The organism is Streptosporangium sp. 'caverna' (assembly GCF_003203775.1).
Classification (GTDB): domain Bacteria; phylum Actinomycetota; class Actinomycetes; order Streptosporangiales; family Streptosporangiaceae; genus Streptosporangium; species Streptosporangium subroseum.
Genome location: NZ_CP029711.1, coordinates 511,615 through 741,480 on the forward strand (window position 1 = coordinate 511,615; position 229,866 = coordinate 741,480).

At 68.8% G+C, this 229,866-nt stretch carries 209 protein-coding genes and 1 tRNA gene (1 of these 210 only partly in view); 103 read left to right on the top strand and 107 right to left on the bottom strand.

Annotated elements, in window-relative coordinates:
• Positions 1-161, bottom strand: the 5' portion of a protein-coding gene (gene mshD, locus DKM19_RS02455) for a mycothiol synthase (protein ID WP_110694301.1). It extends 847 nt beyond the left edge of the window; the window shows 161 of its 1,008 coding nt (coding positions 1-161); it begins with the start codon at positions 159-161; its stop codon lies beyond the left edge, outside the window.
• A 161-nt stretch (positions 162-322) separates the two neighbouring features.
• Between mshD and DKM19_RS02460 the strand changes: the two genes are divergently transcribed.
• Entirely contained in the window at positions 323-2,107 is a 1,785-nt protein-coding gene (locus DKM19_RS02460) for a bifunctional UDP-sugar hydrolase/5'-nucleotidase (protein ID WP_239514049.1), read from the top strand.
• A gap of 154 nt (positions 2,108-2,261) precedes the next feature.
• On the opposite strand, the gene DKM19_RS02465 is transcribed toward DKM19_RS02460, so the two are convergent.
• Positions 2,262-2,975, bottom strand: a complete 714-nt coding sequence (locus tag DKM19_RS02465) for a response regulator transcription factor (RefSeq protein ID WP_110694302.1) — start codon at positions 2,973-2,975, stop codon at positions 2,262-2,264.
• A gap of 204 nt (positions 2,976-3,179) precedes the next feature.
• On the opposite strand from DKM19_RS02465, the gene DKM19_RS02470 reads away from it, so the two are divergent.
• From DKM19_RS02470 to DKM19_RS02505, 9 genes are all read left to right on the top strand, one after another.
• On the top strand, positions 3,180-3,431 hold the full coding sequence (locus DKM19_RS02470; protein ID WP_110694303.1) for a MoaD/ThiS family protein: 252 nt from the start codon (positions 3,180-3,182) through the stop codon (positions 3,429-3,431).
• Between the two features lie 199 nt (positions 3,432-3,630).
• Entirely contained in the window at positions 3,631-4,311 is a 681-nt protein-coding gene (locus DKM19_RS02475) for a DUF2993 domain-containing protein (protein ID WP_162641233.1), read from the top strand.
• Between the two features lie 48 nt (positions 4,312-4,359).
• Positions 4,360-4,872 carry a sigma-70 family RNA polymerase sigma factor gene (locus DKM19_RS02480; RefSeq protein WP_179282498.1) on the top strand — a complete coding sequence of 171 codons (513 nt, stop codon included), beginning with the start codon at positions 4,360-4,362 and terminating at the stop codon, positions 4,870-4,872.
• Between the two features lie 2 nt (positions 4,873-4,874).
• Positions 4,875-5,705, top strand: coding sequence for an anti-sigma factor (locus tag DKM19_RS02485; protein WP_369990864.1), 831 nt, complete (start codon positions 4,875-4,877; stop codon positions 5,703-5,705).
• A gap of 277 nt (positions 5,706-5,982) precedes the next feature.
• Positions 5,983-6,399, top strand: a complete 417-nt coding sequence (locus DKM19_RS02490) for a thioredoxin family protein (RefSeq protein WP_110694306.1) — start codon at positions 5,983-5,985, stop codon at positions 6,397-6,399.
• Positions 6,400-6,523: 124 nt separating this feature from the next.
• Positions 6,524-6,607: a putative leader peptide gene (locus DKM19_RS52890; protein ID WP_369990866.1), complete on the top strand. Its 84-nt coding sequence runs from the start codon at positions 6,524-6,526 to the stop codon at positions 6,605-6,607.
• A 63-nt stretch (positions 6,608-6,670) separates the two neighbouring features.
• A complete protein-coding gene (locus DKM19_RS02495; protein ID WP_089212658.1) occupies positions 6,671-7,069 on the top strand; it encodes a DUF4395 domain-containing protein in 399 nt (132 codons plus the stop codon).
• 15 nt (positions 7,070-7,084) lie between these two features.
• Positions 7,085-7,924, top strand: a complete 840-nt coding sequence (locus DKM19_RS02500) for a sulfurtransferase (protein ID WP_110694307.1) — start codon at positions 7,085-7,087, stop codon at positions 7,922-7,924.
• Positions 7,924-8,220: a DUF1416 domain-containing protein gene (locus DKM19_RS02505; RefSeq protein ID WP_089212660.1), complete on the top strand. Its 297-nt coding sequence runs from the start codon at positions 7,924-7,926 to the stop codon at positions 8,218-8,220. The genes DKM19_RS02500 and DKM19_RS02505 overlap by 1 nt, the downstream gene beginning before the upstream one ends.
• 180 nt (positions 8,221-8,400) lie before the next feature.
• Here the strand turns inward: DKM19_RS02505 and DKM19_RS02510 are convergent, their stop codons facing one another.
• On the bottom strand, positions 8,401-9,252 hold the full coding sequence (locus tag DKM19_RS02510) for a DsbA family protein (RefSeq protein ID WP_110694308.1): 852 nt from the start codon (positions 9,250-9,252) through the stop codon (positions 8,401-8,403).
• A 223-nt stretch (positions 9,253-9,475) separates the two neighbouring features.
• Here DKM19_RS02510 and DKM19_RS02515 point away from each other — a divergent pair, with 223 nt between their 5' ends.
• Positions 9,476-10,738 carry a hypothetical protein gene (locus DKM19_RS02515; protein WP_162641235.1) on the top strand — a complete coding sequence of 421 codons (1,263 nt, stop codon included), beginning with the start codon at positions 9,476-9,478 and terminating at the stop codon, positions 10,736-10,738.
• Positions 10,739-10,900: 162 nt separating this feature from the next.
• On the opposite strand, the gene DKM19_RS02520 is transcribed toward DKM19_RS02515, so the two are convergent.
• From DKM19_RS02520 to DKM19_RS02530, 3 genes are read right to left on the bottom strand one after another with little or no spacing between them, the layout of a single operon-like run.
• Positions 10,901-12,097: a hypothetical protein gene (locus tag DKM19_RS02520; RefSeq protein WP_162641237.1), complete on the bottom strand. Its 1,197-nt coding sequence runs from the start codon at positions 12,095-12,097 to the stop codon at positions 10,901-10,903.
• Positions 12,097-12,753, bottom strand: a complete 657-nt coding sequence (locus DKM19_RS02525) for a hypothetical protein (protein WP_110694311.1) — start codon at positions 12,751-12,753, stop codon at positions 12,097-12,099. The genes DKM19_RS02520 and DKM19_RS02525 overlap by 1 nt, the downstream gene beginning before the upstream one ends.
• On the bottom strand, positions 12,750-13,361 hold the full coding sequence (locus tag DKM19_RS02530) for a hypothetical protein (protein WP_110694312.1): 612 nt from the start codon (positions 13,359-13,361) through the stop codon (positions 12,750-12,752). The genes DKM19_RS02525 and DKM19_RS02530 overlap by 4 nt, the downstream gene beginning before the upstream one ends.
• Positions 13,362-13,586: 225 nt before the next feature.
• Here DKM19_RS02530 and DKM19_RS02535 point away from each other — a divergent pair, with 225 nt between their 5' ends.
• The 4 genes from DKM19_RS02535 to DKM19_RS02550 all read left to right on the top strand — a co-directional run bounded on the left by DKM19_RS02535 (position 13,587) and on the right by DKM19_RS02550 (position 20,898).
• Entirely contained in the window at positions 13,587-15,539 is a 1,953-nt protein-coding gene (locus tag DKM19_RS02535) for a hypothetical protein (protein WP_110694313.1), read from the top strand.
• A 184-nt stretch (positions 15,540-15,723) separates the two neighbouring features.
• On the top strand, positions 15,724-18,684 hold the full coding sequence (locus tag DKM19_RS02540; RefSeq protein ID WP_239514050.1) for an ATP-binding protein: 2,961 nt from the start codon (positions 15,724-15,726) through the stop codon (positions 18,682-18,684).
• Positions 18,685-18,905: 221 nt separating this feature from the next.
• Positions 18,906-20,192, top strand: a complete 1,287-nt coding sequence (locus DKM19_RS02545; protein ID WP_110694315.1) for a MurT ligase domain-containing protein — start codon at positions 18,906-18,908, stop codon at positions 20,190-20,192.
• Positions 20,182-20,898: a type 1 glutamine amidotransferase gene (locus DKM19_RS02550; protein WP_110694316.1), complete on the top strand. Its 717-nt coding sequence runs from the start codon at positions 20,182-20,184 to the stop codon at positions 20,896-20,898. The genes DKM19_RS02545 and DKM19_RS02550 overlap by 11 nt, the downstream gene beginning before the upstream one ends.
• Positions 20,899-21,097: 199 nt before the next feature.
• Here the strand turns inward: DKM19_RS02550 and DKM19_RS02555 are convergent, their stop codons facing one another.
• Positions 21,098-21,460, bottom strand: coding sequence for a DsrE family protein (locus tag DKM19_RS02555; RefSeq protein ID WP_110694317.1), 363 nt, complete (start codon positions 21,458-21,460; stop codon positions 21,098-21,100).
• A gap of 68 nt (positions 21,461-21,528) precedes the next feature.
• Here DKM19_RS02555 and DKM19_RS02560 point away from each other — a divergent pair, with 68 nt between their 5' ends.
• Positions 21,529-22,038, top strand: coding sequence for an FABP family protein (locus tag DKM19_RS02560; protein ID WP_110694318.1), 510 nt, complete (start codon positions 21,529-21,531; stop codon positions 22,036-22,038).
• A gap of 129 nt (positions 22,039-22,167) precedes the next feature.
• Positions 22,168-22,473, top strand: a complete 306-nt coding sequence (locus DKM19_RS02565; protein WP_110705438.1) for a DUF2470 domain-containing protein — start codon at positions 22,168-22,170, stop codon at positions 22,471-22,473.
• A 599-nt stretch (positions 22,474-23,072) separates the two neighbouring features.
• Here DKM19_RS02565 and DKM19_RS02570 read toward each other — a convergent pair.
• A complete protein-coding gene (locus DKM19_RS02570; protein WP_110694319.1) occupies positions 23,073-23,486 on the bottom strand; it encodes an SRPBCC family protein in 414 nt (137 codons plus the stop codon).
• 302 nt (positions 23,487-23,788) lie between these two features.
• The gene (locus DKM19_RS02575; protein ID WP_110694320.1) at positions 23,789-24,370 is read right to left on the bottom strand and encodes a MarR family winged helix-turn-helix transcriptional regulator; all 582 of its coding nucleotides are present in this window, start codon (positions 24,368-24,370) and stop codon (positions 23,789-23,791) included.
• Positions 24,371-24,482: 112 nt separating this feature from the next.
• On the opposite strand from DKM19_RS02575, the gene DKM19_RS02580 reads away from it, so the two are divergent.
• Both DKM19_RS02580 and DKM19_RS02585 read left to right on the top strand, forming a co-directional pair.
• Positions 24,483-24,896, top strand: coding sequence for a Fur family transcriptional regulator (locus tag DKM19_RS02580; RefSeq protein ID WP_110694321.1), 414 nt, complete (start codon positions 24,483-24,485; stop codon positions 24,894-24,896).
• 19 nt (positions 24,897-24,915) lie between these two features.
• Positions 24,916-25,899, top strand: a complete 984-nt coding sequence (locus tag DKM19_RS02585) for a folate-binding protein YgfZ (protein ID WP_110694322.1) — start codon at positions 24,916-24,918, stop codon at positions 25,897-25,899.
• 394 nt (positions 25,900-26,293) lie between these two features.
• Here the strand turns inward: DKM19_RS02585 and DKM19_RS49240 are convergent, their stop codons facing one another.
• Together DKM19_RS49240 and dtd are read right to left on the bottom strand one after the other, a co-directional pair.
• Positions 26,294-27,208: a hypothetical protein gene (locus DKM19_RS49240; RefSeq protein ID WP_162641238.1), complete on the bottom strand. Its 915-nt coding sequence runs from the start codon at positions 27,206-27,208 to the stop codon at positions 26,294-26,296.
• Between the two features lie 93 nt (positions 27,209-27,301).
• Complete coding sequence (dtd, locus tag DKM19_RS02600; RefSeq protein ID WP_110694325.1) at positions 27,302-27,727, bottom strand: D-aminoacyl-tRNA deacylase; 426 nt, start codon at positions 27,725-27,727, stop codon at positions 27,302-27,304.
• 56 nt (positions 27,728-27,783) lie between these two features.
• Between dtd and DKM19_RS02605 the strand changes: the two genes are divergently transcribed.
• Positions 27,784-28,725: an asparaginase gene (locus tag DKM19_RS02605; RefSeq protein WP_110694326.1), complete on the top strand. Its 942-nt coding sequence runs from the start codon at positions 27,784-27,786 to the stop codon at positions 28,723-28,725.
• Positions 28,726-29,087: 362 nt separating this feature from the next.
• Here the strand turns inward: DKM19_RS02605 and DKM19_RS02610 are convergent, their stop codons facing one another.
• The gene (locus tag DKM19_RS02610; RefSeq protein ID WP_239514570.1) at positions 29,088-30,845 is read right to left on the bottom strand and encodes a DUF2207 domain-containing protein; all 1,758 of its coding nucleotides are present in this window, start codon (positions 30,843-30,845) and stop codon (positions 29,088-29,090) included.
• A 178-nt stretch (positions 30,846-31,023) separates the two neighbouring features.
• Here DKM19_RS02610 and DKM19_RS02615 point away from each other — a divergent pair, with 178 nt between their 5' ends.
• Complete coding sequence (locus tag DKM19_RS02615) at positions 31,024-32,049, top strand: neutral zinc metallopeptidase (protein WP_110694327.1); 1,026 nt, start codon at positions 31,024-31,026, stop codon at positions 32,047-32,049.
• Between the two features lie 779 nt (positions 32,050-32,828).
• Here the strand turns inward: DKM19_RS02615 and DKM19_RS02620 are convergent.
• Both DKM19_RS02620 and DKM19_RS02625 read right to left on the bottom strand, forming a co-directional pair.
• On the bottom strand, positions 32,829-33,104 hold the full coding sequence (locus tag DKM19_RS02620; protein ID WP_239514571.1) for a putative quinol monooxygenase: 276 nt from the start codon (positions 33,102-33,104) through the stop codon (positions 32,829-32,831).
• A gap of 70 nt (positions 33,105-33,174) precedes the next feature.
• Positions 33,175-33,849 (bottom strand): TetR/AcrR family transcriptional regulator, encoded by a 675-nt coding sequence (locus tag DKM19_RS02625; RefSeq protein WP_204358627.1) that lies wholly within the window; start codon positions 33,847-33,849, stop codon positions 33,175-33,177.
• A gap of 163 nt (positions 33,850-34,012) precedes the next feature.
• Here DKM19_RS02625 and DKM19_RS02630 point away from each other — a divergent pair, with 163 nt between their 5' ends.
• The 3 genes from DKM19_RS02630 (at position 34,013) to DKM19_RS02640 (ending at position 38,373) form a co-directional block, all read left to right on the top strand.
• The gene (locus tag DKM19_RS02630) at positions 34,013-35,482 is read left to right on the top strand and encodes an MDR family MFS transporter (RefSeq protein WP_162641239.1); all 1,470 of its coding nucleotides are present in this window, start codon (positions 34,013-34,015) and stop codon (positions 35,480-35,482) included.
• Between the two features lie 61 nt (positions 35,483-35,543).
• Positions 35,544-36,371 (top strand): helix-turn-helix transcriptional regulator, encoded by an 828-nt coding sequence (locus DKM19_RS02635; protein WP_110694329.1) that lies wholly within the window; start codon positions 35,544-35,546, stop codon positions 36,369-36,371.
• A 187-nt stretch (positions 36,372-36,558) separates the two neighbouring features.
• Positions 36,559-38,373 (top strand): ATP-binding protein, encoded by a 1,815-nt coding sequence (locus DKM19_RS02640; RefSeq protein ID WP_110694330.1) that lies wholly within the window; start codon positions 36,559-36,561, stop codon positions 38,371-38,373.
• On the opposite strand, the gene DKM19_RS02645 is transcribed toward DKM19_RS02640, so the two are convergent.
• Positions 38,374-39,108: an alanyl-tRNA editing protein gene (locus tag DKM19_RS02645; RefSeq protein WP_110694331.1), complete on the bottom strand. Its 735-nt coding sequence runs from the start codon at positions 39,106-39,108 to the stop codon at positions 38,374-38,376.
• Positions 39,109-39,236: 128 nt separating this feature from the next.
• Here DKM19_RS02645 and DKM19_RS02650 point away from each other — a divergent pair, with 128 nt between their 5' ends.
• Positions 39,237-39,875, top strand: a complete 639-nt coding sequence (locus DKM19_RS02650; RefSeq protein WP_162641241.1) for an SGNH/GDSL hydrolase family protein — start codon at positions 39,237-39,239, stop codon at positions 39,873-39,875.
• A 331-nt stretch (positions 39,876-40,206) separates the two neighbouring features.
• Here DKM19_RS02650 and DKM19_RS02655 read toward each other — a convergent pair whose 3' ends face one another.
• The 17 genes from DKM19_RS02655 to DKM19_RS02735 all read right to left on the bottom strand — a co-directional run bounded on the left by DKM19_RS02655 (position 40,207) and on the right by DKM19_RS02735 (position 61,570).
• Positions 40,207-41,784 (bottom strand): cellulase family glycosylhydrolase, encoded by a 1,578-nt coding sequence (locus tag DKM19_RS02655; RefSeq protein WP_110694333.1) that lies wholly within the window; start codon positions 41,782-41,784, stop codon positions 40,207-40,209.
• An 85-nt stretch (positions 41,785-41,869) separates the two neighbouring features.
• Positions 41,870-44,398 (bottom strand): glycoside hydrolase family 9 protein, encoded by a 2,529-nt coding sequence (locus tag DKM19_RS02660; RefSeq protein WP_110694334.1) that lies wholly within the window; start codon positions 44,396-44,398, stop codon positions 41,870-41,872.
• 424 nt (positions 44,399-44,822) lie between these two features.
• Positions 44,823-47,768, bottom strand: a complete 2,946-nt coding sequence (locus tag DKM19_RS02665) for a glycoside hydrolase family 48 protein (RefSeq protein ID WP_110694335.1) — start codon at positions 47,766-47,768, stop codon at positions 44,823-44,825.
• Between the two features lie 592 nt (positions 47,769-48,360).
• Positions 48,361-49,947, bottom strand: a complete 1,587-nt coding sequence (locus DKM19_RS02670; protein ID WP_110694336.1) for a cellulase family glycosylhydrolase — start codon at positions 49,945-49,947, stop codon at positions 48,361-48,363.
• Positions 49,948-50,190: 243 nt separating this feature from the next.
• Positions 50,191-51,564: a GntP family permease gene (locus DKM19_RS02675; RefSeq protein WP_110694337.1), complete on the bottom strand. Its 1,374-nt coding sequence runs from the start codon at positions 51,562-51,564 to the stop codon at positions 50,191-50,193.
• A 1-nt stretch (position 51,565) separates the two neighbouring features.
• Positions 51,566-52,252, bottom strand: coding sequence for a gluconokinase (locus tag DKM19_RS02680; RefSeq protein WP_204358628.1), 687 nt, complete (start codon positions 52,250-52,252; stop codon positions 51,566-51,568).
• Positions 52,253-52,732: 480 nt separating this feature from the next.
• Positions 52,733-54,139, bottom strand: a complete 1,407-nt coding sequence (locus DKM19_RS02685) for a serine/threonine-protein kinase (RefSeq protein WP_162641242.1) — start codon at positions 54,137-54,139, stop codon at positions 52,733-52,735.
• Entirely contained in the window at positions 54,126-55,187 is a 1,062-nt protein-coding gene (locus DKM19_RS02690) for a LacI family DNA-binding transcriptional regulator (RefSeq protein WP_369987866.1), read from the bottom strand. The genes DKM19_RS02685 and DKM19_RS02690 overlap by 14 nt, the downstream gene beginning before the upstream one ends.
• Positions 55,188-55,235: 48 nt before the next feature.
• Positions 55,236-55,751 carry a GNAT family N-acetyltransferase gene (locus DKM19_RS02695; protein WP_239514052.1) on the bottom strand — a complete coding sequence of 172 codons (516 nt, stop codon included), beginning with the start codon at positions 55,749-55,751 and terminating at the stop codon, positions 55,236-55,238.
• A 228-nt stretch (positions 55,752-55,979) separates the two neighbouring features.
• Positions 55,980-56,306, bottom strand: a complete 327-nt coding sequence (locus DKM19_RS02700) for a DUF2516 family protein (RefSeq protein WP_089211722.1) — start codon at positions 56,304-56,306, stop codon at positions 55,980-55,982.
• A 497-nt stretch (positions 56,307-56,803) separates the two neighbouring features.
• Positions 56,804-57,244, bottom strand: coding sequence for a hypothetical protein (locus tag DKM19_RS02705; protein ID WP_110694340.1), 441 nt, complete (start codon positions 57,242-57,244; stop codon positions 56,804-56,806).
• Positions 57,245-57,247: 3 nt separating this feature from the next.
• The gene (locus DKM19_RS02710; RefSeq protein WP_089211720.1) at positions 57,248-57,775 is read right to left on the bottom strand and encodes a helix-turn-helix domain-containing protein; all 528 of its coding nucleotides are present in this window, start codon (positions 57,773-57,775) and stop codon (positions 57,248-57,250) included.
• Positions 57,776-57,987: 212 nt separating this feature from the next.
• Positions 57,988-58,908 carry a M56 family metallopeptidase gene (locus DKM19_RS02715; protein ID WP_110694341.1) on the bottom strand — a complete coding sequence of 307 codons (921 nt, stop codon included), beginning with the start codon at positions 58,906-58,908 and terminating at the stop codon, positions 57,988-57,990.
• Positions 58,905-59,273: a BlaI/MecI/CopY family transcriptional regulator gene (locus DKM19_RS02720; RefSeq protein ID WP_089211718.1), complete on the bottom strand. Its 369-nt coding sequence runs from the start codon at positions 59,271-59,273 to the stop codon at positions 58,905-58,907. Before DKM19_RS02720 ends, DKM19_RS02715 begins: the two co-directional genes overlap by 4 nt.
• Positions 59,274-59,334: 61 nt before the next feature.
• Positions 59,335-59,853 (bottom strand): GNAT family N-acetyltransferase, encoded by a 519-nt coding sequence (locus DKM19_RS02725; protein WP_110694342.1) that lies wholly within the window; start codon positions 59,851-59,853, stop codon positions 59,335-59,337.
• Between the two features lie 185 nt (positions 59,854-60,038).
• On the bottom strand, positions 60,039-60,830 hold the full coding sequence (locus tag DKM19_RS02730) for a class I SAM-dependent methyltransferase (protein ID WP_204358629.1): 792 nt from the start codon (positions 60,828-60,830) through the stop codon (positions 60,039-60,041).
• 2 nt (positions 60,831-60,832) lie between these two features.
• A complete protein-coding gene (locus tag DKM19_RS02735; protein WP_110694343.1) occupies positions 60,833-61,570 on the bottom strand; it encodes an SDR family NAD(P)-dependent oxidoreductase in 738 nt (245 codons plus the stop codon).
• 74 nt (positions 61,571-61,644) lie between these two features.
• Here DKM19_RS02735 and mshA point away from each other — a divergent pair, with 74 nt between their 5' ends.
• The 3 genes from mshA to DKM19_RS02750 all read left to right on the top strand — a co-directional run bounded on the left by mshA (position 61,645) and on the right by DKM19_RS02750 (position 64,735).
• Positions 61,645-62,952, top strand: a complete 1,308-nt coding sequence (gene mshA / locus DKM19_RS02740) for a D-inositol-3-phosphate glycosyltransferase (protein WP_110694344.1) — start codon at positions 61,645-61,647, stop codon at positions 62,950-62,952.
• 371 nt (positions 62,953-63,323) lie between these two features.
• Complete coding sequence (locus DKM19_RS02745) at positions 63,324-63,803, top strand: YbjN domain-containing protein (protein WP_110705445.1); 480 nt, start codon at positions 63,324-63,326, stop codon at positions 63,801-63,803.
• A 188-nt stretch (positions 63,804-63,991) separates the two neighbouring features.
• Positions 63,992-64,735, top strand: a complete 744-nt coding sequence (locus DKM19_RS02750) for a phosphoglyceromutase (RefSeq protein ID WP_110694345.1) — start codon at positions 63,992-63,994, stop codon at positions 64,733-64,735.
• A 145-nt stretch (positions 64,736-64,880) separates the two neighbouring features.
• Here DKM19_RS02750 and phoU read toward each other — a convergent pair whose 3' ends face one another.
• Positions 64,881-65,540 (bottom strand): phosphate signaling complex protein PhoU, encoded by a 660-nt coding sequence (phoU, locus tag DKM19_RS02755; protein ID WP_110694346.1) that lies wholly within the window; start codon positions 65,538-65,540, stop codon positions 64,881-64,883.
• Between the two features lie 158 nt (positions 65,541-65,698).
• On the opposite strand from phoU, the gene DKM19_RS02760 reads away from it, so the two are divergent.
• Together DKM19_RS02760 and DKM19_RS02765 are read left to right on the top strand one after the other, a co-directional pair.
• On the top strand, positions 65,699-66,880 hold the full coding sequence (locus DKM19_RS02760) for a cell wall metabolism sensor histidine kinase WalK (protein WP_089211735.1): 1,182 nt from the start codon (positions 65,699-65,701) through the stop codon (positions 66,878-66,880).
• Positions 66,877-67,566: a response regulator transcription factor gene (locus DKM19_RS02765; RefSeq protein ID WP_089211711.1), complete on the top strand. Its 690-nt coding sequence runs from the start codon at positions 66,877-66,879 to the stop codon at positions 67,564-67,566. The genes DKM19_RS02760 and DKM19_RS02765 overlap by 4 nt, the downstream gene beginning before the upstream one ends.
• A gap of 303 nt (positions 67,567-67,869) precedes the next feature.
• Here DKM19_RS02765 and DKM19_RS02770 read toward each other — a convergent pair whose 3' ends face one another.
• The gene (locus DKM19_RS02770; protein ID WP_110694347.1) at positions 67,870-68,481 is read right to left on the bottom strand and encodes a copper chaperone PCu(A)C; all 612 of its coding nucleotides are present in this window, start codon (positions 68,479-68,481) and stop codon (positions 67,870-67,872) included.
• A 261-nt stretch (positions 68,482-68,742) separates the two neighbouring features.
• On the opposite strand from DKM19_RS02770, the gene DKM19_RS02775 reads away from it, so the two are divergent.
• The 4 genes from DKM19_RS02775 (at position 68,743) to DKM19_RS02790 (ending at position 70,515) form a co-directional block, all read left to right on the top strand.
• Positions 68,743-69,225 carry a CarD family transcriptional regulator gene (locus DKM19_RS02775; protein ID WP_030924410.1) on the top strand — a complete coding sequence of 161 codons (483 nt, stop codon included), beginning with the start codon at positions 68,743-68,745 and terminating at the stop codon, positions 69,223-69,225.
• Positions 69,226-69,227: 2 nt separating this feature from the next.
• Entirely contained in the window at positions 69,228-69,722 is a 495-nt protein-coding gene (gene ispF, locus DKM19_RS02780) for a 2-C-methyl-D-erythritol 2,4-cyclodiphosphate synthase (protein ID WP_110694348.1), read from the top strand.
• A 166-nt stretch (positions 69,723-69,888) separates the two neighbouring features.
• Entirely contained in the window at positions 69,889-70,155 is a 267-nt protein-coding gene (locus DKM19_RS02785; protein ID WP_110694349.1) for a GlsB/YeaQ/YmgE family stress response membrane protein, read from the top strand.
• A 93-nt stretch (positions 70,156-70,248) separates the two neighbouring features.
• A complete protein-coding gene (locus DKM19_RS02790; RefSeq protein WP_110694350.1) occupies positions 70,249-70,515 on the top strand; it encodes a GlsB/YeaQ/YmgE family stress response membrane protein in 267 nt (88 codons plus the stop codon).
• A gap of 556 nt (positions 70,516-71,071) precedes the next feature.
• Here DKM19_RS02790 and DKM19_RS02800 read toward each other — a convergent pair.
• Positions 71,072-72,589: a DUF2637 domain-containing protein gene (locus DKM19_RS02800; RefSeq protein WP_162641243.1), complete on the bottom strand. Its 1,518-nt coding sequence runs from the start codon at positions 72,587-72,589 to the stop codon at positions 71,072-71,074.
• Between the two features lie 472 nt (positions 72,590-73,061).
• Between DKM19_RS02800 and cysS the strand changes: the two genes are divergently transcribed.
• The 3 genes from cysS (at position 73,062) to DKM19_RS02815 (ending at position 75,613) form a co-directional block, all read left to right on the top strand.
• The gene (gene cysS / locus DKM19_RS02805; protein ID WP_110694353.1) at positions 73,062-74,456 is read left to right on the top strand and encodes a cysteine--tRNA ligase; all 1,395 of its coding nucleotides are present in this window, start codon (positions 73,062-73,064) and stop codon (positions 74,454-74,456) included.
• A gap of 23 nt (positions 74,457-74,479) precedes the next feature.
• A complete protein-coding gene (gene rlmB, locus DKM19_RS02810) occupies positions 74,480-75,469 on the top strand; it encodes a 23S rRNA (guanosine(2251)-2'-O)-methyltransferase RlmB (protein WP_110694354.1) in 990 nt (329 codons plus the stop codon).
• A 71-nt stretch (positions 75,470-75,540) separates the two neighbouring features.
• Positions 75,541-75,613, top strand: a tRNA-Thr gene (locus DKM19_RS02815).
• A gap of 388 nt (positions 75,614-76,001) precedes the next feature.
• Here DKM19_RS02815 and DKM19_RS02820 read toward each other — a convergent pair.
• A complete protein-coding gene (locus DKM19_RS02820) occupies positions 76,002-76,217 on the bottom strand; it encodes a hypothetical protein (RefSeq protein ID WP_110694355.1) in 216 nt (71 codons plus the stop codon).
• A 281-nt stretch (positions 76,218-76,498) separates the two neighbouring features.
• Entirely contained in the window at positions 76,499-77,062 is a 564-nt protein-coding gene (locus tag DKM19_RS02825) for a GNAT family N-acetyltransferase (RefSeq protein ID WP_110694356.1), read from the bottom strand.
• Positions 77,063-77,212: 150 nt separating this feature from the next.
• On the opposite strand from DKM19_RS02825, the gene DKM19_RS02830 reads away from it, so the two are divergent.
• Positions 77,213-77,908 carry a methylenetetrahydrofolate reductase gene (locus tag DKM19_RS02830; protein WP_239514055.1) on the top strand — a complete coding sequence of 232 codons (696 nt, stop codon included), beginning with the start codon at positions 77,213-77,215 and terminating at the stop codon, positions 77,906-77,908.
• A 283-nt stretch (positions 77,909-78,191) separates the two neighbouring features.
• Here DKM19_RS02830 and DKM19_RS52460 read toward each other — a convergent pair whose 3' ends face one another.
• A complete protein-coding gene (locus DKM19_RS52460; protein WP_255415495.1) occupies positions 78,192-78,314 on the bottom strand; it encodes a hypothetical protein in 123 nt (40 codons plus the stop codon).
• A gap of 251 nt (positions 78,315-78,565) precedes the next feature.
• On the opposite strand from DKM19_RS52460, the gene DKM19_RS52465 reads away from it, so the two are divergent.
• Positions 78,566-78,694, top strand: coding sequence for a hypothetical protein (locus DKM19_RS52465; protein ID WP_255415496.1), 129 nt, complete (start codon positions 78,566-78,568; stop codon positions 78,692-78,694).
• A gap of 118 nt (positions 78,695-78,812) precedes the next feature.
• Positions 78,813-79,187 (top strand): hypothetical protein, encoded by a 375-nt coding sequence (locus DKM19_RS02845; protein WP_162641244.1) that lies wholly within the window; start codon positions 78,813-78,815, stop codon positions 79,185-79,187.
• Positions 79,188-79,238: 51 nt separating this feature from the next.
• On the opposite strand, the gene DKM19_RS02850 is transcribed toward DKM19_RS02845, so the two are convergent.
• Positions 79,239-79,697 carry a GNAT family N-acetyltransferase gene (locus DKM19_RS02850; RefSeq protein WP_204358630.1) on the bottom strand — a complete coding sequence of 153 codons (459 nt, stop codon included), beginning with the start codon at positions 79,695-79,697 and terminating at the stop codon, positions 79,239-79,241.
• Positions 79,698-79,881: 184 nt separating this feature from the next.
• Here DKM19_RS02850 and DKM19_RS02855 point away from each other — a divergent pair, with 184 nt between their 5' ends.
• The 3 genes from DKM19_RS02855 (at position 79,882) to DKM19_RS02865 (ending at position 83,108) form a co-directional block, all read left to right on the top strand.
• On the top strand, positions 79,882-80,820 hold the full coding sequence (locus tag DKM19_RS02855; protein ID WP_110694360.1) for an aldo/keto reductase: 939 nt from the start codon (positions 79,882-79,884) through the stop codon (positions 80,818-80,820).
• 344 nt (positions 80,821-81,164) lie between these two features.
• Positions 81,165-82,004, top strand: a complete 840-nt coding sequence (locus tag DKM19_RS02860; protein ID WP_110694361.1) for a helix-turn-helix transcriptional regulator — start codon at positions 81,165-81,167, stop codon at positions 82,002-82,004.
• A 276-nt stretch (positions 82,005-82,280) separates the two neighbouring features.
• Positions 82,281-83,108 (top strand): helix-turn-helix transcriptional regulator, encoded by an 828-nt coding sequence (locus DKM19_RS02865; protein ID WP_110694362.1) that lies wholly within the window; start codon positions 82,281-82,283, stop codon positions 83,106-83,108.
• A gap of 3 nt (positions 83,109-83,111) precedes the next feature.
• Here the strand turns inward: DKM19_RS02865 and DKM19_RS02870 are convergent, their stop codons facing one another.
• Positions 83,112-84,020 carry a helix-turn-helix transcriptional regulator gene (locus tag DKM19_RS02870; protein WP_110694363.1) on the bottom strand — a complete coding sequence of 303 codons (909 nt, stop codon included), beginning with the start codon at positions 84,018-84,020 and terminating at the stop codon, positions 83,112-83,114.
• A 176-nt stretch (positions 84,021-84,196) separates the two neighbouring features.
• On the opposite strand from DKM19_RS02870, the gene DKM19_RS02875 reads away from it, so the two are divergent.
• The 12 genes from DKM19_RS02875 (at position 84,197) to DKM19_RS02930 (ending at position 95,737) form a co-directional block, all read left to right on the top strand.
• A complete protein-coding gene (locus DKM19_RS02875; RefSeq protein WP_110694364.1) occupies positions 84,197-85,033 on the top strand; it encodes a helix-turn-helix transcriptional regulator in 837 nt (278 codons plus the stop codon).
• Positions 85,034-85,467: 434 nt separating this feature from the next.
• Positions 85,468-85,956, top strand: coding sequence for a hypothetical protein (locus tag DKM19_RS02880; RefSeq protein ID WP_204358631.1), 489 nt, complete (start codon positions 85,468-85,470; stop codon positions 85,954-85,956).
• A 56-nt stretch (positions 85,957-86,012) separates the two neighbouring features.
• Complete coding sequence (locus DKM19_RS02885) at positions 86,013-86,954, top strand: hypothetical protein (RefSeq protein WP_162641246.1); 942 nt, start codon at positions 86,013-86,015, stop codon at positions 86,952-86,954.
• Between the two features lie 209 nt (positions 86,955-87,163).
• A complete protein-coding gene (locus DKM19_RS02890; RefSeq protein ID WP_110694366.1) occupies positions 87,164-89,092 on the top strand; it encodes a glycosyltransferase family 2 protein in 1,929 nt (642 codons plus the stop codon).
• 92 nt (positions 89,093-89,184) lie between these two features.
• Positions 89,185-90,201: an energy-coupling factor ABC transporter permease gene (locus DKM19_RS02895; RefSeq protein WP_110694367.1), complete on the top strand. Its 1,017-nt coding sequence runs from the start codon at positions 89,185-89,187 to the stop codon at positions 90,199-90,201.
• A complete protein-coding gene (gene cbiQ, locus DKM19_RS02900; RefSeq protein ID WP_110694368.1) occupies positions 90,201-90,968 on the top strand; it encodes a cobalt ECF transporter T component CbiQ in 768 nt (255 codons plus the stop codon). Before DKM19_RS02895 ends, cbiQ begins: the two co-directional genes overlap by 1 nt.
• Entirely contained in the window at positions 90,965-91,720 is a 756-nt protein-coding gene (locus DKM19_RS02905) for an energy-coupling factor ABC transporter ATP-binding protein (RefSeq protein ID WP_110694369.1), read from the top strand. Before cbiQ ends, DKM19_RS02905 begins: the two co-directional genes overlap by 4 nt.
• 79 nt (positions 91,721-91,799) lie before the next feature.
• Positions 91,800-92,153: an STAS domain-containing protein gene (locus tag DKM19_RS02910; protein ID WP_089211686.1), complete on the top strand. Its 354-nt coding sequence runs from the start codon at positions 91,800-91,802 to the stop codon at positions 92,151-92,153.
• Between the two features lie 33 nt (positions 92,154-92,186).
• Positions 92,187-92,960, top strand: coding sequence for an SDR family NAD(P)-dependent oxidoreductase (locus DKM19_RS02915; protein ID WP_110694370.1), 774 nt, complete (start codon positions 92,187-92,189; stop codon positions 92,958-92,960).
• 133 nt (positions 92,961-93,093) lie between these two features.
• Positions 93,094-93,843, top strand: coding sequence for a crotonase/enoyl-CoA hydratase family protein (locus DKM19_RS02920; RefSeq protein ID WP_110705448.1), 750 nt, complete (start codon positions 93,094-93,096; stop codon positions 93,841-93,843).
• 352 nt (positions 93,844-94,195) lie between these two features.
• On the top strand, positions 94,196-94,843 hold the full coding sequence (locus DKM19_RS02925; RefSeq protein WP_110694371.1) for a rhomboid family intramembrane serine protease: 648 nt from the start codon (positions 94,196-94,198) through the stop codon (positions 94,841-94,843).
• A gap of 354 nt (positions 94,844-95,197) precedes the next feature.
• Complete coding sequence (locus tag DKM19_RS02930; protein ID WP_239514056.1) at positions 95,198-95,737, top strand: GntR family transcriptional regulator; 540 nt, start codon at positions 95,198-95,200, stop codon at positions 95,735-95,737.
• A 509-nt stretch (positions 95,738-96,246) separates the two neighbouring features.
• On the opposite strand, the gene DKM19_RS49245 is transcribed toward DKM19_RS02930, so the two are convergent.
• Positions 96,247-96,477 carry a hypothetical protein gene (locus DKM19_RS49245; protein WP_162641247.1) on the bottom strand — a complete coding sequence of 77 codons (231 nt, stop codon included), beginning with the start codon at positions 96,475-96,477 and terminating at the stop codon, positions 96,247-96,249.
• Between the two features lie 559 nt (positions 96,478-97,036).
• On the opposite strand from DKM19_RS49245, the gene DKM19_RS02935 reads away from it, so the two are divergent.
• Both DKM19_RS02935 and glyA read left to right on the top strand, forming a co-directional pair.
• Positions 97,037-97,459, top strand: a complete 423-nt coding sequence (locus tag DKM19_RS02935) for a BlaI/MecI/CopY family transcriptional regulator (RefSeq protein WP_110694372.1) — start codon at positions 97,037-97,039, stop codon at positions 97,457-97,459.
• Positions 97,460-97,617: 158 nt separating this feature from the next.
• Positions 97,618-98,955, top strand: coding sequence for a serine hydroxymethyltransferase (gene glyA, locus DKM19_RS02940; RefSeq protein ID WP_110694373.1), 1,338 nt, complete (start codon positions 97,618-97,620; stop codon positions 98,953-98,955).
• A 356-nt stretch (positions 98,956-99,311) separates the two neighbouring features.
• Here the strand turns inward: glyA and serC are convergent, their stop codons facing one another.
• Both serC and DKM19_RS02950 read right to left on the bottom strand, forming a co-directional pair.
• On the bottom strand, positions 99,312-100,421 hold the full coding sequence (gene serC / locus DKM19_RS02945; protein ID WP_110694374.1) for a phosphoserine transaminase: 1,110 nt from the start codon (positions 100,419-100,421) through the stop codon (positions 99,312-99,314).
• A gap of 277 nt (positions 100,422-100,698) precedes the next feature.
• Entirely contained in the window at positions 100,699-101,805 is a 1,107-nt protein-coding gene (locus DKM19_RS02950) for a citrate synthase 2 (RefSeq protein WP_110694375.1), read from the bottom strand.
• Between the two features lie 169 nt (positions 101,806-101,974).
• On the opposite strand from DKM19_RS02950, the gene pdxH reads away from it, so the two are divergent.
• The 5 genes from pdxH to DKM19_RS02975 all read left to right on the top strand — a co-directional run bounded on the left by pdxH (position 101,975) and on the right by DKM19_RS02975 (position 108,264).
• The gene (gene pdxH / locus DKM19_RS02955) at positions 101,975-102,628 is read left to right on the top strand and encodes a pyridoxamine 5'-phosphate oxidase (RefSeq protein WP_089211678.1); all 654 of its coding nucleotides are present in this window, start codon (positions 101,975-101,977) and stop codon (positions 102,626-102,628) included.
• Positions 102,629-102,724: 96 nt separating this feature from the next.
• Positions 102,725-103,939, top strand: coding sequence for an MFS transporter (locus DKM19_RS02960; RefSeq protein WP_239514057.1), 1,215 nt, complete (start codon positions 102,725-102,727; stop codon positions 103,937-103,939).
• Between the two features lie 159 nt (positions 103,940-104,098).
• Positions 104,099-104,803 carry a metal-dependent transcriptional regulator gene (locus tag DKM19_RS02965; protein ID WP_089211676.1) on the top strand — a complete coding sequence of 235 codons (705 nt, stop codon included), beginning with the start codon at positions 104,099-104,101 and terminating at the stop codon, positions 104,801-104,803.
• Positions 104,804-104,923: 120 nt separating this feature from the next.
• Positions 104,924-107,164 (top strand): SpoIIE family protein phosphatase, encoded by a 2,241-nt coding sequence (locus DKM19_RS02970; RefSeq protein WP_110694377.1) that lies wholly within the window; start codon positions 104,924-104,926, stop codon positions 107,162-107,164.
• 326 nt (positions 107,165-107,490) lie between these two features.
• Entirely contained in the window at positions 107,491-108,264 is a 774-nt protein-coding gene (locus DKM19_RS02975; RefSeq protein ID WP_110694378.1) for an alpha/beta fold hydrolase, read from the top strand.
• 30 nt (positions 108,265-108,294) lie between these two features.
• Here DKM19_RS02975 and DKM19_RS02980 read toward each other — a convergent pair whose 3' ends face one another.
• The 7 genes from DKM19_RS02980 to DKM19_RS03005 form a co-directional block, all read right to left on the bottom strand.
• Positions 108,295-109,854, bottom strand: coding sequence for a serine/threonine-protein kinase (locus DKM19_RS02980; protein WP_162641248.1), 1,560 nt, complete (start codon positions 109,852-109,854; stop codon positions 108,295-108,297).
• Positions 109,855-110,070: 216 nt separating this feature from the next.
• Positions 110,071-110,229: a hypothetical protein gene (locus DKM19_RS50475; RefSeq protein ID WP_179282652.1), complete on the bottom strand. Its 159-nt coding sequence runs from the start codon at positions 110,227-110,229 to the stop codon at positions 110,071-110,073.
• A gap of 201 nt (positions 110,230-110,430) precedes the next feature.
• The gene (locus DKM19_RS02985) at positions 110,431-110,814 is read right to left on the bottom strand and encodes a MerR family transcriptional regulator (protein ID WP_110694380.1); all 384 of its coding nucleotides are present in this window, start codon (positions 110,812-110,814) and stop codon (positions 110,431-110,433) included.
• 18 nt (positions 110,815-110,832) lie between these two features.
• The gene (locus tag DKM19_RS02990) at positions 110,833-111,852 is read right to left on the bottom strand and encodes an NADP-dependent oxidoreductase (protein ID WP_110694381.1); all 1,020 of its coding nucleotides are present in this window, start codon (positions 111,850-111,852) and stop codon (positions 110,833-110,835) included.
• A gap of 148 nt (positions 111,853-112,000) precedes the next feature.
• Entirely contained in the window at positions 112,001-113,032 is a 1,032-nt protein-coding gene (locus tag DKM19_RS02995) for an ABC transporter ATP-binding protein (protein ID WP_110694382.1), read from the bottom strand.
• Positions 113,029-113,889: an ABC transporter permease gene (locus DKM19_RS03000; RefSeq protein WP_110694383.1), complete on the bottom strand. Its 861-nt coding sequence runs from the start codon at positions 113,887-113,889 to the stop codon at positions 113,029-113,031. Before DKM19_RS03000 ends, DKM19_RS02995 begins: the two co-directional genes overlap by 4 nt.
• A gap of 22 nt (positions 113,890-113,911) precedes the next feature.
• Positions 113,912-114,319, bottom strand: a complete 408-nt coding sequence (locus DKM19_RS03005; RefSeq protein ID WP_110694384.1) for a molybdopterin-binding protein — start codon at positions 114,317-114,319, stop codon at positions 113,912-113,914.
• Between the two features lie 356 nt (positions 114,320-114,675).
• Between DKM19_RS03005 and DKM19_RS03010 the strand changes: the two genes are divergently transcribed.
• From DKM19_RS03010 to DKM19_RS03040, 7 genes are all read left to right on the top strand, one after another.
• Complete coding sequence (locus DKM19_RS03010; protein ID WP_162641249.1) at positions 114,676-115,209, top strand: hypothetical protein; 534 nt, start codon at positions 114,676-114,678, stop codon at positions 115,207-115,209.
• A gap of 57 nt (positions 115,210-115,266) precedes the next feature.
• On the top strand, positions 115,267-116,295 hold the full coding sequence (locus tag DKM19_RS03015; RefSeq protein WP_110694386.1) for a sigma-70 family RNA polymerase sigma factor: 1,029 nt from the start codon (positions 115,267-115,269) through the stop codon (positions 116,293-116,295).
• A gap of 159 nt (positions 116,296-116,454) precedes the next feature.
• Positions 116,455-116,868 (top strand): SgcJ/EcaC family oxidoreductase, encoded by a 414-nt coding sequence (locus DKM19_RS03020; protein WP_110694387.1) that lies wholly within the window; start codon positions 116,455-116,457, stop codon positions 116,866-116,868.
• 208 nt (positions 116,869-117,076) lie between these two features.
• Complete coding sequence (locus DKM19_RS49250; protein WP_162641250.1) at positions 117,077-117,619, top strand: hypothetical protein; 543 nt, start codon at positions 117,077-117,079, stop codon at positions 117,617-117,619.
• Positions 117,620-117,872: 253 nt separating this feature from the next.
• On the top strand, positions 117,873-118,145 hold the full coding sequence (locus DKM19_RS03030; RefSeq protein ID WP_089209963.1) for a GlsB/YeaQ/YmgE family stress response membrane protein: 273 nt from the start codon (positions 117,873-117,875) through the stop codon (positions 118,143-118,145).
• 396 nt (positions 118,146-118,541) lie between these two features.
• A complete protein-coding gene (locus DKM19_RS03035; protein ID WP_110694389.1) occupies positions 118,542-118,898 on the top strand; it encodes a PRC-barrel domain-containing protein in 357 nt (118 codons plus the stop codon).
• Between the two features lie 61 nt (positions 118,899-118,959).
• On the top strand, positions 118,960-119,403 hold the full coding sequence (locus tag DKM19_RS03040) for a hypothetical protein (RefSeq protein WP_162641252.1): 444 nt from the start codon (positions 118,960-118,962) through the stop codon (positions 119,401-119,403).
• A 150-nt stretch (positions 119,404-119,553) separates the two neighbouring features.
• On the opposite strand, the gene gntD is transcribed toward DKM19_RS03040, so the two are convergent.
• The 11 genes from gntD to DKM19_RS03095 form a co-directional block, all read right to left on the bottom strand.
• On the bottom strand, positions 119,554-120,627 hold the full coding sequence (gene gntD, locus DKM19_RS03045) for a guanitoxin biosynthesis L-enduracididine beta-hydroxylase GntD (RefSeq protein WP_204358632.1): 1,074 nt from the start codon (positions 120,625-120,627) through the stop codon (positions 119,554-119,556).
• 73 nt (positions 120,628-120,700) lie between these two features.
• The gene (locus DKM19_RS03050) at positions 120,701-121,351 is read right to left on the bottom strand and encodes a hypothetical protein (RefSeq protein WP_110694391.1); all 651 of its coding nucleotides are present in this window, start codon (positions 121,349-121,351) and stop codon (positions 120,701-120,703) included.
• On the bottom strand, positions 121,348-122,601 hold the full coding sequence (locus tag DKM19_RS03055) for an MFS transporter (protein ID WP_110694392.1): 1,254 nt from the start codon (positions 122,599-122,601) through the stop codon (positions 121,348-121,350). The genes DKM19_RS03050 and DKM19_RS03055 overlap by 4 nt, the downstream gene beginning before the upstream one ends.
• Positions 122,598-130,904 (bottom strand): non-ribosomal peptide synthetase, encoded by an 8,307-nt coding sequence (locus DKM19_RS03060; RefSeq protein WP_110694393.1) that lies wholly within the window; start codon positions 130,902-130,904, stop codon positions 122,598-122,600. Before DKM19_RS03060 ends, DKM19_RS03055 begins: the two co-directional genes overlap by 4 nt.
• On the bottom strand, positions 130,901-131,131 hold the full coding sequence (locus DKM19_RS03065; RefSeq protein WP_110705450.1) for an MbtH family protein: 231 nt from the start codon (positions 131,129-131,131) through the stop codon (positions 130,901-130,903). The genes DKM19_RS03060 and DKM19_RS03065 overlap by 4 nt, the downstream gene beginning before the upstream one ends.
• A gap of 5 nt (positions 131,132-131,136) precedes the next feature.
• Positions 131,137-132,213 (bottom strand): phosphopantetheine-binding protein, encoded by a 1,077-nt coding sequence (locus tag DKM19_RS03070; protein WP_110694394.1) that lies wholly within the window; start codon positions 132,211-132,213, stop codon positions 131,137-131,139.
• Positions 132,214-132,252: 39 nt separating this feature from the next.
• Positions 132,253-132,468: a hypothetical protein gene (locus DKM19_RS03075; protein ID WP_162641253.1), complete on the bottom strand. Its 216-nt coding sequence runs from the start codon at positions 132,466-132,468 to the stop codon at positions 132,253-132,255.
• Positions 132,469-132,484: 16 nt separating this feature from the next.
• Positions 132,485-133,213: a thioesterase II family protein gene (locus DKM19_RS03080; RefSeq protein WP_204358633.1), complete on the bottom strand. Its 729-nt coding sequence runs from the start codon at positions 133,211-133,213 to the stop codon at positions 132,485-132,487.
• Positions 133,210-134,457, bottom strand: coding sequence for a cytochrome P450 (locus DKM19_RS03085; RefSeq protein WP_110694396.1), 1,248 nt, complete (start codon positions 134,455-134,457; stop codon positions 133,210-133,212). Before DKM19_RS03085 ends, DKM19_RS03080 begins: the two co-directional genes overlap by 4 nt.
• Positions 134,454-136,232, bottom strand: a complete 1,779-nt coding sequence (locus DKM19_RS03090; RefSeq protein WP_162641254.1) for a non-ribosomal peptide synthetase — start codon at positions 136,230-136,232, stop codon at positions 134,454-134,456. The genes DKM19_RS03085 and DKM19_RS03090 overlap by 4 nt, the downstream gene beginning before the upstream one ends.
• Before the next feature lie 19 nt (positions 136,233-136,251).
• Positions 136,252-136,428, bottom strand: a complete 177-nt coding sequence (locus tag DKM19_RS03095) for an MbtH family NRPS accessory protein (RefSeq protein WP_239514059.1) — start codon at positions 136,426-136,428, stop codon at positions 136,252-136,254.
• 1,171 nt (positions 136,429-137,599) lie between these two features.
• Here DKM19_RS03095 and DKM19_RS03100 point away from each other — a divergent pair.
• Positions 137,600-138,208 carry a DUF4386 domain-containing protein gene (locus tag DKM19_RS03100; protein WP_162641256.1) on the top strand — a complete coding sequence of 203 codons (609 nt, stop codon included), beginning with the start codon at positions 137,600-137,602 and terminating at the stop codon, positions 138,206-138,208.
• A 168-nt stretch (positions 138,209-138,376) separates the two neighbouring features.
• On the opposite strand, the gene DKM19_RS03105 is transcribed toward DKM19_RS03100, so the two are convergent.
• Entirely contained in the window at positions 138,377-139,258 is an 882-nt protein-coding gene (locus DKM19_RS03105) for a LysR family transcriptional regulator (protein WP_110694400.1), read from the bottom strand.
• Between the two features lie 89 nt (positions 139,259-139,347).
• Between DKM19_RS03105 and DKM19_RS03110 the strand changes: the two genes are divergently transcribed.
• The 5 genes from DKM19_RS03110 (at position 139,348) to DKM19_RS03130 (ending at position 143,416) form a co-directional block, all read left to right on the top strand.
• The gene (locus tag DKM19_RS03110; protein WP_110694401.1) at positions 139,348-139,782 is read left to right on the top strand and encodes a VOC family protein; all 435 of its coding nucleotides are present in this window, start codon (positions 139,348-139,350) and stop codon (positions 139,780-139,782) included.
• A 32-nt stretch (positions 139,783-139,814) separates the two neighbouring features.
• Positions 139,815-140,834 (top strand): aldo/keto reductase, encoded by a 1,020-nt coding sequence (locus tag DKM19_RS03115; protein WP_110694402.1) that lies wholly within the window; start codon positions 139,815-139,817, stop codon positions 140,832-140,834.
• A 33-nt stretch (positions 140,835-140,867) separates the two neighbouring features.
• Positions 140,868-141,566: an SDR family oxidoreductase gene (locus DKM19_RS03120; RefSeq protein WP_110694403.1), complete on the top strand. Its 699-nt coding sequence runs from the start codon at positions 140,868-140,870 to the stop codon at positions 141,564-141,566.
• A gap of 108 nt (positions 141,567-141,674) precedes the next feature.
• Positions 141,675-142,556 (top strand): NAD(P)-dependent oxidoreductase, encoded by an 882-nt coding sequence (locus tag DKM19_RS03125; RefSeq protein ID WP_110694404.1) that lies wholly within the window; start codon positions 141,675-141,677, stop codon positions 142,554-142,556.
• 8 nt (positions 142,557-142,564) lie between these two features.
• Positions 142,565-143,416 (top strand): RNA polymerase sigma-70 factor, encoded by an 852-nt coding sequence (locus DKM19_RS03130; protein ID WP_110705452.1) that lies wholly within the window; start codon positions 142,565-142,567, stop codon positions 143,414-143,416.
• A 196-nt stretch (positions 143,417-143,612) separates the two neighbouring features.
• Here DKM19_RS03130 and DKM19_RS03135 read toward each other — a convergent pair whose 3' ends face one another.
• Positions 143,613-144,758 (bottom strand): acyl-CoA dehydrogenase family protein, encoded by a 1,146-nt coding sequence (locus DKM19_RS03135; RefSeq protein ID WP_110694405.1) that lies wholly within the window; start codon positions 144,756-144,758, stop codon positions 143,613-143,615.
• Positions 144,759-145,101: 343 nt separating this feature from the next.
• Between DKM19_RS03135 and DKM19_RS49255 the strand changes: the two genes are divergently transcribed.
• The gene (locus tag DKM19_RS49255; protein ID WP_162641257.1) at positions 145,102-146,436 is read left to right on the top strand and encodes a hypothetical protein; all 1,335 of its coding nucleotides are present in this window, start codon (positions 145,102-145,104) and stop codon (positions 146,434-146,436) included.
• A 29-nt stretch (positions 146,437-146,465) separates the two neighbouring features.
• Here DKM19_RS49255 and DKM19_RS49260 read toward each other — a convergent pair whose 3' ends face one another.
• On the bottom strand, positions 146,466-146,666 hold the full coding sequence (locus tag DKM19_RS49260) for a hypothetical protein (RefSeq protein ID WP_162641259.1): 201 nt from the start codon (positions 146,664-146,666) through the stop codon (positions 146,466-146,468).
• Positions 146,667-146,735: 69 nt separating this feature from the next.
• Between DKM19_RS49260 and DKM19_RS03145 the strand changes: the two genes are divergently transcribed.
• Complete coding sequence (locus tag DKM19_RS03145) at positions 146,736-147,518, top strand: class F sortase (protein ID WP_162641260.1); 783 nt, start codon at positions 146,736-146,738, stop codon at positions 147,516-147,518.
• 170 nt (positions 147,519-147,688) lie between these two features.
• Here DKM19_RS03145 and DKM19_RS03150 read toward each other — a convergent pair whose 3' ends face one another.
• Entirely contained in the window at positions 147,689-148,825 is a 1,137-nt protein-coding gene (locus DKM19_RS03150) for an FAD-dependent monooxygenase (RefSeq protein ID WP_162641261.1), read from the bottom strand.
• A 304-nt stretch (positions 148,826-149,129) separates the two neighbouring features.
• On the opposite strand from DKM19_RS03150, the gene DKM19_RS50480 reads away from it, so the two are divergent.
• A complete protein-coding gene (locus DKM19_RS50480; protein WP_204358634.1) occupies positions 149,130-150,266 on the top strand; it encodes a TetR/AcrR family transcriptional regulator C-terminal domain-containing protein in 1,137 nt (378 codons plus the stop codon).
• A 341-nt stretch (positions 150,267-150,607) separates the two neighbouring features.
• Here the strand turns inward: DKM19_RS50480 and DKM19_RS03170 are convergent, their stop codons facing one another.
• Positions 150,608-151,186, bottom strand: a complete 579-nt coding sequence (locus DKM19_RS03170) for a TetR/AcrR family transcriptional regulator (RefSeq protein WP_110694409.1) — start codon at positions 151,184-151,186, stop codon at positions 150,608-150,610.
• An 89-nt stretch (positions 151,187-151,275) separates the two neighbouring features.
• On the opposite strand from DKM19_RS03170, the gene DKM19_RS03175 reads away from it, so the two are divergent.
• From DKM19_RS03175 to DKM19_RS03190, 4 genes are all read left to right on the top strand, one after another.
• Positions 151,276-151,722, top strand: coding sequence for a DUF1772 domain-containing protein (locus DKM19_RS03175; RefSeq protein ID WP_110694410.1), 447 nt, complete (start codon positions 151,276-151,278; stop codon positions 151,720-151,722).
• Positions 151,723-152,010: 288 nt separating this feature from the next.
• Entirely contained in the window at positions 152,011-152,397 is a 387-nt protein-coding gene (locus DKM19_RS03180; RefSeq protein WP_110694411.1) for a VOC family protein, read from the top strand.
• Positions 152,398-152,573: 176 nt separating this feature from the next.
• Positions 152,574-152,999 (top strand): DUF4267 domain-containing protein, encoded by a 426-nt coding sequence (locus DKM19_RS03185; protein WP_110694412.1) that lies wholly within the window; start codon positions 152,574-152,576, stop codon positions 152,997-152,999.
• Between the two features lie 233 nt (positions 153,000-153,232).
• Positions 153,233-154,459 carry a hypothetical protein gene (locus DKM19_RS03190; protein WP_162641263.1) on the top strand — a complete coding sequence of 409 codons (1,227 nt, stop codon included), beginning with the start codon at positions 153,233-153,235 and terminating at the stop codon, positions 154,457-154,459.
• A gap of 152 nt (positions 154,460-154,611) precedes the next feature.
• On the opposite strand, the gene dnaE is transcribed toward DKM19_RS03190, so the two are convergent.
• The 3 genes from dnaE to DKM19_RS03205 form a co-directional block, all read right to left on the bottom strand.
• Positions 154,612-158,160 carry a DNA polymerase III subunit alpha gene (dnaE, locus tag DKM19_RS03195; protein ID WP_110694414.1) on the bottom strand — a complete coding sequence of 1,183 codons (3,549 nt, stop codon included), beginning with the start codon at positions 158,158-158,160 and terminating at the stop codon, positions 154,612-154,614.
• Positions 158,161-158,660: 500 nt separating this feature from the next.
• Complete coding sequence (locus DKM19_RS03200; RefSeq protein WP_162641266.1) at positions 158,661-160,919, bottom strand: hypothetical protein; 2,259 nt, start codon at positions 160,917-160,919, stop codon at positions 158,661-158,663.
• Positions 160,920-161,346: 427 nt separating this feature from the next.
• Entirely contained in the window at positions 161,347-161,607 is a 261-nt protein-coding gene (locus DKM19_RS03205) for a hypothetical protein (RefSeq protein ID WP_162641267.1), read from the bottom strand.
• 828 nt (positions 161,608-162,435) lie between these two features.
• On the opposite strand from DKM19_RS03205, the gene DKM19_RS03215 reads away from it, so the two are divergent.
• Positions 162,436-163,338 (top strand): LysR family transcriptional regulator, encoded by a 903-nt coding sequence (locus tag DKM19_RS03215; protein WP_162641268.1) that lies wholly within the window; start codon positions 162,436-162,438, stop codon positions 163,336-163,338.
• Positions 163,339-163,623: 285 nt separating this feature from the next.
• The gene (locus DKM19_RS03220; protein WP_110694419.1) at positions 163,624-164,463 is read left to right on the top strand and encodes an alpha/beta fold hydrolase; all 840 of its coding nucleotides are present in this window, start codon (positions 163,624-163,626) and stop codon (positions 164,461-164,463) included.
• A 134-nt stretch (positions 164,464-164,597) separates the two neighbouring features.
• Here the strand turns inward: DKM19_RS03220 and DKM19_RS03225 are convergent, their stop codons facing one another.
• The 4 genes from DKM19_RS03225 to DKM19_RS51490 all read right to left on the bottom strand — a co-directional run bounded on the left by DKM19_RS03225 (position 164,598) and on the right by DKM19_RS51490 (position 167,619).
• Positions 164,598-165,272, bottom strand: a complete 675-nt coding sequence (locus DKM19_RS03225; protein ID WP_110694420.1) for an alpha/beta hydrolase — start codon at positions 165,270-165,272, stop codon at positions 164,598-164,600.
• 52 nt (positions 165,273-165,324) lie between these two features.
• Positions 165,325-165,846, bottom strand: coding sequence for a pyridoxamine 5'-phosphate oxidase family protein (locus tag DKM19_RS03230; RefSeq protein WP_204358635.1), 522 nt, complete (start codon positions 165,844-165,846; stop codon positions 165,325-165,327).
• Positions 165,847-165,929: 83 nt separating this feature from the next.
• On the bottom strand, positions 165,930-167,009 hold the full coding sequence (locus DKM19_RS03235) for a sigma-70 family RNA polymerase sigma factor (protein ID WP_239514060.1): 1,080 nt from the start codon (positions 167,007-167,009) through the stop codon (positions 165,930-165,932).
• A gap of 97 nt (positions 167,010-167,106) precedes the next feature.
• On the bottom strand, positions 167,107-167,619 hold the full coding sequence (locus tag DKM19_RS51490; RefSeq protein ID WP_239514061.1) for a calmodulin-binding protein: 513 nt from the start codon (positions 167,617-167,619) through the stop codon (positions 167,107-167,109).
• A gap of 1,077 nt (positions 167,620-168,696) precedes the next feature.
• Between DKM19_RS51490 and DKM19_RS03245 the strand changes: the two genes are divergently transcribed.
• Positions 168,697-169,020, top strand: coding sequence for a hypothetical protein (locus DKM19_RS03245; RefSeq protein WP_162641269.1), 324 nt, complete (start codon positions 168,697-168,699; stop codon positions 169,018-169,020).
• Positions 169,021-169,116: 96 nt separating this feature from the next.
• Here DKM19_RS03245 and DKM19_RS03250 read toward each other — a convergent pair whose 3' ends face one another.
• Positions 169,117-169,590 carry an STAS domain-containing protein gene (locus DKM19_RS03250; RefSeq protein ID WP_110694423.1) on the bottom strand — a complete coding sequence of 158 codons (474 nt, stop codon included), beginning with the start codon at positions 169,588-169,590 and terminating at the stop codon, positions 169,117-169,119.
• A gap of 275 nt (positions 169,591-169,865) precedes the next feature.
• On the opposite strand from DKM19_RS03250, the gene DKM19_RS03255 reads away from it, so the two are divergent.
• A complete protein-coding gene (locus tag DKM19_RS03255; protein ID WP_110694424.1) occupies positions 169,866-170,609 on the top strand; it encodes a GAF and ANTAR domain-containing protein in 744 nt (247 codons plus the stop codon).
• 244 nt (positions 170,610-170,853) lie between these two features.
• On the opposite strand, the gene DKM19_RS03260 is transcribed toward DKM19_RS03255, so the two are convergent.
• From DKM19_RS03260 to DKM19_RS03270, 3 genes are all read right to left on the bottom strand, one after another.
• Positions 170,854-171,156, bottom strand: coding sequence for a hypothetical protein (locus tag DKM19_RS03260; RefSeq protein WP_110694425.1), 303 nt, complete (start codon positions 171,154-171,156; stop codon positions 170,854-170,856).
• 232 nt (positions 171,157-171,388) lie between these two features.
• Positions 171,389-171,592, bottom strand: coding sequence for a hypothetical protein (locus tag DKM19_RS03265; RefSeq protein ID WP_110694426.1), 204 nt, complete (start codon positions 171,590-171,592; stop codon positions 171,389-171,391).
• Positions 171,589-172,743 (bottom strand): inorganic phosphate transporter, encoded by a 1,155-nt coding sequence (locus DKM19_RS03270; protein ID WP_110694427.1) that lies wholly within the window; start codon positions 172,741-172,743, stop codon positions 171,589-171,591. The genes DKM19_RS03265 and DKM19_RS03270 overlap by 4 nt, the downstream gene beginning before the upstream one ends.
• Positions 172,744-173,053: 310 nt before the next feature.
• Between DKM19_RS03270 and DKM19_RS03275 the strand changes: the two genes are divergently transcribed.
• Positions 173,054-173,890 (top strand): hypothetical protein, encoded by an 837-nt coding sequence (locus tag DKM19_RS03275; protein ID WP_110694428.1) that lies wholly within the window; start codon positions 173,054-173,056, stop codon positions 173,888-173,890.
• A 119-nt stretch (positions 173,891-174,009) separates the two neighbouring features.
• On the opposite strand, the gene DKM19_RS03280 is transcribed toward DKM19_RS03275, so the two are convergent.
• Positions 174,010-174,927: a TIGR03619 family F420-dependent LLM class oxidoreductase gene (locus DKM19_RS03280; RefSeq protein WP_110694429.1), complete on the bottom strand. Its 918-nt coding sequence runs from the start codon at positions 174,925-174,927 to the stop codon at positions 174,010-174,012.
• 502 nt (positions 174,928-175,429) lie between these two features.
• Here DKM19_RS03280 and DKM19_RS03285 point away from each other — a divergent pair.
• Positions 175,430-176,542: a glycerophosphodiester phosphodiesterase family protein gene (locus DKM19_RS03285; protein WP_110694430.1), complete on the top strand. Its 1,113-nt coding sequence runs from the start codon at positions 175,430-175,432 to the stop codon at positions 176,540-176,542.
• Between the two features lie 103 nt (positions 176,543-176,645).
• Positions 176,646-177,380 carry a class I SAM-dependent methyltransferase gene (locus DKM19_RS03290; RefSeq protein WP_239514062.1) on the top strand — a complete coding sequence of 245 codons (735 nt, stop codon included), beginning with the start codon at positions 176,646-176,648 and terminating at the stop codon, positions 177,378-177,380.
• On the opposite strand, the gene DKM19_RS03295 is transcribed toward DKM19_RS03290, so the two are convergent.
• The 10 genes from DKM19_RS03295 to DKM19_RS03340 all read right to left on the bottom strand — a co-directional run bounded on the left by DKM19_RS03295 (position 177,349) and on the right by DKM19_RS03340 (position 187,770).
• Positions 177,349-177,510 (bottom strand): hypothetical protein, encoded by a 162-nt coding sequence (locus DKM19_RS03295; RefSeq protein WP_204358637.1) that lies wholly within the window; start codon positions 177,508-177,510, stop codon positions 177,349-177,351. The two genes, DKM19_RS03290 and DKM19_RS03295, sit on opposite strands and share 32 nt — an antisense overlap.
• Before the next feature lie 63 nt (positions 177,511-177,573).
• Entirely contained in the window at positions 177,574-178,572 is a 999-nt protein-coding gene (locus DKM19_RS03300) for a sugar-binding transcriptional regulator (RefSeq protein ID WP_239514063.1), read from the bottom strand.
• A 233-nt stretch (positions 178,573-178,805) separates the two neighbouring features.
• A complete protein-coding gene (locus tag DKM19_RS03305; protein WP_110694432.1) occupies positions 178,806-179,828 on the bottom strand; it encodes a D-ribose ABC transporter substrate-binding protein in 1,023 nt (340 codons plus the stop codon).
• A gap of 70 nt (positions 179,829-179,898) precedes the next feature.
• A complete protein-coding gene (locus DKM19_RS03310) occupies positions 179,899-181,008 on the bottom strand; it encodes an ABC transporter permease (RefSeq protein WP_110694433.1) in 1,110 nt (369 codons plus the stop codon).
• Positions 181,005-182,549, bottom strand: coding sequence for a sugar ABC transporter ATP-binding protein (locus tag DKM19_RS03315; protein WP_110694434.1), 1,545 nt, complete (start codon positions 182,547-182,549; stop codon positions 181,005-181,007). The genes DKM19_RS03310 and DKM19_RS03315 overlap by 4 nt, the downstream gene beginning before the upstream one ends.
• Complete coding sequence (locus DKM19_RS03320; protein WP_110694435.1) at positions 182,546-183,220, bottom strand: DUF2291 family protein; 675 nt, start codon at positions 183,218-183,220, stop codon at positions 182,546-182,548. Before DKM19_RS03320 ends, DKM19_RS03315 begins: the two co-directional genes overlap by 4 nt.
• On the bottom strand, positions 183,217-184,764 hold the full coding sequence (locus DKM19_RS03325) for an FGGY family carbohydrate kinase (RefSeq protein ID WP_110694436.1): 1,548 nt from the start codon (positions 184,762-184,764) through the stop codon (positions 183,217-183,219). The genes DKM19_RS03320 and DKM19_RS03325 overlap by 4 nt, the downstream gene beginning before the upstream one ends.
• Positions 184,757-185,710 (bottom strand): transketolase family protein, encoded by a 954-nt coding sequence (locus tag DKM19_RS03330; protein WP_110694437.1) that lies wholly within the window; start codon positions 185,708-185,710, stop codon positions 184,757-184,759. Before DKM19_RS03330 ends, DKM19_RS03325 begins: the two co-directional genes overlap by 8 nt.
• Positions 185,707-186,588, bottom strand: a complete 882-nt coding sequence (locus DKM19_RS03335) for a transketolase (RefSeq protein WP_110705457.1) — start codon at positions 186,586-186,588, stop codon at positions 185,707-185,709. The genes DKM19_RS03330 and DKM19_RS03335 overlap by 4 nt, the downstream gene beginning before the upstream one ends.
• A gap of 168 nt (positions 186,589-186,756) precedes the next feature.
• The gene (locus DKM19_RS03340) at positions 186,757-187,770 is read right to left on the bottom strand and encodes a sugar phosphate isomerase/epimerase family protein (RefSeq protein WP_110694438.1); all 1,014 of its coding nucleotides are present in this window, start codon (positions 187,768-187,770) and stop codon (positions 186,757-186,759) included.
• 1,089 nt (positions 187,771-188,859) lie between these two features.
• On the opposite strand from DKM19_RS03340, the gene DKM19_RS03345 reads away from it, so the two are divergent.
• The 4 genes from DKM19_RS03345 (at position 188,860) to DKM19_RS03360 (ending at position 192,169) form a co-directional block, all read left to right on the top strand.
• Entirely contained in the window at positions 188,860-189,654 is a 795-nt protein-coding gene (locus DKM19_RS03345; protein ID WP_162641271.1) for a hypothetical protein, read from the top strand.
• Between the two features lie 13 nt (positions 189,655-189,667).
• Positions 189,668-190,552 (top strand): class F sortase, encoded by an 885-nt coding sequence (locus DKM19_RS03350; RefSeq protein ID WP_110694440.1) that lies wholly within the window; start codon positions 189,668-189,670, stop codon positions 190,550-190,552.
• A gap of 304 nt (positions 190,553-190,856) precedes the next feature.
• Complete coding sequence (locus DKM19_RS03355) at positions 190,857-191,516, top strand: response regulator transcription factor (protein ID WP_204359022.1); 660 nt, start codon at positions 190,857-190,859, stop codon at positions 191,514-191,516.
• Positions 191,517-191,794: 278 nt separating this feature from the next.
• Positions 191,795-192,169, top strand: a complete 375-nt coding sequence (locus DKM19_RS03360; RefSeq protein WP_110694442.1) for a response regulator transcription factor — start codon at positions 191,795-191,797, stop codon at positions 192,167-192,169.
• Between the two features lie 238 nt (positions 192,170-192,407).
• Here DKM19_RS03360 and DKM19_RS03365 read toward each other — a convergent pair whose 3' ends face one another.
• Positions 192,408-193,295 (bottom strand): NAD(P)-dependent oxidoreductase, encoded by an 888-nt coding sequence (locus DKM19_RS03365; RefSeq protein WP_110694443.1) that lies wholly within the window; start codon positions 193,293-193,295, stop codon positions 192,408-192,410.
• A 49-nt stretch (positions 193,296-193,344) separates the two neighbouring features.
• Here DKM19_RS03365 and DKM19_RS03370 point away from each other — a divergent pair, with 49 nt between their 5' ends.
• On the top strand, positions 193,345-193,695 hold the full coding sequence (locus DKM19_RS03370; RefSeq protein WP_110694444.1) for a helix-turn-helix domain-containing protein: 351 nt from the start codon (positions 193,345-193,347) through the stop codon (positions 193,693-193,695).
• 210 nt (positions 193,696-193,905) lie between these two features.
• On the opposite strand, the gene DKM19_RS03375 is transcribed toward DKM19_RS03370, so the two are convergent.
• From DKM19_RS03375 to DKM19_RS03400, 7 genes are all read right to left on the bottom strand, one after another.
• Positions 193,906-195,345 (bottom strand): NAD(P)/FAD-dependent oxidoreductase, encoded by a 1,440-nt coding sequence (locus tag DKM19_RS03375; protein WP_110694445.1) that lies wholly within the window; start codon positions 195,343-195,345, stop codon positions 193,906-193,908.
• Positions 195,342-195,491, bottom strand: a complete 150-nt coding sequence (locus tag DKM19_RS49265) for a hypothetical protein (protein ID WP_162641272.1) — start codon at positions 195,489-195,491, stop codon at positions 195,342-195,344. The genes DKM19_RS03375 and DKM19_RS49265 overlap by 4 nt, the downstream gene beginning before the upstream one ends.
• Positions 195,488-197,410 carry a histidine kinase gene (locus DKM19_RS03380; RefSeq protein ID WP_110694446.1) on the bottom strand — a complete coding sequence of 641 codons (1,923 nt, stop codon included), beginning with the start codon at positions 197,408-197,410 and terminating at the stop codon, positions 195,488-195,490. The genes DKM19_RS49265 and DKM19_RS03380 overlap by 4 nt, the downstream gene beginning before the upstream one ends.
• Before the next feature lie 3 nt (positions 197,411-197,413).
• Positions 197,414-199,882 carry an ABC transporter permease gene (locus DKM19_RS03385; RefSeq protein ID WP_110694447.1) on the bottom strand — a complete coding sequence of 823 codons (2,469 nt, stop codon included), beginning with the start codon at positions 199,880-199,882 and terminating at the stop codon, positions 197,414-197,416.
• A 6-nt stretch (positions 199,883-199,888) separates the two neighbouring features.
• Positions 199,889-202,477 carry an ABC transporter permease gene (locus DKM19_RS03390; protein WP_110694448.1) on the bottom strand — a complete coding sequence of 863 codons (2,589 nt, stop codon included), beginning with the start codon at positions 202,475-202,477 and terminating at the stop codon, positions 199,889-199,891.
• A gap of 267 nt (positions 202,478-202,744) precedes the next feature.
• Complete coding sequence (locus tag DKM19_RS03395) at positions 202,745-203,461, bottom strand: ABC transporter ATP-binding protein (protein ID WP_110694449.1); 717 nt, start codon at positions 203,459-203,461, stop codon at positions 202,745-202,747.
• The gene (locus DKM19_RS03400; RefSeq protein ID WP_204358638.1) at positions 203,461-204,765 is read right to left on the bottom strand and encodes an adenylate/guanylate cyclase domain-containing protein; all 1,305 of its coding nucleotides are present in this window, start codon (positions 204,763-204,765) and stop codon (positions 203,461-203,463) included. The genes DKM19_RS03395 and DKM19_RS03400 overlap by 1 nt, the downstream gene beginning before the upstream one ends.
• A gap of 176 nt (positions 204,766-204,941) precedes the next feature.
• Here DKM19_RS03400 and DKM19_RS03405 point away from each other — a divergent pair, with 176 nt between their 5' ends.
• Together DKM19_RS03405 and DKM19_RS03410 are read left to right on the top strand one after the other, a co-directional pair.
• Positions 204,942-205,940 carry a cyclic nucleotide-binding domain-containing protein gene (locus DKM19_RS03405; protein ID WP_162641273.1) on the top strand — a complete coding sequence of 333 codons (999 nt, stop codon included), beginning with the start codon at positions 204,942-204,944 and terminating at the stop codon, positions 205,938-205,940.
• Positions 205,937-206,833, top strand: coding sequence for an MBL fold metallo-hydrolase (locus DKM19_RS03410; RefSeq protein WP_162641275.1), 897 nt, complete (start codon positions 205,937-205,939; stop codon positions 206,831-206,833). The genes DKM19_RS03405 and DKM19_RS03410 overlap by 4 nt, the downstream gene beginning before the upstream one ends.
• Before the next feature lie 296 nt (positions 206,834-207,129).
• On the opposite strand, the gene DKM19_RS03415 is transcribed toward DKM19_RS03410, so the two are convergent.
• The 4 genes from DKM19_RS03415 to DKM19_RS03430 all read right to left on the bottom strand — a co-directional run bounded on the left by DKM19_RS03415 (position 207,130) and on the right by DKM19_RS03430 (position 210,593).
• On the bottom strand, positions 207,130-207,822 hold the full coding sequence (locus DKM19_RS03415; protein WP_110694452.1) for a formylglycine-generating enzyme family protein: 693 nt from the start codon (positions 207,820-207,822) through the stop codon (positions 207,130-207,132).
• A 154-nt stretch (positions 207,823-207,976) separates the two neighbouring features.
• Positions 207,977-208,414 carry a helix-turn-helix domain-containing protein gene (locus tag DKM19_RS03420; protein ID WP_110694453.1) on the bottom strand — a complete coding sequence of 146 codons (438 nt, stop codon included), beginning with the start codon at positions 208,412-208,414 and terminating at the stop codon, positions 207,977-207,979.
• Positions 208,415-208,553: 139 nt separating this feature from the next.
• A complete protein-coding gene (locus tag DKM19_RS03425) occupies positions 208,554-209,828 on the bottom strand; it encodes an MFS transporter (RefSeq protein ID WP_204358639.1) in 1,275 nt (424 codons plus the stop codon).
• 267 nt (positions 209,829-210,095) lie between these two features.
• On the bottom strand, positions 210,096-210,593 hold the full coding sequence (locus DKM19_RS03430) for a helix-turn-helix domain-containing protein (RefSeq protein WP_110694454.1): 498 nt from the start codon (positions 210,591-210,593) through the stop codon (positions 210,096-210,098).
• A 225-nt stretch (positions 210,594-210,818) separates the two neighbouring features.
• On the opposite strand from DKM19_RS03430, the gene DKM19_RS03435 reads away from it, so the two are divergent.
• Positions 210,819-211,658, top strand: coding sequence for a phosphotransferase enzyme family protein (locus DKM19_RS03435; protein ID WP_110694455.1), 840 nt, complete (start codon positions 210,819-210,821; stop codon positions 211,656-211,658).
• 187 nt (positions 211,659-211,845) lie between these two features.
• Complete coding sequence (locus DKM19_RS03440; RefSeq protein ID WP_110694456.1) at positions 211,846-212,991, top strand: acetyl-CoA C-acetyltransferase; 1,146 nt, start codon at positions 211,846-211,848, stop codon at positions 212,989-212,991.
• A gap of 108 nt (positions 212,992-213,099) precedes the next feature.
• On the opposite strand, the gene DKM19_RS49270 is transcribed toward DKM19_RS03440, so the two are convergent.
• From DKM19_RS49270 to DKM19_RS03465, 6 genes are all read right to left on the bottom strand, one after another.
• Entirely contained in the window at positions 213,100-213,273 is a 174-nt protein-coding gene (locus tag DKM19_RS49270; protein ID WP_162641276.1) for a hypothetical protein, read from the bottom strand.
• Positions 213,274-214,100: 827 nt separating this feature from the next.
• A complete protein-coding gene (locus tag DKM19_RS03445) occupies positions 214,101-215,975 on the bottom strand; it encodes an acyl-CoA dehydrogenase family protein (RefSeq protein WP_110694457.1) in 1,875 nt (624 codons plus the stop codon).
• A 30-nt stretch (positions 215,976-216,005) separates the two neighbouring features.
• Positions 216,006-217,412, bottom strand: a complete 1,407-nt coding sequence (locus tag DKM19_RS03450) for a cell wall metabolism sensor histidine kinase WalK (RefSeq protein WP_110694458.1) — start codon at positions 217,410-217,412, stop codon at positions 216,006-216,008.
• On the bottom strand, positions 217,412-218,101 hold the full coding sequence (locus tag DKM19_RS03455) for a response regulator transcription factor (RefSeq protein WP_305000293.1): 690 nt from the start codon (positions 218,099-218,101) through the stop codon (positions 217,412-217,414). The genes DKM19_RS03450 and DKM19_RS03455 overlap by 1 nt, the downstream gene beginning before the upstream one ends.
• A gap of 165 nt (positions 218,102-218,266) precedes the next feature.
• Positions 218,267-218,782, bottom strand: a complete 516-nt coding sequence (locus DKM19_RS03460; protein ID WP_110694459.1) for a hypothetical protein — start codon at positions 218,780-218,782, stop codon at positions 218,267-218,269.
• Between the two features lie 524 nt (positions 218,783-219,306).
• Positions 219,307-220,038: a methyltransferase gene (locus DKM19_RS03465; RefSeq protein WP_110694460.1), complete on the bottom strand. Its 732-nt coding sequence runs from the start codon at positions 220,036-220,038 to the stop codon at positions 219,307-219,309.
• Positions 220,039-220,166: 128 nt separating this feature from the next.
• Here DKM19_RS03465 and DKM19_RS03470 point away from each other — a divergent pair, with 128 nt between their 5' ends.
• The 5 genes from DKM19_RS03470 (at position 220,167) to DKM19_RS03495 (ending at position 228,578) form a co-directional block, all read left to right on the top strand.
• On the top strand, positions 220,167-222,233 hold the full coding sequence (locus DKM19_RS03470) for an NB-ARC domain-containing protein (protein ID WP_110694461.1): 2,067 nt from the start codon (positions 220,167-220,169) through the stop codon (positions 222,231-222,233).
• A gap of 79 nt (positions 222,234-222,312) precedes the next feature.
• On the top strand, positions 222,313-224,391 hold the full coding sequence (locus tag DKM19_RS03475) for an AAA family ATPase (protein ID WP_162641277.1): 2,079 nt from the start codon (positions 222,313-222,315) through the stop codon (positions 224,389-224,391).
• Positions 224,392-224,848: 457 nt separating this feature from the next.
• Positions 224,849-226,894, top strand: coding sequence for an NB-ARC domain-containing protein (locus DKM19_RS03480; protein ID WP_110694463.1), 2,046 nt, complete (start codon positions 224,849-224,851; stop codon positions 226,892-226,894).
• A gap of 291 nt (positions 226,895-227,185) precedes the next feature.
• Positions 227,186-227,770, top strand: coding sequence for an RNA polymerase sigma factor (locus DKM19_RS03490; RefSeq protein ID WP_204358641.1), 585 nt, complete (start codon positions 227,186-227,188; stop codon positions 227,768-227,770).
• A complete protein-coding gene (locus DKM19_RS03495) occupies positions 227,757-228,578 on the top strand; it encodes a hypothetical protein (RefSeq protein WP_110694465.1) in 822 nt (273 codons plus the stop codon). The genes DKM19_RS03490 and DKM19_RS03495 overlap by 14 nt, the downstream gene beginning before the upstream one ends.
• On the opposite strand, the gene DKM19_RS03500 is transcribed toward DKM19_RS03495, so the two are convergent.
• The gene (locus DKM19_RS03500) at positions 228,567-229,586 is read right to left on the bottom strand and encodes an adenosine deaminase (RefSeq protein WP_110694466.1); all 1,020 of its coding nucleotides are present in this window, start codon (positions 229,584-229,586) and stop codon (positions 228,567-228,569) included. The two genes, DKM19_RS03495 and DKM19_RS03500, sit on opposite strands and share 12 nt — an antisense overlap.
• Positions 229,587-229,866: the final 280 nt, after the last annotated feature.

The window sequence follows — 229,866 nt, forward strand, 5'->3', positions numbered from 1 at the left end:
ACGGCCCCGGCCCGGTCGTCGCCGCCGTAGCGCAGATGGAGCATCACGTGCTCGTTGAGCGGCCGGACTCCGTCGGCTTCCGTGGCCGCCTCTACTATCGTGAGGACGGCGGCCACTTCGTGTTCGCCCAGTCGTCCTCTGTGTTCCACACGCGCGTTCATGTCCTGGACTCTAAGCGGACCACAGATTCAGCGAATCACCCGGGACTGGCAAAAGACGCCAGCTTTGGGGCCTATGAATCGTTATCTCTCGGACATTCCCTGCACAGATAGTCACCCTAGTGTCGTGGTCCATGATGTCTCGTTCCTTCCAGCGTTTGGCCATGGCCGGCGTTCTTGCCGGGGCCGGTTTGGTGCTCCTCGTAGGACCGGCCGAGGCCGGCAACAAGCCCCCCAAGCCCCCCAAGCACACCAAGACGGTGCCGGTCCGCCTGCTCTCCCTCAACGACTTCCACGGCAACCTGGAGCCTCCGACCGGCTCGTCCGGCCGTATGGTCGACGAGACCGGCGCCACCGTGGACGCGGGTGGCGCGGCCTACGCGGCCACGTACCTCAAGCAGATGTCAGACAAGAACACGCTGAAGGTCGCCCAGGGCGACCTGATCGGCGCTTCCCCCCTGATCTCCGCGGCCTTCCACGACGAGCCGTCGGTGGAGTTCCTCGGCAAGGTCGGCGTCACCGCCTCGGCCGTGGGCAACCACGAGTTCGACGAGGGCTACACCGAGCTCATGCGCATCATGAACGGTGGCTGCCACCCGGTGGACGGCTGCTCGCCCGCCGGTAAGTGGAAGGGCGCGAAGTACAGCTACCTCGGCGCGAACGTGCTCCTGAAGCGGCCGAACAAGGCCGCCGAGAAGGCGGCGCTCGACGCGCTCGGCGGCGGCAGCAGCAGCGCGCTGCGCTCGCTGCTGAAGAGCTACGGCATTCCGGCCCTGCCCCCGGTCGCCATCCGCTGGATGAACGGCGTGCCGATCGGCTTCATCGGTGTGGTCACCAAGACCACCCCGACCATCGTCACCTCCGAGGGCATCAAGGACCTGGAGTTCGTCGACGAGGTCAAGGCCGCGAACGTCGCCTCCAAGCTCCTCAAGGTCGTCGGGGTCAAGGCCCAGGTCGTGCTGGTGCACGAAGGCGACCAGGTCACCGCGGGCCAGTCGCCCGACGCCTGCGCCGCCCAGCCGGGTGCGGGCAACCGGATCGCCACGCAGGTCGACGCCGAGGTCGACATGGTCCTCAGCGGTCACTCCCACCAGGCCTACCTGTGCAAGGTGTCCGACCCCAAGGGCGGCACGCGCCTGTACAGCCAGGGCGGCTCGTTCGGCCGTGTGATCACCAAGGTCGACTTCCAGGTGGACGTCAAGACCCGTGACGTCGTGCGCTCCTCGGTCGTGGCCGACAACCAGATCGTGACCCGGACCGTCACCCCGGACCCGGAGATCTCCGCGTTCGTCCAGACGTGGAAGGACCGCGTCGCGTCGGTGGCCAACAAGCCGCTCGGCAAGATCACCGCTGACATCACCAACAGCGGGGCCGCGTCCGGCGAGTCCTCCCTGGGCAACCTCATCGCCGACGGCCAGCTCGCGGCCACCAAGACCGGCGGCAACGCCCAGATCGCCCTGATGAACCCGGGCGGCGTGCGTGCCAACCTCACCTACGCCGGCTCGGCCGTGGGCGAGGGCGACGGCGTGGTGACCTACGGCGAGGCCTTCACCGTGCAGCCGTTCAACAACCTCATGCAGGCCGTCACGCTCACCGGTGCGCAGCTCAAGACGGTTCTTGAGCAGCAGTTCACCGGCGGGCCCAACAACCAGGCCTTCACCAAGATCCTGCAGCCCTCGTCGAACTTCACCTACACCTACAGCACGAGTGCGCCGTGGGGTTCGAAGATCTCCAACATGAAGATCGACGGTGTCGCCGTGACGGACACCCAGAGCATCAGGGTCGCCGCCAACAACTTCCTCGTCGGCGGCGGTGACGCGTTCCTGGCCTTCCAGGGCGGCACCGACCTGTGGAGCGGCCCGCTCGACATCGACGCCTTCGCCGCCTACTTCGCGGCGAACCCGTCGATCACGCCCCCGGTCCCCAACCACATCACGGTCGTCCCGTAACCATCACGGGCACCACGGATAACACGTAGCCGAACGCGGAAGGCTCACCGGATTCCCCCGGTGAGCCTTCCGTACGTTCTTTGCGCGAACTGTCTCCTGCGCGAATTTTCTGCACATAATTTTGCGCAAATTTGCACGACTTTTTGGGGCCCTGCTAGCGCCGAGCGGTCTCGCGCTCCTCGGCGGCCTCGTTGCCGCGCTCGGGGACGAACCGGTAGCCGACGTTGCGGACGGTGCCGATCAGAGCTTCGTACTCGGCGCCGAGCTTGGCGCGGAGCCGCCGGACGTGGACGTCCACGGTCCGGGTGCCGCCGAAGTAGTCGTAGCCCCAGACCTCCTGGAGAAGCTGGGCCCGGGTGAAGACCCGGCCGGGGTGCTGCGCGAGATACTTCAGGAGTTCGAACTCCTTGAAGGTCAGGTCCAGCGCGCGGCCGCGGAGCCGGGCGGTGTAGGTGGCCTCGTCGATCGACAGGTCACCGTTGCGGATCTCGTCGGGAACCTCTTCCGCGGCGGACAGGCTGAGCCGGCCCACGGCCATCCGGAGCCGCGCCTCGACCTCCGCGGGCCCGGCGCTGTCGAGGATGACGTCGTCGGCACCCCACTCGGCGGTCAACCCGGCCAGGCCGCCCTCGGTGACGATCACCACCAGGGGACAGGCGACGCCCGTGGTACGGAGCAGCCGGCAGAGGCTCTTCGCCTGAGCGAGCTCGCGCCGCGCGTCCACCAGAATGGCGTCGGCGGGCGGGACGTCGATCAGCGCGGATGCCTCTGCGGGCGCGACCCGTACCGAGTGCAGTAGCAGCCCCAACGCCGGGAGCACCTCAGTCGAGGGCTCCAGGGCGTTGGTGAGCAGCAGGAGATTGCTCACGATGCCTCCTTCCCGCGTTATGTCGGCGGTAGCCGTACAAACACGTAAGGACCCGGGGGCTACGTCGCCCAGGTCCCGTAGTAGGTGAGGATAGCCCACGAGGATGAAGCATCCACGAAGCGTCCACCTGGTGAACATGTTTCCCCGGTGGATTCCCCGTAATGATGTGGTAACCGTAAGTGTCTGGGAGAGGTTGAGGTGCAGATGACGACGGGCGTGATTCGTTACTGGGCGGCGGCGAAGGACGCGGCGGGCGTCGCGGAGGAGCCCTTCGAGGCGGCGACACTGGCCGAACTGATGGCCAAGGTCACACTGGACCGCGATGAGCTCGCCCGGGTGGTGCGGCGGTCGTCGTTCCTGGTGAACGGTGATCCGGTGGGCACCCGGGCCCACGACACGATCGTCTTCGCGGAGGGTGCGACGGTCGAGGTGCTTCCCCCCTTCGCGGGGGGCTGATCGCCGGAACGCCCCCGGCGGTGCGGGAGACCGCGAGGGCCGAGCGGGAGACCGTTGGGAAAAATCCGGAGAAGGTCGATAGACAAACCCCCATATATATGGGGGAGCGCTACCGGTGGTGCGGCGTTTCAGACAAGATTGCTAGGGGATGTGCTGCGGTGGCATCCAGGCTGAATCCGCAGAACGAACAGGGAGTCAGATGCGCAAGCTGGTCGGTTTCCTGATCGTGCTGCTCGTTCTCGGAGTGATCCTGGACCGGGTGGCGGTCGTCGGAGTGCAGCGGGAGATCGCCACGCGGGCGATGGCCAAATACGACCTCGACACCCCGCCCGAGGTGACCATCTCCGGCATTCCCTTCCTGACCCAGGCGATCGCCGGACGATATGACGAGGTCAAGGTCGCCGCGGGCAAGCTGACCCTCGCCGGTGTCACCCTCTCCAGGGTGGACTTCACGCTGTACGGGGTCACCGCGCCGCTGGAGGACCTGGTGCTCCGCGCCGACCAGGTGGACATGCGCGCCGAACGCGTGGCGGGTGTCGTGGTGGTTCCGGTGACGACGCTGAACCAGAAGGCGCCGCAGGGGATCAAGGTCGCGGTCGACGGCGACGGGCTCAACGTCAGCGGAGAGATCACCTTCCTGAACCAGAAGGTGCCGGCGAAGGCCACCATGAAGATCGAGCTGGTCGAGGGCGGGGTGCAGTTCGTCGCCCAGAAGGTGACGCTGGGCGAGGGCATCTCCGTGCCGCAGCCCGAGCGGTTCATCACCTACAAGATCCCGATCAAGGACCTGCCCTTCGACCTCAAGGTCACCGGGGTGAAGGTCGTTCCCGAAGGTCTCCAGATCGCGGGCGAGGCCGCCGACGTCCCTCTTCATGACTAGAACCGGCCCGTGACTGAACCGAGGCGCTTCTCCGTACGTCGTGAGGGTGTGAGCCAGGCCGGAACCGCCGACGAGCAGCTCGTCAGAGCGCTCTTCGACGAACACGGCGGGCCACTCTACGGCTACGTCCTGCGGCTGACGGGGGACTCGGGGAGAGCGGAGGATGTCGTGCAGGAGACGCTGCTGCGGGCCTGGCGGCATCCGGACGCGATCGGCGGGGGCTCCATCCGCGCGTGGCTGTTCACAGTGGCCCGCAATCTTGTCGTCGACCAGCATCGGGCGCGCAGGTCGCGTCCTCCCGAGACGGGGGACGAGGCACTCGCCGTGGTGCCCGCGGACGACGAGCTGGACCGTGCCGTCGAGTCATGGGCGGTCGCCGAGGCGCTGGCCGCTCTGCGGCCCGAGCACCGCGAGGTGCTCGCCGAGGTCTACTACCAGGGGAAGTCGGTCAAGGAGGCCGCCGAGGCACTCGGCATCCCCGCCGGAACGGTGAAATCGCGCACGTATTACGCGCTTCGGGCGCTCAAGCTGGCGCTGGAGGAGCGGGGGCTCGCGCCATGATGATGACCTGTGACGAAGTACGGATGTCGCTCGGGGCCTACGTGCTCGGCGCGCTGGAGCCGGACGAGTGCGTGCTGGTCGAGGCGCATCTCGCCGAGTGCGCGGACTGCCAGGCGGAGTTCGACGAGCTGACCGGGGTGTCCGCGTTCCTCGGCAAGGTGTCCGAGAGCGACGTGGCGCAGGTGGGCAGGCCACCCCAGGTGGTGCTCGACCGGCTGCTCAGCGCCAAGGTCAAGCGGCACCGGATGACCCGGCTGATGCTCTCGCTGGCGGCCTCGGTCCTGGTGGTCGGGCTCGGCGGTGGCATATGGGCCGCGAACCGGCCCGCTGACGAGGCGGCGACGACGGCGGCCGCGCCCCAGCCGGCCGCGGGGAGCGCCGACTCCTCGACGGTGCATGGCAAGTCCGTTCCCGCCGAGTCGCCCCCTGCTTCCAAGGCGCCCACTTCCAGCCCGCAGATCATGCTGGACGCCCCCGGCGAGCCCGGTGAACAGTCCAGCCGACAGGGTTTCGGCGAGCTTAGGCCCGGAGATCTGAGGGTCGAGGGCGCGAGTGCGGACGGAACCGTCCGCGCCACGGTGACCGCCCTGGCGGGAACGGGGGGGACCACGGTCAAGGTCGTGCTCTCCGGGGTGGCCAAGGGCACTCGCTGCCGGCTGGACGTGATCGGATCCGGCGGCAACAGGGAGAGGGCCGGAAACTGGATCGTCGACAGGGTCGCCTACGACGAGTCGGACGGCTTCGCCACCACCACGATGCGGCCGCAGGACATCTCGAGGTTCGAGATCGCCACCACCGCGGGCCGGGTGCTGCTCTCGGTTCCCGCCCCCTAGGGACGCCGAGCCCGAAGCCGCCTCTGGCCGGAGCCGGTTCCGACGGTTGAGCTCGGGTCGCCTCTGGCCGGAGCCGGTCCCGGTGGCTGAGTCCTGGTCGACTCTGACGGAGACCGTTCCGGCCGTCGAGTCCGTGCTGGTCTCTGGCCGAAGCGCGTTCCGGTCGTTGAGTCCCGTCGCCTCTGGCCGGAGCCCGCTCCGGTCGTCGGGCCCGGATTCGCCTCCGGCCGGACCCGTGCGGGGAATGGCCGGCGGCGGCCGCGTGTTGTCGTGCTCTGTGACCGGATTGATCGTGGTGGTCGTCACGCTCGCGGTGGCCACGCTCGTGGGCGTGGTGATGCGGCGACGGAGCGGCGTGCCACGCGAGGTGAGGGGCGACGTGGAGCGGTTGACGTCCGGCGACATCCACGCCGAGCTCGGCGAGCGGGCCACGCTCGTGCAGTTCTCCAGCGCCTTCTGCCAGCCGTGCCGGGCGACCCGGCGGGTCCTCGACGAGGTGACGGAGCTGGTGCCCGGGGTGGCGCACGTGGAGATCGACGCGGAGTCCCGCCTGGACCTGGTCCGATCGCTGAACATCCTGCGAACCCCGACGGTCCTCATCCTCAACGCGTCGGGACACGTGGTGAAACGTGCCTCCGGCCAGCCGCGGAAGGCCGACGTGATCGGCGCCCTGGGCCTGGCGATCGGCGAATGAGCCGGGAGGCGAATCAGGGGATGAGCGGGCGGAGTGGGGCACCCTACCTTTGTGTGAACAATTCTGTCTCAGAAATTGGACAGAGATGTGACAGGCGGCGGAGCGCCGGGGTAGTGTCATGCGTATGAACTCCGGGACAGAGCTGCTGACGAAGCGGCGCGCGGTTGATTTCTGCCGCGTGACCACCGCGCTCTGTCGCGCTTCCTAAAGGGCGATCTCAAGCGGCCGTCGAGCCGCACCGATCTGCACAACCCTGCAGGAGCATCAAGCGATGCAAGCTGATCCCCGAGCACTCCGCTTCGCCGCGGTAGTCACGACGGTCGTTCTCGCACTCGTCCTGGTAACAGGCAGTGCGTGGCTGCTCGCCGTACAGGCCGTGGTGTTCGCACTGGGTCTCATGGGTGCCTCGCCGTACGGGATGATCTTCAAAAGGGTAGTGAAAAGCCCGCCCAAGGAGTTGGAGGACGCCGCCCCGCCGCGCTTCGCGCAGGGGGTCGGCCTCATCTTCGCCCTGGTGGGCTTGGTCGGATACGTCGCACAGATCGCGCCGCTGGCCTATGTGGCCACCGCCGCGGCCCTCTTCGCCGCCTTTCTCAACGCCGCTTTCGGTTTCTGCCTCGGCTGCGAGATGTACTTGATCATTCGCCGCCTACTGCCCGCCGCACGATAATTCCGGAGGATCTACATGAGCCGCTCTGCCGTCCTGGTCGACGCTGACTGGGTTGAGGCCAACCTCGACACCCCTGGTGTCGTTCTCGTCGAAGTGGACGAGGACGCCAGTGCTTACGACAAGGGCCACATCCGTGGCGCCGTGAAGATCGACTGGAAGCAGGACCTCCAGGACCCGGTCCGCCGTGACTTCGTGGACCGCGAGGGTTTCCAGGCGCTGCTGTCCGCCCGGGGCATCGGCAACGACGACACCGTGGTTCTCTACGGTGGCAACAACAACTGGTTCGCCGCCTACGCGTACTGGTACTTCAAGCTCTACGGCCACGACAACGTCAAGCTCCTCGACGGTGGCCGCAAGAAGTGGGAGCTCGAGTCCCGCGAGCTGGTCAAGGAGATCGCCGACCGTCCCACGACGAGCTACCAGGCCAAGGACCAGGACCTGTCCATCCGCGCCTTCCGTGACGACGTCGTCGCCGCGATCGGCAAGCTCAACCTGGTCGACGTGCGCTCGCCCGACGAGTTCACCGGCAAGCTGCTGGCTCCCGCCCACCTTCCGCAGGAGGCGGCACAGCGTGGCGGTCACGTGCCCACGGCCCGCAACATTCCGTGGTCCAAGACCGCCAACGACGACGGCACCTTCAAGTCCGACGAGGACCTGAAGGCCCTGTACGAGTCCGAGGGCATCGACTTCGCCAAGGACACCATCGCCTACTGCCGCATCGGCGAGCGCTCGGCGCACTCATGGTTCGTGCTGCACGAGATTCTCGACCAGGCAAGCGTCAAGAACTACGACGGTTCGTGGACCGAATACGGCTCGCTCGTCGGCGTGCCGATCGAATTGGGAGAGGCACGATAATGACTGACGGATGCGCTGCTCCGGAACAGACGGTTGCCATTCCGGCCGGGATCGATCTTTCGACCCAGGCCGTCATCCAGGGTGTGGTCTCGGGCACGGGTACGGCCTACGCCCGCCTGCTGGACCACGCCGGCGAGTTCACCGGTGAGGTCGTGGTGTCCGACGAGGGCATCTTCCGCTTCTTCGCCGCTCCCGGTGACTGGACCGTCCGCATCATCGCGGGCGGCGGCTTCACCAGGGACATCCCCGCCCAGGCCCGCCTGGGCGAGGTCACCCAGCTCGCCGTGGCTGTCTGACCCGAATTCAACCGGAAGGACCGGCATCCCGTCCGCGGGGTGCCGGTCCTTCCGCGTGTGCGGCTCACGCGCGGACCGGTTCGTACGGTCCGCGGGCCGGGTCGTACGTGTCGTACGCTCCGCGAGCCGGTCATACGGGTCGTACGGTCCGCGAGCCGGCGGGCAGGGGGATGGTCCCGATCAGGAGACCCTGCTCTCGACGCGCCGGAGCGCGTCGGTGTAGTCGGCCTCGGAGGACATGGCCGCCGCCATCCGCAGGTGAGGCAGGGCCTCGACGGGGCGGTTGGCCCGCTCCAGGGTCCTGCCGAGCAGGAACCTGGCGTAGTGGTCGCCGGGGGTGCGCTCCAGCAACGACTCCAGCGTCTCCCTCGCCCGGCCGAGCTGGGCAGAGCCGAAGTAGGCGCGGGCTGCCAGCAGGCGGACGGACGGGTCGTCGCCGTGCTCCGCCAGCAGCGGCTCCATGATCCGCAGGGCGCCGAGGGGGTCTCGGAGGTCCAGCAGGGATTCGGCGTGCCGCAGGCGCGTGACCTCGTCGGGGAGCTCGCGCGCCGGGACGGCGTGCCGTACCAGGTCGGCCAGGACCTCGGGCGACTGCGCACCGGCGATCGCCGACTCACCCACCACGAAGGTGGGAGAGGTGGTCACGCCGATGGCCTTGCCGCGCAGGAGCTGGTCGCGGACCTCGTCCGTCCCCTCTCCGGCGTCGAGCGCCTCGGCCATGCCGTCCAGGCCCGCCTCGGCGGCGAGCGCCGCCAGGGTGGCCCGATCGCCGATGTCGGAGCCGTCGACGAAGTAGGCGTGCATGATCCGCTCGACGAGCGCGTCCTGCAGCGCGGGACCGCCCCGGTCGAGGGCGATGGCGACCACCCGGTGGGCGTCGAACGTGCCGGCGGTGGCCGGGGCCATCGGGTCGATGAGGTAGGGGCGCCAGACGATCTCCACGTCCTCGTCGAACTCGGCCTTCTCCAGGCGCCGCTTGCCGATGTGGGCCCACGAGCAGACCAGGTCGGCCCAGACTTCGATGCGCTTCATGGCCCGTGTAACACCGGACACCCGTCGTTTATTTACCTGTCCTGCGATGGCCGATATGTCCGTCTATTTGCCCGTCCTGCGGCGACCGATGTGCCCGCCTCCAACGGCGAAACGATCAATATCGCCTTCCCGCGATGAAACGGTCCATATCGTCACCGTGTTCCGGGTAATCGGGCGAGTGTTTGGCCGTGATCGGGCATGGTGGGGCGCTAGCATGCCTCGGGTGTCCGGAACGACTGTTATGCCCCCGCCGTCGCCACCCGCCACTGTCCGGACGCTCTCCGCGTACGGACTTCCGGCGCACGCGCTCAGGATCCTCGGCTCCTGCGGCCTGTCACTGGTGCTCTGGTTCTCGGCGGGCAGGGTGGTCCGCGGAGCCCTGATGCTGGCGGGCAGCGAGGTCTCCCACGGTGACTATCGCCAGGTGCGGTTCGTCATCACGATGTTCGTCTTCACACTGATCGTGTTGAACGAGCTCATCGTCATGGTCGGCATGCTCCACTCGGTGCGCGGCGCGCTCAGGGAGATCCGGGCGCGGCGGGAGGGCGGCGAGGCCGACGAGAGCATGTTCGGCGCGCTCAACCGCGCCACGCTCGCCTTCGCCGCCATCTACCTCGCCTGGGGCTTCCAGAACCAGGACGCCAGGGACTTCATCGGGCTGGACTTCAACAGGTGGGTCGGCGAGGACGAGACGGCCGGAGACGGGCTCGTCGGGCTGGACCCGCGGGTCTCCCTCGCGGTCGCCGCGGTGGCCTATCTGCTCAAGGCGCTGTTCGGCTGGTTGCACGCGGGCGGCAAGCTCAAGGGCAGCGGCGTGCTCACCACCTTCTTCGAGCTGGCCTTCGCCTTCTACAGCCTCAACGCGCTGTTCGTCTTCACCAGCGCGCGGTCGGACTGGCTGGGGCACCGGGCCGCCGTGATGACGTTCACCGACTGGACCGAGCAGGCACGCGAGGCCATCCCGTGGTGGAAGGACTTCTGGGAGGCGGTCGGGGGGGTCTGGCCGTACTTCGTGGACAGCATGGTCGTCCCGCTCACCTGGCTCACGGTCGCCTCGCTCGTCTACGGCGCGTTCGCCGAGGACACCCGCGCGATCGTCCGGGGCACCCGGCTGGACACCGTCGCCGATCAGCTGGGACGGACGCATTCCCTCACCCGGAACACCATGACCCGGGCGACGGCCGGATTCCAGGAGCGCTGGGTCCCCCCGGCGAACGCCTTCCGGCTCGCCACCCGCGGCGGCGCTCCCCTGTTCGGCCTGTTCTGTCTCTGCTACGTCGGGATTCGCGTGGTGACCGACTACGCCGACCGGGGCGTGCGAATGCTGATCGGCAACGAGCACCCGTTCAGCTGGGTGGTGATCAGCGGTCCGGTGGAGTTCGTCGGAGACCTGCTGGTCATGGTGCTGACGGTCTGCCTGCTGGCGGCCACCTTCGACATCGCGGCCACCCGTAGCCGTGCGGCGGGGGAGACGCTCACCGCCTGAGGCGCGGCTCCCGGTCGTCGGAGGAGAGCCGCTCACCGCTTGCAACACGGCTCCCGGTCGAGCGGCGGGGAGACGCTCACCGACGGCGCGGCACCTGGTTACGCGGCGGAGGGCCGCTCACCGCTTTGAAGCGCGGCACCCGGTCGCGTGGTGGGGAGACGCTCACCGCTTGAAGCGCAGCACCTGGTCGGTGGGGACCGGCTCCCCCTCCGAGGGCTTGAAGATGTCCTCGACGGGCTGGTCCGGGATCACGTCGACCAGGTTGGGACGGACGTAGACCTCGACCTTCGAGGCCAGTGCCTTGGGCACCACGCCGATCAGTTCGTAGTGGTAGCCGGTGCCGATCCTCTGCTCCGCGGGCTCCTCCGGAAGGTCGTCCCGAGTGATGGCGGTCTGCCAGCTGCGGCCTTCGGCATCCCTGAAGTCGACCTCGGGGGTGCCGCGTTTGACCGCGCCCGCGGCGTCCAGGTAGGTCCGGGTCAGCTTGATCTTCAGCCACTGGCGGTCGGCCGGAAGGGGGCGCAGGCCGGGAGTGCCGTCCGCCGACTCGATCGCGGCCTTCCAGGACACCTGCATCAGCGTCGCGCTGCCGCCGGCGGCCACCGTGTAGATCCTGTCGTCGGGGTCTCTCACCTTGTAGGCGTCGTAGTTGTTCCAGGCGGGGAACGCCCCCGCCAGCACCACGGTCACGGCCGCGACGCCGACCCGGAGCACCGTACGGCCCCGCCGGCGCGGGACCGCCTCCTCCGCGACCGGGGCGGGCTCCTCCACGGGAGCGGCGAGAGGGGGCGCGGGGACGGCGACGCGCGGGGGTGGGAGGACGACGCGAGGGGGCTCGGGGACGGTGAAAACCGGTGGGGGAACGGCGGGGGCCGGTGCGGCGGGGGCCGCCGGCGGGACGGCGGGAGGGACCTCGGAGTCGGCGCTCCTGGGCAGCGGGGCCCCCGTGACGGCGGGGAACGGCTGGGTCGAGATCCCCGCCTCCTCCTCCGGACGCGAACGTGGCGGCCAGACCTGCTCGTCGCCGAACACCCGCTGGGAACGGGGTTCCCAGCGCCTGTCGGGCGGAGTCAGGCCGGGAGGGCCCAACGGGCCGGCGGCCGCTCCCGGGCGGGCCGGAGCACCGGGGGGCGCGCCGGGAACGGCCCTGCGGGGTGCGGGCGGCGGCGGGGGGAACATGGTCGGGGGCAGGCCGTCCGGAGACGGGGGAAACATGGAGGAGGGCCCGTCGGGCTCCTGGGGAGAGGTCCGGGTGAACCTCCGCGGACGACGCAGGGGCGCGGGGGGCCGCTTCTCCTGCGGGGTGAACCAGTCGCGCTGCTGCTCGTCCTCCGGCGTTCCGGGAAGTGGAGTGTCCATCAGAGCTTGACCGCCATCGTGTAGACGTCCTTGGCGGTGGAGACGAGGCGTTTCGCGGCCGCCTCGTCCAGGCCCAGGTCGATCTCGATCTCGGGCCCGTTGGGCTCGACGAGGAACGAGGCCGAGGGAGCGAGCACGATCCGGGAGCCCGGCAGCTCGTCGGGCGGGAGATCGAAGACGGTCACGCCCTCACCCCACCAGCCGGGCTGGATGTAGAGCTCGGTGATGGTCAGCGAGGAGTCCACCTTGTCCGTCGCCTCGTAACGGTGCCCGCTCTCCGTCAGAAGCACGGGGGTGCCCAGCTGCAGAGGCTTGCGGGCCGACGTGGCGCCCATCTCCACGATGATGAAGATCCCTTTTGTGGTCGCCCTTGTCTTCTCATCCGAGAAGCTCTTGGATTCGAGGGCCTTGGCGGCGCGCACCGTCTTGACCCGCGCGGAGAACCGGGAGGCGACGACCTCGTCGCCGACGCCTCCGGTCCAGGTGAGGGGGGTGTCGTGATCCGCTGCGGCGGATCCGAACGCCTGCAGGCTCACGGCCGCCGCGGCCAGGGCGACTCCGGCGAGGACGGTGCCCGCCCTGCGCCACCGGCCGGGCGGCGCGGGAGCGCGCTGAGGGGTGGCCGACTCGGACCGGGATCGAGTGACCGTGCTCATCCGGACGTTCCTTTCGGCTGGACGGGAAGGGTCACCTGGGCTGCGACGGTGAGCGGCGGCTTGGCGGAGCCGTCCTCGTCCTCGGTCACCAGATGCCAGCCCGGAACCAGGATGATCCCCTCCGCCGAGAACTCGAACGTGCCGATGTCCATTCTCACCCGTTCGGGCGCCCGTTGCCCGTCCGGTAGCTCGTATTTGATCACGACTCTGGTCGCCATGCCGGGCTGTAGCTGATTACTCTCGACACCCTCGGCCGAAGCGGACGCCGTCGGACCGTACTCGCTCTTGATCTCGGGGGTCATCTTGAGCAGGGATCCGGCGAAGAACGGGCTGTCTCCGCCCTTGTCGTTGGGCAGCCCCACCCGGGTGGTCGCGTCACCCTTGTTGGTGACCTCCATCTCGATCTCCACGAACCGCTTGCCCGGAGCGCCGAAAGAGCCGGGCTCGACGGTGGAGCGGGATTCGACGAACTTGGTGAGGAACTGCTCCTGATCCAGGCTCGCGCCCGGACCGAGTTGTTTGGGAGGCTTGTCCGGAGCGTCGCCGAATCCGCCGAAGGCCGCGACGATGCCCAGACCGGTGGCCACGACCAGAGCACCGAGTGGCACTGCGACCGCGCGCCGTCGTCGAGTACCTCTGGGACCGTCACCGGGGGCAGACGTCATGACAAAGGATGGTAATAGCTGACGTCCGCCTCATCTGCCTCAGTTGTCCCTTAAATGACAGCAAACGCGGGGAAATATGGAGCGGATTGGCGGGAACGCTGCCCGAATAGGAGGTCCAACTCTTACGCTGTCATCGAGGCTTCCGATGAGCCCGATGGCGGAGGTTCCGTGGCGGACGTGCATCCCGAGCATGCGCAGCTCCAGGCGGACCGGATCTACCTGGGCTGGCAGTATGCCTTGTTGCACCCTGATCCGGGTCCGGCTCCGAAGCGACCCTCCCCGATCGAGAACGTCGCCGAGCCCCTCGACACCGAGTGGGTGCGCAGGGAGCGGCTCAACGAGGACCTGCTGAACCGGCCGGTGAAGATCGTCCGCGTGTTCATGACCGCCCTCGCCGCACTGATCCTCGGCCTCGGACTCACCCAGATGCTGAGCTGGTCGTTCGCCGCCGCCGGGCTGATCGCCACCGGTGGGATAGCGCTGTTCTGCAGCTACGCGGTCCACCAGGGCGACAGGGCGGTCCGCCACCGGATCCGGCAGCACGAGGCGATCGGCGACCGGCAGCGGGAGGAGCGCGACAGGGAGCTCTTCCGTGCCCAGGAGGAGCACGCCGCCAGATACCGGGAGTGGGCCGAGAAGAAGGAGCGCCACGATCGCCAGCTGACCTGGTACGCCGTGGCCGTACCCGATGAGATCGACCGGATCGACGTGGCCGGGGGCACCCTGCCCGGCTGGTCGGCGCTGATCACCCTGCTCGGCGCGACCCGCCTCTACAGCGGCGGCCACCTGACCGTGCTCGACCTGTCCGAGGGCGCGATCGCCAAGGACCTGATCGAGCTGGCGCGCAGGGGCGGCGACGAGCCGCTGGTCTGGGTGCTGCCGGTGGACCTTCCCCGGCTCGACCTGGGCGCGACGCTGGCCCCCGAGGCGTTCGCCGACGTCCTCGCCCACGTCGTGAGCGTCAGCGAGGAGCACCGCACGACCAGGGACCTGTCGTTCGACAACGCGATCCTGGAGCGGGTCCTGGAGGTCCTCGGCGAGAACGCCACGATCAACCAGGTCACCGCCGCCCTGCGAGCCCTGGCCCAGGTCGGGGACCCGCGCGACGACCTCAAGTTCGGCCTGATCACCGCCACCCAGCTGGAGCGGATCGGCACGCTCTTCGGCCGCGGGGTCAGCGACCGCGTGGTGATCGAGCGGGCGTGGGCGCTGGAGTCGCAGCTGCGCAAGCTGGAGACCCTCGGCTCCGAGGCGGTACGGCTGCCGCCCGCGCGCCTGCGGGTCGTGTCGATGGACCGGCAGGCCGGGGTGTTCGGCAACCGCGTCCTCGGCACCTACGTGACCACCGCGCTCACCCACATCCTGCGCCAGTCGCCCGCCTCCGAGCGGCCCTGGTATCACACGATCATCGTCGCGGGCGCTGACAAGCTCAGGGGCGACGTGCTCGACCGGCTGATGGACGCTTGCGAGACCTCCAGGACCGGGCTGGTGCTGACCTACAGGTCGCTCACCCCGACCGTGCGGGAGCGGCTCGGCCGCGGGCACGCGGCGGTGACGTTCATGAGGCTGGGAAACGCCGAGGACGCCCGGGTGGCGAGCGAGCACGTCGGCACCGAACACCGGCTGGAGCTCGCCCAGCTCACCGAGACGATCAGCGCCGCCGGGGCCGGGCTGGACGGCGGTTACGTCTCCACCGTCGGCCAGACCGAGGAGGGCGAGGACGAGCGCGACCTGAGCCGTAAGGACCTGAAGGAGGACATCACCGAGTCCACCGAGTGGGGCCGGCGCGCGACCAAGGCGATGGGAGGGGAGACCGAGCGGGTCCTGCACCGCTCCAGGGAGTTTCTCGTCGAGCCGCACCAGCTGCAGCAGCTCCCCACCACCTCGGTGATCGTCACCGACGCCACCGCGCAGGGCCGCCGGGTTCGCCTCGCCGACGCCAACCCGGCGATACTGACCTTCCCCAAGACGACGCTGGGCGAGTTCGACGAGATCAAGGAAGCAGCGCTGGAACGGGTGGAGGAGGAAGAGCCGGAGACCCGCGAGCCGAACCCCTTTGAGGACGCCCCGCCCAACCTCGGACCGCCTCCGGCACGCCTGGACTGGCGTAAGCGTCAATGAAGCGTTCGTTTGCGGTAATGGCATGGTCAATGCGGAGGTGCGATCCCCGAGTGAGGTTCGACCTTGGGTGTGGGGGTGACCCGCCCCCGGTTCCCCGTCGGCCGGTACGGCGGAGCGATCCGTGAAGCGTCAACCCCCCGGCCTGGAGCCGGGTCCCCCGGGTGGAGACCAAATGCAGCCAAGCGTGTCCCGTCCGCCCCACACCTTGACCGGTCCCTGGTACAGAATCCAGGCGATCACGGCTCCCTCGCGCAGTTCCTCCGCCGAGTGGGACTTCGTCACGGTCCTGCCCGCGGTGCTCTCCGCGGCACAGCGCAACCGGCCCTTCGTGGTCGGCTGGCTCTCCCGGGGCTCCGGCGCGCCGCTGGAGCTCATCACCAACGCCGGGCCGCTGACCCCGCCGCGCCCGCCCCGCCGGGCCGCCACCGAGGCCGAGCCGGGCCCCAGCGGGCCCGAGCCGCTGCTCTTCCCCAGCGGCGCCCGGGGCGTGCGGATCGGCGAGGAGTGGCTCCGCGACCTGTCGGACCTGGCCTGGACCATCTGCCCGGGACGTCAGGCCCCGCCGCTCGGCGGCCGCCGCGAGCCGGACGCCGACGAGACCAAGCGGCCCACGCTTTTCGAGTCCACGCTGGTCACGCTGATGTCCCGGCCGTTCGCCTGGCTGGTGGTGGCCGAGCAGACCGACCTGCTGGACGCCGAGGTCTCGCACCTGCGGACCCAGCTCAACGTGCTGCGGCAGTACGGCGACGCCTCCGAGCGCTCGCGCTACGACGCCGAGCGGGCCGAGCGGCGCATGCAGGAGCTGGACGCCTTCCGCGAGGCCGGGCTCTGGAGCGTCCGGGTGATGGCCGGGGCCGCGAGCCCCGAGGAGCTCCGCCAGATCGCCCCCGTGCTGGTCGGCTCGGCCGAGATGAGCCACCACCCCTACCGCCTGCGCAGCGCGCTGTCAGGGCCGGTGTACGGCTTCGCCGAGGCCTTATCCACGACGCTCCAGGATCCGGCGGACGGCACCGCCGCCCCGTTCGCGGCCACCGCCGGGGCGCTCGCCGCGCTCGCCGGGCTGCCCCGCAGGGAGGTGCCCGGGGTCCGGGTGCTGGACGCGGGCTTCTTCGACGTGACCAGCGAGGCCGATGCCGTCCCCGGCGCGCCGGCTGTCGATCTCGGGTCGATCCTGGACGGACAGGACAGGGCGGTCGGCTCGTTCAAGATTCCCCTCGCCACCCTGAACCGGCACGCGTTCATCACCGGCGCCACCGGCTCGGGAAAGTCCCAGACCGTCAGGCACCTGCTGGAGCAGCTCACCGGGGCGGGCATCCCGTGGCTGGCCATCGAACCGGCCAAGTCCGAGTACGCCGCGATGGGCGGCCGGATCGAGCACCTCGCCCCGGTGACCGTGATCAACCCTTCGGCCCCCGACAGCGTGCCGTTCAGCGTCAACCCACTGGCTCCCGAGCCCGGCTATCCGGTCCAGGCCCACATCGACATGGTCCGGGCGCTGTTCATGGCGGCCTTCGACGCCGAGGAGCCGTTCCCGCAGATCATGTCGCTCGCCCTGCAACGGGTGTACGAGGCCAACGGCTGGGACGTGGTCACCGGCTGGGCCGCCCCCGGGGCGGCCGTGCGGCCCGCCGTACCGACGCTTGAGCAATTGCAGCAGCACGCGATGGACGTGATCAAGGAGATCGGCTACGGCAGGGAGGTCCAGGCCGACGTCGAGGGCTTCATCTCGCTGCGGCTGCGATCGCTGCGGGTCGGCTCCGCGGGCCGGTTCTTCGAGGGCGGCCATCCCGCCGACATCGGCGACCTGCTCCAGCGCAACGTGGTGTTCGCGATCGAGGACGTGGCCAACGACGAGGACAAGGCGTTCCTGATGGGCACGCTGATCATCCGGATCGTGGAGCACCTGCGGATGCGGGCCAGGAAGGAGCGGAGCACCGGGCTCCGGCACGTCATCGTGATCGAGGAGGCGCACCGGCTGCTCCGCGACCGCGGCGCCGGACGGGCCAGCACCCACGCCGTCGAGCTTCTCGCGGGCATGCTGGCGGAGATCCGCGCGTACGGCGAGGGCATCGTGGTGGCCGAGCAGATTCCCACCAAGCTGGTCTCCGACGTCGTGAAGAACACCGCGCTGAAGATCGTGCACCGGCTCCCGGCCGAGGACGACCGCCAGCTGGTCGGGGCCGCCATGAACCTGAGCGAGGAGCAGTCCCGGCAGGTCGTCTCGCTGCCGCCGGGCGTCGCGGCGGTCTTTGCCGACGGGATGGACCGGCCGCTGCGCATCCAGGTGCCGCTGGGTGAGGACCGCGAGCGACTGGTCCCCGGCCACATGCCGCCGATCTGCGGACGCCGTTCGGCGGCGTGCGGGCAGGAGTGCAGGACCGGCCGGGCGTGCACGCTGGTCGAGCTCCGCGAGGCCGACCTGCTCGCCGTCTCGCCCGAGTGGGCCTGGCTGCGGATCTGGACCGACACCCTGGTGCTGGCGTACTGCACCAACCGGCCGGTGCCGGGGGTGCCGAGGGCGCTGGCCGATCTGTGGGCCGAGCTCCCGCTGCGCAGGCGCGAATGCCTGCTGGCCACGGCGGCCGAACGGAGCGTGGGCCGCCGGGCGTGGTCGCTGCGGACCGTCAGCGACCCGGCGAAACTGACCGAGCAGGTCGCCAAGGTCGCGACCCGGCTGCTGGGTCCCGACAGGGACGCCGGCGAGCGGCCCGGCCCCACCTGGGTCATCCCGCAGATCCGCTGGCTGCACGAGGTGGACCGGCTCTTCCCCTACGGGCAGCCCGCGCCCAACCCGCGCAGTCCCGCGCCGGTCATGGAGTACGCGCTGTTCAACCGCCCGGCGGGCGGTTCCGAGCTGCTCGGACACCGGGCCAAGGCGCTCCGCCACCATCCGCTGTCCATGGAGGTGGACCGCAACCGGGCGCTGGCCTGGCGGGTGATCCTCGGCGACGACGAGCACGAGGGCGTGCAGCGCGACATCCTCACGGTGACGATCGGCATCGACCCGGACGAACGGCTCCGGCACGTGGCCCAGACGATGGGGGCGGGGTGGATGGAGAGCGTGCTGTCCTGGCCGCACCGGTTCGTGCTGCCGTTCGACGCCGGGACCGCGGAGCCCGCGGAGCTCGCCTTCGCCGAGCAGTGATCCCACGGAGACCACGGCGGGCCGCCGCGGGTCCGCGGGTTCGTACCGCTGCCGGCGGGCCGCCGTCCGATCGCCCATGCGTGCCGTTGCCCCGTGGCGGATCACCGTCCCGCCACACGCTCGTGCCGCCGCTCCACGGTGGATCGCCGTCCGTCCGCACATTCGTGCCGTGGCCCCGCGGTGGTCGGTAACCATGCCCATCCGCGGCTAGGATCCCTGACATGACCCAGCTTCCGCTGCGGGCGCAGCTCGCAAGTGCTCTCGGCCGGACGGCCGCGACCCTGTCCCGAGCGACCGGGCGCGGCGACGGATCAGTGATCGGTGGCCGGGTCAGCCTGGTCCTGGAGCCCGATCTGCTGCGCCAGCTCGCGCATGACCGCAAACTGGCGCTGGTGAGCGCCACCAACGGCAAGACCACCACGACCCGCCTGATCACCTCCGCGCTGCAGGAGCTCGGCGAGGTCGCCACCAACGCCTTCGGCGCCAACATGCCCGCCGGGCACGTCTCGGCGCTGTCGTCGGCCAAGGACGCCCCCTACGGCGTCCTGGAGGTCGACGAGAAATACCTGCCCGAGGTGATCGACGCCACGGGCGCGGGAGTCATCTGCCTGATGAACCTCAGCCGCGACCAGATGGACCGGGCCGGTGAGATCTGGCTGCTGGCCCAGAAGTGGCGGCGGGCGCTGGCGGGCAAGAACACCCACGTGATCGCCAACGCCGACGACCCGCTGGTGACCTGGGGCGCCTCCACGGCCGCCTCGGTGACCTGGGTGTCGGCCGGGCAGCCGTGGAAGGAAGACTCCTGGTGCTGCCCCCAGTGCGGCGGCCCGCTGGACCGCAAGGGGATGGAATACGTCCCGCCCGGCAGCGCCGGGACGGGAGCGAGCCCCGGCACGACGGAGAACGACTGGGCCTGCCGGGAGTGCACCTTCCGCCGGCCCAGGCCGTCCTGGGTCCTCGACGACGACGCGGTGATCGACCCGCGCGGCCGGCGCTGGGTGCTGGACCTCAAGCTCCCCGGCCGGGCCAACCGGGCCAACGCCGCGATCGCGCTGGCCACGGCCGAGGTGTTCGGCCTCCCGGTCGATCGGGCACTGCCCCGGCTGCGCGAGGTGACCTCCGTCGCCGGTCGCTACACGACGGTGGAGCGTGACGGCCGGCATGCCCGCCTGCTGCTGGCCAAGAACCCGGCCGGCTGGCTGGAGGCCTTCGACGTGCTCGACTCCTCGCTTCCGGTGATCCTCTCGGTGAACGCCCAGGGTCCCGACGGTCGCGACACCTCCTGGCTGTGGGACGTCGACTACCGCGTGCTGCGCGGCAGGCCGGTCTTCGTGGCCGGGGAACGGCGGCTGGACCTCGCGCTCCGGCTCGACGTCGCGGGCGTGCCGTTCCAGCTGGCGGGCTCCTTCGGACAGGCGCTCGCCGCACAGCCGCCGGGCAAGGTCGACGTGATCGCCAACTACACCGCCTTCCAGAACATTCGATCGGAGTTCGGTCGTGCAGTCTGACAGCGCCCTACGCATTGTCTGGATTTATCCGGATTTGCTGAGCACCTATGGAGACCAGGGCAACGTCCTGATCCTGGAACAACGGGCCCAGCGTCGTGGCATCCCGGTCGAGACCGTCCATGTGCGTTCGGCCGACCCGGTGCCCGAGGGCGGTGACATCTACCTGATCGGCGGCGGGGAGGACCGGCCGCAGATCCTTGCCGCCGAGCGCCTCCGCCGGGACGGCGGCCTGCACCGTGCCATCGCCCGAGGCGCGTCCCTGCTGGCCGTCTGCGCGGGTTACCAGATCATGGGCTCGACGTTCGGCGGCGAGGAAGGCCAGCCGGTGGACGGCATCGGACTGATCGACATCGCCAGTGGCCGCGGCGAGGGCCGCGCCGTCGGCGAGCTGGCCGGTGAGACGGACTCCGCGCTCGGCCTCCCGACGCTGACCGGCTTCGAGAACCACATGGGCGTCACCCGGCTCGGACCGGGTGTCCGGCCGCTGGCCCGTACGACGATCGGCATCGGTAACGGCGACGGCACCGAGGGCTGCTACACGGGCAGGATCGTCGGCACCTATCTGCACGGTCCCGCGCTCGCCCGCAACCCCGGCCTGGCGGACCTGCTGCTGACCTGGGCGGTGGGCGCCCAGCTCCCGCCGATCGACGACTCCTGGTTCGAGCGGCTCCGCGAGGAGCGGCTGGCCGCGGTGCTGCCCCGCTGACGGACTCTCGCCGGGCGGCCCGACGAACCCGCGCCGGGCGGCGGTGAGGCCGTCGTCCCGAGGGCGTGCCTGTGGTTCGGCTCAGGACCGGGCCGTGGCCGGCTCGGGTCTGGCCGGTCGGGACCGGGCCGATGCCGATCGGGGAAGGCCGGATCCTCCGTCTGGAGGCGTGGTCTTCCCGGTCGGCGGGTCTTTCCGGTCAGTAGACGAGTGCCTGAACGTCCTCGCCGAGGATCTCCTCGACGAAGGTGGGGGCGCCCGCGATGCGCACGCCCTCGATCACATCGTCCACCGTGATGTCCCGCCGGGCCGCGCACTGCGTGCACAGCGTCACCTTGCCGGTCGCCAGCACCGCGTCGAGCAGGTCGTCGAGCTGGGCCGCGTGCGGCAGCGTGAACTCCTTGGCCCGCCCGGGCAGGGCGAACCACGCGGACTCGCCTGTCAGCCAGAGCGAGACGGGAATCCCGCTTACCAACGCCGCCGCGGCCACCGTGAACGCCTGGTTGCAGCGTTCGGGTGACTCCATGCCGGCGGTCACTTTGATCACCAGTGATCGTGCCATGTCCTGAAGCCTATGCGTGTCCGTGTCACCGGCGCGAACCGCATCAGGACACCTTTAGGCTCGTTTTCATGGACGTTCCCGAGCTGCATCCTGACCTTGAGCCGATCGCCTTCCTCGTGGGCAGATGGGAGGGGGCCGGAGTCGGGGGATATCCGACCATCGAGAGCTTCAACTTCGGCCAGGAGATTGTCTTCGGCCACAACGGCAAGCCGTTCCTGAGCTACACCAGCCGCACCTGGCTGCTCGACGAGGCGGGTGCCAAGGTGCGCCCGCTGGGCACCGAGACCGGCTTCTGGCGTCAGCTGCCCAATCGCCAGCTGGAGGTGTGCCTGTCGCATCCGACGGGCATCGTGGAGATCTACGTCGGCGAGGTGGTCTTCAACAAGGTCGAGCTTCACACCGACGTGGTGGCCCGCACGGCCACCGCCAAGGAGTACACCGCGGGTCACCGCCTCTACGGCCTGGTCAACGGCAACCTGATGTGGGCCTATGACATGGCGGCCATGGGCCGGCCGATCCAGTCGCACATCTCGGCCGAGCTCAAGAAGGTGGGCGACTTCGTGCCGGACGAGGTCTGACGGATGTTCGGGAGTGTTCGCCGGGCCGACGGGAGCATCCTGCCCGGAAGCCCGGCTGTGACCGGGTGAAGGCAGGTGGACGCCCCGCCGGTGAGCCGTTCGGTGGTCCGGCTGGATACGCTCTGCGGGATGAGCACTCCTTTCACCCCTGACGTGGTCGAGGCCATCAAGCGCCACATGAACGACGACCACGGTGACGACGCGCTGCTGATCTGCAAGAGCCTCGGTGGGCAGCCCGAGGCCACCGGCGCGAAGACGACGGGAGTGGACACCGAGGCGATCGAGTTCGTGGCCGTGGTCGGCGGCGAGGACGTCACGGTCCGGGTCCCGTGGAGCACCACGCTGACCGAGCGCGCCCAGGTCCGCGGGGAGGTCGTCCGCCTCTACCGGGAGGCTTGCGCCGCTCTCGGCCTTCCGGCCCGCGGCGAGCACTGAACGATCCTGGAAAGGGAAGAACCCCGGGCCTGTTCCTCCTGCTTGGCAGAAGGGCCGGATGGACCAAAGGCGGGATGGCCCGCCCTCCGGCAGCCCGGGGTTCCGGTGTTGTCCTGGATTCGCCGAACGTCGCCAGACGTCCGGACAGAAGTCCGGAGCTGGGGCGCCCTAGCGGACAGCCACCTCGCTAGCCCAACTATGATTAACCATTGTTCGGACCACCTCCTTTCGGCGTGTCTGTACCGTATGAAATTCATCGGGCCAGGGCAAATGAATATTCGCGGCCCGGCTTCCATCTCCGTTCCGCCCCAGCTCAGGCCGGTGAAAAAGCTTGCGGGGAGCGGTGCGGGAGCGGCGTGGGAGCGCCCCGCGGACGGTCGCCGGTCTCCCTGCCGCCGACGCGGACTGCCGAGCCGGAGACGGTGCTCGCTCCGCCTCCGCGGCATCATCGGGGAGCCCTGCGCAGTGCCGGGGAAGCCTCGCTCTGGGAGCTCTGCCGCAGCACCGGGGCCCCGCTCTGGGAGCTCTGCCGCAGCGGCGGAGAGCCCGCTCTGGGAGCTCTGCCGCAGTGGCGGGGAGCCCGCTCCAGGAGCCCCGCCCTAAAGGACCGCGGCTTCCTCCAGCGTCCGTTTCATGTCCTGCGCACCCCGCTCGATGCGCGCGCGGGTCTCCGTCGCGAGCGCGTCCGGCAGCAGGTCGGTTATCCAGACGAGCCGGCTGCGATCCGAGCCTTCGGGGAAGACCTGGAACGAGGCGTGGTGATACGTGATGGGCTGCCGCGCGCCTTCGATCACCGCGTAGGCGAGCCGGCGTTTCGTGTCGTCGACATCGACGATCCGCTCGCGGATGACCTGGCCGTCGGGATAGATCAGAATCCTGATGTCGCCCTCGATGCGGGTGTCGGCGACGCGGTTCGGCAGAAGGCGCCGGTGCACCGCGCCCACATCGCGTATCGCCTCCCACACCTGCTCCGGGGACGAATTGATCACGACTTCTGCATGGATGGAAGCCATTTCCTGATCTCCTGGCTACGTGGTTCTCGATCATGTCTTCGTCATGTGCTGATGCCTTGAACGCGTCCTGCCGGCCTGCTCGCCGGGGCCGGGTCCAGGGCTGTGTGCCGTCGGGCCGGCTCGGGAACATGCGCTGGTGTCCTGACCATGTCCCGCCGGTCTGCCCACCGGGCTCAGGATCGTGTGTCGCCTTTGCCGTCGGGCCGGCTCGGGAACGCGCGTCGATGCCTTGAGGGCGTCCTACGGCCTGCTCGCCGGGCCGGGCTCAGGGCTTCTGCGTCGCCCGTGCCGCCGGGCCGGGCTCAGGGCTCTGCGTCGCCCGTGCCTTCGGGCCGGGTCAGGTGCTGGAAGGCTCGGTGCTGGTTTTCGGCGAGGCGTAGGCACAGGTGCCGCAGCTGGGTCAGCTCGGCGGGTGTGAAGTCCCGGAAGATGGCCGCCATGGCGGCCTGGGTCGGCCGGCGGAAGGATTCGATCCACGCCTGCCCGTCGGGGGTGATCTGGGCCAGGACGGAGCGCCGGTCGTGGCGATCGGGAACCCGCCGCACCAGCCCGTCGCGTTCGAGTGTGTCGACCAGCCCGGTGACGTTGCGGGAGCTCACTCCGGCCGACTGGGCCAGCTCGCCGATGCTGATCCCGTCGTCGGTCGAGGCGCTCAGGCGCATCAGGAGGTCAAGCGCCCCCGTACTCAGCCCGCGGCCCTGAGCTCCATGGGCACGCATGCGTTCGACGGCGTTGAAGGCGGTGCGGACGGCGGTCGCGGCTTCGAGGGCGAGAGTGTCGTCTCCGGCGGTGAACCGGGTCATGGCGGCCCTCGCCCCGGGGTCGAAGAGGGAGCCGCCGGGGTCGCTGTCGAAGTCGGTCGATGATTTATGTACGTCCTTCATAATGAAGGATAACTTTAATACGTGCTTCGCTAATTGTCGATCTCGAAGAACCTCCACCGGACTGCGTAAAGATGCGGGCCCCATCGCGCCCAGGTGCTCTTAGACTCTGGGCATGACCGAGACGTCGTGGCATGAGAAACTCCGGTCGCGCGGTTACCGGGTCACTCCGCAACGCCAGCTGGTGCTTGAGGCGATCAAGGCCGTGGACCACGCCACTCCCGAGGAGATCTGTGCCCGGGTGCGGGAGACCGCCCGTGGAGTGAACATCTCGACCGTCTACCGGACCCTCGAACTGCTCGAGGAGCTCGGCATGGTCACCCACACCCATCTCGGGCACGGCGCGCCCACCTATCACCTGGCCGCCGAGGCCAATCACGTGCATCTGGTCTGCGGCAACTGCGGGGAGATCAGCGAGGCCCGTCCGGAGCTGGTGCGGGCCTTCGTCGACAGCCTCGACCGGGAGCTCGGGTTCGCCACCGACGTGCACCACCTGACGGTCTTCGGCCGCTGCCAAAAGTGCCGCTGAGGCCTCGTAGTCTGGAGCCATGCGAAGCCCTCTGCTGGACACTCCCGGCGCGGTCGCGGCCGAGACCCCTGACGCCGACGTCGCCGGACACTACGGCGATCCGTTCGCCGAGCAGCGTGCGCTGCTCGCCGGTGAGGCGATGGTCGACCGGAGCAATCGTGAGGTCGTCCGGATCTCCGGACCCGACCGGTTGAGCTGGCTCAACAACCTGAGCTCGCAGAAACTCGACAACCTGAAACCCGGGCAGGCCACCCAGACGCTGCTTCTGGACGCCCAGGGCCGGGTGGAGCACCACCTCACGCTCGTCGACGACGGCGAGGCGGTGTGGGCGCACGTCGAGCCGGGCACGGCGGCCGAGCTCACCGCGTTCCTCAACAAGATGCGGTTCATGCTCAGGGTCGAGGTCGCCGAGGTGACGGACGACTATGCCGTGGTCTCCGTGGTCGAGGCCGAGCGGCTCACCCTGCCGGAGGGGGCCATCCTCGTCGGTGACGACGTGCTCCTCCCTCGCGACCTGCTGGCCGGGCGGCTCGGGCTGAAGCCTGCCGGGCTCTGGGCCTACGAGGCGCTGCGGATCGAGGACCACCGTCCCCGCCTGGGCTTCGAGACCGACCACAAGACGATTCCGCATGAGGTGGGCTGGATCGGCTCGGCCCTTCACCTGAGCAAGGGCTGCTACAAGGGCCAGGAGACCGTGGCCCGCGTGCACAACCTCGGCCACCCGCCGCGCCGCCTGGTCTTCCTCCATCTGGACGGCAGCGTGGACACGCTTCCGAAGCACGGCACCCCCGTGGTCCTCGACGACGGGGAAGTCGGCTTTGTCGGCAGCGCCGCCCGGCACTACGAGCTCGGCCCCATCGCGCTGGCCGTGGTCAAGCGGACCGTGCCGGTGGACGCCACGCTGACGGCCGGTGAGGTGGCGGCGACCCAGGAGGTCATCGTGCCGCCGGACGCCGGCCGCAACGTCCAGATCGACCCCGCACTGCGTCGCCGCATCCGCTGACGATCCCCGGGCCGCCGGGATCGTGTGCGAAACGCGAGCCCTCGGACTGTGGGACTGCGTGCGGAACGCGAGACCCAGGGTCGCCGGGATCGTGTGCGGAACACGAGCTCTCGGGCTGTGGGACTGCGTGCGGAACGCGAGACCTCGGACTATGGGATCGCGTGCGGAACGCGAGACCTTGGGCTGTGGGACTGCGTGCGGGACGCGAGACCCCGGATCGCGGGACTGCGTGCGGGACGCGAGACCGGCGGGCGTGATTCCGACCACGGGAAGGGCGTCTGCCGCCCTCATCCTCCGCCTCCGGCGGAACGGATCCGCTCGGGGCGTGGGGACGGCCGCGCCGCCGTACCGGATGACGGTACGGCGGCGCAGCCAGGGTCGATTCCCGAAAGAATCAGCTGCGGGCCCAGATGGCCCCGTAGCGGCCCTCCTCGACGTCCAGCTTGACGGGGAGGAAACCCCTGTCCTTCAAGGTGTTGAACCGGTTCTGGTAGCCGGCCGAGCTCATGTCCGTGAACTCGCGCCACATCGACCCGTCGTCCTTGACCCACACGGCCGTGTAGGTGTTGCCCGGGCCGACGGTGATCAGCGAGGGCTTCTCACCGTTGCTGGTGCGGGTGAGGAACTCCTGGTGGTGCTCCTGCGGGCTGAGGGCCGTGGTGACGGTCCAGGTGCCCGGAGCCTGCGTCCAGACCGCGATGTAGCGCGGGTCGTTGACGGTGCCGTAGGCGTTCAGCGCCGTGAGCATGTATCCACGCCTGGCGTTGGCCGCGTTGGCGGCGGCGAACTGGTCGGCGTTGAGGTTGTGCCTGGCGGTGAACTTCCCAGGAACCTTCTCGAAGATCGCGGCGAAGACCGCGGCGTTCCCGGATCCGCTGGCGCTCACCGAGGTCGGACGGTAGCCGTCGGCGACGCGAGCGTTGAAGCGATTCTGGTAACCGTTCGACCTCATGCCCTGGTCCATCACCCAAGTGGGCCCTGTGGTGGGGCTCTTCACCCACACCGCGCCGTAACGCGGTGCGGCCGCGTTGTCCACGGTGAGCGTGATCGGCCGGTAGCCCTGGTTGCGCAGAGTGGTGAGGTGCTCGGTCTGCTTCTTGGCCGTGACGTCGTGGTAGGCGGAGAAAACCGGTGCCTGCCTCGGCGCGGTGGCGGCGACCGGAGCAACCGGAGCAACCGGAGCGACCGGCGCGACCTGCACGCTTGGTGCGCTCGGTGCGTTGGTGGTGTTCGTCTGTGCGTGTGCGATGGGCGCTAGTGCGGTGACCAGCGCGGCGGCGGCGACGCAGGACTTGACGAAGATGCGCATGGACCCTCCCCGTGGGTGATGGCGGACTTGTTTCGAACAAGTCGCGACCCTACGAGTTAGATCTTGGATGCACCCTGCTTCTTTGTAGCCCTTTTAGATCTCCAGGACCAAAGTGATGGGTCCGTCATTGGTCAGCGTGACCTGCATATCTGCGCCGAACACCCCGGTTTCCACCCGGGCGCCCAGCTTGCGTAGCCCGGTGCAGACGGCCTCCACGAGCGGCTCGGCCACCGGTCCCGGCGCCGCGGCCTGCCAGGTGGGACGGCGGCCCTTGCGTGCGTCGCCGTACAGGGTGAACTGGCTGACCACGAGCAGTGGCGCGCCGATGTCGGAGCAGGACTTCTCGCCTGACAGGATTCGCAGGCCCCAGAGCTTGGCGGCGAGCCTGGCCGCCTCCGCCGGGGTGTCGGTGTGGGTCACGCCGACCAGGACCAGCAGCCCGGGCTCGTCGATCGCCCCGACCGTCACGCCGTCCACCACCACAGAAGCGGAACTCACCCGCTGTACGACCGCACGCATGGCCCCATCATCTCGCGCTCGTCGATATCCCTAGACTTGGGACGAAAGGGGATAAAATGTCTTTTGAGTCATTGGTTGTTGAGGTTGTCCGTTCGGGGTTCGTGGAATCGACCCATCGGGCGCGGATGCTGGCCGTCGCCTCCGACGGTTCGATTGTGCGGGCACACGGGGCGGTGGACGCTCTGGTCTCGCCCCGTTCGGCGATGAAGCCCCTGCAGGCGCTCGCCATGGTGCGCGCGGGACTCGCTCTGGAGGGGGAACTGCTCGCGCTGGCGTGCGGGAGTCACGATGGAGAGCCGTTCCACGTGGAGGGAGCCCGGAGGATTCTCTCCGGGGCCGGGTTGGACGAGGGCGCGCTGCGCTGTCCCGAGGACCTGCCCGGGGACGTCGCCTCCCGCGACGAGGTGCTGAGGTCGGGCGGAGACCGGGCCAGAATCTACATGAACTGCTCGGGAAAGCACTCGGCGATGCTCGCCACCTGCGTGGTCAACGACTGGCCGCTGGAGACCTACCTCGACCCGGCCCATCCGCTGCAGAAGGCCATCCGGGCCACGGTCGAGGAGCTGACCTGCGAGCGCGTCGCCGCCACGGGAGTGGACGGGTGCGGCGCCCCGCTGTTCTTCGTGTCGATGCCGGGCGTGACGCGGGCGTTCCGCGCCCTTGTCCAGGCCGAGCCCGGCACCCCCGAGCGCCGCGTCGCCGACGCCTTCCGCGCTCACCCCGAGTGGACGTCCGGCACGACCCGTCCCGAGGCCCGGCTGATGCGCGCGGTCCCGGGCCTGATGGTCAAGGCCGGTGCCGAGGCCTTCGACGCCTTCGCCTTCGAGGACGGCCGCGCGGGCACGGTCAAGATCGAGGACGGTGGCCAGCGGGCTCGGGGCCCGGTCACCGTCGCTGCGCTGGTCGCCCTCGGCTTCGAGGGAGCCGAGCTCGACGAGCTCGCGACCGGCGTACTGCTCGGTGGCGGCCATCCGGTCGGCGAGGTCCGCGTGCGCTGACGGTGGACTCGCGGCCTTGGCCCAGGGGATCCCGTTTCCGGCCGGTCCCGTTTCCGGCCGGTCCTGATCCGGAGCGGCTCTGTTCCCGACCCGACCCGACCTGACCCGGTTCGGTCCGGGCCGATCCTGTTTCCGGCCGGTCCTGATCCGGAGCGATTCTGTTCCCGCCCCGCCCCGACCCGATCCGACCCGACCTGACCCGGTTCGGTCCGGGCCGGTCCCGTTTCCGGAGCGATTCTGTTCCCGACCCGACCCGGTTCGACCTGACCCGATCCGGTTCGGTCCGGGCCGATCCCGTTCTCGGCCGATACCGGTTCGGGGCGGTCCCGTTCGGGAGCGCCCCGAACCGGAACGGTTCCCGCTCAGAGAGAGCGGAACTGGCGGGTGGAGGAGATGGCGCCCGAGGTCGTCATGGTGAACGTCCGCATCGAGTCGGCGAACTTGGACAGGTCCCATTCGGCCGGGCCGTGGTACCAGTACAGGTGGTCGGCCTGCCGGCCGTTGCCGTTCACCGAGGAGACCACCCGGGCCCAGCGGTCCACGCTGTCGAAGATCACGGCGTAGGGCAGGTAGCGGGAGAACAGCTCCACCCGCTGGGCCACGGGAACGTCGTCGCCGAGATGGCCGCCGGCCAGATACTCCCGGAAGCCCAGGGTGTGGGCGAGGGCTCCCGCGCCCTTGGAGGTCTTGGCCGGCATGTACTGGCCGCCGACGGCCAGGGCGGCGCCCGCGATGATCAGGGCCAGGCCGAGCAGTCCGTACGAGGTGAACCAGGCCAGCGCGACGGTGGCGAGTACTCCGGCCACGGTGAGCACCACGCCGAGGGTCGTCCAGCGGGTGCGGACACTGTCGGGACGGCGGGCGAACCAGCCCTGCGTGACCACGTCGCGGTAGAGCGCGTCGCGGACCTTGCCGAGCTTGTGACCGAACGAGCCCTGGAGGTGTGACAGCAGCACCGAGTCGCGGTCGTCGAAGATGGCGTCGTAGAGCGCCCGCTCGTAGGACAGCAGGGAGTCGACCGGGGCACTGGGCATCTGCACGAGCATCCAGTCGGGTGCGTCGTAGGTCTGCCGGGGCTGCTCGTCGATCCGGAGGTAACCCCGGACGGCCAGGTCCACGATCGTGGCGGTCACATCGATCACGTCGGCCTGCTCGTCCATGAGCGTGCCGATCTGGCCGGGGCGCACGCCGTCCGGCGGGGCGAAGTGGCCGTTCTCGACGCCGCTCTGCGCACCGGATTCGTGGCCGACCACGCGGTCGTCGCGGCCTCGTGTCCAGTAGAGGATGCCGATGCCGCCGAGCATCAGGATCACCAGACCGGCCAGCGCACCGCCGGTGACGGCATTCAGCGTGAAGGCGTTGGACAGCTCGAAGCGGCGCTCCAGGATCGGTGTGCCCTCCGTGGCACCCGTCGGATAGCCGACGACCACCGTGAGCACCTCACCGGCGCCGAGGCCCTGCTGGCCGAACTCGGCGGTGACGCCCGTGTGGTCCATCGAGGCCTCGGTGCAGGCGATCGCCGAGCTCAGCGGGCCCGCGAAGCAGGAGAGGCTCTGGAGCTGCGCCGGGCCGCTCAGCGTGACCTTGGCCTGCTCGACGGGGACGGACCAGCCTCCCACGGCGTACCACCGCAGTTCTTGGGCGGCGGCCAGCGGAGTCACCGCGCCCTTGACGTCGTATTCGAGATTGGCGGTGCCCGAGCCCTTCAGAACGATCGAGGCGCCGGCCATCGTGGCGTCGCCCTTGAGGTTGACGACCTGGTAGAGCCGGTCGTCACCGTCGTCGTAACGCGTCCGGTCGACCAGGCTCCGCGTCGGAGGGCCGCCTTCGAAGGTGACGGTCTCCTTGACGTGCAGCACGCCGTCCTGCCGCAGTTCGAGTTCGACCGTGTCGTTCGCCACCTTGCCGGCCTGGGCGGTCGTCGCGTTCGCGGCGCCGTTCGCGGTCGAGGTGTCCGCCGCGTTCGCGATACCGGCCAGGTTCGGGCCGTCCGCCGTGTTCGCGATACCGGCCGCGTTCGGCCTGTTCGCCGTGTTCGTTGCGTTCGCGATATCGGCCGCATTCGCGGTACCGGCTGCCAGGGCCGAGAAAGCGCTCATCGTCACCGCGAGAGCGACCATCGCGGTCACGCTCCCGGCTGCTCGGTACAAGGAAGATCCCGCCATGGCTGGGGAGCTTAGCGAGAACAGGGGACAGGCGAAGAGCGCTTTCTTCCATATTTTTCAGTCCATAAACACTTATAGATAGATATCCGCTAGATTGCCGCCCGAAGATCCATCCTTCTGGAGAGGCGGTCGTATGCGCCCCCGCGGATCGAACTCCCTGGCTCTTGGTGTCCTGGGTGTTCTCGCCATGACGTTCGCCGTGGTCGTGGTGGTCGCCGGGCTGGTCGGCGGCGAGGAGACGCAGGCTCCGGCCGGCCCCGAGACCGGTCCGGTGGCGACCGGAAGCGCCGAGCCCGCGCCGGACGGCAAGACCGAGATCACGCCGCCGACCTTCGAGCCCCCGCAGAAGCTGAACCTCGGCTGGCTGGGTGATTCCAAGGTCGCGCTGGCCGCGCAGGGGAGCACGGCCGTCGACCTCCGCTACATGCAGCGCACCGACACCGCCGCCCGTCTCAAGCGCAACCCGTTGTACGGCACCGGCCAGATGGGCTCCACGGCCTGCCGCGCACCCCGGCCCTCGGTTCAGCCTCGCGACATGCTCGGCTATCTCAATGCCGTCACCGGCTGCCTGGACCGGGCATGGGCGGGAAAGTTCTCCCAGGCGGGAGCGGTCTTCCTGCCGCCGCGCCGGGTCTACTGGTCCCGTCCCGGCCGTGGCCCCTGCGGCACCTACCCGGCCTCCGGCGCCGCCGCCTACTACTGCCCGTCCAACCGGGGCATGTACATCGGCCTGACCCATCTCATCCAGCAGACCGACCGGGTCGATCCCGCGGAGAATCACGTTCCCTACCTGTCGGTGCTCGCCCATGAGTACGGTCATCACGTGCAGTCCATGGCGGGCATCGGCGGGGCGTGGTGGTGGGAGGTCTCCAACAAGTCCAAAGCCGCCCAGGACGCCCATTCCCGCAGGTCCGAGCTCCAGGCCCAGTGTCTCGCCGGCATCTTCGCCCGCGCCGTCAGGGCTCCGCTCGGCGTCACCGCCGCCCGCTGGCAGGCTGTGCTGCGGATGGAGTACGGCCGCGGCGACGACCAGAACGGCCTGGGTCTGCGCGACCACGGCAACGGCGACCACTACGCGGGCTGGCTCCAGCAGGGCTGGAAGTATGCCCGGATCGGTTACTGCAACACCTGGGCCGTCGCCGCCTCACAGGTCAGCTGAGGCGCGGCTCTCGTCCGTGAACGGTCGTGGCGGTCGGGATGCGGCTCTTGCCGGTGAACGGGGCCGGGGGCTGTCGCGGTCGAGACCTGGCTCTCGTCCGTGAACGGTCGTGGGGTCGTGGCGGTCGGGATGCGGCCTTTGCCGGTGAACGGGGCCGGGGGCTGTCGCGGTCGGGATACGGTCCTCGCCCGCGACGAGCCCGGGGGTTGGCGCGGCTCGTAGTCCGATTTTTCCGCCGGCGCCCGATGCCGGCCCAGGGGTATGGCCCCCGCCTGGTTCCCGGGATGTAGGGACGGGGGCCGTCCGGCAGGACATCTGCCAGAGATGCGTGGGGCCCTCGTCCTGATGGGCGGTGCGAGTGCCCGGTTCGGCTTCGGGCGCGCTCGCAGAGGAACGGCCCGCCGGATTGCGGCTTGTGGTGGCACCGCATCATCGGATGATCAGGCGATGGCGCGGATCTGAAGTGGACGGGCCGTCCTACCCGGAGGTTTTGAGGGAGCGGCTGCGCAAGGCTGAGATAGGACGACCCGTAATGCCAGATAATGCCCATCCCATGTGCCGTTGGCAAGGGTTTTACCTGCACAAACTTGGATCTGTCCTCACTGTGGGGTGGGTGGGGCAGGTGTCAACCTATGAGACCTGAGGGTCTCCCGCATGGATGGGGCGCGATCCGGAAGCGCGGGTGAGGCTCCGGTCTCCATCCGGAGGCCGTCGGCGAATCGATCACCGTCCTGCCGCCGGATGAAGTGCCGGGGGTGCGGCGTCTCGAAGGAGAGTGGTTACGGGGCCTCGGAGGAGGAGATGCGGTATTTCGCGACCTGTGCGTCGCGGATCGCGGCCGTCTGCTCGGGCTCCGGACCCGCGTCGCGGAACCGATGGAGGTGCGCGTCCGACTCCCATCGTTCGTACACGTTGATCCGATCCGGCTCGATCGGGTCGGCTGCCAGCACAAAATCGAGACAGCCGGGGGTGGCACGCGCCTGTTCCATGGCGTCGAGACATCCGGCGAGATACTTGTCACGGACGTCTGGATCCACGTACAGCTTCCCGGACACGATGATCAAGAGGGTCTCCATGGCATCGGGTGGACGACACCGAACACGTTAGAGCCCCGCACCGACAGATTCAGGGGAGGTCGCGGGAGATGCCGTCGAGCAGCCACGCGAGGCCCTGCTCGAAGTTGTCGTCCATGCTGGGCAGGCCGTTCTTCATCAGCGGGGCGAGATTCGGGAAGTCCCCGCTCTCGATGAGGGTGCTGAGGTAGGGCTGGAGGACGGCGTCCCGTTCGGCCCGGGTGGACCCCTCGCGCCGGAGGGACTCCCGCTCCAGGCCCTCGCGCATCACGTGGCCGAAGGTGTAGTCGTCGACGGCTGTCAGGATGCGCCATTTCTGCTCGGCGTCGAGGTCCAGCTCGGCGAAGGCCGAGAGGGACTGTTCGGCGTGGCGCAGCCCGTTGGGCCCCACCCTGGAGCGCTGCGCGGCGAGGTCGACCATCCAGGGATGGCGTTGCATCACCTCGCGCGTGTTGCGGGCGATCGCGATGACCGCGTCGCGCCAGCCGACCGGCAACCCGCCCGCCACGGACATCTCGCCGGCGACCTCGTCGAACATCAGGTCGAGGAGATCTTCCTTGCGCTCGATACGGGTGTAGAGGCTCATCGTGCGCGCGCCGAGCTCGGCCGCCACCCGGCGGATCGAGACCGCGGCGAGCCCTTCGGCGTCCGCGATGGTGACGGCGGAGGCGACGATCGCCTCGCGCGTCAGTGCCGACCGGCGCTTGTTCGTCTCACGCGCCCACACCGGACCGCGCGCCTTCTCCGAAGCCTCTTCCACCCGGCCAAGTGTACGGCGTAGCGGTAAGCCGCTACACCGTACGAAAATCATGGCGCGAGGCGATACGCCGTACGAAAAATGCGCTACGGTGTACGAAATAGCGATACGGCGTACGGAAAGAGGTCATTCCATGGAGACGACGGTCGAAGCCCCCATGGGCTTCGATTCCGCCCTGCGGCGGACGGCCGTAGTGGTAGCACTCGGCGCGATCATGACGATTCTGGACACCACGATCGTCAACGTCGCGATCAACACCCTGGGCAGGGACTTTCACACCTCGCTGTCCACGATCCAGTGGGTGATCGCCGGGTACACGCTCGCGCTGTCCATGACGATCCCGATCACCGGCTGGGTGATCGAGCGCTTCGGGCCCAAGACGATGTGGATCACCGCGCTGGCACTTTTCATCGGCGGCTCGCTGCTGTGCGGGCTCGCCTGGTCGGCGCCCGCCCTCATCGCGTTCCGCGTGGTGCAGGGCATCGGCGGCGGCCTGCTCATGCCGGTGGGACAGACCATGCTCGCCCGCGAGGCCGGGCCGGGACGCATGGGGCGGGCGATGGCCGTGATCTCGATCCCCGGCATGCTCGCCCCGGTCCTCGGGCCGGTGCTGGGCGGCGTGGTCGTGGACCACTTCTCCTGGCGGTGGCTCTTCTTCGTGAACGTGCCGTTCTGCGCGCTGGCGCTGCTGCTCGCCGTACGGATGCTGCCGCGCGATGAGGAGAGGCGAGCCGGAGCGCCTCTCGACTGGGTGGGCCTCGCCCTGCTCTCTCCCGGCCTCGCCGCGCTGGTCTACGGCTGCTCCCAGGCCGGCGGCGGATCGGGCCTGACCAGCCCGAGTGCACTGGCGGGGCTGGCGGCCGGGGTGCTGCTGCTCGGGGCGTTCGTGCTCTGGTCGCTGCGCCGGGGCGAGCGGGCGCTGCTCGATCTGCGCCTGTTCCGGCGCCGGGCATTCACCACGGGTGTGGGGGCGCTGTTCCTCTATTCGGCGTCGATCTTCGGCCTGCTGATCCTGGCACCGCTGTACTACCAGACCGCCGGGGGCCACAGCGCGCTGGACGCAGGTCTGCTGATCGCGCCCCTGGGTGTCGGCGCGATCATCACGATGCCCGTGGCCGGGCGGCTCACCGACCGTTTCGGCTCGCGCGGGCTCGGGATCGCGGGCATCCTGCTCGCCATGGCCGGCACGCTGGTCTTCACCACGATCGGGGCCGCCACCCCGCCGGCGCTGCTCGCCGCCGCCCTGTTCACCGTGGGTCTCGGGCACGGCCTTGTCATCCCGTCGCTGGCGGCCGCTCCCTACCAGGGGCTGCCCAAGCAGCTGATTCCCGCCGCGACGACGATGAGCAACATCGCGATCCGGGTGGCAACCTCGTTCGGCGTCGCCGTCCTCGCCCTGGTGCTGCAGCTCCGCCTGCAGGCCGGGGTTCCGGGTGGCGATGGGACACTCGCCGGGGTGGCCGTGCACGGCTCCGAGGTCGCCGGCGCCGTGGCGCACGCCTTCGGGGGAAGCTTCTGGTGGGCTCTCGCCATCGGAGCGACGGCTCTCGTCCCGGCCGCCCTGTTGCCCCGGCGCGCAATCGAGGGTGTTCGCCGACGGTGAGAACCGCTCCTGGGTGTAATGCGTCCTCCCTGTCAACGAACTTCCGACATACGGTGATGAAATGGACAGCGAGAATCTCCTTGGAGAGTTCCTTCGCGCTCGGCGCGAGGTCACCACTCCCAGACAGGTAGGACTGCTGCACGTCGGTTCCCGCCGGACGCCGGGACTTCGCCGGGAGGAGGTGGCGATGCTGGCGGACGTCAGCACCGACTACTACATCCGCCTGGAACAGGGGCGCGAGCGCCATCCGTCCGAGCGGGTGCTCGGTGCCCTGGTACGGGTGCTGGATCTCGGTCCCGACGCCGCGACGCACCTGTACGAGCTCGCCCACCCGAGGTCGCGGCCGCGCGAAACGACCGCTCAGGTGGAGCAGGTGAGCCCGGACCTGCTACGGCTGATGCGGGGCTGGGCCTCCACCCCGGCGTTCGTGTGCAACCGCTGGATGGACGTGCTGGCAGCGAACACGCTGGCCACCGCACTCTTCAGAGAACTGGAGCAGGGGGACAACCTGATCCGGGCGGTCTTCCTGGATCCCGCCGCACGCACGTTCTACCGCGACTGGGAGAAGGTCGCCCGCGCCAAGGTGGCTCACCTCCGCTCCGCCGCGGGAGCGGACCTCGACGATCCCTATCTGGTCGAGCTGGTCGATGAGCTCTCCCTCGAAAGCGAGGAGTTCCGCCGGCTGTGGGCGCGCCATGACGTCGTCGGCAAGACCCACGAGGCCAAGCGTATTCACCACCGCGAGGTCGGCGATCTGACCCTTACCTGTGAGCTGTTCAACATCAGCAGCGCTCCCGGCCAGCAGCTGACCATCTTCCAGGCCGAACCGGCCAGCCCTTCCGAACATGCCCTGGCCCTGCTGGGCAGCCTCGCCGTCATGACGGCGTAGAACGGCATGCTCCATCCCCACGCGCCACGTCTGCCGTCCCCGCCATGCCGCTGGGCAGGCATTACCAATTTCGGCGATTCATGAGCTTTTGCCCTTCATCGGCTTGCGAGGACAGAGCTATGGCCCCTGTCGGGCTTCTGCGGCGTGACGGCCTGGTCGTCAGCGGATATCCATCCTGGAAGGAGACATGGTGAGGTTGAAATCGCGTGTGCGTGCGATCCTGCGCCTGCGTTCGATCCAGGGGCGGTACACCACGGCGGCGATGGCGTTGTTGCTGGTGGTGCTGGTCGTGGTGGGGGTGAGCTGCGATCTGGTGATCCGCTATCGCATCGAAGACGATGTGTTCAAAAACGCCGAGCGGGTGGCCAGCCAGTGGAGTGCGACGGCTCGGACCGGGGGGCTGCCGGAGATGATTCCGGCTTCGGGCGGGGTGGATCTGGTGCAGCTGGTCAATGCCCGCGGGACGGTGGTACGGGCGAGCCGGCGCGCGCGGGGGCGCGCGCCGTTGAGTGCCATCCGGCCGCCGTCCAACGACCGCTTCGAGCGGTTGCACGATAACGGGTTGTTGTTGATGGCGATTCGGGTCTCGCCGGCTCCGGATGCGCCGGTGATTTATGCGGGTAGTGCGGAGCCGCGGTTGTTGGGTGGGCATTATCTGGAGTTGTTCTTGGCGGTGGCGGCGTTGGTGTTGCTGGGTTTGGCGGGGTGGTTGACGTGGTGGGTGGTGGGTCGGACGTTGCGGCCGGTGGCGGCGATTCGGGCGCGGATGGCGGAGATCACCGGCAGTGATGTGAGTCTGCGGGTGCCGGTGCCGGCGGGTGAGGATGAGTTCGCGTTGCTGGCGCGCACGGCGAATCAGAGTTTGGAGCGGTTGCAGGAGGCGGTGGAGCAGCAGCGGCAGTTCGCCTCGACGACCTCGCATGAGTTGCGGACTCCGATCGCGGGGTTGCGGATGCAGTTGGAGGAGGCGTTGCTGTATCCCGATGAGGTGGATGCGGCCGACAGTTTGCGGGGGGCGTTGTCGGCGACGGGCCGACTGGAGGCGATTGTCAATGATCTGTTGTTGCTGGCGCGGTTGCGGGTGGCGGAGCCGGCGGCGCGGGAGTTGATTGATCTGGGCAAGTTGGTGACCGAGGAGGCGATGCAGGTTTCGCAGAGTGCGGGGGTGGCGGTGTATGTGCATGCGGCGTCGGGGGTGTGGGTGTCGGGTTCGCAGATCCGGTTGATTCGGGTGGTGGGTAATTTGCTGAGTAATGCTCGCCGGCATGCGGCTGCCAGTGTGGAGGTGTCGGTGGAGGCGGTGGATGGCCGGGCGGTGTTGGCGGTGGTCGATGACGGGGCGGGGGTGGCGCCGGCTGATCGTGAGCGGGTGTTCGAGCGGTTTACCCGCCTGGCCGATGGGCGGCGTCGGGATGCGGGGGGCAGTGGTCTGGGGTTGGCGATTTCCCGGGATATCGCTGAGGCGCATCGGGGGAGTTTGCGGATCGAGGACTCACCGCGGGGGGCTCGTTTTGTGTTGCGTCTGCCGTTGTTGCATGCTCAGAGCGGGATCGAGGGTCCGGCATCGATCGATGGCTACGGATCCACACCCACCGACCACACTTACCCCGCGTTGACCGGTCACGCCGAACCGGTCGGAGCAATGGACTCCGAGCTCTCGGGAACAGACCATCCCAGGCCGATGAAAACAAGCCACCCTGAGCCGGTGGCGACAGACCGCTCCGAGCCGACCGGAACGAACCGTCCCAGGCCGACGAGAACAAGCCGCTCCGAGCCGGGGGGAACGAGCTGTCCCGAACCGGCAAAAGCGAGCTATCCCCAGCCGTGGGGGACGAGCCGTTTCGAGCCGATGGGAACGGGCTGCCTCGTGCCGGGAAACCGCCGTCTGGCAGGGCTTGGTTCGCCGTACGTATCCAACCCCTGCACCGAGGCGGGAGCGGCCAGAGCGCAGTGGCGCCCAACGTCGCACCGGGGAACGGCACCCGACGGCGCGGAGGACTGACTAGTCCGCCACCTCGATACGGAGGCGGCGGAAACCCTTGCCCTTGCTCTCGATCTTGGCGACCCGGATGCGGCCGATCTGCTTGGTGGAGGCGACGTGGGTGCCGCCGTCGGCCTGGCAGTCGAGGCCGACGATGTCGATGATCCGGACCTCCTCGACCGTCTCGGGCACCAGGTTCGTGGCCGTCCTGATGATGTCGGGGATCGCGAAGGCCTCCGCGCGGGGGAGGACGCGGACGTCGATCCGGCGGTCGGCGGTGACCTCGGCGTTGCAGGCCTCCTCCACGGTCTCCTTGAAGCCGGGCGGCACCTCGGGCAGGTTGAAGTCCATCCGGGCGGTCAGTTCCTCCATGTTTCCGCCCGTGACGAGGGCGCCGAAGTCACGGAAGACCACCCCGCACAGCACGTGCAGGGCCGAGTGGGTCCGCATCAGGGCGGAGCGTCTCTCGTCTGCGACCGCCGCCCGCACGGTCGTCCCCGGCGGGGGGATCGGGTCGTCCTCGACCGGGATCAGATAGAGGTCGTCACCCTTGCGCACACCGCCGATGCGGGTCTCCACTCCCTGCCAGAGGAGAACTCCCCGATCCGCGGGCTGGCCTCCTCCACCTGGGTAGAATGCCGACGTGCTCAGAACGATCCCGTCGGGCGACGACGCCAGGACCACCGCTTCGAAGGAGCGCAGGTTCTGGTCGGCGAGTTCGAGTCGCCGCGTGCGCCCGTAGAGGTCACTACTCATGTCGGCAGCTTAAAGCTCTCCGAGGTGGCATGTACGGGCAGGTGCGCAGGCGACCACTCGTGCTCACCGTTGCTACGTTTGCGGCGATTTTCTATCTTATTTCGGGATGTGGGCTGAATGGCAAGCCCGTGTCGCCGACGCGCGATGCCGGGGCCCGGGTGCCCCTGGCCTCCACCCCGTCGCCCGTGCTGCGAGGGTCGACGGCCCCGATGGTCATGATCATCGGTGACAGCTTCACGGTCGGGTCGGGTCCGGTCCCGGGATGGGACAGCTACGCCGCGCAGACCGCGCGGGCGCTGGGCTGGCAGCTGGTCGTCGCGGGAGCGTCCGGAACGGGCTTCGTCAACCCCGGCCCGGTGGGCCGGACCTTCGAGATGTCCTTCGACAAGGAGCTTTCCTGGCGTCCGCCCCCCGACCTGCTGATCATCTCCGGCGGGCACAACGACCGCCAGGTCAGTCCGGGGACGGTTCATCAGGCGGTCGAGCGCCTGCTGGAGCTGGCCCGGCGTCGATGGCCGGAGACCAGGATCGTGGTGATCGGTCCCCTCTGGATGGCGAAGGCTCCCGACTGGAGCTACCAGGTGAGAGACGCCGTCGCGGTCGCGGCCGAGGAGGCGAAGACGCCCTTCCTGGATCCGCTCGGCCGGAGCTGGGGGAGCGGGACGATCCTGCCCGACGGTGTCCACCCCACCTACGAGGGGCACGAGAAGATCGCACACTGGCTGGTCGACGCGCTGCACAAATATGGGCTTGGGCCCAGCACCTGAGCGGAGGACGGACGGCTTCCCGGGATGCGCGGCGCGTCGTATACGCCTGCCGGAGCCGGGGTGAACCCGTGCGGGCTCGGCCGCCGTCTCGGTGAAGCCTTCCCGGCGGTTCTCGCCGTACGCGACGGCCGGGGCCGGGCGGACCCGGGGGCGGTCGAACGCCGCGTTCGACCGCCCCCGGGAAGCGGGCGGTGCGATCGTGCCACCGCCCGCTGTTCGCCGCTGACGCGCCGGCATCCGCTGTTCGCCGATGGCGGACCGCCGGCAGGGAGTACGGTCGCGGACCGCATCCCCCGCAGAGGCGTCAGGGCTGTTCGAGATGCTCGGGGAGCTAGGAGATGGTGGGGGTGGGCGGGGCGCCGGTGCCGTTCCAGGAGCCGATGAAGCCGAAGGTGGTCGAGCCGCCGGCGGGGACGGCGCCGTTCCAGGCGGCGTTGGCGAAGGTGAAGGCGGTTCCGGAGGCGGTGAGGGTGGCGCTCCAGGTCTGGGTGACGTTGACACCGGCGGGGTAGGTCAGGACGGTTCGCCAGCTGGTGACGGCGCCGGCGCACTTGACGGTGACCTCGCCCTGGAAGCCGCCCTGCCAGGCGTTGGTGGTCCGGTAGGTGGAGGTGCAGCCGGTGCCGGGGTTGGTGGGTCCGGAGGTGGTGGTGAAGGTGGTGCCGGCCGAGGCGGCGGAGGCGTTTCCGGCGGCGTCGCGGGCGACGACGTTGACGGTGTAGGCCGTGCCGGGGGTGAGTCCGGTCAGGGTGACGGAGTTGGTGGCCGAGGTGGCGAGCTGGGTGGTGCCCCGGTAGACGGTGTAGCCGGTGACGGCGCGGTTGTCGGTGGAGGCGGTCCAGGTCAGCGTGGCGCCGGTGCCGGTTATGGCCGAGGCGGCGGGGGTGCCGGGCCTGCTCGGAGCCGTGGTGTCACTCGGGTCCGGAGGAGTCGTCCCACCGTAGATCTTGGCCTGTACGGAGGTCTGCGCGATGCCGTTCGCACCGTTGAAGAGCCGCTGTCCCCAGCTGGTGAGGCTGGCGGCGTTGAAGTTGGTCACCTGGTCGAGATATTCGACGCCGCCGCCGTTGCCGCTCCAGGACCAGCCGAGGTAACCGATGCCCCTGGCCTGAGCCTGGGCCATGATCGTGTCTTCGTCGGGGTCGCCGTCGGAGTGGTTGAACCCGAACTCGCCGACCACCAGCGGCAGCCCGGCTGTCTGGAAGCGCTGCATGTAGTCGGTGACCTCGGCCGCCGTGTCGTACACGCCGTACATGTGGACGGAGAAGACCGTGTTGCGCTGCGGGTCGGCGGCGAAGACCGTGGCCGCGTTGTCGCGCATGGTGAAGCCCCAGTCCTGGCCCCAGTTGGGCGCGTCCGCCATGATCAGGTGCTGGAATCCGTTGCTGCGCAGCCTGGTGATGGCGGCGGAGGTGGCCTGGGTCCAGCCGGGGGTGGTCGCGTTGTTGCCGAAGGGCTCGTTGCCGACGTTGAGGACGACGTAGTCCTCCTGCCCGACGAGCGCGCTCTTCACACCGATCCAGTAGTCGACGGCCTGGTCCAGGGTGTAGGCGCCGCTCTGCTCGCCGTACCCGGTGGTGTCGTGGTTCTCCAGCACGCAGATGAGCTTGTTCTGCTTGCACAGAGACACAACGTTGGTCACGTCGGCGACGCCGTTGGCGGCCCAGCGACCGCCGCTGAGCACCACGCGCACCGTGTTCGCGCCGAGGGCCTTGATGGCGGCGAAGGAGCCGGTCTGGGTCGGGAACCAGGTGTGCGCGTGGCTGGTGCCGCGCATGACGAACGCGCTGCCGCTCGACTCGAGGATCTTCGTGCCGCTGACGTGGAGGCCGACGGCGGCGTGGGCGGGTGACATCGGGATGAGGAACGACAGAAAGAGCGCGAAGAGCATCGCGATTCGGATTCGCATGGCCTGCCTCTGTGGGTCGGACTCTGGAAGGAGGTGGCCGGCCGGGCGGAGGGGTCATCGCACCCGGCCGGGGCAGCGGGGGGCGTCAGCTCGCGGTGCAGCTCACCGGGACCGGGACGCCGTTGGTGCCGTTCAGGCTCGCGGTGAACCCGAAGGTCGTCGAGCCGTTCGGAGCGAGGTTGCCGTTCCAGGCCACGTTCTTGACCGACACGTCCGCCCCTGTCTGGGTGTGCGTGCCGCTCCACAGCTGGGTGATGGTCTGGCCGCCGGTGAACTTCCAGGTCACCGTCCAGCCGCCGATGGCCGAGGTGCCCTGGTTCTTGACGGTCACCTCGCCCTGGAAGGCGCCCTGCCAGGCGTTGCCGATCGTGTAGGTGGCGGTGCACCCACCGGTCGGAGTCGAATCCTGGGTGGTGGTGAAGGCGGTGCTCTCGGAAGCCTGCGAGGAGTTGCCCGCCGCGTCCCTGGCCACCACGCTGACGCTGTAGGCCGTCGCGGGGGCGAGGCCGACGAGGTCGAAGGTGACGCCCGGGGCCGTTCCGACCTTGGTCGTGCCCCGGTAGACGTCGTAGCCGCTCACGCCGACGTTGTCGGTGGAGGCCGTCCAGGCCAGTCTGGCGGTGCTCCCGGTGATGGCGGAGACGGTGGGTTTGCCCGGCCTCGCCGGAGCCGTCGTGTCCTCCACCGGGGGCGGCTCGTCACCCGGGGGGTTGCCCCAGATCTTCGTGGTGCCCGCGTAGAGCGTCATGTTCTGCACCATCACGGGAGTCGCGCCGGGAGTGGTGGCGACACCCGCATACGACCAGTCGTTGGACGGATCCCAGGTGCCGGAGCTGGCGAGACGGAACTGGACCTCGCGCCGGTGCTGTGACTGTCCGGCGGGGGAGATCGAGGTGCCGGAGCAGTCGATGGTGACGTAGTAGGTCTTACCGGACAGCAGGGTCGGCCCGGTCGGCGCCTTGCACTGGTTGTACGCGGAGGAGACCGTGACCTGGCTCGCGGTGGTGGTGCCGTCGAGGGTGAAGTAGTAGCGGAACGAGCCGTTGGTCAGCGGGCGCGCGGGCCAGCCGGACTGGTTCCTGACGATCGCCTTGATCTCGGTGAACGTCGAGCCCGAGGCGTTCACCCCGGCCTCCAGGAAGATCTCCGGGCCATCGGGGGTCTCCGCGACGGGGAAGTTCGCCGCCGGGGCTCCGCCGTACTCCCGGTAGAGCCGGGCGAGCGCGCTGGTGAAGCCCGCGTTGTAGTCGGTGGCGACCTCGTTCATCACGTAGTCGTCGCGCTTGTCGGTGTAGGCGTCGTTCGGGTCGGGCGGGCCGCCGACGAGCGCGCCGTACAGGGTGTGGCGGCTGGCGACCGGCGTGGTGAGCTGGTCGGTCCACGAGCCGTGCGCGGTGCGGTGATGGGGGCTCTTGGGAGGGTTGGCGCCGAACCCGATCATGTAGGAGGAACTGCGCGGGTTGTCGCCGAGGGCGTAGTTGATCTGCCTGAGCGCGAAGTCGTGGTATCTCGTCTTGCGCGCGGCCTCGGTGATGGTGTCGCTGTGGACCAGGGCCACGAACGCGGTGTTGGCCGCGTAGCGCAGCGATCCCCAGCGGTCGAGTACGGCCTGGCCGCCCGGGGAGTAGGTCACCCGTTGCCCGTTGACCCCGACCGTCCAGAAGTCGAGCCAGCGGTTGGCGTCGTCGAGGTATTTCTGCTTGCCGGTCAGCTTGTTCAGCAGCACGTAGGCGCCGTAGGACTTGTCGTCCCAGGCAATCGTCCACTTGTAGGACTTGGTCGTGGACTGCGGCTCGGTGCCGAGGTTGTCGTAGTAGGCCTCGGCCTTGGCCAGGTAGGAGGCGTCCTGGGTGGCCCGGTGCAGCCAGATGGCGCCCCAGACCAGCTCGTCGTTGAAGCCGCTCCACGACTGGTAGTACCCGGACGCGTCGGTGATGCAGTCGCTGTACTTCCTCCGCACGGTGTCGGCGAAGGTGTAGAGCTGCTTCGCGTGCGTCACTAGCGTGTCGGCATAAGACGGATTTGTCGGGCGGAAGACGATCGACGAGGCGGCCATCGCCGCCGCCGTCTCCCCGGCCAGGTCCGAGCCGCCGCAGGAGGCGTCGATCTTGTAGGCGGGCCGTTGCATCTGCATCGCCTCGGCGGGACCCCACCAGGCGTGGTCCGTGCCGCCGTTGCCGACCTGCCCGTAGAGCACGTTCGGCGACGGATGGGCCTTGATGAAGTAGTCGTTGACGAACTTGAGGTTGTTCAGCAGGTGGGTGAGCTGCCCCGAGGAGGCGTAGGCGTCCCGATACTCCACCGCGCCCCAGGCCAGCATCGTCGCGGAGGCCGCCATCGGCAGCCCGAACTTGACGTGGTCGCCCGCGTCGTACCAGCCGCCGGTGAGGTCGAGCCCGACGTCCTTGCCGTCGTCGAGCGCGGAGTCGCCGCGCCAGCCGACGCGGTTCCAGCTCGGAAGGTCCCCCGACTGCTGGGCCTCGTAGAACCAGATGGACTTCTGGAGCGCCTCGCCGTAGCTGAACGCGGGCGCGGCGGCCTGGGCGGCGGGCGCGTGCACGACCGTCAGAGCCAGCGGGGCGAGAACGGCCAGCACGGCCAAGGACCTCTTCACGACCCCTCCGAGTCCCGAGGGGTTCCCGGCCCGGGTGGGCGACGGACCGGCCCTGCCCGTTTCACAAAGGCCGGCGGGGACGCGATTCCCCCGCCGGATGAATCCGGCGGTCCCTTCGCTGGATCTCATGGGTGCCTCTCGGGGAAGTCTCGGGGAGAAGGTGGTGTTCGGGACGCGGCCGGTACGTCGGAGGTACCGGCCGCGTCCCGAGGTCTTCGGTCGTCAGAGGTGGTACTCGGGGCGCGGTGACAGGTCAGGGGTGCCGCCGCGCCCCGAGGTCTTCGGGGCCGGACCTCGCCTCAGGAGCGAGCGGGCCCGGTCGTACCCGGCTCCTCGGGAGGGAGCAGGCGGTGCGGTCGCACTCGGCTCCCTCCCGAGGAGGGGCCGCCCGGCTTCTCAAGAGAGAGCCGGGCGTGTCCGGCTTTTAGGGGAAGAGCCGGCCGTACTCGGCCAGGGCGACGGCCACGTCGACCTGGGCCCAGAAACGGTGGTAGTTGAAGGTCGGCGCGGGGCCGGTGCCCTTCAGGTACGAGTCGACCTTCGGCCAGTCCGGGTCGTTCTTGTAGAAGGACCGGATGGACATGAAGGTCGAGCTGGAGTTGATGACGTCGCCGTTGGGCATCTTGCCGGTCCAGCCCGCGGGGACGTAGACCGGGTCGTTGAGGCGGCTGTAGTCGGCCTTGGTCTCGGCGACCGAGACGCCCTTGGCGTCCTGGTTGTTCTGCCAGATGCCGTCGAGCAGGCCCTTGGCGACGGCCTTGGCCGTGGCGTTACCGGACTTGGCCGCGTAGTACGTCAGCACCTTCGCGTAGGAACCCGCCACGCCCACGTCGGTCGTGTAGTCCCTGATGCTCACGTGCAGTCCGGTGTTGGCGCCCGGGCTGCTCGCGTTCCAGGTGTCGGGCTGGCCGGTCCACACCAGCGTCGAGGGGATCTGGTAGGTCCCGTTGGCGTTGATCGTGGTGTTGTCTGTGGCCCACTTGACCCACTTGTCCAGCACGACCTTGGCGTCTGCGTTGCCGGTCGCGTAGTAGAGCTCCGCGACCCGCTCCATCGACCAGGCCTGGAAGCCGAACCACTGGTTGGACGGCGGGTCGTGGTAGACCGGCTGCCAGTCGTAGGCCATGCCGTAGAAGGTGGGCAGCGTGGACGGCGGGGCCGCGTAGTGGCCCTGCCAGCTGTTGGTGGCGCCACCGGCGATCGCGCCCTCGGTCGACTGCAGCCAGCGGTAGAACTCCAGCTGCCGCTTCGTGCTGGTGGTCCAGTCCTGTACGGCCGTCGCACCCTTGGGCTTGAGCGCGGTCACGTTGGACAGCGCCCAGGCGGCCATCGGGTTCTGGTAGCCGGAGTGGTTGTGGCTGGAGCCGATCCGCCAGGCCCAGCCGGCGGAGGTGTCGTTGGCGCCGCCCCAGGCGTAGTACCAGCTCATCAGGTAGGCGGAGCTGTCCTTGCCGGTGCCCGCCGCGCACGAGGTGCTGGTGCAGCCCTGCTTCTTGAAGTACTTGTCGTACATCGAGTAGCGCAGGTAGTCGCCCATCTTCGCGGCCTTGCCGACCGTGGTCGCGACATCGGCCGCCTTGCCCTGCTCGGTGGCCCAGGTGTGCGCCCAGTAGGCCACCTGGACGGCGCGGGCGTCGGCGTCGGGGGCGTTGGTGTACTTCCACTGCTTGGCGTAGCTGCTGTCCTTGGTGAACAGGTCCAGGTAGCCGTTCGTGCCGCCGTGCTTGAAGGTGTCACAGGACGGCTGGGGGATGGTCTCGAAGACCGACTCCTCCGGGCCGCGCTGGTAGGTGTTGATGTAGGCGGGCTTGGTGGTGCCGTCGCCGCAGCGGCCGAAGCCGTAGGTGTTGTCCACGTCGATCAGCCAGTGCATGCCGTACACGTCGCTGGTGCCGTAGGCGGTCTTCAACTCGTTCGCGATCGGGTCGACGCCGACGCTCACGCCGCCGTCCAGCGTGGACGGGTACTGCTTGACGTCGTCCCACTCACCGGCGTAGGTGGCGGGCTTGGCCGGGTTGTAGAAGGAGTTGGTCGGCTGGTCCGCGGTGGCCGGGATGATGTACTTCTCCATCGAGGCCCAGGCGGCGTTGAACTTGCTCCAGTCGCCGGTCACCTTGCCGTAGGCGGCCTCCAGCCAGAGGTAGTAGCTGTAGGCCTCGGAGGTGGTCTCGTGCCCGTGGTCCGGCGCCTCGACCATGAAGGTCTCGACGGAGTGGTACGGCACGCCCTGCGGCGAGAAGTAGCCGTTGGCCGGGTCCTTGAGCTTGTTGTACAGCGTGGTGAACCGCTGGATGTACTCGTTGTCGCCGCCCGTGCTGTCGTTGTCCACCTCGGTCGCGGTCGCCGTGGCCGAGGTGTGGCCGGTGGCGGTCGAGGTGAACACGGCGCTGCCGGAGGTCTGGTCGGCGTCCTCGGCGGCGGAGATCCTCACCGTCTGGGCGGTGTTCCAGTTCGACGAGGTGAAGGTCAGCGACGCGCCGGCGGAGGCGGTCAGGTCGGTGTCGCCGCTCGTCCTGGCGGTCGCCACGGTGACGTTCGCGGTCGGAGCCCGCGAGAGCCTGACCGACAGGTTCGCGTTCGAGCCCTCGGCGACGGCGAGCGTGGCCGGGGTGACGACCACCGCGGGAGTGGTGGAGGTGCCCGTGACGGTGATCCCGACGGGGGCGGAGGTCGTGACCGCGCCCTTGTCGTCGGTCGCCCTCGCGGTGATCGAGTAGCTGCCGGCCGCCACGTTCGCCCAGCTGTAGGCATAGGGCGAGGTGGTGTCGCTGCCCAGCAGGGTGGTGCCGTTGAAGAAGTCGACCTTGGCGACGGTGCCGTCGCTGTCGGCCGCGCCGGCGGCGATCGCCACGGTGGCGGGGGCGGTGAAGGTCGCGCCCGCCGACGGGCTGGTGATCGTCGCCGTGGGCGGCTGGTTGACGGGGGGAGTGGTCCCGCCGCAGGTGGTGCCGTTGACCGTGAAGGCGGTCGGCTTGGGGTTGGTCCCGGACCAGGTGCCGTTGAAGCCGATGCTGGTCGAGGCGCCGGTGGCGAGGGCGCCGTTCCAGTCCAGGTTCCTGGCGGTGACCGCCTGGCCGCTCTGCGCCCAGGTGGCGCTCCAGCCCTGCACGAGCTTCTGGGTGGTCGTCGGGAAGTTGAACCCGAGCGTCCAGGAGGTCAGCGGGTCACCCAGGTTCTTGACCGACACGCTGGCGGTGAACCCGCCCTGCCAGTCGTTGCTCGTATAGGTCACGTCGCAGGCGACGGCTGCCATCGCGGGCGAGGCTGCCAGCGCGGTGACCGTCCCGGCCGCCATGCTGAACAGCGCCAGCACGGCGACTCGTCTCCGGAAGCGTGGGAGCGCTCCCGCTTTGATGGGGAATCGATGCATTGAAAAGGGCCTCCATGGGTGGGCCCGGCGCGAAACCGCTGGTAGCGGCCTCACGCCGGATCGAGCAAGGGAGAGAGGGGGTGGGAGCGCTCCCATAAGGGATTCTGGGGACAGCAGACGGGATGTCAATGGCATGTGTCCCGGGTTACGCCGATGTTTCATGTGCCACACCCCCAGGCTGCTGTGATCCGAACGGATGATTTTGCCGATTTTGAAACTTTCAGGCCGAGCGCTTGCTTTGTTTCGGAAGCGGATGATCTCCGCCCACCGGATCGGGCGGCCTTCAACGGCCGGGACGATCCCCGGGCCGCCGGACGGGCGGCCCGTTCCCGTGAGCGGGAACCGTCAGGGGGCCACCTTCGGGCGGCCCGCCCGGTGCGAGCGGGCACCATTCGGCCACCGAAAAGGTGACTTTCGGGCGGCCCACCCGGTGTGAGCGGGCGCCGTCCGGCCATCGAAGAGGGTGAATTTCGGGCGGCCCGTCCGGTGCGGGCGGGAACCGTCCGGTCGGGACCTCCGGGCGGCCCCTCCGATCGCCGGAGGAGACCCGTCCTCAGCCGCCGGAGCGGGTGACGCTGGAGGAGATCCGTCCTCAGCCGCCGGAGCAGGTGACGCCGGAGGGTTGTCCCTGGGGGCCGTTGGCGGTGAAACCGATGACGACCGACTGACCGGCGGGAAGGTTTCTGGCCCAGTCGGGCCCCTTCGCCGTCCAGTTCGTCCCGCTGACCGTGACGACGGCGTTCCAGGCGCTGCCGAGCGTCACGCCGGACGGCATGGTCCAGGTGGACGTCCAGTTGTTCAGCGCCGAGCCTCCGGTGTTCTTGACCGTCAGTTCGCCCTGGAAGCCGCCCTGCCAGGAGTTGGTGAGCTTGAACGCGGAGGTGCACGAGGTCGGGGCGGGCGTGGGAGTGGGAGTGGGAGTGGAGCCGCCCCCGCCTCCGCCGCCGCCGCCGACCGGCGGGATCAGGTAGGGCTGGAGGATGTCCTGCTTGTCCTGGTTGATCGAGGTCCAGTCGTCCTTGGCGATGCCACCGGTGTCACCGGAGTTGGGATTCCACGACCAGTAGGTGAACGACATGCCGTTCACCCCGGTGCCCGTGTACTTCATCAGTTCCTGGAGCCAGACCTTGTCCACGGGTGCCTGGAGCGTGGTGCCGAACTCGCCCATCATGATCGGGGCGATGTTCTGCTTGTAGAGGTAGCCCCAGTACTTGTCCCAGATCGCCGGCATGTTCGCCGGATAGTTGGGCGCGTCGAACCACGTCTGGTGAAAGACCGAGGTGGCGTACTCGTGGGGAGAGTAGACCAGCCGGTTCGCCACGTTGAGCCGTACGGGGAACTGACCCGCCTTGGACAGGTTGCCGCCCCACCAGCCGCAGTCCTCGTCGTTGCTGGGATCGTTGTCCCAGACGTTGGACAGGCCGCCGCTCGGGCAGCTCACGCCCTCGACGAAGATCAGCCAGTTGGGGTTGACCGACAGCACCGCGTTGCCCGCCCGCTCGGCGGCCAGCCGCCAGTCGCGCGTGGTGTCACCGCAGCCCCAGCAGGCCCCGGTGGCGGCCGGGTTCGTGCCCTCGGCGTGCGGTTCGTTGTGCAGGTCGGCGCCGATGACGGTGGTGTTGCCCGCATACCGCTGGGCGAGCATCTTCCAGTCGTCGATCCACTTGCTCTCCGGCGTCGCGGCGACGTACCAGAGGGCCGACTGCCCGGCGGCGGTCGGGCGGTGCCGGTCGAGGATGATCCGCATGCCCTTGCTGCCCGCGTAGTCGATGACCTTGTCGAGGATCTGCAGCGGGGTGTTGCCGACCAGGTCGGGGTTGACGAAGTCGTTGATGCCGGTGGCCACCGCTCCGGGCTTGAGGGCGTCGTTGGAGAACGGCACGCGGAGGGTGTTGTAGCCGAGCGAGGCCATCTTGTCGAGCTGGCCCCTCCACGGGTTGCTCGCCCACAGGCCGTGGAACGTCTTGTTGTCGGTCTCCATGCCGAACCAGTTGATACCGGTCAGCCGTACGGTCGCCCCCGTGCTGTCAATGATCTTGTTTCCGGAAGTGCTCAGGTAGCCGGTACCGGTTCCGCCCGCGGCAGCCGCGGGGGAGGAACCGAGCGCGACCGCCAGCGCCGAGGTGGTCACGAGCGCCGCGAGCGCCGCCGACCACCTGCGAACACGCAGGACTTTCATAAAAGATGCCCTTCGGGGACGGGATCTGTTCACGGGACGGGGTCCCGCGATCGAAAGTGCGGCCGGTCGCGTTCGTCATGCTTCGGCGCTCACCCGGTGCGCGTCAACCGTCCGACGGGCCCCTCCCCGCCTCCGGAAGCACGCGCGACCCCCTCTAGCTCGCCCTGTACGGTTCCCGCCCCGGCGTCCGGGTCATGAAAGTTTCATGGAACCTGAGTGATCGTTCGTGGCCCGGACGGAGCCCTAGAAGAACACGTCCAGCACCAGGACCAGCACCAGCCCGGTCACCGAGATGATGGTCTCCATCACCGACCAGGTTTTGATGTTCTGGCCCACGGTGAGCCCGAAATACTCCTTGACCAGCCAGAAACCCGCGTCGTTGACGTGGGAGAAGAACAGCGAGCCCGCACCGATGGCCAGGACGAGCAGCGAGGTCTCCCCGGTGCTGAGATTGGCGACCAGCGGGGCCAGGATCCCGGAGGCCGTGACGGTCGCGACGGTCGCCGATCCCGTGGCGAGCCGGATGAGCACGGCGACCAGCCAGGCCAGCAGCAGCACCGAGAGCCCGCTGTTCTCCACCCAGCCGGCGATGAGGCCGCCGATTCCGGTGTCGATCAGGGTCTGCTTGAAACCGCCTCCGGCGGCCACGATCAGCAGGATGCCCGCGATCGGCGGCAGCGCCTGCTCCAGGGACTTCGCGATCGCCTTCCTGTCCATGGCGGCACCGCGACCGAGGGTGAACATCGCGACGATGACGGCGATCAGCAGGGCCACCAGCGGGGTGCCGAGGAAGTCGAGCACGGTGCGGGCGGCGTTCCCCTCGGGGGCGAGGATGTCGGCGAGGGCCTTGCCCATCATCAGGACGACCGGCAGCAGCACGGTGGCCAGGGTGACGCCGAACGACGGTCGCCGGGCGTCCTGCGCGGCGGGCGGAGCGTCGTAGAGCTCCGGCGCCGGGACGTCCACCCACCGGGCGGCGTACTTGGCGAACAGCGGCCCGGCGATGGCCACCGTGGGAAGGGCGACGAGCACGCCGAGGGCCAGAGTGAGACCCAGGTCGGCCTTCAGCGCGTCGATGGCGACCAGCGGTCCCGGGTGGGGAGGCACGAGTCCGTGCATCACCGACAGGCCCGCCAGCGCGGGGATTCCCACGCGGATCAGGGACAGTCCCGAACGCCGTGCGACCAGGAAGATGACCGGCATGAGCAGGACGAGGCCGATCTCGAAGAACATCGGCAGGCCGATCAGCGCACCCACCGCGGCCATCGCCCAGGGCAGGGAGCGAGGGCTCGACCGTCCGACGATCGTGTCGACGATCTCGTCGGCCCCGCCGGAGTCGGCGAGCAGCTTGCCGAACATCGCTCCGAGCGCGATGAGCGTGCCGACGCCGGCCGCCGTACTGCCGAACCCGCTGGTGAAGGCGTCGATGGTGTCGGTCAGCGACAGACCCGCGATGATCCCGACGACCAGCGAACCGAGGGTCAGGCTCAGGAAGGGGTGCAGCTTGTAGTACGTGATCAGCAGGACGATCAGCGCGATGCCGATGAGCGCCGCGGGGATCAGCCGGCCGGGGGAGACCGAGTCGGGTGCGGCGAGTGCGATCAGGACGGTGCGCATGTCACGCTCCTGGGTTGGCTGGGCTCTCGGGGCCCGATTCCGGATCGGCGGGGGGTGCCGAGTGCGACGGCGTTCCGGGAGGTGACGCCGGGTGTGGTTCCGTTCGCGAGAGCGGCTGCCGGGGTGATCCGGCCTGGAGGGGCGGTGACGGCGTCCGGAGGGACGGCGCCGCGGCGAGATAGGCCTCCACGAGCTCGTCGACGGGCCTGCCGAAGTCGAGGATGATCCCACCCTCGTCCGGTTCGAGGGGCTCCAGGGTGTCCAGCTGCGAGTTGACCAGCGAAACCGGCATGAAGTGCCCCGGCCGGTTGGCCACCCGCCGGCGTATGACCTCGGCATCGCCGTCGAGATGCACAAAAATCACCGCAGGCGCCGGAGCTCGCAGGATGTCGCGGTAACTCCGCTTGAGCGCGGAGCAGCTCATCACCCCGCCGGTGGCGGCGTGTTCGGCGAGCCAGGAGCCGACCGACCGCAGCCACGGCAGCCGGTCGGCGTCGTCGAGCGGGATGCCGGCCGACATCTTGGCGACGTTGGCCTCGCCGTGGAAGTCGTCGGCGTCCGCGAACGGCACCCGCAACCGCTGGGCGAGAGCGGCGCCCACGGTGCTCTTGCCCGAACCGGTCACGCCCATGACAACAAGCAGCGGCGCGGCGGAGACCGGATCGGCGGAGTTCGGGGCGGAGTCCATCGAAAATGCCTCTCGTGTCGAGCTTCGCGACGGCGTCACGTGCTGCATCTCATGTAACCAGCTGATGATCAGCCATCGCGGCGTCGGCGTCATCGCCCTGCCCATGGCTTCTGTCTCGTCACATATTTCGCGAAAGTTTCATCACTCCCACATCCGACGTGTTCGTATAAAAGAAGTGATTCCCCAGGTGGGGCCCCCGAACGCAGGTCGGCAGGGTAGTGGGAGATCGGTGCCCGCCTTGCGCATTCCTCGGAGATCACGATTATGGGAGCGCTCCCACACCGTTTCCCGGAAAGAGTCGTCCATGAGACATCGCCTGCGTGATCGCCGTCCCGGGCCGGTCCACCCGGCTGCGGTTCCAACGGCACCCACGCCGGTGCGGACCCGTCCCCGCGGGCCCTCACCCTCGACGACCCGCACCCTCGGCTGATCCATGGAGCGACGGCCGCCGGTCATCCCGGAGGCCGCCGTCCGCGGCGCTCACCCGGCCAGCGCGACCGATACGAACATGAGCTGCCTCTCCAGCGCGTGACGGAGCTCGTCGGGCAGGGAGCCCTCCCGGTGCCGATCGGCGATCTTCCCGCGGATCGGGGTGAGATCGCGCGAGCAGCAGACGCTGTTGGCCAGCACCTGCCGCAGGTCCAGGGCCACGTCCGGGCGGATCCTGCCCTCGCCTTCCCCCTTCGCCAGCAGCGCGTTGAAGCGCTGGACGCTCCGGTTGAGGCTCGGCGTCGACGAGGGGATCACCTTCGATCCGGAAGAGGTCTCCGTCGCCCGTTGCTCATGAGCGGTGGTCCGTGGCTCCGAGGGGGTGGTCCGTGGCTCCTGAACGGTGGGACTGGGAGAGGGCCGGGTGAAACCGGGATCGGGAGTCATGGCCGGTGCGGAGTGCGAGGCGTCGGAGGTGAGGGCCATGGGAGGGAAGGACCGGCTGCCCGCGGGGTTGGCGAGCTGGTTCCACACCAGGGCCCCCGCGAGCATCACCACGACCGTCGCCGCCACCGCCACCGCCCAGCTTATGATCTTGGTCTCGGCGGGCCTGCGGGCCGCGGCCAGGAACTCGGTCAGGCCGTCGGCCACCTCCTGGGCCTTCGGCCGCGTCTCGGGCCTGTGCGACAGGCAGATCCGGCAGAGCGTTCCGATCCCGGGAGGCAGGCCCGGGACGCAGATCGCGGGCGGAGGTCCCTCCCGCCGGACGTTCTCTATTTCCTCCCAGGTCCGTTCGGGGTACGGCGGGCTGCCGGTGAGCATCTCGAACAGCAGCACGCCGAGCGCGTAGACGTCGCTCGCCGGTTCCGCGGTCGTGCCGGTCAGCCGTTCGGGCGCCACGTAGGGAGGGGTGCCGTAGTCGGAGGTGGCGTCGTCGTCGTCCTCCCCGATGAACGCCGCGATGCCGAAGTCGAGCAGCTTGGCGCCCGCCGCGGTCAGCAGCACGTTCTCGGCCGTGACGTCCCGGTGGACGATGCCCCTCTCGTGGGCGGCGGCCAGCACGGTGGCCAGCCTGGTCGCGATCGTCGCGGCCTCCATCCACGGGAGCGGGCCCTCGGATATCCGGTCGGACAGGGGGCGCCCCTCCAGCAGGCGCATCACCACGTAGGCGGCGAGGCGACCGTGCGGGGTCACGGTCTCCCCGTAGTCGTAGACCTCGATCGCGTCGGGATGGATGAGACGGGCGGTGGCGCGGGCCTCGCGGCGGATGAGCTCCCGGCCCCCGCGATCGGAGCCGAGCTCGCCGTCGAGCAGCTTGACCGCGACCATCCGCTGCAGCGACTGGTCGAAGGCACGCCAGATCACGCTCATGCCGCCCCACGCGATCTGCTCCATCAGCAGGTATCTGCGGGTGAGCACGTCTCCCGAGCGGAGTCCGCCGAGTTCAGGCTGACTCACGGACTACCAGCTCTGTGGGCAGCACGGGGTTGTTCACGGGAGTGTCGTCCGCGCTCATCGAGAGCAGCAGCAACCGGGTGGCGAGCGCCGCGAACTCCTCCACCGGCTGGCGCACGGTGGTGAGCGTGGGCGAGGTTCGCCGGGCGATGGGGGCGTCGTCGAACCCGATGACGGCCACGTCTTCGGGCACCCGGCGGCCGGTGCGGCGCAGGGTCTGCAGGGCCGCCGCGGCCATCACGTCGGAGGCGGCGAACACGGCGTCGACGCCTGGCATCCTGCGCAGCAACCACTGCATGCCGTGCACGCCCGACGCGTGGCTGAAGTCGCCGTAGGCGACCGGCACGCCGGTCATCCCGGCCAGGGTGAGCGTCTGCATGAAGCCGTCGAGCCGGTCCCGCGCCGCGGGCAGGGTGGGCGGTCCCGCGATGACACCGATGGACCGCCGGCCGCCGAGCAGGAGGTGTTCCGCCGCCTGCCTGCCGCCGTCGCGGTTGTCCATGTCGACGTGGGGAAGGTCGATCCCGTCCGGCGGGCGGCCCGCGCTCCGTACGGGAATGCCCGAGGCGGCAAGCGTCACCACGAGCGGGTGTCTGTCCCGCGCGCTGATCAGCAGGACACCGTCGATTCCGCCGGCGACAAGCGGCGGCGTGGCGATGGTGGAGGTGGCCGCCGTGGCGGTCATCACGGCGAGAGGCACACCGTGACCGGTGAGCACCTCCTCCGCCGCAGTGATCATCCTGGCGTAGAAGGGCTCGGTGAACAGCCGGTGGGCCGGCTCACAGACCACTATCGCCACGACTTGGTCGGATCGCCGTCCGGCTCCGCCTCGGGGAGCGCGGTGTCGTACGTAACCTAGACGCGAGATTGCGTCATGCACCTGCCTACGAGTCGATGTGCTGACTCTGACTGAACCGGTGATCACCCGGGACGCAGTGGCGGGGGAAACCCCTGCTTCCGCGGCGACATGGGCGAGTGTGGGTAGATCGGCCATAACTTCCTCCACACCAAGATTCCGCACAGGTGGGAGCGCTCCCAATGAACGTAGCATTGTTTCGAGAGTGTCAAAAGATGTTTCCGAAAAATCACTACATGGGTGTCAGACTTCCTTGACACCCCAGTCAGGCGCAAGGGCCGACATGATGATCGAATCGTGCCACCGGTCTCCCTGGCGGAGCGCGTCACGACATACTCCCTCTTCAACAAAGCCGGCCTTGCGATAAACGTGGACGGCTCGTTCGTTGAAATCGAAGACCTCGAGGCTGATGCGGTGCAGCGAGGTGGAGGTGAAGGCGTGGTCGACCACGAGCCTGATCGCCTCGCTGCCGTACCCCTTGCCGAACGCGCGGGGACCGACCAGGGCGATGCGCAGGTTGCAGGAGAGGTTGTGGACGTCAAGCTCGTTGAGCACGACCTCGCCGACGTAGGAGTCGTCCTCGGCCGTGCAGATCGCCAGGTCCAGCCGGTCGTCGTGATCACCCCGTGAGCCGTACCACTGCTTGGTCGTCTCGTAGTCGGGCTGCCCGTGGGACCCGGTCAGCCGTACGGTCTCCGGGTCGTTGATGAGCTCCCAGAGGCCGTCGACATGCTCGGGGCCGACGGGCCGGAGTGTCACGCGCTCTCCGGACAGGGTGGGTTTGTTCGCGAACATCATTCGGTGTGTCTACCGGCCCAGGTCTCCCAGGGCAAGGGGGTTGACCCACCGGTCTGTTGACCGGTCGATCCACGAGTTGATTCACCGGTTGGTTCGCCGATCGATCAACCGGTCGTTCATCGTTCGTTCACCGGTTGATTCATCGGCGAATTCGCCCGTTCGTTCACCGGCCGATGCGCCGGCCCGCATTCACCAGGGACCGTAGGGGCCCTGGTTCCCGCCCTTGCCGATCCCCTTCACGGCGGGGCGCACGTCGGCCAGGTAGATGCCCGCGGCGATGACGGACGCGATGGTGAAGATGCTCAGCGGGTCGATGAACCCCACGGCGGCGGAGAATCCGAACAGCGTCGCCAGACCCAGGATGATCATCCACAGGTTCTTGGTCTGCTTGCCGGTGACCGCGAAGGCGCGAGCCGGAGTCTTGACGGCGTGAACGAGGGCCCAGACCGCCAGGGCGAACACACCGATGGCCAGGGCCGTGAAGATCAGGCCCAGAACGCCGTACACCGGGATCATCGTCTCTCCCAAACGCTTGCCTCAGGTAGTTCTCATCAGCCTAATGCCGAAAATCCCGTTCGTGGTGTCCTCGGTCCGGCGTGCTCGATCCGATACGGGATCGATGGGCGCGCCCAGGGACATAGCGGTCAACAGGGGACGCGGATGCCGAGCGGGGAAAGCCTCGCGCCCGGCGGCATGGTCGGGCGCGAGGACCCGGCACGGACCCGTGAAGTCGCGGACGACAGACGGGAAGACCACGTGCCGGGCGCGGCGGTCCGGTACGGGATCCGCGAAGTCGCGGACGACAAGCGGGAAAGACCCCGTTCCGGGCTCGGCGGTCCGGTGCGGACCCGCGAAGCCGGGGGCGCCGGATGTGAAAGACCCGCCCCGGTGCTGCCGGGACGGGTCTTCTGCGCCGGGGGGTTCGCCCCGCCGCGCCTCGTGGAGGCCTTTCACGCGCGAGGGCACCGGACCGGGCCCCGCCCGCCGGGTCACACGCGTTCGGACGGCGTGGATCAGGCCTTCGGCGTGGTGCCGGACTTCGGGGTGCGGGCGCGGTTGTTCTTCTTGGGCACCGCGTTGGTGCGCGGGGGCGCGGAGGCCTCGGAGACCTCTTCCAGCTCGCGGGCGGCTCCGCCGCTCGCCTTGGAGACGATCTTTCGGCCGTGGGTGGCGAACTCGTCGTAGAGCTTGGTGGCCTTGTCGGCGACCTGGTCGGCGTAGACGCGCGCCTTCTCGGGGAAGTGCTGGGCGTAGACCTCGGCCTTGCCGGCGAGCTCCTTGGCCTTCTCGGGGAGGTCCTTGGCGACCTCGCGGATCTCCTCGCTGCGCCCCTGCAGCTTCTGGATCCGCTCGGGAAGCTTGCGAAGCTCCTTGACGGCCAGGTCGCCCGCGCCGGCGACGGCGTAGAACGGCTTGGACTTGACGAGCTTCTCGACCTCGGTGGCGATGGGCATGGGTTAACCTTCCTTGGTTTCCTGTGTGACGTGACCGTTGCTCGGGGGAGTCTCGTAGGGCTTCAGCGCGCTGAGATATCCCTTGGGCAGTGGTGCCTCGTCGTCCGGCGAGGAGTCCGCGTCATCGCGCGGGGGCTCCGGTGCGGGGTGCGCTTTCTGGGAGGTCTGCGCATCCTCATCCGGAGCCTCGGCCCGGTTCTCCTTGCGAAACGACTCATAGATGTCGATCAGCACCTGGCGCTGGCGCTCGGTGATGAGATGGTCGGCCCTGATCGCTGTCAGCACGTCGCTGTCCGGCTCACGTGCTTCGATGAGGCCGGCCTGAACGTAGAGGGCCTGCGATGAGATCTGCAGGCCCTTGGCGATCTGGTTCAGGATTTCCGCGCTGGGCTTGCGCAGTCCCCGCTCGATCTGGCTGAGGTAGGGGTTGGAGACCCCCGCCGTGGCGGCGAGCTGGCGCAGAGAGATCTTCGCCACCGTGCGCTGCTCGCGGATGTACTCGCCGATCGAGCCGACCTTGGGTAGTGCCATGTCTTCAGTCTGCACGACGGTGCTTGCAATTGCAAACACAATAGCTAACAGTTGCAAGCATTTGGGAGTGAGATTAACGAGGGATCTGCTGGTCAACGAGGGATTGGTACAGGGACCGTGAAATTTGACCGGGTTTCCGGTCGCTGCCCTGCCGAAGCAACCCCTGCGAGTCGGCGGACCCGGCGATCACAGGTGGTCGGCGCATCGGCCGGTCAGTGAGGGATCAGCCAGAGCAGCGGGGCGGAGGAGGTCAGCGTGATGGAGAAGAAGACGATGCTGTAGCGGACGCCGACGGGCAGGGCGGGGCCGGGGGTGATGAGGCGCTCGACCCTGGCCATCACCGCGGAGGAGCCGGTGGCGCCCAGGGCTCCGTGCGGGGCCGGCACGGAGCCCGCCGTACCGAAGCGGAGGAGCGCGGTGGCCAGGCGGCGCGGGGAGCAGTATCGGCGGGCGACGTCGTCGGCGGCCATCTCCACCAGCAGGCTGACCTCGCTCTGGGCATCCCTGACCACCCGTGACCAGGGCAGAGCCCTGCGCAGTGCGGCGAACGGCAACAGCACCAGGTCGTGCCGCTCGCGGACGTGGGCGGCCTCGTGCGCGAGCACCGCGGTCAGCTCGGCCGAGGAGAGCAGCTTCAGGGTGCCCTCGCTGACCACGACCTGGGACCGCAGGCCGGGCACGCAGTAGGCGGCGGCGCCCGGGTGGTCGAGCACCCGCACGCCGGGGACCACGGGATCCTCGCGGGCGATCAGGGCGAGGAGGGCACGGTGGCGGTGCCGGGCGCGGGATGTCTGCGCGCCCGCGGCGAGGAGAACCACGATCAGTACGGCGAGCGCGGCCAGACCGGTGATGAGGGCGAGGATCCTCGGGGGGCCGTACGGCTCGGGCGGGCCGTGCCCGCCGAGCGCGGAGGTGAAGAACGCGTGGAGCCCGTTCAGCACACCCAGGCCATAGGGCGAGAGGGCGTAGGCGAGCAGCGCGCCGGTCCCGGCCAGACCCCAGGTCACCCCCAGCGCCTGCCACAGGACGATGGCCACGTGCGGAGCGCGGTAGGGCCAGCGCGCCCGGGTGAGCCGCCAGGCTCCGACCGTGCAGACCAGGGCGAGGGTCGCCAGGGCTGCAGCGGTCATCACTCGTCCTCCAGCTCCGTCTCCAAGCCCGTCAGGGCCTTGCGCAGGATCTCGGCCTCGGTGCCGGTGACGGCCTGGGCGAACCGGGTGAGGGCCGCCGACCGATCACCGGTCAAATCCAGTGCTCCCAGCATAAGCTCCGCGATGTACGCATCGCGGCTCTCCGCCGGTTCGTACCGCCATGCGCGGCCGTCGCGAGTGCGGACCAGGAAGCCCTTGCGGGTCAACCGGTCGAGCACCGTCATCACCGTGGTGGGCGCGAGGTCCCGGTCGGCGATCAGGCGCCCGACCTCCCGCGCCGTCACAGGGGATGGCTGTGCCCAGATGACGTCCATAATGCTGCGTTCCAGCTCGCCCAGACCTTTCACACAACCAAGCCTAACTCCCGCACCACGAGGGGTAGTACTACGGGTTGTCGAGTGATATGCGTCACAAATGTTTCACCATGTAGATGCTGTCGCGTTCGTCGCCGTCGGCGAGGCGGATCGACCGGGGGATACGGCCGACCTCGATGTAGCCCTGACGAGCGTAGAAACCCTCGGTTCCGGTGCCGCCGCGGACGGTCAGGTGCAGTGCGTCGAGGCCCAGATCCCGGGCGGCGACGTCGGCGGCACGGAGGAGGTCGGCCCCGTAGCCCCTGCCCTGGTGTTTGGGATGGACCATAACGCGCAGGAGCCAGCGCCAGTGCGCGTGCAGCCACGACCCGGAGTCGGCCAGGATCAGCCAGCAGGCGACCCGGTCCTCCGCGTCGAAACCGACCAGCAGGTGGTCGAGGCCGCCGCAGCGTTCGAACGAGGAGACCGCCGTCTTCCTGATGTCGTCGGCGGTGACCGGTGGCACGAACCCTACGGCTCCGCCCGCGTTGGTCACGTCGGCCCAGCAGTCGATGAGTTCGTCGGTCAGCTCGGTGGTGAGTTCGGGGCTCACCACAAAGCGCAGTTCGGCCATGCGGGGGATTTTATCCGGGGGCTCGAAAGAGACGGCGGCCGGGGACGAGGCCCGGGGGAACGGTGGCCGGGAGCTGGGACGCGAGGGAAACGGCGGCTGTGACCGGGGCACGTCGGAGATGGCGGCCGGGAGATACCGGGAACGGGGATGAGGTCTGGAGGAAACGGCGGGGATCGAGGTTCGGATCATCTGGGGGTGACGGCGGACCACGGGAGGGTGATCTCGCCGAGCCGCCACCGGGACCGCCCGCCCGACGGGGGATGCTCCGCCACCGGCCAGGTCCCGGCGAGCGTCTCCGCGGAGGCGATCCAGCGCTGGCGTGAGCCGTAGGAGCCGAGGGGGGCGTTGACCGCCCAGGCGTGGTCGAAGTCGCGGAGGAAGGCGTGGATGGGCTCGCCGGGGACGTTGCGGTGGATCAACGTTTTGGGCAGTCGTTCCGCGAGGTCGGACGGGCGGGTGAAACCGTCGAACCGGGCGGAGAGGGTGAGGGTCCGGGGTCCTGAGCGGTCCAGCGTGGCCCAGACCGCGCGATGGCCCACTTCCGAGCAGGTGCCCTCGATGATCACTCCGTTCGGGGCGACCCGCTCCCTGAGCATCGCCCAGTAGCCCCACGCCTCGGCCTCGCCGTACTGCCTGAGCACGTTGAACGCCCTGATCACCAGCGGAGGCCGGTCCACCGGCAGTTCGAATCCGCCCAGCGCGAAGGACAGCCCCGGGCGTTCGTACGGCTTGGCCGCCGCCACCCTGGCCGGGTCGATCTCGATGCCGACGACCTCGACCGACGGGCAGACGCCGCGCAGCCGCAGGAACATCTCCAGCGTCGTGGTGTGTGAGGCGCCGTAGCCGAGGTCGACCACCAGCGGGCGGTTCGCGCCGCGCAGGAGCCGGCCGTGGACGCCCGCGATCCATCGATCGGCGCGCCGCAGCCGGTTGTGTCCCGTCGTCCCCCTGGTGATCTCCCCGATCGGCTTCGGCACGATCAGACGCGGTGGATCTTGTGCTGCGCGGCCTGGGCGCGGGGGCGGATGACCAGGCGGTCGATGTTCACGTGGGCGGGGCGGGTCACGCACCAGGAGATGGCGTCGGCCACGTCGTCGGCGGAGAGCGGGTCGGGAACGCCCTGGTAGACGCGGTCGGCGGCGGCGGAGTCACCGCGGAAGCGGTTGAGGGAGAACTCCTCGGTGTGGACCATGCCGGGGGCGACCTCGACGATCCGGACCGGCTTGCCGACCAGCTCCAGCCTGAGCACCTCGGTCATCGAGGTCTGGGCGTGCTTGGCCGCGTTGTAGCCGCCGCCGCCCTCGTAGGAGACCAGCCCGGCCACCGAGGTCAGCATCAGCAGCACGCCGTCCCCCGAGTCGATGAGGCGGGGCAGCAGCGCCTGGGTGACCCGCAGCGTGCCGAGCACGTTGACGTCGTACATCTGCTGCCAGTCGGCCACGTCCCCGCTCGCCACCGGCTCCAGGCCGACCGCGCCGCCGGCGTTGTTGACCAGCACGTCGCAACGGTCCAGCGAGGCGGCGAACGCGTCCACCGACTCCTGGGAGGTAACGTCAAGGGTCGCCGCGCGGATCCCGGGCACCTCGGCGGCCAGTCTGTCCAGCCGGTCCCGGCGCCGCGCCGCGGCCACCACGTCGAAACCTTCGGCGGCCAGACGGCGTGCCGTCGCCTCCCCGATGCCACTGCTGGCGCCTGTCACCACAGCTGTCCTGTTCATGGCACCCAATCCTGCCAGGGCCACGGGGTATTAGCCCCGTGTGTCCGGATGACGGGAATGCCGCGAACAAGTGGTTGGTTGTAGCCCGTTCGGAGGTGGTGTCGGTGAGGCGACGGCGGGTCAGCCGAGTCGCGACGATCAGTATGCACACGTCCCCCCTGGATCAACCCGGGACGGGAGACGCGGGCGGCATGAACGTCTATATCGTCGAGGTGGCCAAGCGTCTGGCCGAGCTCGGAGTGGAGATCGAGATCTTCACCCGGCAGACCGCACGTGATTTACCACCGGTCGCCGAGATCGCTCCCGGCGTCTGGGTCCGCCACATCACCGCAGGTCCGTACGAGGAGCTCGACAAGGGCGATCTGCCCGGCCAGCTCTGCGGGTTCCTCTCGGGAGTGCTGCGCACCGAGGCCATGTACGAGCCGGGCCGGTACGACGTGATCCACTCTCACTACTGGCTGTCCGGCCAGGTGGGCTGGCTGGCCAAGGAGCGCTGGGGCGTGCCGCTGGTGCACACCATGCACACCATGGCCAAGGTGAAGAACCTCCTGCTGGCCGAGGACGACAAGCCCGAGCCGACCGCCCGCGTGCTGGGCGAGCAGCAGGTCGTGGAGGTCGCCGACAGGCTGGTGGCCAACACCCCGACCGAGGCCCAGGAGCTCGTCGATCTGTACGGCGCCGCCCCCGACCGCGTCGAGGTCGTCAACCCCGGAGTGAGCCTCAGGGTCTTCCAGCCCGCGTCCAAGGGCGCGGCCCGTCACCGGCTCGATCTGCCGCAGGACGCCCACGTGCTGCTGTTCGTCGGCCGCGTTCAGCCGCTGAAGGCCCCGGACGTGCTGTTGCGCGCCGCGGCCCGGATGCTCATCGACGACCCCTCGCTCCGGTCGAGGCTCGTCGTCGCCTGCGTCGGCGGCCCCAGCGGCAACGGCCTGGCCCGTCCCTCCTACCTCACCGACCTGGCCGCCTCGCTGGGCATCTCGGACGTGGTCAGGATCGTTCCACCGGCGCCCCAGTACGAGCTGGCCGACTGGTACCGCGCCGCCGACGTGACCGTCGTCCCCTCGCACAGCGAGTCGTTCGGCCTGGTCGCGCTGGAGTCACAGGCCTGCGGCACCCCGGTCGTCGCGGCCTCCGTGGGCGGGCTGCGCACCGCCGTACGCGACGGGGTGTCCGGTGTGCTCGTCGAGGGGCACGATCCTCAGGACTGGGCACAGGTGCTCACCAAGTTCGTCCAGCGGCCCGCCTGGCGGGAGACGCTGGCGACGGGGGCGGTGGCCCACGCCGCGGCCTTCGGCTGGTCGGCCACCGCGGCACGGCTCGCCGAGGTCTACGCCGGGGCGATGGCGAACCTGCACCGGATCCCCATCGCGGTCAACTCGTAAAACGCGTCCCGATCGCGGCCGGTCCGTGAAGCGGGCTCTGGCCGCGGCCGGTTCGCGAAGTGTCCCGATCATGGTCGGCCCGCGTGGCGCGTTCCGGCCGTGATCGGCTCGTAAAGCACGTCCTGGCCGCGGCCGGCTCGTGAAGCGTTCCGATCATGGCCGCTCCGCGTGGCGCGTTCCGGCCAGGGTCGGCTCGTAAGCGCGCCCTGGCCGCGGCCGGCTCGTGGGCGGGTCTCCGTCGCGTCAACTCGTAAGCTGTGGGCATGGGTGAGGCGGCTGTGGGCATGGGGATGGAGAGCCGGTCCCCGAGCGGCAATCGAGAGCCCGTCCACGAGGAGCGAGAGCCGGTCCACTATCGAGAGGTCGGTCCCGTGAGTGAAGCGATCGAGGCGGCGCTGAAGGGCGCGGAGGTCTCCTTCGAGCAGCCCAGGCCCGGAGCCTTCCTGGCGAAGCTCCCCGGCCAGCACAAACTCGCGACCATGGTCTGGCTGATCGTCGGAGACCAGGTCCTGCACGTGGAGGCGTTCTTCTGCCGCCAGCCCGATGAGAACCACGCGGAGTTCTACCGCTGGCTGCTGACCAAGAACGGCTCCATGTACGGCGTGCACTTCGCCCTCGATCCGGTCGGCGACGTCTACCTCGTGGGCCGGATCCCGCTCGAGGCGATCTCCGAGGAGGAGATCGACCGGCTCCTCGGGTGCGTCCTCACCTACTCGGACGAGGGATTCGACCGCGCTCTGGAGCTGGGCTTCGCCTCCTCGATCCGGCGGGAGTGGGAGTGGCGGGCCAAGCGGGGCGAGTCACTCGCCAACCTCCAGGCGTTCGCCCGATTCGCCGACCCCGGGCGTTGAGCCGCCCCTGGGGTTGCGCCGCCCCTGGGGGTTGAGCCGCTCCGGGCGTTGAGCCATCTCTGAGGGTTGAGCCGTCCCTGGGAGTTGAGCCATCCCTGAGGGTTGCGCCGCCCCGGGCGTCGAGCCGGCCGCAGGGGTTGAGCCGACCCCGGGCGTTGAACGGCCGCGCACTAAGCTAGCTTGCTTCCATGTCGACTTTGGTGCTGTTGCGGCACGGTGAGAGCGAATGGAACGCAAAGGGCCTGTTCACCGGCTGGGTGGATGTGGGGCTCTCGGCCAAGGGCGAGGAGGAGGCGCGACGCGGCGGACGGCTGCTGGTCGACGCCGGAGTGCGGCCCGACGTGGTCCACACCTCCGTGATGACCCGGGCGATCCAGACCGCCAATCTCGCACTGGGCGCCGCCGATCTGCTCTGGCTGCCGGTCTCCAGGTCCTGGCGGCTCAACGAACGCCACTACGGTGCGCTCCAGGGCAAGGACAAGGCGCAGACGCGCGCCGAGTTCGGCGACGAGCAGTTCATGCTCTGGCGTCGTTCGTACGACGTCCCCCCGCCCCCGATCGCTGACGACGACGAGTTCTCCCAGGCCGGTGACGCTCGGTACGCGCTGCTTCCGGGCGAGCTGATGCCGAGGACCGAGTGCCTCAAGGACGTCGTCGGGCGCATGCTGCCGTACTGGTACGACCAGATCGTGCCGGAGCTCGCGGCGGGCAAGACCGTTCTGGTCGTCGCGCACGGCAACTCGCTCCGGGCCCTGGTCAAGCACCTGGACGGAGTCAGCGACGAGGATATCGCCGGGCTCAACATCCCCACGGGCATCCCGCTCCAGTACGACCTGGACGGCGACTTCCGCCCGACCACCAAGGGCGGCCGGTATCTCGACCCCGACGCCGCCGAGGCCGCCATCGAGGCCGTGGCCAACCAGGGCAAGTAGGTCCCGCAGGCCTCCGGGTAGATCCCAACGGGGAAAACGGAAGCGGAAAAGGAGAAGGGCCCGCCGGCTCGGCGGGCCCTTCTCCTTCGCGACCCCGAGAGGCCCAGGGCTCTGGATGTTCACAGCACCCGAGGGGCCGGAGACTCTAAACGGTGGTGATGTCCTGCGGCCGGGAGCCCGTCACCAGGTAGACCACGTCGTGGGCGACGCGGACCGCGTGGTCGGCGTAACGCTCGTAGTAGCGGCCGATCAGCGTCACGTCGATGGCCGGCTCGACGCCGTACTTCCAGTCCTTGGCCATCAGGACCTTGAACAGCCTGCGGTGCAGCTTGTCCATCGCGTCGTCGTCGGCCTCAAGCTCCATGGCCGTGTCCACGTCGCGCGAGGCGATGCAGCTGCCGGTCTTGGTGATGAGGCGCTCGGCGATCTGGCCCATCTCCAGGATGGTGTCGCGGATCTCCGGCGGGATCGCCGACTCGGGGTGGCGCAGCCTGGCCACCTTCGCCACGTGCTCGGCGAGGTCGCCCATGCGCTCGAGGTCGGTGCCCATACGCAGGGCGGCGATGACCATTCGGAGGTCCACCGCCACCGGCTGCTGCCTGGCCATCAGTTCGAAGATCGATGTCTCGATCTCCGCGAAGATCCTGTTGACCTCTTCGTCCTGGGAGATGACGCTTTCGGCAAGGTGGAGGTCGGCGTCCAGAAGGGCGGTGGTGGCCCGTGAGATCGCCGACCTGACGAGGCGGGTCATCTCAACCAGTTGTTCGGTGAGGGCATCAAGTTCGTCGTGATAGGCATCGCGCATGAAAGCCACCGTATGTGCGAAACAATGAACGAACCTCGACCATAAAGTGAACTTTATGGGAAAGGCCTTGGTCATAGCCCCTGAGCTGCCCCGAAACCGAAAACACCCACCTACCATCAGGGACGTGAAGCCTACAGGAGGACCACGTGAGTGAGCTGATGGCGAGCCTGGCCGCGCTGGCCGGTTTTGTCGTGGGAGCACTGGCCGTGATGGTCGTCCGCCAGAACGTGGGACAGAGGCAGGTCATGACACCGACAGACGATGTCGAGCCCGGCGCGTTGCCCCAGGGCGTCGCCTCGGTGCTGGCTGTGCTGCCGTCCTCGGCGGTCGTGCTCGACAAAGAGGACCGGGTACTGCGGGCCAGTTCGGCCGCACGCGCGTTCGGGCTGGTCAAAGGCGACCACCTGATGGCGGCCGAGTTGCTCGCGATGGCCAGGCAGGTACGCAGGGACGGCGAGATCCGCGAGAGCGAGATCGAGGTGGCCGGGCACAAGTTCGGCCAGGAGTCGACCAACTTCGCGGTGCGGGTCGCACCGCTGGGTTCGTACGGCCAGGTGCTCGTGCTCGCCGAGGACCAGACCGAGCACCGGCGGGTCGAGGCGGTCCGCCGTGACTTCGTGGCCAACGTGAGCCACGAGCTCAAGACGCCGGTGGGTGCCCTGTCCCTCCTGGCCGAGACCATTCAGGACGCCGCCGACGACCCCGAGGCGGTCACCCGGTTCGCCGGGCGTATGCAACACGAGGCCGCACGACTCACCTACCTCGTCCAGGACCTCATCACCCTCTCCCGGATCCAGGGAGCCGAGCCCATCCCCACCCCGGGTCCGGTCCCGATCGACGAGGTGGTGCACGAGGCCATCGACCGCTGCAACACCACGGCGGCGGCCAAGGACATCACCCTGGTCGCGGGGGGCGTCGAGGGCCTGCAGATCTGGGGCGACGACGAGCTTCTCGTCACCGCGTTGCGAAATCTCATCGACAACGCGGTCGCCTACAGCCCCGAGCACACCCGGGTCGTGGTCAGCGCACGCGCGGCGGGCGCTCACACCGAATCGGTCGAGATCAGCGTGAGCGATCAGGGGATCGGCATCCCCGAGAGCGCTCAGGAACGAATCTTCGAACGGTTCTTCCGCGTCGACGCCGCCCGCTCGCGGGCGACCGGTGGCACGGGCCTCGGCCTGGCCATCGTCAAACACGTGGCCGCCTCTCACAACGGCGCGGTCACGGTGTGGAGCAAGGAAGGCTCAGGCTCCACTTTCACCCTCCGCCTGCCCGCCTTCGGCGGCATGGCGGTAGCCGCACCTGGCACTACTACGATCCCCCTGGAGGCCGCGCAGTGACTCGCGTGCTTGTTGTCGAGGACGAAGAATCGTTCTCTGACGCCCTGTCATACATGCTGCGCAAGGAGGGCTTCGAGGTCGTGGTGGCCGGCACCGGCCCCGAGGCGCTGGAGACCTTCGACCGCACCGGCGCCGACCTGGTGCTGCTCGACCTGATGCTTCCCGGCCTGCCCGGGACCGAAGTATGTCGCTCCCTCCGTCAGCGCTCGAACGTGCCGGTCATCATGCTGACCGCCAAGGACAGCGAGATCGACAAGGTCGTCGGGCTGGAGCTCGGCGCGGACGACTACGTGACCAAGCCCTTCTCCTCCAGGGAACTGGTGGCCCGCATCCGCGCGGTGCTGCGCCGCCAGGGTGACGTGGAGGAGCTGGAGACGGCCGTACTGGCCGCGGGGCCGGTCCGGATGGACGTCGACCGGCACATCGTCGCCGTCCGCGGTGAGCAGGTGCAGCTCCCGCTCAAGGAGTTCGAGCTGCTGGAAGTACTGCTGCGCAACGCCGGCCGGGTGCTCACCCGGGGCCAGCTCATCGACCGCGTCTGGGGCGCCGACTACGTGGGCGACACCAAGACCCTGGACGTCCACGTCAAGCGGCTGCGCGCCAAGGTCGAGGCCGATCCCTCCAACCCCCGCTGCATCCTGACCGTCCGGGGCCTGGGCTACAAGTTCGACCCCGCCGAGGCCTGAGACCCCGGGCGGGTCCGGTCCTGAGGCGGGCCTTCGGGCGTTCGCGCGCCCGGGGCCCCAGGCGGGTCCGGCCCCGAGGCGGGCGTTCGCGCGCCCGGGGCCTGAAGCCCGTGGCGGGTTCCGGTCGCGAGGCCTGAGGCCCTCAGGGCGGCCCGGCCGCGAGGTATGAGGCCTTTGAACGGCCCCGGTGGTCTCGGATGGCCTGGGGCGACCCCCGGGCCCACGGTGGTTCTGACAGACCGAAGTCGGCGACTCTTTCGAAGAGCCGCCGACTTCGGCGTTTCTGCTTTGGCGGGGTGCGCCCTACTCGTCCATGCCTTCCATGGAGTGCCCCATGTCCTCCATGGAGTCGGTGGAAGCGGAGGCGGAGGCGGTGGGCGTCGGCGTGGGAGCCGCACTGACACCCGGAGCCTGCGGCAGGCTGGTGAACTCGCGGCTACGGGTGATGACCGGAATCGTGAGGGGGACGAGCCCCGCGTTGGCGAACTGCAGCTGCACCTGGATGCTCTCGCCACCCCTGAGAGGCTTCTTCAGCCCCTCGATCAGGATGGAGGGAGTGGGGTTGCCGATGCTCACCCGCGTCTGAACGGGAAGCGTCACCGGAGAGCTCACCTTCGCGGTGCCCAGGGCGGAGTCGACCCCGATGCCGACGAGCTGGTCGGGGGCTTGGTTGGTGTTCACCACGGACAGGTAGAGCGGCGTCGCCGCACCCGCGGCGATCGTCGTGCCGGAGTCCGGGCCCAGGAAGAAGGCCTGGGAGATGTTGATTCCCTTCGCCTGGGTCGTCAGAGCCTCGGTCGGCGCGTAAGGCTGGTTGGTGATCGCGTCGGATCCGGCACCGCAGCCGGCCAAGGCCGGGGCGGCTGCGAGGAACGCGGCGGCGGCGATCACCCGGTGACGGCTGATGCGGGTCACGGTGCGAGTTCTCCTTGTCACACATGAGGTAGGGCAAGGGCAACCCTATCCGTCGCGATTCCCGGGTTTTCCGGTGGCCCACCTGATCGCCGGAAGACGAGGAACGCAGGTCATAGGTGCTTTTTAGACCTTTGATTCATACTGTTGAGCGCTTGTCAAGCCATAAGATGCGGCTTTGACCTGCAGTTATGGTGATTTCACTGTTCCGGGAGGCTGTGGATACGTGGTACTCTTGAGTACAGCGGAAGGGGTACTTGTCACATGACTTTCCAGGTCGGCGACACTGTCGTCTACCCCCACCACGGGGCTGCTCGGATCGAGGCGATCACGACCCGAACCATCAAGGGTGAGGAAAGGACCTACCTGGTTCTTAAGGTCGACAAGGGCGACCTTACCGTCCAGGTGCCGGCAGACAACGCCGAACTCGTCGGTGTTCGCGATGTCGTCGGACAAGAGGGCCTTGAGCGCGTTTTCGACGTGCTTCGCATGCCTCACACCGAAGAGCCTACGAACTGGTCCCGCCGCTATAAGGCCAACCTTGAGAAGTTGGCGTCCGGTGACGTCAATAAGGTGGCCGAGGTCGTTCGCGACCTATGGCGACGAGACAGGGAACGCGGACTCTCCGCAGGAGAGAAGCGCATGCTGGCAAAAGCACGGCAGATCCTGGTTAGCGAGCTCGCGCTCGCCGAGAAGACCAACGAGGACAAGGCCGAGGCTCTGCTGGATGAGGTTCTCAACTCCTGAACATGACATTTCCACGGGTGGGCGTCGGAGTCGACGTCCACCCGTTCGCATCCGGACGCGAGTTGAATCTCGCGGGCCTTCACTGGCCGGGCGAAATCGGCCTGGACGGTCACTCCGACGGTGACGCGGCCGCTCACGCCGCCTGTGACGCACTGCTGTCCGCGGCGGGTCTCGGCGATCTGGGCGGGCTGTTCGGCACTTCCGATCCCCGCTGGGCGGGAGCCTCCGGCGTCACCCTGTTGCAGGAGGCCGCCCGCAAGGTGCGCGCCGCAGGCTTCGAGATCGGCAATGTGGCCATCCAGGTGATCGGCAACCGGCCCAAGGTGGCACCCCGCCGTGCGGAGGCCGAGAAGGCGCTCAGCGCCGCCGTGGGCGCTCCGGTGAGCGTCATCGCCACCACGACCGACGGGCTGGGGCTCACCGGGCGTGGCGAAGGCGTGGCGGCCGTCGCCACCGCGATCGTGGTGAACCTCAACCCGCAGTCAGGCGTCTCTTAGTACGGAGCGTGAAAACGCTCCGGCGGGCGGTGCGGAATGCTCGTCGTACGTCCGAGGCGGTGGCCCGTTTCCTGGCGCGGTACGGGCCACCCCCTTTTTCCGGATGATCTGTGAATGTCCTGGGTAGCCCCCTAATGACCATGTCTCGCAACAGGGGGAGTCGGACATGATTGGATCGATTGTTTCGGCGATCATCATCGGGGCCATCATCGGGGCGTTGGCACGACTCATCGTTCCCGGGCGGCAGAACTTCAGCTGGGGCCTGACACTCGTCGTCGGCATCGTCGCGGCGCTCATCGGCACGCTCATCGCGAGCGCGCTCGGGTTCGCCAACACGCGGGGGATCGACTGGTGGGAACATATCCTCCAGCTCGCGCTCGCGGTGCTGGGAGTGTTGCTCGTGGTCCAGATGGGGGCGAGGAAAACCCGCTGATCAGGAATTTTTCCATCGACAGGAATAACCTTGACCTGGGGGGTATCCACCTTCTTGTGAGAGTGAAGGGATCACGCTCACTGGGAGGTTGTAATGACTATCGCGTCCATCCTTGGGGCCATCGTCATCGGCGCTGTCATCGGCGCCCTCGGGCGGCTGCTGCTTCCCGGTAGGCAGCCGATCGGCTGGATCCTGACCATCGTCGTCGGCATCGTCGCAGCGCTCATCGGTACCGCGATCGCGCAGGTCCTCGGCGTGGCCACCACGAACGGCATCGACTGGATCGAGCTCGTCATGCAGGTCGTCCTCGCCATCGTCGGTGTCGGCCTGGTCGCCGGCCTGAGGCGATCCAGGGTCTAAAAAAATCCAGAGTCCAAAAAACGGGATGGACCATCCCGGCCACCTCACCGAGGCATAACTGGACACCCTCCGGTCCGGAGGTGCCCGCGGTGACGCGCACGATGTCACCGCTTTCCAGGAGAACCCGCTCGGTCCCATCTGCACCGAGCGGGTCTCGGCCGTTTCACGCCGGTTCGAGGAGTGTTCCGAACCGGCTTCCGGCCGCTCCTGAAACGGGCACGGAGGTGAGCAATCGCCGGTCCGCAGCGGGGCGCCGCTCACCAACGTGTGAGCGAATAGCTGCGGGCCGGTCCAAAATCGCGCGGAAGCCGTCGGCGGACAGATCCGGCACCGTACGGAAGCCGCGGACGGGTAGGTCCACCACCGTGTGGAAGCCGTCGGCGGACAGGTCCAACACTGCCTGGAAGCCGCAGCCGGACAGATCCAACATCGCGTGGAGGCCGCCGTCGGGCAGGCTCCGCGGAGGAGAAGCCGCCCCTGCCCGCGGCCTCTCCCCAAAGGTCACCGCGCCCGGCTGTCCCTTCGGATCAGGCCGGGGACGCCGGAGACCAGGTTCTCATTCGACCGGGGGGATCGGGGTGCTGCGCATCCGTCCCGAAGGCGGGGCCACGGTGTCCTTCTCGCGTGATCCGATCCCGAAGTCCTCCTCGGGGTCGGCGGCCTCGACACCGTGCGCGGGATCCGGGGACGATCCGTCGGCCGTCTCATCCTCGTCGGCCGTCTCGCCCGCCGTGCGATCGGTCGTCTGATCGGGCATCGTGCGGATGGGCTGCGTGTCGGCGTCGCGGTCGTTCACCTCGGCGGCCTGCTCCGGCGCCTCCTCCGAGGCGTCGGTGCCGGAGTCCCAGGTCCCCACCCGCTCGCTGATCCTGCTGTCGGGCCCGGACTCTTCTTCCCGCTTCTCTTCCCGTTTCCGTACGGCGTCCTGTGCGGTCTGAGTCCGCGCGGCCTCGGGCGCGGCCTGCTCCCGTACGGCCTCCGGCGCGGTGCGGGGTGGATGGACGAGCATGTCGCCCTGGCGGGGCCGTACCAGATCACCCCAGCGCATGGGCTTGGCCGGCGGGGGGACCTGGGGGGCCGGGGAAACCTCAGCCACCTCAGCCACCTCGGCCACCTCGGGCGTCTCCGGGGCGGGGGTGGGACCGACCACCGGGACGCTCGCCGGAAGATCGTGGTGCGGGGCGGACTCCAGCGGAGGGGCGGCCTGCGGGTCGAGCATGATCTCGGCCGCGGGATGGTGGACCAGCTGGCCGGGGCGGACCGACGGGGCCTGCCGATCGTGCTGAACGGGCAGGTCGTGCTGGTCTCGCCGACCCGGCTGGTCGTGCCGGAGCGAACGGTCGAACTCGTCGTGCCGGACCGGAGGGACAGGCTCGTCGTGCTGGGCCGAATGAATCGGCTGGTCGCGCCGGACCGGTTCGTCGTGCTGGGCCGAATGGGCCGGCTGGTCGCGCCGGACCGGCTCGTCGTACTGGACCGGCTGGTCGCGCCTGACCGGGCGGTCGCGCTGAAGCGGGTCCGGATGGACCTGGAGGTCAGGGCGGCTCGGGCGGGTCCTCCACTCCGGCTGGGCCGGGTGTTCCGCGGTCGGCAGGTCCGCGTCGGGGAACGGCACGATGTCGCGCTCGTGGTCGGTCGGCGCCTCGTCGACGGCGCTCCGGCGCGCGGCGGCATGCTTGATCAGCAGGAGCCAGAGCCACAGGGCCACGACCAGGATCACCCAGGGGGCGACGGCGACCACGACGGCCGCCTGCCGTACGTCCATCGCCGCCGTGGTCCGCATGGCGGTCGTCACCTCGGCGGTGGCCGCGGCGGCGAACAGCAGCACCAGGATCACGCCTGCCTGAAGGCGGACCGGCCACCGCCCGCCTCTCAGCAGGAGCACGCCGATCATCGCGATGACGAGCAGCGCGTCGAAGGCCGCCGGGTAGAGATAGGCGAGGTTGGGGCGGGCCTCGCCGATGATGGCGAGGTCACGCAGGTCCTCGAAGGAGAGCACGCAGGCGGCGGCGGTGAGGGCGGCTACGCCGACTCCGGCGACGGCGATCCCGGCGCGTCGCAGGGCAACGGTCACTCGGCTCGGTTCGGCGGGTGCGGACAGGATTGAGGACGGGCGGGAGATCGAGTCTGCCGCCGCGGGAGATTTCACGTCCATGGCGTCTCGAGCCTACAGAATCAGCACGCGGAGTGATCGACGGAGTCGATCAGGAAGATCGGGAAAGTTGCCCGGGGAGAGAAGCCTGACGGGGGACGGGCGACGGAGCCGTCCGATGGCGTGCGCGTGGGGTGGCCGATCTTCAAGCATGCCGTACACGGCGGGGACGGAGGAGCCGCCCGGGCGGGGTGCGCTCCGATTCGCAAGAACCGGCCGTATGGGTGCGGTGGCCGGTCTGGCGTGTCATTTCTCACTGGGTCGATCTATCTGGTGGATCTTTAAGTGGGTATGACCGGCATTGGCCACTTAATGTCCACAAAAGACTCTGCAAGGAGGCTTCAACGTCGCGCAACCCGGCTTGTGAGGCGAGGTGAGGCATTAACCTGGCCTCGTGAGTCTGCACCTATACGACACCAGCGTACGTACGGTCCGTGAATTCGTTCCGGTCGAACCCGGCCGGGCCTCTATCTACCTGTGTGGTGCCACCGTGCAGGCCCCGCCGCATATCGGGCACATCCGCTCCGGCGTCAACTTTGACGTGCTCCGGCGCTGGATGACCCGGTCGGGCTACGAGGTCAACTTCTGCCGGAACGTCACCGACATCGACGACAAGATCATTCGAGTCGCGGCGACCGAGGAGGTGCCGTGGTTCGTCATCGCCGAGCGTAACCAGCGCGCCTTCACCTGGGCCTACGAGGTGCTCGGCTGCCTTCCTCCGACGGTCGAGCCGCGAGCCACCGGCCACGTGCCCGAGATGATCGAGCTGATGGAGCGGTTGATCGCCGCCGGTCACGCCTACGCCGCCGAGGGAGACGTCTACTTCGACGTCATGTCCTACGCGGACCGGTACGGCTCGCTGTCCAACCAGAAGCTCGAGAACATGCGGGCGGCGGGCGACACCGAGGCCGACTGCAAGCGTGATTCGCGTGACTTCGCACTCTGGAAGGGTGAGAAGCCGGGCGAGCCGACCTGGCCGACCCCGTGGGGCCGCGGCCGTCCCGGCTGGCACCTGGAGTGCTCCGCCATGGCGACGAAGTATCTCGGGTCGACCTTCGACATTCACGGCGGCGGCGTCGACCTGATCTTCCCGCACCACGAGAACGAGCTGACCCAGTCCCAGGCGGCCGGTGACGGCTTCGCGCGCTACTGGATGCACAACGGCATGCTCAAGATCGGCGCGGAGAAGATGAGCAAGTCGCTCGGCAACTCCCTGCTGATCCCCGAGGTCATCAAGAAGGTCCGCCCGGTCGAGCTCCGCTACTACCTGGCGGCCCCGCACTACCGGTCCCCGATCGAATACTCGGAGGAGGCGCTGTTCGAGGCCGCGACGGCCTACCAGCGCATCGAGGGCTTCGTCACCAGGGCGGCCGAGGTCATCCACGACGTCGACGCGCATGCGCCGCTGCCCCAGGCGTTCTCCGACGCGCTCGACGACGACCTGGCCACCTCGCAGGCGCTCGCCGTGGTGCACGAGGTGGTCCGTGAGGGCAACGTCGCACTGGCTCAGGGCAACAAGGAGCAGGTCGCCAGGTTGCTGGCCGAGACACAGAACATGCTCGACGTGCTCGGTCTCGACCCGCGCTCGGAGCAGTGGCGCTCCTCAAGCCGCGACACCGGCATGCGCGCGACCGTTGACGCGCTGGTCACCGTGGCTTTGGAGCAGCGGCAGGCAGCCCGTGCCCGAAAGGACTTCGCGGCGGCGGACAGCATCCGTGACCAGCTTGCCGACGCCGGGATTCATGTGGAGGACACCCCCCAAGGTCCGCGTTGGGAACTGTCGCGGTAAAAGCAGGCCGTACTCTAGTCAGCATGGCTGGTGGGGGTAACAAGGGGTCCGGGCGACCCGCGAAGAAGAAGAGTCCGAGCAAGGGCACCGGCGGCAATGTCCGCCGTGGTCTGGAAGGCAAGGGGGCTACCCCGCCGGCGCACCTGCGGCACTGGCACAAGGACAAGGCGCGCACCGAGCGGATCGATCGCGAGGAGAAGGGCGGCGGATCTTCCTCCGCCCGCCCCTCGATCTCCTCTCGCACCACGGTCCGCACGAGGCGGAGCGAGGACGCGCCGGAATACATCGGCGGTCGCAACCCCGTCGTCGAGGCGCTCAGGGCGGGTGTGCCCGCGAGCACGCTCTACGTCGCCATGCGCATCGACAACGACGACCGCGTCAGGGAGTCGATCCGGCTCGCCGCCAACAACGGCATCGCCATGTTGGAGGTCGGCAGGGACAAGCTCGACCGCATCACCGAGGGCGCGATCCACCAGGGCATGGCCCTGCAGATCCCGGCGTACGACTACGCCCACCCCGAGGACCTGGTCCGCATCGCCCAGGACGCCGGTGAGGCACCTCTGATCGTCGCGCTCGACAGCGTGACCGACCCGCGCAACCTCGGCGCCATCGCCCGTTCGGCCACCGCCTTCGGTGCTCACGGCATGGTCATCCCGTCCCGTCGTTCGGCCGGAGTGACGGGAGGCGCCTGGAAGACCTCGGCGGGCACGCTGGCCACCATGACGGTCGCCCGTGCGGCCAACCTCACCGCCGCGCTGCGCGAATATCGCGACGCCGGCCTGTTCGTGATCGGCCTGGACGGCGAGGGCACGGTGGACATCGGCGACAGCGATCTCCTCGACGGCCCGCTGGTCGTCGTCGTGGGCTCGGAGGGCAAGGGCCTGTCCCGCCTGATCCGCGAGTCCTGCGACATGATCGTCCGTATCCCCATGCAGGGTGCGGCCGAGTCCCTCAACGCGGGTGTCGCCGCGGGCATCGCCCTTTACGAGGTGGCCCGCCAGCGTCGTCGCTAGCTTTTCCGGGTTCGCCGCCCTGTCCCGGTGACGTGCGGGGCGCGGGCCGACTACACTCGTCTGGCGACCGTGCCGACGTAGCTCAATCGGCAGAGCAACAGTCTTGTAAACTGTAGGTCAGGGGTTCGATTCCCCTCGTCGGCTCGCATACAAAAGGCCAGGTCAACCAATCTCCGGTGACCTGGCCTTTTGCTGTTCACCGCAACTTTGTGATCTTCCGCGCCCGTTGCGTGCCCGATGGCTTCTCGTGCCCGCCTGCCCGTGCCTTCTTGAACGCCTGCCCGAGCGATGGCCTTGTCCCGGTCCTGACCGGAGTGCTGGTAGATCAGCGCCGCCCGCGTGGAGGAGTGCCCCATACGAGACATCAACTCTTTGAGACCAGCCCCGCTGGAGGCCGCCAGGGTGTCGCCGATGGCGTGACTGACGCTGTCTGACCGCCTTCGATGGAGCGGCGACCACGCCCTGCACCTGGATCGGCGCGCAGGCCGGACCATCCTTTTGTGGCTGCCGAGCCCAGGACGAGGAGGCCGCGTCAGACGGTCGGCGAAGCGGCGCCGCCTGCGCCCTTGACGCGGCGGGTACGGCCGAGCCGGTAGAGGACCGTGACCAGCGCGACGAGGACCAGGCCGCCGAGGCCGTAGCGGACGGCGTCGCCGAGGTCACTGGCGATCACCACGGTCTCCGCGCCGACCAGGACGGGGAGGAGCGCGGGGAGCTGGACGGCGGTGCGGGAGGCGGGAGCGGCCATGGTCTTCTCCTTGGCGGGTGGCGGATATCGGTCGTTCGAGGGCTTGGCTGCAGGAGAGCCCGTCCCCGGCCCGCGCGAGATGCCTGTCTGCCGAGAGATGGCGGTTCGTGCGGCGCTTTTTAAAGGTAACGCTACCTAGTTAGGATTACAACCTAGATAGGTACGACTACCCGCCTGGGCGCGCGAGGCTCCAAGGTCTACGGGTGCGGAGCCTCTCGCATTCGCTCTATAGATACTTGTGGTGTTCCGCAGGCCGTGCCGCTCCGCCAAGCGGCGATTGCTCACAGGGCGAGATCGCGGCGCCACCTGTGCAGAGTGATGTCATGGCCCTTGCGTTCAAAGGTCATCGGCTCCTCGTCGGCCATGTGAAAGCCGGTAGCCTGTGCTACCGCGACGCTTGCCGCGTTTGCTGGATCAATCCGTAGAACCAGCCCGCGCATCCCGAGCGAGGTGCGGGCGTAGCCGGCCATCAGCTCAACAGCACGAGCCGCCAACCGCTCTCTCCGGTGCTGAGCACCGATCGCGTAAGCAAGTTCGGCCACCCCGGGCTCATCGGCCGTACGGAAGAGCAGAACCTCCCCTTGTGCTTCACCGCCATCCCTAGTGATCGCGAGTTGCATGCCGCGATCAGCGGCACGCGCTCTACGCGACTGAGACAGGTACTCCTGAGCGGCGTCGAAGTCGAACGGCGAACGTAGGGGAGTCCAGCGAGCGACCTGTGGTTCGTCGAAAAGGGCGACCATGACAGGAAGGTCTTCGTCGGTCCACTCGCGGAGGTGAATCCCGAGGCCCGACAGCCGGATATCGGGAGGAAATGGACCTTCAGTACTATCTGGCGCCATCATGAAGTTGATTATGCTTGGAAACGCTCTGGCGGCTTTGCCTTGGAGCGCTTTCGGTAGGGTTCCAGCATGTCTGATCATCGTTTCGAGCTGGTTTGTGAGATCGAACCTCCTACCCGGCCGGACCTGACGCGGGTACGCCATCAGATCGGCGTGTTGAGCGCGGTGGCCGACTCGTTCCTGATCCCTGACAACCACATCGGGCGGGCGACGGTGTCGAGCGTGGCGGTCGCCCACGAGGTGCAGGCGATGGGCGCCCGAGGCATCGCCTGCCTGAACTCCCGCGACCGCAACCTGCTCGGACTCCGCAGGGACCTGCTGACGGCCTCCGCGTACGGGGTGGAGCGGTTCTTGTTCGTCTACGGCGACAAGCCCACCGTCGGCGGGCGCACCAGCGAGTTGACGGTGCGGGGCATGATCGAGGAAGCACGGGGCACGGCCGAGGACCCGGCGTTCGCCGGCCGTCGGCCCTTCCAGGTCGGCGTCACGTCCGGCCTGCGCCCGGTTCCGACGTGGAAGAGCGCGGCGGACTTCGTGTTCGTCCAGGTCAGCTACTCGGTCGATGCCCTGCTGCGCTGGCGCGAGAGCGTCTCCCTGCAGGTTCCCGTCTATGCCGGGGTGATGGTGCTGGCCAGCGCGGGTATGGCCCGCAACCTGGCGGCCACCATCCCGGACATCGACATCCCCGGCCAGCTGGTCGCCGACGTCGAGCGTGACCGCAATGCCGGGGTGGACGCGGCGTGCGAGCAGATCCTGGCCATTCGCGACAGCGGCGCCTTCGACGGCGTGCACCTGGTGCCGGTCAGCCGATATCGAGAGGTCGCGGCACGTCTCGAACGCGAACTGTGAACGCCCGGCAGCCATCCTGACGAGGCGTTCGAGCTCTGGCACGAGGAGTGCGCGCGGTCGCGTGACATCGTGGACGTCGTCGAGTCCCTCGACATCTGACATATCGGGAAATGCCCACCGGTCGGCGTATGTGCGAAGACGGCCTTGATCCTCCCTCCCCGAACTGTTGTCCCTCCGGGGTTGGACGAGGCCGGTGGGGAGATCCAGCGGGCGGGTGGCGTCGGTTGAAGTCGCTGCTGAGGTAGCCGTGAAACAGCGAGAACGGACCGACACGACTCCCGGGCTAGTCGTTGAAGTAGTGGCCTTCGTCGATGTCCGGGATCAGTGCGGGCCCCTCAGGCTTCCATCCCAGCCGGTCACGGGTCAGTGCGCTCGACGCCGGGTTGTCGATCGCCAGGATCATCATCGGCTACACCAGCAACCTCATCGTCACCCCGGCAGCGCGCGAACTGCGCCACCGGCACCCCGACGCCGCCGTGCAGACCCTGCATCTGGCATCGTCGAAGGCGTCGAGGACAAATTCGAACTCATCGCCGGCGGGCAGGCCGTATCCATCGTCCCAGCCGGCAGCCTCCACGGCAGCCCCCGCCCCGACCTCACCACGGTCCCCCTGCACGGACCACGGTCCCCCTGCACGGCGTCGAGCCGAGCCACGTCGTGCTGGCCACCCGTGCGGACGATCGCAACCGCCTCGTGGCCGCCTTCCGCAAATACGCCCAAGCCCACCTCGCCGGTCCCGATCCGGCCGAACCGGCAGGCGCCACTCCCGTACGCGCCGAGGGATGACCGGCCGTATCAACGGCTCGATCGGACACGGCCTGGCCGAAGGGTCATAGCGGGGCGCCGGGCGCGGCGATCATTGCCCTTCGTGGATGGATCGCTACTTTGTGTATGCATCCTGTCGATGCGCGAAATCGGAATCGTCCCGACTGACCGGAAGAAGGACATGCACAGCAACCGCCGCCCTGGCCCCCTTGTCATGCTCGTCTCAGCGTTGGCGATCGCCACCGTCTGCGCCCTCACCTCCGCGGCGGCGGCCGCGGCTCCTCCCATCGACGGCGTCGCCGCGGCCAAGAAGAAGGCCGAACAGTGCTCTTCGGGGGCGAAGCGGTGTGCCGAGAACCCCGACGGCGGCCGTAAGGTCAAGGACGAGGCCAGGCAGGCGCCGGACGACGCCGCGTCGGTCGCGGGCGGAACGTGCGAGGTGAAGCTGCCCCCCAAGCCCAGGGCCTCTGACGACTCCGCCCCGGCGACCGGTATGTGCAAGCTGGGCTCGTGACCTCCCTGAGTATCCGTATCCAGGGGATGCCGCCGCTCTCCGCCGCCGGAACTAGCCCTCGCCGAGCACGAGCATGATGTGCTCGTGCTCGCCGTGCCGGACCGTGCCGGTGCTCGTGAAGCCGCATTTCTCCAGCAGTCGCACCGAGCCGGTGTTGCCGGTGAAGGGGTCGGCGTAGAGCGGGCGGGTCTTCTCCTGCCGGAGAAAGAGCGTCAGTGCCTTGGTGCCGATGCCCCGGCCCCAGTATCGGCGGGCGAACACGTATCCGATGAAACGCGTGTCCTGCTCCCACCAGGACACGACATTGCCGGCCGGCTCGCCGTCCACGGTGACCGTCCGCACCAGGACGGTGGGATCTCCCAGGACCTTCGTGGCCCAGTGGGTCATGAAGGTCTCTCGATCCCGGGGCGTGAACTTCGACCGCCGGACCGTCTCGGGGTCATGCTCCTGCTCGAAGAACAGCTCCAGATCGGCTTCTTCGACATCTCTCAGCCGCACATCGTCGCTCATGCTGAGCGAGTCTGGCATCAGGGGGTGACAGTTCTCCTCCGCCGGCTGCTCCGGCGCGTGTGCACCCCCGCGGGGAGTGGCGTCGCGCCTGGAGTCCGCTCCAGGCCGGGTCACGATGAATCCGGCGCATCGTCGCGTGGCGCGACTTGACCTGGAGTGGACTCCAGCCTGCATCGTGGTTTCCATGACACACATCCCCCTCGCCCTGGGCACCATCCCGTTCGGCACCGTTCTCGACGACAGGGCCGTGTTCACGATCCTCGACCGGTTCGCCGAGGCCGGTGGCGCGCTGCTGGACACCGCGAACAACTACCCGTTCTGGAACGAGGGGGCCACCGGCGACGAGAGCGAGCTGGCCATCGGCCGCTGGCTGGCCGCCCGGGGCAACCGCGACCGGATGGTGCTGAGCACCAAGTGCGGCGGACGGCCGACCGTTCCCGGCGATCGGACCCTGGACTCCGCCGAGGGGTTGTCCGCCTCGGCGATCGCCGCGGCCGCCGAGGGCAGCCTGAGGCGGCTGGGCGTCGATCACGTCGACGTGTACTGGGCTCACATCGAGGATCGCTCCGTCCCCCTGGAGGAGACCTTGGGCGCCTTCGCCGAGCTGGCGCGGGCGGGCAAGGTCCGCGAGATCGGCGCGAGCAACGTGCCGGCCTGGCGTCTGGAGCGCGCCCGTGCGACCTCGCGGGCAGGCGGCTGGCCGCTCTACACCAACGTGCAGCTCCGGCACACCTACCTGCGGCCCCGGCCCGGAGTACGGCTGCCCGAGGCGGGCCACGTCCTGGTCCAGGACGACATGCTCGACTACCTGCGCTCGGAGCCCGGCCTGACCCTGTGGGCGTACAACACGCTCATGTTCGGCGCCTACACCCGCGAGGACCGTCCGATCCAGGAGATCTACGACCACCCGGGCACCACGCGCGGGCTCGCTGTACTGCGGGAGATCGCGGGCGAGCTGGGCGTGACCGTCAACCAGGTGGTGCTGGCCTGGCTGATCGGCGGAGACGTCACGACGGTCCCGATCGTCGGCGTGAGCTCCATCGCCCAGCTGGAGGAGGCCCTGGGCGCCCTGGATCTCAAGCTCGACGGCGAGCACCGCGCCCGTCTGGACGCCGCCCGGTGACGCGCCCGGCGGGCCGGGCCGCTGAAAGGCCGGTTCGATCCCGAACTTTCAGGTCGTTCGAACGCGGAGGAGGAGCGGCCGGTCGTACGGATGCCGGCCGTTCATCCTCGCGGGACTGCGGGGCTGCGGGGCTGCGGGGCTGCGGGGCTGCGGGGCTGCGGGGCTGCGGGGCCGTGGGGTCGGTTGCGGGTTGCGGGCTGCCGGGGTCGTGGGGTCGTCCGCGGAGCCGTGGGGCCGGAGGGGTTGAGAGTGTCCCGGCTCGGTCGTGCCTGGTAGGGGGCAGTTTCTGACCCTGGGTGCAGCACTGCCACCCTCTCAATGGATTCCTGACATACCATTACGAAATGGACAGCGACAAGCTCCTTGGGGAGTTCTTGCGCGCTCGGCGCGAGGCCACCACGCCGGTACAGGCGGGGCCGCTGAGCTCTGGTCCCCGCCGGACGGCGGGACTGAGCCGGGAAGAGCTGGCGATGCTCGCCGGCGTCAGCCTCGACTACTACACCTGTCTGGAAGAGGGATACGAAGGCCGCCCGTCCAAGCGCGTGCTCGGTGCCCTGGTGCGGGTGCTGGCCCTCGATCCCGAAGCCGCGGCGCATCTGCACGAGCTCGCCGACCCGGGAACACCGCAGGGCAGGACGATCGGCCAGTCGCAGCGGGTCAGCCCGGAGCTGCTGCGGCTGATGCGCGGCTGGCCGCGGACCCCGGCGATGGTGTGCGGTCTCCGGATGGAGGTGCTGGCCGTCAACCCGGTGTCCGCCGTGCTCTACCGCGGAATGAAGTACATGGACAACCTGCTCCGGATGGTCTTCCTGGACCCTGCCGCGCGCGAGTTCTACCGGGACTGGGAGCAGGTCGCCAACGCCAGGGTGGCCCACCTGCGCACCGCCGTGGGGCCGGACCTCGACGATCCGTACCTGACCGAGCTGATCGGTGAACTCTCGATGGAAAGCGCGGACTTCCGCCAGATGTGGGCCCGCCCCGACCCACCCGTCATCCCCTGCGAGACCCGTGAGACTAAGCACTTCTACCGCCATCGCGAGGTCGGCAACCTGACCCTGACCTGCGAGGTGTTCAACGTCAACAGCGCCCCCGGCCAGCAACTGATCACCCTTCACGCCGAGGCGGGCAGTTCTTCCGAGCACGCGCTGTCCCTGCTGGGCAGCCTGGCCGCCACGACGTTATGACGGTCTCCTCGCCGGTGGGATGTTCGAGATGCCGTAGCGGGACCGACCTCCTCTCCCCGGCCGGTCATCGGCGTGATGCCGGGCGGCATCGCATGCGTGGTCGCCGCGGACGAGAAGCCTGTCCGCCGTCCCTTCGGTCTCACCGTGGCCGGGGGACCTTGTCGCCCCGCCTGTCCTGCCACCGGGATCCTCGGGCAGGATCCAGCGTCCCATCCGGACCGTTCCTGGGAGCGATGCTGCCACCTTTTCGGCTTATACCAGGCGTACGGTTACAAAATGGACAGCGACAAGCTCCTCGGTGAGTTCCTGCGCGCCCGGCGCGAGGTCACCACTCCCGAGCAGGTGGGACTGCTGGACGTTGGTCTCCGCCGTACGCCGGGGTTGCGCCGGGAGGAGGTGGCGATGCTGGCCGGGGTCAGCACCGACTACTACGTCCGTCTGGAACAGGGGCGTGAACGCCGTCCGTCCGACCAGGTGCTGACCGCCCTCGCCCGGGTCCTGTGTCTCGGTCCCGACGCGACCGACTACCTCTACGAACTCGCACACCCCCTGGCACGACCGCACAAGCAGGGAAGCCAGATGGAGCAGGTCAGTCCGGAGCTGCTGCGGCTGATGCGCGGCTGGTCGCACATCCCGGCGTTCGTGACCGGCCGCTGGCTGGACGTACTGGCGAGAAACCCCCTGGGCAGCGTCCTCCACGATGGACTGGAGTACGCGGACAACCTCCTGCGGCTGGTCTTCCTGGATCCCGCCGCGCGCGAGTTCTATCCGGACTGGGAGCATGTCGCCAGGGTCAGGGTGGCTCACCTGCGCGGAGTCGCGGGAACGGACCTCGACCACCCGTACCTGATCGAGCTGGTCGGTGAACTCTCCCTCAAAAGCGCGGACTTCCGTCGCCTGTGGGCGCGCCATGACGTATCCGGCATCGTCAGTGAGGACAGGCGCTTCCACCATCGCAAGGTCGGTGAGCTGGACCTGACCAGCGAGGTGCTCAGCGTCGCCAGTGCCCCGGGTCAGCAACTGGTCATCTTTCATGCCAAGCCCGGCAGCTCCTCCGAACGGGCACTGGCCCTGCTGGCCGACCTCGCCGCCCTGACGCGATGAGGGTCACAACGTGACCGGTGGGCTGTGACCGGCGTTGGACGAGAGCTCGGGTGAAGGTGGTGAAGGCTGAGGGGAGGAGTCGAGGCCGGCGTCCTGGGCGGCGATGCGGCCCAGAGCCTTCAGAGCGTGTTCGGAAGAGCTTCCCGGCTCGGCGGACATGATGATGAGCTGCTGGCCGGGAGCGCCGTTGACGGTCAACGCCTCCCAGGAAAGAGCCAACTCGCCGACGTCGCCGTGGCGAAGCCGCTTGACCTCGCTGAGTCTGGTCCGCACATCATGGCGTGCCCACAGGCGACGGAAATGCTCGCTGTGAGTGGAGAGTTCCTCGACCAGCTGGGGCAGGAACGGGTCATGGGGGTTCGCTCCCACCGCGATGCGCAGCTGGGCCGTCTTGGCGCAGGCGGCCTTCTCCCAGTCCGCGTAGAAGTCCTTCGCCTGTGGGCTGAGAAAGATCGTCCGCAGGCAGTTGTCCTTGTGGGTGAGCCCCTTGTAGAGGGCCTCGGTCAGGGGGTTGGTGGCCAGCACGTCCAGCCGGCGGCCGATCACAAATGCCGGCGTGTGATTCCAGCTTTTCAGGAGCCGCAGCAGGCTCGGACTGACCTGCTCCATCCGGTTGCCCTGCCTGTACGGCCGTGCAAGGGGGTGCGTGAGTTCGTAGAGATAGTCAGTGGCGTCGGAGTCGAGACGCAGGACTCGCGCGAGGGCACCCAGCACCTGGTCGGACGGACGGCGTTCGCGTCCCTGTTCCAGGCGGACGTAGTAGTCGGTGCTGACCCCGGCCAGCATCGCCACCTCCTCCCGGCGCAACCCCGGCGTACGGCGGCGTCCGGAATGCTTCAGACCGACGTCTTCAAGGGTCGTGGCTTCGCGCCGGGCGCGGAAGAAGTCGCCAAGAAACTTGTCACTGTCCATCGCAACACGTTATGGGGGAATCGCGGCAGGAAGGTGGCCCCATTACTCCCACGCAGCGTGCTCCCGGCGAAAGTGGCACTCCATGACATGCCAGAACCAACCTTGAGGGGTAAGAGGGCGGAACCTGGGAGTAGCGCGGCCACCCTGTTAACGAATAAATGACATACCGTTACGAAATGGGCAGTGACAAGCTTCTGGGCGAGTTCCTGCGCGCTCGGCGCGAGGTCACCTCGCCGGAGCATGTGGGGATGCTGCGTTCCGGTCCCTCCCGGACGCCGGGACTGCGCCGGCAAGAGGTGGCGATGCTGGCAGGGGTCAGCACCGACTACTACGTCCGCCTGGAACAGGGACGCGAACACCGTCCGTCCGATCGGGTGCTCGACGCCCTGGTACGGGTGCTGAACCTCGGCCCCGAAGCGGCGGCGCACCTGTACGAGCTCGCCCATCCCGGGTCGCGGCAGCGCGCGACGACCCGCCGGACGGAGCGGGTCGACCCGGACCTGCTGCGGCTGATGCGCAGCTGGCCGCACACCCCGGCGCTCGTGTTCGACCGCTGGCAGGACGTGCTGGCCAGGAACCCACTGGCCGCAGCCCTCCACAGCGGACTGAAACGCACGGACAACATGCTCTCGCTGGTCTTCCTGGATCCCGCCGCGCGCGACTTCTACCGGGACTGGGAGCGGATCGCCTGCCTCAGGGTGGCCCAGCTGCGCGCCGCCACGGGAGCGGATCTCGACAACCCGTACCTGACCGAACTCGTCGGCGAGCTCTCCCGGGAAAGTGCGGACTTCCGCCGGCTGTGGGCGCGTCATGACGTGTACGGCATGAGCCGGGAGATCAGGCGCTTCCGCCACCACGAGGTCGGCGACCTGGATCTCGTCTGCGAGTTGTTCGGCATCGTCACCGCCCCCGGCCAGCAACTGGTCATCTTTCATGCCGAACCCGCCAGCCCTTCCGAGCAGGCACTGACAATGCTGGGCAACCTCGCGACCATGGCGTCGTGCGACCCCTGATCTCGGGTGCGTGCCACCGGCTCCGATGACGGGCTCGGAAAGCCGGTGACGCCTTCGCGGTCGAAAGCCGGTGACGCTTCTGCGGTCGCCTGACGTCGGCTGATCTTTTGTTCCCGGAGAGGCCGGGAGCCCCTGGCACCGGCCGATCCTCGTTGTCCAGCCGGACCGGTGGAAACGGGGAGATCTCGCCCGTATACGGGCGCGGGATGTCCGGTGCGATGCGCATAGGTGCGCGCTGACCGTGACGTCCTGCGCGTATGCGTAGATCGAGATTTTCTGTGTGATCTGTCGGATTTATGACCTTCAGTGAAGTGGCGACACGACCTCTAGATGCTTGCACGTTTTGTGATTGTCTGACTACTGTGAGCGAAAAGATCTTGGGGGTTTTCATGTCAACGGTATCTAAAGCCCGTTTAATACTTATGAGTCTCATGATGACGGGCGTCACGGTCGGACAGATGTCCGGCCAGATGACGACGGCCCAGGCGGACACCAGCACCGACACCACCGTCGCGAACGTGGAGGTCGGACTGGCGATCACGCTGACCGAGCTGACCCCCACGTTCACCCTGAGCGGCAACCCCGGTGACACGGTGACCGACCCGGACGCCGTCACCATGAGGGTGACGACGAACAACTTCGCCGGTTACACCGTCACGGTCCAGCCGACGGCCCCGAATCTCACCCCCTCGATCGGGTCCAACACCGACGTCATCCCGATGAACCTGCTGGAGGTCAGCGGACCGATCCAGGCGGGCGCCTACGTTCCGTTGAATCCCGCCGCCCCGGTGCAGGTGGCGCGGAAGGACGAGCGGTCGGTGGACGACGGCGACGTCATCACCAACGGCTACCGGATCACCATCCCCGCCGTCCGTCCGGACACCTACAGCGGCACGCTCCTCTACGCCGCGACCACCCTGTAGAGCACTCGCCAAACGACCGTATTAGGGGCTGTGCAGTGATCCGAACGTTTCGGCGCGTGATCGCCGCGTTCCTGATGGCCGGCGGCGTCGCGTTGGTGGCGTGCCCGGGAGCATCTGGAATGTCGGGCGCAGCCCCCGATCCGGACTTCTCGCTGATGGTGAGTCCGACGAGACTCGTCATCGAACCCAAGGCGATCGGTGATCGTCAGTCGTTCATGGTCACGAACAAGGGGCGGTTGCCGGTCGACATCGTCGTCAACCGGACCGACTTCACCATGGACCGGAACGGAAAGGTGATCTTCCAGCCGAGCTCCCCCTATTCGGCGGTGAACTGGGTGAAGGTCAGTCCCGGAGACTTCCGGCTGGCTCCCGGTGGGCAGCAGCGGGTGGCCGTACGGCTCGACCTTCCGGCGGAGCCCGAGAACGGAGAACACCAGGTCGCCCTCCTCTTCGTGGCGCCGGCCGGTCCCGGCGGCGGCAACATCAAGCTCAACCGGGCGATCGGCACGCCGCTCTACGTCACGGTGCCGGGGCCGATCGACACCTCGGTACGGGTCCACGGACTGAGCGTGCCGGAGTTCGCGATGGGCGGTCCCGTGGAGTTCGGGGCCACCGTCGACAACCTCGGAACCGTGCACCGGGACTTCTTCGGAAAGAAGAGCCTGAACGTCCGTGTGGACGGGCGCGACATCCCGTTCCCTGACTTCACCGTGCTCCGCGGGGCCAGCCGGGAGGTCACCGTCAAGTGGGAGGATCCGCCGTTCATGTGCATCTGTCACGTGACGGTGTCGGCCTCCGGGACCGACGGGACGTCCAGCCAGGCCAGAACCCTGATCATTTTCCCGGTCCACCTCCTCGCGCTGCTGGCCGGAACGGCGGTGGCGCTCTACGTCCTCGTGCGGCTGGTGCGGCGGCGATACCGGAAGCATCTGCTCGGGGCCGCGAGGGCACTGCACGAGCAGAACCGCGACGATCTCGACCAGAACGAGAAGGTGTAGGCCCGGGGGCAAGGACGCGCGGGTCCGAGGGGCAAGTCACACGAATCGGCTGCTTTTCACCAGGTACGGCAACCTCGGCGTGCGGGTGGGAGGACCAACAAAATAGACAGCGGGAAGGACCAACAAAGTAGATCCGCCGCCTGCGCACGGTTCTTCGTCACATACTGAGACGCTACATAAGCGCTATGTGACCGACGAGGGGCCCGGCGGTGACGAGAACGATCCTCCAGCGAGTCAGCGCGGGGCGCGGCAGCGAGATCGCAGGCGAGATCACGAAGGAAGAGACCGGTCAGTCTGACGTGGACGTCAGCGTGATCGTGCCTGTCCACAACTGCAGGCCCTATCTGGACCGGTGCCTGACGTCCCTGCTGATCCAGCGGGTCAGCCTGGAGGTCGTCGTCGTGGACGACGGTTCCACCGACGGCAGCGCCGAACTGCTCGATCTCTACGCCTCCTGCCATCGCGGCGTCGTCCGCGTCATCCGGCAGGCGCATTCCGGCGGCGCCGGCCGCCCGCGCAACGTCGGGCTCTCCCACGCCCGCGGCAGATACGTGTTCTTCTGCGACGCGGACGACTACCTCGGTTCCGAGGCGCTGGAGCGGATGCTCGCGATGGCCGACCGCAACGGCTCGGACATGGTTCTCGGGAAGATCGTCGGACACGGCCGCAAGGCGCCGATCTCGATGTTCCGCGAGAGCGCCGACCAGGTGCCGCTTGAGGACAGCACGGTCTACAACAGCCTGAGCTGCTTCAAGCTGTTCCGCAGGGAGATGCTGGAGCGGCATGCCATCGCCTTCGACGAGACCATGCTCGTGGGCGAGGACCTCATCTTCACCACCCACGCCTACTGCCACGCGGACGTGATCTCGGTGGTCGCCGACTACGACTGTTACCACCTGGTCGCCCGGCCCGACGGCACCAGCATCATGCAGCGGAAGGAGAGCCGCGACCCGGTCTCCTGGCTACAGATGATCAAGCGGCCGATCGAGCTGATGGTCGATCACATACAGCCCGGCACGCTCCGTGACCACCTCCTGCGGCGCCACTTCCGGATGGACGCCTTCGGCAGCCTCGGCAGGCCCTTCCTGGCGGCGGAGTCCGTCCAGCGCAAGGAGATCGTCGCCGAGGTGACCGACATGTGCGAGCGGTGGCTGACCGACGGGGTCCGCGCCCGGCTCCCCGCGATCGACCGGAGCCGGATCGCCGCGCTCGAGGACATCGACCGGCTGGTACGGCTGGCGCACATCGAGTCGGCGGTGGTCCGCCGGGAGCTCACCGGGCTTCGCTGGGAGCGCGAGGGCCGGCTGACCGTCTCCGGCAGGGTCGCGCTGAGCACGCTGGAGCAGGACGGACGCCCGGAGATCGTCGGGGGCGCCCTCGCCCTGGTGCTGCGGCGCAGACCCGGCGGCGCCGGGCCGCTCGCCGACCTCGTGGTCTCGGTGACCGACATCGTGGTCCCCGTGACGGGCGACTGCGAGGAGTTCACCGGGCTCGTCGATGTCGCTGAGCTGTCCTCCGGGGTCTGGGACGTCTATGTGAGCGTCGAGTTCGAGGGCGTTCCCCGTCTCGCCCGGCTCGGCGCCGACCGGGACGGGCGGATCGCCCAGCCGGTGGCCCACATGGTCGGCGACGTGGTCGCCCTGCCCTACTTCACCCGGCCCTACGGCAATCTCAGCCTCGACATCGGCGGTTACGTGGTCGGCGTCCCCGGGGGCGTGCGGCTGGCGCGCACCCGCTGGACGGCCGGAAACAGGCTGGTGCTCGACGGCAGGGTCACCGTGGGCACCGCCACCCCGGCGACGCGCGCCGTACGGCATCTGGTGTGGCGCGAACGGGAGTCGGGGCGGGAGCGGCGCGTGCCGGTCACGGTCAGGGCGGGCGGGGCGTTCACCATCCGGCAGGCGATGGGCCGGCTGGGGCCCGGCACCTGGGACGCCTACCTGGAGCTTGACCTGGGAGGGCCGCCCGCGCGCTTCCGGATCGAGGCGACGGCGGAGACGATCGTGCCGCCGCGCACGTGGTGGAGGGGGCTGGCCAGGTGGAGCGTCAGACCCTATGCCACGGCGGGAAAGGGACGGCTCAGCACGGTGGTCCGCACTTTCGGCCCCAGAACGCTGATCCGGCGGCTGCTCCGTTAACCTTTCGGCCATCGATGCGTTAATGCCAGTCTGTTGCAACTACAACCCCATGGCCTAAAGTAAGGGACGATTCCGCACTTTGGGGGCTTGTCGTGCATGTACCAGATGGCTTTTTCAACGTAGCCGTGTCGCTCTCGGCGGGAGTCGTCGCGGCGGCCGGTGTCGCGGTCTGTCTGCGCGGCGCACGACGCGAGCTTGACGACCGGACCGCCCCCATGGCGGGCCTGGTCGCCGCCTTCATCTTCGCCGTCCAGATGCTCAACTTCCCGGTCGCCGCGGGCACGAGCGGCCACCTCCTCGGCGGCACGCTCGCCGCCATACTCGTCGGACCCTATACGGCCGTGTTATGCGTGGCCGTGGTCCTGCTCGTGCAGGGGTTCTTCTTCGCCGACGGCGGTCTGACCGCTCTCGGCATCAACATCACGCTCATGGGCATCGTCGCGATCGTGGTCGGATGGTTCGTCTTCCGCCTGATCACCCGGGTCATGCACAGCAGGTCCGCCGTCGTGGCGGCCTCCTTCGTCGCCGCCCTGATCTCGGTGCCCTCCGCGGCCCTGGCGTTCAGCCTGCTGTTCTGGATCGGCGGCACCGCGCCCATCGACGTCGGCACGGTCGCGATGGCCATGGGCGGCGTGCACGTGCTCATCGGCATCGGCGAGGGACTGATCACGGCGGTCACCGTCAGCACCGTGCTGGCGATCCGGCCCGACCTCGTGTACGGCGCGCGGGGACTGGCCGCGCCGCTGGTCCTGCGCGGCGCCGGCGGCGACGTCACGGTGACCCGGGAGTCCCCGGCGCCGGTGGCCCCGCGCCGTCCCGGCTGGTTCCTGCCGGCGGGCCTCGCGGTGGTGGCGCTGCTCGCGGGCCTCGTCAGCTTCTACGCCTCCTCCTCACCCGACGGCCTGGAGCGGGTCGCCCAGGACAAGGGCTTCAGCGTCCAGGCCACCGACCACTCGCTGGCCGATCAGCCGCTCGCCGACTACGGCGACGCGGGAGGCATCCCGGTCGGCGTGGCCGGTCTGATCGGCGCCGGGGTGACCCTGGCGGCGGGCGGCGGGTTGTTCTTCGCGGTGCGTCGCCGTACCCGCAAAGAAGAGGTATCCGTCTAGTGGGTGCGGGTCATCATCATCAGCTCTACCGGGCCGGCGACACGCTGATCCACCGGTTGCCGCCCCAGTGCAAGCTGGCGGCGGTGGCCGGGTTCGCCCTGGTGGTGGTGGCCACCCCGCGCGAATGGTTCTGGGCCTTCGGGCTCTACGTCCTGCTCCTGGCCGCCGTGGCGCTGGCCGCGCGGGTCCCGGCCGGCTTCGTGCTGCGGCGGATGGTGGTCGAGATCCCGTTTGTGGTCTTCGCGGTGGCGATCCCCTTCATCGGGCTTGGCGAGCGGGTGTCCTTCATGGGGCTGTCGCTCAGCGTCGCGGGACTGTGGGCCGCCTGGAACATCTTGGCCAAGGCCACCCTGGGCGTGATCGCGAGCGTCCTGCTGGCCGCCACCACCGAGCCCCGGCTGATGTTGCTGGGCGCGCAGCGGCTGAAGCTGCCGCCGCTGCTGGTGCAGATCGCGATGTTCATGCTGCGCTACATGGACGTGATCCTGGATGAGATGCGCCGGATGCGGGTGGCCAGGGAGTCACGGGGATTCGTGGCCAGGGACGTACGGCACATCCCGGTGATCGCCAGATCGGCCGGGGCGCTGTTCATCCGTTCCTACGAGCGGGGCGAGCGGGTGCACCTGGCGATGCTCAGCCGCGGCTACACCGGCTCGTTGCCGATCATCCAGGATCTGTCCGCGTCGTCGCGGCAGTGGCTCATCGCCGGTATGTTGCCGGGCGCGGCGCTCGTGACGCTGCTCGGGACCTGGGGGTTGCTCGCATGACACCTTCTCTGGAGGTGAGCCGTCTCGCGTATGCCTATCCGGACGGCACGCAGGCGTTGTTCGGCGTGGACTTCTCGATCGGGCGCGGGGAGCGGGTCGCGCTGCTCGGCCCGAACGGCGCGGGCAAGACGACGCTGGTGATGCATCTCAACGGCATCCTGACCGCGGGACACGGCACGGTGACCGTGGCCGGGCTGCCGGTCGCCAAGAATTCACTCAAGGAGATCCGCAGGCGGGTCGGGCTCGTCTTCCAGGACCCCGACGACCAGCTCTTCATGCCGACCGTCCGCGAGGACGTGGCCTTCGGCCCGGCCAACCTCGGGATCACGGGCGAGGAGCTGGAGCGCCGGGTCAAGGACGCGCTGGACCGCGTGGGCATGCTGGAGACGATCGACCGGCCGCCGCACCATCTGTCCTTCGGCCAGCGCCGCCGGGTGGCGGTGGCGACCGTACTGGCCATGGAGCCGGAGATCCTGGTGCTGGACGAGCCGTCGTCGAACCTCGACCCGGCCTCCAGACGCGAGCTCGCCGAGGTCCTGAGGGGTCTCGACGTGACCGTTCTGATGGTCACCCACGACCTGCCCTACGCGCTGGAGCTGTGTGATCGGGCTCTCATCCTCTCCGGCGGCGTGATCGCCGCCGACGGGCCGACCAGGGAGATCCTCTCCGACGCGGAACTTCTCGCCGCTCACAGGCTCGAACTGCCGTACGGCTTCGCTCCACCTGAGGGAATTTCTGGTAAAGGATCATGAATGATCGTAGAGTTGCATGACCTCGCGCGCCGTGTCGGCGAAGTAAAGTAGGTCTGCCCCATGGGCGCGAGGAGGACTGATGAAACTACGGTTGGCTCGCCGCGCTGTTGGTGACGCCGTGGTGGTGGCCATCGAGGGTGAGCTTGACCTCTTCACCGCTCCTTTCCTGCGAGACGAGGTCCGCGACGCCATCAAGCTTGACGGCGCCTGGCTGGTCCTCGATCTCACGGCCCTGTCCTTCATGGACTCCAGTGGCCTGTCCGTGCTGATCGAGGCATGGCGGCTGGCCACGGGGGAGGGCGGCGGGGTCTCCCTGGCCGCGCCCCAGGCGCCGGTCGCGCGGATTCTGCGCACGACGGGGCTTGACCGGCGGATAAAGGTCTACCCCGATGTCGGCAGCGCCATCGGCGGAAATTTAGCCCACCCCGAGTAGAACTTCATTCGGTCTCCGCGTTAAAGTCCGCTCATGGACCTGAACGGAGCAGCAGCAATCATCTCGGGCGGTGCCAGCGGCCTCGGCGAGGCCACGGCCCGCGACCTCGCCGCGCACGGTGTCACCGTCGTCATCGCCGACCTCAACGAGGAGCGCGGCAAGTCCCTCGCCGACGAACTCGGCGGGGTCTTCGTCAAGACCGACGTGTCCGACGAGAACCAGGTGCAGGCGGCCGTGGACGCGGCGGTGGCGATCGGCAAGCCGCTGCGCGTCGTGGTGAACAGCGCGGGCATCGGCTGGGCCACCCGGACGGTGAACCGCGACGGCTCGCCCCACGACCTGGCCTCCTACCGCAAGGTCATCGAGGTCAACCTGATCGGCACCTTCAACCTCATGCGCATCGGCGCGGCGGCCGTCGCCAAGACCGAGCCGGTCGATGCTGACGGCCAGCGCGGCGTAGTGATCAACACCGCGTCGGTGGCGGCGCTGGAGGGCCAGGTCGGCCAGGTGGCCTACTCGGCGTCCAAGGGCGGCATCGTCGGCATGACCCTGCCGGCCGCGCGTGACCTGGCCGCCGTCGGCATCCGCGTCAACACCATCTGCCCGGGCATCATCGACACCCCGATCTACGGCTTCTCGCCCAACGCCGAGGAGTTCAAGGCCAAGCTCGTGGCCCCGGTGGTCTTCCCCAAGCGCATGGGGCAGGCCTCGGAGTTCGCACAGCTGGTGCGCTCCCTGATCGAGAACGACTACATGAACGCCGAGACGGTCCGTTTCGACGGCGGCATCCGCTTCCAGCCCAAGTAGGAGTCATCCGGTGTCTGACGCGTCCGGCAATTCCCCACAGATCTCTGAGACCGCTGCGCCTGGCGGTCCCACGCCGACTTCTGAGGCCGCTGCGTCCGGCGGTCCCACGCCGGCTTCCGAGGCCGCTGAAGTCCTGGTCGAAGTAGACGGCGGCGTCGCCGTCATCACGATCAACCGCCCCCGGGCCAGGAACGCCGTCAACGGCGCGGTCGCCCGGGGCATCGCCGCCGCGCTGGACGAGCTGGAGGAGCGCAAGGACATCAGCGTCTACGTCCTCACCGGCGCCGGTGGGACGTTCTCCTCGGGCATGGACCTGAAGGGGTTCCTGACCGGGGACTTCCCGGTTGTGAAGGGCAGGGGTTTCGGCGGCATCACCGAGGCGCCGCCGAAGAAGCCGATCATCGCCGCCATCGAGGGCTACGCCCTGGCCGGCGGCTGTGAGCTGGCACTGGCCTGCGACATCATCGTCGCCTCCGAGGAGGCCAAGTTCGGGCTGCCCGAGCCCAAACGAGGCCTGGTCGCGGGGGCGGGCGGCGTGATGCGGCTGCCGCAGCGCATTCCGTACCACATCGCGATGGAGATCGCCCTGACCGGTGATCACTTCCCGGCCTCCCGGCTGTACGAGCTGGGCCTGGTCAACCACGTCACGCCCGCGGGCGGGGCGCTGGCGAAGGCACTCGAACTGGCGAAGAAGATCGCGGGGAACGCCCCGCTGGCGCTCGCCGCGACCAAGCGCGTCATGGTCGAGTCGGCCGACTGGAGCAGGGACGAGATGTTCGCGAAGCAAGGAGAGATCATCAGCCCGGTATTCGGCTCCAAGGACGCGATGGAGGGCGCGGCGGCCTTCGCCGAGAAGCGCGCCCCCCAGTGGAAGGGCGAGTAGCCCTTCGGGTCCGCTCCGTCTGCTCTCCGCGCCGCCGGGCGCGATCCGTGGGACCCGTCGGGTTCGTGGGGTCGCGCCCGACGCGTTCATGATCATCTGAATCGGGTTGGGCCTGCCGGGTTCGCAGGGGCGCGGCCGGCGCGGTTGTGATCGTTTTGGATCCGTTTGGGTCTGCCGGATTCGCAGGTTGTGCCCGGCGCGTTCATGGCCTGTTGGGTTGGTTTGGGATCCGTCGGGTTCATGGGGTCGTGTCCGGCGCGTTCATGGCCAGGAGTGCGTACGGTAAAGGTGTGGGCGGGCGCGGCAAGGGCATTTGACGTCCACGCGCCGACTCCGAAGGCCAGGAGAGTAAATGAACGATCATGTGACCGGCACGCCCCCCGCAGGCCGGTCCTCCGGCGAGCGCTTCAAGCGCAGGGCCGGCAGCCTGGCCGCGGGCGCCGCAGGAGCCGCGATGCTCATCATCGCGCTGGTCGCCGTCATGTGGGCGGTCGAGGTCGCCGACTACGTGCTGCCCGGAGAGTTCGACGCCTACGGCATCAGGGCCTGGAATCCGGAAGGGCTGGGCGGCATCTTCCTCGCCCCCTTCCTGCACGCGGGCTTCGGCCACCTGATGGCCAACTCCGTGCCCCTGCTCATCCTCGGCTTCCTCGCCGCGCTGCGCGGGATCGCCCGGTTCCTGGGCGCCAGCCTGATCATCATCGTGGTCAGCGGTCTGGGCATCTGGTTCATCAGCACGCCGGGAAGCCTGACGGTCGGCGCGAGCGGGCTGGTGTTCGGCTACTTCGGCTTTGTCGTCGCCCGTGGCCTGTTCGACCACCGAGCCCTCGACATCGTGATCGGCATCGGCGTCGCGATCGCCTACTACTCGATCATCTGGGGCGTGCTCCCCGGTGAGTCCGGCATCTCCTGGCAGGGACACCTGTTCGGGTTGTTCGGCGGGGTGATCGCGGCCTGGATCGTGCGCCGCAGGCGCCGGGCGATCCTCGTCGACCACTGACCACTGACCACTGACCGTTGCCACCGCTACGGCCGCCGTGGTCGCCGATACGGCCGCGTCACCGTCGTATGCGGCGGTACGGGCAGTGTGAGCGATGCGGGCGGAGCGAACGGGTGGAAGGGGTACTGCCATGCCGGCGGCAGGCGACTCGACGGGTATCCAGAGAGTCCCGGGGGCGCCCGGAGAGCCCAGGGATTAGGGTCGGTTTGGAGGATTGTTCTCCAGGGGGGACCGATACGCGTGGGCGACGAGATTCCGACTGACAGCACGGCGACCGGCATCGTGGCGGCGGGCACCACGACAGCCTCCGAGGAGGCTGCAGGCGAGCCTCCAGGGCCGCGCAAGGGGCCCCGTGTGGTGGTCAGGCGCGCGCTCCCCACCGAGCCGGCCGTACGGGCGTCGGCGTCGCTCTTCATGACCGAGGCGGAGAAGCAAGGTATCCGCCCGTCTCGCCGCATGCTCTACGTCGGCTCCGAACCGGCCACCGGCGACGTCGCCTCCGCTCTGCGCGTCGTACCCGGTACGGATGTCCTCGCCCGCAGGAAGATGCTGCTCGCCGACGACGTGCCCGTGCGGATCGCCACCAGTTACTTCCGCCTCGACATCTTCGGCGGCACCCCGCTCGCCGCCCCGGATTTTGTGAAGCCGAGTCTGCAGGCCGGGATCGAGGCCCTCGGCCACCGCTTCGGTCACGCGGAGGAGCACCTCGTCGCCCGCCCGCCCACCGAGTTCGAGGCGGAGACCCTGCTGCTCGATCCCGGCGAGTGGGTCGTGCAGATCCTGCGTGCCGGCTACTCCGACGACGGCACCCCCGTGCACATCCTGGAAACGATCTGCGCCGCCTCCCGCCACATCTTCCCCATCGTCCAGGTCGCCGGCGCCGACGAGTTCTGAGAGACCAAGCTCGCGCGGAGGAGTCGCCACGGTCGCCGACGCGGTGGGTGAGGTGCCGGCCGATGACTGCGGCATCCGCTCACAGTCCGTTTCTGCCCGGGAGGTCGCGGACAGGCGTCGCCGTGCCGAGCGGGCCGCAGCGGATGGAACGGGCGAGGGGGCCGGGGTCCCGTTCGCCGGTGCGGGGTCAAGGTCGAGGTCGCGAACGCCTGCCCGGTGAAGGCAGGTGAGAAGTCGCTGTCTTCGGGGAGAATACCGTCGTGTGAATTAAATTCATGTCAGCGTGGGAAGTGAAGTTTCAGAGATCTTGTTCTGAGTGCCCGTGTTCGCTGTGTGACCGTGACTCTTTCGCGAAGCGTCGTGATCTCAGTGAGCGCGGGCACTCTCGCCTCCGTCGTGGGCCGGGAGTTCTCGCAATCCCAGGTTCTGCAGTATGTGGTCAGCATGCTTCGACTACATACCGTCCCCAAGGCGGAAGATGACCCTTGATTGGTGATTAACCGGGAACCTTAGGCGTTGTTATTGTTGTTGGTGTTATTGGTGCCGCCGCCGTGGCGGCGGTCGCAGTCACGTTCACGTTCACGGTCGCCGTCGCCCCAGGCGGTGAAGCCCGTGCCTGCGGTGACCGTGGTGGCGGCGGTAGCGGTGGCGGCGGTGGCCACCGAGCCCAGGCTGACGATTCCACCGGCCAGGGCCCCGCTGATTGCGAGCCCTGCTACGACGCTTTTAACATTGGACATTGCATTTCCCCCTTGAAAGGATCGGTCGTCTTTATTTCGACATTTCCAGAGTGCTTTGGACGATGTCTGGGATGACCGCTGGCAGACTATCCCTGTTTGCCATACTTTCCTCATGTATGGTGCGACAAACAGAGATTGACGACTTTTGCCACATCTCTACCGCTTTGTCGATAACATTCGATGCTTATAAATGGATTTGCTGTGAAATGTCTTTAATGTCAGATTTATCGTGTAGTTCGTAGGGGGATGCGCGGCCGGATCGGAAGGCGGGAAAGGGACGATGGGAGAGGCGGGAGAAGCCCGGAGACGGGCCAGCCCGTTCGATCACTTTCGCCGGATCAATCGGTGCGGCCGGCGGCCCCGCGGGAGGGAGATGCGGCGGGATGGTGGGTGTGATGGCGCGGGAGGTAATTCCTGGGCCGAGATCACCTATGGCCGCATCGAGGTATTTAAGTGACAATGTGATCAAAGCTGATGGTGTGAACCTGCCTGGCCTCGTGCCCGTACACGTTCCGCAAGGGCCACCACCGCCGGGCGCGACCCTCGAAAGGTGGCGCAGGTGAACCTGGGATCCCTGGAACGCGCGATCATGGACGTCCTGTGGGGTTGTGAGGAGCCGGTGCTGGTCCGCCAGTTGCAGGTCATGCTGAACGAGCGCGTCGAGCGTCCGCTCGCCTACACCACGGTCCAGACGGTCGCCGAGCGACTGGTCAGGAAGGGCCTGCTGATCAGGGCGTCCTCGAAGAACGCCTTCCGTAACGCCTTCCGCTACACCGCCAGCCGCTCCCGTGACGAGCACGTCGCCGGGCTGATGATCGACGCCCTGGCCGGCAGTCCTGATCGGGCTCCCGTGCTCTCCAAGTTCGCGCAGAAAGTGGACCTGGACGACGCCCTGCGGCTGCTGCACGAGCTCGCGCGCCGTGCCGGAGAGCAGGCCGTACCCGACCAGGATCAGGACAGGCAGCCGCAGCCCCTGTCCTGATTCCTACAGATGTAGGAAAGGGCGCCGGAAGTCTCGTCGCTCACCCGGTGTACCGGGCGTCGTTTGCGACCTAACGTCGTATTGCAGATACCGCCGACGACACACGACGGCGAGCGGGAATCCGACCGCCGTCTGCCCGTCCACCAGGAGATTCATTGATGCCCCGTGCCCTTGCGCCCCGCCCGTGGGTGCCTCCCGTCACCGAGGATCGAATCCGGTTCGTCTCGAAGGCCGTGACCGGTCAGGCCATTTCCTCGATCGAGACCGAGATCGAACGACTGGTGGACGAGAACCACCGGATCCACGATGTCGAGTCCATCAACCTGAACCCGGCCACGAACGTCATGAACCCGCGGGCCGAGGCACTGCTGTCGGCGAATCTCGGCTCGCGCCCCTCGCTGGGCTATCCGGGTGAGAAGTACGAGATGGGCCTGGAGGCGATCGAGCAGATCGAGATCATCGCCGCCGAGCTGGCAGGAGAGGTTTTCGGCGCGAGCTACGTCGAGGTACGTGTCGGCTCGGGGGCGCTCGCCAACCTCTACGCGTTCATGGCCACCTGCAGGCCCGGTGACACGATCATCGCCCCGCCGGCGAGCATCGGCGGCCACGTGACCCACCACGGGCAGGGCGCGGCCGGCATGTACGGGCTGAACACCGTCGCCGCCCCGGTCGAGGCGGACGGATACACGGTGGACGTCGACGCCCTGCGATCGCTCGCGGAGGAGACGCGGCCGAAGCTGATCACGATCGGCGGCAGCCTCAACCTCTTCCACCACCCCATCGCGCGGATTCGGGAGATCGCCGACTCCGTCGGCGCGCTCGTGCTCTTCGACGCCGCGCACCTGTGCGGAATGATCGCCGGCAAGGCCTGGCCGCAGCCGCTCGAAGAGGGCGCGCATCTGATCAGCATGAGCACGTACAAGAGCCTGGGGGGACCGGCGGGCGGGCTCATCGTCACCAACGACGCCGGGCTGGCCGAGCGCCTCGACGCGATCGCCTACCCCGGTCTGACCGCCAACTTCGACGCGGGCAAGACCGCGGCGCTCGCCATGACCATGCTCGACTGGAAGGCCGCGGGACCGGCCTACGCGCAGATGATGATCGCCACGGCTCGGAGGCTGGCGGCCGAGTTGCTCGCCCTCGACATCCCGATCTTCGCCGCCGATCGTGGCTGCACCCGGTCCCACCAGTTCGCGGTCATGGCCCACAGGTACGGCGGAGGCCAGCGAGCCGCCCGGCGGCTGCGGCAGGCGAACCTGCTCACCTGCGGCATCGGCCTGCCCGCGGAGTCGATCGACGGTGACGTGAACGGGCTGCGCATCGGCACCCCCGAGATCGTCCGGCTCGGGATGACCGAGGCGGACATGCCCGCCCTGGCCTCGTTCATCGCCCGCGGCCTGGATCCGTCTGTCGACCCGGAGACCGTGGCGCCCGAGGTGACCGAGTGGCGGCGGCGGTTCTCCGGCGTGCACTTCATCGCCGATCAGCCCGCCTGAGCCGGATCGGGGTGACGCCTCGCCCCCGGGCCGGGCGACGTTCGGCGATCCGGGCATGACGTGCGGCGACCCACCCAAGGGTGACGCGCGGAGGCCCAGGAGCGACGTGTGGAGGCCCGGGGATGACGTGAGGAGGCCCGGCATGACGCGCGGAGACCTGGGGGTGACGTGCGAGGGCCCGGGAGCGACGTGTGGAGGCCCGGGGATGACGTGCGGAGGCCCGGCATGACATGCGGAGACCCAGGGGCGAGGCGGTGCCTCACCCCTGGGTCGGGGCCGCGTACGACGGGCGTACGGGAAGAGCTGTGCTTCCGGCTCCCGGGCCCCGGCTGAGGACCCGAGGAACCGACCGAGGACTAGAGCCGCTCGACCACGTAGTCGACGCAGTGCGTCAGGGCCTCGACGTCACTCGGGTCGATGGCCGGGAACATCGCGACGCGCAGCTGGTTGCGGCCGAGCTTGCGGTAGGGCTCGGTGTCCACGATGCCGTTGGCGCGCAGGACCTTGGAGACCTGGGCGGCGTCCACGCTGTCGACGAGGTCGATCGTGCCGACCACGTTGGAGCGGAACTCCGGTCCGGCGAACGGCGTGGCGTAGGAGCTCTTCTCCGCCCACGTGTAGAGGCGCTGGGCCGAGTCGGCGGTGCGGGCGGTGGTCCAGGCCAGGCCGCCGTTGCCGTTCATCCACTCGATCTGGTCGGCGAGCAGGAACAGCGTCGCGACGGACGGGGTGTTGTAGGTCTGGTCCTTGCCGGAGTTGTCGATCGCCACCGGCAGGCTGAAGAACTCGGGAACGTAGCGCCCGCTCGCGGCGATCTCGTCGACCCTGGCCAGCGCGGCCGGGGACATCAGGGCGATCCACAGGCCACCGTCGGAGGCGAAGCTCTTCTGCGGGGCGAAGTAGTAGACGTCGAACTCGGAGGCCTCGACGGCCAGGCCTCCGGCGCCGGAGGTGGCGTCGACCAGGACGAGCGAGCCCTCCTCGCCGACGCGCCTGATCGGCATCGCGACGCCGGTCGAGGTCTCGTTGTGGGTGAGCGCGTAGACGTCGACGCCCTCCTCCAGGCGGGCCTCGGGGTGAGAGCCGACCTCGGATTTGATCACGGTCGGGTCGCCCAGCCACGGGGCCTTCGCCGCCACGGAGGCGAACTTGGAGGAGAACTCGCCGAAGTGCAGGTGCTGCGACCTCTCGCGGATGAGCCCGAAGGCGGCGATGTCCCAGAAGGCGGTGGTGCCGCCGTTGCCGAGGACGACCTCATACCCCTCGGGAAGCGAGAAGAGCTCTGACAGCCCCGCGCGGACGCGCCCGACGAGCGATTTCACCGGCTTCTGGCGGTGGGACGTGCCCAGCACGCTGGATCCGGAGGCCGCGAGAGCCGAGAGCTGCTCCGGGCGCACCTTCGAGGGCCCGCAGCCGAAACGGCCGTCGACGGGCTTGATGTCAGAGGGAATCACGATGTCAGCCACTTGACCAGCCTACTGAGCTTGCGGATTGGTCCAGGACTGGGTCCGGATTTTGAGATGAAATCTGTGACGGGACTTGACATCGGGCAGGTCCAGGACGCGAAAAAGCCGCCACACACCAGGGCACCGGGACACGAAACGGCTGTCGCCCACCAGCGCCCGGGACATGGAAAGGCTGTCGCCCACCGGGGGCCAGGGCGCGGAAGGCCGCACCGCCGGGGCTCAGAACGCAAAACGGCTGCCGCGCGAGAAGATCGCGCGACAGCCGTACAGGACACGATCAGGCTGCGTCGATGACCTCGGCGGCGCCGGGGACGTCGTTGACCGAACGCTGCGGCGGGCCCACGTAGTCTGCGCTGGGGCGGACGAGCCTGCCCGTGCGCTTCTGCTCGAGAATGTGGGCTGCCCAGCCCGCGGTGCGAGCGCAGGTGAACATCGAAGTGAACATGTGCGGGGGAACCTCTGCGAAATCCAGGATGACCGCGGCCCAGTACTCGACGTTGGTGGCGAGCACCCGGTCGGGCTTACGGGCGTGCAGTTCCTCCAGTGCGGCCTGCTCCAGCGCCGCGGCGACCTCGTAGCGGGGTGCGTCGAGCTCCTTGGCCGTACGGCGGAGCACCCGTGCCCGGGGGTCTTCGGCACGGTAGACGCGGTGGCCGAAGCCCATGAGGCGCTGGCCTTTGTCGAGCTCCGTCTGGACGTACCGCTTGGCGTCGCCCATCTTCTCGACGCCTTCGATCATGTGCAGCACGCGGGCGGGGGCGCCACCGTGCAGCGGTCCGGACATGGCGCCGACCGCACCGCTCATCGCCGCGGCGACGTCGGCGCCGGTGGAGGCGATGACCCGGGCGGTGAAGGTGGAGGCGTTCATGCCGTGCTCGGCCGCGGAGGTCCAGTAGGCGTCGATGGCCCTGACGTGCTTGGGATCGGGCTCGCCCCGCCATCGGACCATGAACCGCTCGACGATGCTGTCGGCCTTGTCGACCTGGCTCTGCGAGACCATCGGCAGGCCGAGGCCGCGCGCCGACTGGGCCACGAAGCTGAGTGCGGTCACGCTGGCGCGCGCCAGATCGGCGCGGGCCTGGTCCTCGTCGATGTCGTGCAGCTGGCCGAAGCCGTACGCGGGGGCCAGCATGGCCAGTGCGCTCTGCACGTCGACGCGGATGTCACCGGAGTGGACAGGAATGGGGTAAGGCTCGGCCGGGGGGAGCCCCGGCTGGAACTTGTTGTCGACGAGCAGGCCCCACACGTGTCCGTACGAGACACGGCCGACCAGCTCTTCGATGTCGACACCCCGATACCGAAGGGCGCCCCCTTCTTTGTCCGGTTCTGCGATCTCCGTCTCGAAAGCTACTACGCCTTCGAGCCCGGGTTTGAAGTCGGACATTCTCGGCCGCCTCCCTTTCTTGAAGTCAAAGCCTTGATGTCGAGATACCGGCGGGTCTTATTCAACCCCCTGGGTCGCGACGGTGTGCCGCCGGACCCGCCGAAACGCGATCGCCCCAGGTGGGGGCCGCCGCGTATGTTTTCAGCCGGGCACGGGAGAATACCTTCCCGTGGACGCCACATCGAGACCGCCCTCGCTGGCGGGACTTCGCCGCACCTATCAGGGTCTGCCTCTTCTCGAAGCAGATCTCGCGCCCAACCCCGTGTCACAGTTCGCCGAATGGTTCGGCGACGCCGTGGATGCGGGGCTCCCGGAGCCGAACGCGATGGTGGTCGCGACCAGCTCCGCGGGCGGGCGCCCGACGGCCAGAACCGTGTTGCTCAAGGGTTACGACGAGAACGGGTTCGTCTTCTACACCAACTACGAGTCGCGCAAGGGCCGTGATCTTGCGGAGAATCCGCGGGCCAGCCTGCTGTTCCCCTGGCACTCCATCCGGCGCCAGGTCCGGGTGGAGGGTTCGGTGGTCCGGCTGTCGCGCGAGGAGTCGGCCGCCTACTTCAGGTCCCGCCCGTACGGCTCTCAGATCGGGGCGTGGGCGTCGCGGCAGTCCGCGGTCGTGCACTCCAGGGAGGAGCTGGACGACCGCTACGCGGAGCTGGCGGAGCGCTGGCCGGAGGACCCGCCCGTGCCGGAGTTCTGGGGCGGATTCCGGGTGGTGCCCACGGAAGTGGAGTTCTGGCAGGGTCAGCTCGACCGGATGCACGACCGTCTCCGCTACCGCCGTTCCGGCACCTACTGGATCATCGAGCGCCTGGCCCCATGACATCCAAACCGCTCTTTTAGTGATATATCCACATATGTCTCATACGTAGGTGGAGGGAGCGGCGTGGGGTTCGGGGAGCTCGTCCGGAGGCATGGGGTGGACACGCGTCCGCTCGGCATTCTGGCCTACCGGCGGCTCTGGGCCGGCCAGGGTGTGTCGTTCATCGGCTTTCAGCTCACCTCGGTGGCGGTCAGCGCGCAGATCTACGACATCACCAAGTCGTCCTTCTGGGTCGGCATGCTCGGCCCGGCCAACCTGATCCCCCTGATCGTCTTCGGGCTCTGGGGCGGGGCGATCGCCGACGCGGTCGACCGGCGGCGGCTGCTGCTGGTCGGCGCGCTGATCGCCTGGAGCGCGACACTCGCCCTCCTGCTCCAGGCGGCCCTGGGGATGACGAACATCGGCCTGCTGATGGCGACCGTGGCCGTGCACGCCACCGGTTTCGCCATCACCGGGCCGACCAGGGGCGCGATCATCCCCAGGCTGATCCCCGTTGATCTCGTGCCGGCGGCCAACACGCTCAACTACCTGGTGAGCGGGGTCGGCAGCGCCCTCGGCCCGCTGATCGCCGGGGTCGTGCTCGCCCAGGGCGGTTTCACCTTCGCCTACCTGATCGACGCGGTGCTGTTCGGCGCGGGTTTCTACGCCGCGGTACGGCTGCCGCAGCTCAAGCCGATCGGCGAGATCACCCGCCCCGGCCTGCGGTCGGTCGTGGACGGCCTGCGCTACGTGTCCGGGCACCCGATCGTGATGATGTCGTTCGTCGTGGACATCATCGCCATGGCGTTCGCACTGCCCAGGGCGCTGTTCCCCGAGGTCGTGGCCGAGCGGTTCGGCGGCTCGCTGATCGCGTTCGGCTGGCTGTCGGCGAGCATGGCCATCGGCTCGGTGCTCGGCGGCCTGATGTCGGGCTGGGTGGGCCGGGTCCAGCGCCAGGGCATGGCGCTCACCTATGTGATCGCCATCTGGGGGCTCACCGTCGCCGCCGCGGGGCTCGTGGGCCAGTTGTGGCTGATGGTGGCGCTGCTCGCGTTCGGCGGAGCCGCCGACCTGGTCTCCTCGGTGTGGCGGCAGACGATCCTGCAGACCCACGCGCCCGACGACATGCGCGGACGGATGCAGGGCGTGTTCATGGTGGTGGTCGCCGGCGGTCCCCGCCTGGGAGATCTTCGGGCGGGAGGCACCGCCGCCTGGTTCGGGGCCACGGGGGCGTGGGTGGGCGGCGGGATCGCGTGCGCGGTCGTGGTGATCGCCGTCGGGATGAGCGTGCCGGCCTTCAGAAATTATCGTCCCGCGGTCCGGAGCCTTTGAGCGGCTTGGGAAGGATTCGGGGGGCTCGGATGTTGCCTTCTTTTGTCATCACAGGTGGTTCTCGCAATAGGGTACGGGGTCCGAGATCTTTCAGTTCAGCGCCGCCCCCTCGGGAACGTCGCGCGATGGACGTAGCATCGAGAGAGGACGGGAGGAACCTTGACCGCACACGGCTTGATAGACACCACCGAGATGTACCTCCGGACGATTTTCGAATTGGAAGAAGAGGGCATCGTCCCCCTGCGAGCACGAATCGCCGAGCGGCTTCAGCAGAGCGGTCCCACCGTCAGTCAGACGGTCGCGCGCATGGAGCGCGACGGCCTGGTCCGGGTCGAGGGTGACAGGCACCTGACCATGACCGATCTGGGACGGACACTCGCGACGCGCGTCATGCGCAAGCACCGCCTCGCCGAATGCCTGCTCACCGACGTGATCGGCCTGCCCTGGGAAGACGTGCACATCGAGGCGTGCCGCTGGGAGCACGTCATGTCCGAATCCGTGGAGGCGAGGCTGGTCAGCCTGCTCAACAATCCCACGGAGGACCCGCACGGCAACCCGATTCCCGGCCTTGAGGAGCTCGGCGTCACGAGCGTTCCCGACGGCCGTTGGGAGACCCTGCCGTCGATGGCCGCCTTGGCCGGACCCAGGGATATACCCGTTGTCGTTCGGCGAATTAGCGAACAAGTGCAAAGTGATCCGGCTGTGATGCTTAAACTCAAGCAAGTTGGGATACAACCCGGACGCGAGGTAATGCTCGCGGCGAGCGACGATGGTGTGCGGGTGACAGGTGACGACAAAGCGGACAACCTTCTTGCGGATCTCCCGCGAGACGTCGCCGCACATGTCTTCGTCTCCACACGCTGATCCAGGCCCCTCCGCTTGGTTGAATCCCCTGCGGGAGACCCTCCACTCCCCGGCCGAGACTGCAGCAGGAGCAACCGTGGTTCGCTTTGCGCATACCCGCCCGCGAGGGGCGGTCACCGGATGAAGCGGTGGGGGGATCTATCCCAGGACGCCGCCGATCATCTGACGGCTGGTTCCGTCCTGGATCATGCCGAAATGGCAGTGGTTGTCACCGACAGGTTCAGCAACCTGCTTTATTGGAATCCGTTCGCCGAGAAGCTGTTCGGCCGTCCCGGAACCTCGGGGCCCCGTGACCAGTCGCTCTCCCTGGGCATCATGGAGAAGGATCACCCGCTCGCCGTCGAGCTCTCCAAGCACGTGCTCAAGGGCGGCGTCTGGGAGGGCACGTTCGACGTCAGGCGCGGCGACGGGACGATCATCTACGTCCGCGCGCAGGCCGTGCCTCTGCGGCACCCCTCGGGGTCGGTGACGGGCATCGTCATCACCGCCCGTGAGGCGATGCGCAGCAACGAGCGGGAGAAGGACCGATTCGGTCTGCTGGAGCGGATCGGCGAGCGACTCGCGGGCTCGCTCTACGTCGAGGAGACGCTCAAGCGCGTCGCCGAGATGCTCGTCCCGCAGTTCGCCGATCACTGCTTCATCGAGCTGATGGAGAACGGGCGGCTGTTCCGCAAGGTCTCCACCCACGTCCTGGGCTGGACCCCCCCGCCCAACACGTGGGCGCCGATCGGCGCCGAGATCTTCTACCCGACGGGGCATTACGCGGACATCGCGCTGCGCCGCCAGGAGACGATCCTCGTGGAGGACTTCTCCCAGACGAACTATCCCAGCCCCGGCGAGTCCCAGACCCGCCTCTCCGCCGAGATCGGACTGACGTCGGCCATCGTGGCGCCACTGTGCGTGCGCGGTGAGACCCTCGGGCTGCTGTATCTGGGACTGTCCAACCTCACCGACCGGCGCAGCCCGCACTACGACGCCTTCGACCGCGACTTCGTCGGAGCCATCGCCACCCGGGTGGCACTGGCCGTGGACAACGCGCTGCTGTTCGAGGAGGAGCGGCACACCGCCGAGTCCTTCCAGAAATATCTGCTGCCCCGCGCGCTCCCGCAGCTCGACGGGCTGGAGATCGCGGTCCGCTACTTTCCCGCCGCACCCCTGGCCAGTCACGGGCAGGGCATCCAGACCCAGGTCGGCGGCGACTGGTATGACGTCATCCCGCTGTCGGCGGGCCGGGTCGGCATCGTCATCGGCGACGTCGAGGGCCGGGGCGCCAAGGCCGCGGCCGTCATGGGGCAGCTCCGCGCCGCCCTGAGGGCCTTCGCCCAGGACGACAAGCCGCCCGCGGAGATCCTCGCCAGGCTCGACGAGTGGACGCGCATCATCGCCACTCCCGAGCAGGACGAGAGCGGTACGGACATCAGCATCCCGCCCATCGTCACCTGCCAGTACCTCGTTTATGACGCCTGGTCGCGGCAGCTGTCGTTCGCCAACGCGGGCCATGCCCCGCCGCTGCTCCTCATCAACGGCGTCTGCACCGAGCTCGACATCAAGGAGGTCGGCCAGCCGCTGGGCGTGCGCGCCAAGGGCCTCCACGCCGACCTGGTCTACAAGGAGGAGACGCGGACGCTGCCTCCCGGCGCCGCGCTGCTGCTCTACACCGACGGTCTCGTGGACCGTCGTCCCGTGCGCGACGCCGACGGCAGGCATCCCAACGACGAGGAGACTCTCGCGCTGCTCTGCGGCAAGCTCGTCGAGGTCACCGACGCCGCGGCGGGGGACATCTCGGTGGAGGGCATCGCGGACGCCGCGACGGCCGCCGTGCCCGGCGAGATCGACGACGACATGGCCATCCTGGTGGTCAGGTCCGCCTCCGACGATCTCCAGGTCGAGGAGCGCACCTTCCCCGCTCAGCCGATCATGGTCGGTGAGGCCCGCCGGATGGCGGCGGAGGCGTTCACGGACTGGGACGTCTCCGAGGAGCGCGCCGAGCTCGCCTGCCTGCTGGTCTCCGAGGTGGTCACGAACGTCGTGCTCCACGCCGCCGCCGCCAGCATCCCGCGCCGGGAGCTGGCGATGGACGGCCCGCCGCTGCCGTTCGAGGAGTCCTGGGACGTCCCGGGCTTCGACGACGAGATCGCCAACGAGAAGGAGTTCACGCTCCGGATCCGCCGGGGCGGGGAGTCCGTCTGGGTGGAGGTCTTCGACCAGGACCTCCGGCTTCCCCGCATCCGCAGCGCGGGCGAGAACGACGAGGGCGGACGGGGCCTCTACCTCGTCGACCAGCTCGCCAAGCGCTGGGGCTCCCGTCCGACCAAGGAGGGCAAGGCCGTCTGGTTCGAGATTCCCACCAAATCGCGCTGAGCCCGGCGCGGCGGGTCGGAAGCCGTCTCCACCGGGTCGCGCCGAGGTCGGCATCGAGGGGCCAGAGGTCGTCTCCACCACGTCGCGCAGGGTCTGGCCCGGCAGGGTCGGAGACCGGTCTCCGTCAGGTCGCGCCGAGCCCGGCGCGGCGGGTGGGAAGTGGTTTTCGCCAGGTCGCGCCGAGCCCGATGCGGCGGGTCGAAAGTCATTTTCGCCGCGTTGTGTTGGGTTTGGTGCGGCAGGCTGGAAACCGTCTCCGGTAAATCGCGCCGAGCGGGGCGGAACAGGGCTGGAAGCCGCCTCCGATCGGTGCTTGACTCGGTGATATGGAGCTGGCCTTCGAACGACGCGGGATCGGGGCTCCCCTGGTTCTGCTGCACGGTATCGGGCATCACTGGCAGGCATGGCTGCCAGTGCTCGACCGGCTCGCCGCCAAGCGGGACGTGATCGCCGTGGACTTCCCCGGCTTCGGCGTCTCACCACCGCTGCCGCCCGGCACGCCGTACACGGCGGAGAGCCTCGCGGACGCGATCGAGTCCTTCTTCGCCCTGCTCGGCCTGCGCGAACCCCACGTGGCGGGAAACTCCCTGGGCGGCTACGTCGCCCTGGAGCTGGCCTCGCGCGGAGCGGTCCGTACGGCCACTGCCCTGTCTCCCGCCGGGTTCTGGAACCGGACCGAGCTGGCGTACGCCCGAGCCGTCCTCCGGGCGACCCATGCCTCGACCCGAACGATCACTCCCGAGCAGGCGCTCGCCGCCGCGTCGAACCCGCTGGGCAGGATCGCCTTCTCCGGCCTCCTGGTGGCCCACCCCTCCAGGCTCTCCCCGGAGGCGCTGCTCGCGGCCTGCCAGGCGCTCAGGGACGCCCAGGGATTCGACGACACCCTCGACTCGTTCGATTGGCTGATGCCCCCCGGCCCGCCGAAGGTGCCGATCACGATCGCCTGGGGCGAGCACGACCGCCTGCTGCTGCGGCGGCAGGCCGTACGGGCCGCCAAATGGTCGGGGCAGCGGGCGAAGCTGCTCAAGGGATGCGGGCACCTGCCGATGAGCGACGACCCGGAATTGGTCGCGAGCGTCCTTCTGGCCGCCTCGGAGTGAGGCGACGCGGACCGGGCCGGGCTTCGACGACTAGTCATCGTCGTCACGGTCGTCGTCACGGTCGTCGTCACGATCGTGACGACGACCGTCGCCGGGCTTGCGATCATCCGAGGCGAAGGTGAGCCCGGAGTCCTGCAGGAAGGAGATGAGGGGCCCCGTGGAGGCGAGCCTGCCCCTTCGCCGTGCTTCGACCAGATCGCGGCCAAGCCTGCTCAGCTCGTCGCGAGCGTCTCCGGCCTTGCCCTCCTGGATCTTCCTGGCCAGCCTGTCGATCCTCTCGCGGGTCTCGCGGGCCAGCCTGGAATTGATGCCGCCCTGGCGTTCCTGGTCGGTGACGGCACGGCTGAAGGCCGACAGGCGCGTCTGCCATCCCCCCGCTGTCGGCGACGGCGAACTCAGGACCGGGGGCGGGGCCGGAGTCGCCGACGGGCTCTGCGAGACGGTCGGTGGCGTGGATGGTGTCGTGAGCGGGAGCACGGCCGAGATCGTGGGCGAGGTCGCGGAAACGGGCTGCTCCGCCGGATCCGTCGAGGCCGACGCCCATAGGACCGCGACCACCAGGACGCCGGCCAGGCCCATCGCGGCACCGGCGCGCCGCCCCGGCAGGCGACTCCGCAGACGATCCGGCATGAGCTTCGCCGTCCACGCCGACGCCGGTGAGCCGGGCAGGGTCCACACCTCCGCCGGCGGGCCGAGCGTGGCTGTAGCGGTTGCGGGAGTTGCAGGGGTTGCAGGGCTTTTGGGAGCCGTGGGGAACGTCGCGGTGTTCCGGGCGGGCGGCATCACCTGGCGGGCGACCGTGGCCAGAACCTGCCGGACGACGTCTCCGCCGGCGGGCCGGACGGCCGGATCCTTCTGCAGCAGGGCCAGCACCAGTCTTTCCAGCTCCACCGGAATGTCCGGGCGGTACCTGCGGGGCGAATCCGGAAGGCTGTGAACGTGATGGAAGATCATTTCCGTCGGCGATCCGACGAACGGAGGCCGCCCGCACAGCAGCTCGTAACAGACGCAGCCAAGCGCGTACAGGTCGGAGGCCGCGTCGCCCGCCTCGCCGAGGATCTGCTCGGGGGACAGGTAGGCGGCCGTGCCGATGACGCTTCCCACGGAGGTCAGTCGCATCGCGGCCTCGTTCGTGCTCCGGGCCGTCCCGAAGTCGACCACCTTGAGCCGGCCGTCCGCGCTCTGGTGCAGGTTGGCCGGCTTGACGTCACGGTGCACGACTCCGGCCCGGTGCGCGGTGTCCAGCCCGACGGCGGCCTGCCCCACCAGGTGGCACACCGCGGGAATGCTCAACGGCCCCTTCTCCGCCAACTCGGTGGCGAGGTCGCGGCCGGTCAGCAACTCCATCACCAGGTACGGCCGGCCCTCGTGCTCGCCCACGTCGAACACGGTCACCACGTTGGGATGAACGACCCGCGCGGCGATCCGCGCCTCCCGGGCGAACCGTTCGCGCATCGAGAGGTCGGACACCTGCGGTGACAGGATCTTGACCGCTACCGGCCAGTCCCGTTTCAGGTCATGCCCACGCCATACCTCGCCCGTCCCGCCTCGGCCGATCAGCTCCGCCAATCGGTACCGACCGGCGAGCACGGCCGGCGTCCCTTCCCAAGCGCCCACGATTCCCGCCGTCGATTCCAAACTCCACAAATGGACGCCCAACCCTACGGGTGTTTCCCGGAGTCACACGACGAAAGCGCGGTGGGCACGGGGATACGACTCGCCTGACGCCTGCTTCCCGCCGGAGGAGGGGTCCGGCGCCGGAGCGCTCCGAGGGCGGCGTGACGCGGCGCCCGGGCGATCGGATTCCTAGCGGTTCTGTCCCCAGATGGCGAGCATCGCGATGACAAACACGATCATGACGCCCATGTAGGCGACGGGACCCATCCGGACGGCCCTGCGCACCCGGTTGAGGCCCCAGGCGAACAGGAACGCCAGGAAGATCAGCAGAATCAGTCCGCTGTCCATCGTCACCACCTTGGAGAGGCCTACGGTGACCAGTATGCGTCGGCGACGCCGATCGTGTGAGGAACCGGCCCTGTTCCCGGGAGGCCGTTCCGAAGTTTCCGGGCGGCTGTCACGAAACCTCCCGGATGGCCTCGCGCCGGTGGGTGGCCGAGCGCGGCTTCGACCTGCGTACCGGACAGGGCAGGCGCGTAGACGACACGCTTACGCGGTCTCCGCCTCTTCCTCCACCCCGGCCCGCGCGGCGAGTTGGTCGCGCACCCGGGACAGGCGGGTGATCTCCGCGTCGAGGGCGGCGAGCCTGCGCCGCACCACGCCGCTCGCCATGGAGCAGCCGGGACCGCCGCGCGGCGGCAGCGTGTCGCCGTCCAGCAGCTGCAGGCGATCGGCGCAGCCCCGTACGTCCTCGACGGTCAGCCCGAGCGACAGCAGCTCGCGGATGATGCGCACCCGGGACACCTCGCGCTGACCGTACTCCCGCTGCCCGGTCGCCGTGCGCGGGGGCGGGCTCAGCAGCCCGCGCTGCTCGTAGAACCGCAGCGCACGGGGCGTGGTACCCGCCGCGGCCGCCGCGTCGCCGATGCGCATCGGTCCTCCCAGCAAGCTCTACAACTCGACGATGACGGTGCCGAAATGCCGTCCCTCGATCATTTCCTGCAACGCCCGCGGTGCGCAATCGATGCCCGCGACCCGAACGTGCGGAAACGTGATGTCGCCCGCGCGCAGCCAGCCGCCGAAGCGTTCGAGCCACTGGGATCGCGCCTGCTCGTCGAGGCCCTGGAAGGCCCGCATCGAGATCCGCTTGAGGATCAGCCGGTAGGTGTCGAGCTCGACCGGCGCCGTCCCGCCCGTTCCGTGGGGCGACATCTGCCCGGACAGCGCGCCGACCAGGACGAACCGGGCTCCGGGCCGGGCCGTGGCCACCGCCGCCTGGAGCTGGTCGCCGCCGACGTTGTCCAGATAGACGTCGATGCCGTCAGGGGCGGCCTTCGCGAGCTGCTCCTCGATCGGCGCCGCGCCGCGGATCACGGCCGCGTCGTACCCCAGCTCGGAGATCAGCCGATCGGCCTTCTCCCGCGAGCCGGTGCTGCCGATCACCCGACCGGCGCCGAGCAGCCGGGCGATCTGCCCGGCCAGCGATCCGACCCCGCCCGCGGCGCCGGAGACGAACACCGTGTCCCCCGGCCTGACCGCGGCGTCCCTGGTCAGCGCCGCGTAGGCGAGCTCGCCCTGACCCAGATGCGCGACGGGGTCGGGCAGCGCGTCGCCCAACGGCGTGACCTGGCCGACCGGCACGACCGCGTACTCGCGCCAGCCCAGCCAGTGTGAGACCAGGTCACCCGCCCGCAGCCCGCTGTCCCCGGAGGCCGCCACGACCTCCCCGATCGCGGGCCCGAACAGGGTGTCGCCGGGGCGCAGCGGAGGTATGGGCGCCCCCTCCACGCTCCCGCCGATCAACGTGCGGAGCGCGGCGAAGACGTGGAAGAAACGATTGCGGACCAGCACCTGGCCGTCGTCCGGTACGGGCAGCGGGACGTCGGCGATGACAAAATGCTCCGGCTTGGGCAGCCCGTCCGGCACGGTGGTGAGCCGGATCTCTCTTGATATCTGCGGCAGAGGCGGCACGTTACGCTCCTCAGATCTACGACGGCCAGAAGGACGTCGCGACCCTAACCCCTGACCCGCGCGTCAGAGGCAACTCCACAGGTCGATCACCCGGTGATTCGTGATCGAAGTGAGCGTGGGCAGAGGGCGTTGTGTGCCCGGTGGTTGTTCATGCGGGGTAGGCGTGGGTCTCGGTGGCCTTGACCGCGGCCCAGATCTCCTGGCCCGGAGTCAGGTCGAGGTCGGCGACGGCGGCGGGGGTGACGTCGGCCGAGGCGATGATCGGCCCCTCCAGGTGGATGCGGACGTTGTCGCCGTGCCGTTCGATGCCCTCGATCGTGGCCTGCCACAGGTTTCGGGGGCTGCCGTCCGGGCGGGTGCGATACAGGGCGACGGCGGCGGGTGAGAAGGCGACGAACGCCGGGCCGTCGAAGGACTCGGCGACGCTGAAGGACACGTCGCCGACCGTGACCTGCCGGTCGGCGGAGACTCCCCGATACAGGTTCAGGCCGACCAGGCGGGCGACGTAGTCGGTGCGCGGGCGGCGGGCCACCTCCACCGGCTCGCCCTGCTGCACGATGGCGCCGTTCTCGATGACCACCAGCCGGTCGGCCAGGACCATGGCGTCCAGCGGGTCGTGGGTGACCAGGACGACGGCGCCGTCGAAGTCGGACAGATGGCGGCGGAGCTGGGAGCGGATCTCCAGGCGGGTGTGGGCGTCCAGCGCGGCCAGCGGCTCGTCCAGCAGGAGCATGCGCGGTCGCACGGCCAGGGCGCGGGCCAGGGCGACGCGCTGGGCCTGGCCGCCGGACAGCTGCCGGGGCCTGGCGTCGGTGTGCTCGGCGAGGCCGACGCGCTCCAGCCAGACGGCCGCGCCGCGGCGAGCGTCGGATTTGGAGGCGCCGTGACAGCGAGGGCCGAAGGCGACGTTGTCCAGCGCGGACAGGTGAGGGAAGAGCAGATACTCCTGGAAGACCATGCCGATCGGGCGGCGCTCGGTGGCGACCGTGTGCAGCGGCCGGTCGTCGAGGTCGATGTGGCCGGCCGACAGGGCGGTGAGCCCGGCCAGGGCACGCAGCGCGGTGGTCTTGCCCGCGCCGTTGGGGCCGAGCAGGGCGACGACCTCGCCTGCGGCGACGGTGAGGTCGATGTCCAGGCGGAAGCCGGGGCGTTCGACGATGAGGTGGGCGTTCAGGGTCACGGGCTGTTCACCCACCGATCACGCAGGCTGGCCAGGATGATCACAGAGACGGCCAGCAGGACGAGGCTGAGCACGATCGCCGCCTCCGGTTCGGTCTCCAGGGCGATGTAGACGGCCAGCGGCATGGTCTGGGTCTGCCCGGGGAAGTTGCCGGCGAAGGTGATGGTGGCGCCGAACTCGCCCAGGGCGCGGGCCCAGCACAGGACGGCTCCGGCCACGATGCCCGGAGCGATCAGGGGCAGGGTGACGCGGTGGAAGATGGTCCAGCGGGAGGCGCCCAGGGTGGCGGCGGCCTCCTCGAAACGCAGGTCGGCGGCTCGTAGCGCGCCTTCGACGCTGATGACCAGGAACGGCATGGCGACAAACGCCTCGGCGATCACGACCCCGGCGGTGGTGAACGGCAGGGTGATGCCGAAGGCGGAGTCCAGCCACTGGCCGACCAGGCCGCGCCGTCCCAGCACGAGCAGCAGCGCGACGCCGCCCACCACGGGAGGCAGTACGAGGGGGACGGTGACCAGGGCGCGCACCAGCCGCCGGCCGGGGAAGCTGACACGGGCCAGCAACCACGCGAGCGGCACCCCGAGCAGCAGGCAGAACAGCGTGGCCAGGGACGCGGTCACCAGCGACAGGCGCAGCGCCTCCAACACCTGCGGCTCGGCCAGCCGCTGGGGCAGCGTGGACCAGGGGGCACGCAGCAGCAGCCCGGCCAGCGGCAGCACCAGGAAGACCATGCCGACCACGGCGGGCAGGACCAGAACCCAGGGCAGGCGGCCCGACACGCCGCCGGACGGCCTGCTCGCCCGATCGGGGCGGCGCTGGGCTCCGCCCCGATCGGCAGGTGTCGCTGAGGATGTCATGACGAGGTCAGGGGGCTTCGAATTACGGACTCACCAGGTGAGTGTGGTCGGCGATCTCGACGACGACGTTGGTGGACTTGATCACGGCGACCGCCACCACCCCCACCTCCAGGCCCAGCTCGTCGGCGGCCTGACGGCTCATCAGCGAGACCACTCGATAGGGTCCGGCGGCGATCTCGACCTGGGCCATCACCGCGTCCCTGATCACCTCGGTCACGATCCCGCGAAAGCGGTTACGCGCCGAAGAACCCGAACTGTCCTCGGTCTCGATCTGGGAGCGCGCGAACGCGGCCAGATCCGCACCGGCCACCGTCCGGTGACCGTGCTCATCGCGGTGAGCCGGGAGCCGGCCGATGTCGACCCATCGCCGCACGGTGTCGGGGCTGACCCCGAGCAGCGAGGCGGCCTCACTGATCCGAAACGTCGTCACAAACAATCACCATACCTTCGCATATTCAGGCCCCGATACCCGGATTACATGGCAATCGAGCCAAGGCCTATTGCTTTCCCTGGCACTTGAGATATTGGCGGCGGTGCTCGGCCATCGCCACCGACCACCGCTCCGGATGACCGAACCGGGCGATGGCGCCCCGCCTCGATGACCCGCACCGGCCGATCCCCTGACCATCCCGAGGGCGGGTGACCTGGCACGGAGCCCCGAAGACACGGCGTTCCGGCCTGGCGATCATGGTGATCGACGGCTTCGGCATATTCGACCGTATCGAGGAATATCTCCTTCAGGGCCGAGTAAGCGTGATGTCGGATCTCATGGGATCGTTGCGCTTCATGAGCAGATCGTTGAAGGTAACGCGCGTCCTGCTGGTGGCAGCCTTCGCCGCCGGTCTTTCCGCCTGCTCCGGTGGGAGCGACCCCGCAGCGGGCACGGCGGCGCCCGTCGTCACCGTTACCGTCACCGCGTCGGCCACTCCTTCGACCTCTCCCTCCGATCTCCCGGACCCCTCGAACGCGGATTCCCCGGAGACCCCGCTTCCGGAGTCGCCGTCGATCTCGGCGACGCCGAGCGCGAGTGACTCGGCCATGGTCAGGGGGACCGACGCCGAGATCATGGGCCCGGTCACGCTGCTGGGAGCCAACTCGATCACAGTGACCCCCGATCACGGCGGCTCTCAGAAGGCCGAGCTCACGCCCTTCACGGTGGTGCTCGACCGGCGGGGGACGATCTGCACCGAGGGCGGGTTCCCGCACGAGTGCAGCGTGAAGCAGATGCGGAAGGCACTCACCTCGGGCGGTTCCCTCTACGCCAAGGTGACCATCAAGGACGGCGTGGCCACGCAGATCGAGGAGATGGCCAAGAAGTAACGGTTCTACGGGGAAGCCCCATGGCCCATCCGGTTGCCGACGCGGTCGCCGGATACGGTGGTTGCGGCGGCAGCGGAGAAGGGGCGTGGCGTGACAACGGGGGAAGAAGGCTTCGACCGTCGGATCGAACCGTTCCGGACGGAACTGCTGGCGTACTGCTACCGGATGCTCGGCTCGGCTCACGACGCGGAGGACCTGGTCCAGGACACATACCTGAGGGCATGGCGGGCGCGGGAGCAGTACGACGACACTCGCAGCTCACTGCGTACCTGGCTCTACCGGATCGCGACGAACGCCTGCCTGACCGCCCTGCAGGTTCGCGGCCGCCGGCCGCTGCCGTCGGGGCTGGTGGCCGCGTCCGATCCGCTCGGGCCGCTCGTCCAGGGAGAGCGCGTCGCCTGGCTCCAGCCCCTGCCGGACGCGTTGCTGGACGCGGGCGATCCGGCCGGGACCGTGGTCGACCGCAGCAGCCTGCGCCTGGCGTTCGCCGCCGCCCTGCAGCACCTGTCGGCACGTCAGCGCGGTGCGCTGGTCCTGCGTGACGTGCTCGGCTTCTCCGCGTCCGAGGCGGCGGAAATCCTCGGTACCACCGTCGTGTCGGTGAACAGTTCCCTGCAGCGGGCGCGTACCCGCGCGAAGGAGGTCGGGGTCCGGCAGGACCGGGTCAGCGAGCCGTCCGCGGCCGAGCAGCGCGCCTGGGTCGAGCGCTACATGAAGGCGTTCGAGCTCGCCGACGTCGAGGGCCTCAAGCGGCTGCTCATCGAGGACGTGATCATGGAGATGCCGCCGATGATCAACTGGTTCTCCGGCCGCGGCAACTACGGCCTGTTCATGGAGTGGGTCTTCGAGGCGGCGGGGAAGGACTGGCTTCTCAAGGAGGTCACGGCCAACGGCGGCCAGCCCGGATTCGCCGCCTATCGGCGCGTCGGTGACGGATACGAGCTGCACACCCTCCAGATCTTCACCGTCACCGCCGAGGGCATCAGCCGGAATTCGGTGTTCCAGGATTCCGAGGTCTTCGCGGCCTTCGGTCTGGCGGCCGGACTCGACGCCCAGGGGCTTGCCGACGTCGGGGGTTCCGCTTAGCCGGGTGAGAGGGACGACAGTTCGAGTCCGGCAGCCTCTCTGCCGAGCACGCCTCGAGATTTCCTGACCGCGGGCGCGATGAGTTCCGGCCCCGCCGCCGGTATGTAGTGACGAGTTCGCCGGAATACCCCGGGCGAGCCGATCACAAGGGAGAATCCGATGTCGAACAGCCGTGTGGAAGACGAGGCCGCGATCCAGGCCGTGCTGGCTGATTCCTACAAGGCGTGGGAGGCCGGCGACGCCGACGGCATGGTCGCCGACTACACCGCGGACGCGACCGCCATCATGACCGGCTCGCTCCGCGACAGCCGTGACGTGATCCGTCAGAACATGGCCCTGGGCTTCGAGGGGCCGCTCAAGGGCAGCTCGACCTACAACAGGCAGCTCGGTATCCGCTTCGTCGGCAGGGACGGCGCGATCGTCATCAGCGAATCCGCCATCCTGTTCGCCGGCGAGACCGAGGTTCCGGACGACCTGCGTAAGGTGAACGCGACCTGGGTCTTCGAGAAGCGGGACGGCCGGTGGCTGATCGCCGCCTATCACAACAGCCCGGTGTCGGCTCCTGAGCGGTGAGCCGCGACTGCGCGGCGCGAGGTGAGCCCCCGGAAGTGATGATCTATCCGTCTGCAGCGGATCGTCACTGAGCTCGGTACGGCGTGCCGCGTAGCGCGGGACGGCCACCAGCCTTGTCTTCGTCATGGAAATGCTTCGAAGAGAAGGGTGGTGGCCGTCCAAGGGACGATTCCCCTGTTACGCGGGCTCTGTGGGATGTTTGCGCCTCATGAGCAGATCGTTGAAGGCAACGCACGTTTTCCTGGTGGCCGCGCTTGTCGCCGGCCTCTCCGCCTGTTCGGGGGAGGGCGACTCCTCCGCCGCTTCCGCGACCCCGACCGCTTCGGCAACCCCGGCCGCTTCCGGCTCCGCGTCCGCCTCCCCGGCCGACTCCGAGACCGCCGCCCCGGACCCGGCCGCCTCCGCGGCCCCGACCGCTTTCGCGGAGCCCACGGCGGAGGCGTCGAGCGCGGATGCCGAGGCCGATGACACGAAGCCCGGCCTTTATCTGCTCGGCGTGATCAGCGCGACCCAGGGGGAGCCGGGCTCGATCACGGTGCTGCTCGACGAGGGCGAAGTCCAGCCGGTCGTGCTCAGCCGGACCGCGGTGGTGCTCGATGTGAAGGGCACGATCTGCAGCGGGGGCAAGCTCCCGCACAAGTGCACGGTGCAGCAGCTTGAGAAGGCGCTGGCGTCGGGCAAAGATCCCCGCGCCAAGGTGACGGTCAAGGACGGGGTCGCCACCCGGATCGAGGAGCTCGCCGGAAACTGACGGTACTCACCGGTCGATCAGGAGGAACGTGTCCGGCCGATGGGGAGGAGCGCCATCGGCCGATCCGTTGTGCACGGAGAAGTTGTGCACGGAGAAACGGTCGGCGGCTCGGCGCCGAATGTGGGGGAGTCGCGCGCCCTCATGCCGGGCACGTCATCACGGGCCCCCGACTCTTGATCGTTTTGTGATGTGTGGTGTCCGCCGCCCCGGGCAGCAGAGGGCTCGCCAGCCAAGCGAACAGAGAGCGTGGGACATGACAGTCACCGGCATCATCACCGCCATCGTCATCGGAGCCATCATCGGCGCCCTGGGCCGGCTGGTCGTGCCCGGCCGCCAGGGCATCCCGATCTGGCTGACCATCGTGATCGGCATCGTCGCCGCCCTCATCGGCACCGCCATCGCCAGTGCCTTCGGCGTCGCCAGCACCGGCGGAATCGACTGGATCGAACTCCTGCTGCAGGTCATCGTCGCCGCCGTCGGCGTGATCGCAGCGGTGAGCCTGTACGGCAGGCGCGGCGTCCGATAAACGCGATCATCAGCGCCCGCGCGCCTGCGCGATGAGCATGCGGTGCCCGTGATGGCCTCGCCCTGACAGACAGGGCGAGGCCCGCGGCTTTTCGAGGCCCGAGGCTGATCGTGCTCCAGGTCCGGCGCATCGGTGATCCGGCTGGTGAGCGGCCCGATCGTCTCCTCATTCCGGTTGACCACCAGATGGCCGGCGGTCCCTGGGCTCCGTCCAGGAAGCTCGAACGGATCCTGGAAATGAGCGCGCCATTCAGCGCCTCCCCCCTCGGCGCCGACCTCACGGCGACCGTGGAGCGGCAGCCATCGTTCGCGTTCTTGGCCTTCCACGTTTGTTTACCGCCGGCGCGGCGGGTAGGGCCATGAGTGCCCCACCACCACTGAAGAAAAGAGTCTGGCCATGACCGAAAACGTGTGGAACTACCGTCCCGAAACGTACAGCGGCGACCAGACCCTGGACCTGGTCGGGTTCGACGTTGAGGCCACCGACGGCAAGATCGGTTCGGTGGACGAGGAGAGCAACGCGGTGGGCGACAGCTACGTCGTCGTCGACACGGGTTTCTGGATTTTCGGCAAGAAGGTCGTCCTGCCGGCCGGTACGGTGACCCGGATCGACCCGCAGGAGCGCAAGGTCTACATCTCCCGTACCAAGGAAGAGATCAAGAACGCTCCTGAGTTCGACGAGGCCACCTACAAGGAGCCCGACTACCGCGACAAGCTCGGCGGCTACTACGGCCCCGGCGCCGGCACCGTGTAATCATTGGTCGTCGATGGGCTCTTCCTGCGAAGGAAGGGCCCATTTCGCGTTGGACGTGGGCTTGGCGGATTCGCATCACGATGCAGACGGTCTCGGCCGTGATCGCCAGAGCCCCGGAATCCATGACGTCGTCGCCGTGGAGATCCTAGTGATCCGGAAGTGGTGGGAGCCCCATGTCTCTTGGCAGCGGTCCTGGGTCCTGTCGATCTGCGTGTCGGTGCATGCGGACCCGCAGATGCATCTTCCGCCCTTGCATTCTCAACCGGCGCCCTTCCCGTCGTCCGGCTTCGTCGTCGTCCAACTCCTGGAAGATTCGCCGGTTGTCCCAGTAGTAGCGCTCCTGATCGGCTACTTCCTCCCCGGGAGAAAAGACGTCCTCGGCATCACCGTTTTCATCCAAGTCGCCTGTCATGCGGCACAGCTTACGGCTGCTGCGAGCATCGATAGGGCATTCGCGGCAAGTGCCGGAAACCACAGCCCGAACGAGATGGAGAACATCACGTGACAGGGTCGGGAGCGGGTAAGCGGTCAGCAGTCGTGGTCGGTGATGAAGGCACGCGGATCAGCCCGGCGTGATCCGCGCCAACGTCCAGCGCTGATCGCTCCAGGCTGTCATGCCGCGCAAACGCGACCAACTACGTCAGCGGATCTGGGCTCAGAGCACAACGCGAGCCGCGGCGGAGTCCCGCGCGTCCCGCGACCTGCGGAGGTCGCGGGTAACGACCGCTTTCTGCAGCCAACGGTCGGTCCCGTCGTAGCGTGCCGTGAAAGCGCGGCGGCCATGGACCGCGAGGTAATTGTCGACGACCAACAGCGTGCCCGCGTCGACGACCACATCCTGTTGCACCCGTTCCAATTCCGCCACCAGCTCCTTGAGCGCCCGTTCTGCTTCGGCGTCATTATCGCCGCAGCGCATGAAGAACGGGTCGATGCGCAGATACGGAGAGTCGGCGGCGCCGAAGAGCACCGCGACCGGCTCGGGGTCTTCCCGCATCGCGCGCATCCGCAGCAGTCCAGGGTGATCGGGCCACTGATCGGCGAGCTGCCGCAGATGCTCGTCGTCAGGCAGGATGTAGAAGCGCGGCTCGGCCAGTACCTGGCGGACGGCCGCCGGCAGGCGCACGTCCCGAACCGACGACAGGGTTGTCGGCACCCGGTCGTGGTTGCGGATACCGAAAAGGGCGAGGTAATCACAGCGATAGGGATGAAAAGCATCCTCGGTGTGCCATTCCAACAGCACGTCACTGCCGTGGCCGCTCTGCTCGTCTTCGTCGCCGGCGATCGGTAGCACGTTCTGGATCATGCGCCCGGATTGCAATGTTGGCCAGCTGAACACCTCGCCGAGGCATTTGCCGATCAGTGCGAGAAAGAGCTCTTCACGGCGGGTGCGTCCGGCGGCCGCGGCCTCGGCCCAGTTGCGAGGCGTCGGGCCGACAGCGGTGTCGTCGACGCCGAAGCCGCGCAACAGGAAGGCGGCGGCCGGGTCATTACGCCGAAAATCTTCCAAGAACCGATGCAACCCGATCGGTAAACGCGCCACCAACTCCCAGGCGTTGTCATGGAACGCCTGCCCACCGGGATCACCGTGCGCAACGTTCGGGTCGGCGAGCAGCTGATCCAGTGATGATTTTTCTTCGGCGGAGAGCTCGTAGCCAAGGATTCCCCCATGCTGACACATCAGAATCTTCCCCTCTGAATTGATCATGCACATGAACTCGCCGATCCGCACCCGACGGAGAACCAAGAGCGGAGTTGGCTCAGAAAGCTTTGTGGTGCCCGCCGGCGGGAGTCAGGCCGCCGACTTACCGATCTCTCTCTTCGAGGGCGTCCAGCGCTCCGGACCGGCCGCCGGCCGCTTCCCACCACGGAATGTGGTGGTCAATGGGGTCGATCGGCATGACGGCCTTGAACATGTCGTTGTTCAAATTCGCCAGCCGCGCATCATACGGTTTTCCGGCTGCGGAGAATGCGCGGTTGATTCCCGCACGTCGTCGCTCGATGGTCTTGGCGTGCCGCTCAAAAGTGCTGGCTGGTTGCAGCAGAAAGTAGGTGCGCCGATCACCATAGGTGTACCGCGGCGACGCCCCCGGGTAGCACGGGGCAAAGGAGACCAGGAAGAACAGTTCGCCCTCGATCATCGCGTACCATCTCTCATCCGGGCGCGGATCATCGGGAATATAGACGCTCGAGAATAATTCGGTGAGCTTCGCGTAGAAGCGCCGCGTCAGATCCCCCAGTGCGGTTAGCGTGGCACCGAGTGACGGGTCGTCAAAAGTAATGACCATGCCGTCGAACGAGTGCTCCTCAGCTGTACGGAAGAAATCCGCGATGATTTCCCGGTGCTGCGGCAACTCCTTCTCGACATCGACCGTGCGGATGGTTATATCAGGCCCCATCTTCGACGGTTTGGCAAACGGGCAGTATGTCTTCTGCACGATCTCGTCGAAACTCATGCCGGATTCCTCACCTCCTGGTTCGCAGAAGACACCGCAACCCGGCAGCCGGCGATGAAGAACCACAAGCCGGCGATCACGATGGCGATAAGGACGTAGAACATTACAGCCGGTGCGAAGTGCTGAAGGAGGAAGCCGCAGAGAATCGGGCCCAAGGCGATGCCAATGTGGACGAGGTTCTGCGCGCCGAAGTAGCTGCCACGCAGATTGTCCGGGGCGATGGAGTCGATGAAGGTGAACTCGGCGGGCACCACGATGACCTCACCGAGGGTGAAAATCACCACAGCGATGACGATGATGGCCGCGTTCGTGGACAACGACATCACGAACAATCCGACAGCGAATGCGGCGGACCCCACGATCAGCCATTTCAGCAGGTTATCCTGCCTCAGGCGGCTGCCAAGGACGTACTGGGTGGTAATGACCACCACCGCATTTGCGGCCGAGATGTAGGCGACCAATTCATAGGCGTTTTCGCGGGTTTCCACGAGGATGAGGTACTGCGACATGATGGTCAGCAACGGCCCGTACACCACAAGGCTGAGAATGCCGCCAATGGTGAAGTACGCCAGCCGGCGGTCCGCCCGCATCACCTTCAGCACTTCGCGGAACTTGGGCGACTCCTCGTCCTGCTCTTCTGTCACGGTTGCCGCCGCCGCTTCGCCGTCGACGGGCAGGAACCGGCGGCGGAAGATCATCAGTGGTAGCAGGGAGGCTCCGATGATGCCGACGCCGAGGATGAACGGCCCGCCGGAGCCGGCCGCGATCGTGGCGACGCCGATGAAAGGGCCCACCGCTGCGCCGATGTTCTGCAGCGAATAGCGCAACGAAAACACCTTGGTGCGGTTCTCGGGCGGCACCAGTTCGGAGAGCAAGGCGCTGCCGGTGACGCCCATGGACGAGGAGGCGACGTTGGCCAGCAGCAGCACGGCCGCAACGGCGAGCGGATTGTGGACGACCGTCAGGCTGAGGTAGAGCAGCATGATCGCGATATCCAGCACGATCATGAAGTTGATCTTCGTGACCCGGTCCGCGAGATAGCCGCCGTAGACGCTCACCAAGGTGCCGGCGAGCACGCTGCCGCCGATCACATAGCCGATGGTGGCGCCGTCCATGCCCACCGTGTCGTACAGGTAGATGGGCATGTAGGCGAGGATTGCGAAGAAACTCAGCGCTCGCGCCGTCGTGGACAGCAGCAGGATCTTCATCGCGAACGGGAGTTCCCGGATCATTTCCAGGAAATTCTTCATCGGCCGTCCTCTGATCCGATCATTTCGAGCGTGTTGATGATGGACTCCTTGATCTCGTTTATTCGGGTGTCATCGAATACCTGCGGATGGTGTCCGACGATGATTTCAAGTCGCCGGCCGGGAATGACCGTGACGCTGAGTGGATAATGGGAGACTCCCTTCGCGCCCTGGGTGCGTTCGCGCACCCGCAGTCCGTCGGTTCCGGTCTGCGTAAGGGCGTCGTCAGGGTAGTTCTGGAAGACGTAGCACGTGTCGAACAATTCGTCCGCACCGAATATCCGTTGAATTTCGGTGAGCTCGAAGGAACGGTGCGGGAACATTTCCAGCTGGGATTCCTGCACCCGGGTCATGGTCTTGCCGAGCGGTTCGCCCGGATGGACGCGCACCCGCAGCGGCACGGTGCTGATCAGCAGGCCGACCATGGACTCGATGCCGTCGAGGTCGGCGGGACGTTCGGAGACGGTGTTGCCGAACAGCACGTCGTCACGTCCGGTGAGTCGGCCGAGCGTGATGCCCCATGCCGTTTGCACGGCGGTGTTGAGGGTCACCCCGACCTGCGCGCACCGGCGTTGCAGCGAACCGGTCAACTCCGGCGACAGCGTGAGACTGGTGGTGCGCAGCGGGACGTCCGACGCCGGCTTGGCCGGATGAACCCTGGTCGGCCCGCTGACGTCCGCCAGGTACCTACGCCACGCCGAGACCGTGGCGTCGCGGTCCTGCGCCGCCAACCACGCCAGATAGTCCCGGAACGGCGGCACCGTCGGCAGTTGTTCGCCCCTGTACAGGGCGAACAGTTGCTGCCACACCAGCGACGTCGACCAGCCGTCGAGCAGGATGTGGTGGTCGCTGACGAGCAGCCGGTGTCGCTCGGCGGCCAGCCGCAGCAGCGTGAAGCGCAACAAGGGGGGGTTCGCCAGGTCGAAGCGTTGTGCCAGGTCCGCGGCGAGAATTTCGGTCTCCCCGCGCTCCTGCTCCGCCGGAGTGAGCTGGGACAGCTCATGCACGTTCCACGGCACATCCACCCGGTCCTGCACCACCTGCACCGGCATCTGCAGGCCGTGGTGGGTGAACCCTGCCCGCAGGTTGTCGTGCCTCATCAACAGCGCATGCGCTGCCTGCCGCAGCCTCTCGGCGTCCAATGGCCCGTCCAGGTCGAACAGGCTCTGGCTCTGGTAGGGATCGGGGCCGTCATCGATGCCGGCGGTGTAGAGCAGAAGACCCTGCTGCAGCGGGGCAAGGGGCAGGATGTCGCAAAGGCCGGGGTAGTCGGCCGCCAGTTGGTTGATGGCCGACTGCTTGACATTGACCAAACCGACGTCCGAAGGGGTCAGCCCGCCAAGCCCCGGGCGCTCGGCGAGGTCGGCCAGCGAGCTCAGCACGGCCATCCACCGGTCGGCGAGCGCGCCTACGGCGGCCTCGGTGAACCGTGTGGCGTCCCAGCGCCAGATCGTTTCCACCGCCTCGCCGTCTTCGGCCGGCAAGGCGTCGATCCGGAGGGCGTAGTCCGCGCCGTCATCGCCCCCGTGCTGTACGCCGGTCCTGCCGTGGGCCTCCTCGGCGGGCAGCAGCCGGAAACACACCTGGGAGCCTACGTACGTCGACGGTTGCTGTGCGGTCGTTGCGTCGGCCGGCAGCAAGGAATACGTGCGGCCGGCGTTCGGCACCGAGCGCACCTGCTCCTTGACCCGCTTGAGAGCACGAGCCAGGTCTCGTGGCTCGGCCAGGGCCTTGTCCACGTCTGGGATGCCCGGGTTGAGGCGCACCGGGTATGCGGTCGGCAGTCCTGCCGTGGCCATATCGAGTCGCAACCAGGCCCCGGCCTTTGGGAGGTATGTGCGGCGCCACTCGATCAGAGCAGGGGCGAGCGCGGCCAGCGCGATATGTTCCGGGTCGCAATGATAGAGGCTCGGCAGGTCGATCAGCAGCCGCTCGGCGTTCGTACCGGTGATGTGCCTGGTGATACGGCCCCAACGCCGGTCTACGGCGGGTTGGACGACGGACGCCGGATATGCCGGATCGGGAGTTCGCAGGATCTTCTGCCAGGCATCGATGCCTGCGGCCACCCCGGCCTCCGGTGGGAGCACCTCGGCATTCTGGGCAGCCCTGGCCACCAGAGCCTCGACCGTCTGATCATGGAAAACGTCGCGCGGGGTGATCTGGAAGCCTCCGGCGCGGGCCCTGCTGACGAGCTGGATGGATCGGATGCTGTCGCCGCCGAGGTCAAAGAAGCGGTCTTGGACGCCGACCGCCGCCAGCCCGAGCACGTCGGCGAACAGCGCGGCCATCGTCGTCTCCTGCGGAGTGGCCGGCGGCCGTCCCGCCCGGGAGGTGAAGTCCGGTGCGGGCAGCTGCCGGACGTCGAGCTTGCCGTTGGGGGTCAACGGCAAAGCGTCCAGCATGACGACGGCCGCGGGCACCATGTGGTCCGGCAGTCGCCGTGCCGCGTGGCGGCGCAGTTCGGCGGCAAGGCGGTGACTGCGATCGGCGGCCTGTGGGTCGTTGGCCAGTTCCCGCAGCGGCCGGTCGGCTCTGTCCGCGGCCAGGAACACGTCGGTCAGCCCGGCTCCCACGGTCGGCCTGGAGGCCAGGAACACCACGCCGAATCGGTCGCCGTCGTCGGTGTCGGTCCACGTCGGGTAGACGGCGTAGCCGAGCTTGGCGCCGACGTCGCACAGGGTCTCGGGGTCGACTCCGGACCGTTCGTTCGCCGCTGCGGACAGGTCACCTACCGGGGTGCCGGCACCGGTGGCCACCCGGTGGGCGGTCGTCACCTCGGCGGCCACCCGGTCGTTGGGGACGCCGGTGACGCGCAGCGCCTGCGGCCGGGTGCCTGCCAAGTGGGCGTCGACGTCCACCGCGCGGCTCCACGCCAGCTCGGGCACATCGGCGAGGGACATCAGGTCGGCTCCCCGTTTGTGCAGTACCACGTCGTAGCGGTAGTCGGTCAGCTCGTTGCGGAAGCGACCGCGCTTGAGCTGCACGTCCACACCGACGACATCCGGTACCCATTCGCCGATCCGCGCGAAGAACGCCGGATCCAGCAGCAGCTCGCTCTCCAGCTCCTGCTGGTGGGCGACGAGATCCCGTACGGTGGCCGGCGACTCCTCGGAGTGCGCGCCGTCGTGCAGGGTGACAGCGGTGAGGAAGGCACGCAGCAGCCGCAGATTACGGATGTCACCAAGGAAGATCCGTCCTCCGGGATCGAGCAGCTCCATCGCCTGGCGCAGCACGTCGATCAGATACTCGACGCTGGAGAAGTACTGCGCCACCGAGTTGATCACTACCGTGTCGAAACGAGCCGGCGCCAGCACGCCGACCTCATGGGCGGCCATGGTGCGCAGATCGACCCGATCGCGCAGGTCGGTGCCGCTGATCGTCGCGTCAAGGGCTTGGATCAGGGAAGCGGAGAAGTCCACACCGGCGTACAGGGTGCAGTGCGGCGCGACCGGGTAGAGGATCAGGCCGGAGCCGACACCGATTTCCAGGACCCTGTCGGGTCGCATGTCCAGGATGCGCTCGACGGTGGCCGCCTGCCACTGGCGCATATGCTCCAGCGGCAGCGGCTCGTTGTCGTAACTGGAGTTCCAGCCGGTGAAATCCTGCTCGGCACCGAGGTGCCGCTGCTCGCTGTAGCCCTGCTCGTGGATCTGCTGCCATCTGCCGACATGTTCGATGTCGGAAGCCCCGCCGCGTGCCCCGGAATCGGTGGCGGGCACCACGTAGCCGACGAGCTGCTGGTGCCCTGGGGTGTCTTCGCGGACGATGACGGCGGACTGCACCACCTTCTCGTGGTCGTTCAACACAGCGACGATCTCGCCGAGTTCGATGCGCATGCCGCGAACCTTGACCTGGTCATCGGCGCGGCCGACGAAGTCAACCTCGCCATCCGCGCGCCAGCGTGCCAGGTCGCCGGTGCGGTACATCCGCGCGCCGTCGGCTCCGAACGGACAGGCCACGAACCGCTCGGCGGTCAGGCCGGGCCGGCCGAGGTAACCGCGGGCCAGGCCGTGGCCGCTGATGTACAGCTCACCGGTGACGCCAGGCGGCACCGGGCGAAGCGCGGCGTCAAGGATGTACACCTTGGTGTTGTGCAGCGGACGACCCACCGGCACCGACACGTCCTCATAGCCGTCCGGGCCGCTGCCGCACTCCCAGTACAAGGTGTCGACGGTGGCCTCCGTCGGCCCATATGTGTTGATCATCCGGCGGCCTGGTGCCCACGCGGCAGCCAGCGCGGGCGGGCAGATCTCACCGGCGACCATCAGGTTGCCGCACTCCGCGAGCGCGTCTTCGGCCATCCCACCGAGAATGGTGGGTGAGAAGGTGATGTGGGTGGGCCGGTACCGGACCATCACCTCACGCTGCCGATCGCCGGAGAGCATCTCATCGGGCGAGGTGAGCACGACGGTTGCGCCGGCGAGCAGGGTGCAGCACAACTCGCAGAACGTCGGGTCGAAGTTGATCGAGGAGAACTGCAGGAACCGCGAGCCCTCCTTGAGCTGGAACCGCTCCAGGTAGCTGTGGGCGAGGTTGGGGATGCCGCGGTGCGTGACGGCAACGCCTTTCGGCCGGCCGGTGGAGCCGGAAGTGTAGATGACGTACGCCAGGTCTTCGGGACGGATCGCCGCGCGGCGATCCGCGTCCGTCGGCGCGTCCGCGCGGTGCTGAGCCAGTTCGCGTAGCGCGTCCGGATCGTCGAATTCAAGGCGCGGCACCTGCCGCGCATGGTCAGGAAGTTTCGCGACGACGTCGGTCATGGTCAGCAGCAGGACGGGGGCGCTTTCGGCGATCATGAAACCCAGCCGGTCCGGCGGATAGTCCGGGTCCAGCGGCAGATATACCCCGCCTGCTTTCAGAATGCCCAGCAGCGCGCACAGCAGCTCCGGACAGCGCCGCATCGCGAGTCCGACCACGTCGTCGCGGCCGACGCCGCGGGAGATCAACCAGTGGGCGATCCGGTTCGATCGGCGGTCCAGTTCGGCGAAGGTCAGTTCGGTGTCCTCGTGGACGAGCGCGACGACATCAGGGGTGCGGGCCACCTGGTCGGCCAGCAACTGCGGGTAGGTGGCGCCGGAGAGCTGCAGGTCGGTGTCGTTCCACGCGTGCAGAACCAGATGCCGCTCGGTCTCGCTGAGGACGTCGATCGCTCCCAGCTCCCGAGCCGGGTCATCGGCTACCGCGCGGAGCACTCGCAGCAGCCGCTCGACCACTGTCTCGGCCGTGGATCGGTCGAACAGATCGGTCGCGTACTCGATCTCACCGCTGAGGCCGTCCGGTTGCCCGTCCACCGTGAACCGCTCGGTCAGCTCAAACGTCAGGTCGAACTTCGCGGTACGGGTCGGCACCACTTCGTGCTCGGCCGTCAGCTCGTCCAGCCGCCACCGCGGTGCCACATTGTTCTGCAGCACCAGCATGACCTGGAAGAGCGGGTGGCGGCTGGTACTGCGGGCCGGGTTCAGCACGTCGACGAGGTAGTCGAACGGCAGATCCTGATTCTCGTACGCGGCCAGGTTGGACGTCTTGACCCGACCAAGCAGGTCGGCGAAGGACGGGTTGCCCGACGTGTCGGTGCGCAACACCAGGGTGTTGACGAAGAACCCGACGTTCTCGTCGAGCGCGCTGTCGGCGCGACCGGCCAGCGCGCTGCCCAGCGGGATGTCCGTTCCGGCGCCCAGTTTGGTCAGCAAGGTCGCCGTGGCCGCCTGCAGCACCATGAACAGGCTGACGCCCTCCTGCTTGGCCAGCTTCGTGAGCCGTTCGGCCAGCGCGACCGGCACCTCGAAGGGCACCACGTCGCCGCGGTAGGTCGCCATCGCGGGGCGCGGCCGGTCGATCGGCAGCTCCAACAGCTCCGGCGCGCCCGCGAGCTGCTCGCGCCAGTAGGCGAGCTGCCGCGCCATGAGGCTGTCCGCGTCGTCGGCCGATCCGAGCAGTTCACGCTGCCACAGCGTGTAGTCGGCGTACTGGACTTCCAGCGGCGGCGTCGTGGGCGTCGTGCCCGCGCGATGTGCGGTGTACGCATCGCAGAGGTCGCGCACCAGCGGCGCCAGCGACCACCCGTCGCTGGCGATGTGGTGGATACACAGCAGCAGCACGTGCTCGTGCGTGCTGGTACGGAACAGATCGACCCGTACCGGAATGTCGGCGGCGAGGTCGAAGAGGTGCCCCGCCGCAGCGTCGATGGCGGCCGGCAGTTCTTGGGTCGTGACCTCATGCACGGTGACCTCGACGGCTGCGGCATCGGAGGCCACCACCACCTGCTCGGCCCCGGACGGTCCATCCGCGAAGCGGGTCCGCAGACTCTCGTGCCGCCGCAGGAGGGACGTCACCGCCGCGCGCAGCGCGGCCAAGTCCACCTCCCCGGTCAGCCGCACCGCGATCGGCAGGTTGTAAGTGGAACTGGGACCTTCCAGCCGATGGAGGAAGTACAGCCGCTGCTGGGCGTAGGACAGCGGCAGCGAGGCGCCGCGGTCCATGGCGCGCAAGGCGGACCGCGCCTGCTCGGCACCGGCGACCTGCAGCGCCAGTGCAGCCGGGGTGCGCTCGTCGAATACGGCTCGGATCGGTATTTCCACGCCGAACTCGGCCCGGATGCGGGCGATGAGGCGGGTGGCGAGCAGCGAGTCGCCGCCATGGTCGAAAAAACCGTCGTCGGCGCCGACGTCGCCGATCCCGAGCACCTCACCGAACAAATCGGCCAGCGCCCGCTCCTGCGGGGTGGCGGGAGCACGGCCCACGCCGATACCGGAGAAGTCCACCGGCGGCAGCGCCTTACGGTCGAGTTTGCCGGCCGGGGTCAGCGGGAAGCGGTCCAACACCGCGATGCCGGCCGGCACCATGTACTCCGGGAGCCAGGTGCCGAGTGCGCGGCGCAGCTCGTCCGGATCGGGCGCTTGGCCGGTGGCCGGTACGACGTACCCGGTCAGCTGAGCCACGCCCGGGATGTCCTCGCGCACGACCACCCGTGCCTGGGCGACCTGCGGCAACCGGCGCAGTGTCTCTTCGATTTCGCCGAGCTCGACGCGGTGGCCGCGGACCTTCACCTGTTCGTCGGCGCGGCCGGCGAAATCCAGCGTACCGTCGGTGCGTTGCCGCACCAGGTCTCCGGTGCGGTACATGCGGCTCCCGGGCGCGCCGAACGGGCACGCCACGAACCGTTCGGCGGTGAGCGCACCGCGTCCGTGGTAGCCGCGGGCCAGCCCGTCGCCGGAGAGGTACAGCTCGCCCGTCTCGCCCTGCGCCATCGGCGTCAGGCATTCGTCCAGGATGTGGATGCCGGTGTTCCACAGCGGGTTCCCGATGGAGACGGGTTCGCCGGCGACCACCGGCGCCAGCAGCGACCAGATGGTGGTCTCCGTCGGGCCGTAGAGGTTCCACACCTCGGCCGCACCGGCAGCGAGGAAGTCGGCGAGATCCTGCGGCAGCGCCTCGCCGCCGCACAGCAGACGTCCCGTGCCGGGCAGCTCGTCCGGGCTCCAGCCGGCCTCCCGCAGCAGCTGCCACAGCGCCGGAGTGCCCTGCACCAGTGTCGGCCGGGCGGCGGCCAGGTACCGGCGCAGCGCCACCCCGTCCACGGCGGTCTCCCGCGGCACCAGGTGCACCACGGCGCCGTTGACCAACGGCAGGTACAGCTCCAACCCGGAGATGTCGAAGGAGACCGGGGTGGTGGAGAACACCACGTCACCGGAGTGCACCTGGAACAGATCCGACAGGCAGGCCAGGAAGTTCGCCAACGAACGGTGCGTGACGATGACGCCTTTGGGACGGCCTGTCGAGCCGGAGGTGTAAATGGTGTAGGCGCCCTGGTCCGGACCGTGGATGTGGCCGACCGGGTCGGCCGGCGCCAGGTTCTGCGGGTCCTCTTGCTCGTCCAGGTACAACAGCGCGGCCGCGTCGACGCCGGCCGGGCCGTCGAGGCCGGTCGCAACCTCGCGCGTCGTGATCAGCGTCCGAGGTGCGGCGTCGGCCATCATGTACGCGACCCGAGCCGGCGGGTAGTTCGGGTCCAGAGGCAGATACATGGCGCCGGCCTTCAGCGTGCCCAACAACGCGGCGACCAGGTCGGGACCGGAAGGCAGGTGGACCGCGACGATGTCTTCCGGTCCGACGCCTCGGCCGATCAGCCGGCGCGCGACCCTGTTGGCCCGGTCGTTGAGCTCCCCGTAGGTCACGACGGTGTCCCCGGCAACCAGTGCCGGTGCCTCGGGCGCGCGGGCGGCCTGCTCCTCGAACCGGCCGACGAGACCGATCGTCCGCTCTTCGTCGGTGTCGGTGGCGTCGAAACGCTCCGGTGGAACGGTCATGATGCCCGTTCTCCCGCCGTGCTGACCCGGCGTGCCGGAATCAAGTCCGTCCAGTTCTGCTCGATGTGCTCGACGCAGGCCGCCCGCTGCTGGGGCCCGAAGACGGTGTGCCACCCGGCGGGCACCTCGGCGAAGTCCGGCCACAGGGAGTACTGACCATCGGCATTGCGCAACACCCGGTACACGCCGGCGGCGTCCTCGAACGGATTGGTAGCCGTCGTGTCCATGCCCATCATTCCTCGTCCAAGTAGCCGATGATGCGGGCCGCCAGGTACGGGGCCTCCTCGATACAGAGCCGCTGGCCGTGGAACTCGGACTGCAACACCTCGACCGTCAGTTCGCCGGTGATGACCGAACGCCACTCGTCGAGCGTGTGGTTGTCCCCGGCCAGCAGCATGAGCATGTCGACATCGGCGGGCTCTGGGCGGTAGATGGCCAGCGCATGCGCGGCGTTCAGGAAGGAGGCGTAGACGCGACGGCAGAACGCCTCGGCGCGTTCGTCCGAACCCATGCCCGTGCCGAACACGGCGGCCGCCGCGTACCGCATCAACTCCTCCACGTCGGCGTCCTGCGAGGTCACCGCCGGAAACTGCCCCGTTGTGCCCGACATGCGCAGAACGCCGTCATAGAAGTCCACCAGCAGCTCGTTCTCCGGCGCCTCACCGGTGGAGTGCAGTTCAAGATAGCCATCGACCACGACGGTCTTGCCAAGGTTGAGCCCGCGATCGGCGGCGATACGGCCCAGCTCGACGCAGATCGCGCCGCCGCCGCAGGAGCCGAACAGGTGGAAGTCGTCGTCGCCGAATTCGTCCTGCAGCAGATCCGCGTAGAGCGCGGCCAACCCCTCCATGCTCTCCGGCACGTTCCCCGGGGCCTCGAGCAGCAGCGGGGACTGCAGCCCGTAACAGCCCCGGTCGGTGCCCAGTTCCCGGACAAGCCGGGCGTAGCCATCGACCATGCCGCCCCCGGCATGGATGAAGACGATCGGAGTGCGTGCGCCCGGGTTGCTCATGCGGATCAACGCACGTTCGGCGTTGGCGGCCTGCGGCTGCGCCTTTTCCGCGCTCAGTTTGGCGATGGTCTGGAACCGCAGCAGGTCGCCCATGTTGGTCTGCCAGCCAAGGCGCTGGTTGATCTGCTCGATGGTGACCAACGCCAACAGCGAGTCGCCGCCGGCTTCGAAGAAGTTGTCGTCTGCGGTCACTTCGCGTCCCAGCGTGGTGCTCCAGATCTCGATGAGCATGTTGCGCACCAGGCTCGGCTCCGATGGGCTCGCCGGCCGTTCGGTGATCGTCTGCGATGGATTCATACGCCGTGTCCTTTGTCGAGGGGCTCGAGGGTGTGTTGATCAGGCCGACACAGGACCCGGGCCGACCAGTTGCGACAGGTCGCGTCGCCCGTCCAGTTGGACGTGGGCCCGGTGCGGCCGGCGGTCGTTGCGGTCGTAGCGGGGCGTGAACCCGGTGTGGCCGTGCACCACCGGCCGGTTGCCCGGGAACGCCGGTTCGTTCAGCTCGCGGCAGGTCGCGAACAGGGTGAAGCCCTTTGTTCTGCGGTATTCCACTTCCACACGATCGAGCTCATGGGGCAGTCATTTCGTGCTCGACGAGGTCTCGCAGCGCTTGGGGACAGCGGAGAAACTCCCAGTGGTCTCCCTCGAGTATCTGGAACGTGGCCGCGGTGCACTCTTCCCAACCGGGCCACACGACGTTCGGGGGGACGACGCTGTCCTCGGTCCAGCCGATCACCGATACGGGAATGTCCCGGCTGGGCAGTGCCTCAGCCCGGTAGCCGCGCTGCACCCGCAGATCGGCGAGCATTATCTCCGCGACGAGTTCGACGAATTCAGGGTGCAGCCGTTGGCCCAGGGCCGTGCATCGGTCCTCGATCTCGGCGACCATGTCGACCTCGGCCAGGTCGACGAAGTTCAGCCTGCCGTACAGCCCCCGGTCCGGAGCTCCCCACCCGGAGGCGAACAACCGCCGGGGAGCCGAAAGCCCACGCTCCTCCAGATGCGCCGCGGTCTGTAGCAGGTACGGCACCGACCCACAGTGCCCGATCAGCGCGTACGGCCGGTCCAGCCGGTCGGCGATTGCTTCCACCAGGCCCTCGGCGAATTCCTGATGACTGCTGACCGTGTCCTCGTCGAACCGGTTCTCCCGTCCCGGTGGCTGCACAGCGCAGAACCGGCCCGTTCCGAACTCGCGCGGCCACCCGTTGAACGAGGTGGCTCCGGTGCCCGCGTACGGCAGACCGAACACCAGGAAATCCCCGTCGGCCGGGATGGGGCGCAGGGTCCACCGGGTCATGTCCGCGCTCCGAGGTGGACCACCAGGTCCATCCGGGTCATGCCGTTGATCCAGTTCGAGGTCAGGTGCGTGGGCTCGGAGGCGACCTCGAACCGCTCGACGTGCTCGGCCAGGATCTCGAACAGCACCGTCAACGCCGTCTTGGAGACCTGCGCACCAATGCAGTAGTGCGGTCCGGCGCCGAAACCCAGGTGCGGGCTTGCCCCCCGGTCGAGGCGGAACTCGTACGGGTCGTCCCACACGTCGTGGTCCCGGTTCGCCGAACCGACCCACCCGACCAGCCAGTCGCCTTCGGTGATCGCCGTACCACCGATCTCGGTGTCCACATTGGCCCGCCGCAGCAGGTGATGCGTCGGGGACGTCCAGCGAGTGCCCTCGTCGACCAGCGCGGGGATCAGAGTGGGATCGGCCCGCACCGCCGACCACAGGTCCGGTCGCTCGGCGAGGACGGCCACTATCTGGCTGGCCACGTGCGGTGTGGTGGCGTGCGCGCCCATCATCAAGCTGTAGCAGTTGAGCGCCATGTGCCACTCGGTCAGTGGCTCACCGTCCAGAAGCAACTCGGTCAGCGCGGTCATCACGTCGTCGCCCGGGTCACCGGCCCGCATCTTGATCGCAGCGCCGAACAGATCGAGCATGTGCACGTGCGCCTCTCGCGCGGCGATGTGTCCATCGATCCCACCGGTGAGGCCAGGCTCGTCGGGCGTGATGCTCACCGCCGACCATCGGGCGATCTCGGCACGCAACTCCGCGGGAATGCCCATCATCGGGGCCAGCATCGCCATCGGCAGGTAGTGCATCAGCTCGACGAAGTCGGCCTTTCGGTTTTCCAGCAGCGGTGCGACGACTCGGCCGACCTCTGCTCGGAGCTGGTCGGAGCACCGGCGGATTACCGCCCAGCCCAGTTTGCGCAGCACCGGATTGCGCAGCTGCCCATGCAAAGGCGGATCGGTGACGGTCATGGTCTTGCCGCGCGCGGCGTCCCCGATGCCCACCGAGCTGAGGATCGTGCCGTACTCGGAGCTGAATCTGCGGTGGTCCTTGAGCAGCTGCTCGCAGTCGGCATGGCGGGTCAAGGACCAGAACCCGGTCCCGTTGGGCGCCCGCTGCCACCAGACAGGCGATTCTTCACGCAGGGTCTGCCACAGGGTGTGCTGACATTCCTCGCGGAAGGGCGCCGGGTCGTAGAGGTCGACACCGGTCAACGGGACTCGTGCGTCGCGGGCGGGAGACGTGATCTTCATTTCCTGTCTCCGACCAGCTGTTGCTCGTCGACCAGTCCGGTGAGGGCACTGACGGTGGGCCGGTACAGGAAGTCTCGTGCACTGATGGTTATGCCCAGGCCTCGTAGGTGCTCCAGCATCCGGACGCTGCGCAAGGAGTCCCCGCCGAGGGCGTAGAAGCCGTCCTCGACGCCCACCTCGTCCAGTTCGAGCACGTCGGCCATCACCTGGGCGACCAGTCGTTCGGTGTCGGTCCTGGGCGCGACCATCGCGGGAAGGTCGAAATCCGCGCGGGCGGTCCACGGTTGGGGAAGGGCTTTCCGGTCGACCTTGCCGTTGGGGTCGAGAGGCAGCGTCTCCAACAACACGTAGTGCGACGGGGCCATGTAGGCGGGAAGCGCATCGGTGACCCAGCGCCGGAGCGCCGCGGCACTCAGCTCAGCCCGACCTGCGGGAGCGAGGTAGGCCACGAGCCGTTTGCTGTTCTCATCGTCACCAACGGCCAGCACCGCTGTCGCACCGACCGATTCGTGTGCCGACAGCACGGCCTCGATCTCGCCGAGTTCGACCCGGAAACCGCGCACCTTCACCTGACGGTCGGTGCGACCGATGAACTCGACCTCACCATCCTGGAGCAGCCTGCCGAGGTCACCGGTCCGGTAGAGCCGTGCACCCGGGGTCTCGGAATACGGATCGGGCAGGAAGCGCTCCGCCGTGGCCCCTCCGCGGTGGTGATAGCAGCGGGCCAAGCCACTGCCACCGAGATAGATCTCCCCGACCACGCCCGGTGGGAGCTTGCCGAGGTCGTCGTCGAGTACGTACATCTTCTTGTTGCGCAGGACCCGGCCGATCGGCACCCGCTCGTAGGAGCGTGCCGGATCGACCCTGTGCAGGGACGCGAACACGGTCGTCTCGGTCGGTCCGTACGCCGCGTAGAGGTCTCGTGACACCACTTCCGCCGCAGCTCGCACGTGTTGTGGTGAGAGCACGTCCCCGCCGGTGATCACAGTCCCGACGGCGCTGAACATCGCCACGTCGTGGTCCACGAGCAAGTGGAACAAGCCGGTGGTGAGGAACATCCAGTCTGGCCGGACCGTGCGCAGGGCGCCGCCCAACTCCGCGACCGAGATCTCCTCCTTGCTCAGGGCGGCGACGGTGGCCCCGCGGGCCAGCGCGCCCCAGATCTCGAACGTCGCGGCGTCAAAGGCGGTCGGGGCCAGGTGAGCGACGACCTCGCCCCGGCAGATCGCCAGTCTGCGGTCCGATCCGATGAAGTCGGTAACCGCGGCGTGGGAGATGCAGACGCCTTTGGGGATACCGGTCGAGCCGGAGGTGTACACGATGTAGGCGAGGTCCTCAGGACGGATGTCCGGTGCCGTCTCGTCGCCGCTGTCCGCTCCGGATGCGCCATCGGCTTTCACCGCGGTACGCATGTCGACCGCGGGGAACCCCTCGGGACTCTGTCCGCCGGCGGTGATGATGAGCGTCGCGCCGGAGTCGGCGAGCATGAGCTCCTGCCGCCGCAGCGGGTACTCCGGGTCGATCGGCACGTATGCTCCGCCCGCCTTGAGCACCGCCAAGGCCGCCACCACAAAGTCGATGGACCGGGGCACCGCGACGACCACTCGCGATCCGACCGCGACACCGTGCGCTCGCAACAATCCGGCCAGCGCGCCGGCCTGTGTGTTGAGGTCACCGTAACTGAGCGCGGAATTCCCCGCGGTGACCGCGACAGCGTTCGGGTCTTCCGCGACCGCGTCCTCCACCCACCGGTGGATGAGCTTGTGTTGCACCACCACAATTTTCCTTTCGTTCTCAGCGAGTCAGGCGCAGGCTCAGCGGGCGCAGGTCGGACCACACTTCTTCGATATGGGCCAGGCACTGTTCCTGTGAACCGGTGACGCCGGCTTCCCGCCAACCTTCGGGAACCGGCTCGCCAACCCGCCAGATGGAATATTGCTCTTCGTGGTTGCAGACCACCGTGTATCGCACATCGTTCTCAGGAATTGTGTCTCCGTTAGTAACAGGTTGAGGAGGCGTTTTATCCGCCGTCCAATTCACACCCATTCCCCCTTGAATTTAGATAAAGCCCGCAACCCTGCAACACGCAGGAACCGAATTTGTTGCAGAGGTCAATCCAGCACCCGTCCTGCCGGACGCAGCGAACGGTTCCCCCCCGTAGGAACGCGTCTAGTCAATCGCTTCAGGAAGCTGGGATCGACAATCACATCTCGCCGACCACGCGAACATATTACTTATGTGCAGCCCCCAGGCTACGATTTCGGACGCTATCACGCTGATAAGCCTCCGGACAATAGTCGACAGCATGCACGAATTCGAAGTCAGGACGTCTGCAAAATTATTTAATTAAGTATGTGATTTGGGTTTGCATGCGGGTTTGCGCTGGTAGGCGGAGTGCGCGTTGCGAAGTCCGCACTTTTTCCTGACAGAAAGTCACGATCCAGAGTCGGCTAGGTTGCGAGTTGGTCTCATCGGCTGGCCGTCTGAGAAATGCGGGCGGCCCCTGCGGCGAATTCTCGTTGCGAAAAGGCAATCGAAAACTCGCGGAAGAACCGTTGCGCCACGAGCGCTCTCACGGGACTGGCCACCGGACGACTTCTGGCACTCGCCCGATCACCCTGCGCACCCGGCCCGTACCGAGGCCGGCCACATCACGAAGATCACCGTTTGGCAAGCGGCAGATGCGCCATCGGCTGCGTGCCAGGTCAGCGCAGGAGAAGCCTCGAAAAGCAGCTCCTGACACCAAGTCCGCGCGACCCACCGCATCGTCTCCGCGCGCAACACGACTGCGAGGAACCTTCGCCGAGGTGCGGCCGGCTGGAGTGGATCAGCGCCCTTCGCTGACGCCGTTCTCGTTCCGTCGGGTGTGGCAAGGCCAATCGGACGTGGCTGTCGATGCCGGAGCCGAGCCGGGACCGGCGAGCACGCTGACCGGGCGGCGCGGGTGGGCGCGGTTCCGTAGCCGCCAGGCCCATCTCCCGCACCGTGGTCCCCTTCAAGGCCCTGCGGCTCGCCATCTCACCCGGGTGAGATGGCGAGCCGTGTGAGGCCGCGTCCTGCCGTTCGTCGCGATGATCGAGCCATGCGAATCGCCGTCGAAGACGTGACCTTCGCCCAAGGACGTAGAAAGGACGGTCCGGTTATGGCAACCCGAAAAATCGCGGTCGCGGTCGGAGTCTTATTCGTCTTGCAGATGGTCTCGGCCGTGATCGGGAACACCCTCACCGAGGGATTCATCGACGGCGACTCCGGCAGAACGGCGCTGACAGCCGGTGTGGCGTTCATGATGTGCTCGGGTCTGGCCGTGGTGGGAATCGGCCTCCTCATGTATCAGGTCCTGAAGGGATTCGACCAGAAGCTGGCCCGCTGGTATCCGATAATGAGGGTCGCCGAGTTCGCGGTCTCCGCCATCTGCGGCATCCACCTGCTGACTCAGCTGCAGGCCGTCCCCAATGCGATGTTGTGGGTATACATTCCCACGGCCATCGGCGGCCTGGTGTTCAACTACCTGCTGTTCGTTTCAAAAATAGTCCCTCAGCCCATCGCGGTCCTCGGGCTCATCGGCTACGCCCTGCTTCTGCTGGGAGTGCCGCTGGACCTCCTCGGCGTCCTGGACACGGACATGGGGATGGGCATGATCTTGCTGGTTCCGGGCGGATTGTTCGAAGTCCTGGTCCTGCCCATCTGGTTGTTCGCCAAGGGCTTCAAGCTGCCTCAGGTGTCTCAGCCGGCTCGGGTCGGCGCGGCGTAGCCAACCGGCACGTGTTAGCTCAGGCCCCGGCGGGATTTATCTGCCGGGGCTTTTTGCTTTTAATATGCAAAAAGCGCATCGCCCGGTCGGTGGCGTGCTTTTGGAGGGGCGTCTGTTCGGTCGCAGCTGAATGTCGAACGCGACGCCCAGAATGTCTTTCTGGTGTGATCAGGAGTCCGACAGGGCTTGGGCGAGGTCGCGGAGAACGGCGCGGTGATCGTCGGGGCTCCAGGCGAGGGCGAGTTCGCAGGGTGTCAGGCCCTTGACCGGGAGCGCGGTGATGCCGGTGCGCCGGTAGATGGCGGCGTTGCCGGCGGCGAGCAGGACGATGCCGCTGCCTCCTTCGACGGCGGCGAAGGTCTCCTCGGCGTTGTGGACGGTCGCTCCGATCCGTACGGGATGGTCGCCCCGTTCGGTGGCGGCAAGCCAGTAGTCGCGTAGTGGCCCGGCCTGCTCGGGAAGCGCCAGGAACGGTTCGTCGAGGAGTTCGCCGAACTCGACCTCGGCGCGATCGGCGAGCGGGTGGTCGTCGCGCAGAGCGACCCAGCGCGGCTCGGTGGCCAGGACCCGGATGGTGAACTGCTCCTGTTGCGGGATCGGCAACCACACCAGCGCCACATCGACGTCGGCTGTGGCCAGGCCCGCGGTCGCGTCCTCCCAGTTGATCTGGCGTATCTCCAGACGCCAGTTCGGGTGCCGTTCGGCGAACCGGGTCCGGGCCCGTTGCAGAAGGCCACGCCCGACGCTGGTGGACAGGCCGATGGTCAGCACGGCGGCCTCGGCGGCCGCCGTGTCGCTCACCAGACGCTGCGCCTCGTCCCAGGAGCGGATGAGTTCGCGGGCAGCCGTCAGGAGGACCTCACCGGGCGGGGTGAGGCGTACCGTCCGCCGGTCCCGGTCGAACAATCGGACACGCAGGCCGTTCTCCAGTTGCCGGATCTGCTTGCTGAGGGCCGGCTGGGACACGAACAGGCGCTCGGCCGCCCGGATGAAGCTCAGTTCCTCTGCGATGGCGACGAAGTACCGCAGATCCCGAATGTGCGCATCCATAGCTGTTGGTTATCACAGCAGATCTTGGACATGCCGGCCGGGGCGGCCGATGATTCGGGTTATCCGATAACGATCATTTGGAGGACCACATGGCCACCCTCACCCCTCACCTCGTAGTCCGAGACGTGGTCCGTGCCGCGCAGTGGTACGCCGAGGCGCTGGATGCCAAGGAGCTGAGCCGGGTTCCGCTGCCGGGCGGCAAGGTGATGACGATCGAGTTGGCGTTCGGCGACTCGACAGTGATGATCGCCGACGAGTTTCCCGACCACGGCATCGTGTCGCCGTTGACCCTGGGCGGCACCTACGGGGCGCTGCAGATCGCCACCGATGACGCCGACGCCCTGTGGCAGCGAGCCCTGAACGCCGGAGCCACGGTGTTCCAGCCGCTGGCCGATGCCTTCTGGGGTGAGCGGCACGGGCAGATCCTCGATCCGTCCGGCCATCGCTGGGGCATCTCGCAGCACCTGCGCGAGGTCTCTCCGGACGAGATCGCCCGCGAGGCCGCCAAGGCCTTCGGCGCCTGACCGCCCACTCTCGAAAACTGGAAGGACCGACCATGCGTTACCGACTGCTGGGCCAGACCGGCCTGCGGATTTCCGAACTGTTCCTGGGCGCGATGACCTTCGGCGAGCAGGGCGGAGCGGGGGCACCGATCGAGGAGTGCCGGGGGATCCTCGACGCGTACGCGGACGCGGGCGGCAACGTCATCGACACCGCGATCAACTACCGCGGCGGTGCCAGCGAAGAGATCCTCGGCGAACTTCTCGACGGCCGCCGCGACCGGTTCGTACTCGCCTCCAAGTACACGGTGTCGCGGGACGGCAGCGACCCCAACGCGGCGGGCAACCATCGCAAGAACATGACCCGTTCGCTGGAGACCAGCCTTCGCCGGCTGCGCACCGACTACCTCGACATCTACTGGGTGCACCTGTGGGATCGTCACACCCCGATCGAGGAGACCATGCGCGCCCTGGACGACGCCGTACGGGCCGGGAAGATTCTTTATATCGGGATCTCCGACACCCCGGCCTGGGTGGTGTCTCGCGCCAACACGCTCGCCGAATGGCGCGGCTGGACGCCGTTCGCCGGACTCCAGGTCCCCTACAGCCTGCTCAACCGCGACATCGAGCGGGAGCTGTTGCCAATGGCCGAGGCGCAGGGGATGAGCGTCGCGGCGTGGAGCCCGCTCGGCGGCGGTGTGCTCTCCGGAAAATTCACCCGGCCCGGCGGCCCCGAGGCGGGCACCCGGATCGCGGGCGACTCGATCACCGCGCACGACCTGGCCGTCGCGCGGGTCGTCGACGAGGTCGCCGGCGAGCTGGGTGTCAGCAGCTCGCAGGTGGCCATCGCCTGGACCAGGGCCCGATCCCGCGCGGTGCACCCCATCATCGGTGCGCGCACCGTCGAACAGATCAAGGACAACCTGGCCGCGATCGAGATCGTGCTCCCCGGCGAGGCGATCTCGCGACTGGAGGAGGCGACCGGCTTCACCCGCGGATTCCCCGCGGACTTCATCTCCCAGACCTCCGGCTGGGTGTTCGGCGAGGCCTCCCAGCGGGTCGACGGACGTTCCTGAAGTGCCCGTGATCGGGCAGGTGAGGAGTACGGCATGACGACCCACGTGTCCCTGGTCACGGGTGCCGGCCGCGGCATCGGCCACGAGGTGTGCCGGCAACTGGCCGACCTCGGCCACTCGGTGATCCTCACCGCCCGATCGATGCCGGACGCGGAGCGGGCCGCCCGGAAGCTGCGGGCACACGGGGCCGGGGTCCATCCGCTCCGCCTGGACGTCACCGACACCCGCAGTATCGCCGAGGCGGCCGCCGAGGTGGGCGAACGCTTCGGCCGGCTCGACGTCCTCGTCAACAACGCCGCGATCACCTATGACATCGGGCAGCGGGCCGCCACGGCCGATCTCCACGTTGTCCGGGAGGCAGCCGAGACCAACCTCTACGGTCCGTGGCGGAGCGTGCAGGCGTTCCTGCCGCTGCTGCGTCTGAGCGACCACGCAAGGATCGTCAACGTCTCCAGCGAAGCCGCCTCCCTCACCAACATGGGCGGAGGAACCCCCGCCTACACCGCCTCCAAAACCGCCCTCAACGCCCTCACCCGGATGCTCGCCGCCGAACTGCGCAACGACGACATCCTCGTCAACGCCGTCTGTCCCGGCTGGGTCGCCACCGACATGGGCGGACCGGGAGGACGCCCCGTCGCCGACGGCGCCGCCGGCATCGTATGGGCCGCCACCCTCCCCGACTCCGGCCCCACCGGCGGTTTCTTCCGCGACAGGCGTCCACTGCCCTGGTGACACGCCTTCCCCGGATCGGGACCCGCGGTCCGCGATGTGATGCGGGTCACTGTCACATCTCCGGTGGCCGAATCGTCCAGTCCCCGTAACCGACACCAAGGAGTGATCATGAGGGTTCTCGTCGCCGGATCCACCGGGGTCATCGGCCGCTCTCTCGTCCCGCTGCTCACCGCCGTAGGACACGAGGTCGTCGAGGTCTCCCGAAAGCACGGCACCGATCTGCTGGACCGTGACGCCGTCCGCAGGGCCGTACGGCAGGCGGCCCCGGACGCCGTCGTCCACGTCGCGACCGCCATCCCCGCCGCGATCAATCCGAGGACCATGGCCAGGGACTTCGCGCTCACCAACCGGCTGCGCACCGAAGGGCTGAGCAACCTCATCGACGCCGCGCCCGGTGTCCGGCTCGTCGTCCAGGGCCTGGCCTATCCCTACCGGCACGGGGAGGGTCCGGCCGACGAGGACACCCCTCTGCTGGCCGCTCCGCCGAGGCAGTTCGCCTCGTCGCTGGCGGCACTGACCGAACTGGAGCGGCTGACCGGGCAGGCCGACGGCCTGGTGCTGCGCTTCGGGCACCTGTACGGACCGGGTACGGCCTTCGACGCCCACGGCAGCGTCACCGCCCAGATCCGCCAGGGGAAGATGCCGATCGTCGGACGGGGGGAGTCGGTCTTCTCCTTCACCCACGTCCACGACGCGGCGACCGCGATCGTCGCCTCTCTCGACCGCGACGTGACCGGCGCACTCAACGTCGTGGACGACGACCCCGCCCCCGTGTACGAGTGGCTGCCGGCGGTGGCCGAGATGCTCGGCGCACCCGCTCCCAGGCGGATCCCCGTCTTCGCCGCCAGGCTCGTGGTCGGCGGCTGGGGCGTCACCTTCATGAACGAGTTGCGCGGCGCCGCCAACACCCGAGCCCGCCTCCGCCTGGACTGGCGCCCTCGGCACGCCACCTGGAGGCGCGGTCTGGCCTCCGAACTCGTCGCGGCATGATCTTCACCATGCACGTGTTCGAAGAGCACCGTCCCCTGCTGCTGGGCCTGGCCTACCGCCTGCTCGGCAGCATGTGGGACGCCGAGGACGTGGTCCAGGACGCCTTCCTGCGCTGGACCGCCGCCGACCGGGAGGAGGTCAGGGAGCCTCGGGCCTTTCTCATCACGATCGTGTCGCGACTCGCCCTGGACCAGCTGCGCAGTGCCCGGGTCACCCGCGAGGCCTACACCGGGCCGTGGCTGCCCGAACCGGTGGAGAGCACCGCGTTCGGGCCGCTGGACAGCGCCGAACTGCGCGACACCCTGTCCTACGCCACCCTGCATCTGATGGAGCGGCTCTCCCCGCCGGAGCGGGCGGTGTTCGTCCTGCGTGAGGCGTTCGACCACCCCTACGGGGACATCGCACGGATCGTTGGCGCCTCGGTCGCCAACTGTCGCCAGATGCACCACCGCGCGGCCAAGCGGCTGGCCGAGGGCCGCGACCGGTTCCACCCTTCTGCGAACGACCACGGGAAGCTCCTGGTCCGATTCCTGGAGGCCGCCCAGGGCGGAGACCTCGACGCTCTCACCTCGATGCTCAGCCAGGACGTCGTCGCCTGGAACGACGGCGGCGGCAAGGTCCGCGCCGCCCTGCGCCCGGTATCCGGCCTGGCCGGCGTCGTGGCCTTCATCTCCGGTCTGGTCCGCCGCTACTCGTTCGAGAGGGCTCGCCTGGTCGAGGCCAACGGCGGACCCGCCGTATGGGTCACCGTCGACGGCAGGGAGCAGCTCGTCACCGTCGACACCCGCGACGGCCTCATCCATGCCATCTACTGCGTCCTGAATCCCGACAAACTCACGCACTTCCATCGACTGCCGTGACGGGCGCCGGTTCCAGGCCGACGAATGATCGCATCACGATGCTCGCTACGTGCCTTTGCGTCACCCCGTCCCGGCTGGGAGTCCAGCGCATCAGAACAGCCAGTCACGTCAAGAATCATGATCACGTGTCTTGGCGCTACTTTTCGATGTTTCCGAGCCCCCGCGGCAGGCCCCCGCGCGGACGGCCCGGGTGGCGTCAGAAGCCGAAGGAGCGGCCGATGATCTCCTTCATGATCTCCGTGGTGCCGCCGTAGATGGTCTGGACGCGGCTGTCGACCCAGGCCTTGGCGACCGGATACTCCATCATGTAGCCGTAGCCGCCGTGCAGCTGGAGGCAGCGGTCGACGGTCTTGGTCTGCAGTTCGGTGGTCCACCACTTGGCCTTGGCGGCGTCGACGGCGGTGAGCTCCCCGGCGTTGAGGGCCAGGACGCACTTGTCCACGTAGTGGCGGGCGATCTCCACCTCGGTGTCCAGCTCGGCCAGGACGAACCGGGTGTTCTGGAAGCTGCCGATGTTGCTTCCGAAGGCCTTGCGGCTCCTGCAGTATTCGATGGTCGCCCGCAGTACGGTCTCCGCCACCGCCACGGCCATCACGGCGATCGACAGGCGCTCCTGCGGCAGGTTGCGCATGAGCTGGAAGAAGCCCTGGCCCTCCTGCTCGCCCAGCAGGTTGGCCGCGGGGACCCGTACGTTCTCGAAGAACAGCTCCGCGGTGTCCTGGGCGTGCATGCCGATCTTGTCGAGATTGCGGCCCCTGCCGAAACCCTCCATGCCCCGCTCGACGACGAGCAGTGAGGTCCCCCGGGCGCCCGCGGTGGGATCGGTCTTGGCGACCACGACGACCAGGTCGGAGTTGATCCCGTTGGTGATGAAGGTCTTCTGGCCGTTGACCACGTAGTGGTCGCCCTCGCGTACGGCGGTGGTCCGGATGCCCTGCAGGTCGCTGCCCGCACCGGGCTCGGTCATGGCGACGGCCGTGATCAGCTCGCCACTGGCGAACCCGGGCAGCCATCGGGCCTTCTGCTCGTCGTTGGTGAGATCCACGAAGTACGGGGCCATGATGTCGTTGTGCAGTGAGAAGCCCAGGCCGGTCGCGCCGATCCCCATGACCTCCTCGTCGATCACGGTGTTGTAGCGGAAGTCCGTGATCCCCGCCCCGCCGAACTCCTCCGGCACGCCGAAGCCGAACATCCCGAGCTCCCCGGCCTTCTTCCACACCTCGCGGGGGACGATGCCGTCCTTCTCCCACTGGTCATGGTGGGGCGCGACCTCGCGGGCCAGGAACTCACGCACGGTCTCACGGAAGAGCTGGTGCTCCTCCTCGAAGAGGTCTCGCTGCATCGTCTGCCTCCTACTAGGGGGTTCCAGGGACAGAATAAGATCCTGTTACTCCCTAGTACACCTGTACCCACCTGCCGGTACGGCTCGCGCCCCGTGAACGACACATCACAACTCCGCCACAGTCCCCTGGGTGTCTTCTCGTACCACTGCGGCGGGAGATCGCAGGGCAGTACGATCCAGTCCTAGTTGTGATGAGATGACCAGTTTTGTGACCAGGTCTTCGTGAGTGGAGTATCCAGTGGTGCGGTGGGGAGCAAGACTCCGTAGGACAGCTGTCGCCTCGGCCCTTGGGGTGACGGTTGGCGGTCTGGCAGTCCTGACTCCGGCTCGTGCCGCTGTAGAGGTGGAGCACTACACCTACGACTACACCTGTACTCAGGTCACGACTGCGGGCGGAAGGTTGCTCGGAACCGCTGGAACGAAGCCTCTCAGGGTGAAACTCTCGATTCCGAAGACCACGGCTATCGGCCAGGCCCTTCAGCTCAATTGGACCCTTACGGATTCGGCGACCAGCCCATCCTTTGTAGCGCCTGACGATTACGCTGCCGGTGCTCGGATTTCAGCCACGGGCTTGGTAAGCGTAACCGGAGCACTCAACGGGACCATTGAGTCGCTGGGCAATAAGGATCAGGTCGCGTTAAAGCAGGGCGATAAACTGGCACTCCCCGAGACGCTCCTTGGTGAATCTGGCACCTTTAAAGAGGGGGAAATCAAGGTTACGCCCGGTCAGCTGAAGATTGCTTTCACTCCGCCGAAAGCTAAGGCAGAGATCAACGACGCTACGGAGGATGAGACCGATCATCCTCCGATCCCTTTTCATGGTGAGCTCCCGATCAAGTACGGCGATGGTTGGGCCTACGCAAGCGGCCTCGATGACCCGAAGAGCCCTGCGGCAGAGTGGGCGAACGCCACGCGTGATCGGAATCTGGATGCTCACTACACCTCGGTCGGCAATACCGCCACTGCGAATATGGAATTTGTCGGCACAGGCGTAGAGTATATCGCTGAACGTTACAAGGATCATGGCTCGGTGTTGGTCGAGCTTTTCGAGGGTGATAAGCAAACGGCTCTGGACTCGGGAACTGTTGACGCGTCAAAGGTGTCTGAGGCCGCAGGTGCCGCATCGGCGGATAAGCGTCTAGCTCAGCAGGTTCTGTGGAAGTCGAAAGTCCTGCCTTACGGTAAGTACAGGATTAAGGTAACTAGCCAGGCAGGGCCAAACCAGTACACGCAAATTGACGGCTTCAATGTCATCACTGACACGCTTGCCAATCCTCCGGCATACTTCGACACGGTTTGCGATGCCCCAGCAAATCCGGAAATCGCAACGGTGAAGGTGGAGAAGGCTTCGGCTAGTCCTTCTCCGAGTCCCACCACTACGTCGCCGACTCCCACTCCGAGCAACACGAATACTCAGCCAGGCGGGTCGACCACCACCACCTCGACGCCCAAGCCGACCCTGACCGTGACGGCGACCGTGACGCCCACCAGGCCCACGCCGACCGCTCCCCAGGTCATCATCACGCCCGTTGGCGGTGCCCAGACCGGTGAGGCTCCCGACGAGAAGTCCTCCGGAGTGGGACTGCTCGGCCTCGGGACGGCCATGGTCCTTGGAAGCGTTTTCGGGGGAGTGGCGTTGAAGAGGCGGCGGGCGGCGCACGTGCGCGGCCAGGACTAAGTAGGGGGCGCGGGATGTACCCAGGATCTTCACAGGGCGGCCCCGACCCCTACTACGGGGGTGGCCAGCCGCCGCAGGGCGGCCAGCCTCCTCACGGTGCTCTTCCTCCCCAGGGCGGGGAGCTTCCGTACGGTGCTCTTCCCCCCGGCGGCCAGCTTCCCCAGGGCGCTTATCCTCAGGGCGGGGAGCCTCCGTACGGTGCTCTCCCCCCTGGTGGACAGCCTCCCCATGGGGGACAGCCTCCTTACGGCGGCCTGCCTCCCCATGGGGGCGACCCCACCCCGAAGCCTCCGAAGAACATGAAGCGCCTGATGATTCCCGCGCTGCTCGTGGCCGGGTCGCTCGGCGGGGTGGCCGTGGTCATGGCGGGGATGCTCGCCTACCTGGGCCCGGTGACCGAGGACGAGCCCTACGGGCCTCCGATCTCGGAGGCGGCGAACACCCTCGCGCTGCAAAATCCGGCCCCGGGAGAGCAGGCACCGGGCCAGCAGTCCCAGGACCTGAGCGGCCTGCCGGCCGAGGTGGGTCCGGGTGGGCTGGACGTGCCGTTGACGGCCGCCGCTCCCACGGCGCCTCCGCCCCTGCCCGTCGTCCAGCCCCCGGCGCCGTTGCCGAGCGCCGGCGTGAAGCCGTACAGGATCGCCATTTCGAAGATCGGTCTGCTGGCTCCGCTGATGGCTCTCGGCGTGGACGCCAAGAAGGAGATCCAGACCCCTCCGCTGAGCAAGCCGAACCAGGCCGGTTGGTACAAGAACGGGCCGATCCCCGGCCAGCAGGGGCCCTCGGTGGTCCTCGGGCATGTGAACACCCGCAGCGGGGCCGCCGTCTTCAGCCGCCTCAAGGAGATCAAGCGCGGGGACAAGATCAAGGTGTCCCGGTCGGACGGGAACACCGTGGAGTTCACGGTCGACGGGGTGGAGCAGGTCAGCAAGACCGCTTTCCCGGCGAAGCGGGTCTACGGCAACACCGGTGAGGCGACCCTGCGCCTGATCACCTGTGGCGGCGTCTACAACAGCAAGACCCACCACTACACCGACAACATCATCGTCTACGCGACCCTCTCCAAGACCAAGCGCGCCTGATCGGGCGCTCGCCGGCTCGGGCAGTCGTCACGCGGCACCGATGCTGTGTGCCTGGCCACGGGCCTGTCAGCGCGGGCAGTCGTCCCGCATGACTGTAGTGACGGTGTGCGCGTGCTCGTCAGCGTGGGCGGTCGTTCCGCGTGTCGGCAGTGACGGTGTGCGCGTGCTCGTCAGCGCGGGTAGTCCTTGAGCGTGATGGCGTTGGACAGTCGCTGGATGTCCGGCATCTCGCCGCTCTGGTCCCGTTGCCACTCGTTCATCCGCAGCGCGAAGTCCTGGTTCAGCTCGACGAACCCCCGCAGCTCCTCCTCGTAGCGGGCGAGCCCCGTCCGGTGGTCGCCGTCCGCGGCCATGAGCTCTCCGGCCAGGACGTAGGCCCCGACCAGCGCGAGGCTGGTGCCCTGGCCCGACAGCGGCGAGCCGCAGTAGCCCGCGTCCCCGATCAGTGACACCCGCCCGTTGGACCAGGAGTCCATGCGGATCTGGCTCATGGAGTCGAAGTGGAAGTCGGGCGCGTCCCACATGGCCTTCAGCAGCCTGGGGGTCTCCCAGCCGTCGTCGGCGAAGTGGTCGGCGATGATCTGCTTCTGCCGGGTGGTGTCGCGGCGGTCGTAGTCCAGCGGCGGTGACTCGAAGCCGAGGATCGCCCTGGCCTCGGTGTTGTTCCGCGCGCTGTAGAGGCCGGACATCTTGTCCGCCGTACGGTGGAACACCTGCCAGTGGTCCAGGTCCAGGAAGTTGTCGGTGGTGAAGACCGACAGGTAGGTGCCCAGGTGGGTGATGAACCGGGACTCCTCGCCGAAGGCCAGCGCGCGCACGTTGGAGTGCAGCCCGTCGGCGCCGATGACGAGGTCGAAGGTGCGCGGCTCGGCCCGTTCGAAGGTGACCCGCACCTCGTCGTCGCCCTGTGAGAGGGCGGTGATCGAGTCGTCGAAGAGGTATTCGACGTCGTCGCGGGTGGCCCGGTAGAGGATGCCGACCAGGTCGTCGCGGAGGATCTCCACGTCCTCGCCGTCGGTCGCGCCGCCGGTCAGGGTCTCCTCGGTGGTGCTGTACAGCACCTCGCCGTCGTCGCCGACGAAGCTCATCCCGCGCATCGCGGTGCTCGCCCGCCGGATGTCGGCCAGCAGCCCCATCCGTTCGGCGACGCCGAGTGCCGAGCCGCGGACGTCGATCGCCTGGCCCCCGGGACGGAGACCGGGGGACTTCTCCACCACGGTGGGGTTGAAGCCGTGGCGTCGCAGCCAGTAGGCCAGCGCGGGTCCGGCGATGCTCGCACCGGAAATGAGGACGTTGCCGTTTCTCACGTGGGGTCTCCTGGTCGATCTCGGGGAAAAGCGACCCGGCCGACCTGCGACGGTCATGCCGGGTACGCCGTACGCACATTGAATGTACGACGTACGCACAGATGGCGCAAGCGGTTAATCTTGAGAAATCCCTGATTGATCGTGTCATGCATCACGTCTCTGTACTAGTACAGGTGGTCGGGACGGAGTGCAGCGTCGGGTGCCGGACCGCTCGTGTCTTCCGGCTCACCAGGGAGTTCCACTATTCTCTGAGTGCGTCATCCTGTACTAGTACAGGGCACTTCATCCGAGAGAAGAGGCGACCGTGAGCCGGCCCGTTACGCAGCCCGATCCGCCCTATCTGCGGATCATCACCGAGATCCGGCGTCGCATCGCGACCGGTGAACTGCGTGCCGGTGACCGGGTGCCCTCGACCCGGCAGGTCGCCCAGGAGTGGGGTGTCGCGATCGCGACCGCCACAAAGGCGCTGACGACCCTGCGCCAGCAGGGCTTCGTCGAGACGGTGCCCCGGGTCGGCACCGTGGTGACCGCCCCCGAGTCCCGTCCCGGGCCTTCCCCCGAGACCGCCCCCGAGCCCTCCTCCGAGTCCTCCGAGCCTCGCCCCGAGACCGCCCCCGAGCCCTCCTCCGAGTCCTCTGAGCCGCGTCCCGAGACCTCCTCCGGGTCCCGTCCCGAGCTCCTCTCCGAGGTCCGTCCCGGGTCCCGTCCTCGGTCGAGACCCGCGCCGTCTCGGCCCGCCGTTCCGCGCCGCGCCGCCCACGAGCCCGATCAGGAGCTGACCCGGGAGCGCATCGTGCGTGCGGCGATCGGCATCGCGGACACCGAGGGACTGGCGGCCCTGTCGATGCGCGGCGTCGCGGCCAAACTCGGCGTCGCCACCATGTCTCCGTACCGTCACGTGAACAGCAAGGACGACCTGGTCCTGCTGATGACCGACGCGGTGGCCGGCGAGATCACATATCCGGAGGATCCCCCCTCCGGCTGGCGGGCGCGCCTGGAGGTGGCGGGGCGGTTGCAGTGGATCATGTACCGCAGGCATCCGTGGCTGGCGCAGGTCATCTCCATCACCCGTCCGGTGCCGCTGCCCAACCTGATGACGTACGGGGAGTGGGTCCTGAGCGCGGTGGACGGCCTCGGCCTCGATGCGGAGACCATGCTCAACGTGCACGTTCTGCTGTACAGCTACGTCCGGGGGATCGCCGTGAACCTCGAATCGGAGGCCCAGGCCGAAGCGGAGACCGGGATGACCGAGGAGGAGTGGATGGATTCGCAGGATGCCGCCCTCACCGCGCTCGCCGCCTCGGGGAGCGTCCCGACGTTCTCCAAGGTCGTCGCGGGCCTCGACGAGGGTTACGACCTCAACCTCGATGTGCTCTTCGAGCTGGGTCTGCAGTCGATGCTCGACGGCCTCGCGATCCTCATCCGGCGTTCCGGGACGTGAGTCCGCCCAGGCGGATCGCCGTGCCCGTGGGCGCCGTTCATCCGCCCCCGGGGAACAACGGAACAGCGGTTGGCGCCAAAGGCTGATCTTGCCGTCCAGCACAGCGATCTACGGCACTGCTGAGGTTCGGCAAAGCTCGGTTGAGCTGGTCGACGCGGGGCTACGGTCCGGCCGTGCCAGTGGAATTTCCGACTGACGAGCAGGCTGAGGCGTACGGGAAGTTCGCCGAGGAGCGGGGGCATGACGTCCTGGACGAGGACGTGGCCCGGGTCTCCCCACCGAAGCAGGCAGGCAGCGGCGGGGCCCGAGGGCCCTGGCCGCGTGCCCGCCGGGATGGTGTGTCAGACCATGGCGAGCCGGTCCACCAGCAGCTTCACCCTTGGCTCGGTGTCCTCCGGCGGCAGCCGTCCCGACCGGGTCAGGGTCGCCAGACCGTGCAGGCACGCCCAGAACACCTCGGTGAACAGCCCCGGGGCGACGCCGTCCCCGGCGACCTCGCCGAGGCTCTCCAGCAGCGCGGCGAAGGCGTCCTTGAGAGGTTCGGGGGTTTCCTCCTGTGCGTACGCGAGGCCGCCGTCGAGCTGGAACATGGCGTCGTAGACCGCCGGGTTGCGTTCGGCGAAGTCGAGGTAGGCGCGGGCGAGGGCGTACACCCGGGCGCGCGGGCCGTCCGCGGCGGCGGTCGCGGCCCGCACCGCCGCGGCCATCTCCGTGGCGCCCTGGAGGGCGACGGCGCCGATGATCTCGCGTTTGCCGCGGAAGTGGCTGTAGAGGACGGGTTGGCTGTATTCGATGCGCTCGGCGAGCAGGCGGGTGGTGACCGCGTCCCAGCCCTGCTGCTCGGCGAGTTCGCGGGCCGTCGCCACGATGAGGCGCTCGCGCTCCGCCCGTTCGCGCTGCTTGCGTTCCTGTACCGACATGGTGAGATCCTAGCACCGCTAGACAAGGGAGCGGCAGCAGTACTAGTGTTGCCTCATCGGCTAGCAGCACTAGATTTTAAGAGGTCATCATGCTCACCGCACTCGAGGTCGTCACCACCGTGGTCGTCGGCGTGATGGTGGGGGTGGAGTTCTCCGTCGCCTTCGTCATCAACCGAATCCTCAACGCTCTCCCGGAGGACAGCGGCCAACTCGGCCGCGCCCACGGGGGCCGGATGCTCGGCGCCGTGATGCCGGTCTGGTACCTCACTTCGCTCGCCCTTGTGGCGGTCTGGGCCATCGCAGGATGGCACCGGCACGGCACCGGCCTCGTCGTCACCGCCGGCGCGCTGCTGATCCTCAGCGTGATCATGTCGATCCTGCTGCTCGTTCCGATCAACAACCGGGGCAAGACGTGGACCCCTGACAACCGGCCCGCCGACTGGAAGGAGCAGATGAACCGCTGGGACCGCTTCCACTACGTCCGCGTCGCCGTCATCATCGCCGCCTTCGCCCTGCTGGTCGCCGCCCTCACCTGAGCCCGCGGGTTCACCCGCCCCGGTCGTCAGCCCCAACCGCTCGGCCGTGCGCCCGAAGTGCGGCACCGCCGCCTCCATCTCCATCCAGGACCCGGACACCAACACCCTCGAACTCCGCCGGTATCCCCAGGACGCGGGCGCCGGCGACACCCACTGACCGATGACGGCAGCTGTGGCCGGAGAGGCCCCGCCCTCTCCCGGACAGTCACGCATCCATGCACCATGCCGGGTCGCCAAGGCCACCGAGCACCTCACCACGCGTAGCCCCGCCCCCGAACAGGAGTCACCATGACCGTGGAACTGAATCACACCATCGTCCCCGCCCGTGACCCGCAAGCCTCGGCGCAGTTCCTGGCTGAAATCCTCGGCCTGAGGGTCGATCCGCCGGTGGCGCACTTCACGCCGGTCACGCTGGCCAACCGGGTCAGCCTGGACTACGACCGGCTGGACGACTTTGAGCCACACCACTACGCGTTCATGGTCGGCGAGCAGGAGTTCGACGCCGCCCTCGCCCGCATCCAGCACGGCGGAATCACCCACTACGGCGATCCCGCATGCCGAGAGATCGGGCAGATCTATCACAGCAAGCACACCAAGGGCCGCAGGGGCACTTACTTCCACGACCCCGACGGACACCTCATGGAAATCCTCACCCCGGGCGGCGCCGGGTCGTGAGGCACCGAGCGCGCCACGCTCCTGTCCGCCCTCTCCGCGCCGGTACGCGACATCTGGCACAGCAGCGGCCGCCCTCTCCACGCCCGCCACATCAGCCGCGTCCGCGCCGCCTGACCAGGCCCCATACGACTCACCGGGCTCCACCAAGCTCACGAAGACTCGCAAGGAGAAGAACAATGCCGCTGAAGAAGATCAACACCGTCCTGGCCGCCGCCTTCATCCTCTTCATCCTCTGGTTCGGGATGGAGTTCATCCTGAGCCCGGAGACGACGGCGCCGGGCTTCGGCCTGCCGAGCCGGCCGTCCGGCGACGGCGGCGGCTTCCTGATCATCAAGGGAATCCGCGACGTCGTCTTGGCCCTGGTCCTGGGCATCCTGCTGGTGACGGGCCACCGCCGGGCGCTGGGCTGGGTGCTGCTGGTGGAGGCCCTCGCCGCGTACGGCGACATGACCACCGTGCTGGCCCACCACGGCTCCGTGGCCACCGCGCTCGGCGTCCACTGCCTGACCGCGACGCTGATGGTGGTCAACGGCCTGCTGATGATGCGCGAGACCCGCAAGGTCGCGGCCGCTCCGGCGACGCTCGCTCCGCAGCCCGCCTGATCCCATCGGTCCAAGGCGGCCCGGACCCCGGCCGCGCTGAGACGGCTCGGGCGAGTCGCTCCCCGCCCAGGTCACGTCTGCGGGATACAACGGGGACACGGCTGTGACCGGGGATGTACGGGATCAAGCCCTCTGGAGGCCGTCGCGCGATCGTTGGTATACGGGGGAAGTTCATGCGTCGACTTTCTGGAAGGTTGCGTAGCTGGGGGACCGCTGCGCTGGGGGCGTCGCTGATGCCCTTGATCATGCTGGGGATACAGGCGCATGCCGTGTCGGCGACATGCGCCTGCCGAGTGAACGGTTCGGGGCCCGGTGCCTCAGGTCAGCCCGGCTCCACCGCCGCGACTGCCGTCGGCGACCTGACCGGCGTGAAGGACATCGCCGCGGGTGCGTTCCACAGTCTGGCCGTGATGGCCGACGGCACCGTCAGAACCTGGGGATACAACGACACCGGCCAGCTCGGCGACGGCACCACCGTCGACCACACCACTCCGGTGACCATCGGCGGTCTGACCGGGGTGAAAGCCGTCGCCGCGGGTGCGTTCCACAGCCTGGCCCTGATGGCCGACGGCACCGTCAGAACCTGGGGACTGAACGACTCCGGTCAGCTCGGTGAGGGCACCACCGACGACCACATCACCCCGGTTGCCGTCGACGGTCTGAAGGGCGTGAAGGTCGTCGCCGCGGGTGCGTTCCACAGTCTGGCCGTGATGGCCGACGGCACGGTCAAGGTCTGGGGGTCCAACGACTCCGGTCAGCTCGGTGACGGCACCGTCGTCAATCGCCTCATCCCGGTCACCGTGGGCGGCCTGACCGGGGTGAAGGCCATCACCGCGGGGTTCGGCCACAGTCTGGCCCTGATGGCCGGCGGCAGCGTCAGAGCCTGGGGATTGAACGACTCCGGTCAGCTCGGTGACGGCACCATCGCCAAACGTCTCACCCCGGTCACCGTCGGCGGCCTGACCGGCGTGAAAGACATCACCACGGGCTTCCGCCACAGCCTGGCCCTGATGGCCGACGGCACGGTCAAGGTCTGGGGGTCCAACGACTCCGGTCAGCTCGGTGACGGCACCGTCGCCAATCGCCTCACCCCGGTCACCGTCGGCGGCCTGACCGGCGTGAAGGCCATCACCGCCGGTCGTGGCCACAACCTGGCCCTGAGGGCCGGCGGCACCGTCAAGGTCTGGGGACTGAACGACCTCGGCCAGCTCGGCGACGGCACCGTCGTCAACCGCCTCAAGCCGGTGGCCCCCAGCAGGCTGACCGGCATGAGAGTCGTCACCACAGGCGCGTTCCACAGTCTGGCCCTGATGCCCAACGGCACCGTCAGAACCTGGGGATCCAACAACTACGGTCAACTCGGTGACGGCACCGTCACCAAACGCCTCATCCCGATCACCGTCGGCGACCCGACCGGCGTGAAACCGTCACCACAGGTGCATCCCACAACCCGGCCCTGATGCCCGACGGCACCGTCAGAACCCCGGAGTCCAACCGATCGGCATCGGAGGACTCCATGACGGCATCGGCCACCAGGACCGAGAGCTGCCCTTTTCCCGCAGCGCGGGCACGGGAGCGGTTCCGGAACGGAGCGGATCTCGATGGGAACCGGTCACAGGCTGATCGCCTCGGGCCCGACCAGCGTCTTGATGTCGGCGGCGAACGACGGCTCGGCTCTGACCGAGAACTCCGGCAGGGCCATGACCAGGGCCTTGGCGCCTGGTCGGTGCAGGTGGATCCGGACCGGCACCTTGCCCTGGTGGGTCTTGAGGATGTTGCGCAGCTCCTCGATCAGGTCCGGCGTGATGCGCTCCTCCCGCAGGGTGATCGTGATCGGGTGCCCGGAGTCGCTGGTGACGCCGGAGATGTCGATCGGGGTGAGGTCGTTGGCGAAGATCGAGATCGCACCGTCGCGGCTGCTGACCATTCCGCTGACCGACACGACGGCGTCCTCGCGGAGCTCCGGCGCGTACAGCTCGTAGTTCTTCGGGAAGAACAGGCACTCGACGGCGCTGTCCATGTCCTCGACAACGATGATCGCCCAGACCTTGCCGGCCTTGTTGACCCTCTTGTCGACCTTGGTGATGAGCCCGCACACCTTGGCGTCGGTGCGGTCCTGGCCGTTTTCGAGGAGGTCGACGATGGTGTGGCTTCGGTTGCGTGCCAGGAGTCGTTCGGTTCCGGCCAGCGGATGGTCGGACACGTACAGGCCGAGCATCTCCCGCTCGAAACCGAGCAGCGTCTTCTTGTCCCATTCCCCTTCGGGGATCGCGACGGCGAAGGTCTCGTCGAGGCCGCTCTCCTCGTCGCCGAACAGTGAGTCCTGCCCGTGGGCCTCGGATTTCTTGATCGGGATGACGCTGTCGACGGCCTGTTCGTGGATCAGCATCAGCGCTTTGCGCGGGTGGTCGAGCGAGTCGAACGCGCCCGACTTGATCAGTGATTCGATGAGCCGCTTGTTGCAGACCTGAAGGGGGACCTTGGAGAGGAAGTCGTTGAAGTCGTTGAAGGCGCCGCCGGTCTTGCGGACGTCGACAATGGCCTCCACCCGGTCCTCACCGACGTTGCGGACCGCGCCGAGGCCGAACCGGATCGCGTCCTCGCCGACGGGCGCGAAGTGCAGGGAGGATTCGTTGACGTCGGGCGGCAGCACCTGGATGCCCATCCTGCGGCACTCGGCGAGGTAGATGGCGGCCTTGTCCTTGTCGTCGCCGACGGAGGTGAGCAGCGCCGCCATGTAGTCGGCCGGGTAATTCGCCTTCAGGTAGGCGGTCCAGTAGGCGACCAGGCCGTATCCGGCGGTGTGGGACTTGTTGAACGCGTAGCCGGAGAACGGAAGCATCACGTCCCACAGCGCCTTGATGGCCTCGTCGGAGTAGTTGTTGTCCTTCATGCCGCGCTCGAAGAACTCGTACTGCTTGTCCAGCTCCGACTTCTTCTTCTTGCCCATCGCCCGGCGCAGCAGGTCGGCGCCGCCGAGGCTGTAGCCGGCCAGCTCCCGGCCGATGGCCATGACCTGCTCCTGGTAGACGAGCAGGTGGAAGGTCGTACCGAGGATCGGCTCCAGAGCGGATTCGAGCTCCGGATGGATCGGGGCGATCTCCTGGCGGTTGTTCTTGCGGTCGGCGTAGTTGTTGTGCGCGTTGGCGGCCATCGGCCCGGGCCGGTACAGGGCCAGGACTGCGGCGATGTCCTCGAATCGGGTGGGCACCATCAGTTTCAGCAGGTTGCGCATGGGGCCGCCGTCGAGCTGGAACACGCCCAGGGTGTCGCCGCGAGCCATCAGCTCGTACGTTTTGGTGTCGTCCAGGGGGATCTTCTCGGTGGAGATCTCCACCCCCCGGTGTTCCCTGATGATCTGGATGGCGTGGTCGATGACGCCCAGGTTTCGCAGACCCAGGAAGTCCATCTTGACCAGGCCCATGTCCTCGCACTGCGGGTACGAGAAACCGGTGATGATCACGCCGTCCTTGTCGCGGCGGTGCAGCGGGATCAGGTCCAGCAGCGGAGCGGAGGAGAGGATGACCGCGGCGGCGTGGACGCCGGTGTTGCGAATCAGTCCTTCGATGCCGAGACCGGTGTCGACGACCTTTTTGACGTCCGGGTCGCTGTCGTACATCGCCCGGAACTCGCCGGCCTCGCTGTAGCGCGGGTGGTTCTCGTCGAAGAGGCCGGTGAGCGGCACTCCCTTGCCCATCACGTCCGGCGGCATCGCCTTCGTGATGCGCTCGCCGACCGGGAAGGGGTAGCCGAGAACGCGGGCGGAGTCCTTGACGGCGGCCTTGGCCTTGATCATGCCGAAGGTGTTGACCTGGGCCGTGTACGCCGCGCCGTACTTCTGGGTGACGTAGTTGATCATGTCGTCGCGCCGGCGGTCGTCGAAGTCGAGGTCGACGTCGGGCGGGCTGACGCGCTCCGGGTTGAGGAACCGCTCGAACAGCAGGCCGTGCTCCAGCGGGTCCAGCTCGGTGATGCGGGTCAGGTAGGCGACGATCGAGCCGGTCGCCGAGCCACGTCCCGGGCCCACGGGAATGCCGTTGTCACGCGCGTAGCGGCAGATGTCGGCGACCACGAGGAAGTAGGAGTCGAATCCCAGGGGGGAGATGACGCCCAGCTCCAGCTCCAGCCGGTCGAGAACCTCCTGGTCGGGGTTGTCGCCGTAGCGCTCCTTGAGGCCCCGCTCGCACTCCTGACGCAGCCAGGACGCCTGCGTCTCGCCTTCGGGCACGTCGAACTGCGGCATCCGGTCGACGTGGGCGAAAACCTCGCTGTAGTCGCCGACGCGTTCAGCGATCAGCAGGGTGTTGTCGCAGGCGTCCGGCAGCTCGCGGAACAGCTCCCGCATCTCCTCGGGAGTCTTGAGGTAGTAGCCGGAGCCGTTGAAGCGGAACCGGTTGGGGTCGTCCTTGTTCTTGCCGACCCCGATGCACAGCAGGGTGTCGTGCGCGTCGGCCTGGTCCTCCAGCACGTAGTGGCTGTCGTTGGTGGCCAGCCGCGGTATGCCGAGCTCCTTGGCGACCCGGAGAAGTCCGTCGCGGACCTGGCGCTCGATGTCGAGGTCGTGGTCCATCAGCTCCAGGAAGTAGTTTTCCTTGCCGAAGATGTCCTGGTAGGCCGATGCGGCCTTGATGGCCTCTTCGTACTGGCCGAGCCGGAGCCGGGTCTGCACCTCCCCGGAGGGGCATCCGGTGGTCGCGATGATCCCCTTGGCGTTCTCCGCGATCAGCTCCCGGTCCATGCGGGGCTTGCCGTAGTAGCCCTCGATGGACGCCAGAGACGAGAGCTTGAAGAGGTTGCGCAGACCGGTGGCGTCTTCTGCCCACATGGTCAGGTGGGTGTATCTGCCGCCTCCGGAGACGTCCTTGCTGCCCTCGCCGTCGTCGCTGACGGCGCGTTGCCCGCCTGGCCCCCAGAAAACGGGCTTTTTCACGAACCGGGAGGACGGGGCGACGTAGGCCTCGATCCCGATGATCGGCTTCACGCCGTGGCCCGCCGCGACCTGTTGGAACTCGTAGGCGCCGAACATGTTGCCGTGGTCGCTCATCGCGATGGCCGGCATGCCGAGGCGTGATGCCTCGGCGAATAAGGGGCTGACCTTCGCTGCGCCGTCGAGCATTGAATACTCGGTGTGAACATGGAGATGCGCAAACGACTTGGTCACCTGTGCCCCTTTTCTGCAAGCTGAACGCCGGTTTCCGGCCCCGAGCTTACGCCCTTCAGCCCTGCGTCTCACCACCCTTCCCCTGAGCCTCACAGATGGGCATGGGTCGCACAACGGCCCTTGACGCATCCACCGGAATAGTCTTGCAAATATCGCGACGTACTCCTCTGACCTGGGAATATGCGAGTTTCCCCTGGTAGGCGGAGGTGCCTCGTACGGGGTCGGGCCCTGATCCGCGTCGCATCCGACCGACCGCCGGAGCCGGTGTGGCGGCCCCTCGCCGCGGTGCCGTCAAGGACCGTGTCAGAGGCCGCCATCAAGGATGATCTTGCGTGATGGTGATTGATCACAGCTTGGCGGCTTCGATGGGCCAGAAACCCGGGGCGGGCTGAAAATAGCGGTGTGGGCGTGCCTTCGTGGTTGACCCGCCGCGGCGCATCGAATGCGGACCCGCACGGGCCCGGTGCGACCGGATGGTGGGTCGCACCGGCTACCGCGGCTCACACCCGCCGAACGCCTTCGTAGGGGACCGCGATCACCACCTGGCTGCCATGTGCCACGGCGACTCTCCGATTCGGCAGGGTAAGGGCGTGTACGGAGTTGAGACCGGGCCCTGAGCCATTGGTCTTCTCCGGCGGGGTGGCCGATGCCTCCCCGCCGGGAACGGGGCCCTCTCCGAGCGACCGCCCGACGAGCGGCCCGTCCAGCTCCAGGTGGGTCCAGTCGCGCACTCTGATGCCGACCAGCCGATCGCCCGCGACCACCTGGATCATCTCGCCAACCCGCTGCAGAGACGCCGGTCGCTCATGTAGGTCGATCGCCTTCAAAGGGAGAAGCCATCGCTGCATGGACTTGAGATGCGGACGCTCCCCCGCACCGGGCACCTGGACGGATATGTCGGTCCTGTCGTCCGTCACGATCGTGATCCAGGCGCGGTCGCCGTTTCGCACGATCTCGTCGCCCAGCTCCAGCGGCTGTTGGATGCCGTCCCGGAGAGCCAGGACCCGGATCTCCGCCAACGCCGGGACATCTTCCAGCACGATCTGCCATTGGCGCAGCGGAGAATGACCGTAGTCGTAGCCGGGTGGAGGTTCGACCCATTTGATCTCGTGAATGTCGAGGACAGGCCGAAGCTCCTGGAAGCTGTCGCAGAACGTGTCGATCAGCTTCTGCATGCCGACGATCGGGGAGGTGGGGACCTCGGGCAGCGGTCCCACGACGTAAGTGCGCAGCCCCGCGCTGCTGTGGAGGACCACGAAGCCACTCTCTCCGGCGTTCATGCCGTCGCACACGATGGAAACGGACTGGTTGGGTTGAGCACGGGGCGGCAGATAGATCTCGCATCGTCCTTTGGGTTCCGCGGTGCTGGTCAGGAAGACGTTGACCGGGTTGGAGAGGACGACCGCCCCGAATGCCTCGCGGTCGTCCTGGACGAGGATCTCCTGGACCGTGAAGGTGCGGTCCATCGACCGCAGCGAGCAGTTGATCTCCTGTTTCCAGGTGCCCGACAGCGGGCCGGCGTCCGGCAGGAACTTCGGTCTGCGGCTGGGAGCCAATGGAAGCGCCCGGCCCCGGGCGGCGAATCCTTCCGCGTCCACCGAGAGGGTCATGGAGAGGGGGCTCGAAGCAGGGAGCGGATCGACCGTGATCGAGCCCGCGTAGGTCACCGAGCTCGTGGTCTGCGACACCTTGGTGAAGTCCGGGACCGTGATCTTGTTGATGGCCTCTCCGACCGAGTGCCTGATGACTTCGCTGATCGTGACCAAGGAGGAGATGGCGAGCGGCACCTGGAGGAAGGGAACGAAGAGGCCGGTGGTCAGGCTCGCGATGCCCCCGGTTCCGAGCCAGCAGCGGAAGGCGTCCCAGTCGGAGGCGTTACCCCCGACCGTCAGCGAAATGTCGATGGCATTCGTGGTGGTGCTCGCCGTGAAGACGGCGTCCACCGTGACGTCGATGCTGATGTCGACATCGCCGAAAAGCGTGGGACAGGCGTCTCGTTTCTCCAGCTCCGCGGTGGCCGAGACACCCCAGCGGCCCTCCGGGAAGGCGAGCCAGCGAGCGGCGGGCGCCCCTACGGCGATCGCCCCGTCTGGCGGCGGGGAAAGAGCCGCGCGAAGGCGCTCCAGGATCATCTGCGTGAAGAAGCCGGCCGGAATGTGAATCAGCCAGTTGTCCCCGCTCCCGACAGACGGGTCGTCCAGGATCCGCGGAAGGCGGTTCGCGCTGCTGCGGAAAAGGTCGTCCGACGCCGATGTGCCGAGCCTCAGGGTGACCAGACGCCCGCTGAAAACGAGTGCCGCCGCCTGCACGGACACCTCCTCGCCGACGGGAAGAGGAAGTGCGCCGATGCGCACGGGCACCTCGAGAACGGCGATCGGCCGGCCCTGACCGGTTCTGACGGCGACCATCGTGATTTCGAACCCCGCCGGCGTGGCGGCGGCCAGGAGCCACGCCACGGCCTTCTCCTCCGTCCCCGGGGCGTCCGGCCGGCCGCGTAGCTCCGCGACACTCACATGCCACAGCCGCAGCGGCGCTTCCAGCAATACCGTCCCCGGCGCAATCTGGAAATTCGCCGGCATACCCGGCACGACCGTGAACGTCTGGCCCCACTCCACGTCGCGGATCAGCCTGTCATTCCCGAGGGGTTCGAGCGTCGGTGTCGGTATCAGCGGAGAAGCGTTGGCTGCGAGGTTCACGAGCCCGGCGAACATTTCCGTCAAAACCTCGATCTCAATAATTGCCATGTTCTCGACCTCCAAGTTTGAAAAGCGCCGGCGTCGCGATCCCTCCGGCGGACCGCGACGCCGTCACCCCTCCGGGATTTCCAACGAGCATGCGGCAGCCTGATATCACTCCCGCGCCGCCGTTCTCCCCGCTTCACGACCCGCCGTGTCCGTCGAGGATTCGGCGGACACCACCGGGGTCCATATAGGAGCCTTGGGCCTGCTCTGCGACTGGGGACGGCTTCGGGAGCATCAGGCCATATCAGCTGGGCAGCCATATTCTGTTCCGCACGCCCGCGTTCTCCGCCTCTGTGAGAAGAACCATGGTCCCGGCGAACGCGGGCGTTTCGAGTGCGCGGGCCCCGGTGCCTCGTCCACGCGCGGAAATCCGTCATATACGGCCACATCAAATGATCACAAAAAATGATCGCTCGACGGTGCCGCCCGCTCGACTCCGTAGAACCTACCTGCCCATAAAAAGGCGGCGAATCTCCTCGGTGCTGGTCGGCGCAATTTGTGCGTGCTCTGAATTGGCGTGGTCGGTAAGCAGCCTCTGGAACTCGGCCGGATGGGCGCAGTCACAGATTTCCGCAGGAACGTCCGAAATCCTATGAAGCGTGTGCTGCGGATCGGTGGGAGCGATATAAGTCACTATGTCGCTATCGGTAGGCTCCTCGACCTGGGCGCCTATGATCTCGCCGCTCGCATCCTTGATGATGAGCATGTTTCTTGTCGCCATATCTATGCGTTCCCTCCGCCTGAAAGGGTGAACCATGTCGAGTTCCACCCCGGATTCGCGGTGTTCTCCACGAGGCAGTTGTACGACCATTCTGTTCCACCGTTGGCGTACAGAAATCGCTTTTGAAACCTGCCTGACTCGAGTTGGGTGATACCGGAAGGAGTGGGGAAAGTGTCGAAGGGCAGGGGATTTGCCATTATCCATTGAGCCCCACGGTCCCCTCCCGGCCATATTGTGACCCACGCGCTGGCGCCATTGGCCAGCCAGTAGCGACCTATATTGTTGAATGCCATGGCAATCCTTTCCGCAATGAATCCTGTTGATCTCCGTGTTGGGGATTTCCGGCGGTCGTTTTCGTGGAACCTCCGTCTTTTCGTGCTTCGCTGTTTTGGAAATCGACTCTTCGCATGAAGATGGTTCGATGACGACGTGGCCTCTTCTGTTCCTCCGGCTTCCCCCGAGCCGGTTGCTCATCCGCGGGGTCTTGTGCTTTCCCGGGTACGCATGCGAACCGGCCGGCACCGTCGGCAACGAGGCACTGTGGATGACAGCCAGAGATTCAAGGCCCGTCTCGGCACGATGTCTCCTTAGCTACTCGGGTGCAGGGGCCGGAACCTGAGAACACGGTGGGCCTGGATTGCCGTACCGATGACTTTGTTCTACGCGCATCGGCGGAGCGGTGGCATCCCCTCGTTCCAATGAGGAATCGGGTATTGACAGCCGCCGGAGAATTAAAGTAGCGATCATTCATTGATGTCCCGGACCCGGCGTCTTGGATCGGTCGCCCGGCTCATTCGTAACGCAGGGGTGTGCATGGATCTGGATCTCGGTCTGGTCGCCGACTTCTTGGTGCTCGTGCAGGAGAGGCACTACGGCAGGGCGGCCGGGCGGCTGCACCTGACCTCATCGGCGTTGACCAAGCGCATCCAACGCCTGGAAGGACAACTCGGGGTCGCCCTCGTCGAGCGAGGCCCCGCGGGTGTGATCGCCGTGACCTCCGCAGGCCGACGGTTCGCGATCGCCGCCGAGCCCTTGATCGCTCAGGCCGCCGACGCCCGCGACAGTGCCCGGGCCACACCCGCCCGCCACACGCTGAGGATCGGTGTCCCCGCCGGCCTCGGCGCGGTCCTGAGACACACCGACATGACCCGCATCGCCCAAGAGGTCCGTCTCAGTTTCCCCGAGACCCGGCTGGTGCGCCAGGACATCGCTCTTCCCGCGCTCACCCACTGCCTGTCCGAGCAGCAGGTAGACGTCCTGTGGACCATGGCACCCGTGCGACACCCTGCCGTGGACTCCTACCCCCTGACCACCAGTGCCCGTATCGGTGTGGTCGCCGCCCGGCACACTTTTGCCGACGCGGAAACGATGAGCGTGGAGGACTTCAGCGAGCACCCCATCCTGTACAACCCGGCCTGCGCCGACGAGTGGATGAACCAGTTCTGGCTCGAAGATGTGAGGCCACGCCACGAGGCGCGCCTGGTCGAGACCGACGCCAGGGACTTCACCCGGGTCCTGCGCCATACCGCCGATGGCACGGCCGTGATAGCCACCTTGGCGGAGATCGCTCCGCTTCTGAGCTCTGGCTTACGGGCGGTGACGCTGACCGGTGCCGCCCCTGTAGTCTTCCACGCCGCCTGCCGGCGTACCGACCGGCGTGGTGTCGTTCACGCCCTCGTGAAAGCCTTCCAGGCCGTTGGTCCCCGCCCGGTGTAGGCACGATGCGATGTCCGGTTTCACCCGCTTGGCGCTGGGCCCTGCTTGAGATCCAACGGCAGTGCACGGCGTGGCCTCGGGGAACTTCCCCGATCACCCCCTGATCGAGATTCAACGGCAGCGCACGGCGCCGGACGGCTTCTCATCGAGATGGTCTTGGCTGTCCGGCTCGTAGCCGCCGATCGTGGTTCGCACGGTGGGGGGGGGGCTGGTCATGGCCGACGGGTCTTCTGGCCGGGGATAATCGGTTGCCCTGGCCGGAATGTCGCTGGCAGGATCCCCGGCATGCCTACCTTCTCCGCACATGATGGAACCGATCTCGCCTATCACGTGTCCGGAGAGGGCGTCCCGGTGATCTGCCTGCCGGGTGGCCCGATGCGGGACTCCGCTTACCTCGGCGAACTCGGCGGCCTGTCCGCGCATCGGCGGTTGATCGTGCTGGATCATCGGGGCACCGGCCAGTCCGCGATACCGGAGGACGCCGCGTCCTACCGCTGTGACCGGCTTGTCGATGATGTCGAGGCTCTACGCGAGCACCTTGGCCTTGACCGGTTGGACCTGCTCGCGCACTCCGCCGGCGCGAACCTCGCGGTGCTGTATGTCGCCCGGCACCCCGAACGTGTCGGCAGGCTCGCTCTGATCACTCCGAGCACCAAGGCCGTCGGCCTCGTGACCACCGGGGAGGCTCGCCTTGAGACCGCGCGGCTCCGCAAGGACGAACCCTGGTTCCCGGTGGCCTTCGCAGCCCTTGAAGCGATCGTGACCGACAATGCCACCGACGACGACTGGAAGGCCATGGAGCCCTTTTTCTACGGCCGATGGGATGCGACGGCACAAGCTCATCTGGCGGCCGAGGACGGCCAGTGGAACGAGGAAGCCGCAGTCGCCTTCGGCGCCGAGGGCGCCTTCGATCCGGATGCCACCCGCACGGCACTCGCCACATTCGATGCGCCGGTGTTGCTGCTTGCCGGAGGGGTCGACCTGAACCCGCTTCCGAGCGTCGCGGCCGAGTTCGCCGAGCTGTTCCCGAACGCCGAGCTCGCCGTTCAGCCGGAAGCGGGCCACTACCCCTGGCTTGATGACGCCGACCGGTTCGTGGCGACCGTCGCGACGTTCCTGGAATAAAGATCGCCTGCCCGCCTGCCCGCCTGCCCGCCTGCCCGCCTGCCCGCGTGGCGGCGCGGCCCTGCCTGCCTGGCGGCCTGGCCCGTCTGCCCGCTTACCTCGCCTGGCCCGTCTGGCCGTCTGGCCGGTTGACGTCAGGGGCGGCCCGATGCCTCCAGCCGGTCGGCCAGTTCCCTGGGGCGGCTGAGGGCGATGGTGTGGCCCCCGTCGATCTCGTCGGGGACGATTCCCAGGCGTTCCCGGACGACGCGGCGCATGAACTCGGCCGGGAAGAAGCGGTCGTCGCGGCAGAGCAGGAACTTCGTCGGCACGGACGGCCAGGCGTCCAGCGGCCACGGCTTGACGAACGGGGTGGCCGACTGGTCGCGGCTCCTCCTCTTCGCCTCCGCCGCCAGCTCGGGCGGGACATCGTGGAGGAACAGGGCGATGTCGTCGTCCGGCGCCCGGCCGTCGCGCTCGTCCTGCTCGCGCCGTGCCCGTTCCCAGCCGGTGTTGGCCCACCAGTCGCCGGGCGGCTCGCCCGGCGACGGGATCATCGCCGTCAGCAGCACCAGGAGCCTGACCGGCACCCGCTCGCAGACCAGCGGCGCGGTGAACCCGCCGAAGGACTGGGCGACCACCACGAGATCCGTACGGTCGCCGATGGCGCCGACCACCACGTCGGCATACTCGGAGAGCCCGGCCGAGTCGTCGTCGCAGGGCAGGTCGGGCGCGACCACGTCATGACCGCGCGCACGCAACTCGGCGGCCGTCAGATGCCAGTACCACGAGTCGGACGCGGCGCCGGGGATCAGTACGTAGGTGGTCATGTCGGGAAGTCCTCCTGAGGGTTGTGCCATGGGCGGGCGTTCGGCTCCTCCGTCACGATCTGCCCCGGCGCTCGAAGTCCTCCACACCGGCGCCGCCGGGCAGGCGGGTCTGGAAATCGAGGACCCCGACCCAGGCGGGGCGGACGGCGATGCGGGCCATCCTCGTGCCGGGATGATCCACCGCCGCCACGTTGGCGGCGCCCTGTTCCGCCCCGGCGTACCGATGCTGGGCCAGCGCGTACTCCGGCACGATCCCCGCGACGTCGGTGACCGACGCCCGGCCGCGGATGAGGAGCACCGACGGCGGTGTCGAGGCGGCGTCGATGGTGATGGCGACATCGGGCCTGGCCCGCAGAGCGGCGATCTTGGCTGCTCCCGCGAACGTGGACATGACGACTTCGGTGCCCGTCCAGTGAAACAACATGGGAAACACGCGGGGCGTGCCGTCCGCCGCCACGTACGCCAGCCGCGCCAGTTCCTGTGAGGCGAGCAGACGCCGCGCCACGTCACTGTCCAGCAGGCGGACGTCGCCCTGCGGCAGCGTCATCACATCTTCGTGATCGTCGATCGTCATTGTCCGGGCTCCTCAACGGTGGTCGGCCGCGCTCATCGCGGTCGTCCACCGTTGAGACGGGTGAGGCCCCTAAAAGGGGTCGCCTAAAAGGGGTCGCCGTCCGGGGGCAACTCCGGCGGCAGGCCGAACGCGGTCAGCAGGTGCGGCTCGAAGACGGTGACCTCAACGATCTTCCCGTCCTCGATCCGCAGCACGTTGAGCACCTGGGCTCGGTAAGCGGGCGCGCCCGGCAGCCGGATGTACCCCGCCACCGCCGGCTGCCGGTTCGCCCGGGTGGGCACGTTCCGCCACCGTCCTCGATGCAGCGGCGAGTCGGGCCCGAAGGCGTGTGCGGCGAAGGCCCGGACCGCCTCGCGACCGGAGACCCAGAACGGATACGGAGGCATCGTCATCCGTACGTCCTCGCTCAGCAGCTCCACGAGGGCGGCCGGGTCGGCCTGTTCGTGGGCGTCCATGAAGCGTTGCAGCAGCTCCCGCTCCCGCGCGGTCGGAACCGTCGACGGCGCCCACTCCAGCCGGCGTTCAGGAAGGTGCGTCCTCAGGGTCGACCGCGCCCGTTTCAGAGCGCTCTTGACCGAGTCGACGCTCGTCTCGAGCAGCGCGGCGGTCTCCTTGGCCGGCCAGCCGAGCACGTCCCGCAGGATCAGCGCCGCCCTCTGCCCGGGAGGCAGGTGCTGGAGGGCCGCGAGGAACGCCAGTTCGATGGTCTCCCTGCCCACCGCGGCGGCATCCGGCTCGGCGTCGCCGGACGCGATCGGCTCCAGCAGCCGGTCCGGGTACGGCTGCAGCCACGGGATCTCGGCCGGCGGCGACGCTCCGTGCGGATCCTGCCCCGTCTCACGCGGTCGCGGATGGCGCGGGTGCCGATCGAGGAAGTCGAGACACGCGTTCGTCGCGATCCGGTAGAGCCACGCACGGAAGGTGGAACGGCCCTGGAAGGTCTCGCGCCCGCGCCACGCCCGCAGGAACGTCTCCTGCACCAGGTCCTCCGACTCCTCGAACGAGCCGAGCATCCGGTAGCAGTGCACCCGCAGCTCCCGCCGGTGGCGCTCGACGAGCTCGGTGAACGCCGGTTCGTCGCCCGCCTGGGCGGCGGCGACGAGCGCGCCGTCCTCGGCTCCCGCCTCGCCCAATGATCCGCCCCCCGAATGCTTCCACGACACGCCCACTCCGTTAGGACGGATGAGCGGCGAAAAAAGTGTCAGTCGGATGGCGACGGCCGGGCGCTCCTGGAGCCCGGCCGTCGTGGTGAGGCGGGGGTCAGGGCTGGGGAACCTCGGCGACGAGCTTGGAGGTCCAGGGGCAGAAGAAGCAGCCGGGCAGGAAGGCCCCGCAGGCCTCGTCGAGGTGGTCTTCGGTGTAGGACAGCGTGGCGTCGCAGACCTCGATGGCCATCTGGAAGAAATCGATCGTGCTCGGGTCGAGGTGGAAGCTGTAGGCGGGGTTGTAGGGGGCCGTTCTCTTGATGATCCGGCCCATGACGTGGGTTCTCTCGGTCTCCTTTCCGCTGAGGATCTTCCTGGCGTGCTCGATCTTCGCGGCGTCGGTGAGCTGGATGACGAACGGCTGGGGAGAGCCGGCGGTCGTCATCTTGAAGTAGGCCGGGGCGGCCGCGGCCCGCGAGGGCGAACCGGCCTCGACGGAATCGGCCTGGGCGGTGACGGGCATCGCGCAGGCGCGCGGAGCGGGCGCGGCCTGGGCGGGCGTGGCCATCATGGTGGCGAGCATCGCCATGGCGGCCAGGCCGCCGGTCCTGGTGAAGAAGCGTCGCACGGGTTCCTCCTGTGCCTTGCCGGGTCATGATCATCACGACCCAATCCCCTCCCTCTGCCGGCCACCCGGCCCCCACGCCGAGCTTGATCAAAAAAGTCCTGTCGCCTGCCGGAACTTTCCCGCCCTCCGGCGCCGTACGGCCTTCGCCATCTGGCCGGGTCCAGTTGCGCGATGTACGGGTTCTCACCGGCGAGCGGAGGCCGCGGGCCAGGTGAACCGTCATCCGTACGGCCCCGGTCGTGGCGGCCGTGCAACGGGTGCGGCGGGAGGGGGATCCGGGCGGCGCCCGCCCCTGATCGTTAACCGGACGGTCATCCCGGGTAGAGAGCTGTGTAGCTGTGTACGAGTTTGCCCCCCGATGGATCAGGAAACGGGGGCGTATTCAGTTGAGCGCTATGCGAGCCGGTCTGCTGGCCGTGGTCATCGGACTGGCGGGGATGGGCGCGGTCCAGCACACGAACCAGCACTCGAAGCCGACAGCCGATCGTTCCTCGCACTGGACGGCCAAGCGGCCCGGGAGCGCGGCCGCCAAGGGACACGGGAACCGGGCGATCAAGCACCACAGGGGCTCGGGCGCCAAGCATCACAGGGGCCGGGCGTTCGGGCGGCTTGAGGGGCGGCGGGCCAGACACTCGGGAGATCAGCGCTCGGATGACGCGTACGGCCGAAGATCGGGTGGACTGGGCGACATGCTCATGGGCCGGCCGTCGTCGCGCGACGAGGAGGCGGCGCCTTCCGACCGGGCATGGGATTCCTACCTGCAAGATCGCCGGCCGGACAGAAACTGGTCACAGGGGGCCGGATCCGGCCGTCATCGAGGTCGCCACGCCCGGGATCGGGATTTCAGGGGTCACCGGGACCGAGGAGCGGGCCGGGCTCATTCACGCAGGGGCGATCGAGACCGTCAGGAGCCGCGCGGCAACCGGGACCGCCGGTGGCCGCGCGACGAGCAGGAAGGTGAGGGGCGCTGGCCCTGGGAGGAGCAGGATCCTCAGAGGCCGGGTGACGAGCAGGAGGGGGAGGGGCGCTGGCCCTGGGAGGGACAGGAGGACGAGGAGGAGGGGCGCGGACCGCGCGATGACCGAGGTCGGTGGCCGCGTGGCGACCGGGGCGGTCAGTGGCCGCAGGACGGGCAGGAGGGGCGCTGGCCGCGCGATGCCCGGGACCGTCCGTGGCCGCAGGACGCCCGAGATGGACGCCGGTCACAGCGGGCCGGATCCGGCCGTCACCATCGAGGTCGGCAGGGCGGTCACCACGCACGGGGCGGCGGTCACCGGGGTCACCGATATCGATGAGCGGACCGGACTCACTCGTGCGGGCGGGTTCTCACCGGCGGTGCCGGTGACCGTGAGCGGAACGGGCTCACTCGTGCGGGCGGGTTCTCACCGGCGGTGCCGGTGACCGTGAGCGGACCGGGCTCACTCGTGCGGGCGGGTTCTCACCGGCGGTGCCGGTGACTGTGAGCGGAACGGGCCCATTTGCGCGGGCGGGCTCTCGTCAGTGGCGCCGGTGACCGTTCGGGCTGCCGGGGCCGCAGCCGGCTTTCACCGGCAGCCGGCGCGGCGGGACGTCCGGCCGCTCGGCGCGGGTCAGGAGGGAGATCGGTCGATCGTTCTCGTGCCGCAGGGCATGGCTCACCGTGGCGTACACCTTTATGGGCGTGCTCGGCACACTCGACGAGGTCAGCGAGATCAGTTGCATCAGCCGTAGCAGCGCGGGCGTGGGTTCGGCGATCGCCAGGTCGCCGCCCGTCGCCGCCATGGTGGTGTGCATGGTGGTCAGCGCCCGGAAGCCGCAGACGTCGCAGAAACGAAGAAGCCTGGCGTCCACGACCAGGTGATGAATGCCCCGGCCGAGCAGCGGAAAGACCACCGTGTCCAGCAGCGCGACGGTGCTGATGTCGAGCTCACCGTCAACCACGATCACGGCCGAGTCCTTGTGCACGACGGTGGGGTGGATCGACAGGTTCATGGGAGAAGCCCGTCGATCTCATCTGGGCTGTGGACGATCACCCACTCGCCACGGGAGTGTGAAAACTTAACCAAGGACATGCGGGAGTCACCTCCGCAGGAACGGCGGAAAGGCGGCCACGTCTCTGGACCTGCCTATACCATACATGCTCCTCGGTGAGACCCCCTCTGAGAGCATGCGAAGCTGGAAGTGTCGCCGAGGGCATTCCGTACCCGTCACGCAGACGTCTCGTCGCCGGTGATCGGTGGGTCGACCCCCCGGGAAACCAGGCGATCATGTCTTCGCCGTTCGTTGCCACATCCGATCCTCTCTGGCCGGACACGCTGCTGTCGCTGCTGCTGTCCACCGACACCGTCGAGGGATTCCTGCACGAGCTGACCCTGCTGACGGTGGCCGCGCTGCCCGAGGGCGGCATGTGCGGCGTCACCGTTTCCTACGACTCCCACGCCATGACCATCGCCAGCAGCGACGAGCTGACGACGGCCGTCGACCGGATCCAGTACCGCACCGGCGAAGGCCCCTGCCTGGACACCATGTCCACCGCCGTCGCCCACCACATCCCCGATCTCTCCGCCGAGCCGCGCTGGCGGGCATTTTGCACCGAGGCCTTCGCATCCGGCGTGCGCAGCTGTCTGTCGCTGCCGTTGCTCGGCCCGGTAGGGACCGTGGGCTGCTACAACCTCTACAACACCCACGTCTCCGCCTTCGACGACGACGCTCGAAGCAGGATGGGCGTCTTCACCGGCAACGCCGCGGGCGCCGTCGCCCTGGCGCTGCGGATGGCCGACCAGTCCAAGCTGAACGAGGACCTGCACGCCACCCTGGCCTCGCGGAGCGTCATCGACCAGGCGATCGGCATCGTGATGGCGCAGCAGCGTTGTCCCGCCCTGGAAGCCTTCGCCCTCCTCAGCCGGGCCTCCCAGAACCGCAACATCAAACTCCACGACCTGGCCGCCGAGATCGTCACCACGGTCGGCGGTCAGACCCCGGGCTCCTCCGCCTTCGAGCCCCCCGGCTGAGTCAACGTCGCACGTCGGGGGCGGCTCCTGCCCGCCGGTGATTCACGACGCCCTGGCAGAGCGCGATGTCCTGGCAAGGCGTGGCGCCTCGGCGAAGCGTGACGCCCTGGCGAAGCACGATGTCCTGGCAAGGCGCGGCGCCCCGGCGAAGCGTGACGCCCTGGCAAGGCGCGGCGCCCCGGCGGACGGGGCGGGCCGGGACCAGGGCGTCAGGTGCGCCTGCGGCCGTGCTCGGAGACGAAGATCAGTGATCGTCCCAGTGGCCGTCGTGCTGGACGTGGCGATGCCCGTCGTGGATGTAGTCCACGTGGCCGTCGTGCGGTACGGCGACGTGCCCGCAGCCCGACTTGTGCTCGTGGCTGTGGCTGTCGTGCGTGGTGTGACCGCTCGATTCGCATTCGTCGACGTGATCCTCATGGACCTGGTGCAGGTGACCGTCATGGACGTAGTCGACGTGATCGTCATGCGGCACGGCCACGTGCCCGCAGCCGGGCCCGTGCTGGTGATCGTGACCGGTGTGCTGACGATGCTCGGTGGAAACGCCCATGTCTACCCCCGTAAGACATGCCGCCCTAAGACGGCGACGAGTGTGGTGTAAGTACCCTGACAGAACGTTACTCTTCGTGTTTTGCCAGGTCACCGGGCTGACGGAGATCTTTGGGCAGGGCGATCTATAGATCTGCGGGTCTGCGCGAAACCCTGACCGCCATCGGCCGGACCCTCTACCGGAGATCGTCTGTCTCTGCCGTCCGGGTGCGGCGCGGGGCGGGTTGCGCCGCCTACTTGGCGAGCATGACGTAGAGACCGAGGACGATGCCCGCGGCCACGACCAGAAGGCAGAGCGCGGCTCCCGCCCGCCCCGCCGTATGCCCACTCGACAGACCGACCAGGGACAGCGAGAAGACAGCGGCCAAACCGGCGCCCGCCAGCAACGAGGCGACCAGAACCTTCCACAACGCGTCCAGATCGATATAGGAGTTCATGCCACGGGCTCCCTGACAGTCGGGACCGGAGCGACCCGCCCGGTCCATTCGTCGTTGACGTTGTGCGCGTTCACCGGCTGACGGCGCGAGGCCACATACAGCCCCCCCGACAAGATCAGCGCGACCGTGAAGACGACCGCCACCCCCAGCGCACCGCCGATCAGGTTGGCGCCGGCCCAGGCCAGCGCACCGACCGCGGCGGCGGCCGGAAGGGTGATCAGCCATGCGGCGGCCATCCGGCCCGCGACGTTCCAGCGGACATGGGCCAGCCGTTTGCCCAGGCCCGAACCGATCACCGAGCCCGTGCAGACGTGCGTGGTCGACAGCGGGAACCCGAAGTGGGACGAGGCGAAGATGACCGCCGCCGATGAGCTCTCGGCCGCGAAGCCCTGCGGGGTGTCGATCTCGGTCAGGCCCTTGCCCAGGGTACGGATCACCCGCCAGCCACCGAGGTAGGTGCCGAGCGCGATCGCGGTCGCGCTGGTCACGATCACCCACAGGGGGGTCCCGGCGTTCTCGTTGATCGTGCCGCTGGCGATCATCGCGAGTGTGATGATGCCCATCGTCTTCTGCGCGTCGTTGGTGCCGTGCGCGAGTGAGACCAGGGAGGCCGAGCCGATCTGCCCGTATTTGAACCCGCGGTCGCGGACCGTGTCGGAGATGCGTCTGGTGAGGACGTAGACCAGGTAGGTGCCGACGGTGGCCACGAGGATCGCCGCCAGGGGTGCCAGCACCGCCGGGATCAGCACGTGGGAGACGATCTCTGCGGTTTTGACCGCTGAGGCGCCCGCCGAGATCAGGGTGGCTCCGACCACGCCGCCGATCAGTGCGTGGGAGGAGCTGGAGGGGATGCCGAAGTACCAGGTCACCAGGTTCCAGGCCAGGCCGCCGACCAGGCCGGCGAAGACCACGGTGAGGGTGATGGCGCCGGCCTCGACGATGCCGGTCGCGATGGTCGCCGCGACCTTCAGGGACAGGAACGCCCCGACGAAGTTGAGTATTGCGGAGAGGGCGACGGCCACTTTGGGCCGTAGCGCCCCGGTGGCGATGGAGGTCGCCATCGCGTTGGCGGTGTCGTGAAAGCCATTGGTGAAGTCAAACGACAGAGCCGTGACGATCACGATGGCGAGCAACACGAGGTTCGCATCCATACCGGCATCTATGACACCTCGGTTGGCGTCTAATCACACGGCAGGGTCCTTCATCCAAAATTCATTCTCCCGTCGGCTTCGCGTTACCGTCGCCAAGCGCAGGTGGCATGGACGATCCTGCCCTCGCGGCCCCCTCGGGCAGGGGGTTCGTCCGCCGGCGGGTTTCTCGGAGATCGGCCGACGTGGAAAACTCGGCGTCGAGTACGGGGCTTTTGCCTCCTATCGCAGTAAGAGCGCCCCACCCCCCTTGGCATCCTCGACGACGAGTTGCGTCGGAACCAGGCTGCCACTTTTGACAGGAAAAAGCACCATGTCATCCACGCCGAGCAGCGTCCTCTACGTCACCGATCTGGCATACGAGGCGCAGGGGCGCCGATACTGCGACGAGGACATATACCTGTCCTCCCGGCTCCGTGAGGACTTCACCGTCGCACTGTGTCATCCCCGGGACGCGACCACGCTCATGGACTCCTTCGACGCCGTCGTGATCCGTAACAGTGGGCCGGTGCTGCACTATCAGGCCGAGTACGACGTCTTCCGGGCCCAGGCCCGGCAGCGCGGTACCCGCGTCTACACCCAGTTGACGGGCAGAGCCGACATGGCGGGCAAGCAGTATCTGGTCGACCTGAGCGCCGCCGGATTTCCGGTGATCTCGACGGTCGACCGCCGGGCGGATCTTCATCATCTGCCCGAGGTGGACGAGTACGTCGCCAAACCCAAGCTCGGGGCGGATTCCATCGGGCTGACGTTCGTGACCCGGGACGGGCTGGATGATCTGGGGTTCGACAACCTCCTGATCCAGCCGCGCATCCGCTTCCGGTACGAGGTGTCGTTCTACTTCGTGGACCGCGCTTTCCAGTACGCCCTGTACGCTCCCCGGCCGGATCAGCGCTGGCGCCTGGAGCGGTATGAACCGAGCGCCGCGGATCTGGACTTTGCGCAGTGCTTCGTCGACTGGAACACCGTCGACCGCGGCATCCAGCGGGTGGATGCCTGCCGTACCCCCAAGGGGGAACTCCTGCTGGTCGAGCTGGAGGACCTGAACCCCTACCTGTCCCTGGACCTTCTCGACGCCACGACCCGCGATGCCTTCGTCTCCGGCGTGAAGATCTCCCTCCACGGCCTTCTCGGCGACGCCCGTCCATAGCCGCGTCCTCCGGCCGGTGATCTTCGGTCCGGACGGGGCGGCTCCCGCCACCGGCGGCGGGTGCTGTCGAGGGACGTGGCCGGACGCCGAAGCATCGATGACGTCGGCGCCGTACGGGGTTACCCGGCGCGTACCCCCTGGAGGAAGGTCCCGGCCAGGTCCAGCACTTCGCTCGTGGCCGTGGCGGTCTGTGCGAGGTCGAGGAAGATCTCGTCGGCGCCCGCGGCGACGGCGGCCAGCGCGTAGTCGATGACCTGGCTGAGCGTGCCGGCGCTGGGAACCTGGTCGGGCTCGGCCTTGTGGTCGGTCAGTTTGGCGTTGATGCGGAGGACGAGGCGCAGGCTGGAGGGATCGCGGCCGGCGCCCTCGGCCGACCGCTGGGCGATCGTCCACAGGCTGGTGAGGTAGTCCAGGGGCCTGCCGACCCCCAGCCAGCCGTCGGCTCGCCGGCCGACGCGTCTCAGGCTTGCCGGGGTGTAGCCACCGAGCAGGATCGGCAGGCGAGAGCCCTGCTTGGGTTTGGGCAGGATCTTCGTCGGGGGGATCGTGAACAGCTCCCCGTTGTGTTCGATCACGTCGGAGAACCAGATCTTCTCCAGGACGTCGAGCGTCTCGTCGAGTCTGGCGCCCCTGCCCTTCCAGGGCACGTTCACGGCGGTGTACTCGTCCTCCAGCCAGCCCAGCCCGAACCCGGCGTCCAACCGGCCGCTGCTGAGCACATCCAGAGTGGTCAGGGAGCGGGCGAGGATCACGGGCGGGTACCACAGGACGTTGAGGGTGCTGGTGCCCAGACGGATCCGTTCGGTGTGGGCGGCGGCCAGGGTGAGCACGCTGAGCGGTTCGAGGAAGATGGCGAACTCGCGCGGCATCGTGCCGTCACCGGCGGGATAAGGGTTGCTGGGGTTGATCGGGTTGAGGATGCGATCACCGGCCCACAGGCTGTCGAAGCCCATTTCCTCGGCGGCCCGGCTTACCTCGATGATGGCCTCGGGGTTTGCGAATGCGCCGTATTGAGGAACGGCCAATCCGATACGCATGTGATCAAACTCCTGGATGTGGATCTCGCGCGATGGGCTTCGTCATGGTGCGCAGATCTTGTCTTGCGCACTGCGGGCACCCATGACGGGCGATGACACAAAGCACTCATAGCTTGTGTTTAGTGACGCAAATCATACATAGAGTACATTATGGTCGCTAATGGATCATTGGGCTCATTTATTAACTTATGCGGTTAAAACTCCCTCCGCCGATTGGCCGATCTTGGGAGATGGCGTACACAACGGTGAGTTCGCCTCGGACCGTTACCCCCCTGGTCACTCTGGGTATACGCGGTGATATCAATGGGTTACCCCACGAGACCGGAGAATGAGGGGTAATCGGGCGATGGGCAAGATAACGACGAATGTGCTGGTCGTTTTCATGGGGAGTGCGGCGATTTTCGCCCTCCCTCATGCGAGCCGGGCAGCTGAGCGGCTTGGATATACGGGCGGCGAGCACGCGTCGGCCGTTGTTCTTCCGCCCGTGAGCCGGGCGTTGGCGATGGCGCTTCCGCGCGCGGGTCAGGCGTCGGCGGCGGGGCTTTCACGCGAGGGCCGGGCAGCCGAGCGGCTCAAGAACCGGCGCGTCAAAGATACGCCGATCGTCATCGCTCACCGTGGTGCCAGCGCTTTCCGGCCCGAGCACACGCTTCTCGCCTACAGGGCCGCCATCCGGATGGGCGCCGACTATCTCGAGCTGGACCTGGTCTCCACCAAGGATCATGTGCTGGTCGCCCGGCACGAGAACGAGATCTCACAGACCACCGATGTCGCGAAACATCCCGAATTCGCCGCTCGCAAGACGACCAAGACCATCAACGGACACAAGTGGACCGGATGGTTCGTCGAGGATTTCACGCTTGCCGAGTTGCGCACGCTCCGAGCCAGGGAACGCCTCCCCAAGCGGCGACCGGGCAACGTGGCGTACGACGGAAAGGCGCTGATCCCGACACTGGATGAGATCGCCAAACTCGCGCAGAAGCGCGATGTGGGACTCTACGCCGAAATCAAGCATCCGGGTTACTCCGCCTCGATCGGGCTGCCGCTCGAAGCGCCGATGCTGAAAACCTTCAAACAGTACGGCTGGGACGACGCGAAGGATCCGGTGTTCATCCAGTCCTTCGAGGCGGACAGGCTCAAGGCGCTGAGGCCCTTCACGCGGTTGCGGCTCATCCAGCTGGTCGGTGCGCCCCGGACTCCGTCCGGCCAGATCAGGCTCGACTGCACGCCCATTCCCAACGCGCTGTTCACCCCGGAGGGACTGCGGCAGCTCGCCCAGTACGCCGACGGCATCGGCGTGACCACGACGTGGATCGTGCCCGCCGGTCCCGGCGGGAAGCTGGGGTCTCCCACCTCGCTCGTCCAGGACGCTCATCGTGCGGGCCTCCTGGTCCACGCCGCGACGGTTCGTGACGAGAACTCCGAGCTTCCGGCGCCCTACAGGCGGGGCGATCCCGGTGACCCGGCCTACCAACGGTCCAAGGGTGACGCGGCGGGCTGGCTGGAGCGGCTGTACGGGCTCGGGGTGGACGGGGTGTTCGCCGACGATCCCGGCATCGCGCGCGTCACACGAGACCGCCTGCTCGCCGGGGCCGACCGTCGAAGGCGCGCTTGAACGAAAGGATCAGCCCCGGGGCATGCAGGAGATCGATGGGGATTACTGTGGTCGGATGAGTAGTTCATCCTCTTTCCGGAAGGTAGCCCCCGAGGTCCTTGCGTTGAGAGCTTCGTCCTTCGGCGCCGAGGCGGCGGCGTACGCGGAGGAACGGCCCGACTATCCCGATGCCGCGGTGCTGTGGGCGCTCGAACCCGTTTCGGATCGTGCGCCGCTGCGCGTCCTCGATCTTGGAGCGGGAACCGGGAAACTGACCCAGGTGCTGCTGCGGCATGTCGCCGACGTCGTGGCGGTGGAGCCCGACGCGGCCATGCTCGACCAGCTCCGTCGCCGGGTGCCCGGCGTCCGGGCCATGGCCGGTACGGCGGAGAGGATCCCGCTGCCGGACGGCTCGGTGGACGCGATCCTGATCGGGCAGGCGCTGCACTGGTTCGACCTTGACCGGGCGATCCCCGAGATGACCCGCGTCCTGACACCGGGCGGGGTGCTGGCGGGACTCTGGAACCTCGACGACGACCGGGTCCCGTGGGTGAGGAAACTGAAGGAGCTCTCCAAGAGCTCGGTGTCGTTCGCCGCGTGGCGACCCGAGTCGATCTCCTTGGAGGGGCCGGGCTTCCAGATGGTCGAGAACACCCGATTCCCGCACAGTCAGTGGCGGACCGCTGAGTCGATGGCGGCGACGATCGCCACCCACTCCCATGTGCTGACCCTCCCCAGGGCCGAGCGCGCCGAGCTGACGGACCGGGTGGTCGACTATCTGCGATCCACTCCCGAAACCGCGTACGGCGAGTTCGAGTTCCCGATGGTCACGTCGGTGGTCCGAGCACTGCTCCGCTGACCGGTGGGAGCCGGGACCTCGGTGTGTCCCGCTCGGCGGCGACGAGCTCGCGCGTGGCCGGGGCGACCTCCTGGCCGAAGATCTGGACGGTGGCCGGGTCGTCGCCCATGACGATTGAGTTGCTTGACAACTCTTATTTATAAGAGATGTTTGGTAAAACAACGTATCTTCGGATGGACCCCACCCGGAGCGATCAGGCGGGTTCGGCGAGCAGGCGCTGCGCCACTTCCAGGTCCGTGATCAGCACGTTGACCCATCCGCCCCTGAGGGCGGCCTTGATCGCCGAGTATTTTCGCTGGCCCCCGGCGACCGCCACGCGCCGCTCGACGGCGCGGAAGGTCTCCACGTTGATCCCGACCACCCGGCGGTCGAAGGCGGAGTCGACCACGTTGCCCTCGGCGTCGAAGAAGTGCAGGCACACGTCTCCGACGGCGCCCAGCGAGCGGAGCTCCTCCTGGTCGGCGTGGCCGACGGCGTTGCCGCTGCGGAGCAGGAGGGGCGACGGCTCCAGGCTCCCGATGCCGACCAGCACGACGGTCAGGTCGTCCCACTGGGCCATCACCTCGACGACCGCCCCGTCCTGGAGCAGCGCGTCACGGACCAGCGGCGTGCCGACGACCCCGGCGGAGGGGACGAAGACGGGCCTGGCGCGGGTGACGTCGGACAGGCGGCTGATGAGCCGGGTGGCGTGGACCTGGGCCTCGGGGCTGCCGACTCCGCCGACGACCTGCATGACGCGGTCGGCGACCTGCGTGTTCTTGGGGTGCATCCGGTCGACGGCGGCCAGCAGCGTCTCGCTCCAGGAGGAGATCCCGATCACGTCGCCGCCCTTGAAGGTGGCGTCGAAGTAGGCGGCGGCCGCGGCGGCCAGGGCGGGGATGACGTCACCCTGCGCGCCACCGGCGTCCACGACCACGGCGTCGCGCATGGAGTATCGGCGCTGAAGATCTTCTTCGAGCTCGGTGTGCACGCCGTCGGGAAGGACCACCACGGTGCGGACGATGCCCCGGGTGATGGCCTCCTTGAGCAGGCGGGACACACGCGGCTGGGAGATGCTGAGCGCCGCCGCGATCTCGGGTTGCCGCATGCCCTGCTCGTGGTACATCCGGGCCACCCGCGCCAGCAGGCGCAGATGGTCTGCGGTCACCATCCGGCCGGAGCCGTGGACCCGCCCCAGATCGGGGACGACCATGCCCGCCTCCTAACAAACGTGTGAAACCGGCTCTGCCCTCACACGCGCGGCAAGACGCGACACCATGTGTGCGTGCCGCCGGACGGGAACGGCGCGACCACCTGTTCTTACCTGCGGCCCGGCCATTCAGCCTACCGGTTCACGTCGTCCACGCGCCCTGTGAGCTCGGGCATATGAGCCATATGGAATTCGAGCGGCGGGGAGACGGATGGCCGTCCCCCCGCCTCGTCCGCCTACTTCCTGCCGAAGACCCCGAACTCGTCGGCGTTCTCCTTGGTGACCAGTTCGCAGTCGATGGACTGCTTCTCCTCCTTGGCCGCCTTGCCCGTCTTGACGAACTGGTCGGCCTGCTCCACGGCGCTCTCGGCGCCGAGAGCGGCGGGCTGGAGGGCGGTCGCGTGCATCGTGCCCGCCTTGATGGCGGCGATGGCGTCGGGGCTGCCGTCGAAGCCGACGACCACGACCTTGTCGAGCCCGGCGGCCTTGAGGGCCGCCACCGCGCCGAGGGCCATGGTGTCGTTGCCCGCCAGGACGCCCTGGATGTCGCGGTTCTTCTGGATGATGGTCTCCATCTTGGTGAACGCCTCCTGCTGGTCCCAGTTGGCGCTCTCCTTGGCCACGGACTTCAGGTCCGGATACTGGGAGACCACGTCGGCGAAGCCCTTGGAGCGCACGCTGGCGTTGGTGTCCGACTCCTTGCCGACCAGCTCGACGTAGTTGCCCTTCTCCTTCATCGCCTCCACGAACGACTGGGCCGCGAGCTGGGCTCCCTGGGAGTTGTTCGAGACGATCTGGGCGGTCGCGACGCCGGTGGCGTTGATCTCACGGTCGATCAGGAAGACCGGGATGCCTCCCTCCGCGGCCTTGCGGACCGGGCCGATCGAGGCGTCCGCGCCGGCGTTGTCGAGGATGATCGCCTTCGCGTTGCGGGAGATGGCGGCGTCGATCAGCTCGCTCTGCTTGTTGGGGTCGTCGTCGTGCGAGGCCACCGACGTCTGGTACCCGAGCTCTTCGGCCTTGGCCTTGGCCGAGTCGGCCTCGGCCTTGAAGAAGGGGTTGTCGGGGGAGGGCGTGATGATCGCGATGAGCCCTCCCGCCTCGCCGCCGACGGCCTGGCCTGACTGCGTGGCCGCCCCGGCCTGACCGGCGGGGGCCGTGTCGGCCCCGCAGCCGGTCAGCAGCGAGCCGCCGACAAGGAGGGCGAGGGCGAGGACCGAGCCCCGCCGACGGATGGAACCAAGGATGGGAAAGGACATCTCCGACCTCCGAAAGGGTGGTGAACACTGCGATGTGAGAGGGGTGAGGGAGGACCGCCTACGGGTGCGGTCAATCCGGCTGTTTGCTCGCCACCACCGCCGACACGGCGGCTCCTCGTCGCTGGAACCGCTGCTGGCCCTGGTCGAGCACCACGGCGAGGATGATCACGGCTCCCTTGATGAGGATCTGCCAGAACGTCGACACGCCCAGGATCACCAGGCCGTCGGCGAGGAATCCGATGACGAAGGCGCCGACGAGGGTGCCCCGTACGGTGCCCCGCCCGCCGCTCAGCGCGGCGCCGCCGATGACCACCGCGGCGATCGCGTTGAGCTCGTACGTCTCCCCGGCCTGCGGCGCCGCCGAGGTCAGCTCGGACGCGATGATGAGGCCCGCGATCGCGGCGCAGGCGCCGGAGATCACGTAGACGGCCGTCTTGACCCTGCGGATCGGCACGCCGGACAGCTCCGCCGCCCGCTCGTTGCCGCCCGTGGCGTACAGCCACCGGCCGAAGGGGCTCTTGGCGAGCAGCAGCATGACGGCGATCGCGAGGACGATCATGATCCAGATCGACGTGGGAAGGCCGAGCGGGCGTCCGCTGCCGAGAAGGCCGAAGCCCGTGTTGCCGAGCTCGGGGTTTCCGCCCAGGTTGGGATAGGTCGAGCCGTTCGAGATGAGCAGCGCGATTCCCCGCGCCACGTAGAGCATCCCGAGCGTCGCGATGAACGGCGCCACCTTGAACCGGGTGACGAGGATCCCGTTCACCAGGCCGACCAGCATGCCGACCGCGACGCAGAGCACGATGACGGCCCACACCGGCGGGTAGGCGATCAGGTCGACGAACCCGAGGTTGAGACCCTGGAGCAGCTCGCCGGCGACGACGCCGGAGAGCCCGACGATCGAGCCGACCGACAGGTCGATGCCGCCCTTGAGGATGACCAGCAGCATGCCCAGGGCGATCACGCCGTTGATCGCGACGTGCTTGGTCATCGTGATGAGGTTCGGCACGGTGAGGAAGGAGTCCGACAGCAGGCCGAAGACGATGATCAGGACCGCGAGCGCGATGAACGCGCGCAGCTCGAACACGCCGTTCAGCAGCGAGAGGCGGCGGGCCTCGGCCGCGGCCTTCCCGGGGGTGGCGGGGCCCGGCGGCGGGGCGGTGGTGGTTTTCGCAGACGTCATCGCGCACCGCCTCCGGCCGCATCGATGGCGGCGCCGTCCGACACACTCATCAGTTCCTCCCGGGTTATCTCGCCGCGCCGAAATTCGCCGACGACGACGCCGCGGGCGAGTACCAGCAGCCGGTCGGGGATGTGCAGGGCTTCCTCGGCGTCCGACGTGGTGAAGACGACGGCCAGGCCGCGTCGGGCCTGCGCCGCCATGAGCTCGAAGATGTCCGCCTTGGCGCCCACGTCGACGCCGCGCGAGGGCTCGTCCAGCAGCAGCACCCGAGGGTCGGTCAGCAGCGCCTTGCCGATGACCACCTTCTGCTGGTTGCCGCCGCTCAGCGAGCCGATGGACGCTCCGGCGCCGCTCGTCTTGACGGTGACGTCGGAGATCATCCGTTCGACGGCGCTCCGCTCCCGCTCGCGGGAGACGAACAGCCGCCGGACGAACGTGCCCAGCCCCGCCAGGGAGAGGTTCTCCCCGACCGACATCGTCTGGACGAGCCCGTCGCGCTGGCGGTCCTCGGGGACCAGGATCACGCCCCGGTCGATGTGGTCGCGGATCCCGGAGTCCCCCAGCGGGACGCCGGAGAGCATGATCTCGCCCGACACCGGCGATATCCGGCCGGCGAGCGCTTCGAGCAGTTCGGTACGGCCCGAGCCCATCAGGCCGTAGATCCCGACGATCTCGCCTTCCCTGACGGTCAGCGAGAGATCGTCGATCGCGAGGCGGTCGGGGTTGGCCGGGTCCGCCACCACGAGGCCGCGCAGGGTCAGCAGCTCGTCCCCGACGACCGGGACGCGGTCCGGGAACAGGGAGTCCTGGTCGCGGCCGACCATCTGCTCCACGATCCAGCGGATGTTCACCCCCGCGGCGTTCGACGTGGCGACGAGCTCCCCGTCGCGCAGGACGACGACGTCGTCGGCGATCTCCAGGGCCTCGTCCAGGTGGTGGGAGATGTAGACGACCGCGACCCCGCTCGCGGTCAGCTCCCGGATGACCCGGAACAGGACCTCGACCTCCGGGGCGGTGAGCGCGGAGGTGGGCTCGTCCATGATCAGCACCCGGGCCTCCTGGAGGAGGGCCCGCGCGATCTCGACGACCTGCTGCTGGCCGAGCCTGAGATCGCCGACCAGCAGGTCGGGATCCAGGTTCTCCTCCAGCCTGTGGAGGATCGCGGTGGTGGTGGCCCGCTGGGCCGAGCGGTCGATCGACCCGAAACCCCCGCTGATCTCGCGGGCCAGGAACAGGTTGTCCTGGATGCTCAGGTTGGGGCAGAGGCTGAGCTCCTGGTGGATGATCGAGATGCCCTGGTCGGCGGCGTCGCGGGGAGACAGGAGCTCGGTCGGGGTGCCGTCGAGCTCGACGTGGCCGGTGGTGGGGTGCTCGATGCCCGCCAGGATCTTCATCAGGGTCGACTTGCCGGCCCCGTTCTCGCCGAACAGCGCGGTCACCCGCCCGGGAGCGACGCCGAAGTCGACTCCCCTGAGCGCGTGCGTGCCGCCGTACACCTTGGTGACGTCACAGGCACGCAGGACGTGGGTCGAGGCCTTCACGGTCCCTCCTCGATCGAGACCGGGGTGACGGTCACGGTGGTCGGGGTCAGGGGGCTGAAGGCGCCGACGAAGGTGATCTCCTTGCCGTCCAGGCTCCCCGCGTCCAGGGTGCTGAGCAGCTTCTGCCGCATCTCGTTGTTCAGGGCGGTGGCGGCGTCGGCGTACTCCACCTGGTTGAGGAACTGCCCGAAGGTGATGAACCCGGCCGCGTCGCGCAGCGCCGTGCCGTTGATGGCCGGGCCGACCTGCACGGACACCCGGGTGCCCTTGGGCAGGCCGGGCACGGTGACGCTCATCAGCCCGGACCTCACCTCGCCGGCCGTGCCGGTGGCCTTGACCGGGAAGCTGTAGAGGCCGATGCCCTGGTGATGGCCGTATTTCTCACCGGCCGCCTCCTTGTCGGCGACAAGGGCCTTGATCAGGACGGGAAGGGCGACGGCGTCCTTCTCGATCGCGGGGACGACCTTGCTCTCGTACGTCGCGGCCCCGTACGCGACCGGGTCGAACTTCTTCGGCGCCGCGGCCGCGGCCGTCTCCGGCGAGCGGTACTGGGTGCTGAACCCGATGGCCGCCAGGAGGACCACGGCGACGGCGACGGCGATCCATCGCGCCGGGATCCGCCTGCCGGACGCCTGCGCACCACGCTGTCGCGTTGTAGCCGGCATGCTCATATGCCACTCCTCTCGGTCAGGCTGCCGCCCGCCTCCCGGCCGGCGTGGGCGGGGACGGTCTCTTGGTTCGCGTGGGCGGGGAAGGCCGCCCGGGGGTGGGACCTCTCGACCGCCTCGTGCCACGCGGTGCGCCTGGCCGTACGGTCGGGCTCGCCGGTCGCCGGCCGGAACTCGTCCGCGGACCGCGGCCGGGCTTCGAGGTCGCCGAGGGTCCACAGGCCGGCGGCCAGCCCGGCGGCGTCGGCCACCCCGAGGGACGACAGGTCGTGCTCGCCGGAGCGAGAGATCCGCCGTCCGCTGAGGTCGGCCTGGAGCTGCATCATCCGGGCGCTGCGCGTGAGGCCGCCGTCGGCGAGGAGGAGCCGCACCTCGCCCACCGTCCGCTCGACCGCGGACACGACGTCCTCGACCTGGAAGGCGACGGCCTCCAGCGCCGCGGCCACCAGCTGGCCGCGGCGGGTCCCCAGGGTCAGCCCGCTCAGCACGGCGAGCGCGTCCGGCTCCCACCAGGGCGCGCCCAGCCCGCCGAACGCCGGGACGAAGTGCACGCCGTACGACGCCTCCTGCTCCGCCTCGTCCAGGAGGGAGCGGGTGTCGGTCCCGAACAGCTCGGCGAGCCAGCTGATCGTGCGGCCGGTCGCGCGGATGTTGCCCTCCACGGCGAGCACCGGACCGGTCACGTCCCAGGCGACGCTGCGGCACAGGCCGGGAGCGTCGTCGCACTCGCCGATCGCCATCACCGACGATCCGGTGCCGTAGGTGGCCTTCACCACGCCGGGACGCCACCCGCCGTGGGCGAACATCGCGGCGTGCGAGTCGCCCATCACGGCCAGGACGGGCACGCCGTCGGGGAGCGGCGCCAGGCCGCGGACCGGGGGGAAGGCGCCGCAGGAGGGCACCACCCTCGGCAGGACCTCGCGCGGCACGCCGAACAGCTCCAGCAGGGACTCGTCCCACTGCCTCCTCGCCACGTTGAGCAGCTGGGTGCGGGAGGCGTTGCCGACCTCGATGACGTGCTCGCCGCCGAAGCGGCTGAGCAGCCAGGAGTCGACGGTGCCCAGGCAGAGCTCGCCCGCGCGGCTGCGGCGGCGGTCCGGGTCGTGGGTGTCGAGCAGCCGGCGGGCCTTCAGCGCGGAGAACATGGGGTCCAGGGGCATCCCGCTCGCCGACCGCACGGACTCCCCGGCCCCCGTGGCCGCGAGCTCGCGGCACTCCGGGGCCGTGCGCTGGTCCTGCCAGCTGATCAGGGGACCGGCCGGACGTCCCGTGTCGCGCTCCCACAGCACCAGCGACTCGCGCTGGGTGCTGAGGCCGACCCCGGCGATCCGGGAGACGAGCGAGGGGTCGACGCAGTCCGCGACCGCTCGCCGTACGCTCTCCCAGATCTCCTCGGCCGACTGCTCCACCCACCCCGGACGGGGCTGGCTCTCGGAGACCGGCACCGCCGCGCGCGAGACGACCTGGCCGCCGGGGGCGACGAGCAGCGCTTTTGTCGAGCTCGTCCCCTGGTCGACGGCCAGGACGAGCGGGCCTGCGCTATCCATGAGCCAGCAGGTCGCGCACCGCGGCGGCGATGCCGTCGGCGGTGAGCCCGAAGTGGTCGAGGAGGAACGCGGTGTTCCCCGTGGGGGCGAAGACCCGGGGGATGCCGAGGATCCGCATGGGGACCGGATGGCGGGTCACGACGACGGAGGCGACCGCGGCACCGAGGCCGCCGCTGATCGTGGCCTCCTCCGCGGTGACGATGCCGCGGGTCTCCCGGGCGGCCGCCGCGATGGCCTCCTCGTCCAGCGGGTCGATGAAGGGCATGTTGAGCACGCGCACCGAGATGCCGTCCTCGCGCAGCGAGGCGGCGGCCTGCAGCGCCCGGGAGGTCAGCGAGCCGATGGCGATCACCGTGACGTCGTCGCCGTCTTGGAGCAGGACGGACCGGCCCGGTGAGAAGGGGGCGCCCTCGGGCGTCACCACGGGCACCTTGAAACGGGGAACGCGCAGGTAGGAGGGCCTGCCGGAGGCGGCGGCCCAGCGTACGGCGGCGCGGGTCTGCACCGGGTCGGCCGGTACGAGGACGTCCAGGTTGGCGATCGCGCGCATCCAGGAGAGATCCTCGATGGAGTGGTGCGTGGGGCCCAGCTCGCCGTACGCCATGCCGGGGCTCTGGCCGCAGAGCACGACGTGCGCCTCGCTGTAGGCGATGTCGGCCTTGATCTGCTCCAGGGCGCGGCCGGTCAGGAACGGCGCCGCCGCGCAGACGAAGGGGATCTTGCCCGCGTTGGCCAGCCCCGCCGCGACACCGACGAGATCCTGCTCGGCGATGCCGACGTTGATCAGCCGCCGGGGGAACTCCTCGCGGAAGGCCACGAGATTGCTCGAACCGACCGAGTCATTGCACACCGCCATGATCCGCTCGTCCTCGCGGGCCAGCGCGATGAGCTCGGCGGCGAAGTCCTGGCGGCAGTCGAAGGTCGCCTGCTGTTCGGTGACGGTCATCCGGCCAGCTCCGCGAGTGCGGCCTCGACCTGGTCGGGGCTGGGTACCTTGTGGTGCCACTCCACCCGATCCTCCATGAACGACACGCCCTTCCCCTTGATGGTGTTGGCGATGACCACCACGGGCTTTCCGGTGGTGGAACGATCCAGTGCCTTCAGGAGGGCGAGGTGGTCGTGACCGTCGACCTCGCGCACCTCCCAGCCGAAGCTGCTCCACTTGTCGCCGAGCGGATCCAGGCGCTTGGTGTCCTCGGTCCTGGCGCCCTGCTGCAGTCTGTTGCGGTCGATCACGACGGTCAGGGACGACAGGTTGTAGTGGGCCGCGGTCATCGCGGCCTCCCAGTTGCTGCCCTCCTGGAGCTCGCCGTCGCCCAGCACCACCACGGTCCGCCAGGGCGAGCCGTCCAGGTCGGCGGCCAGCGCGCACCCCGTGGCCACGGGGAACCCGTGCCCGAGCGCCCCGGTGTTCGTCTCCACCCCGGGAACCTTGATCTTGTTGGGGTGCCCGTTGAGCGCCGAGAGCGGGGCCATGAAGGTGTCCAGCTCGGCCATGGGGAAGAAACCGCAGTGCGCCAGGGTCGAGTACAGGGCCGCCGCGCAGTGCCCCTTGCTCAGCACGAACCGGTCGCGGTTCTCCCAGCGCGGCTTCTCGGGGTCGAGAGAGAGCACCCCGTAGAAACAGGCCACCAGGATGTCGGTCACCGACAGGTCTCCGCCGATGTGCCCCAGCTGGGCGCGGGCGATCATCTTGACGACGCTCCGGCGGACCTCGTGGGACACGCGGTCCAGCTCGGCGGCGGCCTCCTCGGGGCTCCCCGTACGGATCCGCCTGGATACCTCCCGGTATTCGGTGAAACGAGTGGGATCAGCCGGCAACATGATGCGTCCGTTCCTCAGGATGGTCATTTCTCCGGCGGCGGTGCGTGATCCGCCCGCCGCGGGAGGGTGGTGTCGTGGGGGAGCACGCCGTGATCCGCCCGCTCCGGGAGAGCGTCGTGATCCGTTCCCCTCGGGTGGGCGGCGTGTCCGGCCTGCTCCGGGTGGGCGTCACCGGTCGGCGAGGACGCTGATCAGGGCGCGCTGGACGATGCGCTGTGCCGCCAGGGCGTCCTGTGCCTTCTGCGCCGCGGCGAGGCCTTCGCGGTCCACCAGACCCAGGGCGCGGTGGATGCTCTTCATCACGCGGATGCCCGCTCGGGCGGCCTCGACCGAGTCCTCCCTGAAGGGGAACTGGTCAAGCTGCCAGACGCCCTCCCAGCCCGCGTCGCGCAGGGTGTGGAAGAACTCGAAGGTCTCGGTGAGATGGACCGAGCCGACGACCATGTCGTCGTCCCAGCCCCGGTAGTTGTCGTTGACGTCGATGGCGAACAGGCGCCCGCGCGATATCGCCAGCCGCGCCGCGTCCGCCGGCGACTCGCCGCCGTAGAGCGAGTGGCCGAAGTCGAGGAGGACGCCGACGTTGGGCAGTCCGATCTCCTCGATGCCCAGCAGGGTCTTGGCCATGGAGGAGAACACCATGCTGTTGCGCGGCTCACGCGGTTTGTACTCGATCGCGAAGCGCAGGTCGGGGAAGTTCGTCGCGAGCTCGCGCACCGCGTCGAGGGAGAACCGCCACAGCTCGGAGTGGTCGGACTGGAACGGGTAATCCCATCCGTCCTGGCCCGGCCAGAGCTTGACGTAGTCGCAACCGAGCTCCCTGGCCGTCTCCGCGCCCTGTGAGACCAGCTCGATGGCCTGCCGGCGCACCTGGGGGTCGGGGTTGGTGAACGCTCCACGGACAAAACGCCTGGTGTAGATCTCCGGTGTGACCGCGATGGCTCGCAGGCCGTTGCGCTTGAGCGCCGTCTTCACGTCGTCGAGTGGCAGGTCCGGGGGATCAAACGGGAACGTCAGGTCGACCACCGACAGATCACCGACCTGACCTGCGAGGTCAATCGCCTCCAGCGTGCTGACCGGCGGGCCGTATCCATCCGTCGCATATCGATCCACATACCGGCCGAAGTGCCAGATGCCTGCGCCGAAGGTCGGCTCTTGAATATCTATGCGTGAGTGACTAGACATAACCATGACGGTAGGATTAGCCGGACGTCTATGTCAACGAAATCTTTTAGCAACATAAGAATGAGTTTCGGAGCGTCCTATGGGGTCGCCGCCGCGAGCTGGGTCATGCTCTCCGGCTGCTCCGAGGCTTGGCGTCTTTTCCCACAGCTAACCACGCTTGACCTGGGCTTTCGCCAAATCAGACCATGTTTGACCCGGTCTTTCCCCGATGTCGGATGTCATTCTGATGATCTAGGTTGCAATTTCGGTCCGCCTATAATGAGGACCGCTTTGCGGCCTTGCCGCCTGCGTCGCTCGCGTCATGTGTCGCCGTGCGGCCCGTGCCGCTCATGCCGCTCGCGTCGTGTGCCGCTCACGTTGCGTGTCGCCTTTGCTGCTTGCGTCGCTCGCATGGCGTGCCGTCCGTGCCCGTTCGCGTGGCGGGTCGTTCGTGCCGTTCGTGCGGTCCGCGTCGCCTCGCCGACGGGACCGCTCCGCTGTCTCGCCGCCTGCGAGGGTCGCCGCCTGGGCCGTCCCGCCATCCGCGAGGGCCGCCGCCTCGCCATCCGCGAGGACCGTCGCCTCGCCGCCCGCGAGGGCTGCCATGTGAGTCGTTGCCCATGAGGGCCGCCTGTCCGCGCTGTCCCGTTGTCACCCGGGGGGCGCGATGTGAGCCGTTGTGGGGCTGTTGTGTAAGTCGTTACCCGTGAGGGCCGCCGTACTCCGGCTCGCCGTCCGAGGAGGCCGCCTGGCCTGCTGTTTGTCGTCCGCCGGGCGGGAGATCGGGCGCCGGTGGCTCCGGAGGGCTCGTCTGAGGCGGGGGCTCGGGAGGCTCTCCTGACGTGCGGCGATGTTTACTGTGTGATTGGTGGGAATTTGTGTCCGTTTAGGCGACTGACTCGCGTGGCTTACTCTCTCTTCGTAGTATCTATGCCAAACCGTGACCATGACCTGTAAGCCTTAGCAGCCGATGTAAACCGGTCGATCAACCTGGAACGGGGAGAAACTGTGCGGAAGTCCAAGACGCGGCGTCGAGTCGCGGTCAAGACAGCCGCGATCTCAGCAGTAGGCGCGGGCATCATTTTCGGTGCAGTGCCTGCGATCGCCTCCATGTCCGCTGCTCCCAAAGCCGTGAACTACACCTGCACGGTCGGGGGCACAGGTGCGTCGACCGTTCCGTACGCGTTCCAGATGGATCTCGCCGGCCCGTTGACGACGCCGACGCCGAACGCGACCGTCGTGGCGACGTGGAAGATCGGGCAGCCCCTCGCCTCCCCGTTCATCACCACCTCCGCGAGCATTCCGGCGACCGGTCGCCTCATCGTCGACGCGGACGTGGCGATCAACGGCGTTCCCCTCGCGGTCGCCTCGGAGCTCCGCGCGGTCGTCGCCACCGCCGCCCCGGCCGCGGCGACGGCAGGCCAGCAGCTGACGCCGCCCCCCATGCTCATCACGGTGACGCCCACGGCGGCCGGCGCCGTCACGCTCCGGCCGGACGCCTTCACCCTGCTGGTGGACACCGGGACCGGGACTTCCGAGACCGAGCTGCTCGACTGCAGCGTCACCGCGGCGGAGGCGGCCGCCGGGGCGACGGTGATCAACGTGCAGACCGCGGGCGCCTCGACCGGGCCCTCGTCGACCCCGCCTGCGACTCCGCCCACGTCGCCCTCGAACACGCCTCCGATCACCACGCCCGAGCCGACCGTCACCCTCACCAGGACCAAGACGGCGGAGCCGGTCAAGACGAACCAGATCGAGAAGACCCCCGACGGCGCAGCCGCCACGGGCGGCGGCGGGGACGCCGGGCCGGACGCCCGTCTCATCATGTTCAGTGGCGCGCTGATGGTGGCGTTCGCCGGAATCGGCGGGCTGGTGCTGCGGCGCCGTACCGCGACCCGAGGCTGATCGGGGTGGCCGGATGAGCACTCCGACGCCGGAAGGACGGCCGCCGGGGTATTCCGGGCCCGAGCCGCACTATCGGCAGGTGCCGGTCCAGCCGCCGTACGGGCACCCTGGTTATCAGCAGCAGGGCTACCAGCAGCCGGGATATCAGCAGTACGGCCCGCCGTACGAGGAGTGGCAGCCCGAGGCGCCCGTCGTCGCCGGCGGCCGGATCATGCGGTCGGTGCTCATCCTGGCGGGAATCGCCGGGGTGGTCACGGTGCTCGTCGGCATGCTGTTCGTGCTCGCTGCGCCCGAGGAGTACGGCCTGGCCGACCAGCGCACCACACTGCCGCCGCGGAGCCAGGTGAACGCCGCGGAACCGGTGAACCCGTACTTCCAGGCGCCCGCGAACGCCCCGCCACCCGTGCCGAGCCTCCCGGCGGCCCCGGCCATGCAGCCGTCGACCCCGGTGCGCCTGGTCATCCCGAGGCTCGGCGTCAACGCGCCGATCAAGTCCGTCGGGCTCGACAGGCAGGGCGCGATCGAGGTGCCGCCGGTCTCCGCCGCGAACCTGGTCGGCTGGTACCGTTCGGGACCCACACCGGGGGAGGCCGGGCCCGCGATCCTGCTCGGGCACAAGGACACGCGCTCGGGAAGCGCGGTCTTCACTCGCCTCGACGAGATCCGCAACGGCGACGTCATCGAGGTGCACCGCAAGGACGGCATCATCGCGGTGTTCACCGTGGGCGGTCTCGAACAGGCGGGGAAGACGACGTTCCCGACGCAGCGGGTGTACGGCGAATCACCCAACCCCCAGCTTCACGTGATCACGTGCGGTGGCACCTACGACCGCACGACCGGCCACTACACCGACAACGTCATCGCCTACGCGACCATGACGAGCACCCGCAAGGAATGAGCGCCGCCGGCCTGCCGGCAATCCACGCGGTCAGGAACGGCCGATGGGGAACGGCCACGGGTCCACGCGGTCGGGGCGGGCCGATGGGGCCGCGGGTCTGTCCGGTGGAGAGGGATCCGGGTGGGCCGGAGGCAGGCCTGTGGACGGCGTCCGCGCACGGTAGACGACGGGGAAGGGCCCCGGGTCTGTCCGGTGGAGAGGGATCCGGGTGGGCCGGTGGGCGGCGTTCACGCGTCCGCGCGCACGGTAGATGAAAAGTGATGGGTTGCTCCCGTGGTCATGCGGTTAGGCTGCCTCCGTGGTCATACGGATCGTCATCGCCGAGGATTCCCTGCTGGTGCGAGAGGGCGTGCGGCGGGTGCTCGACCTGCGAGACGACCTTGAGGTGGTCGCCATCTGCGCCGACCTGCCCGGCCTGCTGACGGCCGTCGGCGAGCACGTCCCCGACGTGGTGGTGACCGATATCCGGATGCCGCCCACGTTCACGGACGAGGGGATCCAGGCGGCCATCCGGCTCCATCAGACCCACCCGGGCATCGGAGTGGTGGTGCTCTCCCAGTACGCCGAGCCCGCGTACGCGACGCCGTTGCTCGCCTCCGGCAGCGCCGGGCGGGCCTATCTGCTCAAGGAGCGGCTCAGCGACCCCCGCGAGCTGATCGAGGCGGTTCGCTCGGTGGCCAGGGGCGGTTCGGTCATCGACCCCGCCGTGGTCGAGGCTCTGGTCGCCGACTCGATCCACGCGCGGTCCTCGCCCCTTGCCGGCCTGACCCCGAGGGAGCGTGAGGTGCTGGCCCACATCGCGCAGGGCAAGAGCAACGCGGCCGTGGGAATGGCGCTCTCCCTCACCGAGCGGGCGGTGGAGAAACACATCAACACCCTGTTTCCCAAGCTCGGCCTCGGCCCCGAACCGGACATCAACCGCCGGGTCATGGCGGTGCTGCTCTACCTGTCCGCCCAGGTGTGACAGCAGTCCCGCAGCGAGGCGTGCACCTGTCCGCTCAGGTGTGACAGCCGCCCGACAGCCGTCGGCATCAAGTGCGGGCACGTGTCCGTCCGTTCAAGCGGGTGGTCCCCGTGGTCGTCGGCACGGGGCGCGGGCCCGTATCCGTCCGCCCAGGTGGAACGGTCGCCGTGTGATCATCCGTACGGGGTGCTGGCACGCCGGGACCGTGGTGGTCACACCCTTGGAGCGCGCCTGGGGTTGGGGAAGACTGAAGAGGTGACAGCGTTGGGGAAAGGCGAATGGCCATCGTGACGGCGTCCACGGTTGACGTGCTCATCGTGGACGACCAGGCCCCGTTCCGGTCGGTTGCGCGCTCCCTCGTCCGCCTCCTGCCCGGGTGGCGCGTGGTGGGCGAGGCGGCTACCGGTGAGGACGCCTTCGAGATGGCCACGGCGGCCCGCCCCGGCATGATCCTGATGGACATCAACCTTCCCGGCATCAGCGGGATCGAGGCGACCCGCCGCATCCTCGCCCACGCACCCGAGATCACGATCGTGCTGCTGTCGACCTACGCGGTGGAGGACCTTCCTCCGGACGCGGGGACCTGCGGTGCCGTGGCCTATGTCCGCAAGGACGACCTCACCCCGGCGGTGCTGCGGGCCCTGCCCGTCTGAGCGCGAGACCTGTGGCGCCGTGGCCTGTGTCCGCAAGGACGACCTCACTCCGGCGGTGCTGCGGGCCCTGCCCGTCTGAGCGCGAGACCTGTGGCGCCCGTGGCCCATGTCCGCAGGGACGACCTCACTCCGGCGCCGCCGGATTCCATCCGTCCGATGGTGAGAGACCGGGGGAGGAACGCCCCGTCGATGAGGCCGTTGGAGGATTCGCCCCGCAGGACGCCGCGGGAGGACCTCCTCAGCGAGGGTTCAGGATCTCGGTGATCCGGAGGAACCCGTCTCCGCCGTGACCTCGTCCGATGGCGCGGCGCGCCAGGCCCTCGGCCGCACGCATCACACCCGCGTCGATGCCGTGGGCCTCGGAGGCGTGGACGATATGGGCCATGGACGACACCGCCGAGGTGATCGGGTTGCCCTCACCGGAGAACCTCCCGCTGTCCACTTCCTCCGCCTCCTGCTCGAAGAGCGGCGGAAGGATCGTGCCGATGCCCTTGGCGAACGGTGCCAGCTCCCGCGCGGTGATCCCCTCGGCCCTCGCCACCGCCAGCGCGTGCGCATAACCCGCCATCGCGGTCCAGAAGATGTCGAGCAAGGCGATGTCGTATGCGGCCGCCCGGCCGACTTCCTCACCGAGGTGGGTGTGGGCGCCACCCAAGGCGTCCAGCACCGGCCGGTGCCGGCGGTAAAGCTCCTCGGGGCCGCTGTAGATGAACGTCGCGGCCGGGGTCCCGATGGTCGTGGTCGGCGTCATGATCGCGCCGTCCAGGTATTCGATGCCGTGCTCCGCAGCCCAGGTCGCGGTGTTCCGGGCCCGGTCGGGGGTGTCGGCGGTCAGGTTCACCACGGTGCGCCCCTTGAGCGCGTCGGTGACCGCGTCGCGCCGCACGATGGCGTCCGCCGCGTCGTAGTTCACCACGCAGACCACGGTCAACCCGCTTGCGGCGACCGCCGTTTCGGGCGATCGGGCGCCGACCGCGCCCCGCTCGACCAACTCCCGATTCCTGCCCGGCGTCCGGTTCCAGACCGTGGTCCGCAGGCCGGCGTCCAGGAAGGCGCCGGCCAGGGCCCGGCCCATCGGCCCCAGGCCGAGCACGGTGACGGCAGACTGTTCGGTGTACGAGGTCATGCTTCAACTCCTCAAGACGAACCAGCAAATGGCGATGAGATGGGATGAGATGACGCGTAGCCGGGCACAGGACCCCAATGCCTGCGGAGTGACCGCCGCGATCGCCGTGATCGACGGCAAGTGGAAGACGCTTCTGCTCTGGCTCCTGGAATCCGGTCCGCACCGTCCCGGCGAGCTGCGCCGGCGGCTGCCGGGCCTCACCGAGAAGGTGCTGACTCAGACGCTCCGGGAGATGGAGACCGACGGACTGGTCCACCGGGAGGTGCACGATGTGCGGCCGCTGAAGACCGTGTACTCCCTGACCACGTTCGGCCGCGAACTCTCCGAAGCGCTGGCGCCGCTCTCCGACTGGGGACACCGGCGCCTGGAGAAGCTGGCCGAGTTCGAACCGGTCTCCTGATGCACCGCCGACCTCCCCGTCTCATCTGGACCTGACGGCCCGCAGGCCGCCCACGACCAAGCTTCAGGCCGTCCAGGTCCGCCGACAAGTACCCACAAAAAAGTGGCTACCGCAGGCGGCACGTGGGCCTACCGGGCCTGACCACGGCGGCCGGGCTAGGCCGGTTGAACGGAACTGCCTCAGATCGAACGGGGTACAACGGGACGGACCTCACTCCGGCATGGACCCCGCCCGTCTGAGGGCCAGCCGGGCCGCCTGACGGCCGCCCATGCCGTGAACGCCCGCGCCGGGCGGGGTGCTCGCCGAGCACAGGTAGAGCCCGGGCACCGGGGTCGCCCACGGGTGAGGCGAGTAGGCCGGTCGGCCCACGAACTGGCTCAGCCGCGCCGAGCCGCCCCCTATGTCGCCGCCGACCAGGTTGGCGTTGTGCGCCTCCATGGCCGCCGGGCCCATCACGCTCCGCGCCAGGACAAGGTCGCGGAACCCCGGTGCGAACCGTTCGATCTGGGCCTCGATCGCCCCGGTCATGTCCACCCCGGAGCCGTTCGGCACGTGGCAGTAGGCCCACAGGACATGTGACCCTGCGGGCGCGCGCGTGCTGTCGGCCACGCAGGGCTGGACGAGCAGGACGTACGGACGTTCGGGATGCCCTCCCCGCGCGACCGTCGCCTCGCTCACGGCGATCTCCTCCAGGGTGCCGCCGAGATGGACGGTGCCGGCGCCGGCCACGGCCGGGTCGCTCCAGGGGACGGGACCCGACAGCGCCCAGTCGACTTTGAAGACGCCGGGCCCGTACCGGTAGCGTTCCAGCCGCCGCCGGTAGCCCGGAGGCAGCCGGTGCCCCGCCACGGCGACCACCTGGCGCGGCGTGAGGTCGAGAAGGACCGAGGTGGCGTCGGGAAGCTCGTCCAGGCTGCGGACGGTCCGGTCGGAGACGACCTCCCCGCCGCTCCGCACGATACGGGCGACGAGAGCGTCGGCGAGCACCTGCGAACCGCCCCGGACCACCGGCCAGCCGACCCGGTGGGCCAGGGCCGCCAGGAGCAGGCCGTAGCCGGCGGTGATGGGCGCGCGGAGATCGAGCATCGAGTGGGCGCCCATGCCCGCGAGGGCCGCGCGAGCCTCCGTGGTGCGGAACGCGGAGCGGGCGAGCCAGGTCAGGGGCAGCGCGCCCGCTACCGCGAAGCGGGCCGCACGCAGTGGAGCCCTGGGCAGAGCCAGCGGGGAGAGCAGGGTGTCGACCAGCCGGCTGCCCCCGCGAGAGGTCGCGCCCACGGTGGCCCGCCAGGCCGCCGCGTCCCGTCCGAGCGAGCGCGCGGTGCGGTCCAGATCTCGATGGACGAGCACGGCGGAGCGCCCGTCCAGGGGATGGGCGGCGGGAACGGGGGGATGCGCCCACTCCACCGTGTCCTTCTCCAGGTCCAGCTCCCGGAACGCCGGGGAGGCCAGCGCGAGAGGCAGCACGGTGGCGCAGACGTCGTGGTGGAATCCGGGAAGCGTGAGCTCCTCCGTGCGCAGCCCGCCGCCGAACCGGTCGGCGGCCTCCACCAGCAGGACGCGCCGTCCCGCTTCCGCCATGGTGACGGCGGCGACCAGGCCGTTGGGCCCGGAGCCGACCACGACCGCGTCGAAACCGTCGGCCCGGCTCATGGGGCCTCCCCGGCGTCGGGGCCGTCGGTCCGGCTCACGTTCTTTTCAGAGTCGAGGCCGTCGGTCCGGTTCGCGCTCTTTCCGGCGTCGGGGCCGTTGGTTCGGCCCGTGCCCTTCCCGGCGTCGAGGCCGTCCGCCCGGCTCATGGGGCCTCCCCGATCGGGATCTCCCCGCGGACCGTCGTGCCCGCGCTCCGCTCGGACTCGACGAACAGCAGGCCGCCGATCGCGCCGAGGCGGTCGGTCATGTTCACGAAGCCGTGCCCCTCGCCGGTCCCGGCGGCGAAACCGAGGCCGTCGTCGGAGACCGAGAAGCGCAGCGTCTCGCTGTCCGCGTGGATCCGCACCTCGATGGAGGCGTCGGGTCCCGCGTGCTTGCCCGCGTTCTGGATGGCCTCCAGGCAACAGAAGTAGACGGCGGCCTCGATCTCCTCCGGATATCGGCGGGGCAGGTCCACGTCGACCTGGTAGGGCAGGGACACCCTCCGGGTGACGGAGCGCATGGCCTCGCCCAGGCCGTGGTTGCGCAGGAGCGGCGGGTAGATCCCGTGGGCGAGCTCGCGGAATGTCGCGTTGGTGTTCTGCACGTCGCTGTGCAACTCCTCGAGTAGCTCCGCGGCCAGGGCCGGGTCCTCTTTGATGATCTCGCGGGCCAGTCCAAGCTTGACAGAGAGGGTGACAAGGTGTTGCTGTGCTCCGTCGTGCAGGTCGCGTTCGATGGCCCGGCGGGAGGCGTCCGCCGCGGTGACGATCCGCAGGCGTGAGGCCTGCAGTTCCTCGTTGCGCTGGCGCAGCTCCTCCAGCGACGCCTGGAGCGCCGAGTCCAGCCGCATGTTGTGCAGGGCGAGCCCGACCTGCCGGGCGAGTTCGATGAGCACCCGGTCGTCCTCCTCGGTGAAGTCGAGCCCCTCGGGCGTCCGCCTCACCACGAGCAGCCCGAGCAGGTCTCCCAGGTGCGCGGCCGGGGCCACCCGTACCGGCGCCTCCTGCGGGTGGCCGGCGAGCAGGCCGGGCAGCCAGACCCCCATCCAGGCGGGTCCGCCGATCCGGGTGCGGCCGACGACGAGACGCTCTTTGTCGTTGAGGGTGATCTGCCCGCCGGGTCGCTCCGGCACGCTCACGGTCCTGTGCAGGAGGCCGTCGGTTCCGACCCAGACCTCCGCCCCCGCCGGGCCGAGGGTGGCCCGGAGCGACTCCACCAGCTGGAGCAGCAGCTCGTCGAAGGGGACGGCCCGGCTCATCCGCGCGCCGAAGGAGGCCAGCGCCTCCTCCGGGGTCTGACCGCGCCTGCCCAGCAGGGACTGGCCGAACGACACCAACCGGAACCGCAGGGGCAGCGCCAGCACGACGGCCGTCAGGGCCGCGACGACGCTGGCCACCAGAACCTCGCGTTCGGGACCGACGGGGGAGCGGGCGAGTCCGATGATCACGACCAGGTAGACCGAGACCACCAGCATGGCCAGCCCGGCGACGACCACGGCCTCGACCAGCGCCTGCTCGGCGAGCCTGGACGTCACCGGGAGCTGACTGAGAAGGAGTCCCGCCGGCATCACGACCAGGGCCGCGAGGATCCACGGGAGCAGCTCTCCGGGGGTGCCGAGCAGCATGTTCAGCGCGATCAGCACGGCGTCCGCCGCCGCGGTCACGACGGCCGCGGCGGCGACCCACTGCAGCGTGCGACGGCGTGCGGCCGGTGCTTTCGGGCAGCGCAGCGCCACCGCCCCGAGGGCGACGGCGCACGCTCCCAGCGCGGCCGCGATCAGTGGTCCCCGGTCGAGGGCCGTACCGGTGGCGAGCAGCCCGGCCGTCCAGCCGAGCCCGGCGACCGCCGCCCCCGCCGCGACGGCCCGGCGCGGCCACGAGCCGAGGACGCCGTCGGGAAGGCCGAGCCCGCAGGCCAGCCAGGCGGCGACCGCGAGCGGAGCGCAGGCGGGCCAGATGCCCGCCGCGGCCTGGGTCACGGCGATGAGGCCCGACGCCCGTGCCAGCGCGGGCCTGCCGGCCGTCAGGACGCCGAGGGCGACGAGCGCCCAGACGGCGGCCACGACGGCGGATGCGAGGACCATCGTTCACTCCGTTCGCAGGACGTGGCCGATGCGCAGCCGGGTGGCGACGCGACCCGGCCAGGCCGCCAGAAGGTTGGCGAGCAGGAGGGTCACCGGTCCGGCCAGGAGCAGCGCCCACAGGGCCAGCGGCGGCACGTAGACCAGCGGGGCGATGTCCGCGACGGTCCTCCACAGGGTGCGGCCGAACGCCACGCCGAGCGGCACTCCGAAGAGCAGCCCCACGACCGCCAGCAGCGTGGCCTGGGTGACCACCATCCAGCGGGCCTGTGGACGGGTCATGCCCAGCGCGCGCAGCACGGCCACCTCGTGCCGCCTCCGCCGTACGGTGGTCGCCAGCGCGTGGCCGACCGCCCCCACGGCGAGCAGTGCGAGGAACCCGGCGAGCAGGACGGGCAGGGACTGGACGTCACGGATCTGCGCCACCTGCGGGAGCGGTGCGGGTTCGGTGAACGGCAGGCCCCCGCCCCCGGGCGGAGCCGTGGCGGACTCCAGCCGCCGTTTCACGGCGGCGAGGTCGGTCCCGGGGCGCAGGACGATCTCCGCGCCGTGAAACTTGAACGCGAAGTAGGCCCCGGCGAAGAGCCGGTCGTATCCGGCCGGGATGACCCATCCCCCATCGGCATAGCCGTTGTGCGGTCCCTCCGGCATGAAGCCGATGCCGGTGACCGTCATCGTCACCGGCGTGGGACCGCCGCCCATCGGGACCCTGCCGCCGACGGCGACGCCGAGGGCGTCCGCGCTCGACGGCCCGAGAACGATCTCTTCCGGCGTCGCCGGCATCCGGCCTTCGAAAAGCACCACGGGCAGCGGCCCGCCCACCGGGTCATAGGTGTAGACGGTGACCGGTGCGCTCTTGGACCTCTCCGCCCCAGCCCCGGTTGCCGTCCCCGACCTCGTCGCCGGCACCTCCGCCTCCGCCACCGCGATCCTCGCGTCGTTGACCGCCTGAACGGCCGGGTCGCGGGCCACCGTCTCCAGCATCTGCCGGTACGACGGCACGAAGTCCTCGTTGTTGAAGCCGAGGAAGATCTCCAGCTGGTGGGTCTGTCCGAACCTGGCCGGGTTCTCGGTCGCGTCGCGAACACCGGCGGAGAAGGTGAACGCGGCGAGCACCCCGACGACCCCGGCTATGGCCCCCACCAGGGCAGGGCGGACCGGGACCGCACTCTTGCCGCGCCCCGGCTCCAGGGCGAAGCGGGCGCCGATCACGATCGGGACCGGCAGACCCGCGCGGGCCGCCGCCAGCGCCACCGCGGAGCGGCGTCCCGAGATCCTGCCACGCGTCGCGACCAGCGCGAGGGCGGCCGAGGCCGCGGATCCCGCCAGCACGAGGGCGAGGATCAATCCCCAGCCCGTCCCCAGGACCAGCCAGTCGACGTCGAATCCGGGACGGGGTTCGAGCAGGGACGCCGCGCCGATCGGCATCCACGTGGAGGCGATCGCGGCGGACACGATCCCGAGAGCGGTCCCGGCGAGCGCGGCGAGGAACGGCCCGGCCGACGCCGCGACGACCGCCTGCCGCGGGGTCAGCCCCACGGCGCGCAGCACCTGCAGGTCGGCCATGGTCGCGGCCGTGTACCGGGCCACCGACTGGCCGATCAACACGATCGCCGCGGCCAGCGCGGCAAGCCCGAAGGCGAGCAGGGAGGCGGCCTCGAAGTGGGCGACCTGGCGAGACGGTGCGATGATCTTCGTCTCGATGTTCCACATGTCGATGTCCGAGCGCTTCGAGGCGCGGACGAGTCCTTCGCGGAAGGCGGGGATCGCAGCCTCGCCGCCCTTCAGCCGGATCAGGGCGTTGATGTATCCCTTCGGGCCGACGATGTTCGCGCGATACCTGGCGAACAGCGCGGCCGAGGGGAGCACACCGCCCCTGTCCCCGAGCTTCTCGGCGAACCACGTCGAGCGGATGACGCCGACGATCGTGACGGGAACCGAGGGGCCGAGCAGCGGGTCGCCGCCGGAGGGATCGAAGTCGTCGCTTCCGGCCTGCTCCACCGACATCAGGCGCAGGGTCAGGCCGTCGCCCACCCCCCGGTGGTGTAAGGCGGGGAACCGCGAGCTGACCACGACCTCGTCGATCCGGGCGGGGTCGGGTAGCCGTCCTTCGAGGACGACGGGCCGTTCGATGGTCCGCAGGAGTTCGTCGTCGATCGGAGGGAACGCCGATACCTCCTCCGAGTTGGAGACGCCGTCCACGCCGAAGCCCGACACCGGAAACTCCGTGAGCGCCTCGACCTGCGGGAGCGCCCGGATCCCGGCCCAGTCGAAGCCGGGCTCGTTGGGGAGCACGGCCACGGTGGCGGGAAGCGTCAGGGCGGCGAGCCTGTCGACCGCGGTGCCGCCGCGGCGGGCGCCCGCGACCGAGGCCAGGACGGTCGCGGTGGCGAAGGCCACGAGCAGCGCGAGCACCACCAGGGAGCGCCAGCGCCTCCGCAGCTCCAGCCGGAACCAGGTGACTGTCACGACCATGATCGGTCACTCCGCTCGAAGGATCTGGCCGACGCCGAACCGCGTGACGAGCCGGCTGGGCCAGGCCGCCAGCAGGTTGGCGACCAGCAGCGCGCCGGGGCCGACCAGCAGCAGAGCCCACAGGGCGATCGGGGGTTGGTAGAACAGGGGCGTGTGGTCGGCCACGACGCGCCACAGCGTGCGGCCGAGCGCCAGGCCGAGGGGCACGCCGAAGGCGAGACCGACCAGCGCGAGCAGAGAGGCCTGCGTGACCACGACCCAGCGCGACTGCGTGCGGGTCAGGCCGAGTGCGCGCATGACCGCGATCTCGTGGCGCCGCCGGCGGATGGCCGTCGCCAGCGCGTGGCCCACCGCTCCCACCGCCAGGAGCGCCAGGAAGCCGCCGAGGAAGAGGGGCAGGATCCGCATGTCCTGGACCTCGGCGAGCTGGGTGGGCGGGTCCTGCGTGCCGAAGGCGACCTTCTCGCCGTCCTTGATCGCCTTTACGGCCGTCGTGAGGCGGACCTGGAGGGCGTCCATGTCCGCGCCGGGCCGCAGAGCGATCAGCGACTGGTGATACTTGAAGTCCGCGCCGAACAGCGCGCGGAACCCGTCCGCGCTGGTCCACGCTCCTGCGTCGTAGTCGTTGTGCGAGCCGTGCGGCACGAAGCCGATCCCGGTGACACGCAGGTCGCGCGGCGCCGTCTTCCCGGCCAGCCGTACGGTCGAGCCGACCTCGGCTTGCAGGTCGCGCGCGCTGGTGGGGGCGAGGACGATCTCGCCGGAGGACTCCGGCATCCGGCCCGAGACCAGGACGACGGGGAACGGGGCACCGACGGGGTGGTAGCTGTACACGGTGACCGAGACGTCATCCGCATCGAAGTTCGGGCCGTCACCTGTGCCGGGGTCGGGGTCGGCACCCGCATCGGAGTTCGGGCCGTCACCTGTGTCAGGGCTCGGGTTGTCACCCGTGCCGGGGTTTGGGTCGGCGCTGGTGTCGGGGTTCGGGATGGTGTGCGCCGCGGCGACCGAGACCCGGGCGTCGTTCACACTGAGGACGTCCGGGTCCCGGGCGATGACGGCCATGGCCTGTTCCGCGGGCGCCCAGTCCTGGCCGCCCTCGCCGAAGTAGGTCGCGACCTGGAAGGTCTGACCGAACCTGGCGGGATTGCCGGCCGCGTCCGCCACGCCCGCGGCGAAGGTGAAGGAGGCCAGCACACCGAGCACCCCGGCGACCGCGCCGAACAGCGCGGGCCGTACCGGAACCGAGGTGCGCCCGCGCCCGGGTTCCAGGGCGAAGCGGGTGCCGATCACCAGGGGCACGGGCAGTCCGAGGCGGGCCACGGCGCGGGCGACGGCGGATCGCCGCGGCGGCGCCTCCGAGCGCGCCGCGGCGATCGCGAGCCGTGCGGCCGCGAGGGCTCCGGCCAGCACCAGGAGGGGCACGATCACCCAGCCCACGGCGAGCACGAGCACGTCGACGTCGAGTCCCGGCGCGGGTTCGAGCAGGGAGGCGGCGCCGATCGGCATCCACAGGGAGCCCAGCACGGCACCGCCGACTCCTGCGGAGGCGCCCGCGACCGAGGCGAGGAACGGCCCGGCGGAAGCGGCGGCCATGACCTGCGGGGTGGTGATGCCGGAGGCACGCAGGACCTGGAGATCGCTTACGTTGGCCGTGGCGTAGCGGGCCACCGACTGCCCCACGAGGACCAGCGCGGCGACCAGGGCGGCCAGCGCGAACACGCCGAGCGCCAGGCTCTCGTAGGTGTTGACCCGCTGGCTGCGCCGGGCGTTGTCGGCGCCGTTCCAGATCTCGATGTCGGTCCGCCCGGTGACCTCGCTCAGGCTTTTGCGGAAGGCGGGCAGCCCGCTCTCTCCCCGGTCGAGGCGGACCAGCGCGTTGGCGAAGCCGTACGTGCCGGCGCCGAGGAAGTTCTTCGGATGGGCCGCGAAGAGTCCGGCCGAGGGGTGCATGTCACCCCTACCGCCCACCGCGTCGGAGTACCACGGCGAACGGATGACGCCGACGATGCGGGCCGGCACGAGAGGGCCGTGCGGGACGCCGTCGAAGTTGGGGTTGCCGGCCTCCGCCACGGTCATCAGGCGAAAGGTGAGCGCGTCCCCGACGCCGAGACCGTACGAGCCGGAGAATCTTCCGCTGATCACGACCTCGTCGGCGCGGGAGGGATCGGGCAGGCGCCCCTCCAGGACCACCGGCCGTTCGACGGTCCTCATCGCCTCGCCGTCCGCGGGCGGGAGGTAGCCCGCGTAACCGGGAAGCTCCTCGACGAAGAAGGGCGCGACGGCGAACCCGGCCACCGCCGCGACGCCCGGCAGCGCGCGGATCTTGTTCCAGTCGAACGCGGAGTCGTTGGGCAGGACGACGGCGTCGGCCGGCAGGGTCACGGCGCGCAGCCGTTCGATCGCGCTCTCGCCCCGCCTCGCCCCGGCGACGGCCGTCAGGATCGTGGCGGTCGCCAGGCCCACGAGCAGCGCCAGGACGATGAGGGGACGCAGGCGCCGCCGCAGTTCCAACCGCAGCCAGGCGGCGGCGATCGCCATGGTGCCCGGCCGTAGCGCATGGGAACTGCCCGTCCGGTGTCCGGTGACGGTCATGGCTCCGCCCCGCCGTCGCAGGTGAGGGCTGCCCGCCCGGTGGTGGTCATGGCTCGACCCGACCGTCGAACGTGAGGACTGCCTGCCCGGTGGTGGTCATGGCTCCGCCCGACCGTGGTGTGTGAGCGCTGCCCGTCCGGTGTCCGGTGGTGGTCATGGCTCCGCCCGACCGTGGTGTGTGAGCGCTGCCCGTCCGGTGTCCGGTGGTGGTCATGGCTCCGCCCGACCGTGGTGTGTGAGCGCTGCCCGTCCGGTGTCCGGTGGTGGTCATGGCTCGACCCGGCCGTCGCGCATGAGAACCGCCCGTCCGGCGCCCGCGGCGACGTCCGGGGAGTGCGTCACCATGATGATCGTCTGACCGTCGTCGTGGAGCCGCCGGAACAGCTCCAGGACCTCCATGCCGCCCTCGCTGTCCAGCGCGCCGGTCGGCTCGTCGGCGAGCAGCAGCGTCGGCTCGTTGACCAGGGCACGGGCGATCGCGAGCCGCTGCCGCTGACCGCCGGACAGCACCGCGGGCACCTGGTGCGTGCGGTCACCGAGACCGAGCAGGTCGAGCAGGTCGCGTGCCCGCGACTCCGCGGCCCGCCGTTTCATCCCCGCGAGCACACCCGGCATGATCAGGTTGTCCAGCGCGGACACGCCGTCGAGCAGGTTGAAGAACTGGAAGACGAAGCCGACGTGGTGCCTCCGGAAACGCGCGAGCCAGTTCTCGTCGCGGTTGTCGACGCGCTCGCCCGCGACCTCGACCGTGCCCTCGTCGACCGTGTCGAGCCCGGCGACGATATTGAGCAGCGTGGACTTGCCGCAGCCGGACGGGCCCATGACGGCCACGAACTCGCCGTTGCGCACGTCCAGGTCGACGCCGCGCAGCGCGCGGACGGGGGCGAGCTCCGCGGCGAACGTCCGCTTGGCCCCTCGGACCCGTACGGCGAGCGCCTCCACGGCGTCCTCGGGGGGCGTCGCCGTGACTTCGGTGGTGGTCATCAGGTCACCTCGAGGTGATAGACGTTGACGGGGGCGGAGCGGCCTTTCACCGGCTGGGCGCCGAGAGGTTTCCACGGCCACGGGCCGCCGCTGGCCTGGACGGTCGCCTCGGCCGCGGCCGTGCGGCCCGCGGGCCGGGCCAGGTCCTGCATGCGCTGGGCGAGGTTCACGGTGTCTCCCACGAGGGTGTACTCGACCCGCTCGTCGCTTCCGAGCAGGGCCGCCGCCACCTCGCCGGTGCACAATCCGATGCCCAGCCCGAAGGGGGCCAGACCGTCGAGCGCCCACTCGGCGTCCAGGGCGCGTTGCCGTACGTGCATGTCGCAGGCGGTGCGGATGGCCTGCTCGGCGTGCTCGGGCGACGGGTCGGGCGCCCCGAACACGGCCATCACCGCGTCCCCGACGTACTGCATGACGGTGCCGCCCGTGTTGAGGATCGCGGCGTTCATCGCGCGGCGGTGGGCGTTGAGCTGACCGGCGAGCACCGCGGGATCGGTTCGCTCGGCGATCGCCGAGTAGCCGCGGACATCGGACATGAGCACGGTGACGACGAGGCGTTCGGTCCGGGAGATCGCGCCCCGGTCGCGGAGCAGCTTGTCGGCGAGGCCGCTGGGCAGCAGGCGTGAGAGGGTCTCGCCCTGCTCCTCTCGGCGGAGGATCGCCGTGTGCAGCATGCGCAGCCGGCGGAGCGCGCCCTGACGGCCCGCGGTCGCGCCCTTGGCCAGGTCGAGGAAGAGCTGCTCGATGGCGGCGTTCACCGTCTCCGGGGTCTCTCCCGCCGAGGCGGCGATGGCCTTCACCGGGCGCCCCTCCGCGACCTGGCGGAGCAGGTCCTCCTCGGTGGCCGAGAGCTCGCCCTCGTTGCGCGCGGGAACGACGAGCTCCTGGACGATCAGCGGGTCGATCATGGAACCGCCGGTGGCGACCTCGCGGATCGCGCGGCCCAGGAGCCCGGCGTCGGAGATGCGGTCCTTGAGCAGGTAGGCGTACCCCGCGGCCCCGTCGTCGAGGAGCCGGATCGCGTACTCCGGATCGTCGTACTGGCTGAGCACGACCACACCCGTGCCCGGCAGGTGCCTGCGGATCTCGCGGGCCGCCTCGATGCCCTCGTCCTGGAAGGTGGGCGGCATCCTGATGTCGGTCACGATGACCTGGGGGCGCAGCCGTACGGCGCTCTCCACCAGCTCGTCGTAGTCGGCGGCCAGCCCGACGACCTCCAGCGCGGCGTCGCGGCCCAGGAGTGCGCGCACGCCTTCACGGACGATCAGATTGTCGTCGGCCAGCACCAACGTGATGCGATCCACGAGTTGAATTACATATCGGGACGGATCTCGCGTGAAGGGTGCTGGGACGACGGTTGAGGGGTGCTGGCACCCCCTCGTGTTCGCAGGGTGACGCCCTGGTTCGAGCGCGCCGCGGTTTCTACGGTCGTGTCATGGATCCCGCGCCGGCGGGTAACGAGCTCCCCTGGAGGGGAACCATGCGCGTCGAGTCGCAGGTGACGTCCCTGTCCTGGATTCCGTCCGAAGCCGTCAAGGGCTACACCAGGCCCGCGTTCACCGTGGGGATCGCGCACTACGACGACCCGCCCCCGGACAAGGTCGGCGACCTGGAGGCCCTGCGCGGAGCCGACGGTTTCCGCTTCGCCAACCGCCTGACCGCCTGGGCGGAGTTCGCCGACGGCCGCCTGACCGGTCACGGCGTCGACGGCGGTCTGGTCATGGGGGCGACGACCATGCGTCTGGGCCCGTTCGGCGTGACGTTCACCGCCTTCAGCCTGCCGGACCTGCGCCCGGAACCCGAGATCGGCGACGGCTGGGTGCGTTTCACGCAGACCGCCGGAGGCCGTACGGCGATGCCGTTCCCGCGCAGGATCTCGCGTCCGCCGTACATGCGGCTGCAGTCCCCGCTGGTGTGGACGACGCTCGCCCTGACACTGCACGCAGACGGCCGCGCTGAGTCGACGCTGGAGGGCGCGAGCCCGTTCCCCCGGCACTGGGTCTACGGGGCCGACGGCGTGCTGGCGCAGAAGGCGGGGGTCACCGACTTCGAGGCGTGGGCCGGCCAGGAGGGCGCGCACCGTACGCCGTGGGGAGACGAGGATTCCCCGGTCCTGGTCACCGCCGCCGAGACCGCCCTGGAACGTGAGATGTCGACGCTGATCATGCGCGGCGGGCACAGGCCGACGATCCGGTCCCTGGCCGCGGGGGAGGCCCTGATCCGTCAGGGGGACCCGGGCGACGCGCTGTTCCTCCTTCTCGACGGCGTGCTCTCCGTCGAGGTCGACGGACGCGGGCTCCCGGAGCTCGGCCCCGGCGCCATCCTCGGCGAGCGCGCGGTGCTGGAGGGCGGCCTCCGTACGGCGACGCTGACGGCGCTGACGCCGATCCGGGTCGCCGAAGCGCCCGCGCACATCATCGACAAGGCCGCCCTGGCGCGCCTTGCCGAAGGTCACCGGCGTGAGGAATCCCTCACGTGAGGCTTGTCCTGCTCGGGGTCCGGGGATCGACCCCCGCTCCAGGTCCCGCGTTCGTCCGGTACGGCGGGCACACCAGTTGCGTCGCCGTACTGCCGGACGACTCCGACGTCCCCGCGCTGATCCTCGACGCGGGCACCGGCCTGCGGGGGCTCCCCGACCTGCTCGGCGGGGCCGCGTTCCGCGGCTCGATCCTGCTGACGCACCTGCACTGGGACCATCTGCAGGGCCTGCCGTTCTGTCCCTCGCTGGACCGCCCCGACGCCCGCGTCGACCTTCACCTGCCTGGAAGCTCGTCTCCCCACCTGCCTGGGAGCGCGTCTCCCCATGAACCGTCAAGCCCGTCCCCCCGCGAGTTGCTCGCCCGGGTCATGTCACCGCCGCACTTCCCGATCGGTCCTGACGGCCTGCTCGGAACCTGGCGGTTCCTTCCCTCGACGACCGAACCGGCCGTCATCGAGGGATTCACGGTGCGCCGGGCAGAGATCACGCACAAGGGCGGGACCACCCACGGAATCCGGGTCGAGGGCGACGGGGTCTCGGTGGCCTACCTTCCCGATCACTCTCCCCAGCTGGGGTCGGCGGCGGCGCGGGGGCTCGCCGCCGGAGTCGACGTGCTCCTGCATGACGCCCAGTTCCTCTCCGCCGAGCAGGCGACGGCCGACGCCTATGGCCACTCCACCGTGGCGGACGCGCTGGCCTTCGCCGATCGCTGCCGGGCCCGCCGCCTGGTCCTGACCCACCACGCGCCGGGCCGTACGGACGGCGAGCTCGACGTCCTCGGCAAGGAACTGGCCGACGCGGACCGCCTCGACGTCGAGATCGCCCGCCAGGGCGACGTGCTGCACGTGCGCGGCCCCGGCGGTGAGCGCCCGCCTCGCCTCTCCGCGTCGTGAAACGGCTACGGGCCGGACACCGGCAACCTGTCATCCGGGCTCCCGGTGTCCGGCCAGGATCGTCACCGCGTTCGGGCCGTGGTGCGTCGCCTCGTCCTCCGCGGGCACCTCGACGGAGAGGCAGAACCCGGTCTGGCGCGTCTCTCGCTCACGGCGATCGGTCCGGTTCGTCTCTCGCTCACGGCGACCGGTCTGGCGCGTCCCCCGCTTACGGCGGCCGGTCTGTGCGCTTCCCGCTCACGCGACGGGTCTGGCGCGTTTCCCGCTCACGGTGACAGGTCTGGTGCGCTTCCCGTTCACAGCGATCGGGCGAGCCGGAATCCGAGGTCGTCGACGCGGAAGGTCGGGTGACTCTTGCGGCGGCACGACGCCCGGCATCCTCGGGGCGGGTCGTACGCACCTCCGCCGCGGAACACGCGGTACGGGCCGTAGACCTCGGGATCGTAGACGTCCCAGCACCACTCCCAGACGTTGCCGATCATGTCGTAGAGGCCCCACGCGTTCGGCGCCCTGGTCGCGACGTCGTGCACCTCGCCGCCGGAGTTGCCGCGATACCAGGCGATCTCGTCCAGCTCTCCGTAGCGGACGCCGGGGGTCCCGGCCCGGCACGCGTACTCCCACTCCGCCTCGGACGGGAGGCGATAGCCGCCGGCCTCCCCGTCGAGGAGCACGTCCTGCGCGTCGGGGTCGTCGCCCATCGAGTAGCAGGGCTGGAGGCCCGTCGCCTGCGAGAGCAGGTTGCAGAACCGGACGGCCTCCTTCCAGGAGACCTCGGTCACCGGCGTCCGCGGCCCCGCCGAGCTCGCGGGCGCCTCGCCGTGAACGGCGCGGTACAGCTCGCGGGTCACGGGATACGGCGCCAGCCGGAAGGCCCCGACCTCGACCTTCCACCTCGTCTCCGTTCCCTCGTCCCGCAGGACGATCTCCCCGGCGGGAATCTCGATCAAGCGCTCGGCGATCGCCTGGTGCGGCGTCGGCCCAAGGCTCATCGTGGGTCCTTTCCGCACGGTCGGCTCTGTGTCGATGACAGGCGGGCGCACCTGCCCGCGAACGCGACCACGCGTGCCATGGGGCGGGCTCGCCGGGTGCCGGCCACCGCTCCGCCGAAGACGCCCGCGCCTTCGGCGGAGGAGTGGATGCCGGTCACGGCTGGTCCTTCGCCAGCTTGTTGATGATTGTGAGCAACTCGACGCTGCTGTCCAGGCCGCCCAGCACGATGATTTTCATGTTGGCCCTCTCCTCGTCGTAGATCGTCTCGATGCGCAGGCGTCCGTCGTCGTGGGGGCCGTCTGCGGTGAGGGCCATGAGCATGGTGCTCAGGCGGCTCATCTCCTCGGGGCCGATCGCGTCGATCTGCACGATGCTGGACACGTCGATATGGCGTCGGCGTCCGGCCGTCTCGGTGGCGGGTGGTTCCACCGGGTGGCCGGTGAAGGCGTCCAGGTCCTCGCGGGCGATCCGGTACTGCTTGCCGATGCGGACCGCTTTCAGCCGCCCGTCCCGCACGTAGGTGCGCACCGTTTTGACATGGAGGCCGAGCAGGTTCGCCACCTGCTCGACCGAATACGGCGGTTGAGACACCTGACCCCTCTCACAGCACACCCAGTCATTCCCTAAACTACCCCATGATGATGAGGTTAGGGATTTATGGGGAAGTTTGAGGAAGGTTGCTCTCTGAGGCGGGGTCCCAGGTGGTCTCCGCTCAACCGCCGGTCAAGCTTCACGAGCCGTTCGATGCGACCGTTGGATTGAGGCGGTCCGTATCGCTCCGGCCGAGCAGCGAACGCCGCACGATGAGGCCGACGAGCGACAGGAGCACGGTCACCGCTCCGTACCAGGCGACCGTCGACACCAGGCCGAGCGGGGCGGCGAGTTGGCCGGCGATGACAACGGGCAGGCCGAAGGAGACGTACGCGACGACGTAGATTCCGGCGACGATCCCTGCCCGCTGGTGCGCGGCGGCGAGCGGGAAGATGAGGCGTAGCGATGCGGAGAAGGCCGCACCGAAGCCGACCCCGGCGATGACCTGACCGATGATCATGAGCGCTAGGCTTCCGGCGAGTACGCCGGTGACGATGCCGAGGGCTCCGGCGATGGAGGCGTAGATACCGATGAGCATCGCCCGCCGAGGGCTGAAGCGGGCGAATACGACTCCGGTGACCGCCGAGGTCGCCGGCGCGATGAATCCGCAGAGGCCGTTGAGCAGACCGCTGTCCAGCAGGAAGACGCTGCGGACGATGGTCGGTGCGAGTCCGAGGGAGAGGCCCGCGAGCATCCAGATCGCGGCGATCACAGGAGTGGCGGCGGCGAATTCCCTCCGGGCGACGGGCGGGACGGCGACCCGTGGGATCAGGGAACGCAGCGCTCCGGGCGCGCGGGTCACGGTCTCGGGAGACAGCGCGACGACGACGATGCCGAGGATCGTGACGATCGTGAGCACCGTGAAGATGAGGGTGTTCGCGATGGCCGTGAACTGGATGGCGATACCGGCGAGCAGCGCGCCGACGGCGAGGCCGCCGGTCATGCCGACGCTGCCGAGGATGGTGCCCAGTCTTTTCCGGCTCGGCGGGGCGAGTTCGACAAGGGCGGCCGTGAAGGCGCTCGTCGCCGCGCCGGTGGCCACGCCTTGCACGATCCGGGCGGCGATCACCCATCCGATGCCGGGTGCGAGGAGGAACATCACGATCGATGCGAGTTGAACGGCGAGTGCTCCGATCAGCACGGGGCGCCGGCCGACATGGTCAGAGAGCGACCCCGCCGTCAGGAGGGCGGTGAGGAAGCCGATCGCGTAGACCGCGAAGGCCAGCGTGAGAACCGCCGGAGGGAACCTCCACTGCTCCTCGTAGAGCACCAGCAGGGGAGTCGGCGCGCCCGCCCCGAGATACAGGCTGGTGAACGTGATCGCGCCGCCCGTGAAGGCCAATCCGGCGGGGAAGGTGGGGCGGCGCCGGGTGACGGGCGCGGGCGTGTCGGTGGAAGCCTCGGGCGTTGGCATGGAAAAAGCTCCTCGAAGAGACCGGGCGCGGTGGCCGGACAGCCGGTGGTGGCCCGGTTCCGTGAGCGGCCGGGCCGGAGAAATGATCAGCCGTAGCGGCCGGGTTGAGGGAACGGGCAGCCGTGGCGGTAGGGCTGAAGGAGCGGTCGGTCATAAGTGGCCGCGCCGGAAGAATGATCAGCCGTATCGGCCGGGCTGAGGGAACGGGCAGCCGTAGTGGTAGGGCTGAAGGAGCGGTCGGCGACAGCGATGGGGCCGGAGGAACGGTCAGCCGTTCGGCGGGTCGGCCCAGTCGCCGTTCGCGACGATCGCGAGGTCATCGGGGTTGAGGTTCTTGCCCGACGCGGTGTGTGGGCCGATCACCACGGGCTCCCCGGTGCCTCGTTCCACCAGACGTAGCGGTCCGCCGTCCTCGGCCTGCAGGTGCTTGTTGCCCCACTGCATGAGCGCGAAGACCGCGGGAAGCAGGTCCCTGCCCTTGTCCGTCAGGAGGTACTCATGGCGGGTGCGCTTGCCCGGCTCGCGGTAGGGCTGCTTCTCGAACAGGCCGATGTCGGTCAGCTGCCTGAGCCGCGCCGCGACGATCGCCTCGGTGGTCTTCGTCCGCCGGGCGAAGTCGTCGAACCGGGTTGTGCCGTAGAGGGCCTCGCGAAGGATCAGCATCGTCGACCGCGTGCCGATGAGATCCATCGCCATCGCGATCGAGCAGTTCTCGACCTTCCACGTGCTCCGGTCGGCTAGCACGCCTTCGAACGTGACTGTCATGACCTCTCCTGACTATTCACATTAGTAGTCAGAATCCTAAGATCTGGCTACCATACGGTCAAGTCAGCGAAGGAATCGTTCACCGTCGCCGGACTTCCGACGACGGTGGCGGTCTGGTCCGCGGTGAGCTCGGCAGGGACGTTCGTGGGCAGAAGGCCCGGCGGCATCCACTCCGGATTCCGGCGACCACTATCGTGATCACGACAAACTCACCGGAGGAGCCCCATGGCAGACCTGGATCGTGACGTCGACCGGCAGGATGAGGTGCCGCTGGTCGGTGACGGCGTCACGCAGGGAATCGTGCGGGTGGGAGACACCGTCCGGCGCCCGGTCCGGCCCTTCACCATGACGATCCAGGCATACCTGGCGCACCTGCGTGCCGCGGGCTTCGAGGGCGCCCCGATTCCCCTCGGCCTTGATGATCGGGGGCGCGAGATGCTCTCGTTCGTCCCCGGAGACGTTCCCCGTGAACCACTCCCGCCGGACACGGCGGGCGAAGAGGTTCTGGTCGAGCTCGCACGGCTCATTCGACGGCTTCACGACGCCGCCCAGGGCTGGACACCGCCCGCGGACGCGACCTGGGGAGGGATCCCCGGGACGCAGGGCGCGAGTTCGACGCCCGACGACGAGCCCCTGGTGGTCGGTCATCGCGACTACTGCCCCGGCAACGTCGTCTTCCGCGACGGGCTGCCCGCGGCTCTCATCGACTTCGATCTCGCCAAACCGACGACGAGGGTCTACGACATCGCCAACGCCGTCTACTACTGGGCGCCGCTGATGCACCCGAAGGACAGGTCGCCAGCCTTCGCGGACCTCGACATCCCTCACCGGGTCGCGGTGTTCGCCGACGCCTACGGCATGAACGCGAGCCGGCGCCACGCCCTGATTCCCCTGGCGACCACCATGATCCACCGTTTCCACGTCAACATGCGCGCCGCCGCCGAGATGGACCCGGTCTTCAAGCGTTTCTGGGACGAGGGCGCGAAGGATCGCCTGCCCCGGGCGGAAACCTGGATCCACGACGAAGGCCCGGCCATCACCGCGCGGCTCACCGCCGGCCTGTAGAAGACGAAGCCCCGGCCATCACCGGCCGGCCTGTGGAAACGGTGCCTCACCGTCCGGCCGGAGGGCGTGCCCGACGGCCGGCCGATGTGCTCGATCACAGCCGACCGTTGTGGACGGGACACGACAAAGGTTCTGTTGTAGCCTCTTAGTAACCGAACAATGCTCGGTTTCATTAGCAGGAGGCACTGTGGCAGAGGCGTACATCGTCGGGGCGGTTCGCACCCCGGTCGGTAAGAAGAAGGGCGGCCTGTCCACCGTCCACCCCACTGACCTGGCCGCGCACACCCTCAAGGCGCTGATCGACCGTACGGGAGTCGATCCGTCCGCGGTGGAAGACGTGATCATGGGCTGCGTCATGCAGTTCGGCCCGCAGAGCATGGACATCGCGCGCAACGCGTGGCTGTCGGCGGGTCTGCCGGAAAACGTGGCCGGTGTGACCATCGACCGCCAGTGCGGCTCCTCCCAGCAGTCGATCCACTTCGCGGCCCAGGGCGTGCTCTCCGGCACCCAGGACCTCGTCGTGGCCGCCGGGGTGGAGTCCATGAGCATCGTGCCGATGGGCTCCTCGATCAGCGCCGCGATGGAGAAGGGCATGCCCTTCCCGTTCGGCGCCGGATGGGTGGAGCGGTACGGCAAGCAGGAGATCTCCCAGTTCCGGGGCGCCGAGCTCATGTGTGAGAAGTGGGGTCTGGAGCGCGAGGAACTCGATCGGTTCGCCTTCGAGAGCCACCAGCGGGCGGCCAAGGCCATCGCGAACGGCTACTTCAAGGACCAGATCGCCCCGCTCAACGGCGTCGAGGACGACGAGGGCCCGCGCGCGGACAGCACGCTGGAGAAGCTGGCGTCGCTGAAGACGCTGCGGGACGGAGGCCGCATCACGGCCGCCACCTCCTCGCAGATCTCCGACGGCTCCGGGGCGCTCCTGATCGCCTCCGCGCAGGCGGTCCGCGACCACAACCTGACCCCCCGCGCCCGCATCGTCACCCTGGCGCTCACCGGCGACGACCCGGTCTACATGCTGACCGCGCCGATCCCGGCGACGCAGAAGGCGCTGAAGAGGTCCGGCCTGTCCATCGACGACATCGACGTCACCGAGATCAACGAGGCGTTCGCCCCGGTGCCGCTGGCGTGGATCAAGGACATCGGCGCCGACCCCGCCAAGGTCAACCCGAACGGCGGCGCGATCGCCCTGGGCCACCCGCTGGGCGGAACCGGCGCGATCCTGATGACCAAGCTCCTGCACGAGCTGGAGCGCACCGGCGGCCGGTACGGCCTGCAGACGATGTGCGAGGGCGGTGGCCAGGCCAACGTCACCATCATCGAGCGCCTGTGAGCGAAGCGCTCGTGAGCGAACGCCCATGAGCGAGGCGCTTGTGAGCAAGGCGTCGTACAGAAGTGCCCCGGTCCCGAATGGCGTTTTTCGGGACCGGGGCACTTCTTCTCAGCGACCGCCCTTGCCGGGAATCCGGCGCGGCTGCTGGGTAGGCCTCAGCGGCGTGCGCGGCATCGGCATGTGCCGAGGCGCTTCCGGAGGCAGGTTTCGCTCGGGCAGCGGGGTGTGGGTCTTGGTGGTCTTGCCCTTACCGCTGCGCTTTTTGCCGACGTGAATTCGCATATGGACTCCTTGAAGATTGTGACGACGCGGTGAAATCCCGGGTCGGAAACTCAGCTGCCGCGTCAGACGAACGGGCCAGAGCGCTGAGTGCGGGCGGATCAGCGAGGGCTGATCGACGCCGGCTCTTAGGAGTTAATCCACATGCCAAGACCGTACGACGGCCCTCTGAACGGTGCAACCTATTTATTTTCAGACCCGGACAGGACTTCGTTGGAAGCCTCGGCGTGAGCGGGGACTGCCGACAGGGACACGGGCTCCGGAGTGGATGCGGACGCGGGTTCGGGGAGCGTCGAGAGCGCGGTTCCGGCTTCCCGGTCGGACGCGTCGCGGAACACGCGATTCAGCGGTAGGGGGACCAAGACGGCCCGGCCCTCTTCGGAGGACGGGCCGCCCTCTGCCGTACGGAGGGTCCTGCTGGTTTTCAGGCTCTTCGCGCGGGCCCAAGGTTCAGAGGCAAGTCCCTCGGGGTCCCAGGCGTTACGGAAGATCGCCCACGCGGTCGACGATGCCACGAGCCGTCTGGGTCCATGCGACGATCACATGGCCCTCGGCGTACTGGCCCTGGGGGGACTGAGGAGTCCGCTCACCGCCCCCGATGAAGATGCTTCGGCCTCCGAGGAGATCCGATTGGTCGGTTCCGTGACGTCGGCCGTCTGGCAGCCGTCGCCGACAACCACTGAATGATCGAGGAGCACTCCGAATCGGCGAGAGCGAAGTCGCCTTCGACCACTGTCAGGCCCGGCTCTGTCCGAACCGGTGTCGAGTTCGGACAGGGAACGAGGAGGCGCCGGGTACGGCACGCGTGTGCGCGCCGTACCCGCGCCTCCTCAGCGGATCGGCCGGTGCACGTTCTCCGTGGCCGACGGGCCGGGTTCGGCGGCGGCGATCCACGGTCCCTCTATCGAGGGGTCGAGGATGCCCTCCTCCAGGAACGTGTAGCGACCCTCCAGCAGATAGTGCGCCAGCCGTACGTCGCGCGAGTCGCTGTTGTCCCACAGCCGGTCGAACAGTGCGTCGGCGCGGAGTCTGGCCTGGTGACAGAAGGTGTCGGCGATCTCGACGGGCCTGAGCCCCAGGTCGGCGGACTCCTCGCGGGCTCGGATGCACGTCGCGGTGATCGCGAACAGCTCCGCGCCCACGTCCACGATCCGGCCGAGGAACCCCTGCCGGTGTTCGAGCTTTCCCTGCCAGCGGGACATGCCGTAGAAGGTGGAGCGGGCGAGCTTGCGGCTGGTCCTCTCGACGTAGCGCAGGTGCTGGGCGAGCGGGCCGAACTCCGTGTAGGAGCCGGGCCGGTTGCCCGAACCCGCGACCAGCGTCGGCAGCCAGCGCGCGTAGAACCCGCCCGCCTTCACCGCGGCGCGGGCCTTGGTCCTGTTGTCCAGCGACGGGTCGATGAGCTCGCCGGCCACCGTCAGGTGCGCGTCCACCGCCTCGCGGGCGATCAGCAGGTGCATGATCTCGGTGGACCCCTCGAAGATCCGGTTGATCCGCACGTCTCGCAGCACCTGCTCGGCGGGGACCCCGCGCTCGCCCCGGGCGGCCAGCGACGCGGCCGTCTCGTAGCCGCGCCCGCCACGGATCTGGACCAGCTCGTCGGCCACCTTCCAGGCCATCTCCGACGCGTACAGCTTGGCGAGCGCCGCCTCGATCCTTATGTCGTTGCTCTCGTCGTCGGCCAGACGGCACGACAGGTCCATCACGGCTTCGAGGGCGTAGGCCGTACCGGCGATGAAGGCGATCTTCCGCGCCACCGCCTCATGATCGCCGACCCGGTGCCCCCACTGCACCCGCTCGTTGCTCCACTCCCTGGCGATCTTCACCGCCCACTTCGCGGTTCCCGCGCAGACGGCGGGCAGCGAGAGCCGTCCGGTGTTGAGCGTGGTCAGCGCGATCTTCAGGCCCTGGCCCTCGCGGCCGATCAGGTTCGCGGCCGGGACGCGGACGTCGTGGAACCTGGTCACACCGTTCTCGATGCCGCGCAGGCCCATGAACGCGTTGCGCCGTTCGACGGTGATCCCGGGACTGTCGGCCTCGACGACAAACGCCGAGATCCCCGTGCCGGTGCGGGCCATGACGACCAGCAGGCCCGCGACGACCCCGTTGGTCGTCCACAGCTTCACACCGTTCAGCACGTAGTCGTCGCCGTCCCGCACCGCGGTGGTGGCGAGCCTCGCCGGGTCGGAGCCGACGTCGGGCTCGGTCAGCAGGAAGGCCGACACCTCGCCCTTCGCGCAGCGGGGCAGGAATCTCTGCTTCTGCTCCGGGGTGCCGAACTGCTTCAGCGGCTGCGGCACCCCGATCGACTGGTGGGCCGAGAGCAGTGTGCTGAGCGCCGGGCTGTACGACCCGACCAGCATCAACGCCCGGCCGTAGTCGAGGTGGCTGAGTCCCAGCCCGCCGTACTCCTCATCGGTGGTGATGCCGAACGCGCCGAGTTCGGCGAGCCCCTTGACCACCTCGTCGGGCACCTGCGAGGTCCGCTCGATCAGGGCCGGATCCACCTGGGTCTCCAGGAACCGCCGCAGCGTCCGGAGGAACTCCTCCCCCCGCTTGGTCTCGGCCTCGGGCAGGGCGGGGGCGGGATGGACCAGGTCGAGGCGGAAGTTTCCCAGGAAGAGCTGTTTGCCGAAACTGGGACGGGACCATTCCTTCTCTCTGGCCTGCTCGGCGACCTCGCGTGCCTTGGCGTAATCGGTCATCGGGACCTCCTTGGGCGGATGATGCCGGGATTATGCCCAGGTGGCCGGTCCGGGAAGACGTTGATGCCGAGGGAGTTCAACATGGACGGAGGTGCCCTCGCCCGGGGCGGAGGTGATCCAGCAACGGCCGCCGTGCGCGTCGGTGATCGCCTTGACGATCGACAGTCCGAGTCCCGCGCTGCCCGGCAGCCGCTCCTCGCCCCGCTGGAAGCGGTCGAAGGCCCTGGCCACCTGATCGCCGGACATTCCTGGCCCGTCGTCGGACACCTCGATCAGCACGCCGCCGACCGGCGTCTGCGCGAGCCGTACGGTGGCCGTGGTGCCCTGGGGAGTGTGAGCCCGCACGTTGGCCAGAAGATTGACGAGGATCTGGCGGACGCGTGCCTCGTCGACGGTGGCGGACAGCGCGTCCGGAGCGTCGACGACGATCAGCGACCCGGGATCGATCGCCGTGTAGTCCACGCTCACGTCGCGGACGACCGCGGCCAGGTCGGTCTCCGACGGCTCCAGCGCCGCGTTCCGGTCCAGGCGGGCGAGTTCGAGCATCTGGCTGACGAGGTCGCCCATCCGCGTCGCCTCGCTCTCGATCCTGCCCATGATCCTGGGCAGGTCCTCGGTGCTCAGCGCGCCGCTCCTGTAGAGCTCCGCGTACCCCCGGATGGTGGACAGCGGGGTACGGAGCTCGTGCGAGGCGTCGGCGGCGAAGCGCCGGACGCGGTCCTCCGACGCCCAGCGGTCCCTGAAGGCCTCCGCGATCCGGTCGAGCAGGAGGTTCACGGCCGTCCCGAGCCGTCCGATCTCCGAGGGGCCCTCGGGCATGCGGACCGACAGGTCGCCGTTGCTGGCCATGCCGTAGGCGGCGCCTGCTATCCGTGCCAGCGGGGAGAGCCCCCTGGTGATCAGGGCACGGCCGATGAGGGCGAGCAGCAGGATGAGCACGCCGCCGGTGAGGAGTTCGGCGATGATGAGCCGGCGGACCGGCGCGTCGACCGACTCCAGGGGAACGGCGACGATCACCAACCGGTTGCCCTGTTTGGTCTCGGAGACCCTCGCGATCATTGAGTAGCCGCTCGAAGGGTCGAGGGTGAACCGGTCCTGTCTCGCCGCGTGATCCTTCATCCGGCTGAGGCCGAGGGCCTCGACCAGCCCCGGTACGGCCGCCGCCTCCGGGGCGTCGCCGTTGACCAGCCGGGTCCGTCCGGTGCCGAGGTTCATCGAGGCCACCGCGTAGGTGGATCCGGTCAGCGTCAGCGCGAGCCGCCCGTTGGGGGCCGCGGCGATCTTCTGGGCGGCGGTCGCGGTGGCCGCCCGCAGCTGTACGTCGATCCTTTCGAGCAGGTGCTCGCGCAGGACGAAGACGCTCACGCTGGACAGCACGACCAGCAGGATCGTGCTCACCGCGAGCAGGCCCGCGAGCAGGCGTGCTCTGAGCGACATCAGGGGGCCTGGGGCGGGCGCAGCGCGTAGCCGACCCCGCGCTGGGTGTGGATCAGGGGTGGGCCGAGCGGATCCAGCTTGCGGCGCAGGTAGGAGATATAGGTCTCGACGACCTGGGAGGAGCCCTCGTAGCCCCAGACGTGTTCCAGCAGCTGGCGCTTTGTCAGCACCAGGCCGGGATGCTCCATCAGGAAGGCGAGCAGGCGGAACTCGGTGGGGGAGAGGTCCACGGGAACCCCGGCGCGCCGTACCTCCCACCGTGACTCGTCGAGCTCCAGGTCCGCCACCCGGAGCACGCCGCTGCCCGGATCGTCGGAGACGGCGGTCCGGCGGAGCACCGCCCGGACGCGGGCGACGAGAGCCTCGACGGAGAAAGGCTTGGTGACGTAGTCGTCCCCGCCCAGCGTGAGGCCGCGCACGGTGTCGGTGGGGGTGTCCCTGGCGGTCAGGAAGATCACGGGAATGTGCTTGCCCGCCGCCCGGATCCTGCGGCACACCTCGAATCCGTCGATGCCGGGAAGCATCACGTCCAGCACGATCAGCGCGGGAGGATCGCGGTCCACCTCGGTGAGGGCGTCATCGCCGGTCTCCACGCCCGTCACCCGGAACCCGTGGAAGCGCAGGGCGACCTCGACGATGTCGCGGATGTTGGGGTCGTCCTCGACGACGAGGATGGCGTTTTCGTCCATGGGGGACCAATTCTCACCCATTCGTTCCCATGCGAAAACCGCCGCTTCCTTCATGATCATCACTTTTGGCTGCATGGATGTCATGAAAATGCCATGAAGCGGCGGGGCCACCGCGTCTTTGGTGACCCCACCGCTTCCCGATCAGCTCCCGGTGATCGGTGGCTCCTAGTTGGCTGGTGCGGCGGCCTTACGGGGCGCGAACACCGAGGCTGCCGTGGGGTTGGAGGAGGTCGCGGTGCCGATCACGAAGACCTTGTCGCCGGCGGACCCGGCGGACCCGGCGACCAGCTTGGAGAGGTCGGCGCGCGCGCCAAGCTTGTGAATCTTGGTGGCCTGGTCGATGTCCCAGGTCCAGGTGACCCCGTCCTTGCTCTTGACGGTCAGCGAGCTCTCGCCCTTGGCGGTGATCACGCCTCGCTGCCAGGTGCGGTTGACGAACTTCGAGTCCTTGCCGCCGACCGTGGCCTGCCCGTGGATCCCCATCATCCGGGCGCGCGCCTTGGGCTTGCGCAGCTTGCCGTTCGCCTTCGGAGGCCGGTTGGCGGTCGTGGTCACGCCGTTCGACGCGAGGCCGGCCGACGCGGACGACTCGGTGTCCGACTGGGTGGCCCAGGCGGAGGAGCCCATCAGCAGTACCGCCGCGGTGACGGCCCCGACGCCGATGGCGAGTTTCTTCTTCATCAAGCTCCTTCGAGGGTGTTTCCCAACGGGAGACGCTGATCAGACAACCGTCTCGCGCTGGGATCCTCGAAGGAGAAGCCTGGGAATTCCATGAGAACGAAGAAGAGGCTCGGAAATCTCAGGTGAGCGCCAACCGGCACGAGGCGCCGCTCTCGGCCTGTTCCCGGCCGTTCATGAGCGGCGCCTCGTCGGCGGCGGTGTCGCCGGGAGCTATTCGGGGACGCGGGCGACGCAGAAGACCGTCTGCCCGAAGGGCGGGCGGATGAAGCGCTCGATGAGGCGCGCCCGACGCCGATGGCGAGTTTCTTCTTCATCAAGCTCCTTCGAGGGTGTTTCCCAACGGGAGACGCTGATCAGACAACCGTCTCGCGCTGGGATCCTCGAAGGAGAAGCCTGGGAATTCCATGAGAACGAAGAAGAGGCTCGGAAATCTCAGGTGAGCGCCAACCGGCACGAGGCGCCGCTCTCGGCCTGTTCCCGGCCGTTCATGAGCGGCGCCTCGTCGGCGGCGGTGTCGCCGGGAGCTATTCGGGGACGCGGGCGACGCAGAAGACCGTCTGCCCGAAGGGCGGGCGGATGAAGCGCTCGATGAGGCGCGTCAGGGGGACCACCGTACGGTCGTAGATCTTGACCAGGCGGGGGTCGGGGTAGCCGACGCCGCCGCGGCGGACGGCGGCCCACCAGGCGATGCCGCCGAGGAAGTTGATCGGCTTGAGCACGTCGATGTCGAGGCCCGCCTTGGAGACCGTGCTGCGCAGGGTGGCGGGGGTGTAGCGCGTGACGTGGCCGACCTTGCGGTCGAAGTCTCCGTACAGCTGCATGTAGCCCGGGACCCAGATGATGATCCGGCCGCCGGGGACGGTGACCTTGGCGAGGGACCGCAGCGCCTCGACGTCCTCCTCGATGTGCTCCAGGACGTTCATCATCACGACGGTGTCGACCTTGTCGCCGATCGGGATCTCGGTCGGCAGGCCGAACTGCAGCACGTCGATGTCGTCACGACCGGCGAAGCGCTTCTTGAGCTGCTCCACGCAGTAGGGATCGAAGTCACTGGCCACGAGCCGGTCGAGGCGGGGCAGGAAGGCCTCGGCGAAGTGGCCCAGCCCAGAGCCGATCTCCAGCATGGACCGGCCCACGTGCGGGGCGACCATGTCGAGCTCGTACTGCCGGTAGTTCTTGGCCTCGTCCCCACCGAGGTGGTTTTCCAGGGCCTCGTCACCGGCCGCGGGTTGCACTACGCGGTCATACCCAGACATGCGGTTCCGTCCAGCTCGCTCACGGAAAGCGTGGCGCGAGGGCCACGGCTATGGACAGCCAGAGTCTAGTGGCGGTTCGGGCGGAGCGGCCCCCAGACGGAGCGTCGCGGCCTAGCATGGGCACCCCCATGGAAACTACCTTTGTCGGCCGGCTGGCGGAGACCGCACGGCTGGTTAGCCTGCTGAGAGAGTCTCGCCTGGTCACCCTCATCGGACTCGGGGGCATCGGCAAGACGCGCCTGGCGAGCCGGGTGGCCGAGGAGGTCGCGGCGGAGTTTCCCGACGGCCTCTGGATGGTCGAGCTGGCCTGCCTGACAGATCCGTACTTGCTGCCGGAGACGGTGGCGGGCGACCTCGGCGTGGCCGACCAGTCCGCCAGGGAGCAGGAGGAGGTGCTGGCGGAGTGGATGAGCCCGCGCACGGCGCTGCTCATCCTGGACGCCTGCGAGCACCTGGTCGACGCGGTCGCCCCGCTGGTGGACACCCTGTTGCGCGGCGCGCCCGGCCTCCGGGTCCTGGCCACCAGCCGCCAGCCGCTCGGGGTGTGCGGCGAGCACGTCTACCCCGTCCCGCCGCTCCCGGTCGAGGAGGCGGTGGCCCTGCTGCGCGACCGCATGGTCCCGTCCCGGGGCGCGGGCCCGCCCGGTGGCACGGGCGCGGATACGGATCCGTCCGGGAGCGCGGGCGACATGGCGCAGCTCTGCGAAAAGCTCGAAGGCATCCCGCTGGCGATCGAGATGGCGGCCGTACAGCTGCGCACCCGCTCGCCGGAGCAGCTCACCCGGCAGCTGGAAGACCGCTACCGCCTGCTGACCGGGGTCCGCGGGCCGGCACGGCACGAGTCGTTGCGCGCGGCGATGGGCTGGAGCCATGAGCTGTGCACGCCCGCCGAGCGGCTGCTGTGGGCGCGGCTGTCGGCGTTCGCCTCCGGGTTCGACCTGGAGGCCACCGAGTGGGTCTGCGCGGGCGGGCCGCTCCCGGCCGAGGCGGTGCTCGAAGCGCTGACCGGTCTGGTCGACAAGTCGCTGGTGCAGCGGGAGGAGCATTCCACCGGCGTACGGTTCCGCATGCTCGACACCGTCAGGGAGTTCGGCGCCACGTGGCTGCTCCGGCTCGGCGAGGTCGACGAGGTCCGGAGCCGCCACCGTGACCACTATCTCCGCCTGGCCGGGCGGCGCGCCGCGGAGTGGTCGGAGCGGCAGGTGGAGTGGTACGGGCGTATGCGTGCCGAGCGGCGCAACTTCCGCAAGGTGTTCGAACTGTGCCTGGCCGACCCCGAGTGGTCCCGGGCGGGTCTGGACCTGGCAGGCTCCCTGTGGTTCCTCTGGATCTGCTGCGGCATGCAGCGGGAGGGCCGCCACTACCTGGAGGCGGCGCTGCGGGCGGATCCCGAGCCCAGCCCGGAGCGGACCAGGGCGCTGTGGATCTGCGCCTGGGTGGCCGGGCTCCAGGGCGAGCTCGACGTCGCACAGGAGCGGCTCGCCCGATGCCGCGCCGAGGATCCCGAGGGGAGCGCCACCGGCTACGTCATCCAGTTGGAGGGCATGTTCGCTCTCATGCGGCGGGAGTTCCCCCGGGCGGGCAAGCTGCTGGGCGAGGCCATGGCCTGGCACGTGGCCAGGGGCGACGTGCTCTCCGGACAGCTGCCCTGTTACACGCTGGCGGCGCTGAGCCTGCTGGCGGCGGGCAGGCTGGAGGAGAGCGTGGCGAAGCTGTCCGAGGGGCAGGCGCTCTGCGAGGCACACGGCGAGAAGTGGAGCCTGGCCCAGATGGAGTACGTCTTCGCCTGGGCCGAACACTCCAGGGGCAGCACGCCCAGGGCGCTCGGTCACGCCAGGGCGGCACTCACCGGAGCGCGGCTTTTCGACGACCTGATCCTGACCGTCGCCTGTGTCGAGCTGATCGCCTGGGCCACGGTGACGGCGACGACCGCCGTGACGGTGACGGTGACGGCCGCGGTGATGGCGGGATCCGCCGCCAAGGCGGCCCGGCTCCTGGGCGCCGCCCAGACCATCCTGGACTCCTCGGGGCTACCGCAGTTCGGTTCGCCGATCTTCATCAGGATCCGGGAACGGGCCGTGGTCCAGGCCGTCAAGATTCTCGGTGGTGGAGAGTTCGACACCTTTTTCACTCAGGGGCGAGGGCTTGACCTGGCACTTGCGGTGAAATATGCACTGGAGGAGAAAGATCCGTAACCGATGGTATCCGATCGCATCGGATGGGTGACCGGTTCCGTGATTGGCTTGCCACCTCAGCGGAGGGGCTGGAAATTCGGTGGTGGAGACACGCGTGCGCCGGGGCAACGTCCCGGCGGAGACGAGCAGTCTGGTCGGGCGGCGGCGTGAGCTCGACGAACTCGCCGCGCTGGTCGGCAGATCACCGTTGGTGACCGTCACCGGGGTCGCCGGTGTGGGCAAGACCAGGCTGGCGATCAGGACGGCGGGCCGTCTCCGCGACTCCTTCGCCGACGGGGCGTGGGTGGTCGAGCTCTCCGCCCAGCAGAACGGCGACCTGATCGGTCACGACATCGCCGCGGTGCTCGGCCTGCGCGAGCAGGCGGTCCGGCCCCAGAGCGAGGTGCTGGCCGACTTTCTCGCGGACAGACATCTGATGCTGATCCTGGACACCTGCGATCACCTGATCGACGCCTGCGCCGCGCTGCTGCGCCGTGTCCTGGCGGACGCCCCGCACACGCGGGTGCTCGTGACCAGCCGCCGGCCGCTCGGGTTGCCCGGAGAGCGGCTCTTCCCGGTCGAACCGCTGCCCGTGCCGGAGGCGGGAGGCGCAGGCACGGACGCGGTGCGCCTGTTCACCGAGCGGGCTCACGCGCTGGTTCCCGGTCTCAGCCTCGATCCGGAGGCGGTGGCACAGGTCTGCCGCCTGCTGGACGGCATCCCGCTCGCCATCGAGCTCGCCGCCCGGCGGTTGCGGGCTCTGTCGCCACAGCAGATCGCCGAACGGCTGGACGACCGCTTCGCGCTGCTCGTCGGCGGGAGCCGTACTCCGTTCGGGCGCCACCAGACCATGCGCACCGCGGTCGGCTGGAGCCACGAGCTGTGCACGGCGGAGGAGCGTCTGCTCTGGGCCCGCCTGTCGGTCTTCGCCGGGTGGTTCGACACCGACGACGCGCGGGTGGTGTGCGGCGACGAGCGGCTCACCGGGTTCGAGCTGGCCCGGCTCGTGGACGGGTCGATCCTGATCGCCGAGGGGTCGCGCTACCGGATGCTCGCCACGATCCGCGACTACGGCAGGGAGTGGCTGCGGAGGCTGGGCGAGGAGGAGGCCTTCGTGCGACGGCACCGCGACCACTATCTGGCGCAGGCGCGCCGGGCGGAGGCGGAGTGGTACGGCCCGCGCCAGCCGCAGTGGGCCGACTGGGCCCACCGCGAGATGCCGAACCTGAAGGCGATCCTCGATCACGACGAGGAGTTCGACCTGGTGACGGCGCTCTGGTTCGTCTGGTGCTGCCTGGGCCGGGCGGAGCAGGGCCGCCACTACCTGGACCGGACGCTGGATCGGCGCCCGGAGCCGAGCCCGGGGCGGACCAAGGCTCTGTGGGTGCGCGCGTGGACGGCACTCGACGCGGGCGACACGGTCGAGGCCGGAAAGTGGGCGGGCGAGGCCTACGCGGCCGCGATGGCCGACGGAGACCTCGCCGCCGCGGGATGCGCCCGGCGGTGCGCCGCCGCCGTCGCCCTCGCCCGCGGGGACCTCGACGAGGCCGAGCGCCTGGCCACCGAGTCGGCGGAGCTGTTCGAGCGGGCGGTCCACTCCCACATTGGGCTTCCCGTCGCCGAGGTGACCCTGGCGGCGGTGCTCGACGCCCGGGGTGAGCCCGGCAGGGCCGTGGAGGTGCTCGTGCGGCAGTGGGGGCGGTGCGCGGAGCGCGGTGAGCTGTGGGCGAGGTCCCACGGTGATCAGGCCCGGTCGCTCACCGAACTCGGACGGGGGGAGTTCGACACGGCCGACGTCTACGCCCGGGCGGCGCTCGATGTGAAGTGGCGTCTGGGTGATGTGACGGGCAGCGCCATGATGGCCGATCAGCTCGCCGCCATCGCCACGGCCCGCGGTGACGGCCGGAGGGCCGCCGGTCTGCTCGGTGTGGCACAGCGGATGCGGACGGACGCGGAGCGGTCGCAGGGCGGCGTGGACCGGCGTCCCCGGCCCGAGGCGGTCCGGCGGGGCATCGCTCCGGAGCAGCCCCGGCGCGATCCGTACGGACTCCAGGCCTCTCGGGAGCACACCGAGGCCGAGGCAAGGGCCCTGATCGGCGACGCCTGCTACGACCATGCCTTCGCCCAGGGAGTGATCATGGAATCACCTGCCGCGGTGGCCTGGATCCGGGACATCTAGAAGGTCGACCGCCCTCGGTGGTAACGCGCACTCCGAGGTGATTGCGAACCATTTCCTTTTCATTGGTATTCGCGATTCTTGTGCGCTTTCTTCTGTTTGGCGGGATGCGCGGGTTGCCGGACGCCGAGCGGGGCGGAGCGTCGGGGATAGAGGGGAAGTTGTCAGAAGGTGCCGCCGCGGGCGGCGGCTCGCCGTGCCTGGTCCACATCGGGGGTCGAGCGCCGGGGTTTGCCCGTTCTGGCGTTGATTGGTGAATCTGCTGCGTTGTCTGTCAAAAAGTCGTAATTCTCGAGTTTCACGGCGCGCGGGGGGAAATCCGACCTAGACGCGGCTGTCAGATTTGCACTGGAGGAGGAGGAAACCCCACCCGTGGGCGGTCCGCCGACCGCTTCGTGATGCTGAGAAGGTGCGATTCCTCCAAGGTGGTATTTCCACCAGGTGGAAGGAGCGCGAGCCGATGGCACAGGTTCCATGGTGGCGCGGGAACCTCCCCGCGGAGACGAGCGGTTTCATCGGTCACGAGCGCGAGGTGCGACGGCTGCTGAAGCTCCTGCCGGAGGCACTGCTGATCACGGTCACCGGCTCCGGAGGCGTGGGCAAGTCACGAATCGCGGTGAAGGCCGCGGAGGAATGCCGTGACTCCTATCCGGCCGGCGCCTGGCTGGTGGAACTGTCCGGTGAGCACAACGGCGACCTGCTCGCCCACACGGTCGCGGCGGTCCTCGGCCTCCGCGAGCAGTCGGCGCGGTCGCAGATCGAGGTGCTCGTCGAGTTCCTCGCGGACAAGAGGTTGCTGTTGATCCTCGACGGCTGTGAGCACCTCCTGGCCGCCTGCCGCGGCCTCGTCGCCGAGATCCTGGCCGCCGCCCCCGGCGTGCGGATCGTCGTGACCTCCCGCCAGGCCCTCGAACTGCCGCAGGAGACGCCGCTGCCCGTCGAGCCGTTCGAGACGCCCGAACCGGAGATCGGGGCGCCGGGCGCGAACGACGCGCTCCGGTTCTTCCTCGACCGGGCCGGGGCCGCGGTGCCGGGCCTGAAGGTGGACGGGGCGACCCTGGCGGCCGCGGCGAGGATCTGCCGGCGGCTGGACGGCATCCCGCTCGCCATCGAGCTGGCCGCCGTGCGGCTGAAGACCATGACGGTGGAGCGGCTCGCCGACCACCTGGAGGAACGGTTCGACGCCCTGTACGACGAGCGGGCACTGCTCACCCGCCACTGGACCCTGCGCACCGCGATCGGCTGGAGCCACGAGCTGTGCGGCCCCGAGGAACGCCTGCTCTGGGCCCGGCTGTCGGTCTTCGCGGGAAACTTCGACGCGGCGGCCGCCGTGTGGGTGTGCGGCGACCGGCACCTGGTCAACGTGCGTGACCTCCTGGCCGACCTCGTGGAGAAGTCGCTTCTCATCCGGGTTCCCGGCGGCTACCGGCAGCCGGAAACGGTCAGGGACCACGGCAGGGAGCAGCTCGCCCGGCTCGGCGACGAGGAGCGCCTGACCCGGCGGCACCGCTACTACTACCTCGACCTGGCCCGCCAGGCCGACGCCGACTGGTACGGCCCCCGGCAGGAGGAGTGGGCGGACCGCCTGAATTTCTCGGTCACCAACCTCCGTCTCGCGCTCGACTCCGACTCCCCGTCCACCTCGCTGTCCATCGAGCTCGCGGGGACGCTCTGGATCCTCTGGTTCTGCCTGGGCCGGTTGAGGGAGGGGCGCTACTACCTGAAGCGGGTGATCGACGCCGCGCCCGTCACCGATCCCGGGCTGCCCAGACTCCTGTGGACCGACGGCTGCGTGGCCATCGCCCGGGGCGAGCTGGAGCTCGGCCGGCTCCGGGCGGAGGCGGCGCTGTCCGCGGCACTCGACTGGGGCGACTACGCGGCGGCCGGGCAGGCCCAGCTCCGCCTGGCCCGCCGTTCCCTGTTCGCCGGTTCTCTCGACGAGGTCGAGCCCGCCGTCGATCTCGTACGCGAATACTTCAGAAAGGCCGAAGCCGTGACCGTCGGTGAGCCGATCGCCCTGGTAACCCTGGCCACGGCCGCGACGTGGCGCGGCGAGTTCGCCAAGGTCGTCTCCGTGCTGGAGGAGGTACAGCGGCTCTGCGACACGCGCGGCGAGCTCTGGGTCCGCGCCTGCGGCGACTACGTGCTCTCCATCGCCCAGCTCGGCCTCGGCCGCGCCGCCGAGGCGACGGTGGCGGCCCGGCAGTCGCTCGACGTCAAATGGCGGCTCCGCGACGCCGTCGGCGTGGCGCTGGCGCTGGACCAGCTCGCGGTGATCGCCGCGGTCGAGGGCGACGGCCACCGTACGGCCAGGCTCCAGGGCTCGGCGGCGCGGCTGTGCGACACGTTCGGGCTGCGGGGCCTCGGCTCGAAGAGCGTGTCGGAGCCGAGGACGGTGGCCGAGCGCACGGCCAGGCAACTGCTCGGCGACGACACCTATGACGCGATCTTCGCCGAGGGCCACGACGACGACCTCGACTCCGCGATGGCCTACGCCCTCGGCTGACGGCTCTGACGGCTCTGACGGCTCTGACGGCTCTGACGGCTCTGACGGCTCTGACGGCTCTGACGGCTCTGACGGCTCTGACGGCTCTGACGGCTCTGACGGCTCCGACGGCTCTGACGGCTCCGAGAGGCTCATCGAGGGCTTCCGCCGGCTTCACGGACTCCGTGGACCTCGGACTCCACGGACCTCACGGGCTTCGGCTCCACAGAGCTCACGGGCTCCGGCTCCACGGATCTCATGGGCTTCGACGGCCTTTGCGAACTCTGTGGATTCCGATGGTCTTCCCATTGGGTGCTCCCATGCGGTGAAATCTGTCACGACATCCGCGAAGGAGCCCCGACGGACGACGATGAGGCGATAGCCCGCTCTCTGGCCGGTGACCTGGACGCCTACGAGGCGCTGGTCACCCGCTACAGCGCGCTCGCACACCGCACCGCGGCCATGCTCGGCGCCGGGGACGAGGCCGAGGACGTCGTCCAGGAGGCGTTCGTCAAGGCCTACCGCCACCTGGGCACCTTCCGCCGTGACGCGCCGTTCCGTCCCTGGCTGCTGCGGATCGTGGCCAACGAGACCCACAATCTGACCCGTTCACGGGGCCGTCGTGCCGAGCTCGTCGTGAAGCTCACCGAGGTCGATCCCGCGAAGGGAGAGGTTCCCGAGGACGCGGCCGTCGCGACCGATCGGCGGAGCCGGCTCCTCGAAGCGGTGCGCACGCTGCCCGAGCGGGAACGTCAGGCCGTCGTCTGCCGGTACTTCCTTCAGCTGTCCGAGGCCGAGACCGCCCAGGTGCTCGACCTCCCGATCGGTACCGTCAAGTCGCGGACCTTCCGCGGACTGGCCCGCCTGCGTGAGGGGGTGGCACGTGACCTCATCTGACGATCTCGAAGCCGGGCTCCTCGCCCTGGGGGAGACCCTCGACGTCCCGTCCCCGCCTCCCGCCGAGGTGGCGCGGGCCGTACGGGCACGCCTCGAGGCACTCCCGGTCGCGGACGGGCCGCCCGAGCCGGTCGCGGAGGCCGTACGGGCACGTCTCGGATCGGTCGAGGACGCTGACCGTCCCTCGCCGGTACGGCGGGCATGGCGCGCGCTGAGGCCCGGTGCCCGCCCGCGGAGGCGGGCGATCGTCTCCGTCGTCGCGATCCTCCTCGCCCTGTTCTTCGGCGCGACGCCCGCGGGAAGGGCCGCGGTCGTGGAGGTCCTGCGGTTCGCCGGGGTCGAGCTCAGGATCGGCGACCCCGGGCCGCTGCCGTCAGGGGTGCCGAGCCCGCTGCCGGGAGAGCGGAGGGTCACCCTGGAGCAGGCCCGCGAGCAGGTGGCGTTCGCGATCTCCGTCCCGTCCCGGCTGGGCGAGCCCTCCGAGGTCAGGGTGAGCGACGGCGGCCGGGTGGTGTCGCTGTTCTGGCCGGGCGTCAGGCTGGACGAGTACGACGGCGTCCTTCAGGTCGCGTTCCGCAAGGAGCTGGGACCACCCTGGCCGGACGAGGTCAGCCTCGGCACCTCGCAGGCGTGGTGGATTCCGGCCAAACACGGTCTGACCTACCTTCCCCGGGGCGGTGGCGAGGCCTCGGCCCGCGCCCGCCTGGCCGATCCCACCCTCATCTGGCAGCAGAAGGGGGTCGGCCTGCGCCTGGAGGGCGTCGGTGACCTCCAGGGAGCTCTGGAGATCGCCCGCTCAGCCCTCTGACGCCAGCCAGTCGTCGATCCCCTGCAGGAGGTCCTTGCGCACGGACTCCGGGGCCGCCGACGCCCGGATCGACTGCCGGGCCAGCTCGGCCAGCTCCGCGTCGGAGAAGCCGTACACCTGCCGGGCCAGCTCGTACTGGGGCAGCAGCCGCGCTCCGAACAGCAGCGGGTCGTCGGCGCCCAGTGCGATCGGCACGCCCGCGTCGAACAACCTCCGCAGCGGCACGTCCTCGGCGCTCGCCGCCACTCCGAGCCCGACGTTGGAGGTCGGGCAGACCTCGCACGTGATCTGCCGGCGGGCGAGCTTCTCCATCAGCCGCGGCGACTCGGCCGCCCTGACGCCGTGCCCCACCCGGTCCGCGCTCAGCACGTCCACGCATTCGGCCACGCTCTCGGCGCCCAGCAACTCCCCGCCGTGCGGCAGGGACAGCAGCCCCGCCCGCTTGGCGAGCCGGAAGGCCCCGTCGAAGTCGCGGGCCCGGCCGCGGCGCTCGTCGTTGGAGAGCCCGAACCCGACGACGCCCTGGTCCATGTAGTGCGTGGCGAGGCGGGCGAGCGTCTTGGCGTCGAGGGGATGGCGGGTCCGGTTGGCGGCCACCACGACCGCGACGCCTATCTGCGCGTGGTCGGCGGCCTTGTGCGCCGCGTCGAGCATCAGCTCCATGGTCGAGGTGAGCCCGCCGAACCTCTGCGCGTATCCGGACGGGTCGATCTGGATCTCCAGCCAGCCCGATCCCTCCGCCGCCTCGTCCTCGGCGGCCTCGCGCAACAGCCGGTAGACGTCACTTTCCCGCTGGAGACTCGACCGTGCGATGTCGTACAGCCTCTGGAACCTGAACCAGCCCCGCTCGTCGGTCGCCCGCAGCTGGGGTGGCCAGTCGTCCTCCAGCGCGTCCGGCAGATGCAGGTTCTGCTCGCGGGCGAGATCGATCAGGGTCGAGTGCCGCATCGAGCCGGTGAAGTGCAGATGCAGGTGAGCCTTGGGCAGCTCTCTGAGGGGACGTGGCATTTCAACATGGTGCCGCAGGTCTGACGTGCGCTGACAATTTTTGGTCTCAACCTGACGGTTCGTTCGCGAGGTGGGAAGATCGAGAGGAGACCTCGTCGATGAGGGAGGACGCCGGCATGCTTTCCAGAGCCGGGGCCTGGGGCTCCAACCAGAGGAATTCGACGAGGCGGTCTTCGGCGATTTTCCGATCACACGGAGTTTCGACTCCGGATCCGAATGAGTGGCCCCTGCCGGTTTCCACCGAATTTCCGTGCGCAAGAGCGCCGTACATGTCACAGAT

Coding starts and splice junctions, on each gene's coding strand:
- DKM19_RS02460 (WP_239514049.1), top strand. CDS start 323: ATGGCCGGCGTTCTTGCCGGGGCCGGTTTGGTGCTCCTCGTAGGACCG.
- DKM19_RS02470 (WP_110694303.1), top strand. CDS start 3,180: ATGACGACGGGCGTGATTCGTTACTGGGCGGCGGCGAAGGACGCGGCG.
- DKM19_RS02475 (WP_162641233.1), top strand. CDS start 3,631: ATGCGCAAGCTGGTCGGTTTCCTGATCGTGCTGCTCGTTCTCGGAGTG.
- DKM19_RS02485 (WP_369990864.1), top strand. CDS start 4,875: ATGACCTGTGACGAAGTACGGATGTCGCTCGGGGCCTACGTGCTCGGC.
- DKM19_RS52890 (WP_369990866.1), top strand. CDS start 6,524: ATGAACTCCGGGACAGAGCTGCTGACGAAGCGGCGCGCGGTTGATTTC.
- DKM19_RS02495 (WP_089212658.1), top strand. CDS start 6,671: ATGCAAGCTGATCCCCGAGCACTCCGCTTCGCCGCGGTAGTCACGACG.
- DKM19_RS02500 (WP_110694307.1), top strand. CDS start 7,085: ATGAGCCGCTCTGCCGTCCTGGTCGACGCTGACTGGGTTGAGGCCAAC.
- DKM19_RS02505 (WP_089212660.1), top strand. CDS start 7,924: ATGACTGACGGATGCGCTGCTCCGGAACAGACGGTTGCCATTCCGGCC.
- DKM19_RS02510 (WP_110694308.1), bottom strand. CDS start 9,252: ATGAAGCGCATCGAAGTCTGGGCCGACCTGGTCTGCTCGTGGGCCCAC.
- DKM19_RS02520 (WP_162641237.1), bottom strand. CDS start 12,097: ATGGACACTCCACTTCCCGGAACGCCGGAGGACGAGCAGCAGCGCGAC.
- DKM19_RS02525 (WP_110694311.1), bottom strand. CDS start 12,753: ATGAGCACGGTCACTCGATCCCGGTCCGAGTCGGCCACCCCTCAGCGC.
- DKM19_RS02545 (WP_110694315.1), top strand. CDS start 18,906: ATGACCCAGCTTCCGCTGCGGGCGCAGCTCGCAAGTGCTCTCGGCCGG.
- DKM19_RS02555 (WP_110694317.1), bottom strand. CDS start 21,460: ATGGCACGATCACTGGTGATCAAAGTGACCGCCGGCATGGAGTCACCC.
- DKM19_RS02560 (WP_110694318.1), top strand. CDS start 21,529: ATGGACGTTCCCGAGCTGCATCCTGACCTTGAGCCGATCGCCTTCCTC.
- DKM19_RS02565 (WP_110705438.1), top strand. CDS start 22,168: ATGAGCACTCCTTTCACCCCTGACGTGGTCGAGGCCATCAAGCGCCAC.
- DKM19_RS02570 (WP_110694319.1), bottom strand. CDS start 23,486: ATGGCTTCCATCCATGCAGAAGTCGTGATCAATTCGTCCCCGGAGCAG.
- DKM19_RS02575 (WP_110694320.1), bottom strand. CDS start 24,370: ATGAAGGACGTACATAAATCATCGACCGACTTCGACAGCGACCCCGGC.
- DKM19_RS02580 (WP_110694321.1), top strand. CDS start 24,483: ATGACCGAGACGTCGTGGCATGAGAAACTCCGGTCGCGCGGTTACCGG.
- DKM19_RS02585 (WP_110694322.1), top strand. CDS start 24,916: ATGCGAAGCCCTCTGCTGGACACTCCCGGCGCGGTCGCGGCCGAGACC.
- DKM19_RS49240 (WP_162641238.1), bottom strand. CDS start 27,208: ATGCGCATCTTCGTCAAGTCCTGCGTCGCCGCCGCCGCGCTGGTCACC.
- dtd (WP_110694325.1), bottom strand. CDS start 27,727: ATGCGTGCGGTCGTACAGCGGGTGAGTTCCGCTTCTGTGGTGGTGGAC.
- DKM19_RS02605 (WP_110694326.1), top strand. CDS start 27,784: ATGTCTTTTGAGTCATTGGTTGTTGAGGTTGTCCGTTCGGGGTTCGTG.
- DKM19_RS02610 (WP_239514570.1), bottom strand. CDS start 30,845: ATGGTCGCTCTCGCGGTGACGATGAGCGCTTTCTCGGCCCTGGCAGCC.
- DKM19_RS02615 (WP_110694327.1), top strand. CDS start 31,024: ATGCGCCCCCGCGGATCGAACTCCCTGGCTCTTGGTGTCCTGGGTGTT.
- DKM19_RS02630 (WP_162641239.1), top strand. CDS start 34,013: ATGGAGACGACGGTCGAAGCCCCCATGGGCTTCGATTCCGCCCTGCGG.
- DKM19_RS02635 (WP_110694329.1), top strand. CDS start 35,544: ATGGACAGCGAGAATCTCCTTGGAGAGTTCCTTCGCGCTCGGCGCGAG.
- DKM19_RS02640 (WP_110694330.1), top strand. CDS start 36,559: ATGGTGAGGTTGAAATCGCGTGTGCGTGCGATCCTGCGCCTGCGTTCG.
- DKM19_RS02645 (WP_110694331.1), bottom strand. CDS start 39,108: ATGAGTAGTGACCTCTACGGGCGCACGCGGCGACTCGAACTCGCCGAC.
- DKM19_RS02655 (WP_110694333.1), bottom strand. CDS start 41,784: ATGCGAATCCGAATCGCGATGCTCTTCGCGCTCTTTCTGTCGTTCCTC.
- DKM19_RS02665 (WP_110694335.1), bottom strand. CDS start 47,768: ATGCATCGATTCCCCATCAAAGCGGGAGCGCTCCCACGCTTCCGGAGA.
- DKM19_RS02670 (WP_110694336.1), bottom strand. CDS start 49,947: ATGAAAGTCCTGCGTGTTCGCAGGTGGTCGGCGGCGCTCGCGGCGCTC.
- DKM19_RS02675 (WP_110694337.1), bottom strand. CDS start 51,564: ATGCGCACCGTCCTGATCGCACTCGCCGCACCCGACTCGGTCTCCCCC.
- DKM19_RS02680 (WP_204358628.1), bottom strand. CDS start 52,252: ATGGACTCCGCCCCGAACTCCGCCGATCCGGTCTCCGCCGCGCCGCTG.
- DKM19_RS02690 (WP_369987866.1), bottom strand. CDS start 55,187: ATGCTACGTTCATTGGGAGCGCTCCCACCTGTGCGGAATCTTGGTGTG.
- DKM19_RS02700 (WP_089211722.1), bottom strand. CDS start 56,306: ATGATCCCGGTGTACGGCGTTCTGGGCCTGATCTTCACGGCCCTGGCC.
- DKM19_RS02705 (WP_110694340.1), bottom strand. CDS start 57,244: ATGCCCATCGCCACCGAGGTCGAGAAGCTCGTCAAGTCCAAGCCGTTC.
- DKM19_RS02710 (WP_089211720.1), bottom strand. CDS start 57,775: ATGGCACTACCCAAGGTCGGCTCGATCGGCGAGTACATCCGCGAGCAG.
- DKM19_RS02725 (WP_110694342.1), bottom strand. CDS start 59,853: ATGGCCGAACTGCGCTTTGTGGTGAGCCCCGAACTCACCACCGAGCTG.
- DKM19_RS02735 (WP_110694343.1), bottom strand. CDS start 61,570: ATGAACAGGACAGCTGTGGTGACAGGCGCCAGCAGTGGCATCGGGGAG.
- DKM19_RS02750 (WP_110694345.1), top strand. CDS start 63,992: ATGTCGACTTTGGTGCTGTTGCGGCACGGTGAGAGCGAATGGAACGCA.
- phoU (WP_110694346.1), bottom strand. CDS start 65,540: ATGCGCGATGCCTATCACGACGAACTTGATGCCCTCACCGAACAACTG.
- DKM19_RS02760 (WP_089211735.1), top strand. CDS start 65,699: ATGGCGAGCCTGGCCGCGCTGGCCGGTTTTGTCGTGGGAGCACTGGCC.
- DKM19_RS02775 (WP_030924410.1), top strand. CDS start 68,743: ATGACTTTCCAGGTCGGCGACACTGTCGTCTACCCCCACCACGGGGCT.
- ispF (WP_110694348.1), top strand. CDS start 69,228: ATGACATTTCCACGGGTGGGCGTCGGAGTCGACGTCCACCCGTTCGCA.
- DKM19_RS02785 (WP_110694349.1), top strand. CDS start 69,889: ATGATTGGATCGATTGTTTCGGCGATCATCATCGGGGCCATCATCGGG.
- DKM19_RS02790 (WP_110694350.1), top strand. CDS start 70,249: ATGACTATCGCGTCCATCCTTGGGGCCATCGTCATCGGCGCTGTCATC.
- rlmB (WP_110694354.1), top strand. CDS start 74,480: ATGGCTGGTGGGGGTAACAAGGGGTCCGGGCGACCCGCGAAGAAGAAG.
- DKM19_RS02820 (WP_110694355.1), bottom strand. CDS start 76,217: ATGGCCGCTCCCGCCTCCCGCACCGCCGTCCAGCTCCCCGCGCTCCTC.
- DKM19_RS02825 (WP_110694356.1), bottom strand. CDS start 77,062: ATGATGGCGCCAGATAGTACTGAAGGTCCATTTCCTCCCGATATCCGG.
- DKM19_RS52460 (WP_255415495.1), bottom strand. CDS start 78,314: ATGATGATCCTGGCGATCGACAACCCGGCGTCGAGCGCACTGACCCGT.
- DKM19_RS02845 (WP_162641244.1), top strand. CDS start 78,813: ATGCGCGAAATCGGAATCGTCCCGACTGACCGGAAGAAGGACATGCAC.
- DKM19_RS02850 (WP_204358630.1), bottom strand. CDS start 79,697: ATGAGCGACGATGTGCGGCTGAGAGATGTCGAAGAAGCCGATCTGGAG.
- DKM19_RS02855 (WP_110694360.1), top strand. CDS start 79,882: ATGACACACATCCCCCTCGCCCTGGGCACCATCCCGTTCGGCACCGTT.
- DKM19_RS02860 (WP_110694361.1), top strand. CDS start 81,165: ATGGACAGCGACAAGCTCCTTGGGGAGTTCTTGCGCGCTCGGCGCGAG.
- DKM19_RS02865 (WP_110694362.1), top strand. CDS start 82,281: ATGGACAGCGACAAGCTCCTCGGTGAGTTCCTGCGCGCCCGGCGCGAG.
- DKM19_RS02870 (WP_110694363.1), bottom strand. CDS start 84,020: ATGGACAGTGACAAGTTTCTTGGCGACTTCTTCCGCGCCCGGCGCGAA.
- DKM19_RS02875 (WP_110694364.1), top strand. CDS start 84,197: ATGGGCAGTGACAAGCTTCTGGGCGAGTTCCTGCGCGCTCGGCGCGAG.
- DKM19_RS02880 (WP_204358631.1), top strand. CDS start 85,468: ATGACGGGCGTCACGGTCGGACAGATGTCCGGCCAGATGACGACGGCC.
- DKM19_RS02905 (WP_110694369.1), top strand. CDS start 90,965: ATGACACCTTCTCTGGAGGTGAGCCGTCTCGCGTATGCCTATCCGGAC.
- DKM19_RS02910 (WP_089211686.1), top strand. CDS start 91,800: ATGAAACTACGGTTGGCTCGCCGCGCTGTTGGTGACGCCGTGGTGGTG.
- DKM19_RS02915 (WP_110694370.1), top strand. CDS start 92,187: ATGGACCTGAACGGAGCAGCAGCAATCATCTCGGGCGGTGCCAGCGGC.
- DKM19_RS02925 (WP_110694371.1), top strand. CDS start 94,196: ATGAACGATCATGTGACCGGCACGCCCCCCGCAGGCCGGTCCTCCGGC.
- DKM19_RS49245 (WP_162641247.1), bottom strand. CDS start 96,477: ATGTCCAATGTTAAAAGCGTCGTAGCAGGGCTCGCAATCAGCGGGGCC.
- glyA (WP_110694373.1), top strand. CDS start 97,618: ATGCCCCGTGCCCTTGCGCCCCGCCCGTGGGTGCCTCCCGTCACCGAG.
- DKM19_RS02950 (WP_110694375.1), bottom strand. CDS start 101,805: ATGTCCGACTTCAAACCCGGGCTCGAAGGCGTAGTAGCTTTCGAGACG.
- DKM19_RS02970 (WP_110694377.1), top strand. CDS start 104,924: ATGAAGCGGTGGGGGGATCTATCCCAGGACGCCGCCGATCATCTGACG.
- DKM19_RS02975 (WP_110694378.1), top strand. CDS start 107,491: ATGGAGCTGGCCTTCGAACGACGCGGGATCGGGGCTCCCCTGGTTCTG.
- DKM19_RS50475 (WP_179282652.1), bottom strand. CDS start 110,229: ATGGACAGCGGACTGATTCTGCTGATCTTCCTGGCGTTCCTGTTCGCC.
- DKM19_RS02985 (WP_110694380.1), bottom strand. CDS start 110,814: ATGCGCATCGGCGACGCGGCGGCCGCGGCGGGTACCACGCCCCGTGCG.
- DKM19_RS03000 (WP_110694383.1), bottom strand. CDS start 113,889: ATGACATCCTCAGCGACACCTGCCGATCGGGGCGGAGCCCAGCGCCGC.
- DKM19_RS03010 (WP_162641249.1), top strand. CDS start 114,676: ATGAGCAGATCGTTGAAGGTAACGCGCGTCCTGCTGGTGGCAGCCTTC.
- DKM19_RS03020 (WP_110694387.1), top strand. CDS start 116,455: ATGTCGAACAGCCGTGTGGAAGACGAGGCCGCGATCCAGGCCGTGCTG.
- DKM19_RS49250 (WP_162641250.1), top strand. CDS start 117,077: ATGAGCAGATCGTTGAAGGCAACGCACGTTTTCCTGGTGGCCGCGCTT.
- DKM19_RS03030 (WP_089209963.1), top strand. CDS start 117,873: ATGACAGTCACCGGCATCATCACCGCCATCGTCATCGGAGCCATCATC.
- DKM19_RS03035 (WP_110694389.1), top strand. CDS start 118,542: ATGACCGAAAACGTGTGGAACTACCGTCCCGAAACGTACAGCGGCGAC.
- DKM19_RS03050 (WP_110694391.1), bottom strand. CDS start 121,351: ATGAGTTTCGACGAGATCGTGCAGAAGACATACTGCCCGTTTGCCAAA.
- DKM19_RS03055 (WP_110694392.1), bottom strand. CDS start 122,601: ATGAAGAATTTCCTGGAAATGATCCGGGAACTCCCGTTCGCGATGAAG.
- DKM19_RS03060 (WP_110694393.1), bottom strand. CDS start 130,904: ATGACCGTTCCACCGGAGCGTTTCGACGCCACCGACACCGACGAAGAG.
- DKM19_RS03065 (WP_110705450.1), bottom strand. CDS start 131,131: ATGGACACGACGGCTACCAATCCGTTCGAGGACGCCGCCGGCGTGTAC.
- DKM19_RS03070 (WP_110694394.1), bottom strand. CDS start 132,213: ATGAATCCATCGCAGACGATCACCGAACGGCCGGCGAGCCCATCGGAG.
- DKM19_RS03080 (WP_204358633.1), bottom strand. CDS start 133,213: ATGACCCGGTGGACCCTGCGCCCCATCCCGGCCGACGGGGATTTCCTG.
- DKM19_RS03085 (WP_110694396.1), bottom strand. CDS start 134,457: ATGAAGATCACGTCTCCCGCCCGCGACGCACGAGTCCCGTTGACCGGT.
- DKM19_RS03100 (WP_162641256.1), top strand. CDS start 137,600: ATGGCAACCCGAAAAATCGCGGTCGCGGTCGGAGTCTTATTCGTCTTG.
- DKM19_RS03105 (WP_110694400.1), bottom strand. CDS start 139,258: ATGGATGCGCACATTCGGGATCTGCGGTACTTCGTCGCCATCGCAGAG.
- DKM19_RS03110 (WP_110694401.1), top strand. CDS start 139,348: ATGGCCACCCTCACCCCTCACCTCGTAGTCCGAGACGTGGTCCGTGCC.
- DKM19_RS03115 (WP_110694402.1), top strand. CDS start 139,815: ATGCGTTACCGACTGCTGGGCCAGACCGGCCTGCGGATTTCCGAACTG.
- DKM19_RS03120 (WP_110694403.1), top strand. CDS start 140,868: ATGACGACCCACGTGTCCCTGGTCACGGGTGCCGGCCGCGGCATCGGC.
- DKM19_RS03125 (WP_110694404.1), top strand. CDS start 141,675: ATGAGGGTTCTCGTCGCCGGATCCACCGGGGTCATCGGCCGCTCTCTC.
- DKM19_RS03130 (WP_110705452.1), top strand. CDS start 142,565: ATGCACGTGTTCGAAGAGCACCGTCCCCTGCTGCTGGGCCTGGCCTAC.
- DKM19_RS03135 (WP_110694405.1), bottom strand. CDS start 144,758: ATGCAGCGAGACCTCTTCGAGGAGGAGCACCAGCTCTTCCGTGAGACC.
- DKM19_RS49260 (WP_162641259.1), bottom strand. CDS start 146,666: ATGGGGAGGCTGTCCACCAGGGGGGAGAGCACCGTACGGAGGCTCCCC.
- DKM19_RS03145 (WP_162641260.1), top strand. CDS start 146,736: ATGAAGCGCCTGATGATTCCCGCGCTGCTCGTGGCCGGGTCGCTCGGC.
- DKM19_RS03170 (WP_110694409.1), bottom strand. CDS start 151,186: ATGTCGGTACAGGAACGCAAGCAGCGCGAACGGGCGGAGCGCGAGCGC.
- DKM19_RS03175 (WP_110694410.1), top strand. CDS start 151,276: ATGCTCACCGCACTCGAGGTCGTCACCACCGTGGTCGTCGGCGTGATG.
- DKM19_RS03180 (WP_110694411.1), top strand. CDS start 152,011: ATGACCGTGGAACTGAATCACACCATCGTCCCCGCCCGTGACCCGCAA.
- DKM19_RS03185 (WP_110694412.1), top strand. CDS start 152,574: ATGCCGCTGAAGAAGATCAACACCGTCCTGGCCGCCGCCTTCATCCTC.
- DKM19_RS03190 (WP_162641263.1), top strand. CDS start 153,233: ATGCCCTTGATCATGCTGGGGATACAGGCGCATGCCGTGTCGGCGACA.
- DKM19_RS03205 (WP_162641267.1), bottom strand. CDS start 161,607: ATGCTCATCATCAAGGATGCGAGCGGCGAGATCATAGGCGCCCAGGTC.
- DKM19_RS03215 (WP_162641268.1), top strand. CDS start 162,436: ATGGATCTGGATCTCGGTCTGGTCGCCGACTTCTTGGTGCTCGTGCAG.
- DKM19_RS03220 (WP_110694419.1), top strand. CDS start 163,624: ATGCCTACCTTCTCCGCACATGATGGAACCGATCTCGCCTATCACGTG.
- DKM19_RS03225 (WP_110694420.1), bottom strand. CDS start 165,272: ATGACCACCTACGTACTGATCCCCGGCGCCGCGTCCGACTCGTGGTAC.
- DKM19_RS03230 (WP_204358635.1), bottom strand. CDS start 165,846: ATGACGATCGACGATCACGAAGATGTGATGACGCTGCCGCAGGGCGAC.
- DKM19_RS03245 (WP_162641269.1), top strand. CDS start 168,697: ATGACCGAGGTCGGTGGCCGCGTGGCGACCGGGGCGGTCAGTGGCCGC.
- DKM19_RS03250 (WP_110694423.1), bottom strand. CDS start 169,590: ATGAACCTGTCGATCCACCCCACCGTCGTGCACAAGGACTCGGCCGTG.
- DKM19_RS03255 (WP_110694424.1), top strand. CDS start 169,866: ATGTCTTCGCCGTTCGTTGCCACATCCGATCCTCTCTGGCCGGACACG.
- DKM19_RS03260 (WP_110694425.1), bottom strand. CDS start 171,156: ATGGGCGTTTCCACCGAGCATCGTCAGCACACCGGTCACGATCACCAG.
- DKM19_RS03265 (WP_110694426.1), bottom strand. CDS start 171,592: ATGAACTCCTATATCGATCTGGACGCGTTGTGGAAGGTTCTGGTCGCC.
- DKM19_RS03270 (WP_110694427.1), bottom strand. CDS start 172,743: ATGGATGCGAACCTCGTGTTGCTCGCCATCGTGATCGTCACGGCTCTG.
- DKM19_RS03275 (WP_110694428.1), top strand. CDS start 173,054: ATGTCATCCACGCCGAGCAGCGTCCTCTACGTCACCGATCTGGCATAC.
- DKM19_RS03280 (WP_110694429.1), bottom strand. CDS start 174,927: ATGCGTATCGGATTGGCCGTTCCTCAATACGGCGCATTCGCAAACCCC.
- DKM19_RS03285 (WP_110694430.1), top strand. CDS start 175,430: ATGGCGCTTCCGCGCGCGGGTCAGGCGTCGGCGGCGGGGCTTTCACGC.
- DKM19_RS03300 (WP_239514063.1), bottom strand. CDS start 178,572: ATGGTCGTCCCCGATCTGGGGCGGGTCCACGGCTCCGGCCGGATGGTG.
- DKM19_RS03305 (WP_110694432.1), bottom strand. CDS start 179,828: ATGTCCTTTCCCATCCTTGGTTCCATCCGTCGGCGGGGCTCGGTCCTC.
- DKM19_RS03310 (WP_110694433.1), bottom strand. CDS start 181,008: ATGACGTCTGCGAAAACCACCACCGCCCCGCCGCCGGGCCCCGCCACC.
- DKM19_RS03320 (WP_110694435.1), bottom strand. CDS start 183,220: ATGAGCATGCCGGCTACAACGCGACAGCGTGGTGCGCAGGCGTCCGGC.
- DKM19_RS03325 (WP_110694436.1), bottom strand. CDS start 184,764: ATGGATAGCGCAGGCCCGCTCGTCCTGGCCGTCGACCAGGGGACGAGC.
- DKM19_RS03330 (WP_110694437.1), bottom strand. CDS start 185,710: ATGACCGTCACCGAACAGCAGGCGACCTTCGACTGCCGCCAGGACTTC.
- DKM19_RS03335 (WP_110705457.1), bottom strand. CDS start 186,588: ATGTTGCCGGCTGATCCCACTCGTTTCACCGAATACCGGGAGGTATCC.
- DKM19_RS03340 (WP_110694438.1), bottom strand. CDS start 187,770: ATGTCTAGTCACTCACGCATAGATATTCAAGAGCCGACCTTCGGCGCA.
- DKM19_RS03345 (WP_162641271.1), top strand. CDS start 188,860: ATGTCCGCTGCTCCCAAAGCCGTGAACTACACCTGCACGGTCGGGGGC.
- DKM19_RS03350 (WP_110694440.1), top strand. CDS start 189,668: ATGAGCACTCCGACGCCGGAAGGACGGCCGCCGGGGTATTCCGGGCCC.
- DKM19_RS03360 (WP_110694442.1), top strand. CDS start 191,795: ATGGCCATCGTGACGGCGTCCACGGTTGACGTGCTCATCGTGGACGAC.
- DKM19_RS03365 (WP_110694443.1), bottom strand. CDS start 193,295: ATGACCTCGTACACCGAACAGTCTGCCGTCACCGTGCTCGGCCTGGGG.
- DKM19_RS03370 (WP_110694444.1), top strand. CDS start 193,345: ATGACGCGTAGCCGGGCACAGGACCCCAATGCCTGCGGAGTGACCGCC.
- DKM19_RS03375 (WP_110694445.1), bottom strand. CDS start 195,345: ATGAGCCGGGCCGACGGTTTCGACGCGGTCGTGGTCGGCTCCGGGCCC.
- DKM19_RS49265 (WP_162641272.1), bottom strand. CDS start 195,491: ATGAGCCGGGCGGACGGCCTCGACGCCGGGAAGGGCACGGGCCGAACC.
- DKM19_RS03380 (WP_110694446.1), bottom strand. CDS start 197,410: ATGGTCCTCGCATCCGCCGTCGTGGCCGCCGTCTGGGCGCTCGTCGCC.
- DKM19_RS03385 (WP_110694447.1), bottom strand. CDS start 199,882: ATGGTCGTGACAGTCACCTGGTTCCGGCTGGAGCTGCGGAGGCGCTGG.
- DKM19_RS03390 (WP_110694448.1), bottom strand. CDS start 202,477: ATGACCGTCACCGGACACCGGACGGGCAGTTCCCATGCGCTACGGCCG.
- DKM19_RS03395 (WP_110694449.1), bottom strand. CDS start 203,461: ATGACCACCACCGAAGTCACGGCGACGCCCCCCGAGGACGCCGTGGAG.
- DKM19_RS03405 (WP_162641273.1), top strand. CDS start 204,942: ATGCGCGTCGAGTCGCAGGTGACGTCCCTGTCCTGGATTCCGTCCGAA.
- DKM19_RS03415 (WP_110694452.1), bottom strand. CDS start 207,822: ATGAGCCTTGGGCCGACGCCGCACCAGGCGATCGCCGAGCGCTTGATC.
- DKM19_RS03425 (WP_204358639.1), bottom strand. CDS start 209,828: ATGCCAACGCCCGAGGCTTCCACCGACACGCCCGCGCCCGTCACCCGG.
- DKM19_RS03430 (WP_110694454.1), bottom strand. CDS start 210,593: ATGACAGTCACGTTCGAAGGCGTGCTAGCCGACCGGAGCACGTGGAAG.
- DKM19_RS03435 (WP_110694455.1), top strand. CDS start 210,819: ATGGCAGACCTGGATCGTGACGTCGACCGGCAGGATGAGGTGCCGCTG.
- DKM19_RS49270 (WP_162641276.1), bottom strand. CDS start 213,273: ATGCGAATTCACGTCGGCAAAAAGCGCAGCGGTAAGGGCAAGACCACC.
- DKM19_RS03445 (WP_110694457.1), bottom strand. CDS start 215,975: ATGACCGATTACGCCAAGGCACGCGAGGTCGCCGAGCAGGCCAGAGAG.
- DKM19_RS03450 (WP_110694458.1), bottom strand. CDS start 217,412: ATGTCGCTCAGAGCACGCCTGCTCGCGGGCCTGCTCGCGGTGAGCACG.
- DKM19_RS03455 (WP_305000293.1), bottom strand. CDS start 218,101: ATGGACGAAAACGCCATCCTCGTCGTCGAGGACGACCCCAACATCCGC.
- DKM19_RS03460 (WP_110694459.1), bottom strand. CDS start 218,782: ATGAAGAAGAAACTCGCCATCGGCGTCGGGGCCGTCACCGCGGCGGTA.
- DKM19_RS03465 (WP_110694460.1), bottom strand. CDS start 220,038: ATGTCTGGGTATGACCGCGTAGTGCAACCCGCGGCCGGTGACGAGGCC.
- DKM19_RS03470 (WP_110694461.1), top strand. CDS start 220,167: ATGGAAACTACCTTTGTCGGCCGGCTGGCGGAGACCGCACGGCTGGTT.
- DKM19_RS03480 (WP_110694463.1), top strand. CDS start 224,849: ATGGCACAGGTTCCATGGTGGCGCGGGAACCTCCCCGCGGAGACGAGC.
- DKM19_RS03500 (WP_110694466.1), bottom strand. CDS start 229,586: ATGCCACGTCCCCTCAGAGAGCTGCCCAAGGCTCACCTGCATCTGCAC.